The 224,487-nt window shown below is 72.0% G+C and carries 226 protein-coding genes, 4 tRNA genes and 1 pseudogene (1 of these 231 only partly in view); 83 read left to right on the top strand and 148 right to left on the bottom strand.

Translation table 11 applies throughout. The annotated features are described in order from the left end of the window. Positions 1–52 precede the first annotated feature (52 nt). Positions 53–1,903, bottom strand: a complete 1,851-nt coding sequence (glmS, locus tag M1L56_RS06550) for a glutamine--fructose-6-phosphate transaminase (isomerizing) (protein WP_248598628.1) — start codon at positions 1,901–1,903, stop codon at positions 53–55. Between the two features lie 80 nt (positions 1,904–1,983). On the opposite strand from glmS, the gene coaA reads away from it, so the two are divergent. Then, positions 1,984–2,940: a type I pantothenate kinase gene (gene coaA, locus M1L56_RS06555; protein WP_067948523.1), complete on the top strand. Its 957-nt coding sequence runs from the start codon at positions 1,984–1,986 to the stop codon at positions 2,938–2,940. Between the two features lie 87 nt (positions 2,941–3,027). Here the strand turns inward: coaA and glmM are convergent, their stop codons facing one another. The 16 genes from glmM to M1L56_RS06635 all read right to left on the bottom strand — a co-directional run bounded on the left by glmM (position 3,028) and on the right by M1L56_RS06635 (position 15,527). Beyond that, a complete protein-coding gene (gene glmM, locus M1L56_RS06560) occupies positions 3,028–4,389 on the bottom strand; it encodes a phosphoglucosamine mutase (protein WP_067948525.1) in 1,362 nt (453 codons plus the stop codon). Positions 4,390–4,410: 21 nt separating this feature from the next. Beyond that, a complete protein-coding gene (gene rpsI / locus M1L56_RS06565) occupies positions 4,411–4,896 on the bottom strand; it encodes a 30S ribosomal protein S9 (protein ID WP_067948528.1) in 486 nt (161 codons plus the stop codon). A 38-nt stretch (positions 4,897–4,934) separates the two neighbouring features. After that, a complete protein-coding gene (gene rplM, locus M1L56_RS06570) occupies positions 4,935–5,381 on the bottom strand; it encodes a 50S ribosomal protein L13 (protein ID WP_067948530.1) in 447 nt (148 codons plus the stop codon). A 137-nt stretch (positions 5,382–5,518) separates the two neighbouring features. After that, positions 5,519–6,466 carry a tRNA pseudouridine(38-40) synthase TruA gene (gene truA / locus M1L56_RS06575; protein WP_248598629.1) on the bottom strand — a complete coding sequence of 316 codons (948 nt, stop codon included), beginning with the start codon at positions 6,464–6,466 and terminating at the stop codon, positions 5,519–5,521. Positions 6,467–6,539: 73 nt separating this feature from the next. Beyond that, a complete protein-coding gene (gene rplQ, locus M1L56_RS06580) occupies positions 6,540–7,094 on the bottom strand; it encodes a 50S ribosomal protein L17 (protein ID WP_248598630.1) in 555 nt (184 codons plus the stop codon). Positions 7,095–7,139: 45 nt separating this feature from the next. Further along, positions 7,140–8,126 carry a DNA-directed RNA polymerase subunit alpha gene (locus M1L56_RS06585; RefSeq protein ID WP_067948534.1) on the bottom strand — a complete coding sequence of 329 codons (987 nt, stop codon included), beginning with the start codon at positions 8,124–8,126 and terminating at the stop codon, positions 7,140–7,142. A 177-nt stretch (positions 8,127–8,303) separates the two neighbouring features. Then, positions 8,304–8,702, bottom strand: coding sequence for a 30S ribosomal protein S11 (gene rpsK, locus M1L56_RS06590; protein WP_067948536.1), 399 nt, complete (start codon positions 8,700–8,702; stop codon positions 8,304–8,306). Between the two features lie 32 nt (positions 8,703–8,734). Then, on the bottom strand, positions 8,735–9,115 hold the full coding sequence (gene rpsM, locus M1L56_RS06595) for a 30S ribosomal protein S13 (RefSeq protein ID WP_067948538.1): 381 nt from the start codon (positions 9,113–9,115) through the stop codon (positions 8,735–8,737). Between the two features lie 164 nt (positions 9,116–9,279). Continuing rightward, positions 9,280–9,393 (bottom strand): 50S ribosomal protein L36, encoded by a 114-nt coding sequence (gene rpmJ, locus M1L56_RS06600; RefSeq protein ID WP_056734976.1) that lies wholly within the window; start codon positions 9,391–9,393, stop codon positions 9,280–9,282. Positions 9,394–9,464: 71 nt separating this feature from the next. Then, positions 9,465–9,686 carry a translation initiation factor IF-1 gene (infA, locus tag M1L56_RS06605; protein ID WP_011186713.1) on the bottom strand — a complete coding sequence of 74 codons (222 nt, stop codon included), beginning with the start codon at positions 9,684–9,686 and terminating at the stop codon, positions 9,465–9,467. A gap of 150 nt (positions 9,687–9,836) precedes the next feature. Further along, complete coding sequence (locus tag M1L56_RS06610; protein WP_248598631.1) at positions 9,837–10,985, bottom strand: mannitol-1-phosphate 5-dehydrogenase; 1,149 nt, start codon at positions 10,983–10,985, stop codon at positions 9,837–9,839. Then, complete coding sequence (locus M1L56_RS06615) at positions 10,982–11,422, bottom strand: PTS sugar transporter subunit IIA (protein ID WP_248598632.1); 441 nt, start codon at positions 11,420–11,422, stop codon at positions 10,982–10,984. Before M1L56_RS06615 ends, M1L56_RS06610 begins: the two co-directional genes overlap by 4 nt. Before the next feature lie 135 nt (positions 11,423–11,557). Next, a complete protein-coding gene (locus tag M1L56_RS06620; RefSeq protein ID WP_248598633.1) occupies positions 11,558–13,111 on the bottom strand; it encodes a PTS mannitol transporter subunit IICB in 1,554 nt (517 codons plus the stop codon). Between the two features lie 18 nt (positions 13,112–13,129). Further along, positions 13,130–14,815, bottom strand: coding sequence for a phosphoenolpyruvate--protein phosphotransferase (gene ptsP / locus M1L56_RS06625; RefSeq protein ID WP_248598634.1), 1,686 nt, complete (start codon positions 14,813–14,815; stop codon positions 13,130–13,132). Positions 14,816–14,860: 45 nt separating this feature from the next. Continuing rightward, complete coding sequence (locus M1L56_RS06630) at positions 14,861–15,127, bottom strand: HPr family phosphocarrier protein (RefSeq protein ID WP_067948547.1); 267 nt, start codon at positions 15,125–15,127, stop codon at positions 14,861–14,863. A gap of 91 nt (positions 15,128–15,218) precedes the next feature. Continuing rightward, positions 15,219–15,527 (bottom strand): hypothetical protein, encoded by a 309-nt coding sequence (locus M1L56_RS06635; protein ID WP_067948549.1) that lies wholly within the window; start codon positions 15,525–15,527, stop codon positions 15,219–15,221. Between the two features lie 228 nt (positions 15,528–15,755). On the opposite strand from M1L56_RS06635, the gene M1L56_RS06640 reads away from it, so the two are divergent. After that, the gene (locus M1L56_RS06640) at positions 15,756–17,630 is read left to right on the top strand and encodes a PTS sugar transporter subunit IIA (RefSeq protein ID WP_248598635.1); all 1,875 of its coding nucleotides are present in this window, start codon (positions 15,756–15,758) and stop codon (positions 17,628–17,630) included. Between the two features lie 10 nt (positions 17,631–17,640). Here M1L56_RS06640 and map read toward each other — a convergent pair whose 3' ends face one another. From map to rpsJ, 23 genes are all read right to left on the bottom strand, one after another. Beyond that, positions 17,641–18,468 (bottom strand): type I methionyl aminopeptidase, encoded by an 828-nt coding sequence (gene map / locus M1L56_RS06645; RefSeq protein ID WP_308198823.1) that lies wholly within the window; start codon positions 18,466–18,468, stop codon positions 17,641–17,643. 9 nt (positions 18,469–18,477) lie between these two features. Beyond that, entirely contained in the window at positions 18,478–19,113 is a 636-nt protein-coding gene (locus M1L56_RS06650; RefSeq protein ID WP_067948554.1) for an adenylate kinase, read from the bottom strand. After that, complete coding sequence (secY, locus tag M1L56_RS06655; protein WP_067948556.1) at positions 19,110–20,432, bottom strand: preprotein translocase subunit SecY; 1,323 nt, start codon at positions 20,430–20,432, stop codon at positions 19,110–19,112. Before secY ends, M1L56_RS06650 begins: the two co-directional genes overlap by 4 nt. A gap of 115 nt (positions 20,433–20,547) precedes the next feature. Further along, the gene (gene rplO, locus M1L56_RS06660; protein WP_082847155.1) at positions 20,548–21,207 is read right to left on the bottom strand and encodes a 50S ribosomal protein L15; all 660 of its coding nucleotides are present in this window, start codon (positions 21,205–21,207) and stop codon (positions 20,548–20,550) included. After that, positions 21,207–21,392, bottom strand: coding sequence for a 50S ribosomal protein L30 (rpmD, locus tag M1L56_RS06665; protein WP_067948559.1), 186 nt, complete (start codon positions 21,390–21,392; stop codon positions 21,207–21,209). The genes rplO and rpmD overlap by 1 nt, the downstream gene beginning before the upstream one ends. Further along, complete coding sequence (gene rpsE, locus M1L56_RS06670) at positions 21,392–22,087, bottom strand: 30S ribosomal protein S5 (protein WP_067948561.1); 696 nt, start codon at positions 22,085–22,087, stop codon at positions 21,392–21,394. Before rpsE ends, rpmD begins: the two co-directional genes overlap by 1 nt. Then, a complete protein-coding gene (rplR, locus tag M1L56_RS06675) occupies positions 22,084–22,443 on the bottom strand; it encodes a 50S ribosomal protein L18 (RefSeq protein ID WP_067948563.1) in 360 nt (119 codons plus the stop codon). The genes rpsE and rplR overlap by 4 nt, the downstream gene beginning before the upstream one ends. 2 nt (positions 22,444–22,445) lie before the next feature. Continuing rightward, on the bottom strand, positions 22,446–22,982 hold the full coding sequence (rplF, locus tag M1L56_RS06680; RefSeq protein WP_067948564.1) for a 50S ribosomal protein L6: 537 nt from the start codon (positions 22,980–22,982) through the stop codon (positions 22,446–22,448). Between the two features lie 4 nt (positions 22,983–22,986). Beyond that, positions 22,987–23,385, bottom strand: a complete 399-nt coding sequence (gene rpsH / locus M1L56_RS06685; protein ID WP_067948566.1) for a 30S ribosomal protein S8 — start codon at positions 23,383–23,385, stop codon at positions 22,987–22,989. A gap of 153 nt (positions 23,386–23,538) precedes the next feature. Continuing rightward, positions 23,539–24,129, bottom strand: coding sequence for a 50S ribosomal protein L5 (rplE, locus tag M1L56_RS06690; RefSeq protein ID WP_067948568.1), 591 nt, complete (start codon positions 24,127–24,129; stop codon positions 23,539–23,541). After that, entirely contained in the window at positions 24,129–24,488 is a 360-nt protein-coding gene (rplX, locus tag M1L56_RS06695; protein ID WP_067948569.1) for a 50S ribosomal protein L24, read from the bottom strand. The genes rplE and rplX overlap by 1 nt, the downstream gene beginning before the upstream one ends. A 2-nt stretch (positions 24,489–24,490) precedes the next feature. Next, positions 24,491–24,859, bottom strand: coding sequence for a 50S ribosomal protein L14 (gene rplN, locus M1L56_RS06700; protein WP_067948571.1), 369 nt, complete (start codon positions 24,857–24,859; stop codon positions 24,491–24,493). 33 nt (positions 24,860–24,892) lie between these two features. Beyond that, on the bottom strand, positions 24,893–25,207 hold the full coding sequence (rpsQ, locus tag M1L56_RS06705; RefSeq protein ID WP_067948573.1) for a 30S ribosomal protein S17: 315 nt from the start codon (positions 25,205–25,207) through the stop codon (positions 24,893–24,895). Positions 25,208–25,209: 2 nt separating this feature from the next. After that, positions 25,210–25,533, bottom strand: a complete 324-nt coding sequence (rpmC, locus tag M1L56_RS06710; protein WP_248598636.1) for a 50S ribosomal protein L29 — start codon at positions 25,531–25,533, stop codon at positions 25,210–25,212. Then, on the bottom strand, positions 25,533–25,952 hold the full coding sequence (gene rplP / locus M1L56_RS06715; protein WP_067948577.1) for a 50S ribosomal protein L16: 420 nt from the start codon (positions 25,950–25,952) through the stop codon (positions 25,533–25,535). The genes rpmC and rplP overlap by 1 nt, the downstream gene beginning before the upstream one ends. Positions 25,953–25,954: 2 nt before the next feature. Then, positions 25,955–26,704, bottom strand: a complete 750-nt coding sequence (gene rpsC, locus M1L56_RS06720; protein ID WP_067948578.1) for a 30S ribosomal protein S3 — start codon at positions 26,702–26,704, stop codon at positions 25,955–25,957. After that, positions 26,704–27,069, bottom strand: coding sequence for a 50S ribosomal protein L22 (rplV, locus tag M1L56_RS06725; RefSeq protein WP_067948581.1), 366 nt, complete (start codon positions 27,067–27,069; stop codon positions 26,704–26,706). Before rplV ends, rpsC begins: the two co-directional genes overlap by 1 nt. 25 nt (positions 27,070–27,094) lie before the next feature. Next, the gene (rpsS, locus tag M1L56_RS06730) at positions 27,095–27,376 is read right to left on the bottom strand and encodes a 30S ribosomal protein S19 (RefSeq protein ID WP_067948583.1); all 282 of its coding nucleotides are present in this window, start codon (positions 27,374–27,376) and stop codon (positions 27,095–27,097) included. Between the two features lie 15 nt (positions 27,377–27,391). Beyond that, on the bottom strand, positions 27,392–28,228 hold the full coding sequence (gene rplB, locus M1L56_RS06735) for a 50S ribosomal protein L2 (protein ID WP_248598637.1): 837 nt from the start codon (positions 28,226–28,228) through the stop codon (positions 27,392–27,394). A gap of 19 nt (positions 28,229–28,247) precedes the next feature. Beyond that, on the bottom strand, positions 28,248–28,550 hold the full coding sequence (rplW, locus tag M1L56_RS06740; RefSeq protein ID WP_067948587.1) for a 50S ribosomal protein L23: 303 nt from the start codon (positions 28,548–28,550) through the stop codon (positions 28,248–28,250). Continuing rightward, positions 28,547–29,200, bottom strand: coding sequence for a 50S ribosomal protein L4 (rplD, locus tag M1L56_RS06745; protein WP_067948589.1), 654 nt, complete (start codon positions 29,198–29,200; stop codon positions 28,547–28,549). Before rplD ends, rplW begins: the two co-directional genes overlap by 4 nt. A gap of 2 nt (positions 29,201–29,202) precedes the next feature. Beyond that, the gene (gene rplC / locus M1L56_RS06750) at positions 29,203–29,859 is read right to left on the bottom strand and encodes a 50S ribosomal protein L3 (protein WP_248598638.1); all 657 of its coding nucleotides are present in this window, start codon (positions 29,857–29,859) and stop codon (positions 29,203–29,205) included. Between the two features lie 8 nt (positions 29,860–29,867). Beyond that, positions 29,868–30,176 carry a 30S ribosomal protein S10 gene (gene rpsJ / locus M1L56_RS06755; RefSeq protein WP_017201594.1) on the bottom strand — a complete coding sequence of 103 codons (309 nt, stop codon included), beginning with the start codon at positions 30,174–30,176 and terminating at the stop codon, positions 29,868–29,870. A gap of 513 nt (positions 30,177–30,689) precedes the next feature. Between rpsJ and M1L56_RS06760 the strand changes: the two genes are divergently transcribed. Further along, on the top strand, positions 30,690–31,166 hold the full coding sequence (locus tag M1L56_RS06760; protein ID WP_067948593.1) for an OsmC family protein: 477 nt from the start codon (positions 30,690–30,692) through the stop codon (positions 31,164–31,166). Positions 31,167–31,234: 68 nt separating this feature from the next. Here the strand turns inward: M1L56_RS06760 and tuf are convergent, their stop codons facing one another. From tuf to rpoB, 19 genes are all read right to left on the bottom strand, one after another. Then, a complete protein-coding gene (gene tuf, locus M1L56_RS06765; protein ID WP_067948595.1) occupies positions 31,235–32,428 on the bottom strand; it encodes an elongation factor Tu in 1,194 nt (397 codons plus the stop codon). A gap of 114 nt (positions 32,429–32,542) precedes the next feature. After that, the gene (gene fusA, locus M1L56_RS06770; RefSeq protein ID WP_248598639.1) at positions 32,543–34,657 is read right to left on the bottom strand and encodes an elongation factor G; all 2,115 of its coding nucleotides are present in this window, start codon (positions 34,655–34,657) and stop codon (positions 32,543–32,545) included. 127 nt (positions 34,658–34,784) lie between these two features. Next, entirely contained in the window at positions 34,785–35,255 is a 471-nt protein-coding gene (rpsG, locus tag M1L56_RS06775) for a 30S ribosomal protein S7 (protein ID WP_248598640.1), read from the bottom strand. Continuing rightward, positions 35,255–35,629, bottom strand: coding sequence for a 30S ribosomal protein S12 (gene rpsL, locus M1L56_RS06780; RefSeq protein ID WP_022889720.1), 375 nt, complete (start codon positions 35,627–35,629; stop codon positions 35,255–35,257). The genes rpsG and rpsL overlap by 1 nt, the downstream gene beginning before the upstream one ends. A 308-nt stretch (positions 35,630–35,937) precedes the next feature. Next, on the bottom strand, positions 35,938–36,585 hold the full coding sequence (locus tag M1L56_RS06785) for a spermidine/putrescine ABC transporter substrate-binding protein (RefSeq protein ID WP_067948602.1): 648 nt from the start codon (positions 36,583–36,585) through the stop codon (positions 35,938–35,940). 72 nt (positions 36,586–36,657) lie between these two features. Beyond that, positions 36,658–37,134, bottom strand: coding sequence for a DUF6121 family protein (locus M1L56_RS06790; protein ID WP_248598641.1), 477 nt, complete (start codon positions 37,132–37,134; stop codon positions 36,658–36,660). 9 nt (positions 37,135–37,143) lie between these two features. Next, the gene (locus M1L56_RS06795) at positions 37,144–38,004 is read right to left on the bottom strand and encodes a hypothetical protein (protein WP_248598642.1); all 861 of its coding nucleotides are present in this window, start codon (positions 38,002–38,004) and stop codon (positions 37,144–37,146) included. Continuing rightward, entirely contained in the window at positions 37,997–38,632 is a 636-nt protein-coding gene (locus M1L56_RS06800) for a hypothetical protein (RefSeq protein ID WP_248598643.1), read from the bottom strand. Before M1L56_RS06800 ends, M1L56_RS06795 begins: the two co-directional genes overlap by 8 nt. Next, positions 38,629–39,219 (bottom strand): hypothetical protein, encoded by a 591-nt coding sequence (locus tag M1L56_RS06805; protein ID WP_067948627.1) that lies wholly within the window; start codon positions 39,217–39,219, stop codon positions 38,629–38,631. The genes M1L56_RS06800 and M1L56_RS06805 overlap by 4 nt, the downstream gene beginning before the upstream one ends. Continuing rightward, the gene (locus M1L56_RS06810) at positions 39,216–40,547 is read right to left on the bottom strand and encodes a hypothetical protein (RefSeq protein ID WP_248598644.1); all 1,332 of its coding nucleotides are present in this window, start codon (positions 40,545–40,547) and stop codon (positions 39,216–39,218) included. Before M1L56_RS06810 ends, M1L56_RS06805 begins: the two co-directional genes overlap by 4 nt. Further along, on the bottom strand, positions 40,547–40,879 hold the full coding sequence (locus M1L56_RS06815; protein WP_248598645.1) for a hypothetical protein: 333 nt from the start codon (positions 40,877–40,879) through the stop codon (positions 40,547–40,549). The genes M1L56_RS06810 and M1L56_RS06815 overlap by 1 nt, the downstream gene beginning before the upstream one ends. Positions 40,880–40,958: 79 nt before the next feature. After that, positions 40,959–41,249 carry a WXG100 family type VII secretion target gene (locus tag M1L56_RS06820; protein ID WP_067948620.1) on the bottom strand — a complete coding sequence of 97 codons (291 nt, stop codon included), beginning with the start codon at positions 41,247–41,249 and terminating at the stop codon, positions 40,959–40,961. Positions 41,250–41,366: 117 nt separating this feature from the next. Then, entirely contained in the window at positions 41,367–45,848 is a 4,482-nt protein-coding gene (locus tag M1L56_RS06825; protein WP_248598646.1) for an FtsK/SpoIIIE domain-containing protein, read from the bottom strand. Continuing rightward, positions 45,845–47,023 carry an RDD family protein gene (locus M1L56_RS06830; RefSeq protein WP_248598647.1) on the bottom strand — a complete coding sequence of 393 codons (1,179 nt, stop codon included), beginning with the start codon at positions 47,021–47,023 and terminating at the stop codon, positions 45,845–45,847. Before M1L56_RS06830 ends, M1L56_RS06825 begins: the two co-directional genes overlap by 4 nt. 127 nt (positions 47,024–47,150) lie before the next feature. Beyond that, a complete protein-coding gene (locus tag M1L56_RS06835; RefSeq protein WP_248598648.1) occupies positions 47,151–48,269 on the bottom strand; it encodes a hypothetical protein in 1,119 nt (372 codons plus the stop codon). Positions 48,270–48,364: 95 nt separating this feature from the next. Then, positions 48,365–49,042: a hypothetical protein gene (locus tag M1L56_RS06840; protein ID WP_248598649.1), complete on the bottom strand. Its 678-nt coding sequence runs from the start codon at positions 49,040–49,042 to the stop codon at positions 48,365–48,367. Positions 49,043–49,149: 107 nt separating this feature from the next. Further along, on the bottom strand, positions 49,150–49,830 hold the full coding sequence (locus M1L56_RS06845; RefSeq protein ID WP_248598650.1) for a hypothetical protein: 681 nt from the start codon (positions 49,828–49,830) through the stop codon (positions 49,150–49,152). Positions 49,831–49,984: 154 nt separating this feature from the next. Further along, the gene (rpoC, locus tag M1L56_RS06850; protein WP_067950388.1) at positions 49,985–53,887 is read right to left on the bottom strand and encodes a DNA-directed RNA polymerase subunit beta'; all 3,903 of its coding nucleotides are present in this window, start codon (positions 53,885–53,887) and stop codon (positions 49,985–49,987) included. A gap of 41 nt (positions 53,888–53,928) precedes the next feature. After that, entirely contained in the window at positions 53,929–57,420 is a 3,492-nt protein-coding gene (gene rpoB / locus M1L56_RS06855; RefSeq protein WP_067950390.1) for a DNA-directed RNA polymerase subunit beta, read from the bottom strand. Positions 57,421–57,732: 312 nt separating this feature from the next. On the opposite strand from rpoB, the gene M1L56_RS06860 reads away from it, so the two are divergent. From M1L56_RS06860 to M1L56_RS06890, 7 genes are read left to right on the top strand one after another with little or no spacing between them, the layout of a single operon-like run. After that, positions 57,733–58,029 (top strand): hypothetical protein, encoded by a 297-nt coding sequence (locus M1L56_RS06860; RefSeq protein ID WP_067950392.1) that lies wholly within the window; start codon positions 57,733–57,735, stop codon positions 58,027–58,029. Between the two features lie 16 nt (positions 58,030–58,045). Continuing rightward, complete coding sequence (locus M1L56_RS06865) at positions 58,046–59,233, top strand: hypothetical protein (RefSeq protein WP_248598651.1); 1,188 nt, start codon at positions 58,046–58,048, stop codon at positions 59,231–59,233. Positions 59,234–59,242: 9 nt separating this feature from the next. Next, the gene (locus M1L56_RS06870) at positions 59,243–59,890 is read left to right on the top strand and encodes a hypothetical protein (protein WP_248598652.1); all 648 of its coding nucleotides are present in this window, start codon (positions 59,243–59,245) and stop codon (positions 59,888–59,890) included. Beyond that, the gene (locus M1L56_RS06875; protein WP_248598653.1) at positions 59,887–60,585 is read left to right on the top strand and encodes a hypothetical protein; all 699 of its coding nucleotides are present in this window, start codon (positions 59,887–59,889) and stop codon (positions 60,583–60,585) included. The genes M1L56_RS06870 and M1L56_RS06875 overlap by 4 nt, the downstream gene beginning before the upstream one ends. After that, positions 60,582–61,370: a hypothetical protein gene (locus M1L56_RS06880; protein ID WP_248598654.1), complete on the top strand. Its 789-nt coding sequence runs from the start codon at positions 60,582–60,584 to the stop codon at positions 61,368–61,370. The genes M1L56_RS06875 and M1L56_RS06880 overlap by 4 nt, the downstream gene beginning before the upstream one ends. A gap of 26 nt (positions 61,371–61,396) precedes the next feature. After that, the gene (locus M1L56_RS06885) at positions 61,397–62,155 is read left to right on the top strand and encodes a fused MFS/spermidine synthase (RefSeq protein WP_248598655.1); all 759 of its coding nucleotides are present in this window, start codon (positions 61,397–61,399) and stop codon (positions 62,153–62,155) included. A 24-nt stretch (positions 62,156–62,179) separates the two neighbouring features. Next, positions 62,180–63,034, top strand: a complete 855-nt coding sequence (locus tag M1L56_RS06890) for a spermidine synthase (RefSeq protein WP_082847036.1) — start codon at positions 62,180–62,182, stop codon at positions 63,032–63,034. Positions 63,035–63,150: 116 nt separating this feature from the next. On the opposite strand, the gene M1L56_RS06895 is transcribed toward M1L56_RS06890, so the two are convergent. The 4 genes from M1L56_RS06895 to M1L56_RS06910 all read right to left on the bottom strand — a co-directional run bounded on the left by M1L56_RS06895 (position 63,151) and on the right by M1L56_RS06910 (position 67,107). Further along, the gene (locus M1L56_RS06895) at positions 63,151–64,776 is read right to left on the bottom strand and encodes a glycoside hydrolase family 10 protein (protein WP_248598656.1); all 1,626 of its coding nucleotides are present in this window, start codon (positions 64,774–64,776) and stop codon (positions 63,151–63,153) included. 68 nt (positions 64,777–64,844) lie between these two features. Then, a complete protein-coding gene (locus tag M1L56_RS06900; RefSeq protein ID WP_248598657.1) occupies positions 64,845–65,705 on the bottom strand; it encodes a biotin-dependent carboxyltransferase family protein in 861 nt (286 codons plus the stop codon). After that, positions 65,702–66,337 (bottom strand): allophanate hydrolase subunit 1, encoded by a 636-nt coding sequence (locus M1L56_RS06905; protein ID WP_308198824.1) that lies wholly within the window; start codon positions 66,335–66,337, stop codon positions 65,702–65,704. The genes M1L56_RS06900 and M1L56_RS06905 overlap by 4 nt, the downstream gene beginning before the upstream one ends. Before the next feature lie 8 nt (positions 66,338–66,345). Then, positions 66,346–67,107: a LamB/YcsF family protein gene (locus M1L56_RS06910; protein WP_248598659.1), complete on the bottom strand. Its 762-nt coding sequence runs from the start codon at positions 67,105–67,107 to the stop codon at positions 66,346–66,348. Between the two features lie 47 nt (positions 67,108–67,154). Between M1L56_RS06910 and M1L56_RS06915 the strand changes: the two genes are divergently transcribed. The 3 genes from M1L56_RS06915 (at position 67,155) to M1L56_RS06925 (ending at position 69,573) form a co-directional block, all read left to right on the top strand. Next, on the top strand, positions 67,155–68,294 hold the full coding sequence (locus tag M1L56_RS06915) for a sorbosone dehydrogenase family protein (protein ID WP_248598660.1): 1,140 nt from the start codon (positions 67,155–67,157) through the stop codon (positions 68,292–68,294). Between the two features lie 66 nt (positions 68,295–68,360). Then, positions 68,361–68,858 (top strand): SprT-like domain-containing protein, encoded by a 498-nt coding sequence (locus tag M1L56_RS06920; RefSeq protein ID WP_067947011.1) that lies wholly within the window; start codon positions 68,361–68,363, stop codon positions 68,856–68,858. Between the two features lie 100 nt (positions 68,859–68,958). After that, the gene (locus M1L56_RS06925) at positions 68,959–69,573 is read left to right on the top strand and encodes a CGNR zinc finger domain-containing protein (RefSeq protein WP_067947009.1); all 615 of its coding nucleotides are present in this window, start codon (positions 68,959–68,961) and stop codon (positions 69,571–69,573) included. On the opposite strand, the gene M1L56_RS06930 is transcribed toward M1L56_RS06925, so the two are convergent. Continuing rightward, positions 69,570–70,157: a 2-phosphosulfolactate phosphatase gene (locus tag M1L56_RS06930; RefSeq protein WP_248598661.1), complete on the bottom strand. Its 588-nt coding sequence runs from the start codon at positions 70,155–70,157 to the stop codon at positions 69,570–69,572. The genes M1L56_RS06925 and M1L56_RS06930 overlap by 4 nt on opposite strands. Before the next feature lie 41 nt (positions 70,158–70,198). On the opposite strand from M1L56_RS06930, the gene M1L56_RS06935 reads away from it, so the two are divergent. Beyond that, positions 70,199–70,963 (top strand): SDR family NAD(P)-dependent oxidoreductase, encoded by a 765-nt coding sequence (locus M1L56_RS06935; protein ID WP_067947005.1) that lies wholly within the window; start codon positions 70,199–70,201, stop codon positions 70,961–70,963. Between the two features lie 29 nt (positions 70,964–70,992). On the opposite strand, the gene M1L56_RS06940 is transcribed toward M1L56_RS06935, so the two are convergent. Further along, positions 70,993–72,255 carry a hypothetical protein gene (locus tag M1L56_RS06940; protein WP_248598662.1) on the bottom strand — a complete coding sequence of 421 codons (1,263 nt, stop codon included), beginning with the start codon at positions 72,253–72,255 and terminating at the stop codon, positions 70,993–70,995. A 123-nt stretch (positions 72,256–72,378) separates the two neighbouring features. Between M1L56_RS06940 and M1L56_RS06945 the strand changes: the two genes are divergently transcribed. The 3 genes from M1L56_RS06945 (at position 72,379) to M1L56_RS06955 (ending at position 75,311) form a co-directional block, all read left to right on the top strand. Then, positions 72,379–72,915, top strand: coding sequence for a hypothetical protein (locus M1L56_RS06945; RefSeq protein WP_248598663.1), 537 nt, complete (start codon positions 72,379–72,381; stop codon positions 72,913–72,915). Continuing rightward, a complete protein-coding gene (locus M1L56_RS06950; RefSeq protein WP_248598664.1) occupies positions 72,912–73,541 on the top strand; it encodes a DUF1684 domain-containing protein in 630 nt (209 codons plus the stop codon). The genes M1L56_RS06945 and M1L56_RS06950 overlap by 4 nt, the downstream gene beginning before the upstream one ends. Before the next feature lie 219 nt (positions 73,542–73,760). Then, positions 73,761–75,311: a DEAD/DEAH box helicase gene (locus tag M1L56_RS06955; RefSeq protein ID WP_248598665.1), complete on the top strand. Its 1,551-nt coding sequence runs from the start codon at positions 73,761–73,763 to the stop codon at positions 75,309–75,311. Between the two features lie 66 nt (positions 75,312–75,377). Here M1L56_RS06955 and M1L56_RS06960 read toward each other — a convergent pair whose 3' ends face one another. After that, on the bottom strand, positions 75,378–75,719 hold the full coding sequence (locus M1L56_RS06960; RefSeq protein WP_248598666.1) for a hypothetical protein: 342 nt from the start codon (positions 75,717–75,719) through the stop codon (positions 75,378–75,380). Positions 75,720–75,854: 135 nt separating this feature from the next. Between M1L56_RS06960 and M1L56_RS06965 the strand changes: the two genes are divergently transcribed. After that, the gene (locus M1L56_RS06965) at positions 75,855–76,358 is read left to right on the top strand and encodes a GNAT family N-acetyltransferase (protein ID WP_067946541.1); all 504 of its coding nucleotides are present in this window, start codon (positions 75,855–75,857) and stop codon (positions 76,356–76,358) included. 36 nt (positions 76,359–76,394) lie between these two features. Here the strand turns inward: M1L56_RS06965 and M1L56_RS06970 are convergent, their stop codons facing one another. After that, positions 76,395–76,976: an NUDIX hydrolase family protein gene (locus M1L56_RS06970; RefSeq protein ID WP_067946543.1), complete on the bottom strand. Its 582-nt coding sequence runs from the start codon at positions 76,974–76,976 to the stop codon at positions 76,395–76,397. Positions 76,977–77,120: 144 nt separating this feature from the next. On the opposite strand from M1L56_RS06970, the gene M1L56_RS06975 reads away from it, so the two are divergent. Next, complete coding sequence (locus M1L56_RS06975) at positions 77,121–77,756, top strand: alpha/beta hydrolase (RefSeq protein ID WP_248598667.1); 636 nt, start codon at positions 77,121–77,123, stop codon at positions 77,754–77,756. Between the two features lie 16 nt (positions 77,757–77,772). Here the strand turns inward: M1L56_RS06975 and M1L56_RS06980 are convergent, their stop codons facing one another. Next, entirely contained in the window at positions 77,773–78,159 is a 387-nt protein-coding gene (locus tag M1L56_RS06980) for a DUF5997 family protein (protein ID WP_067946607.1), read from the bottom strand. 117 nt (positions 78,160–78,276) lie between these two features. Here M1L56_RS06980 and M1L56_RS06985 point away from each other — a divergent pair, with 117 nt between their 5' ends. Further along, positions 78,277–78,963 (top strand): LysR family substrate-binding domain-containing protein, encoded by a 687-nt coding sequence (locus tag M1L56_RS06985; protein WP_248598668.1) that lies wholly within the window; start codon positions 78,277–78,279, stop codon positions 78,961–78,963. Continuing rightward, positions 78,960–79,694, top strand: a complete 735-nt coding sequence (locus M1L56_RS06990) for a glutamine amidotransferase (RefSeq protein WP_248598669.1) — start codon at positions 78,960–78,962, stop codon at positions 79,692–79,694. Before M1L56_RS06985 ends, M1L56_RS06990 begins: the two co-directional genes overlap by 4 nt. A gap of 81 nt (positions 79,695–79,775) precedes the next feature. Here M1L56_RS06990 and M1L56_RS06995 read toward each other — a convergent pair whose 3' ends face one another. Beyond that, complete coding sequence (locus tag M1L56_RS06995) at positions 79,776–80,045, bottom strand: GlsB/YeaQ/YmgE family stress response membrane protein (RefSeq protein WP_248598670.1); 270 nt, start codon at positions 80,043–80,045, stop codon at positions 79,776–79,778. Between the two features lie 100 nt (positions 80,046–80,145). Here M1L56_RS06995 and M1L56_RS07000 point away from each other — a divergent pair, with 100 nt between their 5' ends. Further along, entirely contained in the window at positions 80,146–81,228 is a 1,083-nt protein-coding gene (locus M1L56_RS07000; RefSeq protein WP_248598671.1) for a DNA polymerase IV, read from the top strand. Between the two features lie 14 nt (positions 81,229–81,242). On the opposite strand, the gene M1L56_RS07005 is transcribed toward M1L56_RS07000, so the two are convergent. Beyond that, positions 81,243–83,834: an HAD-IC family P-type ATPase gene (locus M1L56_RS07005; protein ID WP_248598672.1), complete on the bottom strand. Its 2,592-nt coding sequence runs from the start codon at positions 83,832–83,834 to the stop codon at positions 81,243–81,245. Between the two features lie 145 nt (positions 83,835–83,979). Between M1L56_RS07005 and M1L56_RS07010 the strand changes: the two genes are divergently transcribed. Next, positions 83,980–84,828 (top strand): universal stress protein, encoded by an 849-nt coding sequence (locus tag M1L56_RS07010; protein WP_248598673.1) that lies wholly within the window; start codon positions 83,980–83,982, stop codon positions 84,826–84,828. A gap of 46 nt (positions 84,829–84,874) precedes the next feature. On the opposite strand, the gene M1L56_RS07015 is transcribed toward M1L56_RS07010, so the two are convergent. Both M1L56_RS07015 and M1L56_RS07020 read right to left on the bottom strand, forming a co-directional pair. Then, positions 84,875–84,964: transfer RNA gene (locus tag M1L56_RS07015), tRNA-Ser, on the bottom strand. A 71-nt stretch (positions 84,965–85,035) separates the two neighbouring features. Further along, positions 85,036–86,241: an NAD(P)/FAD-dependent oxidoreductase gene (locus tag M1L56_RS07020; protein WP_248598674.1), complete on the bottom strand. Its 1,206-nt coding sequence runs from the start codon at positions 86,239–86,241 to the stop codon at positions 85,036–85,038. A 97-nt stretch (positions 86,242–86,338) separates the two neighbouring features. Here M1L56_RS07020 and M1L56_RS07025 point away from each other — a divergent pair, with 97 nt between their 5' ends. Beyond that, complete coding sequence (locus tag M1L56_RS07025; protein ID WP_248598675.1) at positions 86,339–87,169, top strand: SGNH/GDSL hydrolase family protein; 831 nt, start codon at positions 86,339–86,341, stop codon at positions 87,167–87,169. A gap of 10 nt (positions 87,170–87,179) precedes the next feature. Then, on the top strand, positions 87,180–88,544 hold the full coding sequence (gene radA, locus M1L56_RS07030; protein ID WP_248598676.1) for a DNA repair protein RadA: 1,365 nt from the start codon (positions 87,180–87,182) through the stop codon (positions 88,542–88,544). Between the two features lie 55 nt (positions 88,545–88,599). Here the strand turns inward: radA and M1L56_RS07035 are convergent, their stop codons facing one another. From M1L56_RS07035 to M1L56_RS07050, 4 genes are all read right to left on the bottom strand, one after another. Beyond that, positions 88,600–89,007 carry a dehydrogenase gene (locus tag M1L56_RS07035; protein WP_067946571.1) on the bottom strand — a complete coding sequence of 136 codons (408 nt, stop codon included), beginning with the start codon at positions 89,005–89,007 and terminating at the stop codon, positions 88,600–88,602. A gap of 272 nt (positions 89,008–89,279) precedes the next feature. Continuing rightward, the gene (locus tag M1L56_RS07040) at positions 89,280–89,939 is read right to left on the bottom strand and encodes a hypothetical protein (protein WP_248598677.1); all 660 of its coding nucleotides are present in this window, start codon (positions 89,937–89,939) and stop codon (positions 89,280–89,282) included. 74 nt (positions 89,940–90,013) lie between these two features. Then, positions 90,014–90,523 carry an amino-acid N-acetyltransferase gene (locus M1L56_RS07045; RefSeq protein ID WP_248598678.1) on the bottom strand — a complete coding sequence of 170 codons (510 nt, stop codon included), beginning with the start codon at positions 90,521–90,523 and terminating at the stop codon, positions 90,014–90,016. 100 nt (positions 90,524–90,623) lie between these two features. Continuing rightward, positions 90,624–93,146 (bottom strand): ATP-dependent Clp protease ATP-binding subunit, encoded by a 2,523-nt coding sequence (locus M1L56_RS07050; protein WP_067946611.1) that lies wholly within the window; start codon positions 93,144–93,146, stop codon positions 90,624–90,626. 186 nt (positions 93,147–93,332) lie between these two features. Between M1L56_RS07050 and M1L56_RS07055 the strand changes: the two genes are divergently transcribed. From M1L56_RS07055 to M1L56_RS07065, 3 genes are read left to right on the top strand one after another with little or no spacing between them, the layout of a single operon-like run. Continuing rightward, on the top strand, positions 93,333–93,950 hold the full coding sequence (locus M1L56_RS07055; RefSeq protein ID WP_067946578.1) for a hypothetical protein: 618 nt from the start codon (positions 93,333–93,335) through the stop codon (positions 93,948–93,950). Beyond that, on the top strand, positions 93,950–94,222 hold the full coding sequence (locus tag M1L56_RS07060; protein WP_248598679.1) for a helix-turn-helix transcriptional regulator: 273 nt from the start codon (positions 93,950–93,952) through the stop codon (positions 94,220–94,222). Before M1L56_RS07055 ends, M1L56_RS07060 begins: the two co-directional genes overlap by 1 nt. Positions 94,223–94,263: 41 nt before the next feature. Next, positions 94,264–94,782: a glycine cleavage system protein R gene (locus M1L56_RS07065; RefSeq protein ID WP_067946581.1), complete on the top strand. Its 519-nt coding sequence runs from the start codon at positions 94,264–94,266 to the stop codon at positions 94,780–94,782. A 30-nt stretch (positions 94,783–94,812) separates the two neighbouring features. Here the strand turns inward: M1L56_RS07065 and M1L56_RS07070 are convergent, their stop codons facing one another. Then, positions 94,813–95,319 carry a hypothetical protein gene (locus M1L56_RS07070; RefSeq protein WP_248598680.1) on the bottom strand — a complete coding sequence of 169 codons (507 nt, stop codon included), beginning with the start codon at positions 95,317–95,319 and terminating at the stop codon, positions 94,813–94,815. 85 nt (positions 95,320–95,404) lie between these two features. Between M1L56_RS07070 and M1L56_RS07075 the strand changes: the two genes are divergently transcribed. Next, complete coding sequence (locus tag M1L56_RS07075) at positions 95,405–96,436, top strand: pirin family protein (protein ID WP_248598681.1); 1,032 nt, start codon at positions 95,405–95,407, stop codon at positions 96,434–96,436. A gap of 55 nt (positions 96,437–96,491) precedes the next feature. Here the strand turns inward: M1L56_RS07075 and M1L56_RS07080 are convergent, their stop codons facing one another. The 20 genes from M1L56_RS07080 to tilS form a co-directional block, all read right to left on the bottom strand. Beyond that, positions 96,492–98,543, bottom strand: a complete 2,052-nt coding sequence (locus M1L56_RS07080; protein ID WP_248598682.1) for a fructose-specific PTS transporter subunit EIIC — start codon at positions 98,541–98,543, stop codon at positions 96,492–96,494. 12 nt (positions 98,544–98,555) lie between these two features. Continuing rightward, a complete protein-coding gene (locus M1L56_RS07085) occupies positions 98,556–99,527 on the bottom strand; it encodes a 1-phosphofructokinase family hexose kinase (protein WP_248598683.1) in 972 nt (323 codons plus the stop codon). Then, entirely contained in the window at positions 99,524–100,312 is a 789-nt protein-coding gene (locus tag M1L56_RS07090) for a DeoR/GlpR family DNA-binding transcription regulator (protein ID WP_067946591.1), read from the bottom strand. Before M1L56_RS07090 ends, M1L56_RS07085 begins: the two co-directional genes overlap by 4 nt. Before the next feature lie 185 nt (positions 100,313–100,497). Then, a complete protein-coding gene (locus tag M1L56_RS07095; RefSeq protein WP_248598684.1) occupies positions 100,498–103,095 on the bottom strand; it encodes a M14 family zinc carboxypeptidase in 2,598 nt (865 codons plus the stop codon). A 312-nt stretch (positions 103,096–103,407) separates the two neighbouring features. Then, on the bottom strand, positions 103,408–104,874 hold the full coding sequence (gene cls / locus M1L56_RS07100; protein ID WP_248598685.1) for a cardiolipin synthase: 1,467 nt from the start codon (positions 104,872–104,874) through the stop codon (positions 103,408–103,410). Positions 104,875–104,880: 6 nt separating this feature from the next. Then, positions 104,881–105,057, bottom strand: a complete 177-nt coding sequence (locus M1L56_RS07105; protein ID WP_197466956.1) for a hypothetical protein — start codon at positions 105,055–105,057, stop codon at positions 104,881–104,883. 85 nt (positions 105,058–105,142) lie between these two features. Further along, positions 105,143–105,292: a hypothetical protein gene (locus M1L56_RS07110; RefSeq protein WP_157356727.1), complete on the bottom strand. Its 150-nt coding sequence runs from the start codon at positions 105,290–105,292 to the stop codon at positions 105,143–105,145. A 27-nt stretch (positions 105,293–105,319) separates the two neighbouring features. Beyond that, positions 105,320–106,828, bottom strand: a complete 1,509-nt coding sequence (gene lysS, locus M1L56_RS07115) for a lysine--tRNA ligase (RefSeq protein ID WP_067946597.1) — start codon at positions 106,826–106,828, stop codon at positions 105,320–105,322. A 119-nt stretch (positions 106,829–106,947) separates the two neighbouring features. Beyond that, positions 106,948–107,766 (bottom strand): pantoate--beta-alanine ligase, encoded by an 819-nt coding sequence (gene panC / locus M1L56_RS07120; protein WP_248598816.1) that lies wholly within the window; start codon positions 107,764–107,766, stop codon positions 106,948–106,950. A gap of 86 nt (positions 107,767–107,852) precedes the next feature. Next, the gene (locus tag M1L56_RS07125) at positions 107,853–108,617 is read right to left on the bottom strand and encodes a Rossmann-like and DUF2520 domain-containing protein (RefSeq protein WP_248598686.1); all 765 of its coding nucleotides are present in this window, start codon (positions 108,615–108,617) and stop codon (positions 107,853–107,855) included. Further along, positions 108,607–110,202, bottom strand: a complete 1,596-nt coding sequence (locus M1L56_RS07130; protein WP_248598687.1) for a PH domain-containing protein — start codon at positions 110,200–110,202, stop codon at positions 108,607–108,609. The genes M1L56_RS07125 and M1L56_RS07130 overlap by 11 nt, the downstream gene beginning before the upstream one ends. Before the next feature lie 23 nt (positions 110,203–110,225). Continuing rightward, positions 110,226–110,879: a PH domain-containing protein gene (locus M1L56_RS07135; RefSeq protein ID WP_248598688.1), complete on the bottom strand. Its 654-nt coding sequence runs from the start codon at positions 110,877–110,879 to the stop codon at positions 110,226–110,228. Further along, positions 110,872–111,339 carry a DUF3180 domain-containing protein gene (locus M1L56_RS07140; RefSeq protein WP_067949114.1) on the bottom strand — a complete coding sequence of 156 codons (468 nt, stop codon included), beginning with the start codon at positions 111,337–111,339 and terminating at the stop codon, positions 110,872–110,874. The genes M1L56_RS07135 and M1L56_RS07140 overlap by 8 nt, the downstream gene beginning before the upstream one ends. Next, on the bottom strand, positions 111,336–111,821 hold the full coding sequence (gene folK / locus M1L56_RS07145) for a 2-amino-4-hydroxy-6-hydroxymethyldihydropteridine diphosphokinase (protein ID WP_067949112.1): 486 nt from the start codon (positions 111,819–111,821) through the stop codon (positions 111,336–111,338). Before folK ends, M1L56_RS07140 begins: the two co-directional genes overlap by 4 nt. Further along, positions 111,818–112,189, bottom strand: a complete 372-nt coding sequence (gene folB, locus M1L56_RS07150; RefSeq protein ID WP_197467011.1) for a dihydroneopterin aldolase — start codon at positions 112,187–112,189, stop codon at positions 111,818–111,820. Before folB ends, folK begins: the two co-directional genes overlap by 4 nt. After that, positions 112,182–112,973: a dihydropteroate synthase gene (gene folP, locus M1L56_RS07155; protein WP_067949116.1), complete on the bottom strand. Its 792-nt coding sequence runs from the start codon at positions 112,971–112,973 to the stop codon at positions 112,182–112,184. Before folP ends, folB begins: the two co-directional genes overlap by 8 nt. Before the next feature lie 10 nt (positions 112,974–112,983). Continuing rightward, positions 112,984–113,580 carry a GTP cyclohydrolase I gene (gene folE, locus M1L56_RS07160; protein WP_067949108.1) on the bottom strand — a complete coding sequence of 199 codons (597 nt, stop codon included), beginning with the start codon at positions 113,578–113,580 and terminating at the stop codon, positions 112,984–112,986. A gap of 27 nt (positions 113,581–113,607) precedes the next feature. Beyond that, entirely contained in the window at positions 113,608–115,623 is a 2,016-nt protein-coding gene (ftsH, locus tag M1L56_RS07165; RefSeq protein ID WP_248598689.1) for an ATP-dependent zinc metalloprotease FtsH, read from the bottom strand. A gap of 196 nt (positions 115,624–115,819) precedes the next feature. Next, positions 115,820–116,371, bottom strand: a complete 552-nt coding sequence (gene hpt / locus M1L56_RS07170) for a hypoxanthine phosphoribosyltransferase (protein ID WP_067949105.1) — start codon at positions 116,369–116,371, stop codon at positions 115,820–115,822. A gap of 52 nt (positions 116,372–116,423) precedes the next feature. Continuing rightward, complete coding sequence (tilS, locus tag M1L56_RS07175; protein WP_248598690.1) at positions 116,424–117,422, bottom strand: tRNA lysidine(34) synthetase TilS; 999 nt, start codon at positions 117,420–117,422, stop codon at positions 116,424–116,426. Positions 117,423–117,485: 63 nt separating this feature from the next. On the opposite strand from tilS, the gene ppa reads away from it, so the two are divergent. Then, positions 117,486–117,971 carry an inorganic diphosphatase gene (gene ppa, locus M1L56_RS07180; protein WP_067944879.1) on the top strand — a complete coding sequence of 162 codons (486 nt, stop codon included), beginning with the start codon at positions 117,486–117,488 and terminating at the stop codon, positions 117,969–117,971. A 103-nt stretch (positions 117,972–118,074) separates the two neighbouring features. On the opposite strand, the gene M1L56_RS07185 is transcribed toward ppa, so the two are convergent. Beyond that, positions 118,075–119,397: a M23 family metallopeptidase gene (locus M1L56_RS07185; protein ID WP_067944881.1), complete on the bottom strand. Its 1,323-nt coding sequence runs from the start codon at positions 119,395–119,397 to the stop codon at positions 118,075–118,077. Positions 119,398–119,597: 200 nt separating this feature from the next. Here M1L56_RS07185 and M1L56_RS07190 point away from each other — a divergent pair. The 5 genes from M1L56_RS07190 (at position 119,598) to M1L56_RS07210 (ending at position 120,837) form a co-directional block, all read left to right on the top strand. Then, positions 119,598–119,670, top strand: a tRNA-Glu gene (locus M1L56_RS07190). A 38-nt stretch (positions 119,671–119,708) separates the two neighbouring features. Beyond that, positions 119,709–119,782: transfer RNA gene (locus M1L56_RS07195), tRNA-Asp, on the top strand. 88 nt (positions 119,783–119,870) lie between these two features. After that, positions 119,871–119,943: transfer RNA gene (locus tag M1L56_RS07200), tRNA-Phe, on the top strand. Positions 119,944–120,109: 166 nt separating this feature from the next. After that, positions 120,110–120,385, top strand: coding sequence for a hypothetical protein (locus M1L56_RS07205; protein WP_248598691.1), 276 nt, complete (start codon positions 120,110–120,112; stop codon positions 120,383–120,385). A gap of 107 nt (positions 120,386–120,492) precedes the next feature. After that, positions 120,493–120,837 carry a hypothetical protein gene (locus M1L56_RS07210; RefSeq protein WP_248598692.1) on the top strand — a complete coding sequence of 115 codons (345 nt, stop codon included), beginning with the start codon at positions 120,493–120,495 and terminating at the stop codon, positions 120,835–120,837. A gap of 12 nt (positions 120,838–120,849) precedes the next feature. Here the strand turns inward: M1L56_RS07210 and M1L56_RS07215 are convergent, their stop codons facing one another. Further along, positions 120,850–121,170, bottom strand: a complete 321-nt coding sequence (locus M1L56_RS07215; RefSeq protein ID WP_067944885.1) for a hypothetical protein — start codon at positions 121,168–121,170, stop codon at positions 120,850–120,852. 169 nt (positions 121,171–121,339) lie between these two features. Between M1L56_RS07215 and M1L56_RS07220 the strand changes: the two genes are divergently transcribed. From M1L56_RS07220 to M1L56_RS07245, 6 genes are all read left to right on the top strand, one after another. Further along, a complete protein-coding gene (locus tag M1L56_RS07220) occupies positions 121,340–121,744 on the top strand; it encodes a hypothetical protein (protein WP_248598693.1) in 405 nt (134 codons plus the stop codon). A gap of 78 nt (positions 121,745–121,822) precedes the next feature. After that, entirely contained in the window at positions 121,823–122,107 is a 285-nt protein-coding gene (locus tag M1L56_RS07225; RefSeq protein ID WP_248598694.1) for a hypothetical protein, read from the top strand. Between the two features lie 67 nt (positions 122,108–122,174). Next, positions 122,175–122,582, top strand: a complete 408-nt coding sequence (locus tag M1L56_RS07230; RefSeq protein WP_248598695.1) for a molybdopterin-binding protein — start codon at positions 122,175–122,177, stop codon at positions 122,580–122,582. A 26-nt stretch (positions 122,583–122,608) separates the two neighbouring features. Next, positions 122,609–123,412 (top strand): molybdate ABC transporter substrate-binding protein, encoded by an 804-nt coding sequence (gene modA / locus M1L56_RS07235; RefSeq protein ID WP_248598696.1) that lies wholly within the window; start codon positions 122,609–122,611, stop codon positions 123,410–123,412. 9 nt (positions 123,413–123,421) lie between these two features. Further along, on the top strand, positions 123,422–124,096 hold the full coding sequence (gene modB / locus M1L56_RS07240; RefSeq protein WP_248598697.1) for a molybdate ABC transporter permease subunit: 675 nt from the start codon (positions 123,422–123,424) through the stop codon (positions 124,094–124,096). Continuing rightward, positions 124,093–125,199, top strand: coding sequence for an ABC transporter ATP-binding protein (locus M1L56_RS07245; RefSeq protein WP_248598698.1), 1,107 nt, complete (start codon positions 124,093–124,095; stop codon positions 125,197–125,199). The genes modB and M1L56_RS07245 overlap by 4 nt, the downstream gene beginning before the upstream one ends. Before the next feature lie 10 nt (positions 125,200–125,209). Here M1L56_RS07245 and M1L56_RS07250 read toward each other — a convergent pair whose 3' ends face one another. Continuing rightward, on the bottom strand, positions 125,210–126,166 hold the full coding sequence (locus tag M1L56_RS07250) for a helix-turn-helix transcriptional regulator (RefSeq protein ID WP_248598699.1): 957 nt from the start codon (positions 126,164–126,166) through the stop codon (positions 125,210–125,212). Between the two features lie 236 nt (positions 126,167–126,402). Between M1L56_RS07250 and M1L56_RS07255 the strand changes: the two genes are divergently transcribed. Continuing rightward, positions 126,403–127,395 carry a LacI family DNA-binding transcriptional regulator gene (locus M1L56_RS07255; RefSeq protein ID WP_248598700.1) on the top strand — a complete coding sequence of 331 codons (993 nt, stop codon included), beginning with the start codon at positions 126,403–126,405 and terminating at the stop codon, positions 127,393–127,395. A gap of 4 nt (positions 127,396–127,399) precedes the next feature. On the opposite strand, the gene M1L56_RS07260 is transcribed toward M1L56_RS07255, so the two are convergent. Further along, positions 127,400–128,443, bottom strand: a complete 1,044-nt coding sequence (locus M1L56_RS07260) for an alcohol dehydrogenase catalytic domain-containing protein (RefSeq protein WP_067944905.1) — start codon at positions 128,441–128,443, stop codon at positions 127,400–127,402. A gap of 164 nt (positions 128,444–128,607) precedes the next feature. Here M1L56_RS07260 and M1L56_RS07265 point away from each other — a divergent pair, with 164 nt between their 5' ends. Further along, positions 128,608–129,591 (top strand): DMT family transporter, encoded by a 984-nt coding sequence (locus M1L56_RS07265; RefSeq protein ID WP_248598701.1) that lies wholly within the window; start codon positions 128,608–128,610, stop codon positions 129,589–129,591. A 9-nt stretch (positions 129,592–129,600) separates the two neighbouring features. Then, positions 129,601–130,299, top strand: coding sequence for an alpha/beta fold hydrolase (locus tag M1L56_RS07270; protein WP_248598702.1), 699 nt, complete (start codon positions 129,601–129,603; stop codon positions 130,297–130,299). An 18-nt stretch (positions 130,300–130,317) separates the two neighbouring features. On the opposite strand, the gene M1L56_RS07275 is transcribed toward M1L56_RS07270, so the two are convergent. The 3 genes and pseudogenes from M1L56_RS07275 to pip all read right to left on the bottom strand — a co-directional run. Beyond that, complete coding sequence (locus M1L56_RS07275) at positions 130,318–131,079, bottom strand: alpha/beta hydrolase (RefSeq protein ID WP_248598703.1); 762 nt, start codon at positions 131,077–131,079, stop codon at positions 130,318–130,320. Beyond that, positions 131,079–131,954 (bottom strand): neutral zinc metallopeptidase, encoded by an 876-nt coding sequence (locus M1L56_RS07280; RefSeq protein ID WP_248598704.1) that lies wholly within the window; start codon positions 131,952–131,954, stop codon positions 131,079–131,081. The genes M1L56_RS07275 and M1L56_RS07280 overlap by 1 nt, the downstream gene beginning before the upstream one ends. A gap of 327 nt (positions 131,955–132,281) precedes the next feature. Then, positions 132,282–133,235, bottom strand: a pseudogene (pip, locus tag M1L56_RS07285) (prolyl aminopeptidase); the annotation flags it as partial. Positions 133,236–133,356: 121 nt separating this feature from the next. Between pip and M1L56_RS07290 the strand changes: the two are divergent. The 3 genes from M1L56_RS07290 to M1L56_RS07300 are packed head-to-tail and all read left to right on the top strand — an operon-like array spanning position 133,357 to position 135,154. Further along, the gene (locus M1L56_RS07290; protein ID WP_248598705.1) at positions 133,357–133,851 is read left to right on the top strand and encodes a DUF427 domain-containing protein; all 495 of its coding nucleotides are present in this window, start codon (positions 133,357–133,359) and stop codon (positions 133,849–133,851) included. A 46-nt stretch (positions 133,852–133,897) separates the two neighbouring features. After that, positions 133,898–134,911 carry a malate dehydrogenase gene (locus M1L56_RS07295; RefSeq protein ID WP_248598706.1) on the top strand — a complete coding sequence of 338 codons (1,014 nt, stop codon included), beginning with the start codon at positions 133,898–133,900 and terminating at the stop codon, positions 134,909–134,911. 45 nt (positions 134,912–134,956) lie between these two features. Beyond that, positions 134,957–135,154, top strand: coding sequence for an HPP family protein (locus M1L56_RS07300; RefSeq protein ID WP_248598707.1), 198 nt, complete (start codon positions 134,957–134,959; stop codon positions 135,152–135,154). Between the two features lie 60 nt (positions 135,155–135,214). Here M1L56_RS07300 and M1L56_RS07305 read toward each other — a convergent pair whose 3' ends face one another. The 3 genes from M1L56_RS07305 to recQ all read right to left on the bottom strand — a co-directional run bounded on the left by M1L56_RS07305 (position 135,215) and on the right by recQ (position 140,026). After that, positions 135,215–137,335 carry an acyl-CoA dehydrogenase gene (locus tag M1L56_RS07305; protein WP_248598708.1) on the bottom strand — a complete coding sequence of 707 codons (2,121 nt, stop codon included), beginning with the start codon at positions 137,333–137,335 and terminating at the stop codon, positions 135,215–135,217. Positions 137,336–137,515: 180 nt separating this feature from the next. Continuing rightward, positions 137,516–137,920 carry a hypothetical protein gene (locus tag M1L56_RS07310; protein WP_248598709.1) on the bottom strand — a complete coding sequence of 135 codons (405 nt, stop codon included), beginning with the start codon at positions 137,918–137,920 and terminating at the stop codon, positions 137,516–137,518. Between the two features lie 81 nt (positions 137,921–138,001). After that, entirely contained in the window at positions 138,002–140,026 is a 2,025-nt protein-coding gene (gene recQ / locus M1L56_RS07315) for a DNA helicase RecQ (protein ID WP_248598710.1), read from the bottom strand. A gap of 156 nt (positions 140,027–140,182) precedes the next feature. Here recQ and M1L56_RS07320 point away from each other — a divergent pair, with 156 nt between their 5' ends. Next, positions 140,183–140,884 (top strand): SDR family oxidoreductase, encoded by a 702-nt coding sequence (locus tag M1L56_RS07320; protein WP_248598711.1) that lies wholly within the window; start codon positions 140,183–140,185, stop codon positions 140,882–140,884. Positions 140,885–140,910: 26 nt separating this feature from the next. Here M1L56_RS07320 and M1L56_RS07325 read toward each other — a convergent pair whose 3' ends face one another. The 4 genes from M1L56_RS07325 to M1L56_RS07340 all read right to left on the bottom strand — a co-directional run bounded on the left by M1L56_RS07325 (position 140,911) and on the right by M1L56_RS07340 (position 145,143). After that, the gene (locus tag M1L56_RS07325) at positions 140,911–141,588 is read right to left on the bottom strand and encodes a copper resistance CopC family protein (RefSeq protein ID WP_248598712.1); all 678 of its coding nucleotides are present in this window, start codon (positions 141,586–141,588) and stop codon (positions 140,911–140,913) included. A gap of 1 nt (position 141,589) precedes the next feature. Then, positions 141,590–142,321: a YcnI family protein gene (locus M1L56_RS07330; RefSeq protein ID WP_248598713.1), complete on the bottom strand. Its 732-nt coding sequence runs from the start codon at positions 142,319–142,321 to the stop codon at positions 141,590–141,592. A 94-nt stretch (positions 142,322–142,415) separates the two neighbouring features. Then, positions 142,416–143,039, bottom strand: coding sequence for a hypothetical protein (locus M1L56_RS07335; RefSeq protein WP_248598714.1), 624 nt, complete (start codon positions 143,037–143,039; stop codon positions 142,416–142,418). A gap of 94 nt (positions 143,040–143,133) precedes the next feature. Continuing rightward, complete coding sequence (locus tag M1L56_RS07340) at positions 143,134–145,143, bottom strand: bifunctional UDP-sugar hydrolase/5'-nucleotidase (RefSeq protein WP_248598715.1); 2,010 nt, start codon at positions 145,141–145,143, stop codon at positions 143,134–143,136. Between the two features lie 238 nt (positions 145,144–145,381). Between M1L56_RS07340 and M1L56_RS16090 the strand changes: the two genes are divergently transcribed. Continuing rightward, positions 145,382–146,380: an EamA family transporter gene (locus M1L56_RS16090; RefSeq protein WP_248598716.1), complete on the top strand. Its 999-nt coding sequence runs from the start codon at positions 145,382–145,384 to the stop codon at positions 146,378–146,380. Positions 146,381–146,403: 23 nt separating this feature from the next. On the opposite strand, the gene M1L56_RS07350 is transcribed toward M1L56_RS16090, so the two are convergent. The 9 genes from M1L56_RS07350 to M1L56_RS07390 form a co-directional block, all read right to left on the bottom strand. Next, positions 146,404–148,968 (bottom strand): RNA helicase, encoded by a 2,565-nt coding sequence (locus M1L56_RS07350; protein ID WP_248598717.1) that lies wholly within the window; start codon positions 148,966–148,968, stop codon positions 146,404–146,406. A 258-nt stretch (positions 148,969–149,226) separates the two neighbouring features. Continuing rightward, a complete protein-coding gene (locus tag M1L56_RS07355; RefSeq protein WP_248598718.1) occupies positions 149,227–149,976 on the bottom strand; it encodes a DUF1353 domain-containing protein in 750 nt (249 codons plus the stop codon). A gap of 43 nt (positions 149,977–150,019) precedes the next feature. Further along, entirely contained in the window at positions 150,020–150,940 is a 921-nt protein-coding gene (locus M1L56_RS07360) for an AEC family transporter (protein WP_248598719.1), read from the bottom strand. Positions 150,941–150,956: 16 nt separating this feature from the next. Next, positions 150,957–151,946 carry an aldo/keto reductase gene (locus M1L56_RS07365; RefSeq protein WP_248598720.1) on the bottom strand — a complete coding sequence of 330 codons (990 nt, stop codon included), beginning with the start codon at positions 151,944–151,946 and terminating at the stop codon, positions 150,957–150,959. A 67-nt stretch (positions 151,947–152,013) separates the two neighbouring features. After that, entirely contained in the window at positions 152,014–152,880 is an 867-nt protein-coding gene (locus M1L56_RS07370; protein WP_248598721.1) for a PhzF family phenazine biosynthesis isomerase, read from the bottom strand. 49 nt (positions 152,881–152,929) lie between these two features. Further along, positions 152,930–153,451 (bottom strand): metallophosphoesterase, encoded by a 522-nt coding sequence (locus M1L56_RS07375; protein WP_248598722.1) that lies wholly within the window; start codon positions 153,449–153,451, stop codon positions 152,930–152,932. Between the two features lie 37 nt (positions 153,452–153,488). After that, the gene (locus tag M1L56_RS07380; RefSeq protein ID WP_248598723.1) at positions 153,489–153,935 is read right to left on the bottom strand and encodes a VOC family protein; all 447 of its coding nucleotides are present in this window, start codon (positions 153,933–153,935) and stop codon (positions 153,489–153,491) included. A gap of 1 nt (position 153,936) precedes the next feature. Beyond that, positions 153,937–154,428: an SRPBCC family protein gene (locus tag M1L56_RS07385; protein ID WP_248598724.1), complete on the bottom strand. Its 492-nt coding sequence runs from the start codon at positions 154,426–154,428 to the stop codon at positions 153,937–153,939. Then, the gene (locus M1L56_RS07390) at positions 154,425–154,775 is read right to left on the bottom strand and encodes a helix-turn-helix transcriptional regulator (protein WP_067944955.1); all 351 of its coding nucleotides are present in this window, start codon (positions 154,773–154,775) and stop codon (positions 154,425–154,427) included. The genes M1L56_RS07385 and M1L56_RS07390 overlap by 4 nt, the downstream gene beginning before the upstream one ends. A gap of 183 nt (positions 154,776–154,958) precedes the next feature. Between M1L56_RS07390 and M1L56_RS07395 the strand changes: the two genes are divergently transcribed. Then, entirely contained in the window at positions 154,959–155,420 is a 462-nt protein-coding gene (locus tag M1L56_RS07395) for a VOC family protein (protein WP_248598725.1), read from the top strand. 148 nt (positions 155,421–155,568) lie between these two features. Then, positions 155,569–155,892, top strand: a complete 324-nt coding sequence (locus M1L56_RS07400) for a hypothetical protein (protein WP_067944959.1) — start codon at positions 155,569–155,571, stop codon at positions 155,890–155,892. An 88-nt stretch (positions 155,893–155,980) separates the two neighbouring features. On the opposite strand, the gene M1L56_RS07405 is transcribed toward M1L56_RS07400, so the two are convergent. From M1L56_RS07405 to M1L56_RS07415, 3 genes are all read right to left on the bottom strand, one after another. After that, on the bottom strand, positions 155,981–156,355 hold the full coding sequence (locus tag M1L56_RS07405) for a zf-TFIIB domain-containing protein (RefSeq protein WP_248598726.1): 375 nt from the start codon (positions 156,353–156,355) through the stop codon (positions 155,981–155,983). Between the two features lie 89 nt (positions 156,356–156,444). After that, positions 156,445–157,137, bottom strand: a complete 693-nt coding sequence (locus M1L56_RS07410) for a UdgX family uracil-DNA binding protein (RefSeq protein WP_248598727.1) — start codon at positions 157,135–157,137, stop codon at positions 156,445–156,447. Between the two features lie 154 nt (positions 157,138–157,291). Continuing rightward, positions 157,292–157,495, bottom strand: coding sequence for a cold-shock protein (locus M1L56_RS07415; protein WP_067944966.1), 204 nt, complete (start codon positions 157,493–157,495; stop codon positions 157,292–157,294). A gap of 322 nt (positions 157,496–157,817) precedes the next feature. Between M1L56_RS07415 and M1L56_RS07420 the strand changes: the two genes are divergently transcribed. Together M1L56_RS07420 and M1L56_RS07425 are read left to right on the top strand one after the other, a co-directional pair. Next, entirely contained in the window at positions 157,818–158,636 is an 819-nt protein-coding gene (locus M1L56_RS07420; protein ID WP_248598728.1) for a sulfite exporter TauE/SafE family protein, read from the top strand. Next, entirely contained in the window at positions 158,633–158,995 is a 363-nt protein-coding gene (locus M1L56_RS07425; protein WP_248598729.1) for a DUF2510 domain-containing protein, read from the top strand. Before M1L56_RS07420 ends, M1L56_RS07425 begins: the two co-directional genes overlap by 4 nt. A 14-nt stretch (positions 158,996–159,009) precedes the next feature. Here the strand turns inward: M1L56_RS07425 and M1L56_RS07430 are convergent, their stop codons facing one another. From M1L56_RS07430 to M1L56_RS07475, 10 genes are read right to left on the bottom strand one after another with little or no spacing between them, the layout of a single operon-like run. After that, entirely contained in the window at positions 159,010–160,410 is a 1,401-nt protein-coding gene (locus M1L56_RS07430) for a hypothetical protein (protein ID WP_248598730.1), read from the bottom strand. After that, complete coding sequence (locus tag M1L56_RS07435; protein WP_248598731.1) at positions 160,400–161,236, bottom strand: TIGR03943 family protein; 837 nt, start codon at positions 161,234–161,236, stop codon at positions 160,400–160,402. The genes M1L56_RS07430 and M1L56_RS07435 overlap by 11 nt, the downstream gene beginning before the upstream one ends. Then, positions 161,229–162,284: a permease gene (locus M1L56_RS07440; RefSeq protein WP_248598732.1), complete on the bottom strand. Its 1,056-nt coding sequence runs from the start codon at positions 162,282–162,284 to the stop codon at positions 161,229–161,231. The genes M1L56_RS07435 and M1L56_RS07440 overlap by 8 nt, the downstream gene beginning before the upstream one ends. Before the next feature lie 54 nt (positions 162,285–162,338). Then, the gene (locus tag M1L56_RS07445; RefSeq protein ID WP_067944977.1) at positions 162,339–163,247 is read right to left on the bottom strand and encodes a MurR/RpiR family transcriptional regulator; all 909 of its coding nucleotides are present in this window, start codon (positions 163,245–163,247) and stop codon (positions 162,339–162,341) included. A gap of 8 nt (positions 163,248–163,255) precedes the next feature. Next, positions 163,256–164,209, bottom strand: a complete 954-nt coding sequence (gene murQ / locus M1L56_RS07450) for an N-acetylmuramic acid 6-phosphate etherase (protein WP_248598733.1) — start codon at positions 164,207–164,209, stop codon at positions 163,256–163,258. Continuing rightward, the gene (locus tag M1L56_RS07455; RefSeq protein WP_248598734.1) at positions 164,206–165,444 is read right to left on the bottom strand and encodes an anhydro-N-acetylmuramic acid kinase; all 1,239 of its coding nucleotides are present in this window, start codon (positions 165,442–165,444) and stop codon (positions 164,206–164,208) included. Before M1L56_RS07455 ends, murQ begins: the two co-directional genes overlap by 4 nt. Next, on the bottom strand, positions 165,441–167,048 hold the full coding sequence (locus tag M1L56_RS07460; protein WP_248598735.1) for a glycoside hydrolase family 3 protein: 1,608 nt from the start codon (positions 167,046–167,048) through the stop codon (positions 165,441–165,443). The genes M1L56_RS07455 and M1L56_RS07460 overlap by 4 nt, the downstream gene beginning before the upstream one ends. Next, positions 167,045–167,872 carry a carbohydrate ABC transporter permease gene (locus M1L56_RS07465; protein WP_248598736.1) on the bottom strand — a complete coding sequence of 276 codons (828 nt, stop codon included), beginning with the start codon at positions 167,870–167,872 and terminating at the stop codon, positions 167,045–167,047. The genes M1L56_RS07460 and M1L56_RS07465 overlap by 4 nt, the downstream gene beginning before the upstream one ends. Then, positions 167,869–168,855, bottom strand: a complete 987-nt coding sequence (locus tag M1L56_RS07470; RefSeq protein WP_248598737.1) for a carbohydrate ABC transporter permease — start codon at positions 168,853–168,855, stop codon at positions 167,869–167,871. Before M1L56_RS07470 ends, M1L56_RS07465 begins: the two co-directional genes overlap by 4 nt. Positions 168,856–168,859: 4 nt before the next feature. Next, positions 168,860–170,146, bottom strand: coding sequence for a sugar ABC transporter substrate-binding protein (locus M1L56_RS07475; RefSeq protein WP_248598738.1), 1,287 nt, complete (start codon positions 170,144–170,146; stop codon positions 168,860–168,862). A 141-nt stretch (positions 170,147–170,287) separates the two neighbouring features. On the opposite strand from M1L56_RS07475, the gene M1L56_RS07480 reads away from it, so the two are divergent. From M1L56_RS07480 to M1L56_RS07525, 10 genes are all read left to right on the top strand, one after another. Further along, the gene (locus M1L56_RS07480; protein WP_248598739.1) at positions 170,288–171,259 is read left to right on the top strand and encodes a BadF/BadG/BcrA/BcrD ATPase family protein; all 972 of its coding nucleotides are present in this window, start codon (positions 170,288–170,290) and stop codon (positions 171,257–171,259) included. 43 nt (positions 171,260–171,302) lie between these two features. Beyond that, the gene (locus M1L56_RS07485; protein WP_248598740.1) at positions 171,303–171,833 is read left to right on the top strand and encodes a GNAT family N-acetyltransferase; all 531 of its coding nucleotides are present in this window, start codon (positions 171,303–171,305) and stop codon (positions 171,831–171,833) included. Between the two features lie 251 nt (positions 171,834–172,084). After that, the gene (locus M1L56_RS07490) at positions 172,085–173,107 is read left to right on the top strand and encodes a TerC family protein (RefSeq protein ID WP_248598741.1); all 1,023 of its coding nucleotides are present in this window, start codon (positions 172,085–172,087) and stop codon (positions 173,105–173,107) included. A gap of 114 nt (positions 173,108–173,221) precedes the next feature. After that, the gene (locus M1L56_RS07495; protein WP_067949148.1) at positions 173,222–174,043 is read left to right on the top strand and encodes a DUF429 domain-containing protein; all 822 of its coding nucleotides are present in this window, start codon (positions 173,222–173,224) and stop codon (positions 174,041–174,043) included. A 134-nt stretch (positions 174,044–174,177) separates the two neighbouring features. Next, positions 174,178–174,351: a CsbD family protein gene (locus M1L56_RS07500; protein WP_067949146.1), complete on the top strand. Its 174-nt coding sequence runs from the start codon at positions 174,178–174,180 to the stop codon at positions 174,349–174,351. Between the two features lie 138 nt (positions 174,352–174,489). Further along, complete coding sequence (locus tag M1L56_RS07505) at positions 174,490–176,223, top strand: ABC transporter ATP-binding protein (RefSeq protein ID WP_248598742.1); 1,734 nt, start codon at positions 174,490–174,492, stop codon at positions 176,221–176,223. After that, the gene (locus tag M1L56_RS07510) at positions 176,220–178,295 is read left to right on the top strand and encodes an ABC transporter ATP-binding protein (RefSeq protein ID WP_248598743.1); all 2,076 of its coding nucleotides are present in this window, start codon (positions 176,220–176,222) and stop codon (positions 178,293–178,295) included. Before M1L56_RS07505 ends, M1L56_RS07510 begins: the two co-directional genes overlap by 4 nt. A gap of 156 nt (positions 178,296–178,451) precedes the next feature. Then, positions 178,452–181,595, top strand: coding sequence for a M14 family metallopeptidase (locus M1L56_RS07515; RefSeq protein ID WP_248598744.1), 3,144 nt, complete (start codon positions 178,452–178,454; stop codon positions 181,593–181,595). Between the two features lie 93 nt (positions 181,596–181,688). Next, the gene (locus M1L56_RS07520) at positions 181,689–183,038 is read left to right on the top strand and encodes an MFS transporter (RefSeq protein WP_248598745.1); all 1,350 of its coding nucleotides are present in this window, start codon (positions 181,689–181,691) and stop codon (positions 183,036–183,038) included. A 46-nt stretch (positions 183,039–183,084) separates the two neighbouring features. Then, entirely contained in the window at positions 183,085–184,530 is a 1,446-nt protein-coding gene (locus M1L56_RS07525; RefSeq protein ID WP_248598746.1) for a phosphotransferase, read from the top strand. A 21-nt stretch (positions 184,531–184,551) separates the two neighbouring features. Here the strand turns inward: M1L56_RS07525 and M1L56_RS07530 are convergent, their stop codons facing one another. Continuing rightward, the gene (locus M1L56_RS07530) at positions 184,552–184,758 is read right to left on the bottom strand and encodes a hypothetical protein (RefSeq protein ID WP_248598747.1); all 207 of its coding nucleotides are present in this window, start codon (positions 184,756–184,758) and stop codon (positions 184,552–184,554) included. A gap of 145 nt (positions 184,759–184,903) precedes the next feature. Beyond that, the gene (locus tag M1L56_RS07535) at positions 184,904–185,371 is read right to left on the bottom strand and encodes an isoprenylcysteine carboxylmethyltransferase family protein (RefSeq protein ID WP_248598748.1); all 468 of its coding nucleotides are present in this window, start codon (positions 185,369–185,371) and stop codon (positions 184,904–184,906) included. 79 nt (positions 185,372–185,450) lie between these two features. Between M1L56_RS07535 and M1L56_RS07540 the strand changes: the two genes are divergently transcribed. The 3 genes from M1L56_RS07540 to crcB are packed head-to-tail and all read left to right on the top strand — an operon-like array spanning position 185,451 to position 186,870. Beyond that, a complete protein-coding gene (locus M1L56_RS07540) occupies positions 185,451–186,038 on the top strand; it encodes a universal stress protein (protein WP_248598749.1) in 588 nt (195 codons plus the stop codon). Beyond that, positions 186,035–186,481, top strand: coding sequence for a CrcB family protein (locus M1L56_RS07545; RefSeq protein WP_248598750.1), 447 nt, complete (start codon positions 186,035–186,037; stop codon positions 186,479–186,481). The genes M1L56_RS07540 and M1L56_RS07545 overlap by 4 nt, the downstream gene beginning before the upstream one ends. After that, positions 186,478–186,870 (top strand): fluoride efflux transporter CrcB, encoded by a 393-nt coding sequence (crcB, locus tag M1L56_RS07550; protein WP_248598751.1) that lies wholly within the window; start codon positions 186,478–186,480, stop codon positions 186,868–186,870. Before M1L56_RS07545 ends, crcB begins: the two co-directional genes overlap by 4 nt. A 45-nt stretch (positions 186,871–186,915) precedes the next feature. Here the strand turns inward: crcB and ykgO are convergent, their stop codons facing one another. Continuing rightward, positions 186,916–187,038, bottom strand: coding sequence for a type B 50S ribosomal protein L36 (ykgO, locus tag M1L56_RS07555; protein ID WP_067949122.1), 123 nt, complete (start codon positions 187,036–187,038; stop codon positions 186,916–186,918). 57 nt (positions 187,039–187,095) lie between these two features. Between ykgO and M1L56_RS16095 the strand changes: the two genes are divergently transcribed. Further along, on the top strand, positions 187,096–188,118 hold the full coding sequence (locus M1L56_RS16095) for a GTP-binding protein (RefSeq protein ID WP_248598752.1): 1,023 nt from the start codon (positions 187,096–187,098) through the stop codon (positions 188,116–188,118). A gap of 57 nt (positions 188,119–188,175) precedes the next feature. On the opposite strand, the gene M1L56_RS07565 is transcribed toward M1L56_RS16095, so the two are convergent. From M1L56_RS07565 to M1L56_RS07575, 3 genes are all read right to left on the bottom strand, one after another. Continuing rightward, complete coding sequence (locus M1L56_RS07565; RefSeq protein ID WP_248598753.1) at positions 188,176–191,226, bottom strand: DEAD/DEAH box helicase; 3,051 nt, start codon at positions 191,224–191,226, stop codon at positions 188,176–188,178. Between the two features lie 37 nt (positions 191,227–191,263). Next, entirely contained in the window at positions 191,264–191,959 is a 696-nt protein-coding gene (locus M1L56_RS07570; protein WP_308198830.1) for a nucleoside/nucleotide kinase family protein, read from the bottom strand. A gap of 163 nt (positions 191,960–192,122) precedes the next feature. Then, positions 192,123–192,341 carry a hypothetical protein gene (locus tag M1L56_RS07575; protein WP_248598754.1) on the bottom strand — a complete coding sequence of 73 codons (219 nt, stop codon included), beginning with the start codon at positions 192,339–192,341 and terminating at the stop codon, positions 192,123–192,125. Between the two features lie 183 nt (positions 192,342–192,524). Between M1L56_RS07575 and M1L56_RS07580 the strand changes: the two genes are divergently transcribed. Both M1L56_RS07580 and M1L56_RS07585 read left to right on the top strand, forming a co-directional pair. Continuing rightward, the gene (locus M1L56_RS07580; RefSeq protein WP_248598755.1) at positions 192,525–193,415 is read left to right on the top strand and encodes a bifunctional helix-turn-helix transcriptional regulator/GNAT family N-acetyltransferase; all 891 of its coding nucleotides are present in this window, start codon (positions 192,525–192,527) and stop codon (positions 193,413–193,415) included. Positions 193,416–193,545: 130 nt separating this feature from the next. Next, positions 193,546–194,004, top strand: a complete 459-nt coding sequence (locus M1L56_RS07585) for a hypothetical protein (protein WP_248598756.1) — start codon at positions 193,546–193,548, stop codon at positions 194,002–194,004. 61 nt (positions 194,005–194,065) lie between these two features. Here M1L56_RS07585 and M1L56_RS07590 read toward each other — a convergent pair whose 3' ends face one another. Together M1L56_RS07590 and M1L56_RS07595 are read right to left on the bottom strand one after the other, a co-directional pair. Next, the gene (locus M1L56_RS07590; RefSeq protein WP_248598757.1) at positions 194,066–195,568 is read right to left on the bottom strand and encodes a DUF3482 domain-containing protein; all 1,503 of its coding nucleotides are present in this window, start codon (positions 195,566–195,568) and stop codon (positions 194,066–194,068) included. Further along, on the bottom strand, positions 195,565–197,136 hold the full coding sequence (locus M1L56_RS07595; RefSeq protein WP_248598758.1) for a DUF2868 domain-containing protein: 1,572 nt from the start codon (positions 197,134–197,136) through the stop codon (positions 195,565–195,567). Before M1L56_RS07595 ends, M1L56_RS07590 begins: the two co-directional genes overlap by 4 nt. 525 nt (positions 197,137–197,661) lie before the next feature. On the opposite strand from M1L56_RS07595, the gene M1L56_RS07600 reads away from it, so the two are divergent. Both M1L56_RS07600 and M1L56_RS07605 read left to right on the top strand, forming a co-directional pair. Further along, positions 197,662–198,603: a DUF1214 domain-containing protein gene (locus tag M1L56_RS07600; protein WP_248598759.1), complete on the top strand. Its 942-nt coding sequence runs from the start codon at positions 197,662–197,664 to the stop codon at positions 198,601–198,603. A 260-nt stretch (positions 198,604–198,863) separates the two neighbouring features. Then, positions 198,864–199,280: a CBS domain-containing protein gene (locus M1L56_RS07605; RefSeq protein WP_067945501.1), complete on the top strand. Its 417-nt coding sequence runs from the start codon at positions 198,864–198,866 to the stop codon at positions 199,278–199,280. A gap of 64 nt (positions 199,281–199,344) precedes the next feature. Here M1L56_RS07605 and M1L56_RS07610 read toward each other — a convergent pair whose 3' ends face one another. After that, complete coding sequence (locus tag M1L56_RS07610) at positions 199,345–199,854, bottom strand: methylated-DNA--[protein]-cysteine S-methyltransferase (RefSeq protein ID WP_248598760.1); 510 nt, start codon at positions 199,852–199,854, stop codon at positions 199,345–199,347. A gap of 154 nt (positions 199,855–200,008) precedes the next feature. On the opposite strand from M1L56_RS07610, the gene M1L56_RS07615 reads away from it, so the two are divergent. After that, complete coding sequence (locus M1L56_RS07615) at positions 200,009–200,164, top strand: hypothetical protein (protein ID WP_157356673.1); 156 nt, start codon at positions 200,009–200,011, stop codon at positions 200,162–200,164. A 251-nt stretch (positions 200,165–200,415) separates the two neighbouring features. Here the strand turns inward: M1L56_RS07615 and M1L56_RS07620 are convergent, their stop codons facing one another. Next, positions 200,416–200,655: a hypothetical protein gene (locus M1L56_RS07620; RefSeq protein WP_248598761.1), complete on the bottom strand. Its 240-nt coding sequence runs from the start codon at positions 200,653–200,655 to the stop codon at positions 200,416–200,418. 272 nt (positions 200,656–200,927) lie between these two features. Between M1L56_RS07620 and M1L56_RS07625 the strand changes: the two genes are divergently transcribed. From M1L56_RS07625 to M1L56_RS07635, 3 genes are all read left to right on the top strand, one after another. Beyond that, complete coding sequence (locus tag M1L56_RS07625; protein ID WP_248598762.1) at positions 200,928–203,003, top strand: endonuclease/exonuclease/phosphatase family protein; 2,076 nt, start codon at positions 200,928–200,930, stop codon at positions 203,001–203,003. A 143-nt stretch (positions 203,004–203,146) separates the two neighbouring features. Then, a complete protein-coding gene (locus M1L56_RS07630; RefSeq protein WP_248598763.1) occupies positions 203,147–203,488 on the top strand; it encodes a hypothetical protein in 342 nt (113 codons plus the stop codon). Then, positions 203,488–204,987, top strand: coding sequence for a M14 family zinc carboxypeptidase (locus M1L56_RS07635; protein WP_248598764.1), 1,500 nt, complete (start codon positions 203,488–203,490; stop codon positions 204,985–204,987). The genes M1L56_RS07630 and M1L56_RS07635 overlap by 1 nt, the downstream gene beginning before the upstream one ends. 58 nt (positions 204,988–205,045) lie before the next feature. On the opposite strand, the gene M1L56_RS07640 is transcribed toward M1L56_RS07635, so the two are convergent. Both M1L56_RS07640 and M1L56_RS07645 read right to left on the bottom strand, forming a co-directional pair. Continuing rightward, on the bottom strand, positions 205,046–205,825 hold the full coding sequence (locus tag M1L56_RS07640; protein WP_248598765.1) for an SDR family oxidoreductase: 780 nt from the start codon (positions 205,823–205,825) through the stop codon (positions 205,046–205,048). Further along, a complete protein-coding gene (locus M1L56_RS07645) occupies positions 205,822–206,313 on the bottom strand; it encodes a hypothetical protein (RefSeq protein WP_248598766.1) in 492 nt (163 codons plus the stop codon). The genes M1L56_RS07640 and M1L56_RS07645 overlap by 4 nt, the downstream gene beginning before the upstream one ends. 90 nt (positions 206,314–206,403) lie before the next feature. Here M1L56_RS07645 and sigJ point away from each other — a divergent pair, with 90 nt between their 5' ends. Then, a complete protein-coding gene (gene sigJ, locus M1L56_RS07650) occupies positions 206,404–207,381 on the top strand; it encodes an RNA polymerase sigma factor SigJ (RefSeq protein ID WP_248598767.1) in 978 nt (325 codons plus the stop codon). A 23-nt stretch (positions 207,382–207,404) separates the two neighbouring features. On the opposite strand, the gene M1L56_RS07655 is transcribed toward sigJ, so the two are convergent. The 3 genes from M1L56_RS07655 to M1L56_RS07665 all read right to left on the bottom strand — a co-directional run bounded on the left by M1L56_RS07655 (position 207,405) and on the right by M1L56_RS07665 (position 211,361). Continuing rightward, the gene (locus tag M1L56_RS07655; RefSeq protein ID WP_248598768.1) at positions 207,405–209,045 is read right to left on the bottom strand and encodes a S8 family peptidase; all 1,641 of its coding nucleotides are present in this window, start codon (positions 209,043–209,045) and stop codon (positions 207,405–207,407) included. Positions 209,046–209,211: 166 nt separating this feature from the next. Next, positions 209,212–210,858 carry a TIGR02391 family protein gene (locus M1L56_RS07660; protein ID WP_248598769.1) on the bottom strand — a complete coding sequence of 549 codons (1,647 nt, stop codon included), beginning with the start codon at positions 210,856–210,858 and terminating at the stop codon, positions 209,212–209,214. A gap of 110 nt (positions 210,859–210,968) precedes the next feature. Next, positions 210,969–211,361, bottom strand: a complete 393-nt coding sequence (locus tag M1L56_RS07665) for a very short patch repair endonuclease (protein WP_248598818.1) — start codon at positions 211,359–211,361, stop codon at positions 210,969–210,971. Between the two features lie 120 nt (positions 211,362–211,481). Between M1L56_RS07665 and M1L56_RS07670 the strand changes: the two genes are divergently transcribed. From M1L56_RS07670 to brxL, 7 genes are all read left to right on the top strand, one after another. After that, a complete protein-coding gene (locus M1L56_RS07670; protein ID WP_248598770.1) occupies positions 211,482–212,555 on the top strand; it encodes a DNA cytosine methyltransferase in 1,074 nt (357 codons plus the stop codon). Positions 212,556–212,716: 161 nt separating this feature from the next. Continuing rightward, entirely contained in the window at positions 212,717–213,481 is a 765-nt protein-coding gene (locus M1L56_RS07675; protein WP_248598771.1) for a hypothetical protein, read from the top strand. Further along, positions 213,478–214,032 carry a BREX protein BrxB domain-containing protein gene (locus M1L56_RS07680; protein ID WP_248598772.1) on the top strand — a complete coding sequence of 185 codons (555 nt, stop codon included), beginning with the start codon at positions 213,478–213,480 and terminating at the stop codon, positions 214,030–214,032. The genes M1L56_RS07675 and M1L56_RS07680 overlap by 4 nt, the downstream gene beginning before the upstream one ends. Beyond that, on the top strand, positions 214,029–217,463 hold the full coding sequence (gene brxC, locus M1L56_RS07685) for a BREX system P-loop protein BrxC (protein ID WP_248598773.1): 3,435 nt from the start codon (positions 214,029–214,031) through the stop codon (positions 217,461–217,463). Before M1L56_RS07680 ends, brxC begins: the two co-directional genes overlap by 4 nt. Positions 217,464–217,476: 13 nt before the next feature. Next, the gene (locus tag M1L56_RS07690; RefSeq protein WP_248598774.1) at positions 217,477–220,677 is read left to right on the top strand and encodes a BREX-1 system adenine-specific DNA-methyltransferase PglX; all 3,201 of its coding nucleotides are present in this window, start codon (positions 217,477–217,479) and stop codon (positions 220,675–220,677) included. Further along, positions 220,674–222,929 (top strand): BREX-1 system phosphatase PglZ type B, encoded by a 2,256-nt coding sequence (gene pglZ, locus M1L56_RS07695; protein WP_248598775.1) that lies wholly within the window; start codon positions 220,674–220,676, stop codon positions 222,927–222,929. Before M1L56_RS07690 ends, pglZ begins: the two co-directional genes overlap by 4 nt. 43 nt (positions 222,930–222,972) lie before the next feature. After that, positions 222,973–224,487, top strand: the 5' portion of a protein-coding gene (brxL, locus tag M1L56_RS07700) for a BREX system Lon protease-like protein BrxL (protein WP_248598776.1). Its footprint extends 534 nt past the window's final position; the window shows 1,515 of its 2,049 coding nt (coding positions 1–1,515); it begins with the start codon at positions 222,973–222,975; the stop codon falls past the right edge of the window.

Here is a 224,487-nt window from a genome sequence, read left to right on the forward strand (position 1 = left end):
CCCCCCGGGGGCGGGGGGGGCCCCCCCCCCCCCCCCCCCCGCGACGGAGCGGTCACTCGACCGTGACGGACTTCGCCAGGTTGCGCGGCTGGTCGACGTCGAGGCCCTTGGCCTGCGAGAGCTCCATCGCGAAGATCTGCAGCGGCACGACGGCCAGCAGCGGCTCGAACAGCGGTCCGGCGAGCGGGATGCGGATGACCTCGTCGGCGAACGGGAGCACCGCGGCGTCGCCCGCCTCGGCGATCGCGATGACGCGAGCGCCGCGGGCGCGGATCTCCTGGATGTTCGAGACGACCTTCGGGTGGAGGGTCGCCGAACCGCGCGGGCTCGGGACGACCACGAACACCGGCTGGCCCGGCTCGATCAGGGCGATCGGGCCGTGCTTGAGCTCGCCCGCGGCGAAGCCCTCGGCGTGGATGTACGCGAGCTCCTTGAGCTTCAGCGCACCCTCGAGCGCGATCGGGTAGCCCACGTGGCGGCCGAGGAAGAGCACCGAGCGGGTGTCGCTCATCCAGTGCGCGAGCTCGCCCACGCGCTCGCCCTGCTCGAGGACGGTCGTGATCTTCTCGGGGATCGCCTGCAGCTCGGCGACCTGCGCCGCGAGCTCCTCCTCCGAGAGGGTGCCGCGCACGCGCGCGAGGTGGAGGCCGAACAGGTAGAGGGCCGTGATCTGCGCCACGAAGGCCTTGGTCGACGCGACCGCGACCTCGGGGCCGGCGTGCGTGTAGACCGCCGCGTCCGACTCGCGCGGGATGGTCGCGCCCTGGGTGTTGCAGACCGAGATGGCCTTCGCACCCTGCTCGCGGGCGTACTTGACGGCCATGAGCGTGTCCATCGTCTCGCCCGACTGGCTGATCGAGACGACGAGCGTGCCGTCGTCGATGACCGGCTCGCGGTAGCGGAACTCGTGGCTCAGCTCGACCTCGACCGGGATCCGTGCCCACTGCTCGATGGCGTACTTCGAGACCATGCCCGCGTAGGCGGCGGTGCCGCACGCCACGACGGTGATGCGCCGGATGGAGCGGAGCGCGTCGTCGCCGAGCTGGTCGAGCTCGGGGATCGAGACCACGCCGTCGACGATGCGACCGCGGATGGTGTTCGCCACTGCGTCGGGCTGCTCGGCGACCTCCTTCGCCATGAACGAGGACCAGCCGCCCTTCTCGGCCGCGGAGGCGTCCCACGCGACGTCGAACGGCTCGACCTCGACCGCGTTGCCGTCGAAGTCGGTCACGGTGACCTCGCCCGCGGTGATCGCGACGATCTGGTCCTGGCCGATCGCGACGGCGCGCTTGGTGAACTCGACGAAGGCCGCGACATCCGAGCCGAGGAAGTTCTCGCCGTCGCCGAGGCCGATGACCAGCGGCGAGTTGCGGCGGGCGCCCACGACGACGCCGGGCTCGTCCTTGTGGACCGCCAGGAGCGTGAAGGCGCCCTCGAGACGGCGAACGGTGCGACGGAAGGCCTCGCGCAGGTCGCCCGTGGCGCGGTACTCGCGGCCGAGGAGCACCGCGGCCACCTCGGTGTCGGTCTCGCTGCGGAACTCCGCGCCGTCGGCGACGAGCTCCTCCTTCAACTCGGAGAAGTTCTCGATGATGCCGTTGTGGATGAGCGCGAGCTTGTCGTCGTCGGCCAGGTGCGGGTGGGCGTTGCGGTCGGTGGGGCCGCCGTGGGTCGCCCAGCGGGTGTGCCCGATGCCGGTGCCGCCGCGGTGGATCGGGTGGCGGCCGAGTTCGTCGGCGAGGACCTGCAGCTTGCCGGCGCGCTTGGCGAACTCGAGGTCGCCCTCGTCATCGACGACGGCGACGCCGGCCGAGTCGTAGCCACGGTATTCGAGGCGGCGCAGGCCACCCATGAGGACGTCGAGGCTGTTGCGCTCTCCGACGTATCCGACGATTCCACACATGCGCACGATCCTACCGGCGTGTTCCTGAGCGCCGGACCGATGGCCCGCGACCGCGCTCGGGCCGCGACTACACTGTCACGGTGCCGGATCCGCAGAGCCCGTCGACGCACGCTCCCCAGATCTCCCCGTTCATCGAACTGAGCCGGGCCGACTGGGCGGCGCTCGCCCCGTCGATGCCGTCGCCACTGCGCGAGACCGAGATCGTCCAGCTCCGCGGGCTCGGCGAGCCGCTCGACCCGGTCGAGGTGGCCGAGGTCTACCTGCCGCTCAGCCGGCTGCTGAACCTCTACGTCGGGGGCACCAAGGCGCTGCACGAGGTCACCAGCACGTTCCTGCGCGAGCGGTTCGCCTCGACCCCGTTCGTGATCGGCGTCGCGGGCTCGGTCGCCGTGGGCAAGTCGACGATCGCGCGACTGCTCCGGGAGCTCCTCGCGCGCTGGGAGCACACGCCCCGCGTCGAGCTGGTCACGACCGACGGCTTCCTGTTCCCCAACGCCGAGCTCGAGCGTCGCGGGCTCATGGAGCGCAAGGGGTTCCCCGAGTCGTACGACCGCCGCGCGCTGCTGCGCTTCGTCAGCGAGGTGAAGGCCGGCGCCCCCGAGGTGCGTGCGCCGTTCTACTCGCACCTCGCGTACGACATCATCCCCGACGCGCAGGTCACCGTGCGGCGGCCGGACGTGCTCATCGTCGAGGGGCTCAACGTCCTCCAGCCGGCCTCGCCGGGCCACAAGCTCGCGGTGAGCGACCTGTTCGACTTCAGCATCTACGTCGATGCGCGCACGAGCGACATCGCCCGCTGGTACGAGGAGCGCTTCCTCAAGCTCCAGCGCGGCGCGTTCACGAACCCGCGCTCGTACTTCCACCGGTTCGCGAGCCTCAGCGAGGACGAGGCGCGCGCCCGCGCACGGTCGATCTGGCAGTCGATCAACGAGCCGAACCTGCTCCAGAACATTCGTCCCACGCGGTCGCGCGCGTCGCTCGTGCTCCGCAAGGGCAGTGACCACGCGGTCTCGAGCGTCCTGCTGCGCAAGCTCTGACGCGCGGTCCGGCGCGGGTGACGGATGCCGCGGCATCCGTCACCTCGAGGGCGAGCGGATGCCGCGGCGACGCCGTGGGACGGCGGATCAGTTGGCGAGGCGCTCGCGCACCACGGCCGCGAGCTTCTCGGCGTGGGCCTCGGCGGCCTGCTGGTCGGCGGCCTCGACCATGACGCGCACCATGGGCTCGGTGCCGGAGGGGCGGAGGAGCACCCGGCCGGTGTCGCCCAGCTCGGCCTCGGCGGCCCGCACCGCGGACGCGATCTCGGCGTCGTCGGCCATCGCGTGGTGGTCGACGCCGCGCACGTTGACGAGCACCTGCGGGTACACGGTCATGATCGAGGCGAGCTCGGCGAGCGACTTGCCGGTGCGGGCCATCTCGGCGACCAGGTGGAGCCCGGTGAGCACGCCGTCGCCCGTGGTCGCGAACTCGCTCATGATGACGTGGCCCGACTGCTCGCCGCCGAGCGCGAACCCGCCCTCGGCGAGGGCCTCGAGCACGTAGCGGTCGCCGACCTTGGTCTCGACGACGCGGATGCCGCGCTCGGCCATCGCGCGCTTCAGGCCGAGATTCGACATGACCGTGACGACGAGGGTGTCGTCGGTGAGCGTGCCGCGCTCCTGCATCGACACCGCGAGGATCGCCATGATGCGGTCGCCGTCGACCACGTTGCCGTCGGCGTCCACGGCCAGGCAGCGGTCGGCGTCGCCGTCGTGCGCGATGCCCACGTCGGCGCCGTGCTCGCGCACGGCCTGCTGCAGCAGCTCGAGGTGGGTGGAGCCCACGCCGTCGTTGATGTTCATGCCGTCCGGGTCGGCGCCGATGACGACGACCTCGGCGCCCGCGTCGCGGAAGGTCTCGGGCGAGACGCCGGCGGCCGCGCCGTGGGCGCAGTCGAGCACGACCTTCAGGCCCTCGAGCCGGTTCGGCAGCGTGGCGAGCAGGTGCACGACGTAGCGGTCCTCGGCGTCGGCGAAGCGACGGATGCGGCCGACGCCGTCGCCGGTCGGGGCGAGCTTCTGCCGGCCGAGGTAGGACTCGATGCGGTCCTCGACCTCGTCGGGGAGCTTGGTGCCGCCGAACGAGAAGAACTTGATGCCGTTGTCGGGCGCGGGATTGTGCGACGCCGAGATCATCACGCCGAAGTCGGCGCGGATGCTGTCGATGAGGAACGCCGTGGCGGGCGTGGGGATGACGCCCGCATCGAGCACGTCGACGCCGGAGCTCGCGAGTCCGGCGGAGACGGCGGCGGTGAGGAACTCACCGGAGACGCGGGGGTCGCGCGCGACGACGGCCACGGGGCGGCGGCCGGCGGCGCGGAGTTCATCGGCGTGCCGGCCCTGGGTGAGGACTGCGGCAGCCGCCTGGGCGAGGCCCAGGGCCAGGTCAGCCGTGAGTTCACGGTTGGCCAGGCCCCGGACCCCGTCGGTTCCGAAGAGCCGAGGCATACGGGGGACCCGTTCTCGCGCTTAGCGCTTCGAGAACTGGGGCGCCTTGCGGGCCTTCTTGAGACCGGCCTTCTTGCGCTCGATGACGCGGGCGTCGCGCGTGAGGAAGCCGGACTTCTTCAGCGTGGGACGGTTGTTCTCGCGGTCGATCTCGTTGAGCGCACGGGCGATCGCGAGGCGCAGGGCGCCGGCCTGGCCCGAGGGGCCGCCGCCGGTGATGCGGGCGATCACGTCGTACGAGCCCGAGAGCTCGAGGACGGTGAAGGGGTCGGTGATGAGCTGCTGGTGCAGCTTGTTCGGGAAGTAGTCCGCGAACTCACGGCCGTTGACCGTGATGGTGCCGGCGCCGGGCACGACGCGCACGCGGGCGATGGCCTGCTTGCGGCGGCCGACGGCCGAGCCCGAGACGTTCAGCACGGGACGGGCGGCAGCGGCCTCGGCGGCCGGAGCGGACTCGGTGGTGTAGCTCTCGGGAGCCTGGTCGATCTGGTCTGCGATCTTCGCCATGGTGGTCTCTCTGAATCCTTTTCGCGTCGGCGCCGGGCTTACTGGGCGACCTGGGTGAGGGTGTACGGCTTCGGCTGCTGAGCCGCGTGCGGGTGCTCCGGGCCGGCGTAGACCTTGAGCTTCTTCAGCTGCTGGCGGCCGAGCGAGTTCTTCGGGAGCATGCCGCGGATCGCCTTCTCGACGGCGCGGACGGGGTTCTTCTCGAGCAGCTCGGCGTAGCCGACCGCCTTGAGGCCGCCCGGGTAGCCCGAGTGGCGGTAGGCCTTCTTCTGCTCGAGCTTCTGGCCGGTGAGGGCCACCTTGTCGGCGTTGACGATGATCACGTGGTCGCCGGTGTCGACGTGGTTCGCGAAGATCGGCTTGTGCTTGCCGCGGAGGATCGCCGCGGCGTGGCTCGCGAGACGGCCGAGCACGATGTCGGTGGCGTCGATGACGACCCAGTCGCGCTGGATCTCGTTCGCCTTCGGGGTGTAGGTGCGCGTCACAGTAGTGCTGCTTTCTGATCGAGTGAGGGGTTCGTGAATCCCGCTCCGGCGGGAGTTCGCTCGCGATGCGAGGAGAACGCCACGGTGGAGGGCTCAACATCGGATGCCGACGCAGTCGACGGCACCAAAGGGAAAGCTTAGCCGACGACGCCGTCCACGTGCAATTCGCGACGTGCGCGCGTCTGCTCCGCGCGGGCCGCCAGGTCCTCCTCGGGCGGGTAGCCCACCTCGGTGAGGGTGAGCCCCTTGGCCGGGAGCACCTTGAACGCGCTCGTCCGGGTGCGCGCGTGCATGAGTTCGCCCGGCTGCTCGACCCTGAGCCGCCCCTCCCCCACGGCGACGCCCGAGCCGACGAGCGCGCGGACCATGGAGTGGCAGAACGCGTCGGCCTGGAGCGAGGCCACGAGGACGCCGTCCGAGGCCCGGCGCCACCGGAACGACTGCAGTGTGCGGATCGTCGTCGCGCCCTCGCGCGGCTTGCAGAAGGCGGCGAAGTCGCCGAGGCCCACGAGCGTCTGCGCGGCCACGTCCATCGCCTCGACGTCCAGCTCCCTCGGGTACCAGACCGTGCGGTGGCGCTGCAGCGGATCGTGCTCGGCGTCCGCGTCGGCGATGCGGTACTCGTACCGTCGCCAGACGGCCGAGAAGCGGGCGTCGAAGCCCTCGGGCGCGGGTCGCACCGACCGCACGACGACGTCGTCGTCGGTCGACCCCAGGACGCCGCGCAGGCGACGCACGAGCACGGCGCCGGGATCGGCGTGCGGATCCGACTCCGCCACGCCCCGACGGGGACGCGCGACCGCCCGGAACGCCGCCCGGTCCACGTCGAGGTGGGCGACCTGCCCGGTCGCGTGCACCCCGGCGTCCGTCCGGCCCGCGACGACGAGGCGGGGCGCGACGCCCTCGCGGCGGAAGAGCGTCTCGAGCGCTCGCTCGATCGTGCCCTGCACGGTGCGGAGGCCGGGCTGGCGGCTCCAGCCGGCGAAGGCCGTGCCGTCGTAGGCGAGGTCGAGCCGCAGTCGAACGACGGATGCCGCGGCATCCGCGTCGCCGTCGACGCCCGCGGTCGTGGTGGCCTCGTTCACGGACCCAGCCTAGATGCGCGAAGGGCCCCGGTGCGGATGCACCGGGGCCCCTCGTCGAGCGGGAGCGCGAAGGCTACTTCGCGGCGGCCTCCTCGGCCTCGGTCTCCTCGGCCGGAGCCTCGGCGGACTCCGCCGACGCCTCGGAACCGGCGGCCTCGTCGACCGCGGCCTCGGACTCGGTCACGACCTCGTCCTGGGGCTCCTCGGCGGCGGGCTCCTCGGCGGGAGCGGTCGCGGCGGCCAGCTTCGCGGCGCGCGCCTTCGGCGTCACGGGCTCGAGGACGAGCTCGATGACGGCCATGGGCGCGTTGTCGCCCTTGCGGTTGCCGATCTTGGTGATGCGGGTGTAGCCGCCCTCGCGGTCGGCCACCTGCGGCGCGATCTCGGTGAACAGCTTGTGCACGACCGACTTGTCGCCGATCACGGCGAGCACGCGACGGCGCGCGTGCAGGTCGCCGCGCTTGGCGAACGTGATCAGGCGCTCGGCCAGCGGACGGAGGCGCTTGGCCTTCGTCTCGGTGGTGGTGATGCGCTCGTGCGTGTACAGCGCGGCGGCGAGGTTCGCGAGCAGCAGGCGCTCGTGCGCGGGTCCGCCTCCGAGGCGGGGTCCCTTCGTGGGCTTCGGCATGGTGGTATCTCCAGTGTTGGGGGGTTGGTGCGGCCCGGGGCCTGCTTAGTTCTCGTCCTCGAAGCCCGTGTAGAAGTGGGCGCCGTCGAAGCCGGGGACCGAGTCCTTCAGCGACAGGCCCATCTCGGTGAGCTTGTCCTTGACCTCGTCGACCGACTTCTGGCCGAAGTTGCGGATGTTCATCAGCTGCGACTCCGACAGGGCCACGAGCTCGGACACCGTGTTGATGCCCTCGCGCTTGAGGCAGTTGTACGAACGCACCGACAGGTCGAGGTCCTCGATCGGGATCGAGAGCTCGCTCGAGAGGACGGCGTCGACCGGCGCGGGGCCGATCTCGATGCCCTCGGCGGCGGTGTTCAGCTCGCGGGCGAGGCCGAACAGCTCGACGAGCGTGCGACCGGCCGACGCGATCGCGTCGCGCGGCGTGATGGCGGGCTTGGACTCGACGTCGACCACGAGGCGGTCGAAGTCGGTGCGCTCGCCCGCACGCGTCGCCTCGACGCGGTACGTGACCTTCAGGACCGGCGAGTAGATCGAGTCGACCGGGATCTGGCCGGCCTCGGAGTACTCGTTGCGGTTCTGGCTGGCCGAGACGTAGCCGCGGCCGCGCTCGATCGTGAGCTCGAGCTCGAACTTCGCCGAGTCGTTGAGCGTCGCGATGACCAGGTCGGGGTTGTGCACCTCGACGCCCGCCGGAGCGGAGATGTCGGCGGCGGTGACCTCACCGGCGCCCTGCTTGCGCAGGTAGGCGGTGATGGGCTCGTCGTGCTCGCTGGAGACGACCAGGTTCTTGATGTTGAGGATGATCTCGGTGACATCCTCCTTCACGCCCGGCACGGTCGAGAACTCGTGGAGCACGCCGTCGATGCGGATGCTCGTCACGGCGGCGCCGGGGATCGAGGAGAGGAGGGTGCGACGGAGGGAGTTCCCCAGGGTGTAACCGAAGCCCGGCTCGAGGGGCTCGATCACGAAACGCGAACGGAACTCCGAGATGTTCTCTTCGGTGAGCGTCGGACGCTGTGCGATCAGCACGGTGTGATTCCTTTCGGCAGGGTGTCCGCTATATGACACCTGCGAGTTCGAGGATCTTGAGTTGTGAGAGAGAACGGATGCCCGGTGGTCGAGTAGCGCCCGGCGCAGCCGGGCGCGTACCGAGACCGTGCGATCTCGGTACGGCCTGCGGCCTACTCGATCACCGGGAACGGAGTGCTAGACGCGGCGGCGCTTCGGCGGGCGGCATCCGTTGTGCGCCTGGGGCGTCACGTCGTTGATGCTGCCGACCTCGAGGCCCGCGGCCTGGAGCGAGCGGATCGCGGTCTCGCGGCCCGAGCCCGGACCCTTGACGAAGACGTCGACCTTCTTCATGCCGTGCTCCTGCGCCTGGCGGGCGGCCGACTCGGCGGCCAGCTGCGCGGCGAACGGGGTCGACTTGCGCGAGCCCTTGAAGCCGACGCCGCCCGAGGAGGCCCAGCTGATCACGGCACCGTTCGTGTCGGTGATCGACACGATGGTGTTGTTGAACGTCGACTTGATGTGGGCCTGGCCCACGGCGACGTTCTTCTTGTCCTTGCGGCGCGGCTTGCGAGTAGCCGCCTTGGGTGCTGCCATGTTCGAAATCTCCTAGATCTTGGCGCGAGCGGTTACTTGCGGCCGGGCTTCTTCTTGCCGGCGACGGTGCGCTTCGGGCCCTTGCGGGTACGAGCGTTGGTCTTGGTGCGCTGACCGCGAACCGGGAGGCCGCGACGGTGGCGGATGCCCTCGTACGAGCCGATCTCGACCTTGCGGCGGATGTCGGCGGCCACCTCGCGGCGGAGGTCGCCCTCGACCTTGTAGGTGCCCTCGATGTGGTCGCGGAGGGCGACGAGCTGGTCGTCGGTGAGGTCCTTGACGCGGATGTTCCCGTCGATGCCGGTCTCCGCGAGCGTCTGCAGCGCGCGAGTGCGGCCGACGCCGTAGATGTAGGTCAGTGCGATCTCCACGCGCTTCTCGCGCGGGATGTCGACTCCTGCCAGACGTGCCATGGTGGCTTCTCCTGTTGGATGTGTCGGAGGTGTGGAGCACTTCCGGTGCCTCGGCCTCCGTCCGAGGGTGTCCCCTCCCGGTGATCGAGTAGCGACGGAGTCGCGTACCGAGATCTCGGGAGGTTCGTGGAAGTGCCGTATTCAGTTCGCGTCGGCGCGGGCGACTAGCCCTGGCGCTGCTTGTGGCGCGGGTTCTCGCAGATCACCATGACGCGCCCGTGGCGGCGGATGACCTTGCACTTGTCGCAGATGCGCTTGACGCTGGGGTTGACCTTCACAGTCGTTGTTTCCTTAGTTCGCTGTCCTCGTGCCCGCGGGGTGCCGCGGGCCGTTACTTTCCGAACAGCCCTTACTTGTAGCGGTAGACGATGCGGCCGCGGGTCAGGTCGTACGGGCTCAGCTCCACGATCACGCGATCCTCGGGGAGGATGCGGATGTAGTGCTGGCGCATCTTTCCGGAGATGTGGGCGAGCACCTTGTGCCCGTTGGTCAGCTCAACCCGGAACATCGCGTTCGGGAGTGCCTCGATGACCGAGCCTTCGATCTCGATGACGCCGTCTTTCTTGGCCATAGCCTCACTATCGCTTGGAGTTTGGGTATTCGGTCGTGCGATGATGATGCACGACCTCGACGAGGCCCATCGGGCATGCCGAAGCGGGCGTGCAAAACACCAAGGGTCAACTATAGGCGAATCCGGCTCGATTCGCCAGTCGGTCGCGTGTCAGCTTGCGGTGCGGCGCGTGACGGCCGCGACCAGGCGATCGTGCAGCGGATGCCGCGGCTCGATGCCGCACACCTCGCGCACGATGGTCTCCGCGTCATCCGTTCGCACGCGCTGCTGCAGTTCGACGCTCTCGGGATCGGCCGGCACGTCGAAGCCGAGCGCCGCCTCGACGGCGTCGAGGAGCCCGTCCACGGGCAGTCCGCGTTCCGCGAGCTCCGCGGCGGGCCCGATGAACCGCTCCCGCCGGCCGAGCTTGCGCAGCGGCTGCCGCCCGACGCGCTCGACCGTGTCGGGCAGCGCCGCGTTGCGGAAGCGGCCGAGGATGGTCGCCCGGTACTGCGCCTGCTCCTCCTCGGTGAAGCCGTGCTTGGCGACGATGAGCGCCGAGGTCTCCTCGAGCACGCGCTCCACGCGCGCGGCGACCGACGGGTCGGCCAGTGCCTCGGCGATGCGCTCGTGCCCGGCGAGGAACCCGAAGTACGCCGTGGACGCGTGCCCGGTGTTCACCGTGAACAGCTTGCGCTCGATGTAGGGACCGAGCCGATCGACGAAGTGCGCGCCCGGGATGGGCGGCGGCGCGTCGCCGAACGGCGGACGCTCGATCGCCCATTCCGAGAACGTTTCGACCGTCACGTCGAGGCCCGACTCCCCCGGCTGGCCAGGGACGATCCGGTCGACGGCGGTGTTCGCGAACACCGCGCGACGCTCGAGCCCGAGCCACTCGTCGGGTCCGGCGAGCTTCGCCGTCTCGTCGCGCAGCAGGCTCGTGGCGTCGATGGCGTTCTCGCACGCCATGACGGCCAGGGGCGCGGCATCCGGCGCCCGGTCGCGCAGCGCCTGCAGCACGTGCGGCGCGATGAACCGGAGGATGTTCGGGCCCACCGCGGTCGTCAGGACGTCCGCGTCGGCGAGCTCGGCGGCCAGCGCCGCGGCATCCGTCTGGGAGTTCACCGCCCGGTACCGGTCGACGCGCCGGTCGCGCGCCCCGTCGCCCACCTCGTGCACCGTGTAGTCGTCGGATGCCGCGAGCGCATCGATGAGCTCGGCGTTCACGTCGGCGAACACGACCTCGTACCCGGCGTCGTGCAGCAGCAGCCCGATGAAGCCGCGACCGATGTTGCCGGCGCCGAAGTGGACGGCCTTCACGAGTCGTTCACCTCGGAGAGGAGCGCGACGAGCTCATCCGACGAGCCGGCCGCGAGGAGCTTGTCGACCTCCTCCTCGTCGGAGAAGACGATCGCGATCTTCGACAGGATCTCGAGGTGCTCGTCGCCGCGCCCGGCGATGCCGACGACGAAGCGCGCCTGCTCGCCGCCCCACTCGATCGGCTCGTCGTAGCGGAGCAGCGACATCGCCGAACGCCGGATGAGGTCCTTGGCCTCGTTCGTGCCGTGCGGGATGGCGAGCCAGTTGCCCATGTAGGTCGACACGGAGCCCTCGCGCTCCAGCATCGAGTCGACGTACGCGGCGTCGACCGCGCCCGTATCGACGAGCACCGCGCCCGCCGCTCGGATCGCGTCCTCGCGGGTCGCGCCGCCCGGCACGATCCGCACGTTCTGGGCGGGCAGGATCTGGTCGCTCATGGGTGCTCCTTCTTCGTCGCGGTTCTCGTGGTTCGGTCTACGTCGGGCGGGCGATGCGGGTGGCGGATGACGCGACCGCCCGGGCCGGACCCCTGCAGGGCTCGACCCGGGCGGCGCGTCATCCGTTCGGAATCGTCAGCTCCGACCCTTCTGGGCCTCGATCATCTCCACGACCTCGTCGTACTTCGGTGAGTTCATGAAGTTGTCGACCGAGATGTGCACGGCGTCGGGCGTCTGGTGACGTGCGCGCTCCGTCAGCTGGTTCTGCGTGATCACGAGGTCGGCCGACGTGTCGAGGTTCGCGATCGCCTTGTTGACGACCGTGACATCCTCGATGCCCGCCTTCTTGATCTTGTTGCGCAGGACGCTCGCGCCCATCGCCGACGAGCCCATTCCGGCGTCGCAGGCGAAGACGACGTTCCTGATCTCGCGGATCGTGCCGGTCGCGGGACCGCCGCCGCCGCCCGCCTGGGTCGCTGCACCGCCGCGCAGGTTCGCGAGCGCGTCCGAGCTCTTGCCCTTGGCGGCCTCGGTCTGCGTGACGGCGGCGCCGAACGCGTCATCCGTGACGGCCATCGCCTGCAGGTCGCGGCGGCGCGTGGCCCGCAGGATGACCGCCGAGATGAGGAACGTGACCGTCGCCGAGAGGATGACCGACAGGATGACGCCGAGGTAGCTGTCGCTCGCCGTCTGCGCGATCACCGCGAAGATGCTGCCCGGCGCCGCCGGGGCGCGCAGGCCCGCGTCGAAGAGCATGTTGGTCGTGACGCCGGTCATGCCGCCCGCGATGAGCGCGAGGATCAGGATCGGCTTCATCAGCGCGAACGGGAAGTACACCTCGTGGATGCCGCCGAAGAACTGGATCACCGCGGCACCCGGTGCCGACGCCTTCGCGGCGCCGATGCCGAAGAACGTGAACGCCAGGAGCAGGCCGACGCCCGGTCCCGGGTTCGCCTCGAGCAGGAACAGGATCGACTTGCCCTCCTCCGCGGCCTGCGTGAGGCCGAGGGGGGTCAGCACGCCGTGGTTGATGGCGTTGTTCAGGAACAGCACCTTCGCCGGCTCGATGATGATGCTGGTCAGCGGCAGCAGGTTCGTCTCGACGAGCCAGTTCACCGCACCGGAGAGGGCGTTCATGATGCCGTTGACCAGCCAGGCCACCGGGTAGAACCCGACGATCGCCATGACGAAGCCCCAGATGCCGGCCGAGAACATGTTCACGAGCATCTCGAAGCCGGCCTTGACCTTGCCCTCCCAGAGCGAGTCGAGCCGCTTCATGGTCCAGGCCGCGAGCGGGCCGAGGATCATCGCGCCGATGAACATGTGGATCTGCCCGAGCTGGTTGTCCTCGGGCAGCGTCGCGTTCACCTGCGCGATGAGCAGGTCGGAGCCGGCGATCGCACCGAAGGTCGCGATGCTGCCCACCACGCCGCCGCGGATGCCGTACACCATCGAGCCGCCCGTATAGCCGATCAGGATCGGCAGCAGGTAGTGGATGAACGGCCCGACGATGGTGGCGAGGTCCGCATTGGGCGTCCAGCCGACCCCGATGAAGAACGCGGTGAAGATGCCCCACGCGATGAGCGCGGGGATGTTCGGCATGATCATGCCGGAGAGGAACGTTCCGAAGCGCTGGACGTGGACTCGGGCTCCCCCGGGTCGCTTCGCCTCAGCTGACGTCGTCGTCATTGCTGCCTCCAGTGCAGGTCACGGCACGGGTGTGCCGGTGGGAGTGGGTGCGGATGCGGCGGCGGCCTCCTGGGCCGCCTGCTTCGCCTCGGCCGCTCCCTCAGCGGCCAGGGCGGCCCGGGCGATGCGCTCGGCATCCTCCCGGGTGTGCCGCGCGAGGGAGGCGCGGACGTCTGCGAGTGCCGACGGGGACATCGACAGGCTGGTGGCGCCGAGGCCGACGAGGACCACGGCGAGGAGCGGGTCGGCGGCGGCCTCGCCGCAGATGCCGACGGGGCGACCGTCGACCCGGCCCGCCTCGCCGACCTGCGCGACCAGTCGCAGCACCGCCGGATGCCACGCATCCTGCAGGTTCGCGACCGTGCCGAGCAGCCGGTCGGCCGCCATCGTGTACTGGGTGAGGTCGTTCGTGCCGATCGACGCGAAGTCGGCGATCTTCAGGATGTGGTCGGCGATGAGCGCCGCGGACGGCGTCTCGACCATGACCCCGGCGACCTTGATGCCGAGCTCCCGGCAGAGGTTCGTGAAGTAACGCGTCTCCTCGACGGTCGCGATCATCGGCGCCATGACCCACAGGTCGGCCTCGGTCGCGGCATCCGCTGCGGCGAGCGCGGTGAGCTGCTCGCGGAGGATGACCTCGGAGTGCCGGAGGGCGCGGATGCCGCGGAGCCCGAGCGCCGGGTTCTCCTCGGGTGCGTCGTTGAGGAACGACAGGGGCTTGTCGGCGCCGGCGTCGAGGACGCGCACGACGACCTTCTTGCCGGGGAACGCGCTCAGCATGCGCGTGTACTGCGCCTGCTGCTCGGTGACCGACGGCGCGGTGTTCGCATCGAGGAAGAGGAACTCCGTGCGGAACAGGCCCACGCCCTCGGCACCGAGCCTGGCCGCCTCCTCGGCGCCGTCGGCCGAGCCGAGGTTCGCGAGCAGCGGCACGGGCGTGCCGTCGGCGAGCGCGCCGGGCGTGACGGGCGCGGCGGCGCGGGCCGCGCGCTCGGCGATGCGCTCGCGCGCCTCGGCGATCTGCTCCGGCGTCGGGTCCTGCACGACCAGGTCGTTCGCAGCGTCGACGATGACGGTGTCGCCGTCGGCGAGCGTCGCGGCATCCGCCGCCCCCACGACCGCGACGATCGACTTCTCGCGGGCGAGGATCGCGGTGTGCGAGGTCGGGCCGCCGTCGATGGTGACGAGCCCCAGCACCTGCCCGAGGTCGAGCAGCGCGGTGTCGGCGGGCGCGAGGTCGCGGGCGACGAGCACGAACGGGTGGCCGGGGTTCGGCACGCCGGGAGCGGGCACCTTGAGCAGGTGCGCGACCACGCGCTGGGAGACGTCGTCGAGGTCGGCCGCGCGCTCGCCCATGTAGCCGCCCATCGCGGCGAGCATGTCGCGGAACGACGCGAACGCCTCGAACACGGCGCGCTCGGCGGTCTTGCCGTCGGCGAGCCGCTTCACGATGTCGTCCACGAGCGTCGGGTCCTCGGCCATCATGGCCTGCGCCTCGAGCACGTCCTGCGCGGCACCGCCGGCCTGCGCGCCCATGCGCTGCAGTTCGCCGGCCACGACCGAGAGCGACGCGCGGGCGCGCTCCTCCTCGCGGGCCGGGTCGAGGTGACTCGGCCGGTCCACCGGCTCCGGCAGCCGCTCGGCCATGCGCACGACCGGTCCGACGGCCACGCCCTGGCCGATCCCCGTGCCTCTGAACTCCATCACTCGCCCCTCCGATTCGATTCGTCGGGCGACGGATGCCGCGAGCTACTCGTCGTGATCGGTGCTGAGCAGCTCGACGAGCTCGTCGAGCACGCGCTGCTCGTCGCCCCCGTCGACCGCCACGGTGACCTCGTCGCCGTGGTCGATGCCCTGCGCGATGACGGCGAGGATGCTCGCCGCGTTGACGGGAGTGCCACCGGCTTTCGCGATGGTGACCGTCGATCCCGACGACGCGGCGGCCTGGGTGAACAGCTTCGCCGGCCTGGCGTGCAGTCCGTGGCTCGATCCGACTCGAACAGTGCGTTCCACCATGTTGCAGGCCTCCGTCGCTGGCGTCCGTTCCCGACTTCACCATAGACCCGGGTGTCCGCGCAGGGAACGGGGTTGCGCGGCGTGGGGGCGTTCACGATCGGGCTCCCGTGATCGCGATCGCGAGGTCGAGCGCGGCGTCGCCGTCGAGCGCTCGGGTCTCGCCGGGCAGCACGGCGACGGGCACGGATGCCGCGGCGGCCTGCTGCTCGAGGGCACCCAGTCGCTCGGCGAGGTGCGTCCCCACGAGCAGGGCGTCGGCGTCGGCGAGCTCGGCGGCGAGGGTCTGCTCCCCCGCGGCGCGCACCTCGACGTCGATGCCGCGCGCCTCGGCGGCCCGGCGGATGCGCAGTGCGGCGAAGGTGCTCGACGCACCCGCTCCGCACACGACGACGATCCGCATCGCCTGCCTCCTCGCCCGGCTTCGCCCGGTCCTCTTCGATCGGTCACGGCGGATGCCGCGAACATCCCGAGTCTGCTCGCCCACCCCGGACCGCTGCCACCAGACCTGCTTCCGCACCCCCGGAAGTTCTGCGGCATCCGCTGCCCCGGGCGTGCCGGTGGTGGTTGACTGGCTGGACCGCCCCGCGAGCGCGCGGCACGGCGGAGTCCCGATCGGAAGCGAGTCGACGTGCCGGAGAAGTGGGAGCGCCTCGTCGAGGTGCTCGCCGACCACGACGACTGGGTCACCGCTGCGCGCCTCGCCGACCGGCTCGGCGTGACGACGCGGACGGTGCGCACGTACGCGGCGCAGGCGAACGCGGGCGGCGAGCCCGTCGTCGACTCGGGCCCGGACGGGTATCGACTCGACCGCACGGCCTGGGCACGGCGCGCGCAGCGAACCGGGGACGCCGCCGACGCGGGACCCGAGGGGCGTCGCGCCCGACTCATCCGCGACCTCGTCGACGCGCCGGACGGCCTCGACGTCTTCGACGCCGCCGAGCGGCTGCACGTGAGCGAGTCGACGCTCGAGTCCGACCTCGGACGGGTCCGGGCGCGGCTCCGCGGCACGGGACTCGCACTCGAGCGCGAGGGCAGCGTCGTCCGGCTGCGCGGGCCGGAGACGGCGATGCGGCGGCTCGTCGGCGCGCTGGTCCGCGAGGAGGGCCGGCGCGGCATCCGCGACCTCGCGACGCTCCGCGCCGGGTTCCCGCCGGTCGAGGGATTCCGTCGCGGGCTGCTCGACGGCCTGCGCGCCGCCGGATGGGCGCCCAACGAGTACGCGCTCGACGACGTGCTGCTGCACGTCGCGATCGCGGTCGACCGCGTGTCGCACGACCGAACCCTCGAACGCGACGAGGGCACGGCGGCCGGCTCCCCCGCCGACGCCCTCGTGACCCTCGTCGACGAACTGGTCCGCGACGAGTTCGACGTCCACCTGCCGCCCGCCGAACTGGCGCACCTCGCGCGGCTCATCGGCACGCGGGCGGCCACCCGACGCGACGGTCCCGCCCGCATCGACGTCATCCGGGGCATCGTGGGCCGGATCTCGCAGGAGTGGCTCGTCGACCTCGGCGACGACGAGTTCCTCGAGCGCCTCGCGCTGCACGTCGACAACCTCGCGGCGCGCGCCGCCGAGCAGAGCTACTCGCGCAATCCGCTCACCGCCTCGATCAAGGCCGCCTACCCGCTGATCTACGACCTCGCCGTCTACCTGGCCGCGGAGCTCGGGCGACTCGAGGGCATCACGGTGAACGACGACGAGATCGCCTACCTCGCGATGCACCTCGGCGCCGCGCTCGAGCGGACGCGGTCGCGCGGCGACGCCGTGCGCGTCGCGGTGGTCGCGCCGGAGTACCACGACGCCCGGGACCTCCTGCTCGAGCGACTGCGCGCCGGGCTGGACGACGACGTCGAGCTCCTCGTCGGCGGCGCCGTGCCGCTCGAGGGGCCGGCGGCATCCGGCGACGACGCCGACCTCGTCGTGTCGGTCCTCCCGCCGCGCGTGCCGCAGCCCGGCGTCGTCACCGTCGCACCCTTCCCGACCGCCGACGACGTCGAGCGCGTGCGGCAGGAGCTCGCGCGGATCCGCCGCGGGCGACGCCGTGCGCGCCTGGCGTCGACGCTCACGAGGACCATCGGCCCCGACCTGTTCGTGCGCGGGGTCGGCGGACGCGGGCGCGAGGAGGTCATCCGCCTGCTCGGCGACCGGCTGCTCGCGGCGGGCGTCATCGACGACGCCTACCTCGAGGGGGTGCTCGAGCGGGAGCGCATGTCGTCGACCGCGTTCACCGACCTGCTCGCCGTGCCGCACGCGATGACGATGACGGCGGAACGCAGCGCCATCGCCATCGCCATCGACGAGCGCCCGATCGCGTGGGGCGAGGCCGAGGTGCACGTGGTGGCACTCATCGCGTTCGCGGAGTCGGGCCGGGCCGAGTTCCAGGCCGTGTTCGACCAGTTCGTCGAGGCCTTCTCCGACCCCGAGAACGTGCGCCGGCTGGTGCGCGGCGCGGTCGACTACCCCGGATTGCTCGCCGAGCTGTCCGTGCTCATGGCCCCCTGAGGCCGCGCGCTCAGGGGATCGGCACGGGCGCCACGCCGAACGGCGCGAGCCCCGCAGCGCCGCCGTCGGGCGCCGTCAGCACCCAGATGCCGTCGCGGTGCACCGCCACGCTGTGCTCGAAGTGGGCGCCATCGGCCCCGTCCGACGTCGCCACGGTCCACCCGTCGTCGCGGACGAACGTGTCGGGCCCACCGGCGACGACCATCGGCTCGATGGCGACGACGAGGCCGGGCTGCACGCGCGGCCCCCGTCCGCGCACGGCGTGGTTGTAGACCGTGGGCTCCTCGTGCATCTCGCGCCCGATGCCGTGGCCGCCGTACCCCTCGATGATCGAGTAGGGGCCGGATGCCTCGACCGAGGCCTCGATCGCCTCGCCGACCTCGTTGAGGTGACGAGCCGTCGCGAGGCGCGCGATGCCCGCCCAGAGCGCCCGCTCGGTCGCGTCGGCGAGTGCCTGACGGGCCCGGACGACCTCGGGTCGCCCGGGATCGGGCAGGACCACTGTGAAGGCGGCGTCGCCGTTCCATCCGTCGATCTCGGCACCGCCGTCGACCGAGACGAGGTCGCCCGGGGCGAGCGCCCGGTCGCCGGGGATGCCGTGGACCACGTCGCTGCCGACCGACACGCACAGCGTGTGGCCGTAGCCGGGGACCAGCGCGAAGTTCGGGCGGCCGCCGCGCTCGCGGATGAGCGCCTCGGCGGCCGCGTCGAGCTCGAGCGGGGTCGCGCCGACGGCGAGCCGTTCGCGCACGAGCGCGAGGGCGGCCGCGGTCGCCTCGCCCGCCGGGATCATCGCGCGCAGCTCGGCGGGCGACTTCAGCGGGTGGCGGCGGAACACGCGCTCGGGCTAGGCCGCGCCGGTGGCGGCGGCGGCGCCGTCGCCGTTCGGCACCAGGCCGCGCTCGGCGAGCGCGTCGAAGATCCGGCCGGTGACGTCGTCGAGCGTGCCGACGCCGTCGATGCGGAGCACGAGGTCGCGCTCGCGGTACACGTCGAGGATCGGAGCGGTCTCGCGCTCGTAGATGGCGAGGCGGTTCGCGATGACCTCCTCCGTGTCATCCGTGCGGCCCTGGTCGAGGGCGCGCTGGCGCAGACGCGCGATGCTCTCGTCGCGGGGCACCACGAGCTCGATCACCGCGTCGAGCGCCTCGCCGCGGCCGGCGAGGAACTCGTCGAGGTGCGCGACCTGGCCGCGGTTGCGCGGGTAGCCGTCGAGCACGAAGCCGCCCGCGGCGTCCGGCTGGGCCAGGCGGTCGCGCACGAGTTCGCTCGTGAGCTCGTCGGGGACGAGGTCGCCCGCCTCGATGATCGCCTGGACCTGCTTGCCGAGCTCGGTGCCGCCCTTGACGTTCTCGCGGAAGATGTCGCCGGTCGCGACCTGCGGCACGTCGAAGGCCTCGGCCACGAGCACGCCCTGCGTGCCCTTGCCGGACCCCTGCGGGCCGACGATCAGGAAGCGGGCGGAGGGTGCGGGGTGCGTCATCGGAGGAGTCCTTCGTAGTGGCGCTGCTGGAGCTGTGCGTCGATCTGCTTCACGGTCTCGAGGCCGACACCCACGATGATGAGGATCGACGCGCCGCCGAAGGGGAAGTTCTGGTCGGCGCCGACGACCGCGAACGCGATCAGCGGGATGAGCGCCACGAGACCGAGGTAGAGCGAACCCGGCAGGGTCACTCGGGTGAGCACGTAGTCGAGGTACTCGGCCGTCGGGCGCCCGGCACGGATGCCGGGGATGAAGCCGCCGTACTTCTTCATGTTCTCGGCGACCTCGTCGGGGTTGAACGTGATCGCGACGTAGAAGTACGTGAAGCCGACGATGAGCAGGAAGTACACGAGCATGTACAGCGGGCTGGAGCCCTGCGTGAGGTTGTTCGTGACCCACACGACCCAGGGCTGCGGCTCCTCGCCGGCGGCGGGCTGGTTGAACTGCGCGATGAGCGCCGGCAGGTACAGCAGCGACGAGGCGAAGATGACGGGCACGACGCCGGCCATGTTCACCTTGATCGGGATGTAGGTGTTGTTGCCGCCGTAGGTGCGGCGACCGACCATGCGCTTGGCGTACTGCACCGGGATGCGGCGCTGCGACTGCTCGACGAAGACGACCGCGAGGACGATGACGAGGCCGATGGCCAGCACGACCGCGAACGTGTCGAAGCCGCGCGAGACGGCGATGCCCCACAGCGAGCCGGGGAACGTGGCGGCGATCGAGACGAAGATGAGCAGCGACATGCCGTTGCCGATGCCGCGCTCCGTGACGAGCTCGCCGAGCCACATGATGAGGCCGGTGCCGGCGGTCATGGTGATGACCATGAGGAGGATCGCGTACCAGGCGTCGTTGGTGATGAGCTGCGTGCACGCGGGGTCGGAGTTCGCCGGGAACAGCGCACCCGAGCGTGCGACCGTGATCAGCGTGGTCGACTGGAGGACGCCGAGCGCGATCGTGAGGTAGCGCGTGTACTGCGTGAGCTTGGCCTGGCCGGCCTGGCCCTCCTTGTAGAGGGTCTCGAAGTGCGGGATGACCACGCGGAGCAGCTGCGTGATGATCGACGCCGTGATGTACGGCATGATGCCGAGCGCGAAGATCGACAGCTGGAGGAGCGCGCCGCCGGAGAAGAGGTTGACGAGCTCGTAGAGGCCCGAGGCCCCCTGGTTCGCCGCCAGGCACTGCTGGACGTTCGCGAAGTCCACGAACGGCGCGGGGATGAACGAGCCGAGTCGGAACAGGGCGATGATGCCCAGCGTGAACCCGATCTTCCGGCGAAGGTCGGGGGTGCGGAAGATCCGCCCGATGGCGTTGAACACTCGTCCTCCTGTTGCTCCGTCGTGGAGTCAGTCGTTATGCGGCTCGAGCCTGTCGAGACCCCCGTGAATCATACGCGAGGTCCCGACAGGCCCGAACTCGTTGTGGTGCAGCGGCTTACTTGACCGAACCGCCGGCGGCGACGATCTTCTGCTCGGCGGAGCCGGAGACCTTGTCGACCGCGACGTTGAGCTTCACCTGGATGTCGCCGTTGCCGAGCACCTTGACGCGCTCGTTCTTGCGGACGGCACCCTTGGCCACCAGGTCGTCGACGGTGACGTCGCCGCCCTTGGGGTAGAGCTCGGCCAGCTTCTCCAGGTTGACCACCTGGTACTCGACCCGGAACGGGTTCTTGAAGCCGCGCAGCTTCGGCGCACGCATGTGGTACGGAAGCTGCCCGCCCTCGAAGCCGGGGCGGATGTTGTTGCGGGCCTTCGAGCCCTTCGTGCCGCGACCGGCGGTCTTGCCCTTCGAACCCTCACCGCGTCCGACGCGGGTCTTGTCCTTCTTGGCACCGGGTGCCGGGCGCAGGTGGTGCACCTTCAGCACGGGCTCGCGCACGGCGTCGTCGGCGGCCTTGGGGGCGGCCTTCTTCGCCGGGGCCTTCTTCGCCGGAGCCTTCTCGGCCGCGGTGTCGTCCGCCTTGGCGGACTTGGCCGGGGCCTTCTTCTCGGCGGCCTTGGCCGGAGCCTTCTTCTCAGCGGCGGCCTTGGCCGGCGCCTTCTTCGCGGGAGCCTTCTTCGGGGTCTCCTCGGTTGCCTTCTTGTCGTCGGCCATTAGTCGATCTCCTCAACCTTCACGAGGTGGGCGACCGTCTTCACGTAACCGCGGTTCTGCGGCGTGTCCTCGCGGACGACGGAGTCGCCGATGCGCTTCAGTCCGAGGCTGCGGAGCGTGTCGCGCTGGTACTGCTTCTCGCTCACCTTGGACTTGATCTGGGTCACCTTGAGCTGCTTGGCCATCAGGCACCTGCCTTCGCTGCTGCGGCGGCCTCGGCCGCCTGGGCCTCGGCACGCAGCAGACGGGCCGGGGCGACCTCGTCGTAGTCGAGACCACGACGGGCGGCGACGGCGCGGGGCTCTTCGAGCTGCTTCAGCGCCTCGACCGTGGCGTGCACGATGTTGATGGTGTTCGACGAACCGAGCGACTTGCTCAGCACGTCGTGGATGCCCGCGCACTCGAGCACGGCGCGGACCGGACCACCGGCGATGACACCGGTACCGGGGCCGGCCGGACGCAGGAGGACGACACCGGCGGCCGCCTCGCCCTGCACCGGGTGCGGGATGGACGAACCGACGCGGGGAACGCGGAAGAAGTTCTTCTTCGCCTCCTCGACGCCCTTCGAGATCGCGGTCGGCACCTCGCGGGCCTTGCCGTAGCCGACGCCCACGAGGCCGTTGCCGTCGCCCACGACGACGAGCGCCGTGAAGCTGAAGCGGCGGCCGCCCTTGACGACCTTCGACACGCGGTTGATGGTGACGACGCGCTCGAGGAACTGGCTCTTCTCGGCGTCGCGGTCGCGACGGTCACGGCCCTGGCCGCGGTCGCGGCCGCCACGACGGCCCTCGCGCTCGTTGCGCTGCGGCTCCGAGGAAGCTGCCGTCTCGACGGGTGCCTCTGCGGTCACCTCGGTCTCCTTCACAGTGTTCTCGCTCACAGGTTCAGCCCTGCCTCTCGCGCTCCGTCGGCGATCGCTGCGACACGACCGGCGTACTTGTTGCCGCCGCGGTCGAACACGACCGACTCGATGCCCGCCTGCTTGGCCCGCTCGGCGACGAGCTCGCCGACCTTCTTGGCCTTGGCGGTCTTGTCACCGTCGAACGCGCGGAGGTCGGCCTCCATGGTCGAGGCGGATGCCACGGTGTGGCCCTTGCTGTCGTCGACGACCTGCACGAAGACGTGGCGGGCCGAGCGCGTCACCACGAGACGCGGGCGCAGCTCGGTACCGACGATCTTCTTGCGAAGCCGGGTGTGGCGGCGCGAACGCGCAGCCGACTTGCTCTTGACGGCCATGATTACTTACCAGCCTTTCCGGCCTTGCGACGCACGACCTCGCCGGCGTAGCGGATGCCCTTGCCCTTGTAGGGCTCGGGCTTCTTGATCTTGCGGATGTTGGCGGCGGTCTCGCCGACGGCCTGCTTGTCGATGCCCGAGACGGTGATCTTGTTGTTGCCCTCGACCGTCAGGGTGATGCCGACCGGCGGCTCGACGGTGACCGGGTGCGAGAAGCCGAGCGCGAACTCGACCGAGGAGCCCTTCTGGGCGACGCGGTATCCGGTGCCGACGATCTCGAGGCCCTTGGAGTAGCCCTGGGTGACGCCGATGATGTTGTTCGCGATGAGGGTGCGCGTGAGGCCGTGCAGCGAACGCGAGTCGCGCTCGTCGTCGGGGCGGGTGACGAGGACCTGGTTCTCCTCGACCTTGACCTCGATGGGCTGCGCCACGGTGAGCGCGAGCTCGCCCTTGGGGCCCTTCACGGTGACGGCGCGGCCGTCGACCTTCACGTCGACACCGGCGGGGATGTCGATGGGGAGTCGTCCGATTCGTGACATGGAACTACCACACGTAGGCGAGGACTTCCCCACCCACGCCCTTCTTCTCGGCCTGGCGGTCGGTGAGCAGACCGCTGGAAGTGGACAGGATCGCGACGCCGAGGCCGCCGAGCACCTTGGGGATCTCGGTCGACTTGGCGTAGACGCGGAGGCCGGGCTTCGACACGCGCTTGATGCCCGCGATCGAACGCTCGCGGTTCGGGCCGAACTTGAGCTGCAGCGTGAGCGTCTTGCCCACGCGCGCGTCGGTGACCTCGAAGCCGGCGATGTAGCCCTCGCTCTTGAGGATCTCCGCGATGTGCGCCTTCAGCTTGGAGTGGGGCATCGACACGGAGTCGTGGTGCGCCGAGTTCGCGTTGCGCAGGCGCGTCAACATGTCAGCGACCGGGTCGGTCATCGTCATGACGGATGTTTCCTAACGTTCACCAGGTTTCAGGACCCGTTACACGGGGACTGACCTGTGGTGGTGGCGGGACGCGGTTGCGAACCGCCGGATGCCGGAGCCGGCCGGACCTCGGGTGAGGCCCGGCCAGCGGGCACAAACTCGTAGAGTCTACTACGCGTTGTCGGTCGACTTGAACGGGAAGCCGAGCGCCCTGAGCAGCGCACGACCCTCGTCGTCGGTCTTGGCAGTGGTCACCACGGTGATGTCCATGCCGCGGACGCGGTCGATCTTGTCCTGGTCGATCTCGTGGAACACGGACTGCTCCGTGAGACCGAAGGTGTAGTTGCCGTTGCCGTCGAACTGCGCGTCCGAGAGCCCGCGGAAGTCGCGGATACGGGGCAGCGCGAGCGAGAGCAGGCGGTCGAGGAACTCCCACATGCGGTCGCCGCGCAGCGTCACGTGGGCGCCGATGGGCTGACCCTCGCGGAGCTTGAACTGGGCGATCGACTTGCGGGCCTTGGTGACCTGCGGCTTCTGACCGGTGATGCGGGTCAGGTCGGCGATGGCGCCGTCGATGACCTTGCCGTCACGGGCCGCCTCGCCGACGCCCATGTTCACGACGATCTTCACGAGGCCGGGGACCTGGTGCGGGTTGGCGTAGCCGTTCGCCTCGGTCAGCGACTTCGTGATCTCGGTCTGGTACTTCTGCTTGAGGCGCGGCTGGATCTTGCCAGCCGGCGCGGCAGTTGCGGTGTCGGTCATTACAGGTCCTTACCTGACTTCTTCGCGTAGCGGACGCGGACGGTCTTCTCGACGCCGTCCTTCGTCACGGTCTCGTTGCGGAAGCCGACGCGGGTCGGCTTCTTCGTCTCGGGGTCGACGAGCGCGACGTTCGACACGTGGATCGGAGCCTCGTGGGTCTCGATGCCGCCGGTCTTCGTGCCGCGCTGCGTCTGGCCGACGCGCACGTGCTTGGTGACGTAGTTCACGCCCTCGACGACGACGCGGTTCTGGTCGACGAGCACCTCGATGACCTTGCCCTGCTTGCCGCGGTCTCCGCCGCGAGCCTGGCTGCGGCCCGAGATGACCTGGACGAGGTCGCCCTTCTTGATCTTCGCCATGGTTACAGCACCTCCGGCGCCAGCGAGATGATCTTCATGAACTTCTTGTCGCGGAGCTCCCGGCCGACCGGCCCGAAGATGCGGGTGCCACGGGGGTCACCGTCGTTCTTGAGGATCACCGCGGCGTTCTCGTCGAACTTGATGTAGGAGCCGTCGGGACGACGGGTCTCCTTCACGGTGCGGACGACGACGGCCTTGACCACGTCGCCCTTCTTCACGTTGCCGCCAGGGATCGCGTCCTTGACGGTGGCGACGATGACGTCGCCGAGGCCCGCGTAGCGGCGGCTGGAGCCACCGAGCACGCGGATGGTGAGCAGCTCCTTGGCACCCGTGTTGTCGGCGACCTTGAGCCGGGATTCCTGCTGAATCACTTCGTACTCCTTCTGAGAGGCAAGCCCTGGGGCTTACTTGGCCTTCTCGACGATCTCGACGAGGCGCCACCGCTTGGTGGCGCTGAGCGGGCGGGTCTCGGAGATCACGACGAGGTCGCCGATGCCGGCGGTGTTCTGCTCGTCGTGCGCCTTGACCTTCGAGGTACGGCGGATGACCTTGCCGTACAGCGGGTGCTTCACGCGGTCCTCGACCTCGACGACGATGGTCTTCTCCATCTTGTCGCTGACGACGTAGCCACGGCGGACCTTGCGGTAGCCGCGGGCGTCGGCGTCCTTGACGTCGTGCTCGGCCGACTCGTGGCCCTTCGTCTCCTTGGCGGTTGCCATGACTAGGCCTCCTTCGTCTCTGCGGCCTCAGCCGTGGCATCCGCCTCGGCCTTGGCCTTCTTGGTCTTCTTGGCCGGGGCGGCGGGCGCCTCGACCGGAGCCGGCGTCGCACGGATGCCGAGCTCGCGCTCACGGATGATCGTGTAGATGCGAGCGATGTCGCGCTTCACGGCACGCAGGCGGCCGTGGCTCTCGAGCTGTCCGGTGGCGGCCTGGAAGCGGAGGTTGAACAGCTCCTCCTTGGCCTTCTTGAGCTCGTCGACGAGACGCTCGTCCTCGAAGGTGTCGAGCTCGACGACAGCGAGCTCCTTGGATCCGACGGCCATTATGCGTCGCCCTCCTCGCGCTTGATGATGCGTGCCTTGAGGGGCAGCTTGTGGATGGCACGGGTCAGGGCCTCGCGAGCGAGTTCCTCGGAGACGCCCGAGACCTCGAAGAGGACGCGACCCGGCTTGACGTTGGCGACCCACCACTCGGGCGAACCCTTACCGGAACCCATGCGGGTCTCGGCCGGCTTCTTCGTGAGCGGACGGTCGGGGTAGATGTTGATCCACACCTTGCCGCCTCGCTTGATGTGACGCGTCATGGCGATACGAGCGGACTCGATCTGACGGTTCGTCACGTAGGCGGGGCTCAGGGCCTGGATGCCGAACTCGCCGAAGGTGACCTTCGTGCCGCCGGTGGCCTGGCCCGAACGGCCGGGGTGGTGCTGCTTGCGGTACTTGACTCGACGGGGAATCAACATGGTTATGCCTCAACTCCTGCGGCCGCCGGCTCCTGCGAACGGGGCGCACGACGGGGACGGTCACTGCGCTCGCGCGACGGCTTCTGGGAGGCCTGCTCGCGGGCGAGTTCCTTGTTGGTGATGTCGCCCTTGTAGATCCAGACCTTCACGCCGATGCGGCCGAAGGTGGTCTTGGCCTCGTAGAAGCCGTAGTCGATGTTCGCGCGGAGCGTGTGCAGCGGCACGCGACCCTCGCGGTAGAACTCCGACCGGCTCATCTCGGCACCGCCGAGGCGGCCCGACACCTGGATCCGGACGCCCTTGGCGCCGGCGCGCTGCGCGCCCTGCAGGCCCTTGCGCATCGCGCGGCGGAAGGCCACGCGGGCGGAGAGCTGCTCGGCGATGCCCTGCGCGACGAGCTGGGCGTCGGCCTCGGGGTTCTTCACCTCGAGGATGTTGAGCTGGATCTGCTTGCCGGTGAGCTTCTCGAGGTCGGCGCGGATGCGCTCGGCCTCGGCGCCGCGGCGGCCGATCACGATGCCGGGACGCGCCGTGTGGATGTCCACGCGGACGCGGTCGCGGGTGCGCTCGATCTCGATGCGCGAGACACCGGCGCGGTCGAGCGACGTCTGGAGCAGGCGACGGATCTTGACATCCTCGGCGAGGTAGTCGGCGTAGCGCTGACCGGGCTTCGTCGAGTCGGAGAACCACCGCGACACGTGGTCGGTGGTGATGCCGAGACGGAAGCCGTACGGGTTGACCTTCTGACCCATTACTTCGTACCCTCCTCGGGCGTGCCGAGCACGACGGTGATGTGGCTCGTGCGCTTGTTGATGCGGAAGGCACGACCCTGCGCGCGCGGCTGGAATCGCTTGAGGGTGGTGCCCTCGTCGACGAATGCGCGCTTGACGTAGAGGTCCTGCTCGTCCAGGTGGGTGTTCGTGGCATCGGCCTTGACGCGAGCGTTCGCGATGGCCGAGGCGACGAGCTTGTACACCGGCTCGCTCGCACCCTGGGGGGCGAACTTCAGGATGGCCAGGGCCTCCTGTGCCTGCTTGCCGCGGATCAGGTTGACGACGCGGCGGGCCTTCATGGGGGTCACGCGGATGTGACGCACGCGTGCGATCGACTCCACCATTTCTCTCCTCCTTCACGCCACCGCGTCAGCGGCGGCGGCCCTTCTTGTCGTCCTTCACGTGTCCACGGAAGGTGCGGGTGGGCGCGAACTCGCCGAGCTTGTGACCCACCATGGTCTCGGTGACGAACACCGGGATGTGCTTGCGGCCGTCGTGCACGGCGATCGTGTGGCCGAGCATGGCCGGGACGATCATCGAGCGACGCGACCACGTCTTGATGACGTTCTTCGAACCCGCTTCGTTCTGCGCGGCGACCTTGCGAAGCAGGTGCTCGTCGACGAAGGGGCCCTTCTTGAGGCTGCGAGGCATCTTCTCTTACTCCTACTAGCGCTTCTTGCCGACGGTGCGACGACGGACGATGAGCTTGTCGCTCTCCTTGTTGGGACGACGCGTGCGGCCCTCGGGCTGGCCCCACGGGCTCACCGGGTGACGACCACCGGAGGTCTTGCCCTCACCACCACCGTGCGGGTGGTCGATCGGGTTCATCGCGACACCGCGGACGGTCGGGCGGACGCCCTTCCAGCGCTTGCGGCCGGCCTTGCCCCAGTTGATGTTCGACTGCTCGGCGTTGCCGACCTCGCCGACGGTCGCGCGGCAGCGCGCGTCGACGTTGCGGATCTCGCCCGACGGCAGGCGGAGCTGCGCGTAGGGGCCGTCCTTCGCCACGAGGCGCACCGACGCACCGGCCGAACGCGCCAGCTTCGCGCCGCCGCCGGGGCGGAGCTCGATGGCGTGCACGACGGTACCCGTCGGGATGTTGCGCAGCGGCAGGTTGTTGCCGGGCTTGATGTCGGCGCCGGGGCCCGACTCGACCGGGTCGCCCTGCTGCAGCTTGTTCGGCGCGAGGATGTAGCGCTTGGTGCCGTCCACGAAGTGGAGCAGCGCGATGCGCGCGGTGCGGTTGGGGTCGTACTCGATGTGAGCGACCTTGGCCGGCACGCCGTCCTTGTCGTTGCGCTTGAAGTCGATGACGCGGTACTGGCGCTTGTGGCCACCGCCGATGTGGCGGGTGGTGATGCGGCCCTGGTTGTTGCGGCCACCGGTCTTCGACAGCGGGCGGAGCAGCGACTTCTCGGGCGTCGAGCGCGTGATCTCGGCGAAGTCGGCGACCGACGAACCGCGACGACCCGGGGTCGTGGGCTTGTACTTGCGAATAGCCATAGTGAGTTTCCTCTGCTCCTTAGCCGACAGCCGTGAAGATGTCGATCGAGCCGGACTTGAGGGTGACGATCGCGCGCTTGGTGTCCTTGCGCTTGCCGATGCCGAAGCGCGTGCGACGCGTCTTGCCCTGGCGGTTCAGGGTGTTGATCGAGGCGACCTGGACGTTGAAGATCTTCTCGATCGCGAGCTTGATCTCGGTCTTGTTCGCACGGGGGTCCACGATGAACGTGTACTTGCCCTCGTCGATCAGGTTGTAGCTCTTCTCAGAGACGACCGGCGCGATGATGATGTCGCGCGGGTCCTTGTTGTGCGCGGCGCTCATGCGGAGACCTCTTCCTTCTTCGCCGTCTTCGCGGCGATGAACGCCTCGAGCGCGGCCTGGCTGAAGACGATGTCGTCGGCGACGAGCACGTCGTAGGCGTTCAGCTGGTCGACCGGCAGGACGTGCACGGTCGGGATGTTGCGCACGACGCGCTCCGACAGCTCCTCGTCGCGGGTGAGGACGACGAGCTGGTGCTTCGACGGCGAGATGCCGGCGAGGAGCGCCACGGCGTCCTTCGTCTTGGGGGTGTCGCTCGCGAACGAGGTGACCGCGTGGACGCGGCCGCCGCGGGCCCGGTCGGAGAGGGCGCCGAGCAGGGCTGCGGCGATCATCTTCTTGGGGGTGCGCTGCGAGTAGTCGCGCGGCTGCGGGCCGTGGACGACGCCACCGCCGGTCATGTGCGGCGCGCGGATCGAGCCCTGACGGGCGCGGCCCGTGCCCTTCTGCTTGAAGGGCTTGCGGCCGGCGCCGGAGACCTCGCCGCGGCGCTTGGTCTTGTGCGTGCCCTGGCGCGCGGCGGCGAGCTGGGCGACGACGACCTGGTGGATGAGCGGCACGTTCGTCTGCGCGTCGAAGAGCTCGGCGGGCAGCTCGGCCGTACCGGCCTTCTTACCGGTGACGTCGAGGACGTCGATGGTGGGGGCGGCCATGGTCAGGCTCCCTTCACAGCGTTGCGGACGAACACGAGACGGCCGCGCGCACCGGGGACGGCGCCCTTGACGAGCAGCAGGCCCTTCTCGGCGTCGACCGCGTGCACGCGGAGGTTGAGGACGGTCACGCGCTCGCCGCCCATGCGGCCGGCCATGCGCATGCCCTTGAAGACGCGGCTCGGGGTCGACGAGGCGCCGATCGAACCGGGCTTGCGGTGGTTGCGGTGAGCACCGTGCGACGCGGAGACGCCCGCGAAGTTGTGGCGCTTCATGACACCGGCGAAGCCCTTGCCCTTGGAGGTGCCGACGACGTCGACCAGCTGGCCGGCCTCGAAGGTGCCGTCGACCGTGAGCTCCTGGCCGAGCGAGTACTCGGCGGCGTCAGCGGTGCGGATCTCGGTGACGTGGCGGCGCGGGGTCACGCCGGCGGCGTCGAAGTGGCCGGTGAGCGGCTTGGTGACCTTGCGCGGGTCGATGGCGCCCGCGGCGATCTGGATGGCGGTGTAGCCGTCCTTCTCGGGGGTGCGGAGCTGCGTGACCACGTTGGGGGCGATCTCGATGACGGTGACCGGGATGAGCTTGTTGTTCTCGTCCCACACCTGGGTCATGCCGAGCTTCGTGCCGAGCAGACCCTTCACGTTCTTGGTAGTGGTGGACATGTCGTACCTCAGAGCTTGATCTCGATGTTGACGTCGGCCGGAAGGTCGAGACGCATGAGCGAGTCGACGGCCTTGGGCGTCGGGTCCACGATGTCGATCAGGCGCTTGTGGGTGCGCATCTCGAAGTGCTCGCGGCTGTCCTTGTACTTGTGGGGCGAACGGATGACGCACACCACGTTCTTCTCGGTCGGAAGCGGCACGGGGCCGACGACCGTGGCGCCCGCGCGGGTCACCGTGTCGACGATCTTGCGCGCCGAGGTGTCGATGACCTCGTGGTCATACGACTTCAGTCGAATGCGGATCTTCTGTCCCGCCATTGCTGACTCTCTCTCTGTCAAGGCGTCTTACCCCTTCCGAGGGCATCGGACGCCGCGTAGCTACTCCGTGTGAAGCACCACTGTTCTTCTGTCAAAGGCCGGTGATCGAGCCTGTCGAAGCCACCCCGCTGACGCGGTGGCCTCGGCACGCTCGACCTTCGAACCCCACCGACCCCCGCGCTCGGGCGTGTCGCACTCGCGCGTTCGGGCATGGCGGACCCATGCTCGAAGTGGTTGTCGGTTGTGTGTCCTGCTGCCCGCGGCCTAGCCTGACCCGTACTCGCCCATCTGGGCCTTCCGGTGGCTATGCACTGCCTGGCAGTGATTCGAACGGCACGCAGCAAGGCACGCCGTTCGAAATGTTGAACTAGAAGAGTTTGCCACAGCGGCCGCGTGCGTGCAACCCGGGCGTGTCGCGCCCCGCCGGCTCACTGCGACCTCCCAGCCGAGCGGATGCCGCGCACCCCGCGCCGTGGTGGAATCGGATGGGGAACCGCCCGACAGGAGGACGCGATGAGCGAGCAGACGACCGAGCACGTGCACCAGGTGAGCGAGCGGATCGGACCGGGCAGCGTCTCGGTCGCCCGCGTCGCCCCGCGACGATACGTGGGCCTCAACGAGAAGGGCGCGACCGTGCAGATCGGCGGTGCCGAGCTCGAGGGCGAGCACTTCACCCCGGGCGAGCTGCTGAAGCTCGCGCTGGCCGGCTGCGTGGGCCTCAGCGTCGACCGGGTGGCCTCCCGGCGCCTCGGCGACGACTTCGAGATGACGGTGTGGGCCCACGGCAGTTCCGACGCGGAGTCCAACCGCTACCAGCGCATCGCGGAGGAGGTCCTCGTGGACCTGTCCATGCTCGAGCCGGACGACCGCGCCAAGCTCGTGGGCATCATGGCCCGGGCGATCGAGAAGGGCTGCACGGTGGGCCGGAGCGTCGAGGGCGCCATCGACGTCGACACCGAGATCGACGGGACCCACCTCCCGGCGCACTGACCGCCGGACACGACGAAGGGGGCCGGGCCGAAGCCCGACCCCCTTCTAGGGTCGCTGTCGCGGAGACCTTACTTGATGATCTTCGTGACGGTACCGGCGCCGACGGTCCGGCCACCCTCGCGGATGGCGAAGCCGAGGCCCTCCTCCATGGCGATCGGCTGGATGAGCTCGACCGTCATGTCGGTGGTGTCGCCGGGCATGACCATCTCGGTGCCCTCGGGCAGCGTGATGACGCCGGTGACGTCGGTGGTGCGGAAGTAGAACTGCGGACGGTAGTTCGCGTAGAACGGGTTGTGACGGCCGCCCTCGTCCTTCGAGAGGATGTACGCGGTGCCCTCGAAGTTGGTGTGCGGGGTCACCGAGCCGGGGGCCACGACGACCTGGCCGCGCTCCACGTCCTCACGCTTGGTACCACGGAGCAGGAGACCGCAGTTCTCGCCGGCCCAGGCCTCGTCGAGCTGCTTGTGGAACATCTCGATACCCGTGACCGTGGTCTTCTGCGTCGGGCGGATGCCGACGATCTCGACCTCGGAGTTGATCTTCAGCGTGCCGCGCTCGGCGCGACCCGTGACGACCGTGCCACGACCGGTGATGGTGAAGACGTCCTCGATGGGCATGAGGAACGGCTTGTCCTTGTCGCGCACCGGGTCCGGGATGGACTCGTCGACGGCCTCCATGAGGTCGAGGACCGACTGCACCCACTTCTCGTCGCCTTCGAGCGCCTTGAGGCCCGAGACGCGGACGACCGGAGCGTCGTCGCCGGGGAAGCCCTGGCTCGAGAGGAGCTCGCGGACCTCGAGCTCGACGAGCTCCAGGATCTCCTCGTCGTCGACCATGTCGGCCTTGTTCAGCGCGACGAGCAGGTACGGCACGCCGACCTGCTTGGCGAGCAGCACGTGCTCACGCGTCTGGGCCATGGGGCCGTCGGTCGCGGCGACCACCAGGATCGCGCCGTCCATCTGGGCGGCACCGGTGATCATGTTCTTGATGTAGTCGGCGTGACCCGGGGCGTCGACGTGCGCGTAGTGGCGCTTCGGCGTCTCGTACTCGACGTGCGAGATGTTGATCGTGATGCCGCGCTGGCGCTCCTCGGGAGCCGAGTCGATCGACGCGAAGTCGCGCTGCACGTTGGTGGCCGACGGGTACTTGTCGGCGAGCACCTTCGAGATCGCCGCGGTGAGCGTCGTCTTGCCGTGGTCGACGTGACCGATCGTACCGATGTTGACGTGCGGCTTGGTCCGCTCGAACTTGGCCTTAGCCACTGTGGGTCCTCCTCAGGATCCGTGTAGCAGCACCGGGCGCCGGATTGCGACCGGAGTGCTACGGGGGGTTGTGTTGTTATGTTACGCGAACCTGTCGGCTCGTGCGTTCGGGCGCTACTCGCCCTTGTTCTTCTGGACGATCTCGTCGGCGACAGCCTTCGGGACCTCCGCGTAGCTCTCGAACTCCATCGAGTACACGGCGCGTCCCGAGGTCTTCGACCGCAGGTCGCCGATGTAGCCGAACATCTCCGAAAGCGGGACGTGCGCACGCACGACCTTCACGCCGGCGGCGTCCTCCATGGACTGGATCTGGCCGCGACGCGAGTTCAGGTCGCCGATGACGTCGCCCATGTACTCCTCCGGAGTACGGACCTCGACGGCCATCAGCGGCTCGAGCAGGACGGGGTTCGCCTTCCGAGCGGCCTCCTTGAAGCCCATCGAACCGGCGATCTTGAACGCCATCTCCGAGGAGTCGACGTCGTGTGCCGCACCGTCGACGAGCGTCGCCTTGACGCCCACCATCGGGTAGCCGGCGAGGATGCCGTACTGCATGGCGTCCTGGAAGCCGGCGTCGACCGACGGGATGTACTCGCGCGGGACGCGACCACCGGTGACGGCGTTCTCGAACTCGTAGGTCTTGTCGCCCTCGACCTCGAGCGGCTCCAGCTTGAACTGGATCTTCGCGAACTGGCCCGAGCCACCCGTCTGCTTCTTGTGGGTGTAGTCGTGACGCTCGACGGCGCGCTTGATGGTCTCGCGGTACGCGACCTGCGGCTTGCCGACGTTCGCCTCGACCTTGAACTCGCGCTTCATGCGGTCGACGAGGATGTCGAGGTGCAGCTCGCCCATGCCCTTGATGACGGTCTGGCCCGTCTCGGGGTTGAGCTCGGTGCGGAAGGTCGGGTCCTCCTCGGCGAGCTTCTGGATGGCCGTGCCGAGCTTCTCCTGGTCGGCCTTGGTCTTCGGCTCGATGGCGACCTCGATGACGGGCTCCGGGAAGGTCATCGACTCGAGGACGACCTGGTTGTCCGGGTCGCACAGGGTGTCGCCGGTCGTGGTGTCCTTGAGGCCGATCACCGCGTAGATGTTGCCCGCGGTGAGCGAGTCGACCGGGTTCTCCTTGTTGGCGTGCATCTGGAAGATCTTGCCGATGCGCTCCTTCTTGCCCTTGGTCGAGTTGATGACCTGGGCACCGGAGTCGAGGCGACCCGAGTACACGCGCACGTAGGTGAGGCGACCGAAGAAGGGGTGCACCGCGACCTTGAACGCGAGGGCCGAGAACGGCTCCGTCGCGTCGGCGTGGCGCTCGATGACCCTCTCCTCGTCGCGCACGTCGTGGCCCTGGACGGGCGGCACGTCGAGCGGCGACGGGAGGTAGTCGATGACTGCGTCGAGCATGGGCTGCACGCCGCGGTTCTTGAACGCCGAGCCGCAGAGGACCGGGTAGACCTCGGAGTTGATCGTGAGCTTGCGGATCGCGCCCTTGATCTCGTCCTCGGTGAGCTCCTCGCCGCCGAAGTACTTCTCGAGCAGCGCGTCGTCGGTCTCCGCGACGGTCTCGAGGAGCTGCTGGCGGTACTGCTCCGCCTTCTCCTTGAGCTCGGCCGGGATCTCCTGGATCTCGTACTTCGCGCCCATGGTCACGTCGCCCTTGGCGTCGCCGGGCCACACCAGGGCCCGCATGTAGACCAGGTCGATGACGCCGACGAAGTCGTTCTCGGCGCCGATCGGCAGCTGGAGCACGAGCGGCTTCGCGCCGAGGCGCGAGATGATCGTGTCGACGGTGAAGTAGAAGTCCGCGCCGAGCTTGTCCATCTTGTTGACGAAGCAGATGCGGGGCACGTTGTACTTGTCGGCCTGGCGCCAGACGGTCTCGGACTGGGGCTCCACGCCCTCCTTGCCGTCGAAGACGGCGACCGCGCCGTCGAGCACGCGCAGCGAGCGCTCCACCTCGACGGTGAAGTCGACGTGGCCGGGCGTGTCGATGATGTTGATCTGGTTCTTGTTCCAGAAGCACGTGACCGCGGCCGACGTGATGGTGATGCCGCGCTCCTTCTCCTGCTCCATCCAGTCGGTCGTCGACGCGCCGTCGTGCGTCTCGCCGATCTTGTGGTTGACGCCCGTGTAGAACAGGATGCGCTCGGTGGTGGTGGTCTTGCCGGCATCGATGTGAGCCATGATGCCGATGTTGCGGACCTTGTTCAGGTCGGTGAGCACGTCAAGTGCCACGGGGTTCCTCCGGATGAAGTTGGAAGGGGCTTGGGGTGTCGGTGGTCGAGTAGGCCGCTCCGCGGCCGTACCGAGACCTCGCGAGGTCTCGACACGCGGCTTCGCCGCTACCCGACCACCGGAGTGACTACCAGCGGTAGTGGGCGAAGGCGCGGTTCGACTCGGCCATCTTGTGGGTGTCTTCGCGGCGCTTGACCGCGGCACCCAGGCCGTTCGAGGCGTCGAGGATCTCGTTGGTGAGACGCTCGGTCATGGTCTTCTCGCGGCGGGCCTTGGCGTAGCTGGTGAGCCAGCGGAGCGCCAGGGTGTTCGCGCGGTGGGGCTTGACCTCGACGGGGACCTGGTAGGTCGAGCCGCCGACGCGGCGCGACCGGACCTCGAGGGTCGGGCGCACGTTGTCGAGGGCCTTCTTCAGGACCGCGACGGCGTCCTGGCCGGACTTGTTCCCGACGTTCTCGAGCGCCTCGTAGACGATGCGCTGGGCGAGGTCCTTCTTGCCGTCGACGAGGATCTTGTTGACGAGCTGGCTGACGACCGGCGAGCCGTAGACCGGGTCGGCGACGACGGGGCGCTTCGGAGCGGGTCCCTTGCGAGGCATTACTTCTTCTCCATCTTCGCGCCGTAGCGGCTGCGGGCCTGCTTGCGGTTCTTCACGGCCTGCGTGTCGAGCGCGCCGCGGATGATCTTGTAGCGCACACCGGGGAGGTCCTTCACACGACCGCCGCGCACGAGCACCATCGAGTGCTCCTGCAGGTTGTGGCCCTCACCGGGGATGTAGGCGGTGACCTCGGTGCCGTTCGAGAGCTTGACACGGGCGACCTTGCGGAGCGCCGAGTTCGGCTTCTTGGGGGTGGTGGTGTACACACGGGTGCACACGCCGCGCTGCTGGGGGTTGGCCTTCAGGGCGGGCGCCTTGGTCTTCGTGACCTTGGGCGAGCGACCCTTGCGGACCAACTGCTGAATGGTTGGCACTGCTTCTCCTTGATGGTGCTGCACGGTGACAGCGTTGATGGGTTTCACATCACGACCCACCGGCACCGCCGAGCGGCGCTGCCGTACGTGGTGGGTATGCCGTGGGGGCGTTCCGGCCTCGGCGGCCGGAGCCCTGGTGTGCGCCATGATGAGAACCCGCATCGTGTCCGATCTCCGACTGGCGGATCGCGGGCATGAACGAGCGCGCGGCAGAGCGCACACCCGATCAATGGTAATCGGGCGTCACGGTGCGGTCAAATGGCGACGGATGCCGCGGGCACGCCCTGAGCGAACGGACGCCGCCCGGCTCAGCCCGGCCAGCCGGGGGCGTCGAGCTCGCGGTCGAGGTCCGCGAGCAGCTCGGCGACCTGCGGCTCCACGAGCCGCTCGACGGCGTTGGCGATCCGCTGCCGGTGCTGGGCGAGTTCGATGCAGATGCGGCGTCCGAGCTGCTTGGCGAACTCGTCGGCGAGGCGGACCTCCTCGCGCAGGGCCTCCTTCTCCTCGGGGGTGAAGGGACGCGGGGCCGGTTCGAAGGCCTCGGCCGCGGCATCCGCTTCGAGCCCCTGGAGGGTGAACAGGAACGGCGAGCCGGGCGTCGGTTCGGGATCGAGGTCGAGGCCGAGGAACTCCGGGTCGAGCCCCTCGCCCGCGCGGTAGGGCCGACGCGCCTTGCGCTCCTCGGCGAGGCGGATCTCGCGATGGAGCATCGGCAGGTTGCGGGCCGTGTAGTCGTCGACCGCGCCGTCGATGATGCCCTTCATGCGCATGCTGAACGCGTGCTGCACCGGGTGGGGCACGTCGGTGTCGAGGCCGGCGGCGGCGAGGATCGGCGATCCGAAGCAGCGCGTGCAGAGCCGCACGCGACCGCGGTGCGTGCCCGGCCTCCATCGCGGCAGCCACGCCAGCCAGCGGTCGACCTCGTGGCTCACGCGAGCCTCGACCGAACCCTCCACGCGGTTCACCCTACTGCGGCGGCCCGGCCGCGGCGCCGAACCCGCGAACGGATGTCACGCGGGACGCGCGCCTCACTCCTCGCCGTCGCGCTCCCACGGCCACTTCGGTCGCTCGACCCCGCCCTGCTGGGCACGCACGGTGACCGCGGCGAGGAGCGCGACCAGGGCCCCCGTGACGGGGATGATCGCCCCGAAGCCCACGGTCATGAACGACAGCGCGAACAGCAGCGAGGCGAGGATCGTGCCCGTGGCGGCCGCGTACGACACTGTCGCCCCGACGACGCCGGCCGCCCAGGTCGCCAGCAGCGCGAGGCCCGCGAGCGACCACGGGCGGAGGCCGCGGCCGAGCCCCCGACCCAGCAGCACGAGCAGGGCGATGACGGATGCCGCGACGGTGAGGGGTGCGACGAGCCGCCCCGCCTCGGGGTCGGGCACGGGCTCGACGTCGGCGAGCAGGCTCACGAACCCGAACGCGGCGACGATGAGCGCGACGTGCAGGGCGGCCGCGAATCCCGCGACGGCCCAGGATGAGGTCGAGTTCGTCGCCATGTCCCGAGCCTACGCCCGGGTGCCCGGAGCGCCTCGGCCCGGCGCGACCCGCGCGGCGCGTCGGGCGAGGGAGGCGAGCGCGGCGATCGAGATCGCCGACATCCCCTGGAGCGCCACGATCGCCCCGACCGCCCTCCCGGTCTCGGGGTCGGTCAGCGCGACGGCGCCGGAGGCGATCGCGCCCAGCCCGGAGGCGACCGCGAGGGCGGTGAGGCCCCGCGACCGGAGCCGGTCGGCCCGCGGCGCGCGCGCTCGTCCGCGGCCGCCGGTCCCGGCGAGGATCGCCGCGGCGGCGACCGCCGAGAGCGTGGCCGCCCAGGCGGCCGGCACGGTGCCGACGAGCCCGAGGACGACGAGCGCCGCGAGGAGCAGCGGCGCCGCGGCGAGGATCGCGCCCACGACGGCGCCGGGATCGGCGGCATCCGTGCGCGTCGGTGCCGTGGTGCTCGTCGCGCGGTCGGCGGGCACCGGCCGGCCTGCGGGAACGATCGACCCGGCGACGACGGCGGCCGCGGCCGATGCGCCGAGCGGGGCGACGGCAGCGGCCGCGACCACCGCGGGCGCCAGCACGCCGCGTCGCTCGAGGATCGCGAGCGCCGCGTCCCGCTCGGCACGCAGCCCCGCGGCCTCCTCGGCGGGCAGCCGCTCGGCAGCGCTCGCGGCGCGGGCGAGCTCGTCCGCCGCGGAGCGACGCGGCCGTCCGCCGGCCGCGGCCCGACGGGCGGCCTCGACCGCGGCATCCGCTCGCTCGGCCACCCGCGACCGGACCTGCGGGTGATCGCGCAGCACGAGCGCGTCGAGTTCGCCGAGCACCCGGGCCGCGTCGCGTCCGCCGGGCGTCGCCGTCGCCCAGTCCGCCGGCTCAATCACCTGCGGCTCCGCGCGACGGCGCCCACGCGAAGGTGCTCGCGATCGCGTCGGCGAGGGCGACGAGCGCGTCGAGGTCGATGCCCTCGACCGGATCGCCCGGATCGCGGACGATCGCCGTGGACAGCAGGACGCCGACGCGCCGGCCCGTGCCGGGAACGGGGACCAGGTGGTTGACCTGCTCGGTGCCGACGCGCTCGAGCCCGGGCAGGGTCGCGAACGTGCGACGCCAGCGGACGATCGTGCGGTCGTCGCCGAGGAACTCCGCGCCGTGGCGTCGGAACAGCTCGGCGACCTGGCCGTCCAGCGGCCGCCCGTCCGGGCCCGTGATGCGGCAGGCGCTCATCGACATCGGCACCGCCGTCGACTCGCCGACCTGGGTGGGCAGGTACATCGCGATGCCGTCCTTCGCGCGCAGCTCGCGGAAGGCCGCCTTGGTCCCGGCCGTCAGCTGGAACTCCAGGTCCGGACGCCCGAGCGGACGGATGCGCTCGCGCATGCGCGCCAGCAGCTCGCGCTCCTCGTCGTCCGTCGGGAGGTGGCGCGTCCAGCCCGGCGGGAGGAGCAGTCGGAAGGGCGGCAGTTCGGGGTGGCGCTCGACGGCCTCGGCGACGCCCGCGGGCAGCGTCACGAGAGCACCACCGAGTCGACGAGCCGCCACAGCTGCTCGGAGAGGGCGCCGACCACCGACGGATCGGCGCTCCGCGCGCGCACGGCCACGGCGCAGGCATCGGGGGTGAAGACGTAGCCGAGTTCGGCGATGCGGGGCGCTGCGGCATCCGTCGTCGGCTCGCCCGCCTCGAACACGCGCGCGTACCCGACCCCCGGTCCGAGCCCCCGCGCACGCACGTCGACGGGTCGCACCGGCAGGTCGCCCCGGAGGCCGGCGAGCTCGGCGCGCGGATCGGCCGGCCGGCCCTCCCGATCCTCGACCGCGATCTCGACGACGCCCGACGCGGGCAGGCCGAACGGGCAGTACCAGAGGGCGATCCCCCCGTGACCGGCGAGGTCGGCGTGCTGGGCCAGGAGCAGCTCGCGCAGGTCGGCGCGGCGCGACGGGTCGCGCCACGGTTCCATGACCTCGTGCTCGGCGAGCAGGCCATCGACCCAGGCGGTCGCGTCGTCCGCGCCGTCGGAGGGGAACGCCGTCGGCACGGGCAGGAACCACTTCGCCTCGTAGTCCAGCCGGATCGCCCTGCGGTCAGCCCCGCCCGTCATCGCGCCGCCAGCTCGCTGCTCCAGCGATCCACCGGGTCGGTCAGCGCGTCGAACGCCTGCCCGCCCAGCTCGTAGGCGCCGTAGAGCGGCTTGCCGATCGAATCGACCACGTTGAGGGCGGCATCGACGCCGGAGCCGCCGTGCTGCACGCCGTCGAGGACGGTGCCGCGCAGCGCGCCGTCGACGCGGTTGGTCACGGCGGCGCCGGAGCGCGCGTAGGCCTCGGACAGGCCCTCGGCGATCGAGCCGCTCGTGCCGCCCGTGATCCGCGCCGCCCAGCCCGAGGGTCCCGTGTAGCGCAGCGCGGACATGTCGTCGGCGAAGGCACCCATGCGCTGCAGGATGCCGCGGCTCTGCGTGAGGTTGCCGGCGGAGTTGACGACCGGACCGCGCATCACGTCGACGAACCCCTGCCACGCCCGGACCTCCCGGAGCGCCGTCAACCCGACCATGTCGGAGCCGAAGCCCGACAGGAACCGCCCGGCGCCCGACCAGCCGTCGGCCAGCTGGCCGAGCTTGGCGAGCCGGCCGAACGGGATGATGCCGACCACCGCCATGGCGATGTCGAACGCCCCGCCCCGGCCACGGGCGACCTTCCAGATCGTCGTGGCGAGCGCGGCGATGCCGACGATCGCACCGAGCAGGAGGAAGAGCGGCGCGCCCACGACGATGGCGAGGACGGCGAGCACCACCCCGGCGACCGCGAGCACCGTCGAGATCGCCTCGATGACCGGCAGGGCGTCGTCCCAGAACGAATCGCTGACACCGCGCTCGTTCGCGTCCTCCAGGCCGCTGAGGGCGGTCTCGTAGGCCGCGTCCCACGTGTCGTAGGGCGCGTCGTAGCGTGTCGCCTCGACGAGCCACGCGTCGTACGCGCGCTCGCGATCGGAGCGCAGGCCCGCGACCGCCTCCTCCCCCGCGCTGAGCTGCTCGGGAGTGGCATCCGGCGCCGGCGGCCGGGCGGCGGCATCCGCGTGGGCATCGCGGGCGGCCGTGTACCGGGCCCAGAGCTCATCGCAGGCCTCGACCACGTCGTCGATCGTCGGCTGCACCTCGCCGAGCGTGCGCCCGTAGTGGCGGAGCACCCGACCGCTCGGCTCGTACCGCTCGCCGGCGCGGCCCAGGTCGACGTGCAGGTCGCCGACGTCGTCCTTGAGGTCCTCGATCGAGTAGCCCTTGCCCCGGGCCCCGTCGACGATGGAGCGCAGCAGCGCCGCCGACTCGCGCATCTCGGCGCCGAGCGTCTCCATCTCGGCGCCGCGCGCCTCGATCCCGGCGGCATCGCCCTGGATCCGCCGGATCTCCCGGCCCGCAGGCGACCGGTCCATCAGCGACCCCCCGACCCGGACGCCGACGCCTCGGCGTCGACGTCGAGCGACGCGCCCGCCTCGCGGTCCCAGTCGCGCCACGCGCGCCCGATCGCGTCGACGCGCTCCTGGAAGGCCAGGACGTCCTGCTTGAGCGTCTCGCGCTTGTCGTCCCACTCCGATTCGAATCGGTCGGCCGCGGTGCGCAGCCCCGACCGCCCGCACGGGGTGCCGATCGCGGACTCGAGCGCGCCCGAGCGCGCGCCGGCGCGGTCGAACTCGACCGCGATGCGCTTGAGCGACCCGTTGAGCTCGTTGAGCAGCTCGTAGGGGATCTCGACGCCGTCGGACACGTGACGTTCCTCTCAGTTCGGGTTGGGACGAACGGCAGCGGCCGCGACGACGGTCTCCCGTCGTCGCGGCCGCGCGGGATCAGCGACCCGCGAGCTGCTGGTCGAGGTCCTGGATCGCCTGCATCATGCCGCGCAGGGCCTCGCCCATCTCGCCGATGCCGTCGACGGCGTTCTTCAGGCCCGTGGTGAGCTCCTCGTAGCCCTGGCCGAACTTGCCGGACGCGTGCTGGGTCTTGAAGTCGTTGCCGAGCAGGGTGTCGACCGAGCTCTTCAGCTGGTCGAGCTGCCCCTGGATGTCATCGCGAGCGTCGGCGAGCTTGTTCGCCATCGCCTCCATCTCGCCGTACGAAGCGCCGAAATCTGCGGCCATCGTGAAACCTCTTCCATCGTTCGGGATGCGTGCCCGCGACTGCGGACGGTGATCACCACCATACGGATGCCGCCCCGCAGGGGCCATGGGGAGCACTCCCCACCCGACGGCCCGGGCTCAGCCGGACAGCGGCAGCTGCACGAGCGTCGCCCGGCCGTTCTGGACGAAGAACCCGCGACCCTCCGGGAAGTCGCTGCGCTTGACCTTGGGGAACGGGGTCTTGAACACCGCATCCCCGTCGTAGGCGTCCGGACGGAGCGCCACGCCGCGGCGTCCCGCCTTGAAGTCGCCGACGAAGCCGAACCCGCTCGACAGCGAGGCCACGTCGGCGTCGCCGACGAGGAAGTGCTCGCTGCGGTTCACGGCCTGGAACAGCTCCTTCAGCGGCCGCTCGGCCTCCGAGTCGGCGAACTGCGTCACGTTCTCGACGGCGATCACGTACCGGCCGGGCACCGTCGGGTCGCCGATCACGTCGACGAGTTCGCGCGCGAGCGCCTTCACCTCGTCGGGGGTCACCGCGCTGCGCGTCCACTCGGCGTGGTCGGCCAGTTGCGGGCGTCGACCCGCGAGGTGGAACAGGCGCACGTCCGGATCGTGCCGCCGGACGGCATCGATCACGGCGCGCATCGCGGTCGTCTTCCCGCTCTGGGGCGGACCCGTGATCGCGAACGTGCCGACCGGTTCGAAGCCGATCGGGGCGAGCGTGTCGTCGGCGAGGCCGAGGGCCGGCTCCCCCGCCACCTCGGCGGGCAGCTCGCCCGGTGCGAAGGCCGTGGGCAGCGCCCGCACCGGTTCGGCCTCGTGCGCACCCTGGGCGCGCAGCCGGGTCGCGAGCGCCTCGAGCGCCTTCGTCTGCTCGGCGACGTTCGCCGTGCCGCCGAGCACCGCGAGCTGCGTCTCGAAGCCGTCGACGATGGCGCGTCCGGGCGCCGACCGGTCGTCGAGCACGTCCTTCGGCACGCCGAGCACCTGGTAGCCCGACTCGTCGGACAGCCGCAGCACGATGCGCTTGGTGACGTTGGCGCTCACCGCCGTCGGCACGGCGCCCGCGCGGTCCGCCGTCGCGACGACGTGCACGCCGAGCGGGCGGCCCTCGCCGAGCAGGCGCATCACGACGTTGTAGAAGGGCATGCGCACGGTCGTGGAGTCCCAGTCGGCCTTGAACTGCGCGAAGCCGTCGATGAGCAGCAGCACGCGGGGTTCGCGGATGCCGGTGAGCTCCCGGTACTCGGTGAGGCTGGCGGCGTTCACCTCGCTGAACGCCCGGCCGCGCCGGTCGAGGAGCGCATCAAGGGTGCGCAGCATCCGCTGGACGCGTTCGGCGTCGTCGCCCGGCACGACCGAGCCGACGTGCGGGAGCATCTCGAGGGAGCGCAGCGCGCCGGAGCCGAAGTCGAGCGCGTACACCTCGGCCGGTCCGAGATCGGGGCGCAGTCCGATCGAGACGGCGAGCGAACGCAGCAGCGTGGACTTGCCGGACCCGCTCGTGCCGTACGCGAGCATGGCGCCGTCGCGGTCCGGCGTGAACGACATCGGGGCCTGCAGCTGGCGCTCCGGGACGTCGGCCAGGCCGAACACCACGTCGGCGTCGCCGCGCTGCGGCAGGGATTCCAGCGCGACCGTCGTCGCCAGGTCGTCGAGCCAGGGACGACGCGGCGCGGGGATCGCCGCGGTGTTCGCCGCTCGGATGAAGGTCTGCACCATCCGCTTCTGGTCGTTCGGACCGGGGTCGACCGGGTCGAGGTCGTCGTCCCGCTCCCCCGCGACCTCCCACACGGTGGTCGACCCGAAGCGCAGCTCGGCGACGCGGACGTCGGCCTCGGCGGGGGCGTCGCTCGTCCACCCGCCGGCGTAGGCCGACTGGAAGGGCACGAGCCGACCGGGCCCGGTCTTCGCGATGCCCCGACCGGGGATCGCCGGGTCGAAGCCGGCGGCGACCGGGTCGCCCACGACGTCGCGCGAATCGGACTCGTCGGCCATGCGCAGCGCGACCCGGAGGTTGGTGTTCGCCCGCAGGTTGTCCTTGATGACGCCCGCCGGCCGCTGCGTGGCCATGATCAGGTGGATGCCCAGCGAGCGGCCGCGCTGCGCGATGTCGACGACGCCGTCGACGAACTCGGGCACGTCGCCCGCGAGCGCCGCGAACTCGTCGATGACGATGACGAGCGCGGGCGGGGTCTCCGGATCCCGGCGCTTCTCGAGCTCGAGCAGGTCCTTCGCCTTCTTGCGGTTGAACAGGTGCTCGCGGTGGTGCAGCTCGGCCCGGAGGCTCGTGAGCGCGCGACGCACGAGGTGCGGGCTGAGGTCGGTGACGAGGCCGACGCAGTGCGGCAGGTCGACGCAGTCCGCGAACGCCGAACCGCCCTTGTAGTCGACGAACAGGAACGTGACCCGGTCGGGACTGTACTCGGCCGCCATGCCGAGCACCCACGCCTGGAGGAACTCGGACTTGCCCGCGCCGGTCGTGCCGCCGACGAGGGCGTGCGGACCCTGCGTCCGCAGGTCGAGCGTCATCGCATCGGGGCTGCCCTGGCCGACGAAGGCCTTCAACGTGCCGGCCCGCTTGAGCCGCGGCAGCTTCGCGCCCGATCGGTCGACGATGGACGCGTTCTGCCGCCAGCGCTCCACGACGCTGTCGGCGTCGCGGGCCATCTCGTCGCCGATGAGCGAGAGCATCGAGACGCTCCTCGGCAGGTCGCTCGCGTCCTCCACGACCGTGCTCGCGTCGACCACGGGCGCGAGGCGCCGGGCGAACACCTCGGCGTACCGCATCGAGACGCCCTCGACCGCGACCTCCGCGTACTCGACGCCCGAGCGCACGACCCCCACGCGGGCCCGATCGAGGCCATCGGCGACGTCGATGAAGGTGCGGCAGGCTGCGGGGAGCGACGCGACCGTCGGCGCGACGAACAGCGTGTGGATGCCGACCTCCGCCCCGCGCTCGATGAGCTGGACGAGGCGAGGACGGTCGACGGGCGCGTCGGCCGAGACGATGAGCACGAGCGCCGAGTCGGGCCGCGGTTCGTCGCGGATGCCGCCGGGCGTGCCCACGCGCGCCCCGCGCGCCATCGACCCCTCGTCGTCGGCGAGCGGTCCGCGGCGCTGCGGCGCGGCGTCGAGGCGTTCGAGGATGAGCTCCTCGAGCGAGTTGAGCAGCGCGGCCCCCGCCGACGCGCTGTCGGCCAGTGCGGCGCCCGCGACGGGGTTGCGGTCGCTCGAGGCGTGCGGCAGCCACTTGAGCCAGTCGAGCTCCCGGCTCCAGCCGGGGTCGACGATGGCCGCGGCGACCACGTCGTTCGGCGCATGCAGGCCGAACAGCTGCACGGCGAGCCCGCGCAGCGCATCGGCGGCGAGGTTCGCCGGCCCGGCGACGCCGACGGCGCCCGCGCTCGGCAGCAGCTCGACGACCGGCACGTCGTCGATCTCGCGGTACCGCTCGCGCAGCACGTCCACCTGGCGCGCGTACCGGGCGATGCCGGGCTGCGACGTCTCCGACTCGCGCACGGAGTTGCGGCTCGTTGCCCGACCGACCCCGAGCCGGACCGCGAGGAAGTTCCAGTGCTCCGGACGCCGGGTCCACAACATGGGACCGAGGCGCATGGCCTGCTCGTACACCGTCGCGACCGGCGGCGCCTCGTCGTGGCGACGCTCGCGCTCGACGTGCCGCTCGCGCTCGAGGGTCTCCTCCAGCCGCTCCAGCTGCACCTCGAACGTCTCGATCTCCTGCTTGAGCTTCTTGCCGCTGCCCATCCGCTGGCCGAGGTAGTTGCCGACCAGCATCAGCGGCGACAGGAACACGATGAGCAGCGCCATCGGCCGCTCCGTCAGCGCGAAGATGGCCACGCCCATGAGCACGGGCGAGATGATCATCGGCCACGGGAACAGCCGCGGGTTCTCCTCGCTCGGCACGCGCGGTTCCGGGTGCGCGGTGCCCGGGTAGCGGGCCTCGACGCGGGGCGAGCGGTTGAACATGAGCGCGCCGCCGCGTTCGAGCACGGGGTCGGCCGCGGCATCCGTGCCCGCGAGCATCGCGAACGACACCACCGTGTCGCCGATGGTGACGCGCACGCCCGGGAGCGCGCGCACGCGGGAGACCGGCCCGCCGTCGACGATGAGCCCGTTCGCCGAGTTCAGGTCGACCACCTCGACGCCCTGGTCGATCTCGATGCGCGCGTGGCGCTTGGAGACGAGCGGGTCGGCGAGCACCACGTCGGCGTCGGCGGCGCGCCCGACCACGCTGTGGCCGGGTCGGAGCGGGAACTCCCGCCCGGCGTCCGGTCCGGAGTGCACGTGCATGATCGCGACCGGCGTCGCCGCAGCGGCCGAGCGCGACGACGGCGAGACCACGGCCGCGTTGAAGCCCGACCCGATCGGCGCGTCGGCGGCGAGCGTGTCGGGATCGAGGACGACGGGCTCGCTCGAGGTCGGCGGCGCCACGGCCAGGGTCAGCGGTCCGCCGTGGCGCGGCAGGTGGGCCGACGCCGGGTCGGCATCGGCGATGGAGCGCGCCATGTCGCCGACCGTCGCGGTCGCGTCGGCGGTCACCACCACGTCGACCGCCGGCCCGCTCTGCCGGCGGAACCCGAGCTTGAGCCTCACGCGCGCACCTCCTCGACCCGGAACTCGACCCCGCCGAGTCGCACCGACGCGCCCGCGTGCAGCGGATGCGGCACGCCGGCCTCGAGCTCCCGGCTGCGTCCGTCGGCCTCGACGATCGCCGTGCCGTTGCTCGACCACCGGTCGACGACGTGCACGCCGTGCTCGTCGAAAACCACCGCGGCGTGGGTCTTCGACAGGCCCATGGTCGGGTCGGCCACCGGCAGCAGCAGCGCCCGCTCGGGGTCGCCGTCGGCGCGCGCGGGGTCGCGGCCGATCAGGGTGGTACCGGATGCCGCCACCCGGGCGCCGTCGCCGAAGACGAGGATCGCCGAGGCGCGCGTCGCCGTCGGCGACGGGCCTGCCGCGGAGGGCGACGTCGTGGCGGGCGGGGGCGCGACCTCGGCCACGGGCGGCGGCGTCCACGCGCCGACGGTCGCTTCCGGCCGGGACGCCGGCGGCGCGGCGACCACGCCCGAACTCGAGCGGGCCGCGGGGATGAACGTGCGCTCGTCGATCCCGCGGTCGGACGCGAGCGACGGCAGGTCGGGACGCTCGGCGAACGGCGCCGACTCGACCTGCCGACGGGCGAACCGGAGCGCCTTGCCGTCGAACGGGTCGAGTCCGCGACGCACGTCGAGCACGAGGCAGCGCCCGACGCGGTCGAGCCAACTGCGTCCCCGTCCCTCCGGATCCCACAGTCCGGAGGCGAAGCAGATCGCCGGGCCGACGATCGGCAGCACCACCTGCGACGCCCAGAGGACGAGGACCCGCAGCACGACGCGCCAGAACCCGGGCCGGGCGAAGGTCGCCACGTTCACGGATCGCAGCCCCAGCGAGGCCTTGCCGATGGTGATGCCGCGCCGGCCGTGCAGGCCGAGCTGGGTGAGGCCGTACGCCGTGAGCAGCACCTGCCCGACCGCGGAGAGCACGAGCGGGCCGGCGAGGGTGCCGAGATCCGTGGCGGAACCCGCCATCACCACGGGGACGAGCTGCACGGCGGCGATGACGGCCGGGATCGACAGCAGCGCCCAGCCGGTCGCGTCGATGGCGAACGCGGCCGCCCGACGGCCGGTGGGCGCCGGTCGCAGGCCGAGTGCGGCGGCGTACGCGGGATCAGGGCGACCATCGGCGCCGACGCCGGGGATCGGCTCGTCGGCGTGCATGGTGATGCTCAACAGCGCTCCTCGGGTGTGCAGGGTCAGGGAGCCACCCAAGCAGGCTGGGCGTGCCACGTCGATGGGGAGCACTCACCGTGTGCACCCGACATCCGAGCGTAGCGCGCCGGCCGTGACCGGCCGAAGGTCAGCGCGACGACGAGATGGGCTGCGGACCCGCTGCGAGCTGCCGCTCGTACTCCTCGCGCGCGAGACGGTTGCGCTCGCCCACCGTGCGGCCGCGCGACGCGATCCACCCGCCGAACCAGATCGGCAGCTCGCGCGCGACGATTGCGGCGATGATCGCGTACGGGTCGAGCCAGCGGTCGGCGATGAAGTCGCCCGCCTCCTGCGGCGTGAACTGCCACGCTCCCACGGTCAGCAGCGACGCCCCGATGTAGGAGAAGTACACGACGACCGCGACGAGCAGGCCGAACACCGCCCAGGTCCACCACGCGGCCCGGTTCAGCGCCAGCGCGAGGAGCGCGAAGGCGATGAAGAAGAAGAGCACCGGGATCCAGAAGACGGGCTGCACCAGGAACTGGCCGAGCACCCGGGCGGCGTCGTCCGGCGCGTACTGGGTCAGGATGACGAGATAGGAGATGCCCGCGTAGAGGATCGCGAAGAGCACCGTGGCGATGAGCCCCACCAGGACACCGAACCCGCGGTTGCCCCGCGGCTTCGGCTCGGCCGGCGCCTGCACGTAGATCGCCTGCGGCGAGGGCGGCGAGGGCGGCGCGGGCGCGGCCGGCGCCGTGCTCGACGCGGCGGTCGCGCCGGCGCCCGCTGCGCCGATCGTCTCGGGCACGCCGGTCTCGCGACGGACTTCCTCGGCGCGCACCGGCTCGGGGCTCGCGGCCTGGAGGTCGTCGCGCTGCATCGCGGTGGTGTCGGTCCGGTCGGCCGGATCCGGGCTCACCGCGACCGGCGGGTGCTCGGTGCGCGCCCGCTCCACCGCGGCGTCGAGCGCCGACCGGTCGTCGGCGCCCTGGTCGGCCCCGGTGAAGTCGGGCTCGAGCGGCGGGGTGCCGGCCGCGTCGCTCGGCGCGGCCTCGGCCGGCTCGAGTCGGTCGACGTGCTCGGCATCCGGCGCGGTGGGGTCGACCTCGGCCTGGGCCGAAGCCGCCTGCGCGTCCGCCTCGGCCGACGTCGACGTCGACGCGTCGTCGCCGACCGCGTCGCGGGTCGGCTCGGCCGGCGCGTCGGGCCGGCCGTCGCCGTCGAGGTCGCGGCGCTCGGGGTCGGATCCGGGAGTCGTGCTGCTCATCGTCCGCTCCTTCCGGGCAGCATCGCCTGCCCGTGGTGCGGCCACTCTAGCAACGGGCGCGCGTCCGGCTGCGGAGCGCCGCGGCGCTTCGCGAGTCAGGAGAAGACGGCCTCGATGATGTCGTGCGTGTAGCCCGTGACCGCCGGTCCGGACCAGCGCGTGGCGATCCACACGCCGCCGCGGAAGAAGTGCGACTCCCCCGCCGGACCCGCGGCCTCCTCCCACTCGGCGACGCAGCGCGTGCCCTCGAGCTCGGGGAAGCAGTCGAGCCCGCCGGCCTCGAACGCGCCGAGCGCGGCACTCCGCTGGGCGTCGTCGACGGAGGCGATCGTCGTGACGAGGCCGGTACGGCCGTCCGCGGGCTCCGCCGGCAACCAGGCGCAGGTGAGCTGCGCGGCCTGCTCGAGCGTCGGCACGGCGCCCGGGTCGTCGGTGCCGAGGAGCACCGGCGCGTCGTCGCCGGTCGCCCACGCGGGGTTCAGCACGTAGTCGGGCGCGAACGCGTCGGTCCAGTCGCTCGAGTAGGCCGCGCCGCAGTCCGCGGGCACACCGCCGGCGGGAGCGGCCGCGGGGGCGCTGCCGCCGGGCGCGACGGGCACCGGCTCGCCCGCCGCGGCGGGCATCGGTCGCGGGGTGGGCTCGGGCGCGGCATCCGCTTCGGGCGCCGGCGCTCGCAGAACGCCGACGAGCGCGACGGCGGCAAGGACGAGGGCGGCGACCGCGGCGACGAGCCAGGTCGTCGGACGGCGCAGGAGAGTGGCGGGGTCGGGCATGGGGGAACACTCCGTGGTCGCGGATCGGGGGAATCGGCAGGGTCGACCGCCGGCGATCCTAGCGAGACGGTCTGGGAGTGCCGTTCAGGACGTGCCGGACGGCGCCGTCAACCGAAGATCGCCGCGACGATGTCGTGCGTGTAACCCTCCGGGCTCACGTTCGCCCACCGCGTCGCGATCCACACGCCCTCGCGGAGGAAGTGGGACTCCCCCCACTCGCCCGCGTCGGTGGTCTCCTCGATGACGCACCGCGTGCCCCCGAGCTCCTCGTAGCAGGTGAACCCGGCGCCGGGGAAGTACGCGGCCATGGAGTCCTGCTGCTCGGGCGTCAGGCCCGCGACGTTGGTGATGATGCCCACGTCGCCGCCGCCCGCGTCCTGCACCCAGGCGCACCGGAGCTCCGCCGTGCCCTCGAGCATCGTGATCGCACCGCGATCGTTCGACCCCCACAGCGGCTCGTCCTCCGACCAGGCGGGGTTCAGGACCAGGCCGCCGAGCTCGGGCGCCCAGTCGCGCGTGTAGATCCCGGCGCAGTCGGTCGGGATGACCACGGCCGACGGCGTGCCCGGGTCGGAGGTGGCGGGCGGCTCGGACGGCGGCGTGCTGGGCGCCTCGGACGTCGGAGTCGGCGCGATGGTCGTGGGCGACGGCTCGGGCGAGCGACCGCCCGACATCCCGAGGACGACGACGACCACGACGGCGATCCCGAGGAGGACGGCGCCGACGATGAGCCAGAACACGGGTCGTCGCGTGAGCGGGGTGGTCGGTTCGTTCGGGGTCTCGGTCACGATCAACCTCTCGACGGGGATGCCCGGAGTCTACGACCGGGGCCGCCGACGGCGGGGCAGCCCGCGCACGCGTCGCCGAAACGCCGAAGGGCCCCGGATCGCTCCGGGGCCCTTCGGGTGCGCGTGCGGCGGCGCGGACGCCGCCGCACTCGCGTCAGCTGTAGTTGCCGGGGGTGAAGTCGTCGCTCGAGAACGAGTCGAAGTCGACGAAGCTGAGGTCGCCCTCGGTGAACGCGGCGTCGTCGGAGAAGATGCGGTTCGGGTAGCGCTCCGCCTTCGCCTCCTCGGTCGCCTCGACGGTCACGTTCCGGTACTTGTTCAGACCGGTGCCCGCCGGGATCAGCTTTCCGATGATCACGTTCTCCTTGAGGCCCACCAGCGGGTCGGACTTGCCCTCCATGGCGGCCTGCGTGAGCACGCGGGTCGTCTCCTGGAAGGACGCGGCCGACAGCCACGACTCGGTCGCGAGCGAGGCCTTGGTGATACCCATGACCTCCTGGCGCGCCGACGCCGTCTTCCGGCCCTCGGTGAGCGCCGCGCGGTTGATCTCGTTGTACTTCGAGCGGTCCACGAGCTCACCGGGCAGCAGGTCGGTGTCGCCGTGGTCGACGACGGTGACCTTGCGCAGCATCTGGCGCACGATGACCTCGATGTGCTTGTCGTGGATCGGCACGCCCTGCGAGCGGTAGACGTCCTGCACGCCGTTCACCAGGTGCTTCTGCACCTCGCGAACGCCCTTGACCCGGAGGACCTCCTTCGGGTCGACGGTGCCGACGATCAGCTGCTGGCCGAGCTCGACGTGCTGGCCGTCCTCGACGAGCAGCGTCGAGCGCTTGAGCACGTTGTACGCGATCGGCTCGTCGCCGTTGTCGGGCGTGAGGATGACCTTGCGCTGCTTCTCGGTCTCGTCGATCGTGATGCGGCCGGCGGCCTCCGCGATCGGCGACGCACCCTTGGGGGTGCGGGCCTCGAACAGCTCCTGCACGCGGGGCAGACCCTGCGTGATGTCGTCGGCCGAGGCCGAACCACCGGTGTGGAAGGTACGCATCGTCAGCTGCGTGCCCGGCTCGCCGATCGACTGGGCGGCGATGATGCCGACCGCCTCGCCGATGTCCACGAGCTTGCCCGTCGCGAGCGACCGGCCGTAGCACTTCGCGCAGACGCCGACCGCCGACTCGCAGGTCAGCACCGAGCGGACCTTGATCGACTCGACGCCCGCCGCGACCAGCTTGTCGATGAGCACGTCGCCCACGTCGTCGCCGGCCTCGGCCACGACCTCGCCCTTGGCGTTCACCGCATCGGCGGCGAGGCTCCGCGCGAACACCGAGTTCTCGACGTTCGGGTCGCGGACCAGGGTGCCCGTGGAATCCGTCGCCGCGATCGGCATCTCGAGGCCCTTGCCGGTGCCGCAGTCGTCCTCGCGGATGATGACATCCTGCGAGACGTCGACCAGACGACGGGTCAGGTAGCCCGAGTCCGCCGTACGGAGCGCGGTGTCGGCGAGGCCCTTGCGGGCACCGTGCGTGGCGATGAAGTACTCCGCCACCGACAGCCCCTCGCGGTACGAGGAGATGATCGGGCGCGGGATGATCTCGCCCTTCGGGTTGTTCACCAGGCCTCGCATACCGGCGATGTTGCGCACCTGCAGCCAGTTACCACGCGCACCGGACGTCACCATGCGGTTGATGGTGTTGTCCTGGTTCGACGCGAACTCCTCCTGCATGGCCTTGGCGACCTCGTCGGTGGCCTTCGTCCAGATCTGGATGAGCTCCTGGCGACGCTCGAGGTCGGTCGTGAGGCCCTTCTCGAACTGCGACTGGACCTTCGCGGCCTGCTTCTCGTACTTCGAGACGATCTCGCGCTTCTGCGGCAGCTCGACGACGTCGGACAGCGCGACGGTCACGCCCGAACGGGTCGCCCAGCGGAAGCCGGCGTCCTTGATCCGGTCGAGCGTCGCGGCCACCTCGGTCTTCGGGTAGCGCTCGGCGAGGTCGTTGACGATCGCCGAGATCTGGCCCTTGCCGGCCTGCGCGTTGAAGTACGGGTAGTCCTCCGGCAGCGCCTCGTTGAAGAGGGCGCGACCGAGGGTCGTCTCGAGCAGGAACGGCTCGCCCGGCACGAAGCCCTCGGGGGCCTCGCCCTCGCGGAAGTGCAGCCCCGCGAGGCGGATCTTGACCTTCGCGCCGAGGTCGAGCGCGAGCTCGCCCGGACGGTTCTGGTCGAACGCGAGGATCGCCTCGGCGATCGACGAGAACGCGCGGCCCTCGCCGGCGGCGCCCGGCTTCTCGGTCGTCAGGTGGTGCAGGCCGATGATCATGTCCTGCGAGGGCAGGGTCACCGGACGGCCGTCCGACGGCTTGAGGATGTTGTTCGACGCCAGCATCAGGATGCGGGCCTCGGCCTGGGCCTCGACCGACAGCGGCAGGTGCACGGCCATCTGGTCGCCGTCGAAGTCCGCGTTGAACGCGGCGCAGACGAGCGGGTGCAGCTGGATGGCCTTGCCCTCGACCAGCTGCGGCTCGAACGCCTGGATGCCGAGGCGGTGCAGCGTGGGCGCGCGGTTCAGCAGGACGGGGCGCTCGCGGATGATCTCCTCGAGCACGTCCCAGACCTGCGGACGCGAACGCTCCACCATGCGCTTGGCGGCCTTGATGTTCTGCGCGTGGCTCAGGTCGATGAGGCGCTTGATGACGAACGGCTTGAACAGCTCGAGCGCCATCTGCTTGGGCAGGCCGCACTGGTGCAGCTTGAGCTGCGGACCGACGACGATGACCGAACGACCCGAGTAGTCGACGCGCTTGCCGAGCAGGTTCTGGCGGAAGCGACCCTGCTTTCCCTTGAGCATGTCGCTCAGGGACTTCAGGGCGCGGTTGCCGGTACCGGTGACGGGGCGACCGCGGCGGCCGTTGTCGAACAGCGCGTCGACGGCCTCCTGCAGCATCCGCTTCTCGTTGTTGACGATGATCTCGGGCGCACCGAGGTCGAGCAGGCGACGGAGGCGGTTGTTGCGGTTGATCACGCGGCGGTACAGGTCGTTGAGGTCGGAGGTCGCGAAGCGGCCACCGTCGAGCTGGACCATCGGACGGAGCTCCGGCGGGATCACGGGGACCACGTCGAGCACCATCGCGGCCGGCGAGTTGCCGGTCTGCAGGAACGAGTTCACGACCTTGAGCCGCTTGATCGCGCGGATCTTCTTCTGGCCCTTGCCCTCGGCGATCTGCAGGTGCAGGTCGTCGGCCTCGGCCTGGAGGTCGAAGGACTCGAGGCGCTTCTTGATCGCCTCGGCGCCCATGTACGCCTCGAAGTACATGCCGAAGCGGTCCTGCAGCTCCTGGAAGACGGAGTCCTCGGGCTTGAGGTCGCCGACCTTCAGCGTGCGGAAGTCCTCCCACACGCGCTCGAGGTGAGCGATCTGCTCGTCGGCGGACTTGCGGACGCCGGCCATCTCCTTGTCGGCGGCGGCCTCGGCCCGCTTGCGCTGGTCGGCCTTGGCACCCTCGGCCTCCAGGGCCGCGAGCTCCTCCTCCTTGCGCTTCATGAGGTCGGCGATGCGCGCGTCGCGGGCGTCGCCGATGGTCTTGATCTCGAGCCGGAGCTCGTTCTCGAGGCCCGGCATGTCGGCGTGACGACCCTCGTCGTCGACGTCGATGACCATGTACGCGGCAAAGTAGATGACCTTCTCGAGGTCCTTCGGCGCCATGTCGAGCAGGTAGCCGAGACGGCTGGGCACGCCCTTGAAGTACCAGATGTGCGTGACCGGCGCGGCGAGCTCGATGTGGCCCATGCGCTCGCGGCGGACCGAGGACTTGGTGACCTCGACACCGCATCGCTCGCACACGATGCCCTTGAAGCGCACGCGCTTGTACTTGCCGCACGCGCACTCCCAGTCGCGGCTGGGTCCGAAGATCTGCTCGCCGAAGAGGCCGTCCTTCTCGGGCTTCAGCGTGCGGTAGTTGATCGTCTCGGGCTTCTTGACCTCACCGAAGGACCACTTGCGGATGTCCTCGGCGGTGGCCAGGCCGATACGGAGCTCGTCAAACGTGGTTGCGTCGAGCAATTTCTCTCCTAGATTCCTGAAGTCTTCTCGTACCTGGCGGATCAGATCTCGTCGATGTTCGACGACTCGAAGCGCGCGGAGATGTTGATGCCGAGCTCCTCCGCGGCGCGGAACGCCTCGTCGTCGGTGTCTCGGAGGCTCACCGCGGTGCCGTCGGCCGAGAGGACCTCGACGTTCAGGCAGAGCGACTGCATCTCCTTCATGAGCACCTTGAAGGACTCGGGGATGCCGGGCTCCTGGATGTTCTCGCCCTTGACGATGGCCTCGTACACCTTGACGCGGCCGAGGATGTCGTCGGACTTGATCGTGAGGAGCTCCTGCAGGGCGTAGGCGGCGCCGTAGGCCTCGAGGGCCCACACCTCCATCTCGCCGAATCGCTGACCGCCGAACTGCGCCTTACCACCGAGCGGCTGCTGGGTGATCATCGAGTACGGGCCCGTCGAACGCGCGTGGATCTTGTCGTCGACGAGGTGGTGCAGCTTCAGGATGTACATGTAGCCGACCGAGACCGGGTACGGGAAGGGCTCGCCCGAGCGGCCGTCGAACAGCTGCGTCTTGCCGCTGGAGTCGATCAGGCGCTCGCCGTCGCGGTTGGGGAGCGTCGAGTCGAGCAGACCGGCGATCTCCTCCTCCAGCGCACCGTCGAACACGGGCGTGGCGACCTTCGTGCCGGGCTCGGCCTCGCGGGCGACCTCGGGCAGGCGCTTGGCCCACTCGGGGTTGCCGTCGACCTTCCAGCCCTGCTTGGCGACCCAGCCGAGGTGGGTCTCGAGCACCTGGCCGAAGTTCATTCGACCGGGGATGCCGAGCGGGTTCAGGATGACGTCGACCGGCGTGCCGTCGGCGAGGAACGGCATGTCCTCGACCGGCAGGATCTTCGAGATGACGCCCTTGTTGCCGTGGCGGCCGGCGAGCTTGTCGCCCTCGGTGATCTTGCGCTTCTGGGCGATGTAGACGACCACGCGCTGGTTGACGCCCGAGCCGAGCTCGTCGTCGCCGTCCTGCGCGTCGAACACCTTGACGCCGATGATCGTGCCCTGCTCGCCGTGGGGGACCTTGAGCGACGTGTCGCGGACCTCGCGGCTCTTCTCGTTGAAGATCGCGCGGAGCAGGCGCTCCTCGGCCGAGAGCTCGGTCTCGCCCTTCGGCGTGACCTTGCCGACGAGGATGTCGCCGGGCCGGACCTCGGCGCCGATGCGGATGATGCCGCGCTCGTCGAGGTCGGCGAGCAGGTCGGGGCTCACGTTGGGGAGGTCGCGGGTGATCTCCTCCTTGCCGAGCTTGGTGTCGCGGGCGTCGACCTCGTACTCCTCGATGTGGATCGAGGAGAGGACGTCGTCCTTCACCAGGTTCTGGCTGAGGATGATCGCGTCCTCGAAGTTGTGGCCCTCCCAGGGCATGAACGCCACGAGGAGGTTCTTGCCGAGCGCGAGCTCGCCGTTGTCGGTCGCGGGACCGTCGGCGATGACCTCGCCGGCCTCCACGCGGTCGCCGGCCGAGACCACGACGCGGTTGTTGTACGACGTGCCCTGGTTGGAGCGGTCGAACTTGCGCAGGTAGTAGGTCTGCGTGCCGCCCTCGTCGAGCTGCAGCGTGACGGCGTCGGCCGAGACCTCGGCGACCACACCGGCCTTGTCGGCGGTGATGACGTCACCGGCGTCGATCGCGGCGTAGCCCTCCATGCCCGTGCCGACGAACGGCGAGTCGCTGCGCAGCAGCGGCACGGCCTGGCGCTGCATGTTCGCACCCATGAGGGCGCGGTTCGCGTCGTCGTGCTCGAGGAACGGGATGAGCGAGGTCGCGACCGAGACCATCTGGCGCGGCGAGACGTCCATGTAGCCGATCTCGTCGGCGGGGAACAGGTCGACCTCGCCGCCCTTCTTGCGGGCGAGGACGCGCTCCTCCTGGAAGTGGCCGTCGGCCTTCAGCGGCGCGTTGGCCTGGGCGACGATGTAGTCGTCCTCCTCCATCGCCGTGAGGTAGTCGATCCGGTCGGTGACCTTGCCGTTCTCGACGCGACGGTACGGCGTCTCGATGAAGCCGAAGGAGTTGATGCGCGCGAACGACGCGAGCGAGCCGATGAGGCCGATGTTCGGGCCTTCCGGCGTCTCGATCGGGCACATGCGGCCGTAGTGCGAGGGGTGCACGTCGCGGACCTCGACGCCCGCGCGGTCGCGCGAGAGGCCGCCGGGGCCGAGCGCCGACAGGCGGCGCTTGTGGGTGAGGCCGGCCAGCGGGTTGTTCTGGTCCATGAACTGCGACAGCTGCGAGGTGCCGAAGAACTCCTTGATCGCGGCGACGACCGGTCGCACGTTGATCAGGGTCTGCGGGGTGATCGCCTCGATGTCCTGCGTGGTCATGCGCTCGCGGACGACGCGCTCCATGCGCGAGAGGCCGGTGCGGACCTGGTTCTGGATCAGCTCGCCCACCGCGCGGATGCGACGGTTGCCGAAGTTGTCGATGTCGTCGACGTCGAGGCGGATCTCGACGTCCTTGCCACCGCGGCGGCCGGGCAGGGTCGGACGGTCCTCGTGCAGGGCGACGAGGTACTTGATCGTGGCGACGATGTCCTGGACGGTGAGGACGGAGTCGGTCAGCGGGGCCTCGAGGCCGAGCTTGTTGTTGATCTTGTACCGGCCGACCTTGGCGAGGTCGTAGCGCTTCGGGTTGAAGTAGAAGTTGTCGAGGAGCGCACGCGCGGCCTCGGCGGCGACCTGCTCGCCCGGACGCAGCTTGCGGTAGATGTCCTTGAGCGCCTCTTCCTTCGTGAGGATGTTGTCCTTCTCGAGGGTGAGGGCGATGGACTCGTAGCCGGCGAACTCCTCGAGGATCTCCTCGGAGGTCAGGCCGAGGGCCTTCAGGAACACCGTGACCGACTGCTTGCGCTTGCGGTCGATGCGCACGCCGACCTGGTCGCGCTTGTCGACCTCGAACTCGAGCCAGGCGCCGCGGCTCGGGATGACGCGCGCCGAGTAGATGTCCTTGTCGGACGTCTTGTCGGGGGTGCGCTCGAAGTAGACGCCGGGCGAGCGGACGAGCTGCGACACGACGACGCGCTCGGTGCCGTTGATGACGAAGGTGCCCTTCGGGGTCATGAGCGGGAAGTCGCCCATGAAGACCGTCTGGGTCTTGATCTCACCGGTGAGGTGGTTCATGAACTCCGCGTTGACGTACAGCGGAGCGGAGTAGGTCTTGCCCTTCTCCTTGCACTCGTCGATCGTGTACTTCGGCGGCTCGAGCTCGGGGTTCGTGAACGAGAGCTGCATGGTCTCGCCGAGGTCCTCGATGGGCGAGATCTCCTCGAAGATCTCCTCGAGACCGGTGGTCTCGGGCAGGTCCTGACGACCCTGCTCGACCGCCGCCTCGACGCGCGCCTTCCACGCGTCGTTGCCGACGAGCCAGTCGAAGCTCTCGGTCTGCAGGGCGAGCAGGTCGGGTACGGTGAGGGTGTCGGTGACCTTCGCGAACGAGAGGCGGCTTGCACCGCGTCCGTTCTTGGGGGTGGGCGTGGATGCGTTGCGCGCAGCAGCCAAGGAAATGACCTCCATGGCCCCCTCGGGGGCCGGTTCACTGTCGGTGGTGGTTGGAGTTGACCCCTCAGACGAAGTGCGGATGCCGGGACACCCGACACGCAGAAGCCGACCGCAATATGAAGGCATAGTGGGTCTGGGAGCGCAAAGGTCAAGCATAGAACGCGAGACGCGCCATGTCCAGTCGATTCTTGACCTCTCCGCGAATCTCGGGTATAACCCAGCTTTCCCGGCCCCGTCGGCATGGGGATCGCTCCCCATCGACCCCGCGCCCGGCGCCGTCGTAGCGTGGCAATGACCCTACGGAGGCAGCCCATGACCGACGTCCTCATCACGTACGACCGGCTCGCGGAGCTCGACGCGAAGCTGCAGGCCATCACGACCGAGCTCCGCGAGGCATCCGCTCGCGCCGACGTGCTCGAGGCCGCCATCGGCGACCCGTTCGGCCGCGACGAGCTGCGCGAGGCCGTCGAGGACTTCGAGGACCGCTGGAACAACCGGCGGCAGAACCTCGCCGAGGACGTCGCGGGCGTGCAGGAGCACGTGCACGGGGTCCTCGAGGGCTTCCGCGCGTGGGACGCCGAGACCGCCACCGGCCTCACGGCCGACTGAGACGCGGGGACCCGGAATGCACCCGTACACCCCCAGGGGTCGCGCCATCCGTCACCTGGAGGGCGACCCTGCGACCATCCGGCGCCGCGGGACCGAGATCGAGCAGCTCGGGACCGACATGATCGAGAGCGCCGCGACCCTCCAGGCGATCGCCGACGGGGCGTCCGGCCAGCAGGGACTCGCCGTCGACCGGCTCGCGGAGGTCGTCGGCGACGTGCACCGCGAGCTGCGCCTCGCCGGCGAGCTGTACCGCCCCACGGGGCCGGTCGTCCGCGCGTACGGCGAGGCCCTCGCCGAGCTCCAGCCGCGACTCGACGCGCACGCCGAGGAGTGCGACGAGCTGTGGGAGGCGTACCTGCGCGCCCCCGGCTTCCGCGAGGGCGAGCGTCCTCCCTTCGCGGCCGCCGATGCCGACACCCCGGAGGCCGCCGACCAGGCCGGGCTCGACCGGGCCAAGCAGGCGGCGTACGACGCGTGGTCCGACGAGGCGACCGCCTTCGACGACGACTACGACACCTGGGAGGCGGCCTTCGAACGGGCCGCCGCGAACGTCGGGGACGTGCTCGACGGCCGCATCGAGGACGGCTTCTGGGATCGCGTCGACGGCTTCGTCGCCGGCACGCTCGAGGTGCTGAAGTGGGTCGGCCTCGCGCTCGCCATCGCCTCGATCGTCATCGCCGGGCCGCTGATCGGCGCCCTGTCGGCGATCGTCGCGATCACCGTGCTCGCGCTCACCATCTACCGGAAGGCCCGAGGCGACACCGGCTGGAAGGAGGTGATCCTCGCGGCCATCGGGGTCATCCCGTTCGGCAGCCTCGGCAAGATCGGGACGCCGAAGTTCGTCGACGACGTGTTCGGCGGCCTGCTGACCGGTGCCGGCCGCAGCGCCATCCGGACCGAGGTGTCGACGATCCTCGGTTCGGGCAGCGCCGCGTTCCGGTTCTCCGGGTCGGGCGTCGAGGCGATCCGCAACGGCTTCTCGCACTTCGCGCGCAACCACGGCACCGACGGGCGCCTCGTCGACTCGCTCGCCCGGTTCTTCACGGGCAAGGCCGCGGGCTCCCTCGGCTCGGCCCGCCCCGCCGACATCCTCATCGGCACCTGGTGGACGCACCTCGGCCGCGTGAACACCGGCCTCTCGTGGGGCACCGGCGAGGGCCTGTACAGCCGCCTCTACGACGGCGTCGTGGGCGCGGATCGGTAGGCTCGCGTGGTGTCTGAGAGCCTGCGCGCCGCACTCGGCGCCGATCGCGATCCCGAGTTCGCGATGCTGCTCCCCGAGGGGTGGGCCCGGCTCGACGCGAGCGACGAGTCGCGCGACCTGCTGCTCGCCCGGCTACGCGAACGCCTCATGGCCGCGCATCGCCCCGACCTGTGGGCGGCGGCGCGCGCGTCCGTCGAGCGGGCGTTCGCGGGGCTGCGACGCAGCGGCGGCGTCGCCGTGATGATGCAGCTCGAGCGCGAGGGCGACGCCCCGTTCGTGCCGGCGTCGGTCACGGCCGCGATCGAGACCGGTCCGGACGGGGCCACGCTCGACGACCTGGTGGCCGGGCTCATCGCGCGGGGCGCGACGCCGCTCGGCGAGGACCGCCGGTTCATCCGCCTCGAGACGCGCGAGGTGCGCACCGAGGAGGCCGTCCGCATCGGCCTGACGACGGTGCGGTACCTCACGCCCGTGCCCGGGTCGGGGCGCCGGAGGGCACTTCTGCTCACCGCGGTGCTGCCGCATGAGCCCGACACCCCCGAGGACGACCCGCTCCTCGCGGCGACGCGGTTCGCGATCGACGCCCACGTCGCCACGCTGCGCTGGCTGCCGCCCGGCTCGTCCACGTCCGACACGGCGGGCGCGGGGCGCGCATGACCACGACGGATGCCGCCGGCCGCCGCGACGACCTGCTCCTCGACGCCCCTGTCCCCTGGGCCCTCCCGCTCCCCCGCGATCTCGTCCGCGACGAGCGTGCGGCGTGGCTGGCGCGCGCCGCGGACGACGTCGCCGCCTCCGCCGCGCACTGGCCCGCCGAGGCGGTCGAGCTGCTGCCCGCGATCCTCGAGCACGCCCTCGACTCGCGCGGCGACGAGGGACTCGTCCTCTTCCTCCTCTCGCCGACCGCTCCCGCGTGCGCGACGCTGCGCATCGCGGTGCTGCCGTCGCCCGGTCGTGCGGCCGTCGCGCGCGACCTCCGGGCCGCGCCGCGAACCGCGCTCGTGACGCGCATCGAGGGCGCCGGGCTCGGCGACGGGGCGGAGTGGGTGCACGGCGCGCCGATGCCGGGCGGCTCGGGCGAGCAGCTCGCGGGGCTGCAGTGGTGCTTCGCCGGCGACGACGAGCTCGTGCTGGCCACGCTCGACCCGGTGCCGCCGCCCATGCTGGCGCACGTGGTCGACCTCGCGCGCGAGCTCGTGTCCGGGCTCCGCCGCGTGCGCGACGACGGCGACTGGCTGGCACCAGCGCTGCCCGAGGGGGTCGGCTTCCGCACCGGGGAGGCGTGGCCCGACCCGGCCGCCCAGGCGGCATCCGTCGTCGACGCCGCGGGGCCCGGCGGGGCCGGCCGGTGAGACGCGCCCCGCGGCAGGTCCCGACCGCGGCCGAGTGGGCGCGCACGCTCCCGCGCGGGGCGCGCGTGCCGTGGTCGGAGCTCGAGGCGCACGTGCTGCGCGAGCACCCGGCCGTGCTCCGCCTGATGGGGCCTGCGGCATCCGGCGTGCGCACTTCGCGACCCGGGTTCCGCGCGGTGCTCGGCGTCGGCATCGTCCTCGGCGGGCTCGTCCTGCTCGCGATCGTCTGGGCGCCGATCTGGGGGCTCGCGACGCTGTCGGGCGACGCGTTCGGCGTACGCGACGTCGACGGCGCCGTTGCCGTCCCCGTCGCTGGCGTCTCGCTCCTCGTCGCGGCGGTGGTCCAGCTCGGGCTCCTGGTCCGCGCCCTGCGCGGGCGACCGGATGCCGCGGGCATCGGGGGCGGCACCGCCGTGCTCGCCGTCCTCATCGGGATCGGCACGGCGCTCGTGGGCGCTCGCCAGGACGTGCCCGCCTGGACCGCGTGGGTCGGCCTCGCCGCGGCCGTCGCCGCGCTGGGCCTGGCGAACGTCGTCCTCGCCCGTGTGCTCCCCCACCGGACCGCCCCGCCGCGGCCGCGTGATGCCGCATCCCCCGGCGACCGTCTCGACCGCGACCGCGCCCTCGACGAGGCGATCGCGGCGCTCCCCGAGGCGGAGCGCACGCGACTCCTCGACGACCGTCGGCGTGCGATCGAGTGGTTGCGCCTCCAGGGCACCGTGAGCCCCGACGAGGCCGCGCGCGCGATGCGCGCCCCGCTCGGCCGACTCGGGGCCTCGACCTGACCGGCGGGCCGTGCCACGATGCAGGCGTGGCATCCCGCATCGAGTTCGAACGCGACGTGTTCTCGCCGACCGGGCTGACCCTGCTCGTCGACGGGGCCGCGCAGTCGCACGTCGACGCGGCCGACCCGACGCGCCTCTTCTTCGAGTACGTGCGACGCATCGGCCACGTCGTCGACGCGATCGCCGACCCGGGGGCGCCCATCGCGGTGCTCCACCTCGGTGGCGGCGCGATGAGCCTCGCCCGGTACGTCGAGGCGACGCGACCCGATTCGACGCAGGTCGTCGTCGAGGCCGACCCGCGCGTCGTCGAGCTCGTCGCCGAGCGGATGCCGCTGCCGGGACAGGCGCGCATCGACGTGGTCGTCGCCGACGCGCGCGACGCCGTCGCACGGCTCGCCGCCGACGGCGCCCGCTTCGACCTCGTCATCGTCGACCTCTACACGAGGCTGGACGCGCCCGCCTTCGTCGACGGTCCGGAGTTCCTCGGGGCGTGCCTCGAGCGGCTCGCACCCGGTGGCGTGCTCGTCGTGAACGTCGCCGACGCCGCGGGCGGGACGCGCCTGGCCGCGCAGGCGCGGGCCGTCGCCCGGGCCGACCCCGCCGCCGCGCTGCTCGTCGCGGGCGATCCGGCGGTGCTGTCCGGCGCCGAGGAGGGGAACGCGGTGCTCGTCGCGGGCCCGTCCATGCCCGAGCGGGTCCGGGAGCGGCTCCGCGACGCCGGTCCGTTCCCGGCCGAGCTGCTCGAGGGGGCGCGCCTCGACGTCGTGCTGTGGGGCGCGTGCTGAGCGAGCGGCGGTAGCGTGGCATCCGTGCCGGAACTGGAACGACGCCTCGCCGTGAGCGGCCACGTCGCGCGCCTCGAGGAGTCGCGCACGCGCCCGGGCGCGTGGACGCTCTACGTCGACGGCACCCCGCAGTCGCACGTCGACCTCGAGGATCCCGAGTGGCTGGGGTTCGAGTACGTGCGGCGGATCGGCCACGCGATCGACCTCGTGCGCCCGGCGGGCGAGCCCATCACGGCCGTGCACCTGGGCGGCGGGGCGTTCACCCTGCCGCGGTACGTCATCGCGACGCGCCCCGGTTCGCGCCAGCAGGTCATCGAGCTCGAGTCCGACCTCGTCGACCTCGTGCGCGAGCGGCTGCCGCTGCCGCGCGGGGCGCAGCTGCGCGTGCGGCACGGCGATGCGCGCGAGGTGCTCGCGAAGCTGCCCGCGGGACTCACCGGCACGGTCGACGTCGTCGTGGTCGACATCTTCTCGGGCGCGCGCACGCCCGCGCACGTGACGAGCGCCGAGTTCCACTCGCTCATCGCCCCGCGGCTCGCCCCGGGCGGCATCGTGGTCGTGAACGTCGCCGACGGCGCCGGGCTCGCGTTCGCCCGGTCGCAGGCGGCGACCCTGGCCCACGTCCACGAGCACGTCGCGATCGCCGCCGACACCGGCATGCTGAAGGGCCGGCGCTTCGGCAACGTCGTCATGTACGCCTCGGCCGACCCGCTGCCGTTCGACGCGTTGCCCCGTCGCCTCGCGAGCGACCCGGCCCCCGCGAAGCTCGTCGAGGGCGAGGAGCTCACGCGCTTCATCGCGGGCGCGCCGGTGGTGACGGATGCCACGGCGATCCCGTCCCCGCCGCCGTCGCGCTCAGTCTTCGTCTCGAAGCGGTAGAGCGGGGCGGCCCCCAGCGGCCGCCCCGCTCGGGCGGACGAGGGGGCTCGAGTCCCCTCGTCCGCCGCAGCGGCCCGGTCGACCGACGTCCCCCGATCCGACCCCGGGCCGCGGTCTCAGCGCACGGTGCGCACGGCGCTCGGTGCCGACTCGTTCCACACCCGGTCGAGCGCGGTGACCGCGTACGAGTAGGTGCGCCCCGGCTCGGCCGCGGCGTCCGTCCACGTCTGGCGCACCCCGTCGACCGCGCGCAGGGTGGCGACGAGCGCGGTCGCGTCCTCGACGTCGACCGGACCGTCGCCCGCCACGCGGTACACCGCGAAGGAGGTCGCGCGCACGGAGCCCGGGGCGGCGTCGTTCCACGCGAGGCGCACGCCCCCGTCGGTGCGCGAGACGTTCGCGAGCACGGGCGGTCGCACGGCCGTCGCGGGCAGCCACTCCATGGCGGGCACGATCGCGGGGTGCGCGTAGTGCCGTTCGCGGACGAGGCTCATCGAGCCCTTGGGGTCGGCCGGGATGTGGTTGGCCGAGAAGTACACGTTGCCGTGCACGGGCGTGCCGGCCGCGTCGATCTCGCGATCGAAGTCGAGGTGGTTCGCGAGCTCGGCGGGGTCGGTGGAGACGCCCGAGGTGACCTTGTAGAGCGCCTCGCCGATGTACAGGTGCGTGCCGGACTCCGCCGCGAGGTCGGCCCACCAGGGCACGAGCTTCAGGTAGTCGGCGACGGCGAGCCCGAACTGCCAGTAGATCTGCGGGTTGATGTAGTCGAGCCAGCCCTCGAGCACCCATCGGCGGGTGTCGGCGTACTGGTTGTCGTACGACTGCGAGCCCGCGGTCTCCGAGCCCGCCGGGTCGGTGGCGCGGTTGCGCCAGATGCCGAAGGGGCTGATCCCGAACTTCACCCAGGGCTTGGCCTGCTTGATGCGCTCGGAGATCGTCCGCACGAACGTGTCGACGTTGTGGCGGCGCCAGTCGGCGATGTCGGTGAAGCCGCCGCCGTGGGTGGCGAAGGTCGCGGCATCCGGGATCGTCTGCCCGGCCACGGGGTACGGGTAGAAGTAGTCGTCGAAGTGCACGCCGTCGAGGTCGTAGTGCTCGACCGAGTGCAGGATGGCGCGCTGGATGTGCTCCTGCGTCTCCGGCAGGCCCGGGTCGAAGTAGAGCTTGCCGCCGTAGGCCCAGACCCATTCGGGGTGCTGCCTGGCCGGGTGCTCGGGGACGAGCTTGGCGGGGTCGGCCTGCATCGAGACGCGGTACGGGTTGTACCAGGCGTGGAACTCGAGGTTGCGCGCGTGCGCCTCGTCGATCATGAAGGCGAGCGGGTCGTAGCCGGGGTCCTGTCCCTGGACGCCCGTGAGGTACTGCGACCACGGCTCGAGCGGGCTCGGCCAGAAGGCGTCGGCGGTCGGTCGCACCTGCACGAAGACCGCGTTGAGCCGGAACTGCTCGGCGACGTCGAGCCAGCGCAGGAACTCGGCGCGCTGCTGGTCGGCGGAGAGGCCGGTTCGCGAGGGCCAGTCGATGTTCACGACCGACGAGATCCACATCGCGCGGAGCTCGCGCTTGCGCGGGGCGAAGGCGGCGCCCTCGGCGGCGTGCGCGGTCGAGGTCGGCGCGGCCATGGTGCCGATGGTGACGGTGAAGGCCGAGGCGGCCGCGCCCGCGACGGCGAGGGTGAGGAAGCCGCGCCGGTCGACGCCGACGGCGGGCTTGGCGGGTTCGGGAGTGCGGAAGGGCGTCATCGATCCTCCGGGTAGGGACGGAAATTACTTCCAGTCACTATGCCCGAGTTGACGAACAATTTCCAGACTCATCTCGCGTGGCGGAACCGCACCTCCTGGCCGGGCCGCGCCTGGGCGAGCCGATCGAGCGAGGCGGGCTCCACGATCGCGACCACCGGGTACCCGCCCGTGACCGGGCGGTCGGCGAGCAGCACCGTCGGCACGCCCGCCCCCGTCACCTGGATGCCGCCGGCGACCGTCGGCTCGCTCGGCAGCTCGTCGACGACGGCGCGCGCGAGCGGGGGCCCCTCCAGTCGGGCTCCGATCCGGTCGGCCGACGCCGACAGCCGCCACGGGGATTCGTAGAGCGCGGCGAGCGCGGCGTCCGTCACCCAGTCGGCCCGCGGCCCGGGCAGCAGGCCCAGGGTCACCGGGCCCGCCGGCGGCGGGTAGGCGGCGTCCTCGTCGAGCAGGGGCACGGATGCCGCGGGCTCGGCGCCCACGCGCAGCACGCGCCCGGCGCGCACGGGCTCGGGCCCCAGCCCGGCCAGCGTGTCGTGGCTCCGTGAGCCGAGCACGGGCGGCTCGTCGATGCCGCCCCGCACCGCGAGCAGGTACCGGAGGCCCCGCTCGGCGGTTCCCAGCTCGAGCACCTCCCCCGCGCGGACGCGATGCGCGCGGTACGGCCACGCCGGCCGGCCGCCCACGTGCATCGGCCCCCAGGCGCCCGCCACCGCGACCCACGCATCGGCGTCGAGCACCGCACGGAACCCGCCGAGCACCACCTCGAGCCCCGCCGCGTCGTCCGGGTTGCCGACGAGCCGGTTCGCGAGCGCGAGCGCGCCACGGTCGAGCGCCCCCGACCCGGCCACGCCGAGGTGCGCCAGCCCGGGCCGGCCCAGGTCCTGGACGAGCACCGACCCCGCCGCCTCGACGCGGAGCGCCGTCACGGTCCGACCGCCCGGAATCGCACGGTGCGGCCGGGTGCGAGGAGCGCCGGCGGGTCGGCGCGCGGGTCCCACAGCGTGGCATCCGTTCGCCCCACCAGGCGCCAGCCGCCCGGGCTCTCGCGGGGGTAGGCGCCCGAGAAGCCCGCGGCGAGCCCCACCGCACCCGCCGGCACGCGCGTGCGGGCCACGTCGAGGCGCGGCACGTCGAAGGGCCAGTCGTCGGCCATGAGGTACGCGAAGCCCGGAGCGAAGCCGATGAACGCGACCCGCCACTCGGTCGCCACGTGCCGATCCACGAGCGCCTCGGGCGAGAGTCCGAGGAGGTCGGCGGTGTCGGCGAGGTCGTCGCCGCGGTAGTCCACCTCGACCACCACGGCCGGTCCGTCCGAGCCGGAGGCGGCCGCGGCCCGCGCGTCGTCGGGCGACTCGGCGACGCGGCGCACCCAGTTCGCCGCGGTCTCGACGGGCAGGCTCGCGGGATCGACGACGACGAGCAGGGTGCGCGCCGCCGGCACGAGTTCCACGACTCCCTCGGGAGCCGATGCTGTGAGCGCCTCGCGCAGCGCGATCACGTCGGCCGCCGACGGCACCTCGACGAGCAGCGCCCCCGGTCCAGAGGGCAGGAGGCGCACCCGGCCGGTCATGCGAACGGACGCAGCTCGTGACCCGCGGCGTCGAGCGCGGCCCGGACGGCGCGCGCCAGGCCGACCGCCCCGGGGGTGTCGCCGTGCAGGCACAGCGAGTCGGGCTCGAGTTCGACCCGGCTCCCGTCGTGGGCCGCGACGCCGCCGGTCTCGACGAGCTCGAGCGCGCGGTCGACGGCGGCGGACGGATCGTGCACGAGCGCACCCGGATGCGTGCGCGGCACGAGCCGGCCGTCGGCGAGGTAGCCGCGATCGATGAACGCCTCGCGGGCGTAGCGGATGCCGGTCTCCCCCGCCGCGCGCTCGAGTTCGCCCGCGGGCGGCCCCAGCACCACGATCGCCGGATCGAACGCGGCGAGCGCCTCGAGGACCGCGACGGCGGCGGCCCGGTCGGCGTTGAGCCGGTGGTAGAGCGCGCCGTGCGCCTTGACATACCGCACCGCGGTGCCGGCGGTGCGCGCGACCGCCGCGAGCGCCCCGAGCTGGTAGACGACCTCGGCGGCCGCCTCCTCGGGGGTCACCGCGAGCTCGCGCCGCCCGAACCCGGCGCGGTCGCGGTAGCCGGGGTGGGCTCCGAGGGCGACGCCGTGCTCGACGGCGAGGCGGGCGCTCCGCGCCATCGTCAGCGGGTCGCCCGCGTGGAATCCGCAGGCGACGTTGGCGCTCGTGACGAGGGCGAACATCGCGTCGTCGTCGCCCATGCGCCACGCGCCGTACCCCTCGCCGAGGTCGGCGTTCAGGTCGATGGCCCGCTCCATGCTCCCATTCTGCCGTCGCGTCGCGCAGACTGGACCGGGGAGGTGGCATGCGCGCACGGGTTCTCGCGGCGGCGACGTCGGTCGTGCTGCTCGCGGGGTGCGCGCCGGGCCCCGGGTCGGGGCCGGTGGTCAATTCGCCCTCGGCGACCTCGGTCCCCTCGCCCACCGAACCGGCGCCCACCCGGCCGGCAGCGGTGGCCCCGACGGGCGCGCCCGAGGTGATCGCGGAGGGGCTCGAGGCGCCGTGGTCGGTGGTGCGCCTGCCAGACGGCGGCGTGCTCGTCAGCGAGCGCGACTCGGGCCGCATCGTCGAGGTGCTCGAGGACGGCACGCTCCGCGAGGCGGGCGTGGTCGAGGGCGTCGCGGCCGGCGGCGAGGGCGGCCTGCTCGGCCTCGCGCACCGGCCGGGCGACGCCGACGACGCCGCATCGCTGTACGCCTACTTCACGTCCGATTCCGACAACCGGGTGGTGCGGATGCCGCTCACCGGCGTCACCGGCGAACTCGGCCTCGGCCGGGCCGAACCGGTGCTCACGGGCATCCCCCGGGCAGGCAACCACAACGGCGGCCGGCTCGCGTTCGGCCCGGACGGCCTGCTGTACGTCACGACGGGCGACGCGGGCGACCGGGACTCCTCGCAGGACCTCGAGTCGCTCGGCGGCAAGATCCTCCGCATGACGCCCGAGGGCGAGCCGGCGCCCGACAACCCGTTCGACTCGCTCGTCTGGTCGTTCGGCCACCGCAACGTCCAGGGCATCGCCTGGGATGCCGCCGGCGGCATGTGGGCGGCGGAGTTCGGCCAGAACACGTGGGACGAGCTGAACCGGATCGTGCCGGGCGGGAACTACGGCTGGCCGGAGGTCGAGGGCCGCGCCGACGACGCCCGGTTCACCGACCCGGCCGTCCAATGGCCGACGGGCGAGGCCAGCCCGAGCGGCATCGCGGTCGTGGGCGACACGGTCGTGGTCGCCGCGCTCCGGGGCGCACGGCTCTGGTGGGCCTCCCCTGCGATCACGTCGCCGACCGACGTCGTCGACACGTACGCCGGCGAGTACGGACGGTTCCGCGACGTCATCGCCGGCCCCGACGGCGAGCTCTGGGCCCTCACCAACAACACCGACGGACGCGGCTCGCCGCGCGAGGGCGACGACCGGCTGCTGCGCATCCGGGTGTCCGATACGGACTGACCGCCCCCGCACGCGGCGCCGCCGAAATCGGTGGCGATCGCGGAGGTCGGCGCTATTGTCGTTCGCATGGCGGATCTCCGACGCGTTCGGGTCTGGGCAGAGGCGCTCATCGCCCTGCACCTCGACCCGTCCGTGTGGTCGTTCGAGTTCGACAACGCGAAGAAGCGCGCCGGGCTGTGCAACTACTCCGAGAAGCGCATCTCGGTCTCCCGCTACCTGGCCGCCCGATACGACGACGACGAGATCCACCAGATCCTGCTCCACGAGGTCGCCCACGCGATCGCCGGGCCGCGCGCCGGGCACGGTCCGAAGTGGGCGCGCACCGCCGCCTCCCTCGGGTACGTCGGGCGCCGCACCCACGACGGCGCGGTCGCCGATGAGCTCGCCCCGTGGGTCGGCCACTGCCCGTCCGGCCACGAGCACTACCGGTACCGGGCTCCGTCCCGGCCGCTCAGCTGCGGGCTGTGCCGACGCGGCTTCGATCGCGCCAACCTCATCGTGTGGCGCCGCCGCGAGATCACGGGTGCGATGCGGCGTGCGGCGGCGAGCGCCGCCGCCGAGTAGCCCAGGGCGTGGAGCGGATCGTCCGCCGACGCATGCGCGGCGCGGCATCCGTCACCGCCTCGGGGAGCAACGGGCCCGGCCGAACGGGTAGGTTGGTGCGGTGCCAGTCTCGACCGTCTCGATCCCCGTCGGCCAGTGGTTCACCGACGACAGCGGCCGGTGGTGGTTCGACTCCGGCTCGTTCGCCCTCGACTTCGCGTACACGGGCAGCCTGCCCGTCGCCGTCGCACCCGAGCGCCTCCACGCGCCCGACGACCTCAGCGCGTGGATGCGAGAGCGGTTCCCGATGGCCGTCGGCACCGCGCGGTCGCGCGACCTGTTCGACGCGGTCGCGCTGCGCGACGCGATCGCCCGCCTCGCCCTCGCGGCCGGGCGCGGCGAGCAGCTCCGCCCGGCCGACGTCGACGTCGTGAACCTCTACGCGGCCACGCCCGACATCCCGCCGACGCTCGACGGCGGATCGCGCCAGGCCGGTCGCTCCGTCCAGACGGTCGCCCAGGCGCTCTCGACGATCGCGCGCGACGCGGTCGACTGCTTCGGCGCGGCGAACGACGGCCGGGTCCGCGTGTGCGCGGGCGACTGCGGCATCGTCTACCTCGACACCTCGCGCGCGGCGAGCCGCCGCTGGTGCTCCATGCAGCGGTGCGGCAACCGGGCGAAGGTGCGCGCGCACCGCGCCCGGAAGTCGGGCAAGGTGCAGCTGACCGCGGCCTAGGCCGGCGCGCCCGCGCGCGCGACGCGCACGCTCGCCGACGCATCGCGAGCGGCCTCGCGTCGCAGCGACGCCGGGTCGACGCCCTCCTCGATCGCGCGGCGCCCCTCGGCCGACGCGGTCGCGAGGTGCGCCACGGCCCGGCGCAGCCCGGCGTACGCGGCGGAGGCCACGGCGGCCTCGGGCGACGTGTCGTCGATGCCGAGCTCGATGAGCGCGTCGATGACGGCGCCGGCGGCGAGCACGTCGTCGGCGGCGAACCCGCCGTCGGCCCGGCCCGCCGCGACGATCGCGAGGTACGCCCGGCGTCCCAGGCGCTCCTGCTCGGCGAGGATCCACGCGGCGGCGGCCGCCGCGTCGCGGAGGTTCGCGGCGAGCACCGCGGCGTGGTGGGGGGCCGCGTCGAGCACGGCCCGCGGCACGATCGGCGCGTCGGCCGGCGAGTCGGCTGCGGCATCCGTCGTCTGGTCGACCCAGACGACCACGTGCACGCCGTCGGCGATGCGGTGCACGGCGTCGGGGCCCTGGTCGAACCGCACCTGGTACTTCGCCTGCGCTGCGGGCGCGGCCGGGGTCGTCTCGCTCACCGCGACAGGCTACGCGACGGCGGCGCTCGTAGGGTGGGTGCATGACCTCGCATGTCGACGCCCGACCCGTCACGATCATCACCGGCGGCGGCCGCGGCATCGGCGCCGCGATCGCCGAGCGCCTGGCCGCCGAGGGCCACGACCTCGTCCTCACGTACCGCGAGCGCCGCGACGACGCCGAACGCGTGGCCGACGGATGCCGCGCCGCGGGCGCGCGCGTCGAGGTGCTGCCGCTCGACCAGGCCGACCTCGACGCGTGCGCCGAGCTCGTGCCCGAGGCCGTCCGCCGCTTCGGCCGGGTCACCGGGCTGGTCAACAACGCCGGGATCACCGGTCGCATCGGGCCGTTCCTCGACGGGTCGATCGAGGAGGCCGAGCTGGTGCTCCGCATCAACGTGCTCGCGCCGATGGCGCTGTGCCGGTCGGCGATCGCGCACATGTCGACCGAGCGCGGGGGCGCGGGCGGGTCGATCGTGAACATCTCGTCGGGCGCGGCCACGCACGGCGCACCCGACACCTACATCCCCTACGCGGCGAGCAAGGCCGCCCTGAACACGATGACGCTCGGCCTCGGCAAGGAGTTCGCCCGCTCGGGCGTGCGCGTGAACACCGTCTCGCCGGGCACGACGCGCACCGAGATCCACGCGGCGGCCGGCCGGCCGAACGCACCCGACGAGCGCGCGGGCGGCATCCCGATGGGCCGCCCGGGCGAGCCGCACGAGATCGCAGGCGCGGTCGCCTACCTGCTGTCGGATGACGCGTCGTACGTCACCGCGACCGACATCCGCATCTCGGGCGGGAAGTAGCCGCTCGCGATGGATGCCGCGGCGGCACCTCAGCGGTGCAGGGCGGCGTAGTGCGCGAGCGCCTCGGCGTCGCTCGCCCGGGCGGCCGCCCGCCGGGCGGCGTCGAGCGCCTCGACCGGATCGGACTCGCGCCGGGCGATCCCGAGCTGGCGCTCGGCCTCCGCGAGGCGCGTGCGGGCATCGGCGCCGGCGAAGGCGCGGGCGCGCTCCATGGCGGCGCGGGCGACCGCGATCTGGCTCTCGGCGATGGCGATCGCGCCCGGCAGCGCTCCGCGCGCGCCCTCGAGCCGGTCCTCGGCGCGTCGGACCGCGGCGCGGGCGACCTCGAGCCGGTCCCGTGCGGCGCGCAGCCGGTCGCGCTCGGCGAACGGGTCGCCGGCGCGGGCGTCCCGCCCGACGAGGAGCGGCGAGGCGTCGCCGATCGCGACGCCGAGGGCGGAGGCCGCATCCGCATCGGTGGCCGCGTCGCGCTCGTGGCGCGCCGCCGCGAGCTCGGCGTCCAGCGCGGACGCCTCGGCGTCCCCCGCCTCGGCGGCCGCTGCGAGGTCGGGCTCGACGCGCTCGACGGCGGCCAGCTCGGCTCCGGCGCGTTCGAGCGCGTGCCCGGCACGCGCGAGCGCCGGTGCGACGGGACGCCCCGGTTCGGTGAGGTGGGCCTCGACCTCGGCGAGCGCGGCGCCGGCCCCCGCGAGCCAGCGCTCGGCCCGCCCGGCGGCCCCCTCCGCCGCGGCGAGCGCGGCGGCGTCGAATCGGGAGCGGAGCCGCTCGAGCAGTTGGCCTGCGGCGTCGTGGCGTTCCCGGACCCGTGCCTCACGCTCGCGCAGGGCGGGGAGGTCCTGGGCGGCACCGCGCTCGGCGGCCCGGCGCTCGGCGAGCCCCTGCTGGGCTTCGGCGAGGGCGCGATGGATCGAGTCGCACAGCGAGGCGATGCGGCTGCTCCAGGACCGTCGCTCGGCCGCCGTGTGCTCCTCGGCGTCGTCGAGGCGCTGCTGCAGCAGGAACGCCTCCCGCAGCCACCCGCGTGCCCGGGCGACCGCCTCGGCGAGGTCCCGCGCGACGTCCGGGCCGAACTCCGCGTCGGCGAAGCGCACCTCCTGGTCGGCCTCGCGCACCGCCTCGTCGGCGCGCACGAGACGCGCCTTGGCGCTCGTCTCCAGCTCATGCGCGGCCCGCCGGTCGACCGACTCCCGCCGCACGCCGACCCGTCTGAGGCCCACGACCGTGCCCACCAGCACGAGTGCGGCCGCGCCGATCCCGACCAGCGAGGGGACCACCCACTCGAGTCCGCCCATGCCGCGAGTCTAGGCACTTCGGCGCCCAACGGCTCGGGCGCGAACCGGGAGCCCGCCGAGCGCCCGCCGGGAATCCGGCGCGGAGCCTTGGCTGCGGCATCCGCCCGCCCCTAGCCTCGTCGCATGCGCGTGCTGTTGAAGCTCACCCTCGATTGCGATGCGAATGCCGCGTGGCGCGCGATCCGCAGCCCCGCCGTGCTCCGCGAGGTCGTCGCCCCCTGGCTCGACTTCGAGTCGCTGGAGGGCACCGGCTTCCCCGCGACCTGGCCGGAGGGACCGCACCGGTTGCGTGCCCTCGCGTTCGGCATCGCGCCCACGGGCGAGGAGATCATCGACGTCTCGTACCCGGGCGGGCTGCCGCCGGGCGTGAAGATGCTGCGCGACGGCGGCGGCGCCGTCTCGGGCCCGCTCGCGGCGTTCCGGCACTGGGACCACCGGATGGCGATCTCGCCGCTGCCCGACGGGCGGACGCTGTACCGCGACCAGCTCCGCGCGAGCGCCGGGGCGCTGGAGCCCCTGCTCTGGTACCCGACCTGGGCGTTCTGGCAGTACCGCGGCATGCGCCTGAAGCAGTTGGCGCCGACGTGGGCGTACGACCCGCCGGGCACGGCCGACGCCGACCGCGCGGCATCCGCCGCCGAAGCCGGGAGCGCGGCATGACCGCGACGCTCGGCGCCCTCCAGCTCGCGGACTGGCGTCGGCGCGTCTTCGGCCTCTACGCGGGGGTGCGGCACCTCAACTCCCACGACCCCGCGCAGGGACACGAGCTCTGGCGCTCGGGCCGCGACGACCTGTTCGCGGGTCACCCGCAGTCGCCCCTGCTGCCCGACGACCGGGCTCGGTTCACCGGCCTCACCGTGCCGCGCTACGACCCCGACTGGCGTTTCGAGCTCGAGGTGCGCCGGCCCGACGAGCCCGTCCGGATGGTCGTCGACAGCTCGACCGACGGGTCCATCCCCTTCTCGCTCGTCGGCACGGTCCGCATCCCGTACCTCGGCACGCTCGACGTGTGGCGGATCACGGCGTACGGCGGCGGGCTGTTCCTCCCGGTGAAGGACGGTCTCGCCGGCCAGCCGGGCGGCACCTACGGCGGCGGACGCTACCTGCTCGACTCCGTGAAGGGCGCCGACCTCGGCTCGGGCGCCGACGACGACAGCCTCGTCGTCGACTTCAACTTCGCCTACAACCCCTCGTGCGCGTACGACCCGTCGTGGTCGTGCCCGCTCGCTCCGCCCGGCAACACGGTCCGCGACGAGATCCCGGTGGGCGAGCGGATGCCGCGCTGAGGGCGCGCACAGGGTCGGCCCCGCGGCATCCGCTATGGTTGACGTCGGCGTGCGCGACGAACGCGCCGCCTGCGTCGTAGACACGCTCCCGGGCCGAGAGCCCGATGACTTCATACGGCGAACGGATTCGCCGACCGGCGTCTTCGCCATTCCCCACCGCCGGGCCCATCCGCCGCGTTCCGCGGCGCGCCCGGCCGTGCCATCCCGAACGGACCACCTTTGACGGACCTCACCTTCGGCGCGCTCGGCGTGCCCGCACCCCTCGTCGCGGCCCTCGCCGCCGACGGCAAGACCACCCCCTTCCCGATCCAGGCCGACACCCTGCCCGACACCCTCGCCGGGCGCGACGTGCTCGGCCGCGGCAAGACCGGCTCGGGCAAGACCATCGCCTTCGCGCTCCCCATGGTGGCGCGCCTCGGCACGTCGCTCGCCGGCGGCAAGCGCCGCCCCGGCCGCCCCCTCGGCCTCGTGCTCGCCCCCACCCGCGAGCTGGCCACGCAGATCACCCAGACGTTCGAGCCGCTCGCGGCCGCGTACGGCCTGAAGGTCACCACGATCTTCGGCGGCATCAACCAGACCCGCCAGGTCAGCGCGCTCAAGGCGGGCGTCGACATCGTCGTGGCCACGCCCGGCCGCCTCGAGGACCTCATGAAGCAGGGCTTCCTGAGCCTCGACGCGATCGAGATCACCGTGCTCGACGAGGCCGACCACATGGCCGACCTCGGCTTCCTGCCGGTCGTCACGCGCATCCTCGACAAGACCCCCCGCGGCGGGCAGCGCCTGCTGTTCTCGGCGACGCTCGACAACGGCGTCGACAAGCTCGTGAAGCGCTACCTGCAGAACGAGGTGCTCCACTCGGTCGACGAGGCGAACTCCCCCGTCGCCGCGATGACGCACCACGTCTTCGAGATCGACGACGTCGACGCGAAGAACGAGCTCGTGAAGACGCTCGCCTCGGGCACCGGCCGCCGCATCCTGTTCATGCGCACGAAGCACCACGCGAAGAAGCTCGCGAAGAAGCTGACCGAGCAGGGCATCCCCGCCGTCGACCTGCACGGCAACCTGTCGCAGCCGCAGCGCGACCGCAACCTCGCCGCGTTCGGCGACGGCTCGGTCAAGGTGCTCGTGGCGACGGATGTCGCGGCGCGCGGCGTGCACGTCGACCACGTCGAGCTCGTCATCCACGTCGACCCGCCCATGGAGCACAAGGCGTACCTGCACCGCTCGGGCCGCACCGCGCGCGCCGGCAGCGAGGGCGACGTGGTGACCGTCTGCCTGCCCGGCCAGAAGCAGGACCTCAAGACCCTGCTGCGCAAGGCCGACATCCGCGTCACGCCGCAGCAGGTGACCGCGGACTCGCCCGCCGTCGCGAAGCTCGTGGGCGACGTCGCGCCGTACGTGAAGCCCGCACCGCGCGAGGCACGTCAGCCGCAGGGCGGCGGGCGCTCGCAGGGCGCCAACGCCCAGCGCAAGCGCGCCGCACGTGCCGGCGAGCCCCAGCCCGCGGGCCAGGGTCGCCGCAGCCGCGGCCGCGGTCGCGGCGGCCAGTCCGACGTGGCGCCCGCCGCGCCGCGTCGCGACCGGTCGGGCCGGCCCGCCGAGGCGAAGGCGCACGCGCCGGGGCAGTCGGGCGGCCAGGGCCGCGCCGCGCAGTCGTCGAGCGCCCCGCGCGCGGCATCCGCTCGCCACGGCCAGAAGGCGCCGCTGCGCGTCGGCAGCCTCGTCTCGCCGTCGCGCTCCACGCGCACGAACCGTCGCGCCCAGGGCTGAGCCCCGAGCGATCCCGAACGGCTCCGCACCTCTCGGTGCGGGGCCGTTCGGCGTCTCGGCGGCGGCTCAGATGACGAAGTCCGGCCGCAGGTTCCAGGCGGTCGACGCCTCGAGTCGGGCGAGCAGCGCGAGCGCCGTGAGTCGCGCGTGGTCGTCGCTCACCGTGCTGTAAACGTCGATCGCGAGCGGCGGCGGCTCCCCGACGCGCGGCAGCTCGACCTCGGCCCACGCGCCCTCGGCGAGCGGCACCCGCGCGTGCAGGGTTCCGGCGCCCTGGACGCGCGAGTCGGCGGCGAGCGCGATCACCGCGAGCGCGTCGATGCGCGTCGCCGGGCTGCGCAGCACGATGGTCGCGCAGTACTCCACGGGCGGGTCGGTGCGGCGACCGGGCAGCGACGGCGGGCTCATGATGGCCGCAGGCTACGCCCGTGGGCTGAGCGGATGCCGCGTCGCGGCTGCTGCTCCGGGCGCCCGCCGGTCGCCTCCGCCCGAGCGCCGCCGCCGATTTCGCCGGTGACGGGAGGCCGGGTTAGCCTGAGGCGCATGAGCACCGAGGTCGCTGCCGAAGTCGTCATCCGCCCCGTCCGAGACACCGACGTCGAGGCGTTGGGCCGCGTGCACGCGCAGTGCTGGCACGAGGACTACGACACCCTGGTCGACGCCGCCACCCTCGCGAACCTCTCCCCGCGCCGCATGGCCGAGCTGTGGAACCACTGGATGAACCAGGGCGAGGAGTTCATCCACGTCGCCGCGCTCGTCGACAGCGAGATCGTCGGATTCGCCGGTGCCGGCCCCGCGCGCGACGCCGACGCGCCGCGCGAACGCGAGCTGTTTTTCATCCACCTGCTCGACGCGCACCACGGCAAGGGCATCGGGCAGAAGCTGTTCGACGCGGCCGTGGGCGACGACGCCGTCTACCTGTGGGTGCCGTCGGCGAACGAGCACGCGGTCGCGTTCTACGAGCGCAACGGCTTCACGGCCGACGGCGCCTCGCACGACGAGCCGTTCCTCGGCGAGACGATCCACGAGATCCGGATGGTGCGCTAGGCCGACGGCCCGGCCCGGCGCTTCCCGAGGGGCCGACTACGGCAGCGCGCCCACCGACGCGAGCGCCCGCCGGAGGAGCACGCCGCGGCCACCCTCCATCTCGGCGCCGAGCGCCTCGCTCGCCGCCTCCTCGGGCGTCACCCAGGTCACCTCGAGCGCGTCCTGTCGCGGCTCGCACGTGCCGGTGACCGGCACGACGTACGCGAGCGAGACCGCGTGCTGGCGCTCGTCGGTGAACGGCGACAGTCCGGGCAGCGGGAAGTACTCGGCGACCGCCGCGGGAACCGGGCTCGCGGGCAGGAGCGGGAACGCCATGGGCCCGAGGTCCTTCTCGAGGTGGCGGAAGAGCGCGTCGCGGATGGTCTCGCCGTACATCACCCGTCCCGACACGAGCGTGCGGGTCATTTCGCCGACGGCGTTGGCGCGCAGCAGCACGCCGACCTCGATCACCTGGCCCACGCCGTCGACGCGCACGGGCACGGCCTCGACGTAGAGCAGCGGGAGGCGACCGCGCACCTCGGCGAGCTCGATGTCGCTCAGCCAGCCCGGGTTGGCGGGCGGCTGCACGACCGGCTCATCGCCGGGGTTCCAGTCCGGGTCGGGTGTGCGCACGGCCATGCCTCGATTCTGCCCCACGAGCGCCCGGCTCGCGTGGAGGGCCGCGGAGGCGCCGCGGGGGGACGCGACACGCCGCCGCCCTGGCGGGGCCGGCGGCGTGTCGCGTCCCCTCGCCGGCACGGGCGGCCGGGGTACGATGCCCCGATGCGGATCGACGACGACGCGGTGCTGTGGTCGGCATCGCCGGCCGACCGGGCCGGCCGGCCCCTCCTGGTGCTGCTGCACGGCTACAACTCGCACGAGGGCGACCTGTTCGGCCTGAGCCCCTACCTGCCGCTGCAGCCGGCCATCGCGAGCCTGCGCGCGCCGATCCCCACCGGGTACGGCCACGCGTGGTTCCCGCTGCCCGAGCAGCTCGACAACGAACTGTCGACCGAGGACGCCGAGGCGGCCACGATCGCCGTGATCGAGTGGCTCGACCGCGTGGCGCCGGACGCGGCATCCGTCGGCCTGCTCGGCTTCTCGCAGGGCGGGGCCATGGCGATCGAACTGCTCCGGCGCGCGCCCGAGCGGTTCGCGTTCGCGGTGTCCCTCGCGGGGTTCTCGCTGCCCGGCGAACGTGCGGGCGACGAGCGGATGTCGCAGCTCGCGCCGCCCGTCTTCTGGGGTCGCGGCACGGCGGACGAGGTCATCCCCGCCGAGGCGGTCCGGCACACGCAGGCGTGGCTGCCGCGGCATGCGGAGGTCGACCAGCGCGTGTACGAGGGCCTCGGCCACTCGGTCTCCGAGCGGGAACTCGCCGACGTGACGGCGTTCCTCGCGGCGCGCTACGCGGCCTGAGCCGCGGCGGGGCGTCTCAGACGCCGGCGCCGCCGCCTCCGCCGCCGGCCTCCCGGCGGGCGGCGTCGCGCTCGGCGATGCGGCGCTTCTCGGCGCGGACGCCGGCCTGGCGCGCGCGCTCCTCGACGAGCCAGGCGGGCGGCGCGGCGAGCAGATCCTTGATCTCGGCCGTGGTGAGCGGCTGGTCGATGCCGGCGCGCGCGAGACCGGAGTTCGAGACGCCGAGCTTCGCGGCCACGACGCTGCGCGGGTGCGGGCCCTCGCGGCGGAGGGTCGCGAGCCACTCGGGCGGGTCGGCCTGCAGTGCGGCGAGCTCGGCGCGGCTGACCTCGCCGGAGCGGAACTCCTCGGGCGCGGCGTCGAGCAGGATGCCGAGCTTCTTCGCCGCCGTCTCGGGCTTCATCGTCTGGGAGGGGCGCGGCTTCGACTCGTTCACGCCTCCACGGTAGTCGGCTTCGTCACCGGCCGCAGGCGCCGACTACCCTGAGAGGGCCGCGGAGCGCGGCGGAAGGGGGCTGGCGTGGCGCTGCGGCTCGACTACGTCGCGGGCGTGAGCCCGGCGAAGTGGCTGCGCGCGTGGGCCGACCGGCGACCCGACCTGCCGCTCGAGGCCGAGCGCGTCGACGAATCCGCGCAGTGCGACCGGCTCCGCGCGGGTGAGGCCGACCTCGCCTTCGTTCGGCTCCCGGTCGATGAGACCGGCCTGCATCGCATCCGGCTGTGGGAGGAGCTCCCCGTCGCGGCCCTGCCGAAGGACCATCCGCTCGCCGAGGCCGACGACCTCGAACTGGCCGACCTCGCCGACGAGCCGCGAGCACCCGAGCAGGACGACCCGGCCATGACCCTCGAGCTCGTCGCCGCGGGCACCGGCTACGCGATCCTGCCCCACAGCCTGGCGCGCCTGCACCATCGCCGCGACGTCGTCGCGATCCCGGTGACGGATGCCGCGCCGACGCGCATCGCGCTGGTGTGGCGCGTCGAACGCGACGACGCCGACATCCAGGAGTTCGTCGGGGTGGTGCGCGGCCGCACCGCCCGGAGCTCGCGCGGTGCCGACGAGCCCGACGAGACCGCCGCTCCGCCCGCGAAGCCGGCCGCGGCGTCGCGCGACCGTCGGCAGCCCGCGGGGGGCCGCCGCTCCGGCGGCCGGTCGGGCGGCACCGGCCGTGGAGGCCGTCAGCAGCGGCGAGGCGGTCGACGCCGGTGAGCCGTCCCTTCCTCTTCATCTCGGCCCGCCCCGAGGTCGAGGCCGTCGGACCCGAGTACGAGTCCGTGCGCCGCGCGACGGGCCTCGACGCGGGTCGGCTCGAGCACCACCGGATCGACGTCGAGACGCTGGGCGACGCCGTGCCGGGGCGGTTCGCGGGGGTGATCGTCGGCGGCAGCCCGTACAACGTCACCACCCCGCACGAGCACAAGCATCCGGTGCAGCGCCGCGTCGAGGCCGACCTCGCGCGCCTGGCGGAACAGGCGCTCGAGACCGACCACCCGGTGCTGTTCACGTGCTACGGCATCGGCGTGCTCACCCTCGTGCTGGGCGGCGAAGTCGGCACCACGTATGGCGAGCAGGCGGCCGCGGTCGAGATCACGTTGACCGACGAGGGTCGGGCCGATCCCCTCCTCAGCGGATTGCCCGAGCGCTTCGACGCCCTCGTCGGCCACAAGGAGGCCACGGATCGGCTGCCCTCGGACGCCGTCCACCTCGCCGGGTCGGCGAGCTGCCCCGTGCAGGTCTACCGCGTGGGGCGCAATGTCTACGCGACGCAGTTCCACCCCGAGGTGTCCACGGCCGACTTCATCGCCCGCGCCGAGGTGTACCGTCACCACGGCTACTTCCCCGCGCGTGAGCTCCGCGCCGTGAGCGAGCGGCTCGCCGCGGCATCCGTCACCGAACCGCAGCGGATGCTGCGCCGGTTCGTCGAGCTCGCCGGCGGCTGAGCCGCCCCGCTGCGGTCGACCCGGACATGCCGAAGGCCCGGCCGACCAAGGTCGACCGGGCCCCCGGAGCTGCGCCGCAGATCAGGCGGTGCGCTTGTTGCGGTTCACGATGAGGCCGTAGATCAGCAGCACGATGATCGCGCCGCCGATGGCGAGCAGCCACGTCTGGATGCTCCAGAACTCCTCGAGGCCGACGCCGAACAGCACGCTGCCGAGCCAGCCACCGAGCAGGGCGCCCACGACGCCGAGCAGCAAGGTGATGAGCCATCCGCCGCCCTGCTTTCCGGGCAGGATGAGCTTGGCGATCGCCCCGGCGATGAGGCCGAGGAGGAGGAAAGCGAGGAAACTCATTGAGCACACTCCTTCTCTTGTGTGAGCCCAACTGTCCTCCTGAGAACCTCCTGAGTGCAAGTGGTTGCGCTCGCGTGTCGCGAGGCGCTATTCAGGCGAGGTGAGCGGCAGTCCGGGCCCGTGGGTCCTGCACGTCGACCTCGACCAGTTCATCGCGGCGGTCGAGGTGCTCCGGCGCCCGGAGCTCGCCGGCCGCCCGGTCATCGTCGGCGGTCGCGGCGACCCGACCGAGCGGGCGGTCGTGTCGACCGCCTCGTACGAGGCGCGCCAGTTCGGCGTCGGGTCCGGGATGCCGCTGCGCATCGCCGCGCGCAAGGTGCCCGATGCGGTCATCCTCCCGGTCGACACCGAGGCCTACGCCGCGGCATCCGCCGAGGTCATGGCGACGCTGCGAGCGCACCCCGGCGCCACCGTGCAGGTGCTCGGCTGGGACGAGGCGTTCGTCGGCCTCGACTCCGACGACCCCGAGCGCGACGCGCGCGACCTGCAGGCCGCCGTGCTCGCGCGAACCGGCCTGCACTGCAGCGTGGGCATCGGCGACACGCTCGTGCGGGCGAAGGTCGCCACCGGGTTCGGCAAGCCCGCCGGCGTGTTCCGGCTCACGGCCGACAACTGGGCGGCCGTGATGGGCGACCGGCCGGTGATCGAGCTGTGGGGCGTCGGGAGCAAGGTGTCGCGCCGCCTCGCCGCGCACGGCATCCGGACCGTCGGCGAGCTCGCTGCGGCCGACGAGACCGTGCTCGCGGGCGAGTTCGGGCCGCGGATGGGGCCGTGGTACGGGCAGCTGGGGCGCGGCGAGGGCGCCCGGGTCGTCGACGACACGCCGTGGGTCGCGCGCGGCCACAGCCGGGAGACCACCTTCCAACGCGACCTGGAGGATCCCGCCGACGTCCAGTCGGCGCTGCGGGAACTCGCCGCGCGGGTGCTCGACGATGTGGCGGCCGAGGGCCGGCCCGTCATCGGCCTCACCCTCAAGGTGCGCTACGCCCCGTTCGTCACGAAGACGTACCAGCGCCGCATCCCCGCGAGCTCCGATCGCGATGACGTGACGGCACGGATGCTGCAACTCGCCGGGGACCGGATCGAGCCCGGTCGCGCCATCCGCTTGCTCGGCCTTCGTGCCGAGATGCCGATGCCCGATGGTGCGCGCGAGGGACACACCCCGACCCGCAGCGGGTGGTGAGCCGGGCCGCCGGCTCACGCCGCGCGCCGACGACGGATCCACTTGTCGATCTCGGCCACGACGAGCACCGTCGCACCGACGAGGAAGGCCGTCAACCAGTCCCGGAGCGACAGCGGCACGAAGCCGAGGATCTGCTGGCCGGGCACCGTCCAGACGGCGAGCGCCTGCAGCACGACGGCGCCCAGCAGCAGCGGGTTCGCCCACGGGCGCAGGGCGAACACCGACCGTCGCTCGGAGCGCGCGGTGCCGGCCTGGAAGAAGTTGAGGAACGCGAAGACCGTCATCGCGAGCGTGCGCGCGTGCTCGATCTCGTAGCCGGCGTCGAGCGCGACGTGGAAGGTCACGAGCACGCACATGCCCATCCACACCCCCGTGACGACGATCCGCGTCCACACGTCGCGCGAGAGCAGCCCCGCGTCGCGGCGGCGGGGCGCCGCTTCGAGTTCGCCGCCCTCGCCCGGCTCGAACGCGATCGCGACGTCCTGGAGTCCGTTCAGCACGAGGTTGAACCAGAGCACCTGCACGGGGAGGAACAGCAGCGGGGTGTCGGTGAACAGGTTGAGCGCGACGGCGAGGGGCGCCGCGACGGCGTTCGCCAGCAGGAAGAACGCGACCTTGCGGATCGCGCCGAAGGTCACGCGACCCTGCTCGACGGCGTCGACGATGGTGACGAAGTCGTCGTCGGTGAGGACCATGTCCGCCGATTCGCGCGCGACATCCGTGCCGGATCGGCCCATCGCGACGCCCAGCGAGGCGAGCCGCAGGGCGGGCGCGTCGTTGACGCCGTCGCCGGTCACGGCGACGATCTCGCCGTGCTGCTGCAGTGCCGACACGATGCGGAGCTTGTCCTGCGGGGTGACGCGGGCGACGATCGAGGTCTCCTGGAGCCGTGCGACGAGTTCGTGGTCGCTGATCTCCGCCATCTCCGCGCCGGTGATGGGCGGACCGGACGACTCGATCCCGACCCGCTCCCCGATCGACGCGGCGGTCTTCGGGTGGTCGCCGGTGAGCATCTTCACCGCGATGCCCGCCGACCGGCACCGGCGGATGGCGTCGGCGACACCGGGTCGCGGCGGGTCCACCATGCCGACGAGGCCGAGGAAGGTGAGGCCGCCGGGCACGCCGAGCTCGGCGGGCAGGGGCTCGTCGGGGGCGAGTTCGCGCGCGGCGCACGCGATGACGCGCAGGCCGGCCTCGGCGAGCGCGTGCTCGGCCGCCTCGACGGCACGGGGGTCGACGGATGCCGCTCCCCCGCCATCCGCGACCGCCATGGCCGTCGACCAGTCCAGGATGGTGCGAGGTGCGCCCTTCACGTAGAGCACCCGGGTCCCGTCGGGGCGCACGCGCACGGACTGCGAGCTGCGCAGCTCGGGCTCGTACGGCAGGTGCGCGGCGGGTGGCGCGGCGAACTCGGCCGCCGTGACCGCGCCGGCGTGGATGGCCGCGCGGGCGATGGCCACGTCCACGGCGTCGCCCGTGAGGGTCCCGTCGCTGGGGTCGAGGTGGGCCTCGTTGGTCAGCGCACCCGCGCGGAGCACGTCAAGCGCGTCCGACGGCAGGTCCGGCGCTTCGGCCCCGACCGTCCTGATGCCGCCCGGAGTCCACACCCGCTCGACGGTCAGCCGGTTCTCGGTGATCGTGCCAGTCTTGTCGGAGGCGATGACCGTCGTGGATCCGAGCGTCTCGACCGCGGGCAGCGACCGGACGACGGCGTGCTTGCGCGCCATCCGGGTCACGCCGATGCTCATCGCGACCGTGAGCGCGACGGGCAGCCCCTCGGGGATCGTCGCGACGGCGAGCGCGATCGAGGTGAGCAGCGCGTCGCCCGGCGTGAGGCCGACGACGAGGCCGGCGACGAGCACGAACAGGCCGACGAACCCGACGACCCAGCCGATGCGCTTCTCGAGCCGGTCGATGATGAGCTGCAGGGGCGTCTGGGTGCGGACGCTCCGCACGAGCCGGTCGATCTCGCCGAGCTGCGTGGCGGCCCCGGTCGCGATGACGAACCCGCGGGCGCGTCCCGTCGCCACGAGCGTGCCGCCGAAGGCGAGCTCGCGGTCGCCGGCCTCCGCGCCCGCCGCCTTCGACACCGCGACGGACTCGCCGGTCAGCATCGACTCGTCGACGCGCAGCCCGGTGGACTGCACGAGGCGCAGGTCGGCGGGCACCTTGTCGCCGCTCTCGAGCAGCACGACGTCGCCGGGCACGAGCGCCGAGGCATCCACCATCGACGTCACGCCCGCCCGGACCACCCGGGCGCGCGGCGCGGTGAGCGACTGCAGCGCCGCGACCTCGCGTTCGGCCTTGCTCTCCTGCCAGTACCCGATGGCGGCGTTGCCGACGAGCACCAGCAGGATCGAGACGGTGTCGATCCAGCGCTGCAGCAGCGCCGTCACCGTCGCCGACACGAGCAGCAGGAAGATCAGCGGGCTGAGGAACTGCCGCAACAGGATCCGCCACGGACTCGCGGCGCGGTGCACGCCCAGCACGTTGGGGCCGTACTGCGCCAGGCGGCGCGCCGCCTCGTCCGGCTGGAGCCCCACGCCGGGATCGGGCAGGTCGTGGAGGACATCGGGTCCGGGTCGGCGTGTCGGGGCGTCGGCCATGCCCCCAGCCGACCACGTCGTCGAGACCGGCGCGAGTGGCGAAGGTCCCCCGCCGGGTCGAGACCGGATGCCGCGGGACGTTCGCCTCGACTCGCCGCACCCCCATGCGAGAGGGTGGAAGGACGACGGTCAACCGGAGGATGAGATGCACGAGACGACAGTGGTGGGTTGGGACGCGAGCGAGACCGCCGAGCGAGCGCTGGAGTGGGCGATCGCGCGGGCCGAGATGCAGGCGGAGGGCCGACGACGGCTGCGCCTGGTCCGGGCCGTGGACGACACCGGGCTCGCGGGCGACGACGACGAGACGCGCGCCGAGTTGCAGCGGGCCGAGGTCGACGTGGCCGAACGCGCCGAGCGGATCCGGGCCGAGCATCCCGGTCTCGAGGTCGAGGCCGCAGCCGTCCGCGGCGAGCCCGGCGACGTGCTCGCCGATCGAACGGGCGACGACTCCCTCGTCGTGGTCGGCGCGGAGAACGGGCGCACCGACGAGTACTGGCACAGCTCGCGCCTCGGTCCGCGCCTGGCCGGAGCCGCCGACGGCCCGGTCGCGGTGATCCCGGTCGGCGACGTGCTCGAGCGCTCGGGCGTCATGGTCGCCGTCGACCACGGCGAGACGGCCGAGCGGCTCTGCCGGCTCGCGGCCGACTACGCCGCCAAGCGCGGCGAGACGTTGCACGCCGTCCACGTCGGCGCCCGCACGCACGACGTCGCCCAGGACACCGAGGTCCTCGACCACGCGCTCGCGCCGGCGCTCGCCGACCACCCGGATCTCGCGGTCGAGCGCCACGTCGACTCCGGCCCGACGGCGCCCGCGCTGCTCCGTCGCGCCCGCGAGCACGCGACGGTGTTCGTCGGATCCCGGCAGCTCGGCACGGTCCGGCGGATGTTCCTCGGCTCGGTGAGCCACGCCCTCGTGACCAACGCGCGCTGCACGACCATCGTCGTGCCGCCCCTGAGCGGGCTGCACTCCGAGGACGACGCGACCCGCGCCTGACCCCGAGACGACGGAAGCCCCTCCGCGAGGAGGGGCTTCCGTCATGTGGCGGTACCGGTGGGATTTGAACCCACGGTGGGCTTTCACCCACACAACTTTTCGAGAGTTGCACCTTAGGCCGCTCGGACACGGTACCGGGATCGATGATAGCCGGATCGTCCGCGCGGTCCAAAACGAGCCGGCGGGCGAGGGGGCGAGCGGATGCCGCTACGCCGCCAGTTGCGCGGCGACCACCGCCGCGTCCTCGCCGACGCCGAGCAGCAGCGGCGACTTGCGGGTCCGCATCCACGGCACCCCGGTGAAGTACAGTCCGGGCGCGACGGTGCTCGCACCCTCGCGCTGGATGGGCAGGCCGAGCTCGTCGACGACGCCCGGGATGCCGATCCAGCGGTAGTCGGGCCGGAACCCGCAGGCGACGACCACGGCCGAGAACTCCGCCAGGCGGGGGGCCGGTGCCGCGGGCACGCTGCCCGGCGGCATCCGGGGAAGGTCGGGGACGGGCACCGACATCCGCTCGGCCGCCTGCGCGATCAGGCGGCAGATCACCGCCCAGCCCTCGTCGCCGGCGCGGACCGACTCGGCGAGGTCGTCGGCGACGACGAGGCGGCCGTCGTCGACGCCCACGATGTGCCCGAGCAGCTCGGCCCCCGCCGCGGCGAGCGTGCGGAGGTTGAGGTCGTGGCCGCCGGCGCGACCGGTGACGAGCGGGTTCGGCGAGAGCCGGGCGGCCGAGGTCGGCAGCCGGGCGGCGGTCTGCTCGAAGAAGCCGGCGTCGATCAGCCAGTCGATGCCGTCGCGGTCGCCGACGCGCCGCGGCATCGCCGGTGCACGCCCGGCCGACAGCACGACCTCGCGACCGGCGAGGAGGAGTTCCTCGGTGAGCTGCCCCGCGGTCTGCCCGCCGCCGATCACGAGCACGCGCCCGTCGGGCACCGACTCGGGCGAGCGGTACGACGTCGAGCCGATCACCGGCACGTGGCGCGCGAGGTCGTCGACCACCGCGGGGCGGCGCTCCCGGTGGTAGGCGCCCGTGCAGGCGACCACGCGTCGCGCGCGCACGGGTCCGCCCTCGGTCTCGGCGACGAAGCCGCGATCGGCCGCCCGGAGCTCTTCGACGCCGGCGTGCTCGATGACGGGCGCGCCGAACGAGCCGCGGTACCGGCGCAAGTGCGCGATGATGCCCTCCCGGGTCAGGTAGCCCGCGGGATCGTCGCCGTCGTAGGCGCCGCCGGGCAGTCGGATCGTGTGGTTGGGCGTGACGAGCGTGAAGCTGTCCCACCGCAGGTACCACGCCGCGCCGGCGCGCTCGCGGTCGACGACGACGTGGTCGACGCCCGCCGCCATCAGCTCGTGGCTCACCGCCAGGCCCGCCTGCCCGGCGCCGACGACGAGGACGTCCGTGTCCGCCAGCATGGCGCCAGCGTAGGCCGGGCGCCGCGGCGCCGGTAGCCCCTCGGAGCGTCCAGCCGGTGCTCAGCGGTCGTTCAGCCCACGGCAATAGCGTCGCCGCGTGCCACACCAACCCGATCGTCCGCCCGGCGCCGCCGCGGCATCCGCCGTCGTCACCGTCGCCGTGCTCGGGGGTGCCGTGCTCGCCGCGCGCGCCGCGTGGCGGCGGTTCCGTGCGAGCATCACGCGCAACAGCCTGATCCTCAACGAGACGCTGCCCGTGCATTCGAAGTGGTGGCGCGACCACGCCAAGGTCCGCGGCGAGATCCTCTACGTCGCGATGGGCGACAGCGCGGCGCAGGGCATCGGGGCGAGCCGACCGGACCACAGCTACGTCGGCGTGCTCGCTCGGCTCATCCGCGACACCACCGGGCGGACGGTGCGCGTGGTGAACCTCAGCGTCTCGGGCGCGACGACGGCGCTCGCCGTGCAGGACCAGCTGCCGAAGCTCGCGAAGTACCGCCCCGACGTGATGACCGTGTCGATCGGCGCCAACGACATCGCGAAATGGGACCCCGAGGCGTTCGAGGCGAACCTGCGGGCGATCCTCGATGCGGTGCCCCCGCACGCGCTCGTCGCCGACCTGCCGTTCTTCTACTTCCCGCACAACGAGCGCAAGGTCGCCGTGGCGAACGAGATCCTGCGCCGGCTCGTCGACGAGCGCGGCCTCGCGCTCGTGCGCCTCCACCGCGAGACGCGCCTGCGGGGTTTCCGCCGCATCTTCACCCACTTCGCGAACGACTGGTTCCACCCCAACGACCACGGGTACCGGGTGTGGGCCGACGCGTTCCGGCCGGCCGTGCTCGCCACCCTCGCCGAGCGGTTCCCCGCGGGCGACGACGAGACGGATGCCGCGGCCGGGGTCCCCGCGGATGTCGGGGGCCGCGCCTAGGCTTTCGAGCATGCCGAAGCCCACGACCGCGTTCCGTTGCACCGAGTGCGGCTGGAGCACCGTCAAGTGGGTCGGCCGATGCGCCGAGTGCCAGCAGTGGGGCACCGTCGTCGAGTCGGGCACCGAGACCGGCATCACCCGCAGCCTGCAGCCGGTCGCGCCGTCCTCCGCGAGGGCCGCGCGGCCGATCGGGCAGATCGAGGCGGAGCACACCGCCCATCGGCCGAGCGGCATCGGCGAGTTCGACCGGGTCCTCGGCGGCGGCATCGTCGCCGGTGCCGCGATCCTCCTCTCGGGCGAACCCGGCGTCGGCAAGTCGACCCTCCTGCTCGAGGTGGCCGCGCGGGTCGCGGCGACCGGGCGCCGCGTGCTCTACGTGAGCGCCGAGGAGTCGACGGCGCAGGTGCGCCTGCGGGCCGGCCGCACCGGCGCGCTGCACGACGAGCTCTACCTGGCCGCCGAGACCGATCTGGCGACCATCCTCGGCCAGGTCGACGAGGTGCAGCCCGACCTGCTCATCGTCGACTCCGTGCAGACGGTGTCGAGCTCGCTCTCCGACGGTCTGCCGGGCCAGCCGAGCCAGGTCCGCGAGGTCGCGTCGACCCTCATCCGCGTCGCCAAGGAACGGCAGCTGCCCGTGCTCCTCGTCGGCCACGTCACGAAGGACGGCACGATCGCGGGCCCGCGGCTGCTCGAGCACCTCGTCGACGTCGTCTGCCAGTTCGAGGGCGACCGCCAGACCGCGCTGCGCTTCGTGCGGGCGCTCAAGAACCGCTTCGGACCGACCGACGAGGTCGGCTGCTTCGAGATGACCGGCGACGGCATCGCCGAGGTGCCCGACCCGTCCGCGCTGTTCCTCAGCCGGTCCCGCACCGCCGTGAGCGGCACCTGCGTGACCGTCGCCCTCGAGGGGCGACGGGCGCTCCCCGTCGAGGTGCAGGCGCTCGTGGTCGCCACGAAGGCGCCGCAGCCCCGCCGGGTGGTGAACGGCGTCGACCCGTCGCGGGTCGCCATGATCATCGCGGTGCTCGAACGCCGCGCGGGCCTCCGCCAGCTCGGCGAGCACGACGTGTACGTCTCCACGGTCGGCGGCGTGCGGCTCGTCGAACCCGCGGCCGACCTCGCCATCGCCATCGCCATCGCGAGCGCCATGCGCGACCGGGCGGTGCCGCACGACCTGGCCGCCGTCGGCGAGATCAGCCTCGCGGGCGAGGTGCGACCCGTCACGTCCGCGAAGCAGCGTGGCTCCGAGGCGCGTCGCCTCGGCTACCGCGACCTGCTCGACGACGACCTGGGCAGCGTCCGGGCCGCGGTCGAGCGGGCCATGATGGTCGCGACCGGCGCCCGCGAGCGCGAGTTCGACGCCGCGTTCTGATCGAGAGCGCGCCGCGGCGGCGCGAGTCGCCGCGCGAAGCCGGCGCCTCGCGAACCTACGCTTCGAGCGCCTTCAGCAGCTCGGCGGGTGACGCCTGCATCGGGTGCGGGCCGGCGATGTCGAGGAACACCGTCGTGATCGTCGACTCGTAGCGCTTGAGGAAGGTGCGGAGCCACGCCGGGCTCTGCAGGCCCACCGCGGGCGGCAGGTTCGCCGGCTTGTTCGCCGCGTCGCTGAACAGCAGCAGCGCCACCTCGCCCGTCCGCGGATCGCGGTAGGTCCACACCTCGCCGCCGTCGAGCGGCTTGTCGCGCGGACCCGGCTTCATCAGCGGCACCACGGTGTTGCCGTGCCGCAGCGCGAGCGCCACCGCCGCCATGTCCTGCCGCTCGAGCGCCTCCGCGAGCGCCTGGGAACGGAACTCCACGGGCTCGCCGCCCTTCGCACGCTTTCCACCGGCCATCCGACGAGCCTAACCGGCCGCGGCGCGCGAGGCGCAGAGGGAGCGCACCGCCTCCCGTCACCCGAAGACGGGAGACGGTGCACTGATGGTGTCTTCCTGCTCGCAAGGGCGATGCGAGCCGGCGCCCCCACCCGGAAACGGAACCGGGCCGTTCCCGGAGCCGCGCGTGCGCGACCCACGTCGAATCTATCGAAGGCCCCGCCCCCGGTCCTGTCGGCACTTCAGGGGACACCGCGCACCGCGCGAGCCGCCGTCACCGCGGCGATCGCGGATCAGTAGAGCAGGAACTGCTTGGTCGTCTCGGACGCGAACCCGTCCACCGTGACGCCGAGGTGGTACGACGCTCCCCCGCCCGGGGCGGCGGCGCGCTCGGCGTCGCACGTGTCGGGGCTCGAGCGCGTGCGGTCCCACACGAGCGGCGTGCTCGATGACACGGGCGTGCCCGGCTCGAGCGACACGACCGCGTCGACCGGGTCGACCTGGCAGTCGGTCGACGACCAGTACACCTCGTCGCCGCTCTGCACGGTGAACGCCTGCGCCTTGGTGCCGACGTTCATCACGCAGACGTTCGGCCCCGTGTTCGTGATCGTCACCGACAGCTGCGGCTGCTCGCCGGTGGCGTACACCGCGGCATCCGTCACCGCCTCGACGGTGATCTGCGCGTCGGTGCAAGGCGCGCCGTCGACGGGCTCGACGGCCGGTTCGGGCGTGGCGGCGGGGTCGTCGGACGGCGGTGCCGTGGCGACCGGGGCGGACGGCTCGGCGGACGCGGGCGTCGTCTGCGCGACCTCATCGCCCTGGCTCGCGCCCGGGCGCACGATGACGAGCACGATCGCGATGATCACCGCGACGAGACCGAGGAGCACCATCGCCCGGCGGCGACGGTAGACGCTCGCGGGCAGGCGCCCCTGCGTGGTGCGATTCTCGGACATGGCCACAGGCTACGGCCGCCCGCCGACCTCGGACCGACGGTCGCCCGGCGCGCCGGACGGGCGGTGAGGAACGCTCAGAGGACTTTCAGCATCCGGGTGTTGCCGAGGGTGTTCTGCTTCACGCGGGCGAGGTCGAGGAACTCGGCGACGCCCTCGTCGTGGGAGCGGACGAGCTCCGCGTACAGGGCCGGATCGACCGACTCGCCGCCCATGTCCTCGAAGCCGTGGCGGCCGAAGAACGCGACCTCGAACGTGAGGCAGAACAGGCGGGTGAGGCCGAGCTCTCGCGCGTCGCCCTCGAGCGCGTCCAGCAGTGCGTGCCCGACGCCCCGCCCGAGCCAGTCGTCGCGCACTGCGAGCGTGCGCACCTCGCCGAGGTCCTCCCACATCACGTGGAGCGCCCCGCACCCGATCACCGACCCGTCGGCGGCCTCGGCGACGCGGAACTCCTGCACGTCGCCGTACAGGTCGACGCGCTCCTTGCCGAGCAGGATGCGGCGCGCCACCAGCGGCTCCACCAGCTCGACGATCGTGGGGATGTCGCGCGTGCGCGCCTTGCGCACGGTGAAGGGCGGCTGCGTCATCCGCTCATCGTATTGCGCGGCGCCCGACGTCTCGCATTCGGCACCCGCGGGGACGGCGAAGGGGCGGATGCCGCGGCATCCGCCCCTTCGAACCGCGTGGCTACTGGCCGGCCGCCAGGTCGGGCGTGGCCGGGCCGGTGCCGATCGCGGCGCCGGTGTTCACGCCGACGCCGACGGGCAGGGCCCGCTGCGTGGTCGTGAAGACGAACTCGCCGTCGCGGAAGTCGACGTGCACGTGGTCGCCCGAGTTGAGCTCGCCGTGCAGGATCTTCTCGGACAGGCGGTCCTCGACCTCGTGCTGCACCGCGCGACGCAGCGGGCGGGCGCCGAGGGCCGGGTCGAACCCGACCTCGATGAGCCGCTCCTTGGCCGCGGTGGTGAGCTCGACCGTCATGTCGCGGTCGAGCATGCGCTCGCCCAGTCGCTTGATGAACAGGTCGACGATCTGGAGGAGCTCCTCCTTCGACAGCTGCGGGAAGACGATGATCTCGTCGACGCGGTTCAGGAACTCGGGCTTGAAGTGCTTCTTCAGCTCCTCGTTCACCTTCGCGCGCATGAGGTCGTAGCCCGTGCGGGTGTCGCCCTCGACCTGGAAGCCGACGGGGCCGCCCGAGATGTCCTTCGTGCCGAGGTTCGTCGTCATGATGATGACGGTGTTCTTGAAGTCCACGACGCGACCCTGGCCGTCGGTGAGGCGGCCCTCCTCCAGGATCTGGAGGAGCGAGTTGAAGATGTCGGGGTGGGCCTTCTCGATCTCGTCGAAGAGCACGACGCTGAACGGCTTGCGGCGGACCTTCTCGGTGAGCTGGCCGCCCTCCTCGAAGCCGACGAACCCGGGAGGGGCGCCGAAGAGTCGCGAGACGGTGTGCTTCTCGCCGTACTCCGACATGTCGAGCGAGATCATGGCCGCTTCGTCGTCGAAGAGGAACTCGGCGAGCGCCTTGGCCAGCTCGGTCTTGCCGACGCCCGTGGGGCCGGCGAAGATGAACGAGCCGGAGGGACGCTTCGGGTCCTTGAGCCCCGCACGCGTGCGGCGGATCGTCTTCGACAGGGCGGAGATCGCCTCCTCCTGGCCGATGACGCGCTCGTGCAGCGCCTTCTCCATGAAGACCAGCCGCGAGCTCTCCTCCTCGGTGAGCTTGAAGACCGGGATGCCGGTGGCCTGGGCGAGCACCTCGGCGATCAGGCCCTCGTCGACCACGGCGGTGGTCTTGACGTCGCCCGACTTCCACTGCTTCTCGAGGCGGAGCCGCTCGCCGAGCAGGTTCTTCTCCTCGTCGCGCAGCGACGCGGCCTTCTCGAAGTCCTGCTCCTCGATCGCGGTCTCCTTCGCGGCGCGGACCACGGCGATCTTCTCGTCGAACTCGCGCAGCTCCGGCGGCGACGACAGGATCGACAGGCGCAGGCGGGCGCCGGCCTCGTCGATCAGGTCGATGGCCTTGTCGGGCAGGAACCGGTCGCTGATGTAGCGGTCGGCGAGGTTCGCCGCGGCGACGATCGCGCCGTCGGTGATCGACACCTTGTGGTGCGCCTCGTAGCGGTCGCGCAGCCCCTTCAGGATGTTGATCGCGTGGGGCAGGCTCGGCTCGGCGACCTGGATCGGCTGGAAGCGGCGCTCGAGCGCGGCATCCTTCTCGAAGTGCTTGCGGTACTCGTCGAGCGTGGTCGCGCCGACGGTCTGCAGCTCACCGCGGGCGAGCAGCGGCTTGAGGATCGACGCGGCGTCGATCGCGCCCTCGGCGGCACCCGCACCCACGAGGGTGTGGATCTCGTCGATGAAGACGATGATGTCGCCGCGGGTGCGGATCTCCTTGGTGACCTTCTTCAGGCGCTCCTCGAAGTCGCCGCGGTAGCGGGAGCCGGCGATCAGCGAGCCGAGGTCGAGCGAGTAGAGCTGCTTGTCCTTCAGCGTCTCGGGGACCTCGCCCTTGACGATCGCCTGCGCGAGGCCCTCGACGACGGCGGTCTTGCCGACGCCGGGCTCGCCGATGAGGACGGGGTTGTTCTTGGAGCGGCGCGAGAGGATCTGCATGACCCGCTCGATCTCCTTCTCGCGGCCGATCACCGGGTCGAGCTTCGACTCGCGGGCGGCCTGCGTGAGGTTGCGACCGAACTGGTCGAGGATCTGCGAGCCGCCCTGCGGCGCCTGCTGCTCGTTGGCCCCGACCTGGACCTGCTCCTTGCCCTGGTAGCCGGAGAGGAGCTGGATGACCTGCTGGCGCACCCGGTTGAGGTCGGCGCCGAGCTTCACGAGCACCTGGGCGGCGACGCCCTCGCCCTCGCGGATGAGGCCGAGGAGGATGTGCTCGGTGCCGATGTAGTTGTGGCCGAGCTGCAGCGCCTCGCGCAGCGACAGCTCGAGCACCTTCTTCGCGCGCGGCGTGAAGGGGATGTGCCCGGTCGGCTGCTGCTGGCCCTGGCCGATGATGTCCTGGACCTGCTCGCGGACGGCATCGAGCGAGATGCCCAGGGACTCGAGCGCCTTCGCGGCCACGCCCTCACCCTCGTGGATGAGGCCGAGCAGGATGTGCTCGGTGCCGATGTAGTTGTGGTTGAGCATCTTGGCCTCTTCTTGGGCCAGGACGACGACACGACGGGCTCGGTCCGTGAATCTCTCGAACATCATCATCTCCTCGTCGACGCGGTCGGGGCGTCGATACATCAACGGTAACCACCGGGACTCGGCCACGGGCCCGTGTTCGCCGTGGGCGCACCGTGGCTTGACCGGGGTGGGCGCCATCCGTAACATATCGATCGTCGATAACAACGAATATCGATACGCACCACTCGACCCGACCCCGGAGGAACCATGACCGCCCCCGACGCCACGACCCGCCTCGACCGCAGCGACACGATCGGCATGTACGCGACCGTCGGCATCGCCCTCATCGCCGTCATCGCCACGATCTGGCGGGTGGCGATCCGGCTCGCGGAGGTCCTGCCGCTCCGAGACGTCCCCGTGCTCGTGCCGTTCTTCGACGAGCGCGCCGAACTCCCGATCGGCCCCGACGGCGCGCCCGTCGCGGTGGGCGTCGACCAGGCCGTCGTCACCGTGCCCGAACCGGCCGCCGCGACCGGCTTCGCGTTGGTGGCCGAGCCGCTCGTCCACGGCGCGACCGTCGTCGCGGGCATCGCCCTCTTCGCGCTCTTCTGCTGGAACCTGGCGCGCGGCCGGGCGTTCTCGCGCGGCAACGTCCGGATCGTGCTGTGGGGCGCCGGCGTGCTCGCCGCGGGGTGGCTGCTCGGCAGCATCCTCACGAACATGACCGTCAACGGCGCACTCTCTGCGGTCAGCGACTACACCTACGAGGGCATCACCTTCAGCACCGACTGGGCCGTCCCCTTCGCCATCCTCGCGCTCGGCGCCGTCGGCGCCGCGTTCCAGGTCGGCGCGCGCCTCCAGCGCGACACCGAGGGGCTCGTCTGATGGCGCCCGCCGAGGTCGACGAGGTCCACGACGTCCACTGCCGGCTCGACGAGCTCCTCGCCGAACGCGGCCTGACCCTGACCCGGCTCGCCGAACTCGTCGGCGTGAGCGTCGTGAACCTCAGCGTGCTGAAGAACGACCGGGCCCGCGCCATCCGCTTCTCGACGCTGCAGGCGATCTGCCGGGCGCTCGACTGCGAGATCGGCGACCTGCTCGTACTGCGCCGAGCGGATGCCGCGGGGCCGGCGGTCGACGCGGTGCGCGCCGGCTGACCGGCTCGACGCACCCCGAGCCCGCGTGGTTGGATGCACGCATGCCCAGACTCGTGCTCACCGTCATCGGAGACGACCGCGCCGGCCTCGTGGAGGCGCTCGCCGAGACGATCGGCGCCCACGGCGGCAACTGGGAGCGGAGCCAGATGGCCGAGCTCGCGGGCCAGTTCGCGGGCATCGTCGTCGTGTCGGTGCCCGACGGCCGCGAGGAGGCGCTCCGCTCGGCGCTCGCGGGACTGGACGGGCTCCTCGACGTCACGGCGCACCCGGGCGTCGAGGAGGCCGGCGAGTCCGCGCCCGACGGATGGGCCGAGCTGCGCATCGACCTCGTGGGCAGCGACCAGCCCGGGATCGTGCGCGACGTGTCGTCGGCGCTCGCCCGGCACGGTGTCAGCATCGAGACGATGCACACCGAGCGGCGCGACGCACCGATGGCCGGCGGCCGGCTGTTCGAGGCGCACATCGTCGCGCGCGTGCCGACGGGCACCGAGCCCGTGGCCGTGCGCGACGAACTCGAGCAGCTCGCGGCGCGCCTGCTCGTCGACCTCACGATCGACTGACTCCGGGCCCGCGCCGGTCCGATCGGCGAGCTACTTGATGGGCACGATGACGACGGCGTCGCCGATCGTCACCTCGAGCGGCTCGGTGGTCGTCACGTCCATGGGCGTGGAGAACACGGTCGTGTGGGGCACGAAGTCCATCGTGCACGGCCGGTTCGGCTGCTCGGGCAGCACGGCCTCGACGGCGTTCCCCTCCCCGGCCTCCGCGGTCACGCGGAGCTCCGTCGGCACCACGGGGCACGTGGACGAGCCCCAGATCGTGATCGCCAGGCGACCGCCGTCGCGCAGCCAGGTCACGTAGGGCTCGTCGCCGGTCGGCTCGGCGACCTCCTCCTCGGGCTCCTCCTCGCCCTCGGCGCCGGATTCGTCCTCCGACTCGACGTCGGCGCCCTCGTCCGTCTCCTCCTCGATGACGGGCAGGCCCGGGTAGTCCTCGATGGGCCCCGACCCGGGCGCGCACCCGGCCAGGAGGAGCACCGACGCCAGCGCGGCGACGGCGAGCGGAAGACGGCGGACGGCGAGCTGCGGGTCGGCCATGCGCACATGCTAGCCCCGCGGCATCCGTCGTCGGCAGTGCCGCACGCCGGGAATCGCCTCGGAACCCGAGCGTAGGATTCGCAGCATGAGCAACCTCGAGCGTGATCCCGTCGAACTGCTCTGCCCGCCCGAGGCGCCCGAGGGGCCGGCGGTGCAGGTACTCGAGTACCGCGAGGTGCCGCTCGGCGGCCCGCGCGCGATGCCCGTGCGGCGCACGCTGCCGCAGCGGGGCCGCACCACGATCGGCGCGTGGTGCTTCGCCGACCACTACGGCCCCGATGACGTCGCCGAGACCGGCGGCATGGTCGTGCCGCCGCATCCGCACACCGGGCTGCAGACCGTCAGCTGGCTGTTCGAGGGCGAGATCGAGCACCGCGACTCGACGGGCAGCCACGAGCTCGTGCGTCCCGGCGGGGTCAACCTGATGACGGCCGGGCGCGGCATCTCGCACTCCGAGGTGTCGACGCCGGGCACGACGCGGCTGCACGGCGTGCAGCTCTGGACGGTGCTGCCGGAGGACTCGCGGCACGTGGCGCCGTTCTTCGAGCACGCCGACACCTCGCCGTTCCAGGTGGGAGATGCGACCGTCCGGGTGTTCACGGGCGAGCTCGCGAACGGCCGGCCCGAGGCCGCCGACGCGACCACGGATGCCGCGGCCTCGCCGGTCACGGTGTTCAGCCCGCTGCTCGGCGCTCAGGTCGACCTGCCGGCGGGCGGCGTCGTCGACCTGCCGCTCGATCCGACGTTCGAGCACGGCGTGCTCGTCGACGCGGGGCCGGTCTCGATCGGGCTCCCGGGCACGGATGCCGCCACCGAGGTCCCCTGGGCGCAGCTGGCCTACCTCGAGCCCGGCCACGACCGGGTGCGCCTGCGGGCCGACACGGACCCGGTGCGCGTGGTGCTGCTCGGCGGCGTGCCGTTCGGCGAGGAGATCGTCATGTGGTGGAACTTCATCGGCCGCTCGCACGAGGAGGTCGTGGAGTTCCGGCGGCGCTGGGAGTCGGACGTGATCGACCGGAACGACCCGGACGGCCCGTTCGGCACCGTGCCCGGGTACGACGGGGCCCCGCTGCCCGCGCCCGAACTCCCGACGGTGCGCCTGCGACCGCGGCGCTGACGCGCCGATGGCCGGCACCGCGCGGGGCGGTACCGGCCGTCGACTCGAGCAGCCCTCAGGCCACGGCGACCTGCGGGGCCGCGACCGTCTGCTCGACCTCGACCGGGCGGCGGCGCACCCACCGCTTGAGGGCGATGACCGTGAGGGCGGCCACCACCGTGCCGGCGAGGATCGCGACGACGAACATGAGCAGGTTGCCGATCGCGAAGAACACGAAGATGCCGCCGTGCGGGGCCTGCGAGGTCACGCCCGCGCCCATGCAGATCGCGCCGGCGACGGCGCCGCCGAGGATCGAGGCCGGGATGACGCGGAACAGGTCGGCCGCGGCGAACGGGATGGCGCCCTCGGAGATGAACGCGGCGCCGAGCAGCCACGCCGCCTTGCCGTTCTCGCGCTCGACCGGCGTGAACAGGCGGCGGTCGAGCACGGTGGCGAGGGCCATCGCGAGCGGCGGCACCATGCCGGCCGCCATGACCGCGGCCATGATGGTCCACGGCACCTGGTTGTCGATCGAGCCCGCGCCGAGACCGGCGACCGCGAACGAGTAGGCGACCTTGTTGACGGGACCGCCGAGGTCGAAGCCCATCATCGCGCCGAGGATCAGTCCGAGCACGATCGCCCCGGCGCCGGTGAGGCCCGACAGCCAGTCGTTCAGCGCGGTCGACAGGCTCGCGATCGGGCCGCCGAGCACGACGATCATGAGACCGGATGCGGCGATCGAGGCGACGAGCGGGATGATCACGACGGGCATGAGGCCCGCGAGCCAGCGCGGCACGTTGAGGCGGGCGAACCAGAGCGCCACGACACCCGCGAGGATGCCGCCGACGAGGCCGCCGATGAAGCCGGCGCCCATGAGGCCCGCGACGGCGCCCGCGACGAAGCCGGGCGCGATGCCGGGCCGGTCGGCGATCGCGTAGGCGATGTAGCCGGCGAGCGCCGGGACGAGGAAGCCCATCGAGATGGCGCCGATGGTGAAGAACACCGCGCCGAGGTACTCGAGGAAGCCGCCGTCGGGCAGGTTGAACAGCGAGTTGCCGAGCACGACCTCCTGCGCGTTGTCGGTGATGTCGTACCCGCCGAACAGGAAGCCGAGGGCGATGAGCAGGCCGCCGCCGGCGACGAACGGGATCATGTAGCTGACGCCCGTGAGCAGCACGCGCTTGATCTTCTGCCCGAGGTGCTCGTTCGCCTGGGACTCGGCGGCGCTCGCGGCGCCGGGCTCGGCGGCCACGCGGCGCGCGTTCGGGTCGGAGGACGCGGCGACGGCCTCGCGGATCATGCCCGCCGGGTCGTCGATACCGCGCTTGACGGGCCCCTGCACGACCGGCTTGCCGGCGAAGCGGGAGCGGTCCCGCACGTCGACGTCGACCGCGAACACCACGGCGTCGGCACGCTCGATCATGTCGCGCGCGAGCGGCGTCGCGCCCGACGAGCCCTGCGTCTCGACGTGCAGCTCGATGCCCTCGCGGTCGGCCGCGGCGCGCAGCGCGTCGGCGGCCATGTAGGTGTGCGCGATGCCGGTGGGGCAGGCGGTCACGGCGACGAGCACCGGGCGTCCGCCGTGAGCGGATGCCGCGGCATCCGTCGACCCGGCCGGCGCGGCGCCGGCGGCACCCGCGGCGGCGGCGGGCACGGGGGCGGGCGTCGCCTCGGGCTCGGGCGCCAGCGCCTCGTCGACGAGCCGGACGAACGTCGCGGTGTCGGGCGCGGAGCGCAGCGACGCGACGAAGTCCTCGCGGATGAGCGAACGGGCGAGCGTCGAGAGCACCGCGAGGTGGTCCTGCGTCGACGCCGACGGCACCGCGATGAGGAACACCAGGTCGGCCGGCCCGTCGAAGGAGCCGAAGTCGACGCCCTCGGGCAGGCGGGCCGCGGCGAGCGTCGGCACGGTCACGGCGTCGGACTTCGCGTGCGGGATGGCGATGCCGCCGGGCACGCCGGTCGAGTCCTTCTCCTCCCGGGCCCAGGCGTCCGCGAAGAGCGCGTCGGTGTCGGTGGCGCGGCCGGCGGCCACGACCGCGCCGGCGAGGGCGCGGATGACGGCGGCCTTGTCGGCGCCGAGCGGCTCGTCGAGGCTGACGAGCCGCGGTTCGATGACGTCGGACATCGGGGGTTCCTCCTAGGAGACGACCGGGGCGACGGCGCCCCGGATTCTGGTGACGGTGATGGCGGAGGCGTCGGCGAGGTCCCGTGGGGGCACCGCCGAGCCGGGGAGCGACGCGGCGGCCGCGCCGTGGGCGACCGCCTGGGCGAGCGCCCGTTCGGGCCCCTCCCCCTCGGTCAGGGCGAGCAGGAAGCCCGCGAGCGAGCTGTCGCCGGCGCCGACCGTGCTGCGCGGCACGATGCGGGGCGCGGGGGCGAACCACGCGTGCTCGCCCTGCACGTGGACGGCGCCGACGGCGCCGAGCGTGACGAGCGACGAACGGATGCCGCGGGGCGCGAGCCGCGCGGCGACCTCGGCGACCCGCGCGGGGTCGGCCTCGAGGGCGTCGGGGTCGGGCTCGCCCGCGAGCTCGGCGAGTTCCTCGCCGTTCGGCTTGATGAGGTCGATCGGCTCGCCGGCGTCGAGCAGCGCCGCGAGCGGCGCCCCCGAGGTGTCGACGGCGACGCGGGCGGTGACGCCGGCGGCTCGGGCCTCGCGCACGAGGCGGACGTAGAAGTCGGGGGCGAGCGAGGGCGGCAGCGAGCCGGCGAGCACCAGCCACGAGGCATCCGTCGACTGCTCGATCACCGCGGCGACGAGGTCGGACTGCTCGGCCGCGGTGAGCTCGGGCCCGGCCTCGTTGAGCTTGGTGGTGACGCCCCCGGGCTCGGTGATCGTGATGTTCGAACGGAGCCGGGCGGCGATGGGCACGGTCGACACGGGCACGCCCGCAGCGCGGATGGCGGCCACGAGCGGGTCGTCCGCACGCCCGGGCAGCACGGCGACGGAGTCGACGCCGGAGGCCGTGAGGGCGCGGGTCACGTTGACGCCCTTGCCGCCGGGCTCCTCGACGTCGCGCACGACCCGCTGCACCTCGCCTCGGCGGAGCTCGTGGTCGAGCTCGACGGTGCGGTCGAGCGACGGGTTGACGGTGAGCGTCACGATCATGCGACCCGCACCTCCACTTCGGCGTCGGCGAGCGCGGCGGCGAGCCGGCCGCCGGGCGGGGCATCGCTGATGAGCACGTCGACCTCGTCGAGGGCGGCGAAGCGCTGGAGCGCCTCGTCGTCGTGCTTCGACGCGTCGGCGAGCACGACGGCCAGCCGGGCGCGGTCGACCATGACGCGCTTGATCTGGGCCTCGAGCTCGTCGGGCGTCGAGAGCCCGAAGTCGGCGCTCACGCCGTTGGCGCCGAGGAACGCGATGTCGGGGCGGATCTCGGCGAGCTGGGCCACGGCCGCGGGGCCGACGGCGGCGCTCGTGATGCCGCGGACCGTGCCGCCGATGATGCGCACGACGAGGTTCGCGTTGCCGTGCAGCGCGGCAGCGATGGGGATGGAGTTCGTGTAGACGGTGAGCGGCGGGACGCCCGGGTCGGGCCGCCAGGCCGCGAGGGCGTCGGCGAGCGCACCGGTCGTCGTGCCCGCGTCGATGAGGATCGAGCCGGTGAAGGTGGGCGGCACCAGGGCGAGCGCCTCGCGGGCGATCGCGCGCTTCGCGTCGGTGGCCCGGCTCGAGCGCTCGAGCACGGTCGTCTCGGCGATGCTGGCGCGGGAGGCGCTGACCGCTCCGCCGTGGACGCGGCGCGCGTGGCCGGCGCGCTCGAGGGCGTCGAGGTCGCGGCGGATGGTCTCGGGGGTGACGCGCAGTTCGTCGGCGAGGTCGGCGACGGAGACCCGGCCGGTGCGGCCGAGGGCGGCGAGGATGTGCTCGTGTCGCTCCATCGCGTACATGGCGTGGCCTCCTTGCCTGTGATCCTGCCTGCTTCTCTGCGGTTGTGTGAGTTTAGCTCGCCATTCTCCTGAAATGCAACTGTTTCGCAGAGATTCCCACACAAACAGACATTCAGGGCTGCGGACACGCGACGGCGCCGGCCGGAACTCGCGTTCCGACCGGCGCCGTGACCTCGCTCAATTCGTTAGGGAGCCGGCACCTCCGTGCCCTCGCTGCCCGCCCAGAACAGACCGCGCGCGATCTGGCTGTAGAGCCCGACCGGGTGCGTGCGGAAGTTCATCGACGAGCCGAACATGAGCACCCGGCTGCCCGCCGCGGTCTCGGCCGAGACCGCGGACGCCTGCCCGGCGGCGTTCGCCTGCGAGCGACCGCTCGAGTCGCGCCAGTGGCCCGACACGAACGGGTCCGCCGCGTCGTAGCGCTGCTCGACGACCGCGTTGGCCCCGAGGTTGGTGAACCACACGGCCGGGTACCCGAACGACGTCTCCATCGGGTAGGTGCCGAGCAGGCCGCCCTCGACCGGGTCGACGTTGAGGATGCCGTTCGAGCCGCTCGTGCCCGAGACCGCCGTCGACGTGACGAGGCCGAAGGTGTTCGCGAACGCGGCGATCGCCGTGCCCTCGCCCACCACGCCGCCGCCGGCATCGAGGTACGCCTGGACCTTCGCCCGGCCGGCGGCCTGGGCGCCGCTGAAGCTCAGCGTGCCGCCGATCCACAGCACGTCGACGCCGTCGAGCGAGACCGCGCCGCTCTGCAGCCCGGCCGCCGTGACGTTCAGGACGTCGTGGAAGCCGAGGCGCCGGAGCGTCACGACCTCCTCGGCGCCGCCCGTGTACGCGACGCGGAGCTGGTCGAGGCCCGTGCTCTCCTCGCTCGTGAGACGCGACCCGTCGGACGCGGTGAAGGCCACGCCGTACTGCGTCGCCACCTCGGCGGCGGCCGCCCGACCCGCGGCATCCGCTCGCAGGATCACCGAGCCGTCCTCGAAGGACGACACGGCGACGCCCGAGGCGAGCAGCGCGTTGATCGCCTGGTACTCGGCGACGCCGCTCGTGGCGAGCTCGAGATACGCGCCCGTCGCGGGCACGGAGCCCGTCGGTGCCGCCTTCGAGACCTGCTCGAGCTTCACGCGCAGTGCCGGGTCGGTGGTGTCGCCGATCGCGTCGACGTCGGCACCCCACAGGAGCGCGAGGCTCCACGCGGAGATGTCGTACATGTCGGGCACCCGCGTCGAGATGTCGCTGCCGTCGGCGAGGAGCACGTTCGCCATGCCGCGCAGCGGCTGGTGCATGTCGACCACGTACGACCCGGCCGGGTAGTCCGTGCCGCCGGCCGAGAACGCCGTCTTGGCCCGGTGCACCTTGACGCCGTTCGCGATGAGCTGGTCGACGAGCCTCGCGGCATCCGTCGTCGAGCGCTGCGTGTCACCCACGGGGATCACGTACGCGCGCGGCACCTCGGTCGGGTAGACGTCGGTCTCGTCCCAGATCTCGGCCCACTCGTTCGGCGCCGGCACCGAGGCCGGGTCGATGTCGGCCGGGATCGGCTCGATCGGCTCGCCCGCCACGCCGCGGCGGAAGATCTCGATCTGGTTCGACAGCAACGCCTCGCGGTTGTCGACCACGTAGTCGACCGACGTCTCGACGACGACGTTCGACACCTGGATGTTCACCGCGGCGCGAGCGCTGTTCGCCGCGGCGTTCGCCGGGTTCGAGACCGCCTCCACGCGGCCGAGCGGCAGCTCGACGGTGTTCGTGATCGCACCCTGGTACGCGATGTACTGCGGGGTGAAGATCGGGGGCCAGTCATCCCAACCCGAGCGGATGTCGCGGTAGGGGATCTTGATCTTGCCGGTGTTCGTGGTCGTCGCGCTGCCGTTCGGGGCGAGGTACGTGTTGCCCGGGATGTTCGCGTCGACGACGGCCCGCTCGATGGCGAGCGCGGCGGAGTACGCGTGCGGCAGGAACAGGTCGTACTCGTAGTTCTCACCGTGCGGCGGGCCGCAGGGCTCGACCTGGAGGACGCTCGTGTACCCGTGCAGGTCGACGTAGAACGTCGGCTGGATGACGCCCGTGAGGTCGCGGATGATGCGGGCCTCCGCGGTCGCGCCCGTGATCATGTCGCGGTTGGCGTCGAACCCGTCGGCCGTGGCCCGCTGGCCGAGCGCGCGGCCGTCGGGGTTGTTGGTCACCGTGAAGTAGAGCCGGTAGCCCTGGAGCAGGTCCTTGACCTCGCTGTACGGCGCGGTCGCGAGGTGCTCGATGTACTGCAGGACGGAGTCGGTGCCCTCCCACTCGTTGCCGTGGATGTTCGCGTTGAACCAGATCGGCACCTTGTACTGGCTGAGCAGGGCCTTGTTCTTGGCGGCGGCGGCCGGGTTCTCCTTGACCATCTGGCGGAACTGCGCCTGCTTGGTCGTCTGGCCGCGGTTCTCCTTCTCGGTGATCGTCACGAGATGGATGTCGCGGCCCTGCGCCGACTTGCCGACCACCTGGACCGAGATGCGGTCGCTGGCGGCCATGAGCGAGTTCAGCTTCGGCGCGATCTCGTCGTAGGGGATGACGCCGCGGTTGATCGAGACGTCGTTGGGATTGTCGGCGACCGTCTCGAGCACCGGCTGGTACGGATAGCTCGTCGGCGGCGCGACGAGCGGGGAGACCGGCGTGACGATCGGGGCGGCGGGCGCGCCCTCGAGCGCGACCGCCGGGACGGAACCGGCGACGAGCGTCGCGGCCAGGACGGCCGTGATGCTCGCGCCCGCGATGGTGCGGTGGAACGACATACTGCTCCGTTTCTGCGGGACCTCGGTGACCCGCGGGCCCTCGGGGATCACCGGGGGCACGCGAGCCGCGCACGACCGGATGGTGAGATCGTGCGCGGGAAAGCGGTGCCACTCACCTTGTCATGCGGCGGCGGCGTCCTCCAGACCGGAACGTTGCGTTCTGATCAAGATTCTTGCGCGATCGTGGCGCGGAGGCGCGAAGCGGGCACGCTGAGGATCGCCGGGGCGGCGCGCAGTTGCAGCGAGCCTATGCGCTGGCATGTTTCCGGCGCATGTCCCCCGTCCCGGACGCGGGCGCACGCGCACCGCGCGCTACTGCAGCGCCGAGGTGAGCCGGGCGAGGTTGTCGAGGATGGTCGACCGCAGCGGCTGCTGCATCCACTCGTCGAGGGTGAGCTCGCGGCTGTCCCGTCGGTAGCCGTCCTCGACCGCGCGCATCTCGCGCACGAAGGACGCCCCGCGCACCAGCAGCGACACCTCCATGTTGAGCTCGAACGACCGGATGTCCATGTTGCTCGAACCGATCACCGCCACGTCGTCGTCGATCGTGAAGTGCTTGGCGTGCAGGATGAACGGCGCCTTGTACATGTAGATGCGCACGCCCGCCCGCAGCAGCGCCTCGTAGTACGACCGCTGCGCGTGGTACACGAGGGCCTGGTCGCCGATCTCCGAGACGAACAGCTCGACGTGCACGCCGCGCTGCGTCGCGCCGCTGATCGCCCGCAGCATCGCCTCGTCGGGCACGAAGTAGGGGCTCGTGATGATGATGCGCTCCCTGGCCGCGTACAGCAGCGCGAGGAACAGCTTGAGGTTGTTCTCGTTCTGGTAGCCGGGCCCGCTCGGCACGACCTGGCAGTCGAGGTTCTGCAGCTCCGACTCCTGCTCGAACGGGATCAGCTCGTCACGCGACGGCGCCTCGCCCGTCTCGAGGTACCAGTCGGTGGCGAAGATCGCGTCGAGGCCCGACACGATGGGCCCCTCGACCTCGGCGACGAGCTCCTGCCACTTGAGTCCGCGCCGGAGGTTGCTGCGCTTGTGGTAGCTCCGGTCGATGACGTTCTGCGAGCCCATGTAGGCGATCTCGCCGTCGACGACGAGGATCTTTCGGTGGTTGCGCAGGTCGGGTCGCTGGTACCGGCCCTTGAGCGGCTGCACGGGCAGCATGAGCTGCCACTCGATGCCGAAGTCGGTGAGGCGGCGCAGCGTGCGATTGTAGCCCTTCACGCGGCGGGACGCGATGTGGTCGAGCAGCACGCGGACCTCGACGCCGCGCGCGGCCGCGTTGCCGAGCGCGTCGATGAAGCGGGCCGTGGTCGAGTCGTACGCGAAGATGTAGAACTCCGCGTGCACGTACCGGGTGGCCCGGTCGACCGCGTCGGCCATCGCGTCGAGCGACGCCTCGTAGTCGCCGATGAGCCTCGCGCCGTTCTGCCCGATGAGCGGCATCGCGCCGAGGTTGCGATTCAGCCGCACGACGCCCTCGAACCAGTCCGGCCAGACCGAGCTGTCGCTCACGCGCTCGACGCCGTGGGTGCTCTCGCGGATGAACCGGTCCACCTGCTCCTGCTTGTCGCGCCGCGACTTCGGGAGCTTCGGGTTGCCGATCAGCAGGAAGAACAGGATGCCGATATAGGGGATGAAGAAGATGGCGAGCAACCACGCCATGCCCGCGGTGGGGCGCCGGTTGCGCGGCACGACGATGATCGCGATGATCCGGACGACGAGGTCGATGAGCAGCAGGATGCCGCCGATGAGGGCCGTCGTCTGCGCCGGCGTCATCCCCGGTTACGCGGCCCGGTGCTCGCCGGTGCGCTTCGCGCGCTCCTCGGCCTCGATCCGGGCGTAGGCGTCGCGCTCGTGGCGGTCGGCGCGCACGACCGCGCGCATCACGAACCAGAACATGAGTCCGATGAGCACGGTCGGAGCCACCGACCAGATGGCGTTCGCCCAGAATTCGTCCATAGCCGTTCCAGAATACGGGGGTTTCCTCGGGTTCGCTGGGTGCGGGTCGCCCCAGCTCGGGGTACGGCGAGCGGATGCCGCGGCGTCAGCCTCCGGTGACGATGCCCCAGATGCCCGAACCGAGCAGGTACAGGCCGATCGCGCCGACGATGACCCAGATCGCGACGCGCGCGAAGGACGGCTGCCGCGGGTCGCGCTCGGGCTCCAGCTCCTTCTTGGGGAGGTAGTCGTTCATCGCGTCATCCGTTCGATTCGGGGCCGGTCACTTCACGAGGGGGAACAGGATCGTCTCCCGGATGCCGAGCCCGGTGATGGCCATGAGGAGGCGGTCGATGCCCATGCCCATGCCGCCCGTCGGGGGCATGCCGAACTCGAGCGCACGCAGGAACTCCTCGTCGAGGCGCATCGCCTCGGGGTCGCCGCCCGCGGCGAGACGCGCCTGTTCGACGAACCGCTCGCGCTGCACGACCGGGTCGACGAGCTCCGAGTAGCCGGTCGCGAGCTCGAAGCCGCGCACGTAGAGGTCCCACTTCTCGACGACGCCGGGGATGCTGCGGTGCTGGCGCACGAGCGGCGACGTGTCGAGCGGGAAGTCCATCACGAACGTCGGGCGCTCGAGGCCCGGCTTCACGTGGTGCTCCCAGAGCTCCTCGACGTACTTGCCCGGCAGCGGGTGGTCGATCTCGATGTCGACCGCCGCGGCGAGCTCCTGCAGGCGAGACATCGGCGTCTCGGGCGTGATGCGCTCGCCGACCGCGTCCGACAGCGAGTCGTACATCGACAGCCGCTCCCAGTCGCCGCCGAGGTCGTACTCGGTGCCGTCGGCCCACGTGACGACGTGGGATCCCGACACGGCGTGCGCGGCGTCCTGGATGAGCCGCTGGGTGAGGTCGGCGATCGAGTGGTAGTCGCCGTACGCCTCGTAGGCCTCGAGCATCGCGAACTCGGGGCTGTGCGTCGAGTCGGCGCCCTCGTTGCGGAAGTTGCGGTTGATCTCGAACACGCGCTCGATGCCGCCGACGACCGCGCGCTTCAGGTACAGCTCGGGCGCGATGCGCAGGTACAGCTCGGTGTCGAACGCGTTCGAGTGCGTGACGAACGGCCGCGCCGACGCGCCGCCGTGCATGACCTGCAGCATGGGCGTCTCGACCTCGACGAAGCCGAGCTCGGTGAACGTGCGGCGCAGGCTCGCGTTGACCGCGGCCCGGTCGAGCACGTTGCGGCGCGCCTGATCGCGCGCGATCAGGTCGAGGTACCGGCTGCGGACCCGCGTCTCCTCCGAGAGCTCGTGGTGCAGGTTCGGCAGCGGGTTGATGGCCTTCGCCGCCATCCGCCACTCGCTCACCATGATCGACAGCTCGCCCCGGCGGCTCGTGATCACCTCGCCCGCGACGAACACGTGGTCGCCGAGGTCGACGAGCTCCTTCCACGCCGCGAGCGACTCCTCGCCCACCTCGCCGAGCGAGACCATCGCCTGGATGCGGCTGCCGTCGCCCGACTGCAGCGCGGCGAAGCACAGCTTGCCGGTGTTGCGCAGGTGCACCACGCGCCCCGCGACGCCGACGGTCTCGCCGCTGCGCTCGTCGACGCCGAGACCCACGAACCGGTCACGCACCTCGGGGATCGACGACGTGATCGGCAGGCTCACCGGGTAGGCGCCCGCGCCGAGGTCGTCGGATGCCGCGTTGAGCCGCTCGCGCTTGGCCAGACGCACGGCCTTCTGCTCCGAGATCTCCTCGGCGGTCGGCTCGTGCGTGGTCTCGTCGGCCATGTGGACTCCGGAATCGGTCGGCGGGGGCGTGGGGAGGCGGCATCCGTTCGCGGACGCCAGAGAACAGCGTAGCCCGCCGCCCCCGGCCGAGCCTGACCGGTGCCCGGATGCCGCGGCGTTCAGCCCAGCGAGATGACCGCGTTGTCGATGAGCCGCGTCGAGCCCACGCGCGCCGCGACGAGCACGAGCGCCTCGCCGCGCGCCTCATCCCCGACGGGGAGGAACGTGTCGGGGTCGACGACCACCAGGTAGTCGAGCTCGACGCCGTCGTGGTCGCCGAACGCGGCCGCCGCCTCGGCGAGCACCTCGTCGAGCCCCTCGGCGCCCACGGCCTCGGCGGCGGCAAGCGACTCCGAGAGCAGCAGCGCCGCGCGGCGCTGGTCGCCCTCGAGGTACCGGTTGCGACTCGACATCGCCAGCCCGTCGGGCTCGCGCACGGTCGGCACCACCTCGATCGCGAGCGGCACGTCGAGCTCGCGCACCATCCGGCGCACCAGGAACACCTGCTGGGCGTCCTTCTGCCCGAACACCGCGTGGTCGGGACGGACGATGTTGAACAGCTTCGCGACGACGGTGAGCATGCCGTCGAAGTGGCCGGGGCGGGAAGCGCCCTCGTACAGCTCGCCGATGCGGCCGGCCGTCACGCGCGTCTCGACGGCCCCCTCGGGGTACATCTCGTCGGGCGACGGCGCGAAGACGAGCTCGACGCCGTGCGCGCCGAGCGCGGCGAGGTCGGCCTCGAGCGTGCGCGGGTACCGGTCGAGGTCCTCCCCCGCGCCGAACTGGAGCGGGTTCACGAAGATCGACACCACGACGACGTCGGCGACCTCGCGGGCGCGGCGCACGAGCGCGAGATGCCCGTCGTGGAGCGCGCCCATCGTCGGCACGAGCGCCACGCGGCGCCCGGCGGCGCGGTGCGCGTCGACCTCGTCGCGGATCCCGGCGACCGTGTCGACCACCCGAGGTGCGACGACGACGGATGCCGCCGTGCCACCCGCCCGGCCCCCGCCGACCCTGCGCTCGCTCACCTGTCACCTCCGGACGGCCGTGCGTCGTCGGCCCCGTCGATCGTAGTCGCCCCGCCGTCGACCGTCGGACCGGGGTCGTGCCGCGCGAGCGCGTTCTCGACCGAGCTGCGCACGAGCGACGCGAGCACGGAGCCCGCCCGCGCCACGCCGATCCCCTCGAGGATGCCGGCCGCCTGGTCGACGATCGCGCTCGAGAACGAGACCGCGGTGTCGACCGCGTCCGCGTACGCGCCGCGATCCTCCTCGGCGACGACGAACGGCTCGCCGCCCATCTCGACCGCGAGCGCCTGGGCGATCGGCAGCACCGGCGCCGGCGCCGTCACCGCGAACCACGTGCCGGCCAACCGCGTGAGGTCGATGCTCGTGCCCGTGAACGTCATGGCCGGGTGGATCGCCAGCGGGATGGCCCCGGAGCGCAGCGCGGGGGCGAGCACGTCGACGCCGAAGCGCGCGGCCGTGTGGAGGACGAGCTGACCCGGGCGCCAGGCTCCCGCCGCGGCGAGGCCCTCGACGAGGGGCGCCAGTTCGTCGGCGGGCACCGCGAGCAGCACGAGTTCGCTGCGCTCGATGATCTCGGGGATGGGCAGGACGGGTACGTCGGGCAGCATCGCCGCAGCGCGCTCGCGGCTCGCGTCGGACACGGCGGAGATGCCGGTGAGCGCGTGGCCGGCGCCCGCGAGCGCCGAGGCGAGCACCGCGCCGACCCGGCCGGCCCCGATCGTGCCGACGCCGAGGCGGCCCGCCCGTCGGTCAGCGACCATCGGCGGTCACCCCCCAGCGGTCGGTGCGGTCCCGAAGGGCGCGTGCGACGGATTCGGCGGCGAGCGCCTCGAACGCGGCATCCGCATCGGCCCGGTCGAGTGCGGGCACCTCGGCCGTCACGGGGCCCATCACGGTGTGGATGCGCAACGAGGCGACGCGGAGGGCGCGCCGGACGGGTCCCGCCGCGATCGCCACCGACTGCATGCGCGCGAGCGGCACGAGCACGGCGCTGCGGACGAGCAGTCCGCGTCGGAGCAGCGCGAGCCCGCCGTGCACGGCGAGCCCGATCCGCCGCCACGAGAACGGACGGATCCAGGCGGCCCGTCCCGGCGCGACGAGGAAGCCCGCGGTCGGCCCGGAGCCGGTCATGCCGGCGAGCAGCAGGTGGTCGAGCGTCGGATCGGCATCGGGCACGAACAGGCCCACCACCCGGCGGACGTCGTCGATCGTGCCGACGGGGAGCACGAGGGTGCGCTGGATCCCGTCGTTGCCGGCGGCGAGCGACTGCCCGGCGACGTTGATGCGGATGCTCCACCAGCCGAACGGACGCCAGAGCAGCCACTGGGTCGCCTCGATCGCGTGCACCCGCCCCGGCGGGATCGTCTGGTTCGCGGTCGACAGCAGGCCCGAGCCGATGCGCACGCCGTCGGCCGTGCCGGCGATCGAGTAGCGCAGCGACTTCGTGATGCGCGACCACAGGTAGCTGATCAGGCCGATGGCCGCGGGCACGAACGTGAACAGCACCCATGGCGCGCCGCTGATCACGCCCGTGGTGATGACCACGACGAGCACGGCGAACCAGATCATCGAGCCGCCGAGGAGCGCCGATGCGATCACGCGCGGCAGCGGCAGCCGGACGATGGACTCCGGCGGTGCGAGCGACGGGTCGAGCTCGGGCGCGCGGAACTCGTCGACGCGGCGGCCGACGAGCTGGCCGGCGCGGGCTGCGAGCGTGCCCGGCTCCCCCGCCTCCGCCTCGACCTCCGTCGCGGGCTCGGCCCCGGTCGCCGCTGCGCCTCGCGCCCCGGAGGCGAGGCGCAGCAGGTCGGCTCGGAGCCGTTCCGCCTGCGCCGAGCCGAGGTACGCGAGGTCGACGTTGCCCGACTGCCCGGCCACCGACACGTCGAGCTTCGCGGTGCCGAACAGCCGCGCGAAGAGCGGTCGGTTGAGGTTGATGCCCTGCACGCGGTCGAGCCGGGCGCTTCGGTGGGAGCGGAACAGGATGCCGCTGCGCACCTCGAGCGCCTCGGAGGTCACGCGGAAGGTGTGCATGCGCCACGCGAGGTGGAATCCGGCGATCACGAGGACGATGACGACCGCGAGGGCCACGAGCGCCCAGCCGATGAGCCCGTTGACCACGATCCCGCCGATCGGGTCCTCGGCCCAGTCGCCGCTCCATCCGGCGGAGGGCTCGAACCGGTCATCGGGCGCGACGGGTGCGAACAGCAGCAGGAAGACCTCGACGACGCGTTCGCGCAGGTTCGCGATCACGAATCCGAGCACGGCAAGGAAGACGAGTCCGCCGCGCAGGAGCGGACTCGCCGGGTGCAGGCGGTGCCACTCGCCGTCGGCGAGGTCGCGCACCGGCGTTCTGGGGCCGGTCCCGGTCACAGCCCCGCCCGGCGCGTCTCGGCGAGGGCGACGAGCTCGTCGCGCAGCCGCTCCGCCTCCTCGAGCGGCAGGCCGGGCAGCGTGACCGCGGTCGCGGCGGCGGCCGTGACGAACTTTAGGTCGGCGAGGCCCAGCGCGCGCGAGACCGGACCGCGCGTGATGTCGACGAGCTGCATGCGGCCGTAGGGCACCGCCACCTGCCGCTGGAACATGATGCCGCGCCGGAAGACGAGGTCGTCGGCGCGGAGCCGGTACCCGATCGAGCGCACCCGGCGCGGTTCGAGCGCGATGGCGACGAGCGCGATCGCACCGATCGCGGCGGCGGCCCACCACAGGACGGGCAGGTCGAGCCAGGTTCCCGCGACGAGGAGCGCGGCGACGGTGATGCCCGAGCCGATCACCGATCCCACGACCTCGACGACGACGTGCTTGGGCGAGACGCGTCGCCAGTCGGCGTCGATCTCGCGGGGCGCGGCCGGCGGCGCGGGCCGCATGGGCGGCGGCACCGGCGGCATCGCCGGGGATGCGGGCGGCATCGCCGGGGGCGCGAGTTCGGGCGCCGCCGGGGCGGGCGCCGGCGACCCTGGCACCGCCGGAGGACGCTCGTCCGCCGCGGCCGGTCCGGTCATCGGCTGGTCGTGGTCAGGCACGCGCGGCGCCCTCCTCATCGGGCTCGTCGGGCGGGATGGTGCAGAAGTGCTCGGCGACCAGGCCGGCGGCGAGCAGCAGCGCGGCGCCGGCGGCCGTCGCCACGGCCGTCCACACGGTGGATGCCGCGGGCAGGACGCTGCGCGTCAGGAGGAACGCCGTGATGCCGACGCCGGCGCCCAGCACGAGCGCCCCGGTGATGCTGCTGGCCTTGGCGAGCACCGCGGTGCGCGCGGCCCGGAAGGGATCGATCCGGCGCGTGGCGGTGCCGCGCACCGCCTGTCGGATCGGCCAGGCGAAGGCCAGCACGAGCGCCCCGACGCCGACCAGGGTGATCGCGAGCGACAGCGGCGGGACGACGGCCTGTGCGCCGGCGCTGACCAGCGCCAGCTCGACGAGGTATCCCACGGCGAGGCCGACGAAGCCGAACGCGACGAGGGTCGAGGCGTGCGTGCGCTTCACCGCCGCACCACCTCGTCGGTGGCCGCCGCGCGGAGGTCGGCGACGGGCCCGCGCCCGGCGATCTCGGCGTCGGGCTCGACGTCGAGCCACGGCTGCAGGACGAACGCGCGCTCCCAGGCGCGGGGATGCGGGAGCTCGAGCCGCTCGTCGGCGATCCGGAGGCCGTCGACGTCGATGAGGTCGAGGTCGAGCGTGCGGTCGCCCCAGCGCTCGTCGCGGGTGCGGCCGTGCTCGTGCTCGATGCGCTGCAGCAGGTCGAGGAGCGCGTGCGGCTCGAGCTCGGTCTCGAGGACGACCACGCCGTTGAGGTAGCGGGGCGCGTCGCGGTCGACGCCGTCGAGCTTCACCGCCGGGGTCTCGTAGACCGGTGAGACGGCGACCAGGCGCATGCCCGGCGCGTCGGCGAGCTCGCGCACCGCGGCGCCGATGGTCGCCTCGCGGTCGCCGAGGTTCGCCCCGAACGCGACGACGGCCCGGCTCATGCGCGACTCCGCACGACCGTGACGGCGACGTCGTCGAACGGCACCTCGATCGGCGCCTGCGGCTTGTGGACGGTGACCGTCGCCTCTTCGACGCCGGCGAAGCCGAGCGCCACGCCGGCGACGCGCTCGGCGACCGTCTCGATGAGGTCGACGGGGTCGCGCTCGACGGCCCGCGCGACCGCCACCGCGAGTTCGCCGTAGTGCACGGTGCGCGCGAGGTCGTCGCCGGATGCCGCGGCCGCGAGGTCGACGGCGACCGAGACGTCGATGACGAACTCCTGCCCCTGCTCGCGCTCGAAGTCGAACACCCCGTGGTGCGCGCGCACGCGGATGCCGGTCACTGCGATCCGATCGCGCGAGTCAGCCACGTCGTCCACTCTGCCATGCACGGGCGACGTCGAGCGCGACGCGCGTGGAGCGCACGTCGTGCACGCGCACGCCCCAGGCGCCGGCCTGCGCGGACAGGGCGCTCACCACGGCCGTCGGCAGGTCGCGGTCCTCGACCGGCGCGCCCTCCGGGAGCAGTGCGCCGAGGAACCGCTTCCGCGAGGCGCCGACGAGCAGCGGCAACCCGAGCCCGGCCAGGACGTCGAGGCGGGCGAGCAGCTCCCAGTTGTGCTCGGCCCGCTTGGCGAATCCGAGGCCCGGGTCGAGGATCAGCCGGTCGGGCGCGACGCCCGCGGCGACGAGCGCGTCGACGCGCGCCGCGAGCTCGTCCCGGACCTCGGCCGCGACGTCGGCGTACCGGGCGAGTTCGTCCATCCGGTCCGAGTGGCCGCGCCAGTGCATGGCCACGTACCGGGCGCCGCTCTCGGCGGCGATGCGGGCCATGGCCTCGTCGGCGAGTCCCGCCGACACGTCGTTGATGATCTCGGCCCCCGCCTCGACCGCCGCGGCGGCGGTGGTCGCACGCATGGTGTCGACGCTCACGCGGAGCCCCCGGCCCGCGAGCTCGCGGATCACCGGGACCACGCGGCGCAGCTCCTCCTCGGGCTCGACGCGCGCGGCGCCGGGGCGCGTGGACTCCCCGCCGACGTCGAGGAGGTCGGCGCCCGCCTCGGCCAGCTCGAGCGCGTGCGCGATCGCCGCGTCGGCGTCGAACCAGCGCCCGCCGTCGCTGAAGGAGTCGGGGGTGACGTTGACGACCCCCATGATGAGCGTCTCAGTCACCGCGGCCCGATCCGATGAGCGCGATGACCTCGGCGCGCGCGGCCGGTTCGGCGAGGGCCCCGCGGCTCGCGACCGTGACCGTCGAGCTGTGCTCCTGCCGGGCGCCGCGGGCGGTGACGCAGCCGTGCTCGGCGTCGAGGACGACGAGGACGCCGCGGGGCCGGAGCCCGGCGTCGAGCGCGTCGGCGATCTGCTCCGTCAGGCGCTCCTGCACCTGCGGGCGGCTCGCGATCGTGTCGACGACGGCCGGGATCCGACTGAGGCCCACGATCTTCTCGCCGGGCAGGTACGCCACGTGCGCGACGCCGGTGAACGGCAGCAGGTGGTGCTCGCACATGGACCGGAAGCCGAGGTCGCGGAGCACGACGACGTCGGAATCGGCCGGCTCACCGGCATCCGTCGACCCGGTCGGGACCGAGTCGGCGAGGTGCCGCTGCGCATCGCCGCCGACCCCGCTGAAGAACTCGGCGTACGCCTCGGCGACGCGACGCGGCGTGCGCTCGAGCCCGGGCCGGTCGGGGTCCTCGCCGATCGCGAGGAGCAGCTCGCGGACCGCGCGTTCGACGCGGGCCGTGTCGACGCCCGTCATGGCACCCTCCTCACGCGCCGGCGGCGGCTAGGCCGTCGCGGGACGCGGCTTCGTGCTCGGCGTGCGCGACGCCTTGGCCTCCTCGACCGGGGCGCCCGAGTCGACGCCGCCGTCCACGGCACCCTGGTCGATCGGCGCCTTCTGGTGCGGGAACCGGATCGGCGGGCGGTCGGAGACCGGGCGGTTCTCGCTCGAGAGCCACAGCGGCCGCGGCGGCAGCTTCTTCACGTTCGCGAAGATCTCGGCGATCTGGTTGTGGTCGAGCGTCTCGTGCTCGAGCAGCGCCTCGGCGAGGCGGTCGAGGATGTCGCGGTTGTCGTTGAGCACCTGCCACGCCTCGTCGTGCGCCTGTTCGATGAGCGCGCGCACCTCGGCGTCGACGCGCTCGGCGATCTCCTCCGAGTAGTCGCGCTGGTGGCCCATGTCGCGGCCGAGGAACACCTCGCCCTGCGACTGCCCGAGCTTCACGGCGCCGACGGTCGCGCTCATGCCGTACTCGGTGACCATCTTGCGGGCCGTGGCGGTGGCCTTCTCGATGTCGTTCGAGGCGCCCGTCGACGGGTCGTGGAACACGATCTCCTCGGCGACGCGCCCGCCCATGGCGTACGTGAGCTGGTCGAGCAGCTCGTTGCGCGTCACGGAGTACTTGTCCTCCAGCGGCAGCACCATCGTGTAGCCGAGCGCGCGCCCGCGGGGCAGGATCGTGATCTTCGTGACGGGGTCGGTGTAGTTCATCGCCGCCGCCGCGAGCGCGTGGCCGCCCTCGTGGTACGCCGTGATGAGCTTCTCCTTGTCCTTCATCACGCGCGAGCGGCGCTGCGGACCGGCGATGACGCGGTCGACGGCCTCGTCGAGGGCGCGGTCGTCGATGAGCTGCGCGTTGGAGCGCGCGGTGAGCAGTGCGGCCTCGTTGAGCACGTTCGCGAGGTCGGCGCCCGTGAAGCCGGGGGTCTTGCGCGCGAGCACCTCGAGGTCGACGCCCTTGGCGAGCGGCTTGCCCTTGGCGTGCACCTCGAGGATCTTGTGGCGGCCCTTGAGGTCGGGCGCGTCGACGCCGATCTGGCGGTCGAAGCGGCCGGGGCGCAGCAGCGCCGGGTCGAGGATGTCGGGGCGGTTCGTCGCCGCGATGAGGATGACGTTGGTCTTCGGGTCGAAGCCGTCCATCTCGACGAGCAGCTGGTTCAGCGTCTGCTCGCGCTCGTCGTGTCCGCCGCCGAGGCCGGCGCCGCGGTGGCGGCCGACCGCGTCGATCTCGTCGACGAAGATGATGGCCGGCGCGTTCTGCTTGGCCTGGTCGAAGAGGTCGCGCACGCGGCTGGCGCCGACGCCCACGAACATCTCGACGAAGTCCGAACCGGAGATCGAGTAGAAGGGCACGCCCGCCTCACCGGCCACGGCGCGCGCGAGGAGCGTCTTGCCCGTTCCGGGCGGGCCGTAGAGCAGCACGCCCTTGGGGATGCGGGCGCCGACGGCCTGGAACTTGGCCGGGTCCTTCAGGAAGTCCTTGATCTCGTGGAGTTCCTCGATGGCCTCCTCGGCGCCGGCGACGTCGTCGAAGGTGACCTTGGGGCTCTCCTTGGAGACGAGCTTCGCCTTGGACTTGCCGAACTGCATGACGCGGTTCCCGCCGCCCTGCATGCCCGAGAGGATGATCCAGAAGAAGAGGCCGATGAGCACGAGCGGCAGGAGGATGCCGAGCATCGAGAGGAACCAGCTCGGCTGCGGGACCTCGTCGTCGAACCCGTTCTCGGGGTCGGCGCGGTCGACCGCGGCCAGCACGTCCTCGCCGCGGGGCGTGACGTAGTAGAACTGCACCTGGGTGCCGAGGTCCTCCTCGGCCTCGGCGAGGGTGAGGTCGACGCGGTTCTCGCCGTCGACGATCTTCACCTCCTGGACCTTGCCCTCGTCGAGCAGCTCCAGGCCCTGCTGGGTGGAGACCTCACGGAAGCCCGACTGGGTGATGAGGCTCGACCCGATCCAGACCGCCGCGATGGCCAGCAGGATGTAGATGACCGGCCCGCGCAGGATCTTCTTCATGTTCATGGTGGTGCAAGGCTACCGGTTGGTCACTGGGCGCGATCCGTGTGTTCGCTGAGGGCGCGCAGCGCCCGAAGCGGACCGTTCGCGCTGCCGCTGAGGGCGCGCAGCGCCCGAAGCGGACCGTTCGCGCTGCCGCTGGGGGCGCGCAGCGCCCGAAGCGGACCGTTCGTGCTGCCGCTGAGGGCGCGCAGCGCCCGGATCAGCTGTAGACGTGCGGCGCGAGGATGGCGACGTCGCGCAGGTTGCGGTACTGCTCGGCGTAGTCGAGGCCGTAGCCGACGACGAACTGGTTGGGGATGTCGAAGCCGAGGTACTTGACGTCGACCTCGACCTTGGCGGCATCCGGCTTGCGCAGCAGCGCGCAGATCTCGATGGAGGCGGCGCCGCGCGAGCGGAGGTTGCCGAGCAGCCAGCTGAGGGTGAGGCCGGAGTCGATGATGTCCTCGACGATGAGCACGTCGCGGCCGGAGAGGTCGCTGTCGAGGTCCTTCAGGATCTTCACGACGCCGGACGACTGGGTGCCGGCGCCGTACGAGGAGACGGCCATCCAGTCCATGGTGACGTGCGAGCGCAGCTCGCGGGCGAGGTCGGCCATAACCATGACCGCGCCCTTCAGCACGCCGACGAGGAGGAGGTCGCGGCCGGCGTAGTCGGCTTCGATGCGCCGGGCGAGCTCGGCCAGCTTGTCGCGGATCTGCTGCTCGGTGACCAGCACCTCGGTCAGGTCGGCTTCGATCTCGCGCGAATCCATTCCCGGCTCCTCCTGTTGCTCCTGGGCGAAACGGATGCCACGAGCCTAGTCGTCAGCGAGCGGTGAACTCGATGCGCCCGCTCACCCGGGAGGCCCGGCAGCCGGGCAGGTCGATGGGGCCCTGTCCGTGCCAGTCGGTGACGAGCCGGGCGACCTCGAGGGTCTGCCGCCGCGTGAGGGCGACGCCGAACTCGCTTGCGACGACGTGGCGGATGATGCGCTGGCGGAGTGCGGCGGGGTTGGCGGCGAGGACGGCCGCGCTCACGGCGATGCCGGCCTCGGCGGGTTCGCAGATCTCCTCGATGAACTCGTCGATCTGCTCGGCGAACGCCTGCTCGTCCTCGCGGAGCTGTTCGGCGGTGCGGGCGAGTGCCTCGGCGACGCCGGGGCCGAGTTCGGCCTCGAGCACGGGCAGCACGCGCTCCCGGACGCGCACTCGGGCGTAGGCGGCGTCGGCGTTGTGCGGGTCGTCCCACGGCACGAGGCCCGCGTCGCGGCACGCCTGCCGGGTGGCGGCACGGCGGATGCCGAGCAGTGGCCGCGCGTACCGGCCGGTGCACGGCGCCATCCCGGCGAGGCTGGCCGCGCCCGAGCCGCGGGCGAGCCCGAGCAGGACCGTCTCGGCCTGGTCGTCGAGGGTGTGGCCGAGCAGCACGAGTTCCGCGCCCGCCTCGCGGGCGGCGGCGTCGAGGGCGGCGTACCGGGCGGCGCGCGCGGCGCCCTCCGGGCCGTCGCCGCCGGGGGCGGCGGTCGCGTCGACGCGTCGCACGAGCACCGGGTCGAGTCCGAGGTCGCGGGCGACGGATGCCGCGGCATCCGCCTGCTCGGACGAACCCGCCTGCAGGCCGTGGTCGACGACGACGGCCCCGGCGCGCCATCCGGCCCGCGGCGCCTCGAACGCGGCGGCCGCGGCGAGCGCGAGGGAGTCGGCCCCGCCCGAGAGGGCGACGAGCAGGAGCGGCGGGTCCTCCCGCGGCTCCAGCACCCCGCGCACCGCGCGTCGCACGTCGGCGATCGGCGGCGTCAGCCGTGGTCGGCGCTCGGAGGCCATCACGTAACCTTATTCCGGCCATCCGGGCGCGGGCCGCGCCATCCGCCACACGAGGAGAACAGCATGGGCGAGTACGCCGCCGTCATCGAGATCCCCAAGGGGAGCCGCAACAAGTACGAGGTCGACCACGAGACCGGCCGGGTCTTCCTCGACCGCGTGCTCTACACGAACTTCGTCTACCCGACCGACTACGGCTTCTTCGAGAACACCCTGGGCGACGACGGCGACCCGCTGGACGTGCTCGTGCTCACCCAGTACCCGCTGTTCCCGGGCGTGGGCGTGAAGGTCCGTCCCGTGGGCGTGTTCCACATGACCGACGACGGCGGCGGCGACGCGAAGGTCATCGCGGTGCCCGCGGGCGACCCGCGCTGGAACCACATCCAGGACGTCGACTCGATCCCCGAGTACACGAAGAAGGAGATCGAGCACTTCTTCGAGCACTACAAGGACCTCGAGCCCGGCAAGTGGGTCAAGACCGAGGGCTGGGCCGACGCGGCCGAGGCCGAGTCGCTCATCGCCAAGGCGATCGAGGCGTACCCGGGCCACTGAGCACGAGCGGATGCCGCGGCATCCGCTGCACGCACGAGGGGGCGAGCCGATTCGGCTCGCCCCCTCGTCTCGTCCCCGGGTCGCTGCGGAGTGCTGCCGCACCTCAGCCGAGGTAGACGCCGCGCGCGGCCATGAAGGGCTGCGGGTCGATGCGACTCCAGCCGCTGTAGACCTCGAAGTGCAGGTGGCATCCGGTCGATGCGCCGGTGGTGCCGCTCGACGCGATCACCTGGCCCGAGGACACCCACTGGCCGTAGCCGACGAAGAGGCCGCCCGGCCGGATGTGCGCGTACCCGGTGGAGATCCCGCCGCCGTGGTCGATCTTGATGAAGTTGCCGTAGCTGCCCGAGTAGCCCGAGAAGACCACGCGGCCGCTCGTCGCGGCGTAGATGGGCGCCGAGCAGCCCGTGGCGATGTCGGTCGCGTAGTGGAACGGGTTCGTGCAGTACCCGCCGCTGCAGATCACCTGACGCGGGCCGTACACACCGGAGATGTAGCCGTAGGCGGGCTTCGACCAGCCGGAGCCGCCGCCTCCGCCGCCGCCACCGCCGCCACCACCACCGGCAGCGGCGGCCGCCGCCGCCTCGCGCTTGCGGCGCTCCTCCTCGGCCTTGCGGCGGCGCTCCTCCTCTTCCTTGCGTTTGCGCTCGCCCTCCTCGTACGCGGCGGTCGTCTTCGCCTCGGTGTCGCGGAGGAACTTCAGCTGCTGGTCGAGCTCGATCTTCTTCGACTCGGACTCGGCGAGCGCCGTCTCGGCCGCGGCCTGGGCGGCCTGGGCCGCGACAAGGGCCTTCTCGGCCGCGATGCGGAGCTTCTCGCGTTCGGCGCGGGCCACCTCCGCCTGGTCGGCGAGGGACTGCGCCGTGTTGCCGGCCTCCTTGGCCTGCGCGTAGATGTCGCCGGTGCGCTCGACCAGCTTCTCCATCGAGCCGAGTCGGGCGAGCAGCTCGTCGGTGCGCCGGGCGTCGCCGGCGTCGATGAGCATGTTGACGCCGAGGTCGGTGCTGCCCGTGCGGTAGAGCTGCGCGGCGACCTGCCCCGCGCTGCGCTCCGCTGCCTCCGCTTCGGCGGCGGCGGCGTCGGCCTGCGACTGGATCTCCTCGGCGCGGCGGGCGGCGTCGTCGTATTCCTGCTGGGCGACGAGGAGTTCCTCGGTCCGCCGCTCGGCCTCGGCGCGGGCGACGGCCACGTTCTCCTCGAGCTGCGCGATGAGGGCGATGATCTGGTCCACGGCCTTGGCGGCGGCGCGCGTGTCGGCCTTCGCCTTCTGCAGCTCCTGCCACGTCGGGTAGTCCGCGGCGGAGGCGGGCGCGGGGTCGGCCACGACACCCCCGGTCGCGGCGAACATGAGCACGATGGCCGCCGCGACGGCGCGCAGCCTCGACCCGGCGCGGCCGGGTGCTCGGCGCTCTGCGTCTCGCGACATGATCCCCTCATCCGCGCGGCCCGTTCAGGACCCGCGCTCGTGTCGTCCGGTGCGGGCAGTGGCCATGTCACCGTAGGCGCGGCGCGGGTCGCTTCCGGGGATTTCGGCCCCGCGTGGCGCGGTTCGGCGGCTCGTTTTGGAATCTGGCCGCCGAATGCGTATGCTGTCTTCTCGGCGGTCATCCCCCGGGATGACACTCCGGCCCCATCGTTTAGCGGCCTAGGACACCGCCCTTTCACGGCGGCAGCACGGGTTCGAATCCCGTTGGGGTCACCCTGCGATGGGTTTACAATTGAACAGCTTCTTTACGAGGCCCTGTGGCGCAGTTGGTTAGCGTGCCGCCCTGTCACGGCGGAGGTCGCGGGTTCAAGTCCCGTCAGGGTCGCTCAGGCGACAAGCCCTTTCCCTTTCGAGAGAAGGGGCTTTCTCCTTATCGAGGCACCGGTTCCCGATCCGTCGGGCGGATGCCGCGAGGCTCTGTAGCTCAGTTGGTAGAGCGTTCGACTGAAAATCGAAAGGTCACCGGATCGATGCCGGTCGGAGCCACATCGTCAGGAAACCCCCGGGCCGCCGGGGGTTTTCGCGTATCCGGCGCCGGGTGCACCGCGCGGGTGGTGCGCAGGCTTGCAGTCGGACGGGTGCAACGTCAAGGGTGTTCTCGGATGCCGCTGCGGCGTCGGAGACTGGCGTCCGACGGAGTCGAAGGGACGCCATGCGTGTGATCAGGATCATCGTCGACGGGCGGGAGTACGTCCTGCCGGCCGACCAGGACGTCGCGGGGATCATGACGCGGATCACCGATCAGGTCCGCGCCGGCGGCGGCTTCGTCGAACTCGTCGACGCGCCGGGCCGCACGCTGAGCGTCCTCGTGTCGCCGGGGATGAGCCTGGCCATCGAGGTGCGCGCGTCGGAGGACGCCCTCCGCGGTTCGGATCTCGCGGCGGACCCGGTCGAGCCCTCCTGGTTCGACCCGTTCGACCTCACCTGACGCCGAATCGAATAGCAGACCGGAACCGCGTCGATCAAGCCCGCCGCGGGTCTTACCGGAGGCGGACGGGTGGCGTTACCGTGAGGTCAGGCACGCGGGAGGACCACATGGGCAGACTGCACTACGGCGACTCGTCGTTCGAGATGGAGGACCGCCTGCTGGCGCATCTCCAGCTCATCATCGGGGTGAAGCTCCGCCGCGGTGAGAACTTCTTCATGAGCTGGCGCGCGGACGAGTCCAGCGGATTCGGCCGGCACGCGGTCTGGGTCGACAACGGCGTGCCCATCCACTGCCAGTACGACGCCGCAGTGCCGGTGGAGCTCAACATGGCCTGGGCCGAGCGCCTCGCCGACCTCGCCTCCAAGGGTGGCGGCCTCATCATCCAGGCCGAAGACGTTCCCCTCGGCATCGAGGAGGCCGACGAATCGGCACAACCCCAGAACGCGAGCTGAGCGCGGGCGAGCTCAGTAGTCGTCGTACTCCTCCTCGTCGACGTCGCCGACGACCGCGATGTTGCGGAGTTTCCGGGTCTCCGCGGCCATGTACGCGACCAGTTCCTCGTCGACCAGTTCGTCGTGCTCGCCCGGCTCCTCATCCGAGATGAGTTCGCTCGCCGGTCCGATGAGGACCGTGGAGTGCCCGAGCGACCCGTCCGGCCGGCGCGTGGGGATCCGCACGGTGGCCGACGCCCGGACGTCGGCGAGTGCACCGGCGTAGTCGAGCAGCGCCCTGGCGATCGCCGACCCCGTCAGCACGGAGTCCCCTGAGTAGTAGAGCCGGTCCATGGTTCCTGCTTACTCCTGCGGCGGCGATTGCACACGGGCTTGACGTCGTCGCGCCGTCGGCGCAAGGCGGTTGCCGACTCGCACCTGAGCCCGTTCGTCAAGCCCTTGTCGGGTGGAAACCGCGAACGCACAATGGCCCTAGGCCAGCTGGGGGGCGGTGAGTACTGACATGGGTTGCCTGACGATCGCGGGGCTCGCCACCATCGAGCTCGACGACGACCTGACCGCGCACCTGCACGCGGTGCTCGTGGCGAAGTTGCGTCGAAACGAGCCGGTCCTGCTCGAGTGGACCGGGACCGGGGAGCACGCCCAGCAGGTGTGGGTCCATCCGTCCGCCGGCGTGCTCGCGTCGTACGACCTGCCCCGCCCGCCCGACCTCGACCGGCTCTGGCTCGACCGCCTCATGGTCGCGGCGAACTCGGTGTCGGGCATCTCGATCGAGGCCGCCGACCTCCACCGGCACACGCGGGTGGTCCCGGCGGCGACCCGAGCCGTCGTGGACGGCCTCGGCGCCGTGCCGCCGCCGCCGCCGCCGACGACGCGGGAGTCGGACGAGCACGACGCGCGTTCCTGACGCGCCGGTCACCCGAACCGTCGTCGCCAGAAGCGCAAGGGGGTCGCCGCATCTCCGCCGCCCCGGTACGAACGAGGTATGGAGTCCGACGTGAACCACCCCCTGCCCGGCAAGCGGATCCACCTGATCCGCTGGGTTGCCTCCGATACGGGGTGGGTGAGCGAGGTCCGAGCGGGCCGGTACCTGGGTCCGGATGACGTCGACTGGCTGCTCGACGTCGACGGGCAGCGCGAGCGACTGCCGCGCACGGTGTGGCAGCGGTTCGTGCCGAAGCACGACCAGCCCGCGCCCACCGCCCCGGCGGCCGGCGTGCTGACGATCCCGACCACGGCCCGCCCCGTCATGGAACCGTCGGCCGACTGAGCGTCGGGTCGCACCTGCGGCCCGATACCGGCATATCCGCCGTGGATGCGGCGTAGACTCCGCTGTCATGCAGCGACTTCGGATCCCCGACGTCGCCCGCCTGATCGGGGTGAGCGACGACACCGTGCGGCGCTGGGTCGACCAGGGCCGCCTACCCGCCGACCGCGGCCCCGGCGGTCGCCTCGTCGTCGACGGCGCCGACGTGGCCCGGTTCGTGGTCGCTCGTCGTCGGACCCCGGACGACGGTCCCGCGGTGAGCTCGGCGCGGAATCGCCTCGACGGCATCGTCACCGAGGTGCAGCGCGAGGGCCTCGTGGCCGTGGTGGAGATCCAGGCGGGCCCCTTCCGGGTGGTGTCCATGATGACGCGCGAGGCCGCCGACGAGCTGGGCCTCGAGCCGGGAGTCCCGGCGTCGGCGGTCGTGAAGGCGACGAACGTGGTCGTCGAACGCTCGCCGGTCGGCGAGGCGGAGTGACCGTGCGTGGTGCCCGGGCTCGCGCGATGGCGGCCGCCTTCGCCGTCGGTCTCGCGCTGGCGGGGTGCGCCGGCGGCCCCGCGCCGGACCGCACCGGCGCCGGTGCGACGACGGCCGAGGTCCGCATCGCCGCAGCCGCCGACCTCAAGTTCGCGCTTGAGGAGGTGGTGGCGCTGCTCCAGGAGCGGCATCCCGCGCTGCGGATCACGACGACCTACGGTTCCTCAGGCACGTTCCTGTCGCAGATCTCCAACGGGGCGCCGTTCGACGTCTTCCTCTCGGCCGACCTCACCTACCCACGGCAGCTCGTCGAGGAGGGACTCGCCGACGAGGAGGACCTCTTCCCGTACGCGGTCGGGCGCCTCGTGCTCTGGGCCGGCGACGAGGGCGGCCTCGATCCGGCAGACGGCCTGCCCGCCCTCGCCTCCGACGAGGTGCGACGCGTGGCGATCGCGAACCCGGCCCACGCGCCGTACGGCGTCGCCGCCGTCGAGGCGCTCCGGAGCGCCGGCGTCCTCGACGAGGTCGAGGGCAAGCTCGTCTACGGCGAGAACGTCGCGCAGGCGGCGGAGTTCGTGCAGTCCGGGAACACCGATGCCGGCATCGTCGCGCTCTCGCTCGTCCGATCCGATCCGCTCCGCGGGGTCGGCGCCTGGGCGGAGGTCCCCCTCGATGCGTATCCGAGACTGGACCAGGGCGGGGTCGTCCTCGGATCGGCCCGCGACCCCGAGGCCGCCGCGCTCGTCCGCGACGCGATCCTGAGCCCCGACGGTGCGGACATCCTCGCCCGGTACGGGTTCTCGCTGCCCGACGCGACGGACAAGGGCTGAGGGGTCCGCATGGACTGGGAGGCCATCGGCGTCAGCATCCGGCTCGCCCTCGCGACCACCGCGATCCTGCTCGTCATCGCCGTGCCGCTCGCCGCGTGGCTGGCCTTCACGCGGCGCCGCTGGGCGGTCGTCGTCGAGGCGATCGTGGCGCTCCCGCTCGTCCTGCCGCCGACCGTGCTCGGTTACTACGTGCTCGTCGCGCTCGGCACGGGCTCGCCGTTCGGGCGGTGGTGGCAGGAGACGACCGGGACCACGCTGGCGTTCTCGTTCACCGGGCTCCTCGTGGCATCCGTGCTCTACAGCATGCCCTTCGCCGTGCAGCCGTTGCTCGCCGCGTTCGCGGGCGTCGACCGCCGTCTGCTCGAGGCGTCGGCGGTGCTCGGCAGGCGACGGCTGCACGCCCTGTTCCGGGTCGTCCTGCCGCTGTCGCGCGCGGGCCTCGCGAGCGCAGCGGTGCTCACGTTCGCGCACACCGTGGGCGAGTTCGGCGTCGTGCTCATGGTGGGCGGCAACATCCCGGGCGAGACCCGCACCGTCTCGGTCGCGGTGTACGACGCGGTGCAGGCGTTCGACTACGAGACCGCGGGGCGCACGAGCCTCGTGCTCCTGGCGTTCTCGCTCGTCGTGCTCACGGCCACGTACGCGATCCAGCGCCACGGCGCCGGGCTGCTGGTGCGGCGATGACGGCCGGCGAGCGGATGCCACGGGGCGGCGGCGCCCTGCACGTCGACGTGCGCCTGCGCGACGTGCGCGCCGCGTTCGAGGTCGGGCTCGGCGAGCCGGGCGTGACGGTGCTCTTCGGCCCGTCGGGCGCCGGCAAGACGACGGTCATCCGGGCGATTGCGGGGCTGGACCGGATCGACGACGGCGAGATCCGCGCCGACGACGTCGTGTGGGACGACGGTGGCCGCCGGGTCGTGCCCGCCCGGCTGCGGCGCGTGGGCGTGCTCTTCCAGGACCGCGCGCTCTTCCCGCACCTCGATGTGGCGGCCAACGTCGCCTACGGGCTGCAGCGGATGCCGCGGGCCGAGCGCGACCGTCGCGTCGCCGAGGTGCTCGCCGCCTGCGCGGTGCCGGGCTACGGGCGACGGTCGGTGCGCGAGCTCTCCGGCGGCGAGGCGCAGCGCGTCGCGCTCGCGCGCGCGCTCGCCCCGAGTCCCCGTCTGCTGCTGCTCGACGAGCCGTTCACCGGCCTCGACCAGCCGACCCGCGTGCGACTCCGAACGGAACTGCGCGCGCTCGTCCGGACGACCGGTGTTCCGGCCGTCGTGGTCACCCACGACCGCGACGAGGCCATCGCGCTCGGCGACCGGCTGGTGGTGCTCATCGACGGCCGGGTCCGCCAGGTCGACTCCCCCGCCGTCGTGTTCGACCGACCGGCCGACACGCGCGTCGCCGCCGCGGTCGGCATGGACACGATCGCGCCGGCCCGCCTCGGCGGCGGGCCCGCCGGCACCGTGGACGTGGGCGGGGTCCGGCTCGTCGCGGAGGTCGACGCCACGGACCTGCCCCGCGAGGTCGCGGTCTGCCTGCGCGCGGCCGACCTCGGCATCGCCGCACCGGGGTCGCGGCGTCCGGACGATGCGACGAACGTCGTGCCGGCGCGAGTGCGGGCGGTGGAGGAGTCCGCCGAGCTCCTGCGCGTCCGGCTCGACGCGGGGTTCGACCTCGAGTGCCTGATCACCCGGCACGATGCGCGGCGGCTCCCGCTCCTGCCGGGGGCCGCGGTGGACGCGGTGATCCCGTCCGCCGCCGTGCACCTCGCGAGGATCGCGGAACCGGTGTGACGGCCCGCCCTCAGGCGACGCGACGGCGACGGCCGCGGGTCTCCGAGGGCAGCTCGCCGAACGCCCGTTCGTACGCCTCGGCGAACCGGGGCAGGTGCACGAAGCCCCAGCGACGGGCGATGACGGCGATGGTGTCCACCGGCGGCGCGAACCGGAGTTCGTCGCGGACGCCCTCGAGTCGCAGCGCGCGCAGGTGCTCGGACGGCGAACGGCCCGTCTCGTGCACGAAGGCCGCGTGCAGTCCTCGCGGCGAGATGTGCACGGCCTCGGCCACGTGCTGCACCGTGATCGGCTCGCCCGCGTGCGCGTGCAGGTACTCGAGCGCGGCACGCACGATCGCGGACCGCGGGCCGACGGACCGGCGACGGCCGATGGGGTCGACCCACGCCAGCGGGAACGCGTTGAGGTAGGTGACCGCGAGTCGATGGAAGACGGCCTCGATCACGAGTGGCTCGTCGAACGCCTCCGGGGCGAGCGACATGGCGCGCGTGATGCGTGCCACCTCGCGGTCCCAATACCGGCCGAGCGCCGGCGAGCGCGCGGCGAGTTCGTGCGGCTCCAGCCGGACGCCGTGGTCGTCGGCCGCCGCCCGGGCGACCGCCTCGACCCGCGCGCGGTCCAGGACGACGGCCCGCGCGGCGAAGCTCTCCCAGTGCGCGGTGACCCCCTCGCTGGCATTGATGTACGGGCGGGACACGTCGACCGCCTTCGCCCCGTGGCGGAGTTCGATGCCCTGCCCCGTGGGCGACACGACGAGGATCTGGTCGGCACCGGCTTCGACCGCGGCCGCCGCCTCGAAGGCGTAGTCGACGACCTGGATCCCGGGCGTCGAGTGGGACCGCAGGCGAACGCGGAAGGCGTCCGGGTCGACGCGCCCGAACTGCAAGCGGGGCACGAGGGGGGCGAAGGCCTCGCGCGCCGCCTCGGGGTCGGCGGTCGCGAACGAGGACCGGTCGAGTCCGGGCAAGGCGGTTCCTATCACCGGCGCATCGTCCGGCGCCGGGTCTGGACAGCATACGACCCGGAGCCTGAGTATCCGCCATCGGTACGGATCCCCCAGTTCACGTGCCAACGGGCCGGACCGGGCGTACAGTGATGCTTGCGGCCGGGTCCGCGCCGGGCTCGGGGGAACACCGGCGCCGGCCCGCCGCACACTCCGCCTTCCGCCTGCGATTAGGGTGCAGACGAGGGAATGGAGGCCCGGTGGCGAAGGTGACCAGCGCCGACGTCGCGCGCGCGAGCGGAGTCTCGCGCACGACGGTGAGCTACGTGCTGAACGCCACCCAGGGCGTCTCGGTGTCGGATGCCACGCGGCGACGGGTCCTCGACGCGGCCTCGCGTCTCGGGTACGCGCCGTCGGCAGCGGCGCGCACGCTCCGACGCGGCCGCAGCGACTTGGTGCTGTGCGTGCTGCCGGACTGGCCGGTCGGTCCCGCGGTCGAGGCGATGATCGACCGGCTGGCCGACGAGCTCGCCGGCCGCGGCATGTCGGTGCTCGTGCACCACGTGCGCGGCGAGCGTCCGCTCACCGACCTGCTGCGCGCGGTGACGCCCCACACGGTCGTCGGGCTCGCCCCATTCGATCCTGACGACGTCCGCGCCATGCGCCAGGCGGGCATCGGCGTCGTGGGCACCTTCGACGACGCGGCATCCGGCCCCGGGGCGACGACGGATGCCGCAGCCGACGACCCGCAACGGCGCATCGGCCTCGCGCAGGCCGAGCGGCTCGCGGGGCGCGGTTGCCGCCGCATCGGCTACGCCACGACGCCCGACCCCCGGGTCGCCGCGTTCGCCGGCGGGCGGCTCGCGGGCGTCCGGGAGGCGTGCGCCGCACTCGGGCTGGAGCCGCCGCTCATCGTCGAGGTCGACCTGTCGGAGCGTTCGGGCGCGGAGGCGGTGCGGGCATGGCGGTCCTCCGGCGTCGACGGCGTCGCCGCCTACAACGACGAGGTCGCGCTCGCGGTGCTCGCGGGCACGCGCGCCGAGGGGGTCGCGGTGCCCGACGGCCTCGCCGTGGTCGGCGTGGACGACATCCCCGTCGCCGCCCTCGCGTCGCCGCCGCTCACCACGGTGTGGCAGTCGCTCGACCTGCAGGCGGCGTACCTCGCGGAGTGCGTGACCGCGGCCCTCGACGGTCGGCCGCAGCCCGTGCGACCCCGCCAGGAGGTCGAGCTGGTGCCGCGCGCGTCGGCGTAGCCCGCTAGAGCTCGACGACGGTCATGCCGGAACCCGAGCCGCCCGCGCGTCCCATCGCCGCGAGCGCGTCGGGCACCTCGTCGAGCGCGATCGTGCGCCCGACGAGCTCGATCGGGCGGAACGCCTCCGATGCGACGGCGCCGAGCATGTCGGGGTACTCGTGCGCGGCCATCCCGTGGCTGCCGAGGATCTCGAGTTCGCCGGCGATGACGGCGTCCATCGGCATCGCCGCGGCGGCGTCGTCGGCGAGCAGGAGGCCGATCTGCACGTGTCGCCCGCGCTTGCGCAGGCTGCGCACCGAGGCGAAGGACGTCTGCGGGCTGCCGAACGCGTCGACCGAGAGGTCCACGCCGCCGCCGCTGGCCTCGCGGACGCGCTCGGCGGCGCCCTCGCCGCCCCGGACCGGGATGGCGCCGAGCGCCGCGGCGGCGTCGAGCGCCGCGTCGGAGACGTCGACGCCGTAGACGCGCACGCCGGCGGCGACCGCGATCATGATGGCGGAGAGGCCGACGCCGCCGCATCCGTGCACCGCGACCTGTTCGCCGGGGTGCAGCCGGCCGCGCGCGATGATCGCGCGGTAGGCGGTGGCGAACCGGCAGCCGAGCGACGCGGCCTCGACGAAGCCGAGGGAGTCGGGCAGGCGGATGAGGTTGAGTTCGGCCTCGTCGACCACGACGTACTCGGCGAACGAACCCCAGTGCGTGAACCCGGGCTGGCGCTGGTCGTCGCAGACCTGCTCGTTGCCCGAACGGCACTCGTCGCAGCGGCCGCACGCGCAGATGAACGGCGCCGTGACGCGGTCGCCGACGTGCCATCCGCTCGCCTCGTCGATCTCGGCGCCCAGTTCGGCGATCTCGCCGGCGAACTCGTGGCCGGGCACGTGGGGCAGCGCGATGGTGTCGTCGTGGCCCATCCAGCCGTGCCAGTCGCTGCGGCACAGGCCGGTCGCGCGGACGCGGACGACGGCGCCGCGGGGCGGGCACGCGGGCGGATCGACGTCGACGAGCTCGGGCTCCTCGCCGAAGCCGCGGTACATGACGGCGCGCACAGGTCCTCCTCGGGGTGCTGGGCCGGCCGCCGCCCTCGGGCACCGTGCGCCGGGTCGCGCGCCCCCTCGGCGATGACGTGACGGATGCCGCGGCGAGGCGACCTCCGGAATCCTATCGCCGTCACGCGCGGCAACACGTCGACGCATTGTGGAACAATGCCCCCATGCGCTCCGTCCTCCTGGTGCTCGCCGCCGCCGTCTGCTTCGGCACGACGGGCACCGCGCAGGCGCTCGGCCCCGACGCCGACCCGCTCTCGCTCGGGGCGGCGCGCATCTTCATCGGCGGAGGCGCGCTCGCCGCGATCGCCCTCGCCGTGCACGTCGCCGGACGCCGGGACGACGCGACCGGGACATCCGTCGCCCCGACGTCCGGCGGCAGCGGAGCCGTCGGCCTCCGACCCGGCCCCTCCGTCGCCCGGTTCGGCGCCTGGGTCGCCGTCGTGCTCGGCGCGCTCGGGGTGCTCGCCTACCAGCCGGCGTTCTTCGCCGGCACGGCCGCGAACGGCGTCGCCGTGGGCACGGTCGTCGCGCTCGGCTCGGCTCCCGTCCTCACGGGCGTGCTCGACTGGGTGCTGCGCCGGCGCTTCCCGGGGCGCGCGTGGATCGTCGCGACCGCGCTCGCCACCGCCGGCGTCGCGATCCTCGCCGCGGCGACCGGCACCGGCCCCTCGGCCGTGGACCCGCTCGGCGTCGCGGCATCCGTCGGCGCCGGCGCCTCGTACGCCGTGTACACGCTCGCGGGCAAGCACCTGCTCGACCGGGGCTGGACCGCCTCGGCGAGCATGGGCGCGATGTTCGGCGTCGCCGCCGCGGTCAGCCTGCCCGTCCTGCTCGCCACGGATGCCGCGTGGATCACCACGCCCGAAGGCCTCGCGATGGCCCTCTGGCTCGGGCTCGTGACGACGACCGCGGCGTACCTGCTGTTCGGCGCGGGGCTGCGCCGCCTCACGCCCGCGACGGTGTCGACGCTCACCCTCGCCGAACCGCTGACCGCGACGCTGCTCGGCGTGCTGGTGCTCCAGGAGCAGCTGCCCGGCACGGCGATCACGGGCCTCCTCGTGCTCGCGTCGGGCATCGTGCTGCTCGCGGTCGCGAGCGGTCGACGGATGCCGCAGCGGCAGCCCGTCGATGTCGGAGGTCGCGCCTAGCCTCGGAGGATGGACGTCATCCTCATCCCCGGATTCTGGCTCGACGCGAGTTCGTGGAACGAGGTGACACCCGAGCTCGAGGCCGCCGGCCACCGCGTGCACGCCGTGACCCTCCCCGGCCTCGAGTCCGCCGACGCACCGCGAGCGGGGATCGGGCTGGAGGACCACATCGCGGCGGTGGTCGGGCTGCTGGACGACATCGACGGTCCCGTCGCGATCGTCGGCCACTCCGGTGGCGGCGCGGTCGCCCAGGGCGTCGTCGACCGTCGACCCGATCGGGTCGCCCGCCTCGTGTTCGTCGATGCCGCGCCCATCGCCGACGGCGACTGCGTCAACGACGAGCTGCCCGTCGTGGGCGACGAGATCCCGCTGCCCGACTGGTCGGTGTTCGAGGCGGCCGACCTCGTCGATCTCGACGACGCGCTGCGCGACCGGTTCCGCTCGCGCGCCCTGCCGCATCCGGCCGCCGCCGCGAGCGATCCGCTCCGGCTGCACGACGAGCGTCGTCACGACGTCCCGACGACGGTGGTGTGCTGCGAGTTCCCGAGCTCCCAGGTGCACGAGTGGATCGCCGCCGGCGTGCCGTTCGTCGGCGAGCTGGCCGCCCACCGCGACGTCGCCTACGTCGACCTGCCCACGGGCCACTGGCCGCAGTTCACGCGCCCCGCCGAGCTGGGGCGGGTGCTCGCCGACGCGCTCGCGTCCTGACCGCTCGAGGGCGGGCGATCAGCGCGCCGGCTCGAGCTCTTCGATGAATGCGGCCACGGCGTCGGAGATCTCGGCCCGCGCCGTCTGGCGGTCGATCGTGGCCGTGCCGTCACCGGGCTGGGCGCCGTAATCGCCGAACGCGGCGTGGTTCGCCCCTTCGATCGTGACGCTCACCGTGTCATCCGGCAGGTTGCCCCCTCGGGACGCCACCTCTTCCGGGGTGCTCAGTCCGTCGTTCTCGGCCACGATCGAGAGCACCTCGAGGTCCGAGCCGGACAGGTCGTCGACGCAGTAGCTGCCGAAGAGGATGAGGCCCTCGACCGCCGGGTCGGCGTCGTCGCGCGTGCCGTCGGCCGCGAGCTGGCAGGCTCGCACCCCACCCAGCGAGTGGCCGCCGACGAACCACCGCTCGACCTCCGGTGCGTCGGCCGTGAACTCCGAGAGCGGCCGCGTGTCGAAGAACGCGAGGTTCAGCGTGGGTTCCGTGATGACCACCGTCATGCCCGTCGCCTCGACGATCCCGGCCATCTTGTAGAGGTAGGCGGAGGGCTGCACCTTCGCGCCGGGGATGAAGACCAGTCCCGCGTCGATCGCGCCGGTCGTGGGCTCGATCACGATCGACCGGTCGGTGCCCGTGATCTCCACGCCGTTCGAGCGCCACGCGTCGAGGGAGGCCTCACGGTCGCCCTCGAAGACCAGGCTGGCGTACACGAGGAAGCCGACCACGACGAGGACCACGACACCGGCGACCGCGAGGAGCACGGCACCGACGCGGCGCATCAGAGCCGGTCTCCGCTCACCTCGAACGTGTTGCAGGCGCCCACGCCCTGCTCGAACCCGGTCGCGAACCAGCGCACGCGCTGCTCGCTCGTGCCGTGCGAGAACGTGTGCGGGTCGACCTGCCCCTGCGTGGCCTCCTGGATGCGGTCGTCGCCGACCGCGGCCGCGGCGCCGATGGCCTGCTCGTACTCCTCCGGCGAGATCGGCTGCAGGAACGGCTCGCCCTCCGGGTCCTCCGTGCTCGACGCCGCCGCAGCCCACGCGCCCGCGAAGCAGTCCGCCTGCAGCTCGACGCGCACCGCGTTGGAGGCCGGCCCCGTCTGCCCGTCGCGCGTGGAGTCGAGCACGCCGGCGATGTTCTGGATGTGGTGCCCCCACTCGTGGGCCACGACGTACATCTCGGCGAGCGGACCGCCCTCGGCGCCGAACCGCGACTCGAGCTGGTCGTAGAAGCTCGTGTCGATGTAGATGGTCTGGTCGGGCGGGCAGTAGAAGGGCCCCGTGGCTGAGGACGCGTTCCCGCACCCGGTCGCCACCGCCTGCTCGAACAGGATGAAGTCCTGCGGGGGCGTGTACTCCAGCCCGATCGTCGGAGCGGCGTCCTGCCAGTACTCCTCGAGCGAGGCCGAGGCGCCCTTCATGCGGCAGTCGATCCGCTCATTCGCGTCGGCGCCGGTCTCGCACTGCTCGAGCGCGGCGTCGGACGGCGCGGGCCCCTGCCCGCCGCCGACGAGCCCCGACAGGTCGACCCCGAGGAACTGCGCGACGAGGAACAGCGCGATGGCTCCGAGTCCGCCGCCGACGGCGATGCCGGTGTTCCGTCCGCGCCGGGAGGCCCTGCCCCCGCTGATGTCGGAGTTCGGATTGAACGTCATGCGATGACGTTACTCCGCGCCGCTGCGGGCGGCATCCGCCTTCCCTCGGTCCTCGGCATCCGCTATGACGGCGTCGTCGTCCTGCTCGTCCTCGCGCTGGTCGCCCTCGTCACCGTCGATCTCGTCGTCGACGTCGTCCTCGTCATCGTCGTCGTCGTCCTCGTCATCGTCGTCGTCGTCGACGACGTCCTCATCGTCGACGTCGTCCCGGTCCGCCTCATCGAAGTCGATCCGCTCCTCGACCTCGAGGTCGTCGTCCTCGTCATCGTCGCCGGTGGTCCCGAGGTCGGCGTCGTCGTCGTCGACCGCTCCGAACGCCCCGCCCGTCTCGGCGAAGCGGTCGGTCGCACCGATGAGCGCGGCGAGGATGCCCGGCTCGTCGAACGCGTGGCCGGCGTCGTCGATGATGTGCAGTTCCGCCTCGGGCCAGGCCCGGTGGAGGTCCCACGCCGTCATCATGGGCGTGCACATGTCGTAGCGGCCCTGCACGATCACGGCGGGGATGTGCCGGATGCGCCCGACGTCGCGGATGAGCTGGCCGTCCTCCCACCACCCGCCGTGGCGGAAGTAGTGGTTCTCGATGCGGGCGAACGCGGTCGCGTACTCGGGCGACGTGAAGCGCGCGATGGTCTCGGCCTGGGGCAGCAGCGTGATGGTCGACGACTCCCAGCGAGACCACGCGATCGCCGCGGGCTGGTGCACCGCCGGGTCCGGATGCGCCAGCAGCCGCCCGTACGCCTCGATGAGGTGCGCGCGCTCGCCGAGCGGCACGGGAGCGAGGAAGTCCTCCCAGAGGTCCGGGAACACCGCCGAGGCGCCGCCCTCGTAGAACCAGTCGAGCTCCTGGCGTCGCAGCGTGAAGATGCCGCGCAGCACGAGTTCGGTCACGCGCTCGGGGTGGGTCTCGGCGTAGGCGAGGGCGAGGGCGCTGCCCCAGGACCCGCCGAACACCTGCCAGCGGTCGATGCCGAGGTGGGCCCGGAGCCGCTCCATGTCGGCGATGAGGTGCCAGGTCGTGTTCGCCGACAGGTCGGCGCCGGGCTCGGAGGCGTGCGGGATCGAGAATCCGCAGCCGCGCTGATCGAACAGCACGATGCGGTACTTCGCCGGGTCGAACAGGCGCCGGTGGGTCGGCGTCGTGCCGCCGCCCGGTCCGCCGTGGAGGAAGACGACCGGCTTGCCCTCGCGATTGCCCGACACCTCCCAGTAGATGTGCTGGCCGTCGCCAACGTCGAGCATGCCCGTCTCGAGCGGCTCGATCTCCGGATACAGGTCCCTCATGCTTCCCCCTTGCCGCTCACGCTATCGATCGGCGGATGCCGCACCCGGGCGGCGCGCCGCGCCCCGCGTCGCGCCGGCCCGACTTGGCACCCTTTCAGTATCGCCGCCTACCGTGTGGCGCATGAGACCGGTTCCCGAGCCCGCAGGCCCCGGACAGGAGTCCGTCTGGGACTATCCGCGTCCGCCCCGCGTCGAGCCCGTCGACGTGCGCGTCGCGATCCACCTCGGCGGCGAGCGCATCGTCGACACGCGCGATGTCGTCCGCGTCCTCGAGACCAGCCACCCGCCGGTGTACTACCTGCCCATCGCGGCGTTCGCCGAGGGCGCGCTGCGGCCCGCGTCGGGCTCCTCGTTCTGCGAGTTCAAGGGCGCAGCCCGGTACTTCAGCGTCCACGGCGGCGGCCGGACGGCCGAGCGGGCCGCCTGGACGTACCCCTCGCCCTCGCCGGGGTTCGAGGTGCTCCGCGACCGGGTCGCGGTGTACGCCGGGCCGATGGACGCGTGCACCGTCGACGGCGAGCGCGTCACGCCGCAGCCCGGTTCGTTCTACGGGGGATGGGTGACGTCGAACCTCGCCGGTCCGTTCAAGGGCGTGCCCGGCAGCATGGGCTGGTGAGGGGCGAGCGGATGCCGCGCCCCGGCGCCCGGCGTAGGCTCGGCGCATGAGTCGCACTCCGGTCACGGTCACGATCACGGGCGCCGGCGGGCAGATCGGCTACGCGCTGCTGTTCCGCATCGCGTCGGGCGGGATGCTCGGCGACGACACCCCGGTGCGCCTCCGCCTGCTCGAGATCCCGCAGGGGCTCCGAGCGGCCGAGGGCGCGGCGCTCGAACTGCAGGACTCGGCGTTCCCGCTCCTCGCCCACGTCGACGTGACCGACGATGCCGCCGTCGCGTTCGACGGTGCGAACGTCGCGCTGCTCGTGGGCGCCCGGCCCCGCACGGCCGGCATGGAACGCGGCGATCTCCTGCAGGCCAACGGCGGCATCTTCGGGCCGCATGGTCGCGCGATCAACGACCACGCCGCCGACGACGTGCGCGTCGCCGTGGTCGGCAACCCGGCGAACACGAACGCGCTCATCGCGGCGTCGAACGCCCCCGACGTGCCGCGGGAGCGCTTCACCGCCCTGACGCGCCTCGACCACAACCGCGCGCTCGGCCAGTTGTCGGCGGCGCTCGGCACCCCGGTCGGCGGCATCCGCGGGGTGACCATCTGGGGCAACCACTCGGCGACGCAGTTCCCGGATGTCGCGCACGCGACCGCCGGCGGCGACCCCGTGCCCGCGCTCCTGGCGGCTCGCATGGGCGGCACGGAGGCCGCGCACGCCTGGCTCGTGGACCAGTTCATCCCGCGCGTGGCGCGGCGCGGTGCCGAGATCATCGAGGTCCGCGGCTCGTCGTCGGTGGCGTCGGCCGCGTCGGCGACGATCGATCACGTACGCGACTGGGTGCTCGGCACGGGCGACCGCGGCTGGACGAGCGCCGCGCTGTGGTCGCACGGCGAGTACGGCGTGGCCGAGGGCGTGATCTCCTCGTTCCCGGTGACGTCGCAGGACGGGACGTGGAGCGTGGTCGAGGGGCTCGCCGTCGACGCGTTCGCGCGCGAGCGCATCGACGCGTCGGTCGCCGAACTCGTCGACGAGCGCGAGGCGGTCCGCTCGCTCGGGCTGATCTGATCCGACGGCGAACGGATGGCGCCGCCCGCCGCCTACGCTGGTCGCATGGCCGCGCGCGAACCGATGTCCCCAGCCCGTCGACGGCAGCTCATCCTCGGCCTCGTCGTCGGCCTGCTCGTCGGGCTCGGCATCAGCCTGTGGACGGGGTTCTGGCTCTGGCTCGCCACCGGGATCGCCGTCGGCCTCGCGGCGGGCGCGATCATGAAGCCGCCCGGCGAGGACGACACGCCGCCGCGCCGATGACCCCGGGAGCGACGACGGGCCGGACGCGTCCGCGTCCGGCCCGCCTGCGGCATCCGCTCGCTACTTCTTGACCGCCTTCTCGGGCATGGGCAGCGTGCCCGCCTCGCGCTGGGCCGCGTAGTACGCTCGCGCCTCGTCCTGGCGCTCCTGCTCGGCGCCCGACGCGATCGCGGCGCGGAGGTGCGCCTGCTCGTAGCCGAACGCGTCGACGAGGTCGAGCGCGTACGGGCGCAGGCGCTCGATGAGCCGGTCGATGTACGCGGTGACGGCCTGCGCGCGCTGCGACGAGAGCCGGCCGTGGATCAGGTACCACGCGAGGTGCTTCTCGACGAGTCCCAGACCGAACAGGTCGCGCAGCCACGTGAGGACCTGGCGGGTGCCCTCGTCCTCGGTGCGGTGCAGGCCGCGCGTGAACGCCTCCCACTGCAGCAGCTCGGCGTGGGCGCGGGCGGCCTCGATGAGCTCGTTCTGGTTGCGGTTGAACACCGCGGCCGCCTCGGCCTTCGACAGCTTGCGGGCGTCGCGGAGGCGACCGGCGATCTCGGCGATCATCGCCTCGACGCGGTCGGTGAGGAGTTCGCGCTGCGTCTCCTCGTCGCGCAGGTCGACGACGGACCGTGCGGTCGAGCCGAAGTCGGCGACGGTCTGGGCCAGGCGCCGCAGGCCCACGCCGTGCATGGCGCGGTCGGCCGCCTGGGCGGCGACGTACCGAGCCATGACGCCGGCGCCCGCCTTGCGGAACTGCGCCGAGTAGTCGGTCAGCAGGCGCTTGGCGACGAGCTGCAGCAGCACGTTGTTGTCGCCCTCGAACGTGACGTAGATGTCGAGGTCCTGCCGCAGCCCGACGAGGCGGTTCTCGGCGAGGAAGCCGGCGCCGCCGCACGCCTCGCGCGCCTCCTGCAGCGTCTCGAGCGCGTGCCACGTCGACAGCGGCTTGAGCGCCGCGGCCATGGTCTCGAGGTCCTGTCGGTCGTCGTCGGTGTCGGCCGCGCCCGAGAACACCGCGTCGAACTTCACGAGGAACTCGTCGTGCGCGAAGAACTGCGCGTAGGTCGTGGCGAGCTTGGGCAGGAGCCGGCGCTGGTGGCGCTGGTAGTCGAGCAGCACCTCCTCGTCGGTGTCGCTGCCGGCGTTGAACTGGCGACGCTGGGTGCCGTAGGTGATCGCGATGTCGAGGGCCATGGCGGATGCCGCGGTGGCGGCGCCGTCGAGCGAGACCCGACCCTGCACGAGTGTGCCGAGCATCGTGAAGAACCGGCGGCCCGGGCTCGCGATCGGGCTCGAGTAGGTGCCGTCGGGGGCGACGTCGCCGTAGCGGTTCAGCAGATTCTCGCGCGGGACGCGGACGTTCGTGAAGTGGAGGCGGCCGTTGTCGATGCCGTTGAGGCCGCCCTTCAGCCCGTCGTCCTCGCCGCCGATGCCGGCCAGGAACTGGCCCTGCTCGTCGCGCAGCGGCACGTAGAACGCGTGGACCCCGTGGTTCACGCCCTTGGTGATGAGCTGCGCGAAGACCACGGCGGCGATGCCGTGCAGCGCCGCGTTGCCGAGGTAGTCCTTCCACGCACCGCGGAACGGCGTGTGGAGGACGAACTCCTGGGTCTCGGGGTCGTAGGTGGCGGTGGTGCCGATCGAGGCCACGTCGGAGCCGTGACCGGTCTCGGTCATGGCGAAGGCGCCCGGCACCTCGAGCGACATGATGCCGGGGAGGTACTTCTCGTGGTGCGGCCTCGTGCCGAGGTGCAGCACGGCGGCCCCGAACAGGCCCCACTGCACGCCCGACTTGATCTGCAGGCTCGGGTCGGCGAGCACGAGCTCCTCGAACGCGGCGATGTTGCCGCCGTGGTCGTCCTCGCCGCCGAGCTCCTTCGGGAACGCCTTCGCGATGGCGCCGGAGTCGACGAGGAGCTTCAGCTGGCCGAGGACGCGCTCACGGTGCTCGGCCATCGGCTGGCCCTCGATGCGCTGGTACTCGGGCCGGGCGGCGCGCGCCCGGGCCTCGAGGCGGATGTCGGCCCAGGTGCCGAGCAGCTGCCGGCCGAGCGCGGCGACGTCGACGACCGGTGCCGCCTGGCCGTCGATCGGGGTGTGCGCGGGAGCGGCCTCGGCCGCGCGCTCCGTGGTGGTCGGGCGCTCGACCTCGGGCGCGGGGGTGGTGTCGGATCGTGATGCCGTGTCGACCATCGTCGGTACGTCCTTCGTCGCGGAAACGGGGCTTCCCTTCCACGGTATGGCGCGCGTTCCGGGCGCCGAAAAAGTGCGTCAGGGCCCTACAAACCGGGCGGGCCGCCCTCGGATCGCCCCTGTGGAACCATACAAGCAGAGCGGGCCCGCGCCTTGGAAGATCGACAACGCTGCTGGGCGTCAGTCACGGAAGAACGCGCTGGCCTTCGGCGTCCAGAGCAGGATCAGGACCACCGCGGAGACCGCCAGTCCGAGCCACTCCCCGACCGGGATGCCGAGGTAGGCGACGGCCATGAACAGCGACCCGATGAGCGAGAGCACCTGCAGCACGGTGACGATCATCCGCGCGACGCTGCTGCCGCGCAGGAGCCCGCCCGCGAGCCCCGCCGTGATCAGGCCGACGATGATGGACCCGATCGCCGCCGCGATGAGGCCGCCGGACCCGCCGAAGCCCGCGACGACCTCCTCGTTCGGCAGGAGGAAGAACAGGATGGCCCCTGAGACGAGGTCGATGAGTCCGGCGATGAAGGCGAGGACGCCGATGATGGTGATCGTGACCGGTCGATTGCCCTGGATCGTCGACATGGCGTCCCCCTTCGCCCGACGGTGCGTCCGTCTGGGGGGACGCTAGCAACTCCCCCGTGCGGCGACGGGCCGAAGGTCCCGTCAGCGCACGTGCTCGGCGACGACCCGCACGAGTGCCTCGCCGTAGGCCTCGCGCTTCTTCGCCCCGATCCCCGGGATGCCGTCGAGGTCGGCGAGGGCTCCCGGGCGCGAGACCGCGACGGCGCGCAGGGTCGCGTCGCCGAACACGATGTACGCGGGAACGCCCTGCTCGCGCGCCTCGCCGGCGCGCCACGCGCGGAGCGCCTCGAACAGCTCGGCCGCCGCCGGCTCGAGGTCGGCCGCCGCCGGGGTCGCCGCGCGCGCGGACCGCGAGGCGCGGACCGGGCGCTCGGGTTCGGTGCGGAACGCGACCGAGCGGTCGCCCGCGAGCACCGCCGCCGAGGCATCCGTCAGCGTCAGCACGCCGTACTCGCCCACCGACTGCAGCAGCCCCTGGGCGAGCAGTTGACGGATGACGCCCCGCCACCGCTGCTCGGAGAGGTCGTCGCCGATCCCCCACGTCGCGAGCCGGTCGTGCCCGTACTGCTCGACGCGCGGCGTGCGCTTGCCGCGGAGGATGTCGACCAGGTGCCCGGCACCGAAGCGCTGGCCGCGCTCGCGCTGGAGCCGCACGATCGTCGACATGAGCTTCTGGGACGCCACGGTGCCGTCCCACGACTCCGGCGGTTCGAGGCACGTGTCGCAGTTGCCGCACCGGCCGCTGGACTCGCCGAAGTAGGCGAGCAGGTTCTGTCGCCGGCACTGCACGGTCTCGCAGAGCGCGAGCATCGCGTCGAGGTGCGCGGCGAGCCGGCGCCGGTAGGCGAGGTCGCCGGGGCTCTCGTCGATCATGCGACGCTGCTGCACCACGTCCTGCAGGCCGTACGCCAGCCACGCGGTGGCGGGGAGGCCGTCGCGTCCCGCGCGACCCGTCTCCTGGTAGTAGCCCTCGACCGACTTCGGCAGGTCGACGTGCGCGACGAACCGCACGTCGGGCTTGTCGATGCCCATCCCGAAGGCGATCGTGGCCACGACGACCACGCCGTCCTCGCGGAGGAAGCGCTCCTGCGTGCGCCGGCGCAGCCCCGCGTCGAGGCCCGCGTGGTACGGCATCGCGTCGATGCCGTTCGCCGCGAGGAAGGACGCGAACTTCTCGGTGCTCGCGCGCGAGAGCGCGTAGACGATGCCCGGGACGGGCCGGCCGTCGGCGTCGCGCCCCTCGGTACGCACGAAGTCGAGCAGCTGGCGCCGCACGTCGATCTTCGGCGCGATGCGGTACTGGATGTTCGGCCGGTCGAAGCTCGAGACGAAATGACGCGCCCGGCCCAGCGAGAGCCGGTCGGTGATCTCGCGATGCGTGGCCTCGGTCGCCGTGGCGGTCAGCGCGATGCGCGGCACGTCGGGCCAGCGGTCGGCGAGCTCGGCGAGCGCGAGGTAGTCGGGGCGGAAGTCGTGGCCCCACTGCGCGACGCAGTGCGCCTCGTCGATCGCGAAGAGCGCGATGGTGCCCCGTTCGAGGAACCGCTTGGTCTGCTCGGACCCGAGCCGCTCGGGTGCGACGTAGAGCAGGTCGAGCTCGCCGGCGAGGTACGCCCGTTCGACCTGCGCGCGCTCGGCGGCTGACTGCGACGAGTTGAGGTAGCCGGCACGGACGCCGTTGCGGACGAGCGCGTCGACCTGGTCGTGCATGAGCGCGATGAGCGGCGAGACGACCACGCCCGTGCCCTCGCGCAGGAGTGCGGGGATCTGGTAGCAGAGGCTCTTGCCGCCGCCCGTCGGCATGAGCACCACCGCGTCGCCGCCGGCCGCGACGTGCTCGATGATCGCGGCCTGCTCGCCGCGGAACCCGTCGTAGCCGTAGACCGTGCGCAGCGCCTCGAGCGCCGAGTCGAACCGAGCGGGCGCCGGGGCCGATGCAGCGGCGGCCGATGCAGCCGTGGCCGACGCGCCCGCGCCCGGCGGACCGGGCTCGGCCGGGGGCGGAGGAGCCCACTCGTCGTCGGGCGGGACCAGCTCGTCGGGATCCCAGGGCGGCTCCTCCCACGAGGGGGCGAACGCCGCAGCGGGCTCGTCGTTCCAGGTCACCCGTCGACCCTACCCGCCGCCTCGGACGCCCGTGCGAGCATCCGCGGGGCCGGGGCGGGCCGCGTGACGGGCCGGATGTGGAGGAACGGTGGGGAGCCGGTGCGAGAGTGCTGGGAACGCCCGCGGTGCGGCATCCGCTCGACCTACGCTCGCTGCATGACCCGGATCGACGGCAGCCGCGCACTCGTCATCGGCGCGACCGGCGTGCTCGGCACGCTGATCGCGGAACGGCTCTCGGAGGGCGGTGCCTCGCTCGCGCTCAGCGGACGGGACGCCGCCCGGCTCGACGAACGAGCCGGACAGGGCGCCGCCATCGCGGTCGACCTCACCGACGAGACCGCGCCGGAGACCATCGTGGGTCGGGCCACCGAGGCGCTCGGCGGGCTCGACGTGATCGTGCTCGCGGCCGGGGTCGTCGGGTTCGACTCCGTCGCCGAGACGGCGGAGCAGGACCTCGAGACGCTCTTCACGGTCAACGCGCTCGCGCCCATGCGCATCGTCTCGGCGGCGCTCCCCGCCCTCCGCGAGTCCGCCGAGGCCGGACGCGAACCGGTCGTGCTCGCCCTCACCGGCATCGTCGCCGAACTGCCGACCGCCGGCCTCGGGAGCTACTCGGCGTCGAAGGCGGCGCTCGCGGCGTACCTCACCGCCGCGGGCCGCGAACTCCGCCGCAGCGGCATCCGCCTGCTCGATGCGCGGCCAGGGCACACCGAGACCGGCCTGGCCGGCCGGCCGCTGTTCGGCACCGCGCCGAAGTTCCCCGCGGGCCACGACCCCGCGGCCGTCGCCGACCGGCTCGTGCGCGCGATCGCCGAGGGCGAGACCGCGCTGCCGCCGGGCGCGTTCACCGGGACCTGATCCCGCCGAACGCGCCCGGCGACCGATCAGCGGTCGTCCGACGCGTGGTCCGGGCGCGGTCCCTCGTCGGCGTCCGCGGCGGGCGCGTCGGCGGGATCCGCCGGCGCGGGGCGTCGACGGGTGAGCAGGAACGCCGCGACGCCCGCCCCGAGGACGGCGACGACCGCCGCCGCGATCCACACGACGTCGCCGCCGACGGATGCCGCGGCATCCGTCGACTCGTCGCCCGCATCGGCGCCGGCGCCGGGCTCCGCGGTGGCCGCCGCGCCGCAGACCGGCTCGGCCGTGCCCTCGGCGACGGCGGCGCCGTCGGCGGGCTGCCACGTGAAGGTGTGGTCGCCCGTGATCGGGTGACCGTCGGCGGAGACCACCCGGTACGCGACCGTGTACTCGCCCGCCGGGCCGAGCTCGGCGGCGACGCTCGCGATCGGCCCGTCGACGACCGGGCAGTCGGTGGCGTAGTGGCGCCCGTCGGGGCCCACGACATCCATGGCCGTCGCGCCGTCGAGGTCGAGCAGCACGTCGTTCGTCTCGATCCAGACCTCGCCGGGCTGGTCGGCGACGGTGGACTCCGCCGCCGGCCCCTCGTCGATCACGGTGTTGTGCGCGAACGCGGGCGCGGCGGGGCCCGCCACCGCCAGGAGGGCCAGCGCGAGGGCGGACACCGCTCCGGCGGCCGCGCGTCGGACGGTGGCGGGGGCCACGTCAGGCCTTCCGGCCGCGTCGGGCGGCGAGCGCGATCACGACGCCGACGACGCCGACCGCGAGGCCCGCGATGCCGACCACCCGGGCGAGCACGTCGACCGAGGCGTCCGAGGCGGCGGTGGACGTCGCCGACGCGGTCTCGGCCGAGTCGTCGTGACCGTCGTCGTCACCGTGGCCGTGGCCGTCCGCCGCGGCCTCGCCGACCATGATCGCCGGAGCGGGGTGCTCCGGCTCCGCGCCGTCGGCACCGGGCGACTCGTTCCAGTTCGTCTCGCCCTCGACGCACGACTGGAGGACCGGGAACTCGAGCCGCTCGCCGGCGACCTCCTCGGGCAGGAACACCTGCACCTTGAACGAGTCGCGGTAGCCGTCGGGGATCGGCGTCGCGGCGGTGTAGACGACCTGGGCGACGCGCTCGGTCACCTGCGTGCCGTGCGCACCCTCGGCGGGCTCGTCGAGTTGCTCCATGACCTTCTCGATGGTCCAGCCCTCCTTGAGGTTGGGCGTGACCGAGAGGATCTGCTCGGGGATGTCGACGGTGAAGGACGTGGTGGGCGATTCGTCGCAGCCGTGGCCCGAGGCGAACTCGAGCACGGTGTACGAGGCGGCGGCCGCCTCGCCGGGCGTCACGACGACGTGCGCGTGCGCCGCGACGGGCGCGGCGAGCGCGAGCAGGGCGCCGGCGCCGAGGGCGCTCGCAGCGAGGGTGGCGGAACGGGTGATGGGTCGCATGGGTCTTCTCTCGTGTGGGTGCGAGCGCACGGCCGGTGGACGGCTGGATGTCGCGTGCGCCCGCGTACTGCGGGGTGTCGGGGTCGTGCGCCGCTCAGGCGGCGAGCCACGACGCCGGCGGACCGCGATGCCGCAACGACGAGAGGAGGACGAGCGCGAGCGCGGGCGGCCCCTGCCTGCGCGCCGCGGGGACCACGTGGCGCACGCTGGTCGCGACGGGCGCGCCGGCGAGCACCGAGACGAGCAGGCGGATGCCGCGCACGGCGGTGCCGAACGCGACGGAGACGGCGCGGGCCGCGCGGCCGAGCAGGGCGAGTGCGACGACGGTCGCCGCAGCGGCGGCGACGTGCGCGAGCGGCATGCCGAGCGCGTGCCCGTGGTCGACGACGACCGCGAGACCGCCCGCGTCGATCCGGAGCGGGACGCCCGACCCGTGCGCGTGGGCGACGACGGATGCCGCACCGCGGGCCGGCGTGCCGATCGAGTACAGCAGGTGCAGGGCGGCCTGGGCCACGAGGGCCGCGACCGCGGCACGCGGCAGCGACATCCGCTCGCCCGCGATCACCATGGCCAGCGGTGCCGAGAAGGCCATCGCGAGCGCCAGCGCGAGGACGCCCGGTGGCGTGCCGCCGCCGATCGTGTGCGCGAGGGACGCGACGAGCGTCGCGAACGCGGCGATCGCCGCTCCGCGGATCGCGCGCGCACCCCGAGGACTCACCCCATCAGCCTAACCGCCGCGCCGGGCCGACCGGACCGCCGCGGGCAGCGCGAAGGGCCGGGCACCACGTGCCCGGCCCTCCGTCGTCAGGGGGTCAGCTGATCGGCAGGACGAAGGAGAAGGTCGTGCCGGTCGGCGTCGTGATCGTGAACCGCGTCTGCGACGTCGCGCCCGCCGGGACCGGGAAGGTCACCGTGGCGCGGCCGATCTCGTCGAACGTCGACGGAACGGGGAACGCCGGATCGACGACCTCAGTGGCGAGCGTTTCGCCGTCGAGCGAGACCGTCACGGTGCCCGCCTTGGGCTCGGTCGTGCTGAAGTCCAGTGACGAGAGCGCCACCGTCGCCACGCCGTCCGACACGCTCACCACATCGACGCCCACGGCCCGCTGGGTGTAGTCGGGCGTTGCGGCCCCGAACTGCTCGAAGTAGTCGACCATCGCCTCGAGGTCGATCTTGCCGCTGTCGGCCTTCGTCGCCGCCACCTCGGGGAGCGCGAACGTCGTGAAGTTGTCGCCGCCGCCGCCGAGGAAGGAGTTCGCGCCGACCGTGTACGTCGCCGCGAGGTCGAGCGGCTCGGTCCCGAGGAAGATCTCGGTGATGTGCGAGCCGCGCGCCGCCGTCGGGTCGTACGTGTACGACAACGCCTCGTTGACGCCGAGCTTCAGGAACGGCCGGCTCGCGCCGTCCGGCTGCCACTGCTCCTCGAGCACGGCCTTGACCTGGGCGCCGGTCATCTGGACCGTGACGAGCGTGTTCGCGAACGACTGGACGTCGGCGGCTTCGCGGTAGGTCGTGTCGCCCGCGTTGATGTCGGCGCGCAGACCGCCGGGGTTCATGAACGTGATGTCCACGCTCCGGGTGCCATCGGCGTTCAGCGCCCAGAGCTGCACATCGGCCACGAAGTTGCCGAGCGTGGATTCGCCGCCGCGGTTCTCGACGAGTGCGGGCTGGCCGTTCACGGTGCCGGGCTGCCTGGCGCGGTTGAACGCCGACTCCGCCTGGCCGATGACCACGTTGCCGAGCTCGTTCGCGACCTCGGTCGCCGCCGTCACGATCGGGACGATCTGCGGGTCGGGCTCGGTGAACCAGGCGGTCACGTTGCCGCGCGCGTCGAAGGCCGTCGCCATCGTGTAGATGGTGTTCTCCATCTTCGTGATCGACTTCGTCCCGCGGTCGTACGTGATCTCCATGTTGCTGAAGCGCTCACCGTACTGGCCGCTCGAGATGACCGGACGACCGTCGATGACGTGGTTGTACGGCAGGTGCGTGTGGCCCGAGACGATCGCGTCGATGTTGTCGTTCGCGTTCAGGACGATCTCACCGAACCGGGTGTTCGGGTCCGTGGCGGACTCGATCGACGTGGTGGCCGCGCCCTCATGCACGAGGAAGACCACGATGTCGGCTTCGCCGTTGTTCTTCTTGCCGTCCGAGAGTTGATCGGCCACGCGGTTGGCGGCTTCGACGGGGTCGCCGACGGTGATGTCCTCGATTCCCGTCGGGCTCACGAGTGACGGAAGCTCGTCGGTGACGGCGCCGACGAAGCCGACGCTCACGCCCTGGAACTTCTCGATCCAGTACTCCGGCAACGCCGGCTCGCCGGTCTCCGCATCGTAGACATTCGCCCCGAGGTACTCCCAGAGCGCGAGCGGCATGACCCGGTCGGTGAGGTCGGCGAAGCCCTTGTCGAACTCGTGATTGCCGACCGCGCTGACATCGAGACCGGCCGCATTGAGCGCCTCGATGGTCGGCTCGTCGTTCTGGATGAACGACGTGAAGGTCGAGGCGCCGATCATGTCGCCGGCAGCGGCGAAGATCGTGTTCGGATTCTCGTCGCGGATCTGCTGGACCGCGGTGGACAGCCGTGCAATGCCGGCCGCCGTGCCGGCCTGCTCGATGCGACCGTGGAAGTCGTTCACGGTGACCAGGTTGATGTCGACCGACCGCGCCTCCTTCCCCTTCGGGGCCGGGGCGGCCTGAGCCGATGCGACGCCGCCGAGCGCGAGCGCTGCGGCGGTCGCACTCGCGACGACGCCTGCCGCGAGGCGGCCGCGGGACCTGGTCGTGGCGCGGTTCGTGCCCGCGCCGGGGGAACGTTGCTGCATTGCGTGGTCTCCTCTGCAAGGGGATGCCGGGAGCATGGTCGACCCCCGGCGTCGCACGCGCCTCCCGACGGATTCAGGCGACGCTGATCCGCAGCCTAGGTCGCGCTCCGCGACGTGGGAAGAGTCTTGGCCAAGTCGTCACCTCAGGTTCGGGATTTCGGCCGATTTTGCTCATCTGAGCAGCGACTTCTGCTCACATGCGCAGGCCATGGGCGCTCCATCGGCCTAGGCTGAGCCGGTGCTCACGGCCGTCCTCTCGCTCACCGGCGCCCTCGTCTACGGCGCCGCCGACTTCCTCGGCGGACTCGCCGCGCGCCGACTCGGCGCGGTCCTCGCGACGGCCGTCTCGGCGGCGTCGGGCCTCGTCCTGCTCGCGATCGCCCTCCCCGTGACGGGCGGGGCGTGGTCGGCCGAGGCGGCGACCTCGGGCGCGCTCTCGGGCCTCGTGGGGGCCGTCGCCATCTCACTGCTCTACGCGAGCCTCGCGATCGGGCCGATGAGCATCCTGTCGCCGCTCACCGCCCTGGTCTCGGCGATCACGCCCATGATCTGGGGCACCGTCGTCGGCGGCGAGCGCTTCGGCCCGATGGCGGCGTGGGCGCTCGGGCTCGCCCTCCTCGCCGTGGTGCTCGTCGGGTTCGTTCCCGAGCGCGGCGCCGTCCGCCCGAGCGCGCGCGGCCTCGCGTTCGCGACCGGATCCGGCCTCGCCATCGGCGCCTTCTACATCCTGATCTCCCAGACGCCCGACGACTCCGGGGTCGTGCCGCTCATCTTCAGCCGCATCGTCAACACCGTGCTGATGTTCGGCGTGTTCGGCCTGCTCGTGCTCGTCGCCCGGCGCGCGTCACCCGCGCCCGCGCTCGAAGCGGTCCGCGAGACCACCCCGAGAACGGATGCCGCGGCCCTGGCCGCCGCATCCCCCGCCGACCCGGTCGCGAACGCCGCCCCAGGATCCGCTTCGGACGCACGGTCCGACGCGCGCACCCCGGCTCGGGAGGGCCTCGCGGCCGGGTTCGCCATCGCGATCGGCTGCGGCCTCCTGGACGCCCTCGCCAACGTGCTCATCCTGCTCGGCATCCGCGCGGGCGACCTCGCCGTGGCCGCCGTCCTCGCGGCGATGTACCCGGCGGGCACGATCCTGCTCGCCGCCGCGGTGCTGCGCGAGCGCATCGCGCCCGTGCAGTGGGTGGGTCTCGTGCTCGCGCTCGCCGCGGCCGGCATGCTCGCGCTCGCCTGAGGCTCGGGCGACGCGCGGCCGGGCTACAGCCGCACGACCTCGGTGATCCGGACGACCGCGGTGCCCTCCTCGGCCGACGCGACCAGGTCGACCTCGCCGCGGATGCGCCAGTCGTGGTGCCCGGCCGGGTCGTCGATGGTCTGCTCGACGCGCCACAGGCCGTCCGCGGCATCCGTCTCGTCGATCGCGACGAGCCTCGGCGAGCGCGCCGGCCCGCCGGTGCCGATCGAGTCGTGCTCGGCGTAGTACGCGTCGAGCGCCTCGGGCCACATGGGACCGGGGTCGAGCGCGACGAGCTCGTCGTCGTGGTCGAGCGCGGCGAGCTGCACGCGCCGGAACAGCTCGTTGCGCACGAGCACCGTGAACGCGCGCCGGTTGGTGACGACCGACGGCGGTGCGGGCGGCACGACGGGCGCCTCGTCCTCGGGCAGGTGCGAGCGCGGGTCGACGAGCTCGGACCACTCGTCGACGAGGCTCGAGTCGACCTGGCGCACCAGTTCGCCGAGCCACTCGATGAGGTCGAGCAGGTCCTCGTCCTTCGCCTCATCGGGCACCGTCTGGCGAATAGCGCGGAACGCGTCGGACAGGTACCGCAGCACCAGCCCCTCGCTGCGCTGCAGCTGGTAGTACGACACGTACTCGCCGAACGACATCGACCGCTCGAACATGTCGCGCACAACCGACTTCGGGCTGAGCTCGAAATCGCGCACCCACGGCTGGCTCGCCGCGAACGTCTCGAACGCGTGGGCGAGCAGCTCGTCGAGCGGCTTCGGCCAGGTGACCTCCTCGAGCAGCGCCATCCGCTCGTCGTACTCGATGCCGTCGCGCTTCATCGCGGCGACCGCCTCGCCGCGGGCCTTGTACTGCTGCTGCGACAGGATCGGGCGCGGGTCGTCGAGCGTCGACTCGATGATCGACACGACGTCGAGCGAGTAGTGCCCGGTGCCCTGCTCGCTCGTCTCGGGGTCGAGCAGCTCGATCGCGGCGAGCGCGAACGGCGACAGCGGCTGGTTGAGCGCGAAGTTCGGCTGCAGGTCGACCGTGAGGCGCAGGTCGACGCCGAGGGGCCGGTCGGCGGCATCCGTCGGCACGAGCTCGACCACGTCCGCGTCGCGCAGCGTGCGGAGGATCTCGAGCGCGCGCCGAGCGAGCTCGTACCGCCGCGCCCGGGTCTCGTGGTTGTCGAAGACGAGCGAGCGGATGCCGCGGGCGACGTCGCCGCCGCGCCCGATGACGTTGATCAGCATGGCCGCGCTGAGCTTCAGCTGCGGCTGCAGCGGCTCGGGTTCGGCGGCGACGAGTCGCTCGAAGGATCCCTCGCCCCACGTCACGAACCCGGCCGGCGGCTTCTTGCGCACGACCTTCTTCAGCTTCTTCGGGTCGTCGCCGGCCTTGCGGATCGCGGTCTCGTTCTCGATCTCGTGATCCGGCGCGAGGACGACGACGGTGCCCGCCGTGTCGTACCCGGCGCGCCCGGCGCGGCCGGCGACCTGGTGGAACTCGCGCGCGCTCAGCTGCCGCATCCGCTGCCCGTCGTACTTGGAGAGCGCGGTGATGAGCACCGAGCGGATGGGCACGTTGATGCCGACGCCGAGCGTGTCGGTGCCGCAGATGACGCGGAGGAGGCCGCGCTGCGCGAGGGTCTCGACGAGCCGGCGGTAGCGCGGCAGCATGCCGGCGTGGTGCACGCCGATGCCGGCGCGGACGAGCCGCGACAGGGTCTTGCCGAATCCGGTCGTGAACCGGAACCCGCCGATCGCCTCGGCGATCTCGTCGCGCTGCTCGCGCGTCACGACCCGGATGGACGACAGCGCCTGGGCGCGCTCCATCGCGGCGGCCTGCGAGAAGTGCACGATGTAGACCGGCGCCTGGCGCGTGCCGATGAGGTCCTCCACGGTCTCCTGCACGGGCGTGCGGGCGTACGAGAAGTGCAGCGGCACCGGCCGCTCCACGCCCGTGACGCGCGCGGTGTCGCGGCCGGTGCGACGGCTGAGGTCGTCCGCGATCGCGGTGACGTCGCCGAGCGTCGCCGACATGAGCACGAACTGCGCGTGCGGCAGGGTGATGAGCGGCACCTGCCACGCCCAGCCGCGATCGCCGTCGCCGTAGTAGTGGAACTCGTCCATGACCACCTGGTCGACGGGCGCATCGGCCCCCTGGCGGAGGGCGAGGTTCGCGAGGATCTCGGCCGTGCAGCAGATGATCGGCGCGTCGTGGTTCACCGAGCTGTCACCCGTGACCATGCCCACGTTCTGCGCGCCGAAGATCTCGACGAGCTGGAAGAACTTCTCGCTCACGAGCGCCTTGATGGGCGCCGTGTAGTAGGAGCGACCCCACGGCCGGCCGGCGGCGCGGTAGGCGGCGGTGCGGGCGACGGATGCCGCGTGCGCCGCCACCGCGACGAGCGACTTGCCCGTGCCGGTCGGGGTGGACAGGATCACGTTCGCCCCGGAGACGAGTTCGATGACCGCTTCGTCCTGCGCGGGGTACAGCGCGAAGCCGCGACCCTCGGCCCACGTCACGAACGCGTCGTACATGGCGTCCGCGTCGTACGGGCTCGGGACGGCGTCGAGCAGGCTGGAGGTCATCCGTCCGAGTCTGCCCCATGCGGCCGGGAGCGGCGAACGGGGGAACCGGAAGCCGGGCGGCGAGCGCCTCCCCCAAGGCGCCCGCCGCTCGCGGCCGGTTGATTGGGGAGCCGGCCGGCGCCGCCGGTTCGGGACGGACCTCCGCGGGCCGGCTCTCCGGTCGGACCCACGGTGACAGTTCCCCCTGCGGTCCGTGGTGTGCGACCGAGGTCAACGGTACGGATGCTGCGCCGCGGTTGCCTCAGGGTCAACCCTGAATCAGGGCCGTTCCGCGTCGGGCCGCGCCACCGTCGGCCGGACCACCCCCGCCGGGTCGCCCCCGGTGAACACCTCGACGATCGCCTCGATCAGGCGGAAGGGCACGAGGGCAAGGAAGTGGACGAGCAGCAGCGGGCCGAACAGCGCCAGCGGATAGGTGAGGGTGATGAGGAGCGACGCGCGGGACCGCCACGGCAGTGCGGCGAGCGCCGGAGCCGCGGCGAGCGTGAGCCACCACGGACCCCACAGCACCGCGAGCACGACGGATGCCACGACCACGAGCACCCCGAGCGCGACCTGCCCGAGCAGCAGCCACCCGGCCGCACCGGCGTACGCGCGCTCCCGGTCGGCCGACACCCACGCCCACATCAGCCGGGCGCGCATCCGGGGGACGCCCTGCTCGAGCAGCGCCCGCCGGAACACGAGGTCGTCCTCGCGCCGCTGCAGGAGCGCTCGCCTCGGATCGCCGAGGGCCTCGGCCGCGAGCGACTGCGCGTCGTGCAGCACGGCGGGCGCCGACTGCCGCCCGTAGCTCGCGATGAATCCCCACAGCGGGCTCGGGACCGAGGCGAGGTCGGTGACGCCCGACGGCGGCGGCCCCTCCCCCGCCGCCGGCGCGCGGTACCGGCGGCCGGACACGGGGTCGACGTAGACGACGGCATCGCGGAGCTCGAAGCGGTGGCCGTCGGCCGGTCGCTGCGCCAGGCGCAGTTCGTCGAGCGGGGCGCCGTCGTCGCGCAGGAAGGGCATGCGGCCTCCTTCGGGTCTCGGCCCATCCTGCCGTGCCCCGGCGTCAGCCGAGCAGCAGCGACACCGCGAACAGCACCGGCACCGACCCCACGGTGGTGAGGAACACCGTGTCGCGTGCCGTGACCTCGGCGGTCTCGTAGCGCTGCGCGAACACGAACACGTTCTGGGCCGTCGGCAGGGCCGCGAGGACCGTGACGGCGTAGAGCTCGCGCGCATCGAGGCCGAACACGAACGCGCCGACCGCCCAGGCGACGAGTGGCATCGCGAACAGCTTGAGCGCCGAGGCGAGCAGCACGTCGCGTCGCCCCGTGCCGGGCTCGAACATCCGCTGGCCGTGCAGCGAGAGCCCGTAGGCGATGAGCATGAGCGGCACCGCGGCCTGCCCGATGAGCTGCACCGGGTCCATGATGATCGGCGGCAGCTCGAGCCCGGTGACGGAGACGAGCACGCCGAGCAGCGAGCCGACGATGATCGGGTTCAGCAGCGTCGAGCGGAGGATGCCGCGGGCCGACGGACGACCCTCCGCGGCGATGCCGAGCAGCACCAGCACGATCGGCGCGAACACGAGCAACTGCAGCAGCACGACGGGCGCCGAGTACGCCGCGTCGCCCAGCAGGTACAGGGCGATGGGAATGCCGATGTTGTTGCTGTTGACGTACCCGGCGCTCAGCGCGCCGATCGTGGTCCGCGCGAGGCCGCGGCGGAACAGCGTCGCGGAGATCAGCGCGAAGACGAGCATCATGGTCACCGCCGCGATCGCCGAGACCGGGAGCAGCGACGAGAACAGTCGTCGCACGTCGGCCGTGGCGAGCACCGAGAACAGCAGGAACGGCGCGAGGACGCTGAAGTTCAGGCGCGCGAGGACGGGGCGGGCGCTCGGCCCGAGCACCCCCGTCCGCGCGGCCAGCCATCCGACGAAGACCGCGAGGCCGATGACGGCGAAGCCCGTGAGGATCTCGATCACGGATGGCGAGCCGGGGTCACCAGCGGTGGTGCACCGATGCGCGGATCTCCCGGTCGTACAGGTCGCGCAAGGCCGAGTCGAACGAGTCCGGCAGCTCGAGCGAGCCCGCCGCGGCGTTCGCGCGAGCCTGCTCGGGGTTGCGGGCGCCGGGGATCACGGTCGAGACGCCGGACTGCCGGGCGACCCACGCGAGGGCGACCTGCGCGGGCGTGGCATCCGGTGCCGCCTCGCGGGCGAGCCGGGCGAACTCGGACGCGGCGCGCACGCCCGTGGCGTAGTCGACGCCCGAGAACGTCTCGCCGACGTCGAACGCCTCGCCGTGGCGGTTGTAGCTGCGGTGGTCGTTCTCGGCGAACTGGGTGTCGAGCGTGTACCGGCCCGACAGCAGGCCGCTCGCGAGCGGGACGCGCGCGATGACGCCGACGCCGTACTGCTCCGCGACGGGCAGCACCTCGTCGACCGGCTTCAGGCGGAAGGCGTTGAGGATGATCTGCACCGTCGCGACGTTCGGCCGCGCGATCGCCGCGAGCGCCTCGTCGACCTTCTCGACGCTCACGCCGTACGCGGCGATCGCACCCTCGGCCACGAGGGTGTCGAGCGCGTCGTACACCGCGTCGTCCACGAAGACCGACGTGGGCGGGCAGTGCAGCTGCACGAGGTCGAGTGTGTCGACGCCGAGGTTGCGCCGCGACCGGTCGGTCCAGGCGCGGAAGTTCTCGAGCACGTAGTTGTCGTGCTCCTGCGGCATCCGTCGGCCCATCTTCGTCGCGACCGTGACGCCCGCGTCGGGGTTCGCCGCGAGCCATCGGCCGATGAGCGACTCGGAACGCCCGTCGCCGTAGACGTCGGCGGTGTCGAAGACCGTGACGCCCGCCTCGTGCGACGCGTCGAGCACGGCGAGCGCGTCGGCCTCGTCGACCTCGCCCCAGTCGGCGCCGAGCTGCCAGGTGCCGAGTCCGATGGCCGAGACGGTGCGGCCGGTGCGGCCGAGGGTGCGGGTCTGCATGCGTGCTCCTGTGATCGGCGGGCGTGCGCGGGACGATCGACGGATGCCGGGCGTCCCGCGTTCGAGCCTAGCCCCGGGCGATCTCGACGGCCCCGCCGCTCACGACGATGCCGCCCGCTTCGGGGATGTCGACGACGAGCTCGCTCGGGCGGCCGACGTGCCGGCCCTGGGCGATGCGCACGCGCGCCGGCGGCGCGACCGCGGCGAGCGCGCGCAGGTAGCCGCCGACGGCCGCCGCAGCGGCGCCGGTCGCGGGATCCTCGGTGATCGTGCCGACCGGGAAGACGTTGCGCGCCTCGAACCGGAACCCGCCGTCGGCGGCGTCCGGGAGCCGGTGCAGCACCGTGATCGTCGCGGGCCAGTCGCGGGCGACCATGAGTGCCCGTGCGGCGTCGGGATCGAAGGTGAAGGCGTCGAACGCGGCGGCGTCGGCGACCACGAGCACCGGGTGGCGGTTGCCGGCGAACGAGATGCGGGGCGGATGCCGCTCGTCGAGCTGCGACGCCCGGAGCCCGAGCAGGTCGAGCGGCTCGGCGAGCACCGGCTCCGGCATGCGCTCGACCCGCGGCTCGACGCTCGTGAACGCCGCGCGGAGCGCCCCGTCGACCTCCGCCGTCTCGATGCGGACCTCGCCGACGGGCGTCGCGAAGCGCACCCGCCCGGGCCCCTCGCGCTCGGCGATCGCGACGGCGGTCGCGACCGTCGCGTGACCGCAGAACGGCACCTCGGCGACCGGTGAGAAGTAGCGGATGACGCGGGCGCCGTCGGCGCTGCCCGTGACGAACGCGGTCTCGGCGTACCCGACCTCGGCGGCGATGCGCAGTAGGTCGGCGTCGTCGAGCCCGGCCGCATCGAGCACGATGCCGGCGGGGTTGCCGCCCTCGGGGTCGGACGTGAAGGCGGCGTAGCGGAGGATCTGCGGTGCGGGGGTCACCGGTCCATCGTCGCGCGCGGCGCGGCGCCCGTCGCGGTCCAGTCGGCGATCAGTGGCCTGCGCCGCGCCAGGCCGGGTCGATCGCGACGAGCCGGACGTCGTCGAGCCGCCCGTCGCGAGCGGTCGCCGTCATGAACGTCGCCATGGGTTGGCGGCGCCGGTCGGTCGGTGAACCCGGGTTGAGCAGGCGCAGGCCGTTCGGCGCGGTCGTGTCCCACGGGATGTGGCTGTGCCCGAAGACGAGGACGTCGACGTCGGGGAAGGCGGCCTGCATGCGCCGCTCGCGTCCGGCGGCGGCTCCGGTCTCGTGGACGACCGCGATCCGCACGCCGTCGACCTCGATCCGGGCCACCTCGGGCAGGCGGGCGCGCAGCGCGGCGCCGTCATTGTTGCCGTGGACGCCGACGAGTCGCGCCGCCCGGGCCTCGAGCGCGTCGAGGGTGGCGACGTCGACCCAGTCCCCGGCGTGGACGACCAGGTCCGCGGCATCCACCGCGGCCCAGGCCTCGGGCGGCAGGTCGCGTGCGCGCTTGGGCAGGTGCGTGTCGGCGAGCAGGACGAGGGAGGTCACCTCCTCATCCTGCCCGCCCGCGCCGGGAGCACCCCTGTCAGGCCGTCGCGTCCTGCTCGGCGCCGAAGCGCTGCCGCGCCTCGTGCGGGATGAGCGGCCGCTCGCCGCGCGCCCGGATCTGCTGCACCGCCCACGAGTTGCCGTCGGGGTCGGCGAACCCGAAGAACGTGCCGCCGTCGCGCGGGTCGATCACCTGGATCGGGCCGGCGTCGACGCCGCGCGCGACGAGTTGCGCGCGCGCCGCCTCGGCGTCGGCGACGACGAGCTGCACCCCCTTGAGCGAGCCGGGCGCCATCTCGGAATGCGCCGGGAGCGTGCCCATGACGACCGAACACCCGGACCCCGGCGGGGTGAGCTGCACGAACCGGTGCGGTCCGGCGTGCGTGTCGTGGTCGAGCTCGAAGCCGACGCGGTCGCGGTAGAACTCGATCGCGCGGTCGAGATCGCTCACGGGGACGATGACGACCTCGAGCGTCCAGTCCATGTCACACCTCCGCCGCGAGCAGGGCGTCGAGCCGGGCGAAGCCCTCGCTCACGCCGCGTTCCATGCCGGACTGCACCATGCCGTCGCGAGCCTCGAGGCTCGGGTACACCGAGTGCCCGCGCAGGCGCGTGCGCCCGTCGCCGAGGTCCTCGAACGTCATGGATTCGACGGCGACCACGTCGGCCACGCCCTCGAACTCGAAGGTCTGCACCGCGAACTCGTTCTCGCGGACCGTGTGGAACGTGCCGTTGAAGGCCCAGTCGTTGCCCTCGGGGTCGGTGTGCACGTAGCGGTACCCGCCCTGCGTCCGGTAGTCCCAGCGTTCGATGCGCATCTCGTACCCGTCGGGTCCGAGCCACTGCCGCACGAGTTCGGGGTCCCGGTGGGCGGCGAAGACCGCCGAGACGGGCGCGTCGAACACGCGCTCGATGTCGATGTACGGCAGGCCCTCGGGGGCGGTGATGGTGACGGGGTTGCGGGTCTCGGTGGTCATGACGACGACTCCTTCGTGTCGCTGCGGGCGAGCAGCGCGTCGAGCTTGCGGTACTGCTGCTCGTGGATGAGGCGATACCGGTCGATCCACTCGGTGAGCTTCTCGAGCGCGGCCGCATCGAGGTGCACGGGGCGACGCTGGGCGTCGCGGCTGCGGGTGACGAGTCCGGCGGACTCGAGGACCCGGATGTGCTTCGACACCGCCTGCACGGTGATGTCGAACGGTTCGGCGAGTTCGTTGACCGTGGCCGGTCCGCGGCTGAGCCGCGCGACCATCCGTCGGCGAACCGGGTCGGCCAGCGCCAGGAAGGCACGGTCGAGCCGGTCATCGGCGTCGGCGGCATTCATATTCAACCAATCGATTGATCAACTCATTGGTTGATAAGCTACGCCGGTCGGCGGGCGACGTCAAGCAGACGACCACGGATGCCGCGGCATCCGCCACCCCTCGCGCCGGCGCCCGCCGGCACGGCAGAATCGCACCACGCCGCGCACGCCGCGCGGCCCGCCGCAGCCACCCAGGAGGCCCCATTGTCCGTCCTGCTCACCCCGTACCTGAGCTTCCGCGACGAGGCGCGCGAGGCGATGGAGTTCTACCATTCGATCTTCGGCGGCGATCTCACGCTCAGCACCTTCGGCGACTTCGACGCCGCCGAGAATCCCGTCGAGGCCGACAAGATCATGCACGCCCACCTCGTCTCCGGCGACCTCAACCTGATGGGCGCGGACACCCCGAACGAGATGCCCTTCGAGGCGGGGACCAACTTCGCGGTGTCGCTGAGCGGCGGGCACGAGGACGAGGGACGGCTGCGGGAGTACTGGGAACGCCTGACCGATGACGGCCAGGTCACCGTCGACCTCGAGCCGACCCCGTGGGGCGACGCCTTCGGCCTCGTCGTCGACCGGTACGGCGTGCAGTGGATGGTCGCGATCGGCCGGGCGTCGGTGCCCGCGACCACCGCAACGGTGGACCGGGAGACCGCGGACGAATAGGCCCGGATCCGCGTCGCTCGGCCCGGTTATCCGTTATCGGAACGGTTCTCCTCATCTTTCGCTAGACCGTCTAGTAAAACGCTACGCTCGGATCACCGAACAGCACGACGGGCCGAACAACCGGCCCGATGACGACCGAGGGGACACGATGGGACAGCTCGCGTACGGGTTCGACGGCCACCACTACGTCATCGACGACCGCACCCTGCGCCACCTGCGCGCCGCCGTCTTCGCCAAGCTCCGCCGCCGTGAGCCGTTCGCGCTCACCCTGCGCGGCGACGCCACCGCGGGCGCCGCCGCCGAGACGCTCTGGATCGAGCCGGCCATCCCGCTCCGGTTCGTCTTCGACGCCGAGGAGTCGGGACCGCTCGACCGCGCCTGGCTGGAGCGCCTCGTCGCCGCAGCCAACTCCGCCGCCGGCATGAGCATCGAGACCGAGGCGAGCGAACCGCCGCTCGCCCTCGTCGGCTGAGACCGACCGCGCTCCGCGCGCGGAACGGGCCCCCGCACCGCCTCGGCGGTCGGGGTCCCGTTCACGTGCGCGGCCTCGGATCGGACGCTCAGTCGAACAGCTCCGACAGCCAGTTGTCCTTGCGCTTCTTGCGCGGCGCGCCCTGGTCGTAGCGGCGATCGTCGTAGCGGCGGTCGTCGTACCGGCGGTCGCCGTACCCACCGGTCGCCTGCCGCAGCAGGTCCATCGGGTTCGCCGGATAGCCCTGCTGCGGCGGAGCGGGCTGCTGCGGGGCCATCTGCGGCGCGGGCGTCGGGGGCACCGGAGCGCTCGCGCCACGGGCGAACTCCTGCCCGGCGCGCTCGATGATCTTGTCGAGCTCGCCGCGGTCGAGCCACACGCCACGGCACGTCGGGCAGTAGTCGATCTCGATCCCGCTGCGCTCGCTCATCACGAGGACGGCGCCGTCGGTGGGGCACTGCATGCTGACTCCTTCATCACGGGTGGGGCCGCGAGCCTATCGGGGCAAGCTGCGAGATCGGCGGGACCGGTCGGCTCCGACACCGGCCGCGATCACCGCGCGGAGCTCCCCTCCGCGACCTCCGCCGCGGCGGCGAGATCGTCGACGAGCCGGGCGAACGCCGCCTCGCGCACCGGGCGCTCCCGCAGCCGGAGCACGGCCGACGGATGTTCCGTGACCACCGTCGGCGCCGGGAGCGGCCGCCCCGAACGATCCTCCTCCAGCACCCGACCCCGCACCTCGCCGATGCGCACCGCCGAGCCGACGACCGCACGCGCCGCCGTCGCCCCGAGGCAGACGACGACGCGGGGCCGCACCACGTCGAACTCCGCCTCGAGCCAGGGCCGGCATGCCACGACGTGCGCGACCGCCGGCTTGGCGTGGATGCGCCGCTTGCCGCGCAGTTCGAATCGGAAGTGCTTGACGGCGTTGGTGAGGTACGCGTCGCCGCGCGGGATGCCCGCCGCGTCGAGCGCCCGGTCGAGCAGGCGACCCGCGGGCCCGACGAAGGGCTCGCCCTCGAGGTCCTCCCGGTCGCCGGGCTGCTCCCCCACGAGCATCAGGCGGGCAGCCGCCCCACCGGACGAGAACACCACCTGCGTGGCGTCGCGGTAGAGCTCGCAGCCGCGGCATCCGGGAGCGGCCGACCGGAGCGCGTCGAGATCGGCCGCGGCGGGCACCCACGCCTCGGCGCCGGGACGAACGTCCTCGGCTCCGGCGTCCGGGCGCTCCGCGGCGGGGGTCATGCGGGCGAGGCTACGACCCGCTCCCCCGGCGCCCCATCCCGTTGCCCGGGCGCGCGCCGCGTGCTACGGCCAGGGGCCCCGGAAACGGCGAACGCCGGGCGGACGATGAGTCCGGCCCGGCGTTCGGGTGCGACGCGCGATGCGCGTCGTGCGCTCAGATCGCGCGGATGTTCTCGGCCTGCGGGCCCTTCTGACCCTGGACGACCTCGAACTCCACGTTCTGGCCCTCGTCGAGCGAGCGGTAGCCGCTGCCCGTGATGGCGCTGAAGTGCGCGAAGACGTCGGCGCTGCCGTCGGAGGGGGCGATGAAGCCGAAGCCCTTCTCGGCGTTGAACCACTTGACGGTTCCGGTTGCCATGCTGTGTATTCCCTTGCTTCGAACCGGGCCGAACGGTTCGGCCCGTCACGTTCGGCCAGACGGCCGTCCGCAGTCCCCCGACGGATGTCGGTGGACGATGTCCGAGGGTGCTGCGCCGTTACGGCGGCGATCCCTCGGTCTCGGGTCATGCCTGCGGATCGTGCCGCCTCCGGGCAATCAGTCGTGACACGGGCGGGCGCCCGCAAGTTGGAGGAACCTTCAGGCTATCCCATCCTTCCTGTGCGTCCGCAATACGTTTGCGTAACGTCTCGCGGGGACCGCTCCCCATGGCCGCGCGCGGGCGCGTGGATACAGTGGACGGATGCCCGACCAGCCAGCCGATCCCGTCGTATCCGCGCCGCGACCGGCGTCGCCGCTGCGGCTCATCGCGGTCGGGGTGGTGGGCGGCCTGCTCTCCGGCGCGTTCGGCGTGGGCGGCGGGATCATCATGGTCCCCCTGCTCATCGTCCTCGCGGGATTCGACCAGCGCCGGGCCGCCGCGACCTCGCTCGCGGCCATCGTGCCGACCGCGATCGTCGGCTCGATCGCCTACTTCGCCAACGGCGAGGTCGATCTCGCCGCGGCGGGCCTCGTGGCCGTGGGCGGCATCGGCGGATCCTGGATCGGCGCCCACCTGCTCCGGCGTCTGCCGATCGGGTGGCTGCGATGGGGCTTCATCGTGCTGCTGCTCGTCGTGGCGGTGCGCCTCGTGATCGTGCCGCCGGACCGGACCGCGGACCCGGCCGAATTCGACCTCGGCATCGGCATCGCCTACGTGGGCCTCGGGTTCGTGATGGGCATCGCGGCCGGCCTGTTCGGCATCGGCGGCGGGCTCATCATGGTGCCCGCGTTCATCACGCTGTTCGGCATGGGCGACCTCCTGGCCAAGGGCACCTCGCTCGCGGCCATGATCCCCACGTCGATCTCGGGCAGCATCGCCAACATCCGCGGCCGGATGCTCGTCGCGCGCGACGGCCTCATCGTCGGCGCCGCCGCGACGCTCGCCGCGATCCCCGGGGTCGCCCTCGCGTTCCTCCTGCCGCCGACGGTCGCGGCGTGGCTGTTCGCCGCGCTGCTCGTCGCGGCATCCGTGCAGCTCTCCGTCCGCGCCATCCGTGCGGGGCGTTCGGAACGCTCGTGACCCCGGGCGACCGGGCCGCCGGCTGGCACCCCGACGAGACGGATGCCGCGCTCCTGCGCTACTGGGACGGCTCCGGGTGGACGCCGCACACCGCGCGCGCGGGCGCCGTGCGGGTCGCCCTCCCCGGCGACGTCCCCGTGGCATCCGCTGCCCCGAGCCGGCCGGAGCCGGCGCTGCACCGCACGATCCGCCTCGCGGAGGCCGTGGCCGAGCACACCACGATCCCGACGCCGCCCGCCGCGCGCCCGGTCGACGACGGTCGCGGCACAGTGCGCGTCGCGGGTCCGGCGGGCACCATCACCGCGGCGGCGGCGCTCGTCATCGCCTGCGCCGCCCTCGCGATCGCCCTGATCGGCTGACCGGCTCGGCGGCGTCAGCCGCACCAGTCGCTGCGACCGCCCGCGAGGCTCAGCACGATGCGGCCGGTGTCGACCTCCACGAGGGTCGTGATCGTGTCGGCCACCCACGGCTCGTCCTCGTAGCCGTCGTTCGGCGCGCCCACCGCGCCCGTCTCGACGGCGACGAGGGTGCCACCGGGGGCGAGGCAGTGGTCGAGCACGGCCGAGCCCTCCGCCGGCGCGAACACGACCGAGGTGCCGTCGGCGTCCGCCCGGGCGACGAGGGAGGCCTGGCCCCCGTCGGAGCCGTCGAAGATGAGCACGTTGAGCAGGTGCGCACCCGCGAGGTCGAGCGACGTCACCCGGCCCGGGTACGCCCCGTCGGGCAGGTCGGCCGGGGGCAGCTCGAGGGTCGAGGTCTCCCCGGTCGCGAGGTCGATCGTGGCGCCGCGATCGGGATCCGCGACGACCACCGTGCTGGTGCCCGGGAGGATGCCGCGCAACTCGGTGTGCGAGCCGAGCGGCGTCGACGGGCGCACGCCGGCCGCGTCGACCAGGAACATCGCGCCGTCGCGGTCGCGCACGACGAGCGACGAGGTTCCGGGAACGAACGCGTAGTCGTCCACCGACATGGGCGACCCGTCGAGTCCGAGCACGGGTTGCGGCGTCGCCGCCACCCCGTCGGCGACGTCGAGCACGTGCAGCGTCGCGAATCCGCCGGCCCCGTCCTGGACGAAGCCGAGCAGCGGGCGGGTGGTCGAGGCCTGCAGGTTGCGCACGTCGCCGGACTGCGGGAGCGCCAGGCTCGCCGGCGGGCCCTCCTGGCCGGCGGCGGCGATCCGGAGCGCGTTCGCGCCGTCGTCGAGGAGCTCGATCGCCGCGATGACGTCGCCGGCGTGGGCGAAGGACTCGATCCGCGGTGCGGCGAGCACGACCTCGGGCTCACCGCCGCCGGTCGCGACGCGGACCACCGTGTCGTCGCCGTCGGCGCGGCGCTGCAGCACGTGGAGCACCTCGTCCGCGGTGCGGAACTCGTGCCGCAGCGCCGATTCCGGTCCGCCGCCGACGGCGCGCACGCCGGCCACCTCGACGACGTAGTCCTGCGAGGGGCGCAGCGGCGCGGCGAACGCGACGCGCACCGTCCGGTCGTCGACCGAGACCGTGGCATCCGTCGCCGGGTCGACCCGCACCGCGCTCGCGTCGAGGTCGGCGACCGGCTGGTTCAGGCGGAACTCGATCGTCGTCCCCGCGAGGCGCGTCGCGTCGCCGAGGCCGGCGACCGTGTCGAACACGCGCGGCCCGCGGAGGGCGTTCGCCGCGCCCAGGCCGACGACGAGCACCGCGAGCACCGCGACGATGGCGAGCACGAGCCGCGTGAAGCGCGCCGACGCGGGCGGCGACTCGGCAGCGCCGGCGACGGGCGACTCAGAAGACATACGGCTGCTCCGGCTGCTCGGTCGGTTCGACCGTCTCGGGGACCAGCACGGGCGACGGCCCGGCGGCGGGGTCGACGTCGAGCCGGCCCTCCGCGGTGACCCAGTCGTCGGCCGCGAAGCGGTCCTGCCAGCCGGGCAGGTGCACGGGCACGCCGACGGGCTGCGCATCGACCGCGCAGCAGGTGACCGTGAACCGGGCGACGTAGAAGACGTCCTCGTCGTCGGGCGACGGCAGCACGAACCCGGTGACGGAGATCGGGTCGGCGAAGTCGGCCGGGTCGGGGTTCTGCCGCAGGATGAGGGCCCAGTCCTTGACCGTGAACGACGAGGTGTCGCCGCCGACGAGGTCGGGCGCGGCCGAATCGGGCCCGACGGCCGTGGCGTTCAGCTCGCGGTTCTCGGCGGTCGCCGTGGTCAGCGTCGCGGGCGGCAGCACGAGCAGGGCCACGGCCGTGCCGGCCACGATCGCGATGCCGGCGACCGTGCCGAGGCGACGGCGAGCGGATGCCGCGGGGCCGGCCGCGGCGGCGTCGTGGACGTGGTCGTGGCCGTGGCCGTGGCCGTGATGGTCGTCGTCGTCGTCGTCGTGGTCGTGGCCGTCGGAGCCGTCGCCCGCGGCATCCGTCGCCCGCCGTCGCAGCACCGGGATCACGGCGAACGCGGCCACCACGAAGACCACCGCGATCACGGCCATGATCACCGTGAAGAGGAAGTAGCGCGGGTGGATGTAGAAGCCCAGGCGGTTCGTCGCGGCGAGCCACAGCGTCGCGATGACGCCGATCGCGGCGAGCAGCACGCCCTGCCAGCGGCGCAGGAACTCACGCAAACGCGTTCACCCCCAACCCGATCGCGGCCGACGCGAGCGCCACCACCGCCGTGACCTGCACGAGCGTGCGGGCCGTGAACGTCGTGCGCATGAGCGCGAGCATCTTGATGTCGATCATCGGACCGAACACGAGGAACGCGATGATCGCGCCCGGCAGGAACGTCGAGCCGAACGCGAGCGCGAAGAACGCGTCGACGTTCGAGCAGATCGAGATGACGAACGCCAGCAGCATGAGGGCGACGACCGACCACACCGCGTCCTGCCCGACCGCGACGAGCACGTCGCGCGACACCGCGATCTGGATGGCGCCCGCGATCGCCGAGCCGACCATGAGCGCCGGCAGCATCGCCGAGGTCTCGTCGGCGAACATGCGGACCGCCTGCCGCGCCTTCGCCGGCGCCGCAGCGCGCCCGTGCGCACCGCCGTGCGCCGCCTGCTCGTCGGCGGCGTGCGCGCACGTGGCCTGGAAGCCGGGCGTGAGCAGGCGCATCGGATCGGGGTGCCGGCTGAAGATCCAGCCGATCAGGTTCGCGACGAGGAACCCGCCGATGATGCGCCACGCGAGGATGCCGTCCTCCCAGCCGAACGCCTGGTACGTCACCACGATCGTCACCGGGTTCAGGATGGGCGCGGCGAGCAGGAAGGTCATCGACTCGCCGACCGACAGGCCGCGGAGCATCAGGCCGCGCGCGAGCGGCACGTTGCCGCACTCGCAAACGGGAAGCAGCACGCCGAACAGCGAGACGACCGCGCGCCGCAGCCACGGCGTGCGCGGCAGGCGCCGCATCAGGAAGTCGGCCGGCAGGAACAGCTGCACCGCGATCGAGAGCACGATGCCGAGGAAGACGAACGGCAGCGACTCGATGACGACGCTGATCGCGAGCGTGATGCCGTCGCGCACGCCGTCGGAGAGCGCCTCCCCGGTCTCGGCGGGGACGAACAGGCGCACCGAGAGCAGCAGCAGCACGGCGGCGACGCCCACGCCGAACCCGACGGTGCGTCGGGTCGTGCTGGCGGGTCGCGCGGGGGCGCTCACGGGGGACGTCATCCCCTCAAGGGTAGGCAAAGCGCGAAGCGGATGCGCGCAGGGCGCGGGCGGGGCTCAGTGCTCGGGGGCGGTTCCGACGTCGTGCGCGGCGCTCCCCCGGGCGGACCGGCGGTGGGTCGCGGTCACCTCCCAGGTGCGACGCAGCGGCGCGGCGACCTCGTCGTGCAGTCGCTGCGCGAGGCGGACGAACACGAAGTCGACCATCGCGAGCTGCGCGATGCGGCTCGACATCGCGCCCATGCGGTACGCGCTCTCGCGGGCCTGCGTGGCGAGCACGTACTGCGCGGCGCGGCCCACGGGCGAGTGCGGCGAGTTCGTGATCGCGACCGTCGTCGCCCCCGCCGCGCCCGCGACCTCGAGGGCCTGGAGGGTCTCGGCGGTGAGGCCCGTGTGCGACACGGCGATCGCGACATCGCCGGGCCGCCGCAGCGCCGCGGAGACGAGCGCCACGTGCACGTCGACCGAGCACGCCGCGGAGATGCCGATGCGGGCGAGCTTCTGCTGCAGGTCCTGCGCGGTGAGGCCGGAGGCGCCGAAGCCGTACACGTCCACGTGCCGCGCGCCGGCGAGCGCGTCGACGACCGCGTCGAGCACCGTCGTGTCGAGCGCGTGCGCGGTCTGCTCGATCGCGAGCACCTCCTGGAACGCGATCTTCGAGATGACGTCGCCGACCGGGTCGTCGGGGCTGATGTCGGAGTCGGCGAGCCCGAAGCGATCCCGCTCGGCCTGCTCGCGGCTGAGGGCGCTCGCGACCTCCATGCGGAACTCGCGGTAGCCCGAGAACCCCAGGGTCTGGCAGAAGCGCGCCACGGTCGACAGCGACGTGCCGCACACGTCGGCGAGTTCGGTGATGGTGAGGTCGACCACGAGCGTCGGGTCGTCGACGACCGCCTCGGCCACCTTCGCCTCGGCGGAGCTCAGCCGCGGCAGCGCCTGCCGCACCTCGGTCAGCACGTTGGTCATCGGACTCCTCACCGGGTCTCGTCGATGATGCCGCGCAACGCAGCGCGCAGCACTCCATCCTCGCGGGCGAGTCGCTCGGTCGCGACCTCCGGCGACACCCCCGTCAGGGTCACCAGGATGGCGGGCTTCACGCGACCGTCGCACGCGGCGAGCGCGGCGGCCGCGGCATCCGCGTCGACCCCGGTCGCCAACCGGACGATGCGCTCGGCGCGCGCGCGGAGCTTCGCGTTGGTCGCGCGGACGTCGACCATGAGGTTGCCGTGCACCTTGCCGAGGCGCACCATCGCGAGGGTCGAGACGGCGTTCAGCACGAGCTTCTGGGCGGTGCCGCCCTTGAGCCGGGTCGACCCCGTGACGACCTCGGGGCCGACCACCGTCTCGATCGCGAGCTCCGCGACGCGGGCGATCTCCGAGTCGGCGTTGCACGCGAAGCCGATCGTGAGCGCGCCGGCCTCGCGGGCGTGCCGGAGCGCGCCGACGACGTAGGGCGTGCGGCCGGAGGCGGAGATGCCGACCACCGCGTCGCGCGAGGAGAGGCCGATCGCGGCGAGGTCGGCGGCACCGGCGCCGGGGTCGTCCTCGGCGTCCTCCACGGAGTGCCGGAGCGCGCGGTCGCCGCCCGCGATGAGCCCGACGACGAGCGCGGGGTCGGTGCCGAACGTCGGCGGGATCTCGCTCGCGTCGAGCACGCCCATGCGGCCGGCGGTCCCGGCGCCGACGTAGACGAGGCGGCCGCCGTCGCGGAGCCGCGGCACGATGGCGTCGACGGCGGCGGCGATCTGCGGCGCGGCCGCGCGGACCACGGCGACCGCCTCGGCGTTCGCCGCGTCGAGCACGGCGAGCTGCGCGGCCGTGTCGAGCAGGTCGAGCTCGCCGGAGTCGCCGCGGACCGCCTCGGTGGCGAGGTGCTCGAGCAGGTCGCGCAGGTCGGCGGGCGGCGTGGAGCTGGTGAGGGAGGTCATGCCTGGTCTTCCATGTTCGGGGCGGGACTCGGCTGCACGGTGAGGGCGGCGAGCCGGTGCGGTGGTGCGTCGGTGCGGTGGCGGCCGGGCGGTGCGCCGGGGCCGCGGGCGGCGGTGAGGGTGCCGAGCACGCGCGGCGTGCCGCGTCCGTGCCGGGTCAGTTCGGCGGCGATGCCGTGGCAGCGCATCCAGCCGAGCAGGCCGAACAGCAGCACCTCCTTGGCGTCGGGGTCGACGCCGCGTTCGGCGCTCGAGGTGGGGCGGATGCCGCGGGCCCCTGCGTGCGCGCCGATCCGGCGCACGAGGTCGGCGTTGTGCACGCCGCCGCCCGAGAGGACGAGGTCGGCGGTGCCGTCCGGCACGGCCGCGACGACGGTGCGCGCGGTGAGCTCGGCGAGCGTGGCGAGCAGGTCGGCGAGCGGTAGGTCCGCGGCATCCGCTCGCCTCGCCGCGGCGTCGACGACGTCGAGCGTGAACGTCTCGCGCCCGGTGGTCTTGGGCGCCGGCGCTGCGAAGTACGGGTGCGCGAGGAGCTCGCGCAGGAGCGCGTCGTGCACCGTGCCGCCCGCGGCGAGCGCACCGTCGCGGTCGTAGCCGCTCGCGCCGTCGGTGGCGCGGGCGACGGCCGCGTCGAGCAGTCCGTTGGCCGGGCCGGTGTCGAACGCCTCGACCTCGCCGTCGGGGTGCACGACCTGCACGTTGGCGATGCCGCCGAGGTTCGCGGTGGCGATGGGCCGGCCCGACTCGCGCGCCTCGGCGCCGAGCCAGGCCCGGTCGAACACGGCCATGAGGGGGGCGCCCTCGCCGCCCGCGGCGATGTCGGCCGTCCGCAGGTCGGCGACCACGGGCGCGTCCATGCGCTCGGCGATCCACGCGGGCGAGCCGAGCTGCAGCGTGCCCTGCGCGCGACCGCCGTCGACCCAGTGGTGCACGGTCTGCCCGTGCGAGACGACGAGGTCGGCCTCGCCGGCCGGGGCGACGGATGCCGCGGCGTCGGCGAACGCGCGACCGAGCTCGGTGTCGAGGCGGCACCACTCCGCGCCCGTGAGGGCGGCACCGTGCACCACGTCGAGCACCCGGTCGCGCAGCCCGTCGGGCCAGGCTACGGTCCGGGTGCGGACGGGCGCCAGGCCGAGGTGCACGCCGGCATCCGCGTCGGCGCGGTGCTCGACGTCGACCAGGGCGACGTCGATGCCGTCGGCCGACGTGCCGGACTGGAGCGCGAGGATCCTCATCGGCCGGCTCCGGACGCGAGCGGGACGCCGGCCGTAGGCTGCGCCGGCGTCGTGCCGGCTTCGAGCCGCTCGCGGACGGCGATGGCGGCGAGCCGGCTCGCGGCGCGCGCGTGGACGACGGGCAGGGCGGGCGCGTCGGTGCCGGCCGCGATGTCGGGCGCACCGTCGGCGGCGCCGACGTTGACGACGACCGCGTCGGGCCGCACGCGTGCGACGGCGACGACGAGGGCCGCCTGCGGGGGGTCGGCGAGCCGGTCGACGAGCACGACGACGCCGCAGCCGTCGGCCGTGGGATGGTCGGCGGCCTCGACCGCGGCGACGAGGGCGCGGCCGCGGTCCTCGGCCGGGTCGACGCGGTGCACGGGCCCGCCGGCGGCGAGCACCGACGCGACCGCATCGAGCGCGGCGTCGACCGCGAGCGTCGCCCGGCGCCGCACGTCGAGCACGACCGCGGGCCCGTCGACGGGCGGCACCGGCCGGGTGACGTCGATCGCGGCGCGGGCCAGTTCCAGGGCCGCACCGGGGCCGAGTCGCGGGGCCTGGCCGGCGGTCGCCGCGACGGCCGCGGCATCGGCGGCGGCGCGGGCGTGGTCGGCGAGCGCGCGCACGCGCCGGCCCGCCTCCTCGAGGCGTGCCACGGGCAGGGTTCTGTCGTCGACGGCGTCGAGCAGCGCCCGGCGCACCTCGGCGAGCACGGCGACGTCGGCGTCCGGGGCGGGCGCGCCGCCCCACGGGTTCGCCGGGTTGCCGAGGCAGAGCAGGTCGGCGCCGGCGAGGAGCGCGCGCACGGCGCCGACGCCCGTGCCCACGGTCTCGCGGATCGCGGCCATGTCGAGCGCGTCCGTGATCACGGCGCCGTCGAACCCGAGTCCGCGGAGGCGACCGAGCGCGACGGGGTTCATGGTGGCGGGTTCGGCGCCCCAGGACGGCACGACGAGGTGCGCGGTCATGACGGCCGGCACGCCCGCGGCGATCGCGGCCCGGAACGCCTCGAGGTGGATCCGCTCGAGCTCGCGCTCCGGCATCCCGAGCACGGGCAGGCCGTGGTGCGAGTCGACGTGCGTGTCGCCGTGGCCGGGCCAGTGCTTGGCGCACGCGGCGGCGCCGCCCGAGCGGATGCCGCGCACGAGTGCGGCGGCGTGGCGCGACACGAGCCCGGCGTCGTCGCCGAACGAGCGCACGCCGATCACCGGGTTGCGCGGGTCGACGTTGACGTCGGCGTCGGGGGCGAGCACCACGTTGGCGCCGACCGCGGCGACCCGCCGCGCGAGCTCGGCTCCGACCGTCTCGGTCGCGGCCAGGTCGTCCACGCGCCCGAGCTGGGCGGCACCGGGCAGCGTCGAGCCGGAGGCGGACTCGAGTCGGGTGACGTTGCCGCCCTCCTCGTCGACGCCGACGAGCACGTCGTCGCGCCGGTCGTGGAGGTCGTGCGCGAGCGCCGCGCGCTCGTCGTCGCCGCCCAGGTTGTGCGCGAAGAGCACCGCGCCGGCGAGTCCGCCGTCGAGGTCGCGGCGCAGCCAGTCGGGGACGGCCGTGCCGAGGAACCCCGGCCACAGCACGCCGTCGACGAGGGTGCGGACGGCGGGATCGGCGGAGCGCGTCATCCCTTCACCGCCCCCGCGACGAGGCCCGAGGCGAGCTTGCGCTGCACGAGGACGAAGAACACCATCACGGGCACGGTGATGATCGTCGACGCCGCCATGATGGCGCCCCAGTCGTTGGAGTGCTCGCCGAAGAACTGCTTGAGGCCGATCGCGACCGTGTAGTTCTCGGTCGCGCCGCCGAGCAGCGTCATGGCGAAGATGAACTCGTTCCACGCGGTGATGAACGAGAACACCGAGGTGGCGACGAGGCCGGGCATCACGAGCGGGAGCAGCACCGAGCGGAACATGCGGCCCCAGCTCGCGCCGTCGAGGTAGGCGGCCTCCTCGAGCTCCTTCGGCACGGCGGCGACGAATCCGCGCAGCATCCAGATGCCGAACGGCAGCGACAGGGCGACGTAGACGATGATCAGGCCGAGCAGCGTGTTCAGCATCTGCAGGTCGCGCACCTGCACGAACAGCGGGATGACGAGCGCCTCGAGCGGCACCATCTGCACGATGAGGATCATCAGCAGCATCGCCGTGCGGAACCGGAACCGGAATCGCGCGACGGCGACCGAGGCGAGCAGCGCCAGCACGGCCGAGGCGAGCACGGTCACGAGCGCGACCGTGGCCGAGTTGCGCAGGAACACGTCGAACCCGCCCTCGGTGAGCACGTACTCGAAGTTCTCGAGCGAGAACTCCTGCGGCAGCAGGCCCTTGCCGGCCGAGCCCGCGCGCGCGTCGAACGCGCTCGAGAGCATCCAGAACGCCGGGAACAGCGTGAAGGCGAGCAGCAGGGCGACGAGGACCGCCTTGAACGCGGCGAGTCGGGTGCGTCGGGTCACAGTTCCTCGTCCTCCTTCAGCAGGGTGCGCACGTAGACGACCGTGATCGCGAGCAGCACGAGCGTGAGCAGCACGGCGATCGCCGAGCCGAATCCGTAGCGGTTCTGCCCGAACGACTCGACGTACGACCACACGCCGAGGTTCAGCGCCTCGCGGTTGGTGCCGGCGCCGCCGGGCATGAGGTAGACCTGCGCGAACACCTTGAAGTCCCAGATGGTGGACAGGATGATGACCACGGCGAAGACCTGGCGCAGGCTCGGCACGATGATCGAGAAGAACCGGCGCCAGGGTCCGGCCCCGTCGACCTCGGCGGCCTCGAGCATCTCCTTCGGCACGCCGAGCAGGCCCGCGAGGATGGTGATGGCCACGAACGGGAAGCCGTGGTGGATGACGTTGAGGAGCACGATCCCGTAGAAGGTCCACCGGTTGGTGAACCAGTTCACCGGGTCGTCCTGCAGGCCGAGCGCCTGCAGCGTGCTGTTGACGATGCCGCGGTCGGCGTCGAAGATCCAGATCCAGACGTAGGTGCCGGTCACGGCGGGCATGGCCCAGGCGACCATGATGGCGCTGCCGACGATGGTGCGCCAGAGCGGGCCGAGCGAGGCCATGAGCACGGCGACGCCGGTGCCGAGGGCGACGGTGCCGGCCACGGCGAGCACCGCGAAGCCGACCGTGTTCGGGAGCACGACGGTGTAGAGCGTCGGATCGGTGAACACCTCGCCGTAGTTGGCGAGTCCGATCCAGTTGGGCTCGCCCGAGACGATCTCGCGGAGCCCGTAGTCCTGCAGGGAGAAGAGCACGACGCGCACGAGCGGCCAGAGCAGCAGCACGGCGAGCACCGCGAGTGCGGGTCCGAGCAGCAGCCACGGGCGGGCGGCGACGAGCGGATGCCGCCGGCGCCGGACGGGGCGCGTCGGCCCGCCGGCCGCGGCGGGGGCCGGAGCCCCCGACGCGACCGGCGGACGGTTGACCAGATCGACCACGTCGTCAGTCGCCGTTCATGATCGAGTTCATCTCCGCGGCGGCGTCGGCCGTCGCCTGCTCGACCGTCTTCTGCCCGGAGAGGATCGCCTGGATGGCGGTGTTCGTGGTCTTCTTCGCCTGCACGGCCCCGTACTTCGGGGTGACCGGCACCGAGGCGCCGCCCTCGACGAGCTGCGTGGCGAACGGGGCGACGAGCGGGTCGTCGCTGGCCATGGTGTCCTCGAGCAGCGAGGCCTGGCCCGGGAAGTAGCCCGACTGCGAGCCCCACTTCTCGGCGAACTCGCCCGTGGTCATGAGCTTGACGAACTCCCACGCGAGGTCGGTGTCCTCGGCGGTGTTGAAGACCGACAGGTGCGAGCCGCCGAGCACGGACGGGGCGATGCCGCCGTCCTTGCCGGGGATCGGCGCCGCCGCGAACTTGCCCTCGAGGTCGGGGTTCTTCTCGACGATCGCGGACGGGGTCCACGAGCCCATGAGCGCCATGGCGACGTCGCCCGCGGCGAACGAGTCGAGGACCTCGGTCTCCTTCCACGTGGTCGCACCGGCCGACGAGAAGCCGTGCTCGGTCGCGAGGCCGGTGTAGAAGCCGATGCCCTCCTGCGCCTCGGGGCTGTCGAGGCCGGAGACCCACTCGTCGCCGTCCTGCTCGGCGACCTCGCCGCCGGCGCCCCAGACCCACGGGTAGACGGGGAACTCGGCGTCGCCGGGCACGGCGAACGCGATCATCTCGGGCTTGGCGGCCTTGATCGCCTCGCCGGCGGCGACGATGTCGTCCCAGCTCTCGGGCGCATCGAGTCCGAGCTCCTCGAACACGTCGGCGCGGTACACGAGCGAGCGCACGCCGGCGTACCAGGGCATGCCGTAGAGCTCCTCCTCGTAGGTGCCCGACTCGACGAGGCCCTCGACGAGGTCGCCGCGGAGGTCCTCGCCGTCGACGTACTCGCCGATCGGCGCGAGGGCGCCGGCGTCGGCGAACTCGGCGGTCCAGGTGGTGCCCGTCTCGGCGACGTCGGGCGTGGTGCCGCCGGCGATCGACGTGACGAAGCGGTCGTGGGCGTCGGCCCACTGCACGAACTCGACGTTGAGCTCCGCGCCGGTCTCCTCGGTGAACGCGGCGGAGACCTCCTCGAAGAACTCCTCGGAGTTGGGGTTGGTCCCCTGCATGATCCAGACGTCGAGGGTCTTGCCCTCGCCGTTCGCGCCGCCGTCCTCGGATCCGCCGGCGCACGCGGAGAGGGCCAGCGCCGCGGTCAGGCCGAGCGCGGCGATGGGTAGGGCTCGCTGCTTCATATGATGTCGACTCCTCGTTGAATGCATCGTCGGTGGGCTCCCCACCGTCCTGGGCTGGAAGTAGTATTCGGGAATGCGCACAGGTTTGCAAGTTTTTTCCAAAGCGGATGCCGCGGGTCCGCTTCTCGGTCGGCGGCCGCGATGAGCACGGTCCTCGCCATCGACGTCGGGGGCACCGGCGCCCGCCTCCGCCTCGCGCCCGCGCGGTCCGAGGAGCCCGCCGGCGCTGACGACGTCCGGACCCTCACCGCCGACGGCGCTCGCGTGGGCCGGACGGGCTCGGATGTCGCGGCGGTCGTCGTCGAGCTGGTGCGCCGCGCCCGCGACCGCTGGCCCGCCGACCCGCCCGCGGCCGTCGGCGTCGGTGCGACGGGACTCGCCTCGCTGGTCGACGACCACGACGGACTCCTGCGCGACCTCGTCGCCGCCTCGGGCTGTGCGCGCGTCGCCGTCGCCGCCGACGCGGTGACCGCCCACCTCGGGGCGCTCGGCGGCGAGCCGGGCGCGGTGATCGCCGTCGGCACGGGCGCCATCGCCCTCGGCACGGACCTCGACCGGCGGTGGATCCGCGTCGGCGGCTGGGGCCACCTCTACGACGACCGCGGCTCCGGCGCCTGGATCGGCATCGCCGCACTGCAGGCCGCGATCCGCGCCCACGACGGCGTGGGTGGGGCGGGTCGCGCGCTGCTGGCCGCCGCGACCGACCGGCTCGGCGCGCCGCCCACGTGGACGCGCCTGCTCACCCTCGACGACCGCGCCGGCGTGCTGGCCTCGCTCGCCCCGGACGTCGTCGCCCTCGCCGACGCCGGCGATCCCGCGGCATCCGGCATCGTGCATCGCGCCGGGCAACTCGCCGCGGAGAGCCTGGCCGCCGCCCTCGTCGACGGCATCCCCCGCGTCGCCGCCGCGACGGGCGGCCTCACCGCCGCGCCGCGATACGCCGAGGCGCTCGCGGCGGAGTTCGCCCGCCTCGCGCCCGACGCCGACCTCCGGCCGTCCCGCGGGGCCCCGCTCGACGGCGCGGTCGAGCTCGCGCGTCGCGCCGCCGCGGGCCGCGCACCCGCGACCCTGCCCGGCCTGCTCTGGAGCACCGCACCCGCCGCAGGCGGATGAGGCGCACTCCCCCGTCCGCGGCATCCTGCGCCAGCATGGTGGCATGACCGCCCTCGGCAGCCCGAGCCTCGAGCCCGACCCCGCCCACCCGGGGCTGCGCTTCCGCCGCCCGGAGGAGCGCGACCATGCGCGCGTGGTCGGCGTCATCCCCGCGTGGTGGGCCCTGCCCGGCACCGCGAACCTCGGCCTGCTCCTGCCGCGCCTCTTCCTGCAGCACTTCGCGGACACCTCGACGGTCGTCGAGGACGGCGACGGCGACCTCGCGGCCTTCCTCATCGGCTTCCGCTCGGCGTCCCAGCCGGGGGTCGCCTACATCCACTTCATCGGGGTGCGGCCCGACCTGCGCGCGACGGGGCTCGCACGCACGCTCTACGAGCGCTTCTTCGCGGCGATGCGGGCGAGCGGATGCCACCGCGTCGGCGCGATCACCGGCCCCGGCAATGCGGCGTCGCAGCGGTTCCACCGCGCCATGGGCTTCGACTCCTCCGGCGACACCGAGATCGAGGGCGTGCTCGCCTGGCGCGACTACGACGGCCCGGGCGAGCACCGGGTGGTGTTCACGCGGCCGCTCTGACGCGGCATCCGCCCTGCACGCCTTCGAGAACGCTGTGAGGATGTCGCAACCGAACCCGATCAGGATGCATGAAGTCGCCTTCATGTGTTTCCATGTTCTCGGAGGGGAGTAGTCCCCGCAGGGTGCGTCGTCACTCCGAGTCCGCCACCGGGCTCCGGCGCACCCGGGCCGCACGGCCCCGGCTCCGGCCGGGCGGCGCGCGACGCTCGGACGAGACCTCCGGTTGCCACACCTGACAACTGGAGGAGACCGTGGACGTCCCCCTGTACGCCTGGCTCGCCGTGCTGGCGGCCATCATCGCGATGCTCGCGATCGACCTGTTCGCCCATCGCCGCGCCCACGTGATCGGCGTCCGCGAGGCGCTCGGCTGGTCGATCGTCTGGGTGCTCTCGGGCATCACCTTCGGCATCATCGTCTGGAACTCGTGGGGCGCCGAGGCCGGCCAGCAGTACTTCGCCGGGTACCTGATCGAGAAGTCGCTCGCCGTCGACAACGTGTTCGTGTGGGCGATCATCTTCGCCTCGTTCGCCGTGCCGCGCGAGTACCAGCACCGCGTGCTGTTCCTCGGCGTGCTCGGCGCGCTCGTCTTCCGCGGCATCTTCATCGCCGCCGGCGCCGCGCTCATCGAGAACTTCTCGTGGATCCTCTACGTCTTCGCCGCCTTCCTGATGTTCACCGGCATCCGGATGCTCGTCACGCGCAACGAGCACGTGCACCCCGACCGGTCGCGCACGCTGAGGCTGTTCCGGCGCTTCGTGCCGACCACCGATGCGTACTACGGGCAGCGGTTCCTGATCCGTCGCGCGGGCGTGCTCGTCGCGACGCCGCTGCTCGCCGTGCTCGTGCTCGTCGAGGTCACCGACATCATCTTCGCCGTCGACTCGATCCCCGCAATCTTCGCCGTGACGACCGAGCCGTTCCTCGTGTTCACGGCGAACGCGTTCGCGATCCTCGGACTGCGCGCGATGTACTTCCTGCTCGCCGACCTCATCCACCGCTTCAGGTTCCTGAAGCTCGGCCTCGCGCTGGTGCTGGTCTGGGTGGGCACCAAGATGGCGCTGCTCGACGTGTTCTACATCCCGACGACGGTGTCGCTCGCGGTGGTGGCGGTCATCATCACCGTCTCGATCGTCGCCTCGCTGGTCGCCACGCGCGGCCAGGGGCGCCACGAGGTCGAGGCCGCGCCCGCGGGGGCATTCCGGATCGCGACCGACGAGGAACTCGCCGAAGCCGAGCCGGTGTTCCGGCGCTCGCGCGAGCTCACTCGCACCTGACCTCCCGCCGAGTGCGCGGAATTGCGACGAGTGTGCGGGTGCACGCGCGCGCACTCGTCGCGTTCGGGCGCACTCGCGGAACCGGCCGGGCGGGCGGCGTCGTACGCTCCCAGGATGCGGACCTGCTTCGGCGTCGACCTCGCGTGGGGCGAGGGCACGCCCGCCCGTCCGCCGAACGAGACCGGTCTGGTGCGACTCGGCGCCGACGGCACCGTGCTCGACGCGGGCTGGGCGCGCGGCGTCGAGGCGGTCGCGGCCTGGCTCGCCGAGCGGATGTCGCCGGGCGACGTCGTCGCGATCGACGCGCCGCTCGTGGTCGCGAACGACCGCGGCATCCGCGAATCCGAGCGCGAGGTCGGGCAGCGGTACGGCCGGTGGAAGGTCGCCGCCAACCCGACCAACCTCGGCACGCGCTGGCTCGCCGGCGTGGCGCTGCGACGCCGGCTCGAGGCATCCGTCGCGGGATTCGCGGTGGTGAGCGGGCTCGAGCCGCCGGGCGCCGCCGCGGTGTCGGCGTTCGAGTGCTACCCCTACACGACCCTGGTCGGCGCGGCCGAACTCGGGTACGACCGCGAACGGCCGCGCTACAAGCGCCCGAACGCCGCCCTGCCCGCCGCCGAGCGCCGGGCGTTCCGGGCCCGCGAATGCGACGACCTCATCGAGCGGATGACGCGCCTCGCCACCGCCGACCCGCCCCTCGACCTGCGGTCGCACCCGGTCACGGCCGCCCTCGTCGATGAGCGCTCGCCCCTCGCCGACCGCCCGTACAAGCACCGCGAGGACCTGCTCGACGCCGCGCTGTGCGCCTGGACCGCCGCGCTCTGGGCCCGCCACGGGCTCGAACGCTGCCAGGTGCTCGGACTCGGCGCCGCGCCGGACGCCGACGGGCGGCCCTCCACCATCGTTGCGCCGGCGCGACCCGAGCAGCGGCGCTGAACGTCGTCGTCCGGCGGACGGTTAGCAGAGCGGTTCTCGGCTGGCAAGGGCCTGTCGCGGGTCGATCCGGCCGCCTAGCGTTGGGGTCACGTCGCATCCACGGCGCGACGCAAGGGATCGAGAGGGGGACCTCGATGGGTGAAGGCGACAAGGTCGGAAACAAGGCCGAGGAGCTCGGAGGCAAGGCCAAGGAGGCCGCCGGCAAGGCGACCGACAACGAGCGCCTCGAAGCCGAAGGCCGCGGTGACCAGACCAAGGCCAACCTCAAGCAGGCCGGCGAGAACGTGAAGGATGCCTTCCGTTCCTGACCGGACATGAAGCGGATGGGGCGCGTACCGCGGGGGTGCGCGCCCCATCGTCATGTCCGCGGATGCCGCGGGGTGACGTTCGCTGAGGGCTGAGGCCCCTCGCTTGCCGATGTCGGCGGGCGGTGGTTGGCTCAGCACGTGCTCGGCCGTCTCCTCCTCCGCTACCTCAAGCCCTACACGTGGCTCATCGTCGGCGTCCTGCTGTTCCAGATCCTGTCCGTCGCGGCGACGCTGACGCTTCCGCGGCTCAACGCCGCGATCATCGACGACGGCATCGCCAAGGGCGACACCGCCTTCATCTGGTCGACCGGCGGGCTGATGCTCGCGATCTCGCTCGGTCAGATCGTCGCGGCGATCATCGCCACCTACTTCGCCGCCAAGGCGGCGATGCGCGTCGGTCGCGACATCCGCAACGACGTCTTCGATAAGGTCAGCGCGTTCTCGGAGCGGGAGGTCTCGCACTTCGGGCCCGGCTCGCTCATCACGCGCAACACCAACGACGTGCAGCAGGTGCAGATGCTCGCGATGACGGGCGGCACCATGCTCGTGAGCGCGCCGCTCATGGCGGGCTTCGGCATCTTCATGGCACTGCAGCAGGATGCGGGCCTGAGTTGGCTCATCTGGGCGGCGGTGATCACGATCCTCGTGGTGGCGACGCTCGTCATCAGTCGCATGGTGCCGCTGTTCCGCACCTTCCAGGTGCGCCTCGATGCGGTCAACCGCGTCCTGCGCGAGCAGCTCACCGGCATCCGGGTGGTGCGCGCGTTCGTCCGCGAGCCCATCGAGGAGCAGCGGTTCAGCGTCGCCAACCACGACATCATGGACGTGGGCCGTCGCGTCGGCACGCTCTTCATCACGCTGTTCCCGCTGTTCATGCTCGTGCTCAACGTCACCGTGGTCGGGGTCATCTGGTTCGGTGCCATCGAGGTCGACGCGGGCCAGGTCCAGGTCGGCACCCTCTTCGCGTTCATGCAGTACGTCGGCATCATCCTGAGCGGCGTGCTCATGGCCGCGTTCACGACGATCATGATCCCCCGGGCGGCGGTCTCGGCCGAGCGCATCGGCGAGGTGCTCGCGAGCGAGTCGACGCTCACTCGCCCCGAGCAGCCCGTCGGCGACTTCCCCGCACCGGGCACCGTCGAGTTCCGCGACGCCGCCTTCCAGTACCCGGGCGCCGAGCACGGCGTGCTCGAGGGCGTGACCTTCCGTGCCGACCCGGGCGAGACCGTCGCGATCGTCGGCTCGACCGGCGCCGGCAAGACCACGCTCGTCTCGCTCATCCCCCGGCTCTTCGACGTCACCGGCGGCGCGGTGCTCGTGAATGGGGTCGACGTGCGCGAGGCCGACCTCGACGAACTGTGGAAGACCATCGGGCTCGTGCCCCAGCGGCCGTTCCTGTTCGCCGGCACCGTGGCCTCGAACCTGCGGTTCGGCCGCGAGGAGGCGACCGACGCCGATCTCTGGCACGCCCTCGAGATCGCGCAGGGCCGTGATTTCGTGGCCGAGATGGAGGGCGGCCTCGACGCCCGCATCTCGCAGGGCGGCACGAACGTCTCCGGCGGGCAGAGGCAGCGGCTCGCGATCGCCCGTGCCATCGTGCACCGGCCCCGGATCCTCGTCTTCGACGACTCGTTCTCCGCCCTCGACCTCACGACCGACGCGAGACTCAGGCAGGCGTTGTGGCGTGAACTGCCCGAGGTGACCAAGGTGGTCGTCGCCCAGCGCGTCTCCACCATCACCGACGCCGACCGCATCGTGGTGCTCGAGGACGGCCGGGTCGTCGGCGTCGGCCGGCACGACGAGCTCGTCGAGACGTGCCAGACGTACCGCGAGATCGTCGAATCCCAGCTCGGAGTGGAGGCCCAGGCATGAGCGCCGACGTGAACGGCCGGGAGCTCACCGCCGAGGAGCTCGAGGAGCAGCAGCTCGCCGAGGAGGCCCGCGTCAACTCCGGGGACTGGAACGCCATCGCGCCCGGCAAGGCGCAGGACTTCGGTCGGAGCTTCCGACGCATGATCGGACTGCTCGCCCCGTGGAAGTGGTCGTTCGCGTTCGTGTCGGTGCTCGGCGCGATCGCCGTCGTGCTCACCGTCATCGCCCCGCGCGTGCTCGGCGAGGCGACGAACGTCATCTTCGAGGGCTTCATCTCGCTGCAGCTCCCGGCGGGCGTCACGCAGGAACAGGTCGTCCAGCAGTTGCGCGCCGACGGCCAGGACGACCTCGCGAACATCGTCTCCGCAGCGACGCTGACCCCGGGCGAGGGCATCGACTTCGTCCGCCTCAGCCAGCTCGTGATCATCGTGCTCCTCCTGTATGTCGTGGCCTCGGTCCTCTCCTGGATCCAGGGCTACGTCATCAACGTGATCATGGTCCGTGCGATGTACGGCCTGCGCGAGCAGGTCGAGTCGAAGATCCACCGACTGCCCCTCAGCTACTTCGACCGCACGCAGCGCGGCGAGCTCATCTCGCGGGTCACCAACGACATCGACAACATCACCCAGACCATGCAGCAGTCGCTCTCGAGCGCGCTGACGAGCATCCTCACGGTCATCGGCGTGCTCGTGATGATGTTTTCGATCTCGTGGCAGCTCACCCTGGTCGCGCTGGTCGCACTGCCGCTCATGGCGGTGATCTTCGGCATCATCGGGCCGAAGTCGCAGGCCGCGTTCGGCATCCAGTGGAAGAAGGTCGGCCGGCTCAACGCTCGTGTCGAGGAGTCGTTCTCGGGCCACGCGCTCGTGAAGGTCTTCGGTCGCGAGCGGGACGCGAGCGAGAAGTTCCGCGCCGAGAACGAGGAGCTCTACGAGGCGGCGTTCAAGGCGCAGTTCCTGGCCGGCGTCATCATGCCCGGCATGATGTTCATCGGCAATCTCACCTACGTCGGCATCGCCGTGCTGGGCAGCATCATGGTGGCCGGCGGCCAGCTCCGGCTCGGCGACGTGCAGGCGTTCATCCAGTACTCGCAGCAGTTCACGCAACCGCTCGCGCAGCTCGGCGGCATGGCCGCGGTCGTGCAGTCCGGCACGGCGTCGGCCGAGCGCGTGTTCGAGCTGCTCGACGCCGACGAGCAGTCGCCGGATGCCGCGGATGCGCCCGCGTCCGTCGAGGGTCGCGGCGTGATCGAGTTCGAGCACGTCTCGTTCTCCTACACGCCCGAGCGTCCGCTCATCCGCGACCTGTCGTTCCGCGTCGAACCCGGGCAGACGGTGGCGATCGTCGGCCCCACGGGTGCCGGCAAGACGACGCTCGTGAACCTGGTCATGCGGTTCTACGAGCTCGACGGCGGCCGGATCCTCATCGACGGGCAGGACATCTCCGAGCTCACCCGCCGCGACGTGCGAGCCCGAACCGGCATGGTGCTGCAGGATCCGTGGCTGTTCGGCGGCACGATCCGCGACAACATCCGCTACGGACGCGAGACCGCGACCGACGACGAGATCATCGCCGCCGCGCGAGCGACGTACGTCGATCGGTTCGTGCACTCGCTGCCCGACGGCTACGACACCGTGCTCGACGAGGACGCGTCGAACGTCTCGTCCGGTGAGAAGCAGCTCATCACGATCGCCCGGGCGTTCGTGGCGCAGCCGAGCGTGCTCATCCTCGACGAGGCGACCAGCTCCGTCGACACGCGCACCGAGCTGCTCGTGCAGCACGCCATGGCCGCGCTGCGGCAGGGCCGGACCTCGTTCGTGATCGCGCACCGCCTCTCGACGATCCGCGACGCCGACCTGATCCTGGTCATGGAGCACGGCGACATCGTCGAGCAGGGCACGCACGACGAGCTCATCGCGGCGAAGGGCGCCTACTACCGCCTCTACAACTCGCAGTTCGAGCAGGCGGCGTACGACGTCGACGCCGAGCCCGACGCCGAGGGGGCTCGACCGGCTTCGACGGAGGCCGCCGACGGGAGCCTGCCCGCCTCGGCCGACCTGTCGAGCTCCTGACCGTTCGTCCCACCACGAGGGGTGTCGCCGGACGATCGGCGGCACCCCTCCGACTTTTCCCGGCTCGCGGAGCCCGATCTCCGCATTGCTCTTGACGCCCCCCGGACGCGGGTGCAACATGAGCGACGTTCATGTCTGAACCAAGGGGGGGGTTCCATGTTCCGTCGACTCGCGATCGCCACGGCCGCTGCACTCGTCGTCACGGGGGTGAGCGCCGCACCCGCGACCGCCAGTCCACCACCCGACGGCGGGGACCTGTTGTCGGTCTACACCGGCACCCTCGACGGCGACGGCATGGCCGCACTCGTCGAGCTCGGCGTCGACCGTCACGACGTCGTCGCCACTCCGGTCGAGGGCGAGCCGGGTGAGGTCGCCGTCGAGGTCATCCTGAGCGGCGAGCAGGCCGACCAGCTCGCTGCGGCAGGCGCCGAACTCGAGGCGAAGGCGGCACCGGAGTCGCGGATGCGCACCTTCGGCGTGCAGCAGACGGTGTACGACCGGTACCTCGGCGACGGCGGCATCCTGGAGGAACTGCAGCAGCAGGCGGCCGATCACCCCACGATCGCCGAGCTCGTCGTCTTCGGCGAATCCGTGCAGGGCACCGACATCGCGGCCGTGCGGGTCACGAAGAACCCCGCCAAGGTGAAGGACGGGAAGCGGCCCGCCACCGTCTTCGTCGGTGCACAACACGCGAGGGAGTGGATCACGCCCGAGATGGTGCGCCGACTGCTCGACGACGTGCTGAACGGCTACGGCACCGACAAGCGGATCACGAACCTCGTGAACACCACCGAGATGTGGTTCATCCCGGTCGCCAACCCCGACGGCTACGACTTCACGTTCGAGCCCGGCAACCGACTCTGGCGCAAGAACCTGGCCGACAACAACGGCGACGGCCAGATCACCGTCGGCGACGGCGTCGACCTGAACCGCAACTTCCCCACCCGCTGGGGATACGACAACGAGGGCTCCTCGCCCAACCCGGCGAGTGATACCTATCGCGGTCCGAGCCCCGCATCGGAGCCGGAGACCCAGGCCCTCGACGACCTGTTCGCAGCGATCACGCCGGAGTTCCTCGTGAACTACCACTCGGCTGCCGAGCTGATCCTGCACGGCATCGGATGGCAGGTGGCGACGCCGTCGCCCGACGACGTGATCTACGAGGCGATGGTGGGCGACGACGCGAACCCGGCCATCCCGGGCTACGACCCCGACATCTCGGCCGAGCTGTACACGACCAACGGCGACACCGACTCCCACATGCAGGAGGCGCACGGCACGCTCGGCTTCACGCCGGAGATGTCGACCTGCCAGTCGGCGTCCGCGGTCGACCCCGACGACCAGTGGGAGCCGTCGGCCTGCCAGAGCGTCTTCAACTTCCCGGACGACGAGGAGCTCATTCAGGCGGAGTACGAGAAGAACATCCCGTTCGCGCTCGCGGTGGCCGAGTCGGCCGTCGACCCCGACGACCCCGTCTCGGTCGTCGATCGCACCGCCGAGAACTTCGTGGTCGACAGCTTCGAGGTGTCCTACGGCGACCCGCAACCCGTCGCCGTGACGGCGAAGCGCGCCCTCAAGGCCATGAAGCTCGTGTACTCGATCAACGGCGGCAAGCCCGTCACGGGCGCGCTCAGCGAGTGGACCGGCGGCGAGCGCTACGGCGACGAGAACGACGACTACTACGCCGAGTACCGCGGGCTCGTGAAGGGTGCGAAGCCCGGTGACCGGGTCGAGGTCTGGTTCACGGGCACCGCGACCGGCAAGGGCGCCGGACCCGGCAAGGCGGGGCCGGTCCAGAGCGAGCGCTTCACGTACGAGCTCGTCGAGGACAGCGGCAGTCCCGTGCTGGTGGTCGCCAACGAGGACTACACCGGGGTGAACCCGACCTACCCGGCGGGCACCGACGGGCCGAAGTACCTCGATGAGCACGTGGCCGCGTTGCAGGCCAATGGCGTGACCCCCGCCACGTGGGACGTCGACGCGCAGGGCGTGCCGCACCACCTCGGCGTGCTGTCGCACTTCGACGCGGCGCTCTGGTACCTGGGCGACAACCGGCTCACGCAGGACCCGGAGGACGAGCTGATCCGGTACGGGTCGTCGCAGCTGCCGGACCTCGCCGTCGCCGAACGCCAGCAGTACCTCACGATCGCCATGCGCGACTACCTGAACGAGGGCGGCAAGCTCGCATACGCCGGCGAGACCACCGGGTACTACGGTCTGGGCGGGAGCCTGTTCGGCGGGATCTACTACGGTCTGGACGGCGCTCCCGATCAGGAGTGCGCGGTGACCGCGGATCCGTTCGCGGACTGCCTGCTGCTCGCCGACGACTTCACGCAGTACTGGATGGGCGCGTTCTCGCGCTCGGACGTCGGCGAGGAGGAGGGCACCGTCGGCATCGCGCCGCCGCTGGAGGACGTCTCGCTCACGTTCGGCGGTCCGGCGACCGTCGACAACCCGGTCGACGAGGCCGGCTCGTTCGTCGTGACGAGCGACGTCCTCCCGGTCGACGAGTTCCCGCAGTTCGCGAGCGACGGCGTGGCGGAGTATCCCGACCCGTTCGGCGCGGTCGAGGGCGAGTGGGCGGCGGCCGCCGGGCATGTCGACGACGGCTACCAGCGGCTGGGTCGCACGTTCGACCTGGCGGGCGTTTCGGCGGCCGACTCGCCGAGGTTCGAGGCGCAGATCGCCTACGACCTCGAGCCGGGCTACGACAACGTCATCGTCGAGGTCCGTCCCGTCGGCACCGACGACTGGACGACGCTCCCGGAGGCGGGCGGTGCGACGAGCACCGACGTGCCGACGGAGTGCGAGGCGGGCTTCCTGCTCGACCTGCACCCGTGGCTGCTGAACTACCTCACGCCCGGCAATCCGTGCACGCCGACCGGCGACACGGGCGACTGGAACGCGATGACCGGTTCGTCGGGGGGTTGGATCCCCGTCTCGTTCGACCTGAGCGCGTACGCCGGCCAGGAGGTCGAACTCGTGGTCAGCTACGTGACCGACCCGGCCTCGGGCGGGCTCGGTGCGATCCTCGACGACACGAAGCTCGTGACCGGCACGGACACCGTCACCGACGCCGAGGGCTTCGAGTCCGGGCTGGGAGCGTGGGAGGTGCTCGGACCGCCCGAGGGCAGCCCGGCGAACTTCTCCGACTGGGAGCGCTCCGACGGCCTGGCCGAGCTCGCCTCGGTCGTCGCGACGGAGGACACCCTGCTGTTCGGTTTCGGCCTCGAGCAGCTGGCCACCGACGAGCAGCGGGCGGAGGTGGCCGGGCGCATCCTCGCCCACTTCGGCAGCTGACCCGAGCTGTCGGCGACCGGATGCCGCGCGGGGGCGACCCTCGCGCGGCATCCGTTCGTCAGTGCTCGTGCCGACGGGTAGCCTCGAAGCAACGTGACGACCCCGACCCCCCTCCCCACAGCCCCCACGTGGCGGCTCTGGCTGGTGTGGGGCGTCGGGGTCGCGGCGTACGTGCTGTCGGTGACGAACCGCACGTCGCTCGCGGCCGTCGGCGTCGACACCGCGGTCCGCTTCGACGCCGACGCGTCGACGCTGTCGATGTTCGCCGTGATCCAGCTCGCCGTGTACGGCGGCATGCAGATCCCGGTCGGCCTGCTGCTCGACCGGTTCGGCGCGCGCCCGGTCATCACCGCGGGCATGCTGCTCATGGCGATCGGCCAGCTGCTGCTCGCGTTCGCCCCGGACGTCGGGTGGGCGATCTTCGCGCGCATGCTCCTCGGGGCCGGCGACGCCGCCGTCTTCCCGAGCGTGCTGCGCGTCATCGCGGTCTGGTTCCCGGAACGGCAGGCGCCGTTCATGGTGCAGCTCACCGGGCTCGTCGGCCAGTCCGGCCAGATCATCGCGGTGCTGCCGCTGGCCGCGCTCCTCCATGCGACGAGCTGGAGCGTCGCGTTCGGGTCGCTCGCCGGGCTCGGCGTGCTCTTCACCGTCCTGACGTTCGCCGTGATCCGCAACCGTCCCCCGGGCCGCGTCGCCGACGTCTCGGTCGACACCGTCACGGGCGCGATCCACGTGGTCCGCTCGTCCGCCGACCTGCGGCAGGGGTTCCGCGAGTCGTGGGCGCACCCCGGCACGCGGCTGGCGTTCTGGTCCCACTTCACGACGCCGTTCTCGGGCACCGCGTTCGTGCTGCTCTGGGGCTTCCCGTTCCTCACGATCGGGCATGGGCTCACGACGGGCATGGCGTCGCTGCTCTTCACGGTCTACGTCGTCTTCGGCGTCCTCGTCGGCCCGGTGATCGGCGCGCTCTCGAGCCGCCACCCGATGCGACGTTCGCGGCTGCTCGTGCTGCCGCTCATCGGCATCCAGGTCGTCGCGTGGCTCGTCGTCATCGCCTGGCCGGGCACCGCGCCGCTGTGGCTGCTGTTCGCGCTCGCGTTCGCGATGAGCGCCGGTGGCCCCGCGTCGATGATCGGCTTCGACCACGCGCGCACGTTCAACCCGCGCCACCGGCTCAGCACCGCGACGGGCATCACGAACGTCGGCGGGTTCCTGGCGGCGCTCCTCGCGATCCTGCTGATCGGCATCGCGATGGACGCGCAGGGCGCCGGCACCCCCGACCGCTACACGCTCGACGCGTTCCGCCTCGCGTTCCTCACGCAGGTGCCGCTCTGGCTGCTCGGCAGCCTGTTCATCGTGATCGAGCGGCGACGCACGCGCGTGCACGTCGGGCTCGACGCGCCCCGCGTGCGCCGACGCGACCGCGGGCGCCCCGGGGCCTGACGCGTGGCTCCTCGACTCGGGATGGCCGCGGCCATAGGGTTCAGGCATGGACAGCGCCGTGGCCGCGATCGCCGAGTGGATGCCGCAGCAGCGGTGGTTCGGCGGCAAGGGGCACACGCCGCAGCTGCGTGAGATCGGGTCGTGGGAGCTGCCCGTCGACGAGGCGGGCGTCCGCGTGCGGTCGCTGCTGGTCATGGACGAGGCGTCGCAACCGCCCGTGCTGTACCAGGTCCCCGTCGTGGAGCGGAGCGCGGCCGTGCCGGCGGCATCCGCTCACTGCATCGCACGGCTCGACGACGGCACCGCGCTCTACGACGGGCCGCACGACCCCGCGTTCACCGACGCGCTCCTCGAGCTCATCGTGGGCGAGGGCCGCGCGGTCGCGCACGGCGCGTGGGCGGCGGGCCACTTCTCCGGGGCGACGGATGCCGCGCCCCGCGGCGCTCGCGTGTCCGCGACGGTGCTCGGGGGCGAGCAGTCGAACACCTCGATCGTCTACCGGCCCGACGGCGCCGCGCCCGTGATCTGCAAGGTGTACCGGCAGCTCCACCACGGCGACAATCCGGACGTGACCCTGCAGACCGCGCTCGCGGCGTCGGGCTCGCGCCACGTGCCCGGGAGCGTGGGCGACGTGATCGGCGAGTGGGACGACACCGGGCGGCCCGACGGGCGCGCCCGCGGTCACCTCGCGTTCGCGCAGGAGTTCCTGCCGGGCGTCGAGGACGCCTGGCGCGTCGCCCTCCTCGCCGCGGCCGCCGGGCAGGACTTCGCCGACGACGCCCGCGCGCTCGGGGTCGCGGTCGCCGAGGTGCACCTGTCGCTCGGCGAGCTGTTCGAGCGCGAGCCGGCGACGGGTGACCTCGTCGAAGCGGTCACGGCGGCGTGGCAGCGGCGACTCGGCATCGCGGTCGACGAGGTGCCCGCGATCGCTCCCCACCGGGACGCGATCGACGCCTTCTACGCTCGCGCGCAGGCGGGGGCCTGGCCCGAGCTGCAGCGCGTCCACGGCGACCTGCACCTCGGGCAGGTGATCCTCGCGCCCGGGCGCGGCTGGCTCATCCTCGACTTCGAGGGCGAGCCGATGCGCCCCATGCACGAGCGCCGACGCCCCGACCTCCCGGTGCGCGACGTGGCCGGGATGCTCCGCTCGTTCGACTACGTCGCCGGGGCAACCGAGCTCGTCCACCCGGAGCGGGCCGAGGAGGCCCGCGCCTGGGCGGCATCCGCTCGGCAGGCCTTCATCGACGGGTACGTCGCCGCGTCGGGCATGGACCTGGCCCGGTACCGCGACCTGCTCGCGGCGTTCGAGCTCGACAAGGCCGTGTACGAGGCCATCTACGAGACGCGCAACCGGCCGGACTGGGCGCCGATCCCGCTGCGGGCCATCGCGAAGCTGCTCGAGAGCGGGCCGCTGCGCGCGTCGACGGATGCCGCGGGCGCACCGGATCGCGATGCCGCGGACGCACCGGATCGCGTGGGCGACCCGGCCTGACGCGGCATCCGTCGCCCGCTGCTACACCCGACCGCCGTCGGCCGCACCCGGGTTCGGCAGGTCGTGGGCCTCGCCCACCGTGCCGTCCTCCGCGGCGCGCCGGTCGGCCTCAGCCGAATCGAGCGCCGTCTCGTCGAGGTCCTCGTCGAGCGGGGTCTCCTCGCCGTCGGAACCCGGGTCGAGCGGGATGCCCTCCTCGCGGCCGCGCGGCTGCTGCTGGGGGTCCATCTGCGGATCCGTGGAACTCACCATCGAACACCACCTCCTGGGCCGAGCGTACGACCGGGGCGATGCGGGCCGACAGGGGTTGCGATTCGGGCGTCGGGCGCTTCCGCTGGCGGCGCCTGTGGGGGCTGCGGCGCTGCCGCCGAGGTCAGCGGATGCCGCGGGCCCAGAGCATGAGCGGCGTGCGATCGGCGTAGTCGACGTACTCGTCGCCGAACGCGTCGACCAGCCGGTGCTGCTCGATGCGCGCCTTCACCGCGAGCACCACGACGAGCGCCACCCAGGCGACGATGAGGTCGATGCGCGCGAACCAGATCACCCAGCCCGCGGCGGCGACCAGCAGGCCCACGTAGATCGGGTTGCGCGTGAGCCGGTACACGCCGGTCGTGCGGAGCCGCGCGCCCGGGCGCGGGGCCACCCACGGCACGAGGTCGCGGCCGAGCGCAGCGACCCCGGCACCCGCGAGCACGATGCCCACCATGATGAGCAGCACCGCGAGCACCGCCGACTGCTGCCCGCTCCACAGGGGGGCGCCGGGCACCGTGAACGGCACGATCAGCAGCACCCCGATCAGCAGGAACTGCAGGGCGACGAGCCAGTTCGCACGATCCTTCACGGCTCCATTCTCGCGCGTCGCGCGCGCTGCGAGCCTGCCCACCGCGGCCCGTCTGTGGGAGGCTGGCCCCGGAGGTCACATGCGCGCATCACCGCACCGGACCCTGGTCGTCGGGGTCGTGCCCGGACAGCCCGACGCGGTCGTGATCCAGGCGGCGGCCCTCGCCGCGCAGCTCGACGCGCGGCTGGTGTGCGCGACGGTGGACCGCGGGCGGTACGTCGTCGAGGAGCGGCCGGACGGCAGCATCCGCTCGGCGCCCGTCGACCCCGACGTGCCGGAGGCGGACCTGCCGGACGTGCACCTCCCGGAGCTCTCCCTGCCGGAGGCGGATGCCGCGGGAACCACGGGCCGCGCCGCCGGTGCCGACCGCATCGACCCCGACCTCGAGTCGCGCCTCGGCCGCCTGCTCGACCCCACGGGCGTCGCCTGGGAGACGCGCGCGCTCGCGGGCGACCCGGCGCACGCGCTCGCCCGGCTCGCCGACACGCTCGACGCCGCGATGATCGTCGTCGGCACGCACTCCGGCGGGCTCCGCGGCAGCCTCCGCGAGCTGTTCACGGGGTCGGTCGCGGCGCACCTCGCGCACCGCCAGCACCGACCGGTCGTGGTCATCCCGCTCGCCCCGGTCGGGTTCGACGCGGCGCTGCCCTGGGATTCCGAGTCGTGACCGCGGCCCCGCCGCATCGCCGGTGGCGCTCGCTCGGGCTCGTCGCCGCCGGCGGCACGGTCGGCACCGCGCTCCGGGAGGCCCTGCTGCTCCTCGCGCCCGACCTCGCCCGATTCCCGGCCACGACGTTCGCGATCAACCTCGCGGGCGCCTTCGCGCTCGGCGTGCTGCTCGAGGTGCTCGTGCGGTCGGGCCCCGACGAAGGCCGGCGCCGCGACCTCCGCCTGCTCATCGGCACGGGGGTGCTCGGCGGGTTCACGACCTACAGCGCCCTCGCCACCGCCACGGCACTGCTCGCCGTGTCCGGACTCGCGGGGTGGGCGATCGCGTACGCGCTCGGCACGGTCGTGCTCGGTGCGGCGCTGAGCGTGGCGGGCATCGGGGTCGGCGCGGCGCTCGCCGCCCGGCCGGGCGGCGGCGGTGCACCGGGGGCGTCGTCGTGACGCCGCTGCTGTTCGTGGCGACGGCCCTGCTCGGCGGGGTCGGCGCGGCGCTGCGGTTCCTCCTCGACGGGCTGGTGCGGGCCCGCACCCGCGGCACCTTCCCGATCGGCACCGCACTCGTGAACCTGTCTGGCTCGTTCGCACTGGGCATCGTCACGGGCGTCGCGGCGAGCGGCTGGCTCGCGCCCGCTCTGGCGGCGGCGCTCGGAGTTGGCCTCCTCGGCGGCTACACGACGTTCAGCACCGCGAGCGTCGAGACCGTCCGGCTCGCGCAGGAGCGCCGCTACCGAGCGGCCGTCGTGAACGGGCTCGGCGTGGTCGTGGCGTGCACGCTCGCGGCGCTCGCGGGGCTCTGGTTCGGCGGGCTGCTCGGCGGCACCGTGGCGTGAGAGCGGAGTCTCGCGCCGGGGCGCGCCGTCTGCGCTGCGCGGCCGTCAGCCCTGGCGGCCCTTGAATCGCGGGTTCAGCTTGTTGATGACGTAGACGCGACCGCGGCGCCGGACGACCTGGGCTCCCGGCTGGTTCTTGAGCGACTTGAGCGAGGCGCGGACCTTCATGCGGATCTCCGATACTGTTGAGAACGATTCTCAACAACCGTACTGGATGGAACCGCCGTGCCCCACTTCGACCCCTCCTCGTTCGTCAGCAGGTCGGCCGGGCTCACCCTGGTCCTCGGCGCCGAGACCGCGGCCCGGGAGACGTACGCCGAGCAGCTCGCCGCCGCGACCGGCGCGCGGCTCGCGCGGGTGATCGCCGGGCATGCGTCCGCGGCATCCGAGGTCGCCGACCTGATCGCCGCACTCGAGGGCACGCAGCCCGCCGCGCGGGCGGTCGTCCCCGTCCCGGGCGACGTCGACGTGACCCACGTGATCGGGGCGGCATCCGACGGCGCGGGCGATGCGACCGTGGTCACCGTCGTGGACGCCGCGAGCATCATCAGCCGCCTCGGCCGACAGACCTACCTCGACCGAGCGGCCCCGGAGGGACCCGAGCTCGTCGCGGAGGCCGCGATCACGGTCCAGCACCTCGAGTTCGCCGAGCTCGTCCTCGTCGTCGACCACGAGCGCGTGCCGACCGGCCGGCTGACCAGGCTGACCGCCCTGCTGTCGCACCTGAACCCCACCGCCCGCATCGTCCTGCGCGGCAGCACGGTGGTCGTCCCGGCGACCCGGCGCGGCCGCACGCCGTACGGCGACCGCCCGGGGTGGGTGCGCGCGCTGAACGACGAGCACGATCCGGTGTTCACGGACCCCGACGTCCGCACCTTCCGCTACGAGCAGCCCCGGCCGTTCCACACGGGGCGACTGATGCACCTGCTCGAGGGCGACCTCTCCGGGCACCGGTACGGCACCCTGGTCCGCTCGGCGGGCTTCTGCCGCTTCGCGACGCGTCCGGGCCGGGCGGCACTGTGGGAACAGGTCGGCTCGATGATCACCTTCGACCCGCTGGCGGCGGACGAGGCGTCGCCGGAGCTCGCGAGCACCGGTCAGGACCTCGTATTCACGGGCATCAGGCTCCACACCGCCGGGCTCACCGCGGCGCTCGACGCGTGCGTGCTGAGCGACCGCGAGCTCCTCGAGGGGCCGGGCGCGTGGTCGCGGATCCCCGACCCGCTCCCCCGGTGGGTCGAGGCCTGAGCCGGCGCCGCCGCGGTCGCCGGCGCCGCCGCCCCGCCCCGCCGTCGCTGACCCGGGTCACCCGTCGAGCAGTTCGCGCACGTCGGCCGCCGAGAGCGCGGCATCCGTCGCCCCCGGATCACCGTCGAGCACCGACGCGACGAGCTCGCCCTTGCGCGCCTTCAACGCCATGACCTTCTCCTCGATCGTGCCCTCCGCGACGAGCCGGTAGACCATGACCCGGCGGTCCTGCCCGATGCGGTGCGCGCGGTCGACGGCCTGCTGCTCGCTCGCCGGGTTCCACCACGGGTCGAGCAGGAACACGTAGTCGGCCTCGGTGAGGTTGAGCCCGAACCCGCCGGCCTTGAGGCTGATGCAGAAGACGGATGCCGCACCCGAGCGGAACCGCCGGACCTCCTCATCGCGGGCGCGGGCCGGCGTCGCGCCGTCGAGGTACGCGTACGGCACGCCCTCGGCCTCGAGCCGGCCCGCGACCCGGCCGAGGAACGACGTGAACTGGCTGAACACGAGCGCCCGGTGCCCCTCCGCGAGCACGTCGTCGAGCTGCTCGAACAGCGCGTCGAGCTTCGCCGACGGCGTGCCGGCGTGCCGTTCGTCGATGAGCGATGCGTCGAGCGCGAGCATGCGCAGCAGCGTGAGCGACCGGTAGACGATGAACCGCTGCCGGTCGAGGTCGTCGTCGAGCAGGTCGAGCAGCTTCTGCCGCTCGCGCTGCAGGGTCGCGTCGTACAGGCGCCGGTGGCGCGGGGCGAGCGCGACGGTGAGCACCTGCTCCTGCTTGGGGGGCAGCTCGGGCGCGACGGCCTCCTTGGTGCGGCGCAGCATGAGCGGGCGGATGCGGCGGCGGAGCAGGTCGCGACGTTCGGCGTTGCCGTCCTCCTCGATCGGGCGGCGGAACCGCTCGTCGAACGCGCGCCGGGACGGGAACAGCCCCGGCGCGACGAGGTTCAGGATCGCCCACAGCTCGCCGAGGTGGTTCTCGACCGGCGTGCCGGTGACCGCGAGGCGGAACGGCGCACGGATGCCGCGGGCGGCCTCGTGCGCCTTCGTCGCCGGGTTCTTCACGAACTGGGCCTCGTCGAGCACGAGCCCGCCCCACTCGAGCGCCGCGAACGCGTCGGCGTCGAGGCGCAGCACGGCGTACGTCGTGATCACGAGGTCGGCGTCGGCGGCGACCTCGGCGATCGTGGGGCGCCCGGCGCCTTCGGTCGCGGTGACGGAGGCCGCGCGCAGCCCGGGCGTGAAGCGCGCGGCCTCGCGGACCCAGTTCGATGCGACCGATGTCGGCGCGACGACGAGGAACGGGGCGCCGCGCCCCCGGGCATCGACCGCGTGCTGCACGAGCGCGAGGGTCTGCGCGGTCTTGCCGAGCCCCATGTCGTCGGCGAGGATCCCGCCGAGCCGGTGCCGCCAGAGGAAGGCCAGCCAGCGGAACCCGTCGAGCTGGTACGGGCGCAGCGGCAGCGCGAGCCCGTCGGGTTCGGGCAGCGGCTCGACCGCGGCATCGTCGGCGAGGCCGGCGACGGTGGCGCGCCAGCTCACGGCCGGCTCCGCGGCATCCGCGAGGTCTTCGAAGTCGGCCCAGAGGCTCGCGCGACTGCGGTGGATGCGCATCCCCGTCTCCCACTCGGCGAGCGTGCCGGCCTCGTCGAGGAGTTCCCTGAGCTCGTCGAACTCGGGACGGCGCAGCGACAGGTAGGAGTTGTCGACGAGCTTCAGCCGCCGCGCGCCCGTCGACAGCGCGCGGAAGAGCGGCATGAACGGCACCGTCCGGCCGGCGACGGTGACGAGCACGCCGAGGTCGAACCAGTCGGCCTGGCGGGACTCGACCGTCGTGACGGCGAACGTCGGCCGGTCGGTGAGCTCGCGGTAATCGGGCGGGTCACCGACCACCTCGACGCGGACGCGGCCCAGCGCCTCGAGCCGCGGCACGACGCGGTCGGCGAACGCGGCCGCGTCGGCGTCGTGCAGCTCGACCTCGTCGTCGCGCGCGTGCTCGAGCACCGCGCGCACCCGCTCGGCGGTCTCGTCGCGGTCGGCCTCGAAGCCGGCGAGCACCCCCACGGCAGCGGCGATCACGGCGGCGCGCGCCTCGGCCGGCTCTCCGTCGAAGCGCACCGGGTCGACGGATGCCGCGAGCGGGCTCGTCCGGCCGTCGCCGTGGTCCCACGCCCACGCGAGCCGGAGCGACCCCGCAGGCGCGTGCGTCGCCGTCAGGACGAGCTCGGCCGACGGGGCGGGCGGCGGCGCGAAGCTGCCGTCGCTGCTGCGGATCGGGAGGGTGCGCGCGAGGACGCGATGGTGGGCGCGGAGGAACTCGTCGAGGTCGGCGGCGGGCACGTGCAGCACGCCGCCGCCGCCGAGCAGCGCGAGCTGCGCCGACGTCGCCCCACCCGCGACGGGTGCCAGCTCGATCACCCCGGTGTCGAAGTCGAAGCGGTACACGCCGTGCTCGCCGACCGCCCGGGCGTGCGCGACCGGGGACGCCGCCCCATCCACGTCGACCGTCGGCACGAGGGCGAGCGCTCCCTCGGCGTCGACGGTCGCCTCGAGCCCGACCCACGCCGCCGCGGCGAGCCGGACGTCGGGCGTGGCATCCGCCCCCACCAGGTGCACGCCGAGCCGCCGCGCTTCGGCCAGGAGCGCCCAGAACAGCGGCGACGCGTACTCGTCGACCGTGATGAGCTCCGACCCCCACGTCGGGATGCCGCCCGCGGGCGACCCCTTGAGCGCCGCGAACTGGGCGAACCAGCGCGCCTGTGCGGGGTCGTACCCGCCCGACTCGCCCTGGTAGGCGATGTTCTGCCATGTGAGGCCCGCCTTGATCCAGGCGCCGCGGGACCCGCGCGTGACGGGGCGCACGCCGAGTCGGTCGACGGATGCCGCCCGGCGGGCCGGCTCGTCGCGCGCGCCCTGGAACTGGCCCGGCCGGCGCAGCACGCGCCGCCGGAGCTCGAACTGCAGCCCGAGCGGACGCTCGCCCGCGACCGCCGCGTCGGCGCGGGCGCCGGTCAGGCCCTCGAGCCGGGCGCGCCAGTCCGTGCCGTCGGTCGCACCGGCGACCGTCGCGCCGCGCGCACCGGATGCGGGCGACTCGGGTTCGGGCATGCACCCATGCTCGCACCCGCCGCCGACGCCGGGCGCGTCAACCGCTGACCGCGACGTCCCAGGTCGCGCCGGAGACCACCACGTCGGCGCGCGCGACCGTCGGCTCGATGATGCGGGCGTTCGCTCCGTCGACCTCGACCGCCCAGGCGCGGGCCGCCTCCGGGGTCCGGCCGAACTCGGTGTGCCGGGCGACGAGCCGGCGGAGCCGATCCTCCTCGGTCGCCTCGACGAACCACGCCTCGTCGACGAGCTCGTCGACCTGCCGCCACGGATCCTCGTCGACGAGCAGGTAGTTGCCCTCGACGACCACGATGCGCGCGTCGGGTTCGATCGCGATCTCGGCCGCGACGGGCTCGTCGATGCGGCGGTCGAAGCCCGGCGCGTAGACGACGTGGTCGGTCTCCGACCGCACGCGCGCGAGCAGCGCCGCGAAGCCCCATCCGTCGAAGGTGTCGATGGCGCCCTTGCGGTCGCGCCGGCCGAGCCGGTCGAGGGTCGCGTTGGCGAGGTGGAACCCGTCCATCGGCAGGTGCACCGCCAGCCCCGCGCCATCCGTCTCGTTCAACCGGGCGACGAGCGCATCGGCCAGCGTCGACTTGCCCGCCCCGGGACTGCCCGTGATGCCGATCACGACGCGGTGGGCGGATGCCGCGGCGAGCGCGTCGCGCGCCAGTTCGGCGAGCGCCCCGAGGGCGACCGAGACGTGCGACGGGGCGGCGTCCGGCGAGTCCATGCTCCCCAGCATGGGGCACGGTCGCCCGCCGCGCGAGGGGGTGGCGCTCCCCCGACCCACCGATCCACCGGGGAGACGCAACACGCCGCGCCGGGCCGGCGGCCCGCGGCGTGTTGCGTCCCCCCGCGGCGCGCCGGCGGCGTGACGCGCCTCCGAGGACGGCTCAGTGCGACAGGCGGTGGGCCCGGGAGTGCTGCAGGGTGGCGGCCTCGATGACCGCGTGCCAGATCCGCTGCGGGAGCGACGCCGTGGCGCCCGTCGCCGTGGTGCGCTCCTCGGCGCGGCGCTCGGCGGCGATGCGCCGGTACTCGTTGACGCGCTCGGCGCGCCGGGCGTCGGCGGCCTGCGTCGACTGGGCCAGGTGGTGGTTCGCGAGGTCCATGGTCTCGATCCCTCCGGTGGTCGGATGCTGCGGGATAGGGCCCGTCGGTGGTGGATACGTCGAGGGTCGCGCGATCGTCCGGTGGCGGCATCCGTGGTGACCCGAGACCCGGGCGGGTGGGGGCCCTGAGTCCCGCTGAGCCCGTGCTTGATCGTGGCCATACCTCTGACTAAAGTCAGAGATATGGACGGCATCACCAGGGTCCGCGAGTTCAACCGCACGGTCACCGAGCGCATCGGCGCGCTCGACGACCACTACCTCGCCCGCGGCCGACCCCTGGGGCAGTCTCGCCTGCTCTGGGAGATCGGCGCGGCCGGGCCGGAGGGCGCCGAGCTCCGCGACCTCCGCGAGCGGCTCGGGCTCGACTCCGGATACCTCAGCCGGCAGCTCCGGGCGCTCGAGGCCGACGGGTTGGTGCGGGTCGAGCCCGCCGCCGACGACTCCCGTGTCCGCGTCGTGCGGCTCACCGAGCTCGGCCGCGCCGAGCGGGCCGAACTCGACCGCGGATCCGACGACCTCGCCCGCGGCATCCTCGACCCCCTCACCGACCGGCAGCGCACCCGGCTGCTCGACGCGATGGACGAGGTGCGACGCCTCATGACCGCGTCGGCCGTCGAGGTGCGCGTCGTCGACCCCGCCGAGCCGGCCGCGCGAGCGAGCATCGACGCGTACTTCGCCGAGCTCGCGACGCGGTTCGACGTCGGGTTCGACCCCGGGCAGTCGCGGCTCACGAGCGACGACGAGTTCCGCGAGCCGCAGGGCGCGTTCCTCGTCGCGTTCCTGCACGGCACCGTGGTCGGATGCGTCGGCGTGAAGCGCCGCGACGGCGACGAGTACGCCGAGATCAAGCGGCTCTGGGTCTCGCCCGACGCGCGCGGCATCGGGCTCGGGGCACGGCTGCTGCGCGAGGCCGAGGCGGCCGCGCGGCGGCTCGGCGCGGCGTCCGCTCGCCTCGACACGAACCGCACGCTCACCGAGGCGATCGCGCTGTACCGCGCGAACGGGTACGTCGAGATCGACGACTTCAACGGCGAGCGCTACGCCGACTTCTGGTTCGAGAAGCCGCTCGACTGACCCGCGCGGGTCCGCGCGCGCGGCATGAGAAATCCCGGCGACGGATGCCGCTGGGGCGCTGTGATGCGGATTCTGCTGCATTCGCGAATGCTGCGGCTGCGGTGCAGCGGCCGCCTGCGAGACTGGGGCGATGCCCCGCCGAAGCCGCCCTGCCGGCCGTCCCGCCTCTCCCGCCCGCCCCTCGGTCGTCCGCACCGTCGCGCGCTGGCTGCTCGCGGGCCTGCTCGTCTTCGCCGGGGTCTCGCACCTGAGCTGGGGGCGCCGCGGGTTCCGCATCGCGGTGCCCGACTGGGTGGCATCCGACCGCGCAGGGAAGGACGTCGTGGTGGTCACGTCGGGCATCGCGGAGGTCCTGCTCGGCACCGCGACCGCCGTCGCCCCGGAGCGCGAGCGGCGCAGGGTGGGCGCCGCGGTCGCCGCGTTCTTCGTCGCCGTGTTCCCGGGCAACGTGCACCACTGGCGCAGCGGGCGGCCGGTGCCGTTCATGCGGACCGACCGGGCGCGGTTCCTGCGACTGTTCCTGCAGCCGGTGCTCGTCGCCTGGGCGCTGTGGAGCACCGGCCCGGCGGCATCCCGCCGCGCATCCTGAGCAACCCCGCGCGTCGACGGATGCCGCGGCTCGCGGCCGGCAGACGCTGCCCCGACGCCGCTCAGCTCCTGAACTCGACCTCGCGGAGCGCTCCCGGGTAGAGGCGGTCGAGCAGGCCGAGCGCAAGCGATCGGAGCACCGCCTCGAGCTCCTGCCGCATCCGTTCGTCGTCGCCGCGCGACCCGGGCGACTCGCGCGTCTGCGCCCACACGACCGCGAGCCGCTCCTGCTCGGCGACGACGGCCTCGACGACGAGTTCGCGCCAGAACGGCGGGTACTCCCCCTCCGTCCAGGCGCCGCGCCCGCGGCCGTAGTGCGCGACCGCGAGGTACCGCAGCAGCGACGACGTCACGAGTCCGTCGAGGAACGCGTCCTCCCACCGCAGGCTCGCGTCGCTGCGACCCCGGTACACGTTCACGCCGCGTGCGAGACCCGCGCCGCCCAGCGCGCCGACGATCGCGCCCGCGACCATGCCCGCCCCGAACGTGAGTCCGCCCGCGGCGAGGTCGGCGCCGAGCCCGGTGAGCGCCCCGGACACCACGCCGCCGAGCGCGGCCGTCCGGCCCTCGTCGAGCGGCGCATCGACGTGCACGTCGTCGGCGACGCGCTCGAGCACCGCGTCGGTCGCGCGCCCCTCGAGCCGGTGGATGGCGATGAGCTCGTCGGTGCTCGCCCGCAGGTCGTCGCGCAGTCGGGCCGACATCCGCTCCGCGGCATCCGCTCGCGCCTGCGACCGAGCCGGGTTCGGCAACCCGAACGACCCGCCGACGCGCGACGAGAGCGGCTCGGCCGGCAGCACGACCCGGTCGGCCGCGGCTCGCTCGATGGGCCCCGCGAGCGCCGCCATCGACCGCTCGAACTCGTCCATGCGCTGGTCGCGCCACGCGGCGGCGAGGCGCCCGAACGCCGCCTGCGAGCCATCTGGGACGAGGTCGTCGATCGCGTCGAACAGCGTGAACTCCTGCACCCAGCACCGGGCGAACGCGTCGAGGGCGAGCACGCCGCGCACGTGCGGCCGGTCGGCGAGCGCGGCCTGCCAGCGCGCGGCATCCGCGGCTTCGACCGCCGGTTCGCGGGGCGGGCCGGTCTGGTTGAGCAGCACGAGCACGGGCTTGCCGATCCACTCGAGCACCTCGAGCTCGGGGCCGAGGTAGCCGGCGTCGTCGGGCTCCTCGGCGGCGTTCACCAGGTAGAGCACGACGTCGGCCTGCTCGGCGACGTTGCGCACCGCGAGCTGGCTGAGCCACAGCGCGCGGTCGCGGTAGCGATCCCACACCTGCGACAGGAACCAGCCGATCGGGTTGCGGTCCTGCCGCAGACGGCGCACGAGGCGCACGCTGTCGCCGAAGCCGGGCGTGTCCCACAGGGTGAGCAGGTCGCCGTAGGTGGTCTGCACGAGCGGATACGGGGTCGCTTCGGCGGTGACGTGCGGGGCGTCGCGCACCTCGCCGACGTCGCGGCCGAGGAGCGTGCGCGCGAGCGTGGTCTTGCCGGCGTTCGTGTGCGAGATCAGCGAGAGCGACACGGCGCCCGCGTCGCGGCCCGGCACGTCGGCGGCGGTCATCGCCGGCTCCGCCCGTCGGGGCGGGGTGCGTCCACGGATGCCGCCTCCGCGAGCTGCGCGGCCGCCCGCTCGGGGTCGGGGTCAGCGAGGTCGACGAACAGGGCGGTGGCGCCGTGCGCCTCGACGAGCTCGCGCCAGGCGGCGCGGCGCGCCTCGCGGCGGGCGTGGTCGTCGGGCCAGCGGGTGAGGAACGGGGACTCGTCGATGAGGGCGACGGTGGTGGCCCCGGGGTCGGTGGGGCGGGCGGCGGCCGAGCGGGCGGCGGCGGCCGGGCGGCCGGGGGCGGCAGGACGGCCGGGCGCCGCGGGGCGAGCGGATGCCGCGACCCCCGTCAGCTCGTCGAGGAACCGCCCGTGCGCGTCCTCCTCGGGGGTCGCGGTCAGCGAGAACAGGGGCAGGCGCAGGCCGGCCGGGCCCGCGGCATCCGTCGCCGTCGCGCCGCCGCCGCTCGCATCGCCGAGATCGTCGCCCCACGCGACCGACCGCTCGATGGCGGCCGGCGCGTTGCCGAACGCGCGCGAGAGCACCGCCTCGAGGCCGGCGCGCGCGTCGGCGGCGAGCGTGTAGCTGTACGGGATGACGCGCACCGGCGTCGGCTCGCCCACCCACGCCGACACGAGCCGCCGGAAGTACGGGTCGCCGAGCGGCAGCGCCACACTGCGCGCCCGACGACGCTCGACGAGCCACGCGGCGAGCGCGAGCACGAGCCGCGGCACGACTACGACGGCGACGACGGTGGCGGCCATGAGGTGCATCCACGGTGCGGCGTTCTCGCTCGCGGGTGCGCGGATCGCCTCGATCGCGGCGACGTCCGGCACCGGGATACCGGTGAGCAGCGAACCGGGCGCGAGCGTGACGGCGAGCAGCGCGTGCACCTGCTCGGCGCCGAGGAACGTGCTCTCCCACGAGGCGCGGTACTCGAACGCGAGCCCGCGCGTGTAGAGGCCCGCGATCACGCCGAGCGCCGTCGCCGCAGCCGCGAGGTGCAGCACGCGCGCGGCGCGGGCCGAGTACAGCGGCGCGGCGATGCGCGCCCACTCGCCGGGCAGGCCGGTGAGCACCGACCGCCGGGCGACGGCGCCGTCGCCGCGCCATCCCTCGACCGCACCGCGCACGGCCGCCGCGCGGATCAGCACCGCCCGCACCGGACCGACCGCACCACCGCGGAGCACCACCCGCCGGAGCAACAGCCACACGTACAGGACGAGGTTCCACGCGACGAGCGCGAACACCGGCGGCGCGAGCAGATTGATGCTCGACCCGCCGCCGATGCGGTCGACGACGACGCCCAGCACGAACGCGCCGAGCACCGTGGCGACGCCCACCCACGGGCGCCAACGGATGCCGCGCACCGTGCGCGTCACGCCGGGCTGCCGCGTGCCGATGCGCTCGAGCACGAGCTGCGCGCGGCGGGCGAGGAACGCGTCGGCGCTCGCGCGCTCCCCCACGATCGCGGCGGCCGCGCGGCTCGCCCACTCGCGGTCGGCGTCGGACCACAGCACCCGGTCGCGCTCGCCGGTCTCGACGGCGCGCGCGGCGGTCACCTCGAGGGCGGCCTGCTCGTCCATACGCGTCACTCTATGCGGGCGCGTGGCGCGCACCATGGGGCTTGCGGATGCCGCGGGCCGGCGCCGCCCCCGCCCCGGCCCTGCCGCCGCCCCTGCCTCGCCGAGGGGACGCAACACGCCGTGGCGCGCGCGAGCCGCGCGGCGTGTCCCGTCCCCTCGGCAGGCGGGGCTCGCCTAGCGCGACCCACCTCGCCTCACGTCGGACGCGAATGGTCGCTTCGCGCGCCCCATACCGACCATTCGCGCCCGCCGAGGGGACGCAACACGCCGCCGCCCGCGCGGGACCGCGCGGCGTGTCGCGTCCCCTCGTGAATCGGGGCCCGCCACCTCGCGCGTCCCACCTCATCCCCGCGTCGGACGCGAATCGTCACTTCGCGCGCCCCATACCGACCATTCGCGCCCGCCGAGGGGACGCAACACGCCGCCGCCCGCGCGGCCCGCGCGGCGTGTCGCGTCCCCTCGCGAAGCGGGCCCGCCCGTGGTTATGGTGATCGCAGGAACGCCGACGGATCGAGGGGAACCCGGATGGCCGAGCACGTCAATGTCGACAACTTCGCGCGCGCCGAGACGAGCCGCATGTTCGCGGCCATCGTCGGCCAGGCGGGCGGCACGGGGCAGTGGTTGCACAACCGCACGCCCACGCCGCTCGACAACCAGCCGGTGATCCGGCAGAACCGCGACACGCTGTACAGCACGGTCCTCGTCGACGCGTCGCAGGGTGCGACGCTCACGATCCCCGACCCCGGCGACCGGTACCTGTCGGTGATGGTCGTGACCGAGGACCACTTCATCCCGCTCGTGCTGCACGACCCGGGCGAGCATCGGCTCTCCGCCGACGAGCTCGGGTCGCGGTACGTGCTGCTCGCGGCGCGCATCCTGGTCGACCCCGATGACGAAGCGGATGTCACGGCCGTGAACGCCCTGCAGGACGGGTTCGCCCTCGACGCGGCATCCGCTGAGCCCTATGCGATGCCCGCGTGGGACGAGGCGACGCTCACCGAGACGCGGCAGGCGCTGCTGACCCTCGCCCGCGGTCTCGGCGGGTTCGCGGGCGCGTTCGGGCGGCGCGACGAGGTCGACCCGGTGCACCACCTGATCGGCACGGCGGCGGGCTGGGGCGGGCTGCCGACGTCGGAGGCGTTCTACGTCAACGTCGAGCCGCGGCTTCCGGTGGGCGAGTACGCGCTCACGGTCGGCGACGTGCCCGTCGACGCGTTCTGGTCGATCACGGTCTACAACGCCGACGGCTACCTCGAGGACGCCGGCGGGCTCGTCAGCGTCAACAGCGTCACGGCCGATCGCAACGCGGATGGCACGGTCACGGTGCACTTCGGCGGGCCGGACGACGGGCGACCGAACCGGCTCGGGATCATGGACGGCTGGAACTACGTCGTGCGGCTGTACCGCCCGCGGGCCGAGGTCGTCAACGGGTCGTGGACGTTCCCGGAGGCGCGGCCGGTCGCGTAGCGCTCGCGGCTGGCGTGGTTCGGGGCGCTCGGCGCGCTCGGGGCGCTCCGCGGACGTGAATCGCCGGAATCGGCCGCGCCCAGCGACGAATCGCGCCCGAGGCGAGTGGCGGGCAGCGGATGCCGCAGCCGGGGCGAGCAGCGGATGCCGCGGCCGGGGTGAGCAGCGGATGCCGCAGGCGGGGCGGGCGCGTCAACCCCCGTGCGGCATCCGCTGCCCGTGCCTACCGTGGCGACACGAGCACGAGAGAGGACGTACCCATGACCGTCGCACGTGACCTGATGACGCCCGACCCGACCTGCGTGAAGGAGGACGAGACCCTGGTCGACGCCGCACGCAAGATGCGCGACCTCGACGTCGGTGCGCTGCCGATCTGCGGCAACGACGACCGCCTCAAGGGCATGCTCACCGACCGCGACATCGTCGTGAAGTGCATCGCCGACGGCGGCGACCCGTCGAGCGTCACCGCGGGCAGCCTCGCCGAGGGCAAGCCCGTGACGGTGGGCGCCGACGACGACATCCGCGAGGCGCTCGAGATGATGCAGCAGCACCAGGTGCGGCGTCTGCCGGTGATCGACGGGCACGACCTCGTCGGCATCATCAGCCAAGCCGACATCGCCCGGTCGCTCTCGGCCGGCGCGACCGGCGAGACCGTCGCCGAGATCTCCGAGGACTGAGCAGTTCCCCGAACCGCGGCGGGCCGGACGCAATCGCGACCGGTCCGCCGCTTCCTGCGCCGGGTCAGAACAGCCGACGCTGCACGACCGCGGCACCCTCGAGCTCGAGCAGGCGGTGCTTGCGCTCGAATCCGCCGGCGTAGCCGGTGAGCGACCCGTCGGCGCCGACGACGCGGTGGCAGGGCACGACGATGCTGATCGGGTTCCGCCCCACCGCGTTGCCCACGCGGCGGGCGAGGTTGCGGTCGCCGAGCCGCGTCGCAAGAGCGCCGTAGGTCACGGTCTGCCCGTACGGGATCTCGCGCAGCATCCGCCACACCGCCTGCTGGAAGTCGTCGCCGACCGGCGCGAGCGGCAGGTCGAAAGCCGTGCGGCGTCCGTCGAGGTACTCGTCGAGCTCGGCCGCGAACCGTGCGATGAGCGGGTCGTGCGCGGGGTCGACCTCGGCGCCGAGGGTGCCCGGGGCCGGCGGATGCCAGTGGTCGGGGAAGTAGACGCCCGCGAGTCCGCCGTCGTCGGCGACCACGAGCAGGTCGCCGAGCGCGGTCGGCAGCGTCGCGTGGCGGCGGGTCATGCGTCGATTCTCACCCGCGGCGGGCGCACGGCGGGCGAGCGGATGTCGCGGGAATCGGACGTGAACGGCACCGCGCGCCTGTCAACCCGGTGACGGCGCGCCCCCGCACGCGGAAGGGTGGATGCACCGACGCCCGGACACGAAGGAGCGAGCGATGAGCGACACGAACGTCCCCGACGAGGAGTACCGCGACGAGCAGCCCGGCGACCCCGAGTCGCCCGAGACGCCCGGCGCGCCCGACAACGCCGACCCGATGAGCGAGTCCACCGACGGCGGGCTCGACGGCGGGGAGCCCGGCGTCGAGGAGTGAGGCCGGCGCGGCGGCGCCCGGCGCCGCGCGCACTGCTGCATGAGTATCCGTCGGATGGGCGCCCTGGGGCGCGCATCCGGCGGATTCTCATGTGTGCTCGGGCGCCGGCGCGCCTGCGTGGCGCGGTGCCCCGGCCGCGTCGGGCGCGAATGGTCGCAACGCTGTGCGCATTCCGACCATTCGCGTCCGGCCTGACAGGGGGCGCGCAATGCGCGCTGGCGAGGGGATGCCGCGTACGCCCGAGTGGCGCGTCAGTCGCGCGGTGTGCGGTGCCCGCCGCCGGTGTCGAGGTCGGGGCCGGCCTCGAGGTCGGGGCCGTCGCTCTCGGTGATGTTCGCGCCCTCGAAGCACGGGTCGACGCCGAGTTCCCGGTCGTGCTCGGCCTTGAGCCGCGCCTGCTCGCGCGCGCTGTCGGCGAAGTTCCGGTCGTCGGGCAGGTCGTCGTCGCCGCGGCGTTGCTGGTCGCGGTCGCGGTCGGTGTCGTCGCTCATGCGGTCCTCCGGTTCGTCGATGCGCTCAGGGTAGGTCGCCGCGGCGCGGGCCGCACGGGGTTGCGCCCGTTCAGGGCGCTGCGTCCGGGTCCGCCCTGAGGGCGCCGCCCGGGTCGAGGCGTACGCTGACCGCGTTCAGCCGGGCGAGACCGCCGGCCGCCTCGTGTCACGCGCACGCGCCCGCGACCGCGACCCCGCGCCGGACCACTGCGCCGCGCGGTCGCCGCCGGCCGGACCGTGGAGGACGGTGCACGATGCGCCCGCTTCGACTCATGACGTTCAACGTCCAGCTGCTGCCGGTGATCGCGGGGGTGACGGCCGGCACGGTGAGCATCCCCGCGGCCGTCATCGGGTTGCTGCCCGGCACCGTGGCCGACTCGGAGGCGCAGGCGAAGCGCGTCGCCGACGACCTGCTCGACCTCCCGCCCGACGAGCGGCCCGACGTGATCGCGCTGAACGAGGTGTTCAGCGAGGACGGGCGGCAGGTGCTCCTCGACGAGTTGAGCGGGGTATGGCCGCACGTGATCGAGTCGATCCACCAGGGCGACCTCGAGGAGGACTCGGGGCTCATGGTGTTCTCGCGGTTGCCGTTCCTGCCGTTGCCGGGCGGCGGGATCCACCGTGAGCGCTTCTACGCCGACGACGCCGGCGCCGACAGCTGGGCGTCGAAGGCCGCCGTGCTCGTGCAGGTCGGTGTGCCGGCGGAGGAGACGACGCTGGTGTTCACCCACCTGCAGGCGGCGTACGACACCGAGGAGCAGTACCGCGACATCCGCAAGAGCCAGCTCGCCGAGATCCGCGACCTGGTCGCCGAGGTGCTCGGCCCGCATCCGGGCAGCTGGCAGAACGTGATCGTGGCGGGCGACCTCAACATCCGGGGCGACGCGGATGCCACGAGCGACGAGTGGTTCGACGTCTTCGACAACCCCGGCGACCCGTTCGGCGAGCTCTTCGCCGACGGGTGGATCGAGATGCGGCCGCCCGCGGCATCCGCTGATCTCGACCCGGGCTTCACGAACCGCAACCGCGAGACGCACGCCGAGCAGCGGCTCGACTACATCTGCCGGTTCAAGACGATCGACGGGGTCGACCTCGTCGCCCACCACATGCGCGTGGGCCACCGGCGCACGTCGGACCACTACGCGCTCGAGGCGATCATCCAGCGGCGTGACGACCACTGCCAGCCGACGTCGGCGGTCGACCTCGACGCGGTCGGATCCATCGCGGGCACGTCGGGGCCGGGGCAGCCGAGCACGTCGCTCGCGTCGGTGGTGATGCCGAAGATCACCGTCGAGGGCGGGCGCTCGTGGGTGTGGGTGCCGCGGCCGGGCACGTACACGTTCCATCACAGCCCGTCGTTGCTGGTCGACGTCTTCGCGGCGACCGATGTCTCGCGGCCGCTGACTCGCCTCGACCAGCTGTCGTCGTCGGACGTGCCGGCGGCCGTGCGGGTCGCGTACGACGAGTTCGAGCGGGTCATCGATCCGGACGGGTCCACGTTCGTGAATCGCGAACCGATGCTCGTGTCGATGCGCACGAAGAGCGGTCAGCCGGGCGACGGCGTGCTCATCGTGCTCGAGCACCTGGGCGACTCGAGGGCGACGGCGATCGCGTTGCCGCCGCACCTCGACGTGGTGGCGCCGTTCCCGAAGGGGCAACGGCTGGGCGACGACGACACCGCCTGGTTCCGCGTCGACCCGGTGCGCACGCTCATGGCGACGCAGCGCGAGGAGCGCGTGACGGTGACGCTGCCGTCCGGTTCGGCCGAGATCGAGGTGCAGGATGCCGCGGGCTCGTCGCTCGGCGCCGACTCCGGTACCGGGCCGCTCGAGTACGTGTTCACCGCGTCGGCGGACGACGAGATCTACGTGACGCTGCGCCGGCACGACGACTCGGACACGGGGCAGGTGGTTCGCTGGTCGACGCCGGTGACGTACCTGCAGCTGGACCGCGGGGTGCACGTGCACGTCGCCGACGAGACGGGTCCGGACTGGCCGGGCGCCGACGAGCCGGAGCTCGACCTGTACGTCGACGGCGAGCACCTGCTGAAGGCGGTGTGGGACGACGCCGACACCGGCGAGGACCTGCCGGGGCTGGCCGAGCGCATCCGCGCGGAGGCGGTGCAGCGGGGCTGGACGGGCCGGTCGATCCCGTTCTGCACGAGCCTCGACCTGGAGATCATCGAACCCGACGACGTGTCGGCGGCGCACGGCGTGCAGTCGTGGCCGATCTCGGCGCTGCGGCCGAACGAGCCGTCAGAGCGGCGCCGCACGCTGGCGATCTCGGTCTTCGACACCATCTCGAACGGCACCTACACGGTGAGCTGCGTGGTGTCGCGTGACCCGTGACGGATGCCGCGCCGGCGGCCGTGCACGCGCCTCTTGCGGCGCCGATGGCACCGGAGTAGCTTCCGCCGCGAGGGGTTCTGGGGGGAGCCCGTTCGGCGTGCCCGCGAGGCGGGCCGGGCGAGCCATGTCTTGAGGGGGAACTCATGGCCAGGCAATCGAATGACGCCGACGCGGTCGGCCGACCGTCGGGCGTGCCGCCCGAGGGCGAGCGGTTCGAGGCGACCGTGCATCCGGGCGAACGGGAGGCCGCGCTGGCGCGCGTGGCCGACCTCGACCTCGACCGCGTTCCCGACCCGCAGGGCGGGGTGCGGGTCGTGGTGAACGCCGACGACCTCGCCGAGCTCGTGCGGCGCGGGTACGAGGTGCGGGTCGTGCGCACGGTGCCGATCGCACCGGTCGATCCGGCGCTGGTCGCGTCGGACGAGGAGGCGGAGCGGTGGCTCGAGGACCGCATCGCCGGCATCCCGCGAGAGGAGGAGGGCTGATGTACCGGACGGTGGCGCAGCTCGACTCGCAGATGCAGTCGCTCGCGATGTGGTTCCCCGGGTACTTCACGCGCATCAGGCTGCCCGAGGCATCCGTTCAGGGTCGGCCGGTGCACGCGCTGCGGTTGCGTGCGGGCGGCGGGCCGGAGCGTCGCGGGGTGCTGCTCGTCGGCGGCACGCATGCGCGGGAGTTGATGAATCCCGACGCGGTCATCGAGCTGGCGGTGGATCTCTTCGTCAGCTACGCGACGAACCGCGACCTCGTGTACGGCGGCAAGACGTGGCCGGCGTCGGACGTGAAGCTCATCCTCGAGGCGCTCGACATCTGGCTGGTGCCCTGCGCGAACCCCGACGGGCGCGTGCACGTGATGACGGTCGACGGGATGTGGCGCAAGAACCGGGCGACGAACCCGGGGACGTCATGCATCGGCGTCGACCTCAACCGCAACGCCGACTTCCTGTGGGGGGTGACGCAGGGGCAGACGTCGTGCTCGCCGTGCTCCGACGTCTACGCCGGGCCGAGCGCGTTCAGCGAGCCAGAGACCCGGAACGTCAAGCACCTGCTCGACACGCACCGGATCGTGACGTTCGCCGACGTGCACTCGTACTCCGAGCTGATCCTCTGGCCGTGGGGGCATGCGCCGACGCAGACGACCGACCCGAAGAAGAACTTCACGAAGCTGCCGACGCCGAAGTGCCAGCCCATCCAGGTCGCCGGGTACCAGGAGTACCTCTCGCCGCGCGACCTGCAGCGGTTCCAGACGGTCGGCGGCCGCATCCGCGACGCGATCACCGCGGTGCGCGGTCGCACGTACACGAGCGAGGCGAGCATCGGCCTGTACCCGACGACGGGCACGTGGAGCGATTACGTCTACAGCCGCCACATCGCGAGTTCGTCGCTCGGCAAGACCTACGGGTTCACGTTCGAGACCGGGCCGTGGATGGGCACCGCGGAGGAGTCGTTCCATCCGGCCGACCCGCGCCCGGTGATCCGCGACGCGAAGTCGGGCATGGTCGCGCTGCTGCAGCAGAGCATCTGCGCGATCGAGCTGATCGGTGCGCGGTTCTTCCGTGCGCAGGCCGAGGTGAAGGCGTTGCAGCAGGTGCGCGACAAGCTGCTGTCGACGACGGATGCCGGGCGGGACTGGATCGAGCTGTTCGAGCGCGTCGAGGGGCCCGCGGTGCTGGCGATGCTCGGCGATCGCGAGTTGCTGTCGGACACGGCGGAGCTCGTGAAGCGCGCCTCCGCGCTGTCGAAGGATGACGCGACGGAGCTCACCGACGACGAGGTCGACGCCGGCCTCGCCGTGGTGCGGCGGCTGCGCTCGCGACTCGAGGACCCGGGGCTCCGCAAGGACCTCCGCGCGATCGAGACGCAGCTCGAGGCGCTCCGCGGCACGCCCATGTCGAAGGCGGTCGAGCGGCTCATGGCGACGCCGCCGGGCGCGAAGGCACCCGCACGTTCGGGTGCGAAGGGGAAGGCGGGCGCGCGGGGCTGAAGCGTGGCGCACGGCCCCGCGCGTCGCGATGCGGGTGAGCGGATGCCGCGGCATCCGTTCACCCGCGCGCGCCCGCCTTCGCCACCGCCGCGCGGTCGCCCGACCGCAGCCACTCGTCGAACGTGATGCGTCCGCGCGCGGCATCGGCCCCGCCCCGCACCGCGCCGGAGGCGAGCGCGCGCCCGAACGGCCCCGGGAAGCGCACCTCGAGCACCCCGCGTCGCACGCCCTCGACGGCGTGGAGGCGCCGCACCAGGTCGGCGAGCCGCTCGTCGCGCGGCCCGACGAGGTCGGGGGCCCGGCCGTCCACCGGCGCACCCTCGGCGAGTTCGACGAGCCGGGCGCCGACCTCGCGCGCCGCGACCGGCCGGATCAGCGCCTTCGGCACGATCGTCACCGGCCCGTACGTCGCGGTCGCCGCGACCTGCGCCGCGAACTCGTGGAACTGCGTCGCCCGCTGGATGGTGACCGGCACCGGGCTGTCGGCGAGGAGGGTCTCCTGCGCGAGCTTGCCGGCGTAGTGCGCGTCGTCGACGCCGTCGATGCCGACGATCGACAGGGCGATGTGGTGTGCGACGCCCGCGGCGCGTTCGGCGCGCAGCAGGTTGCCGGTGACGTTCGTGAAGAACTCGCGCGCCCGGCGCCCGGACAGCGTGACGACGCTCGCGACGTCGATCACGGCGTCGGCTCCGGCGAGCGCGGCGGCGAGTCCGGTGCCGGTCTCGAGGTCGTGCCCGTCGTGGCGGGTGAGGGTGAGCACGTCGTGTCCGCGCGCCTCGGCGGCGGCGACGACGTGGCGGCCGACGGTGCCGGTTCCCCCGGCGACGGCGATCCTCATCGGGCCACCTCCTCGCGCGCGCGGCGGGCATCGGGGAGAACGGATGCCGCGGGCTCGGCGACGCCAGCGGTCGCGGCGGACCCGGCCCCGCTCCCGCGCGCGGGGATCAGCAGCAGGATGCCGAGCCCGAGGCTGAGCGTCAGCGAGACGGCGGTGCCGATCGCGGCATCCGTGTCGAGGTGGTCGAGGTGGGTGGCGTGGTACCAGAGGTGGAGCGCGCCGAAGACCGTCCAGGCGAGGCCGAGCAGGCGGACGACGGCGGGGCTGCGCCAGGCGAACCCGGCGACGGATGCCGCACCGAGGGCGAGGTAGAACGCGCCGACGTCGCGCACGAGGTGCTCGTTGTACGGTCCGTCGGTGGCGACCCACTGCCCGAGCACGCCCGGGAACGAGTCGTAGAACGCGGCGGGCGCGAACGACGCCCACCCGCCGACGAAGCACGCGATGGCGGCGGTCAGCGCGAGCGCAGCCGTGTGGATTCTGTTCATACCCGTACTGACGACACGTGGAGGCGAAGTGTGAGGTGGCTCACGATTCGGGCGGCTGCGCCGTCATGCTTGGTGAAGGGAGCACTGACGATGACGGATGACACGATGGGTGCCGTGCGCACCGATGACGAGCTCGCCGACGTGGCCGCCGAGCGCCGCCGCCTGCTGGCGCTCGCGTACCGCATGCTCGGCACCACCGGCGAGGCCGAGGACGCCGTGCAGGAGACCTACGTGCGCTGGTACCGGATGTCGGACGCCGAGCGCGCCGCGATCGCGAACCCGCAGGGCTGGCTGACCCGCGTCGCGGGCCGCGTCTGCCTCGACATGCTCGGCACGGCGCGCGCGCGACGCGAACGGTACGTGGGGCCGTGGCTGCCCGAGCCGCTGCCGGCGGGGTTCTTCGCGTCGCGTGCGGGTTCGGCCGGCCCCGCGGCATCCGCTCGGCCCCGAACCGACACGACGACGGATGCCACGGCCGACCCGCTTGACCGCGTGACCCTCGACGAGGCGGTGTCGAGCGCCCTGCTCGTCGTGCTCGAGTCGATGACGCCCGCCGAGCGCGTCGCGTTCGTGCTGCACGACGTGTTCGCGGTGCCGTTCCCCGAGATCGCGGAGCTCGTCGGCCGCTCCCCCGCCGCGGTGCGCCAGCTCGCGACCTCCGCCCGCCGTCGTGTCGCCGACTCGCGCTCACGCACCGTGGCCCGCGCCGAGCACGACCGGGTGGTCGCCGCGTTCGGTGCCGCCGCGGCATCCGGCGACCTCGCGGCCCTCGTGTCGGTGCTCGACCCCGACGTCGTGCTGCGCTCCGACGGCGGCGGACTCGTCACCGCCGCCCGCAAGCCCGTGCTCGGCGCGGACCATGTCGCCCGCTTCCTGCTCGGCCTGCTCGCCAAGAACCCCGACGACCAGGTCGAACCCCTCGAGACGACGGATGGCGCCGGCTTCGCCGTCCGCCGCGGCGGTGCGGTGATCGGGGTGGTGAACCTGCGGGTCGTCGACGGGCGGGTCGCGGACGTGTGGATCGTCATGAACCCGGAGAAGTTGCGGGCGTGGAGCGCGGAGCGCTGACGGGACGCGCTCCGCCGCACCCCTTACTGCGCGATCTGCTTGAACGCCTTCTCCGCGATCCGGTCCAGCTGCTTCGCCGTCAACCTCCCGTCGAACGCTCGGGCCTCCTTCGCGATCGCGGCCACCAGCTCGCGGCGCTCGCGCACCGCGACGTCCCGCCACTGCGGGTCGACCGGCACCGGCCCCTTGCCCGGCACCCAGATGAGCCCGGGCGCATCGTTGATGACGCCGAACAGGATGTACACCCAGTAGACGAACCGGTCGTCGATCCTGAACCGCTCGTTCTTCTCGATGCGGTCGAAGATCGCGCGGAGGTTCGGCATGACCCCGATGCGGTCGGTCGCCGGGTCGGCACTCGCGGTGTTGAGCGCAGCCGACAGCCAGACGCGCACGGTCGCCGGATCGAACGGCTGCCCCTTCCGCGCCTTCCGCCAGCTCTGCAGCAGCACCGCTGCGCCCGTGACGATCGGGCTCGCGCCGGACGTTCCACCGAACGACCCGGTGTACGCCGTGGTCGAGGTGCCGGTCCATCCGTCGCCCGTGGTGTCGACGTTCTGGCCCCACGCGTAGCAGTCGATGCGGCTGCCGTGGTTCGAGAAGTCGAGCCGCGAGTGCGGCGCGGCGGATGACGCGGCGCCGACCATGATGGCCCCGGAATCGCGGAAGTCGTCGTCGCCGGGCTTCAGCAGGTGGCGGCCGGAGGCATCCGTCCAGTCGTCGAGGTCGTTGCCGCCGTTCCCGGCCGCCTCGACCACGACGATGCCCGCGTCGACCGCATCGCGGATGGCGTCGAACACCGCCTGCTCGACCTCGACCGGAAGGTACGTCGTCGACGACCCGGCCGCGGTGGTCTGCGCCTCGAGCAGCAGCACGTCGCCCGGCGACATCGCATCTGCCGCCGAGATGATGGCCGCCGCGGTGCTGTAGCTCGTCGACGTGCGGTATTGCGAGACGACCCGAGCGGATGCCGCGGGCGCGATGCCCACGCCGCCCCTGGTGTTGTCGACCGCGACGACCTCGCCGAGCACCGCCGTGCCGTGCCCGTGGTACGCGTGGCTCACGCCCGAGATGACCGTGATGCCGGCCGCCGCGAGGTCCTCGTGGTTCAGCGTCCACCCCTGCTCGAGGTCGACGAACCCGATGCCCGCGCCATCCGTCGCACCCCACGCCCACCGCGCGTCGATGCCGTCGGGCGCGGCATCCAGGTACCCCTGGTTCCCGCTGCGCGGGTCGTCGCTCGCGTTCACGGGCGGCGGCGTCGGCCCGCCCTCGACGTAGGCGGTCTCGACGTCGTCGCGCGCGTCGAGTTCCTTGGCGAGCTCGGCAGCGGATGCCTCGTCCCGCACCGTGATCGCCGCATACCCGTCGAACCGGGCCCGCCGCCCCCGTCCGAGCCGCTCGCGCTCATCGCGCCCGACCATCGGCTCGAGGTACGCCTCGCCGGCCACCCGATCCTGGTACTCCGCGATCACGTCCCCGAGGTACGCGACCGCATCGACCAGCTCACGGCCGACGTCGTCCTCCTGCTCCCCCGCCCGCCGCTCACCCGGACGCTCCCTCAGCGCCCGCTCGCGCCGCGCCGCGTCGGTGACCTTGACGACCACCCGCCGCTGAACCTTCGGCGCCTCGACCGGGTCGAGCTCCTTGCCGTCGATCATGCCCATGATCCGCTCCCCTCCGTTGCGGATGGCGGTCGTGCGCGCGCGTGCGCTGGGCGCCGCGCGCGGGCGGCCGGCCTTCGTAGACGGTTACGAGGGGATCATGCACCCGGGTGAGAGGCGGATGCATCGGGGTGGTCCCTGGGAACAGGATCCGACGACGCATGCCGCGCTAACTGCCCGCCGCAAGTCCGCCAGCATCCAGGCGCCTCATCAGGTGAGAAACGATGCTGAGCGCATCGAGACAGTCGTCATTGGTGAACGCACCAGACGATCGAAGCAACTCGATCTCCTCATGGGCCAGAGGGTTACGAAAACCCGCGACCATTCCCATCGACATATGCTTCTGCCCATTCTCCACGTTCTTCTCGGTCTGCTCGGAGAATCCGTGGGTTGCCGCGAGCGATCGAAAGACCCTATACAACCCGGCATCACCGAATGCTGCTCCCAGCATGCTGAAATCGGATTCCTGTTGGGCCCCGGACCGCTCTCGAACACGCTTCACGAATCGCTTCATCGCCTCTTGAACTGCGATGTAGTAATTCCCATCCTCATAGTAGGCACGCGTAACGTCCTGGATGTCAGGGTGGAGGTGGCGCCAGACATACTCGGCGTAGGGCGGCGCGACTTTCTTGACCAGGGCGATGATCTCGCTCTGCTGCACAACACTCATGTCGACTGCATCCGACTCGATAGCGGATACGAGTTCACGAACCGATTCCTGCTCGCGCGATTTGATCGTCCCAACCCATGCTTCTGTAGGTTCACCGATCTTCTTCTCAACCCTCTTGCGTTTCAGCTCGGCGCGACGAACGCGCCACTCTTGGCCCAGCCGGACCATCAACGCTTGGAGCTGACGCCGCAGAGCCTCGGTCTCCGGAGTCTCCCAGTCGATTGCACGGCGGTCTGTGGCGATGACGTCGGGCTCGATGGAATCCAGGTAGTCGATGTCCAAGTAGCCCGAGAGATACGAAAACGCATAGCTGGATTCGGATGCTCCGAAGAACTCTGGCTCATTGGCTAGTCGACCATTCACATATATCGTGATCCCGCGCATGCCGTGGCGAAGAGGCGAGGCAGACGAAACAACCGTGCCGGAAATCGAGCGACTTTTCCCGAACTCATCGCCTTCTGTCCACGCCGAAGGAAACTCCCATACAAACTCGACCTCGACAGCGCTCAGCCGAAGATCCGCCGACAGCGGATGCCGAGCGCCGTCCGGTGCGATCACAGCCACCGCGAAGTCGCTATCCACGTAATTGAACAGCCGGGAGAGGCTGGCGGCGAGTTCCTTGGCATCGATTGCACTCGTGCGCTTGAGCGCACTGAGGAGCACGGAGGTGCCGTGCTCATCCGGGTCTGCATTCGAGCTTGATTCGAACGGCCTGTATTCCCCTTTCGCGTCCATCATCTGGGCGTAGTCGAGCTCGATCGTGGTGCGCTCCGTGGATCCCGCTCGTGTTGACGACACCGTGACGTGGCGTCCTATTCCGAAGAGCGCGAGCTTACCGAGGCCTTTCTTGCCGGACACCTGCCTCCGGCCGCTTTCGGTCAAGGTCGACTCCGTCGTCTGGCGTCGATTACGGCCGATTCTCAGATACTTGTCCGAGATGTCCGTTCTTGACATTCCATGGCCGTCGTCCCTGATCTCGACGGTTCCGTCGGCGCTGATAACGATGTTCACCTGGGAGGCATCGGCGTCGTACGCATTCGCCACGAGTTCGGCTACGGCGTTCGGCAAGTGGGAGTACATCTTCGCGCCGAGATGATCGACCGTCTGTGGGTCGAACCGCAACACGAGCGGGTCAGGCACCGACATATGCCGGACTCCTTCCTTGGGACACATGTCGGAGGCTATTGGGTCGGCGCGACGTGCGAAAGGTGCCGCGCTGAGTTGCCTGCGGGTGCAGAAGGCGACTGGCGCCGCCACTATCGTCGCGATCCCTCCGGACGAGCAGCGTCAACAAGGGCCCGAATCGAGGAAGTGACCTCCGCTACCGGCTCATGCTCCCAGTATCGTGCGACTTTCCACCCGGCTTGCTCGAGCACCTCGTTCGTCTCGCGGTCACGCTCCCGGTTTCGTTGAATCTTCGCGGTCCAGTACGCCGCATTGGCTTTCGGTTGGGTGAAATGGAGAGGGCAGCCGTGCCAGAAGCACCCATCGATGAAGACGGCGAGCTTGGCCCGCGTGAAGGCTATGTCTGCGGTCCTGCGGAGGCTTGGCAGAGGGCGATAGTTGACTCGATAGCGATAGCCACTGGCGAAGAGCGCCTTGCGGACCCGCATCTCAGTGGACGTGTCCCGCCCCCTGTTCCCCTGCATCGATCGGCGCACGCCCGGTGACGAAGCCCAAGACGATTCGCTCACGCCCCTGACGCTACCGCTATTGCTGTGCCGCGAGCCGGCGGATCGTCCTGGGCGGTGGCGTCTACGATCGAGGACGTGACGTCATCTCCGATCCGAGTCCTGGACCTGTTCTCCGGCGCAGGCGGCTTCAGCCAAGGGATGCACGAGGCTTCCTCGAGATTCGTCACGGTCCAAGCAGTCGAGATGGATGTCGCCGCCGCAGCCACGTTCGCTCAGAATTTCCCGAATGCGTCCGTCTTCGTCGGCCCGATCCAGGATTGGCTCGAGACCGACCAGTGGCGGCAGGACTTCGACGTCATCATCGGAGGCCCTCCGTGCCAGGGGTTCTCCACCCTCGGCAAACAGGACGTGGAGGACGAGCGCAACTCCCTTTGGGAGCAGTACGCGGAAACGATTCGCCGCACTCTGCCGTCCATCTTCGTAGTCGAGAACGTGGCCGCATTCTCGAAGTCACCGCAGTTCAAACAGTTCCAGGAAACGCTCCGGGACGACCCGACACTCGGGCAGTACTCGATCGACTGGCGCATACTCAACGCAGCCGACTACGGGTCGCCACAGGCCAGAAAGCGCGCCGTGATGATCGGATATCGCAAGGGTCTCGCGGCGCCTGCCTGGCCCGAGCTCACCCATCAGCGCAACCCGAGGACAGTGGAGCATGCGTTCGCCGGCATACCGCATACCCCGGCGAAATCTAGTGGGCTCCCGCAAAGAAGGATTGAGTTCGCGGGTGTCGAACTCTTGGGACCGTATTCCGGTTCAGAACTGCACTTCGGGCGCGACTACACGAACTTGTCACTCGAGCGTTTCGCGTCGATTCCGCCCGGCGGCAATCGGTTCGATCTTCCCGAGCACCTCAAGGCGCCATGTTGGCGAACACACACCAGCGGGTCAGGCGACGTCATGGGCCGCCTTCATTGGGACCGACCGTCGGTGACGGTGCGAACTGAGTTCTTCAAGCCGGAGAAGGGACGGTATCTCCACCCTGCCGCCGATCGCGCCATCACGCACCACGAAGCTGCCGTACTTCAGGGGTTCCCAAACACCTTCAAGTTCGTCGGGTCGAAGACCGCGATCGCTCGACAAATCGGAAATGCAGTCCCGATACCTCTCGGGCGGGCGATCGCGACGTCGATCGCGGCTGTTCTATGAGCTCGGACCCACTAGATCCGACACGGGCAGGTGGCCCCGTCGTCATCGATTTGTTTTCGGTCGCGGCGCGACCGATCACGCTGTCCGAGGTGCACGGCATTATGGTGACGTCCGGTTCGGGTCGATCCGCGGCCGGACCCGCCTGACGATAGGACCCGATGATGAGTTTCGACGACCACGACATCGTCGAGGGTTCCACCCCCGGCGGGGCGAATACGAGCGGCTCGATGCTACTTCCGCTGCTCAGATCGCTGCTGTCTTCCACCCCCGACACGGCGACGCTGGCCGACTACGAGCGCCAAGCAGTCGAGCACAACGTACTCGGCCGCGACACGTTCGAGGGTCGAAGGCGCTCATTCAGAGCGCTTCGTGAGATGTACCTACTCGACCCAGAGCGCGTTCTGTTCCGCGCGCTTCGAGACCTTTGGACCGAAGACCCGGCGGCGCAGCCGCTGCTCGCCGGTCTCAGCGTGCTGGCGCGAGACAGCGTGTTCCGCGCCACCGCGCCGGTTGTGATCGGCGCCCGCGAGGGTGACGTCATTTCGAACGCCAGGATGGCTGACGCACTCATCGCAGCGTTTCCCGGCTATAGCCGCGCGAGCGCCGAGAAGATCGGGCGGAATACCGCGGCGTCGTGGAGTCAGACGGGGCATCTGGTCGGTCGAACGAACAAGACGCGCGCACTGGTGATGGCGACTCCGGTCTCGCTCACCTACGCGATGCTCCTCGGGTACCTTCAAGGTCGTCGCGGCCGCCCCGTGCTCGACTCGCCCTGGGTGGATTTCCTGGACATTTCTCCCTCGGAACGAGAAGCACTGGCGCTAGACGCGGCCCGCAAGGGTTACGTCGAGTACCGATCAGGCGGCGAAGTCGTCGAGGTCGGTTTCCGACACCTCCTTCGACCGATGACAGGCACGCACGCATGACCGATCTCGAGAATCTCGTCGCGAATTATGGCCGCCAATCCGGAACTCCTTGGGCCACAAACCTCGCGCCGGCTCAGCGCTGTTGGATGATCGTCTATCCGCCGATGGATGAGCGCCGCTTGCGGGCACGTATGCAGGCGTTCCAGAACGCGACGCATGACGCCGGCAAGTCATGGCAACTGATCGACATCACCGACGAGCCCGGGCGATGGATAGGCAACCATCCCTTCGCGAAGCGGTACTTCGCGAAGCCTGAACTGTTGTCGCCGGCCGCGCTGGACGAGTTCCGCGCTCAGCTCGTCGTCCGGATCCTCGACCAGGCGACGACGGCATCAAACCCTGACGCAGTGGTCGCATTGCTGGGGGTGGGGTCGCTGTTCGGTTTCGCTGAAACAAGCTGGTTGTTGAACGAGCTCGCTCCGCACATCGCCGGGCGTCTCGCGGTCTTCTTTCCAGGGGAATATCGCAACAGCAACTATCGACTGCTCGAAGCGCGTGAAGGATGGAATTACCTCGCGCTTCCCATCACGACAAGCGAGGAGCACGCATGACCAAGAACTGGGAGCTCTTTGCGGAGGACCCCCGCGTCAGCACCATCCCCAACCTGGGTGTGGCGAAAGTGGGCGACGAAGCGGACGACGCCGCGATCAACACGCTGCGATACGAACTCCGGAGTTTCGTCTGCGACGGAGCCTACGAGAGGGGTTTGGATCTCATTCTCGACTCCTATCTGAAGAACGTGGGTTCCCAGCAGCCGGCGGCATGGGTCAGCGGGTTCTATGGCAGCGGGAAGTCGCATCTCGTCAAGGTGCTCGAGCATCTGTGGAGCAACGCACAGCTGCCCGACGGTTCGACGCCGCGCGGCCTTGTTCAGGGCATAGAGATGATCGAGCCGTACCTCATCGAGCTGGACACTCTTGGGCGTCGCAACGGGGGGCGACTCGCAGCCGCCGGCAGCCTGCTGAATGGGCCGAAGGACATCAACACCGCTTTCGCCACGATCCTCCTCAAGGCGGCCGGGCTTCCGACGGACATCGCAGCAGCGCGATGTGTTCTCTGGATGGCCGAGGAGGGGATCCTCCACGACGTCATGGAGTTTGTCAGCGACGAAGGTCGCGAGTGGAACCACGTCCTGGCGAACATGTACGTCTCCGAACTCGCTGAGGCGATCCTGGCTATCAAGCCTGACTGGGCCTCGGGTCCGGACATGGCTCGCGATCAGCTTTGGCGGCAGTTCCACTCATCCGAGTCGCTCGCTCTTCCGGCCCTGCTCGACCTCGTCGACGCCGTCCTGACCTCTGTCAGCGATGCTCCCGGCCGCCTCCCCGCCACTCTGGTGGTGCTCGACGAAATGCAGGCTTTCATCGGGGACGACGCTGGGCGCGCGGGCGAGGTTCAGGGGCTCATTGAGGCGTGTTCGAGCAGGTTCGGAGGTCTCCTCCTCATCGTCGCCACCGGGCAATCAGATCTTGGTGCGACCGCCACGCTGCAGAAGCTCATCGACCGCTTCGCAGTCCGGCAACAGCTCTCGGACGCGGACGTCGACCACGTCATCCGACAGGTGGTGCTGCGGAAGCGTGCAGATCGCGTCGCGGATCTCACTGCAATCCTCGATGCGAATGCCGGCGAGATCGATCGGCAACTGGGAGGCGCGGTCATCGCACCTGCGTCGACCGACGCAGACGATCTCGTCGCCGACTACCCGGTGCTTCCGAGTCGAAGGCGCTTCTGGGAGCGGGCGCTCCAGGCCATCGACCGCGGGGGGCGGGCGGGCCAGCTCCGCACTCAGCTTAAGGTCGTGCACGAGGCGCTGAGAAAGGTCGCCGAGGACGACATCGGCACCGTTGTACCTGCCGACTTCCTCTATGGCGAGCAAGAGTCCGGTATGATCACTTCCAATGTCCTGCTGCGCGAAGTGAGTGACCTCATCACTTCGGAGCAGAGCAACGGCCCGGACGGCCCACTGCGGAGCCGCATCCTGGCGCTGGTGTTCCTGATCTCCCGGCTTTCACGGGAGGGCTTCGCCGACACCGGCGTTCGATCGACCCCAGACCACATCGCTGACCTACTCGTCGACGACCTGAGTTCCTCCGGCCAGACTCTTCGGAAGCGCGTTCCGGTCCTGCTCGAACAGCTCAGGTCGGAGTCCAAGCTCAGTCTCGTCGACGACGAGTATGTCCTCCAGTCCAAGACCGGGCAGGAGTGGAACCAGGACTATCGGAACCGTGTGGCCGGGTACAAGGCCGATCTTGCGCGCGTGTCGATGGATCGTGAGACGCTCGTCCGCGAGGAGCTTCAGCGATTGATCCCCCGAAACCTCTCGCACGGCGAGTCGAAGACGTCGCGCTCGATCAGCGTGCAGTTCGGCACGAATCCGCCCACGCCCGCTGATGACATCCCCGTGTGGGTGCGTACCGGATGGGAGACCAGCGAGACGGAGTACCAGGACACTGCCGCCGCCGCACCCACCGACTCACCGGTGGTGTACGTGTTCGTGCCGAAGATCGCCGGGGACGAACTGACGAATGCACTCGCCAGTCACGCAGCGGGATCAGACACGATCAACCAGCGCCCGAACCCGACGACAAGCGAAGGCCAAGAAGCGAAGAAGGCGATCCATTCGATCGTTGCTGCCGCGGATGCTGAGATCAAGCGATTGATGGCGGGACTGGTGCGACGGGCCATCGTGCGCCAAGCAGGGGGCACACTCGTTACTGCGCAGAGCCTAAGCATGGCCATTGAGACCGCCGCGCACAAGTCCCTCGACCGCCTCTACCCGAAGTACTCGATCGCTGACGCGAAGAATTGGCACCTCGTTCTCGCGCACGCGGTTGCCGGCAAGCCGGACGCGCTCAGCGCCGTCGGATACTCGGCCGAACCAGCCGAGAACGCGGTATGCAAAGAAGTGCTTGCGGGCATCCCCGCGGCGGGGACCACGGGTGGGGAGATCCGCAAGAGACTTTCCGCATCGCCGTTCGGATGGCCTCGCGACGCGGTGGATGGGGCACTCGCCATCCTCGTCCTCGCCGGGAATATCGCCGCTCAGTTCAACGGGGCCGACATCGCGGCATCCGAGCTCAAGGCGACGTCCATCGGGAAGACCGTGTTCCGGAGAGAAGCAGTCACCCTCGACATGAGCACACGACTGAAGGCTCGGGGAGTGCTCACGGCGCTCGGCCTCCAGGTGACGCCGAATGAAGAGGCTCCGGCATGCAGCGGTCTGATCACCACCCTCGATGTCCTGATGCGCTCGGCGGGGGGCGACAAGCCGCTTCCTCCGCCGATGACCTCAGAAATCCTCGGCGAACTGAAATCGCGATCTGGCGCCGAACTCGTGCTGTACGTCGCCACGCATGATGGCGAGATCAAGCAACTCGCGCATGACGCGACGGACCGCGGGACGCGCAAGGACAAGGCTCTGAAGGCGTTCGGCATGGCCGAATCGCTCGTTGCACACTTGCCCGCGTCGCATGATTTCCGCCATCAGCTGGCCGCGGTCGCCGAGAATCGTAGCCTCCTCGAGATTCCGGATCCCGTCGGCCCGATCGTCGCCGCCGCGGCCGCCGAGTTGCGGGACGTGATCGGAGCAAAATTCACGATGTACGCCACGGCCGTCGCCGATGCGACTGCAGAACTGCAGGCGGACATCGCGTGGAAGGAGCTCACCGACGCCCAGGCCGCGAGCATCCTGCGCGAGACGAGCCTCGTGGCCCATGAAATGCCTTCGCTCGGTACGACGGATGAGGTCCTCGCAGCCCTGTCCGCGAGGCCGCTCCCGTCGTGGGACGACCTCTTCGCCGCGTTGCCTGCACGTGTTGGAAAGGCCCGTGATCTCGCCGTCAGAGTCTTGGAACCCGACGCCGTGACGATCTCGCTTCCAAAGGCGACACTCAAAAACAGCGACGATATCGAGGCCTACATGGATCGGCTCCGTGCGCTTCTCACAGCGGCCGTCGCCGAGCACAAGTCGATCGTGATCTAAGGAGCATCAAACAGTGTCGGTGTTGTCGTCTGGGTTGCGTTCGGTGCTTGAGCGGGCGGTCGGTGAGGGTCGGGTCGCGGCTGAGGTTGGTGCGCGTTCGGCGTTGGCCCGGTTGGGTGTCGCGGATGCCGTGGCACCGTCGTTCCTGTCGGCCGAGGAGGTCGGGCTGCGCGAGGGCCTGCTGGCGCGGGCGATGCAGCTGGGTGATCCTCGCTCCGGGGCGTCGGTCGAGGACGCGGTCCCACTGCTGGTCGGGGAGGTCGCGTACGAGCAATGGCACCGGTTGTTGTTCGCCCGGTTCCTGGCGGTCAACAATCTGCTGATGCATCCCGAGTACGGCGCCCCGGTGTCCCTGCGGGACTGCGAGGATCTGGCCGGGTCGATAGGAGAGCCGGACGGGTGGGCGGTCGCGGCACGGTTCGCGTCGCAGATCCTGCCGGGGATCTTCCGTTTGGATGACCCGGCGGTGCTGGTGCCGCTCGCACCGGAAGACCGATTGGCATTGGAGAAGATCGTCACCGGCCTGCCTGAGGAAGTCTTCACCGCAGACGACGCGCTGGGGTGGGTGTACCAGTACTGGCAGTCCAAGCAGAAGAAGCAGGTCAACGACTCGGGTCGGAAGATCGGCGGCGCCGACATCAGCCCGGTGACGCAGCTGTTCACCGAGGACTACATGGTGCGGTTCTTGCTGGAGAACTCCCTCGGCGCCTGGTGGGCCGCCCGGCACCCCCACTCGCCGCTGATCGCCGAATGGGAGTATCTCCGATTCGACGACGAGGGCACTCCCGCCGCGGGGTCCTTCGACGGCTGGCCGAACACCGTCGACCAGGTCACGGTCATGGACCCGTGCTGCGGGTCGGGGCACTTCCTGGTCGCCGCGTTCGGGATGATGTGGCGGATGCGCGCCGAAGCCGAAGGGAGGGCCCCGGCCGACGCGCAGGACGCGGTGCTCCGGGACAACCTGTTCGGTCTGGAACTGGATCCGCGCTGCACCCAGATCGCGATGTTCAACCTCGCCCTGGAGGCATGGAAGCAAGGCGGATACCGTGAACTGCCCGTGCCGAACGTGGCGTGCTCGGGCATCCCCGCCAAAGCACCCCTGCACGAATGGACCGTCCTCGCCGACGGCGACGTGAAACTCGAGACCGCCCTCACCCGACTCCACGAACTGTTCAAAGACGCCGACACCCTCGGCTCCCTCATCGACCCCCGCCGCGCCGCCGAACAAGACGACCTATTCACCGTCGACTGGGACACCGTCGCACCGCTCCTCGAACGCGCCCTCGCGAACGAAACCCACACCGACCCCGCCGCCGCCGTATTCGGCCACGCAGCCGCCGGCATCGCCCACGCCGCCGACCTCCTCTCCCGCACCTACACCCTCATCGCAACCAACGTTCCCTATCTGGGAATTACTCGCTACTCCTCCCTGCTACGCGAGTACTTGTTCGAACAACACTTCATTGGCCGCCATGACCTTGGGTACGCAATGGTCAACCGTTGGGGGCCACTGGCAGATGAATCGAGAGCATCCTGTGCGGTCGTAAGCCCGGCTGAGTGGATGACCGGGCCAAGCATCTCCGCGCTTCGGCGCAAGTGGCTCGAGAGCCTTGGCATTACGTTACTGGCCCGCCTCGGGTACTCGGCATTCCAGACCGGACTACGCGCGAATCCATCGCTGCTTGTCGCGGGGTCAAGACGGAATAGCACCCTTCACTACATTGATGTGATCGGCGCAACAAGCTTCGCCGAAGTCAGCAACTCCGTCCGCCACACGACGGCTGCCGTCATGTCCGTCGACGAGCAGCTCCGGCATCCGGGGCACATCATCTCCGCGGCGGAATATGCAGGACTCCAGACCATCGGCGAAGTCGCATCGTGCACCTTTGGGCTGGGCGTCGGTGACTTCAATCGCTTCGAGCGAGCATTCTGGGAACTTCCCGAATTCGGCGACGACTGGGAGTTCCTACAGACAAGCCCCACCGCGTCCGAACCTTACGGAGGCCGCGAGCTTGTGATTCTCTGGGAACGCGAGTCTGGTTCCCTTGCCCGGCTGGCTGAGAGTGTTCGGCACCTCAACCATAAAGCACAACAATGGAGAAGCGGGAAGCCGGTTTGGGGTAAAGTCGGCGTCGTTCTGAGCCGCATGGGTGGGATCAAGTTCTCTCTCTACACCGGTGAACGCTTCAGCGAGCGAGTCATGGCGCTAGTGCCGCACGATCCGACCTTGGTACCGGCACTGTGGGCATTTGCGTCGTCTGGAGAACTTGAAGTTGGCATCCGACAGGCGACAAAAAATCTGTCAGTCTCGCCTCGTTCTGTGAAGTACGTCCCGTTTGATGTGGAGCATTGGCGGAAGGTCGCTGCGGAGCAGTATCCGGATGGCCTTCCGGAGCCGCATTCGGATGATCCGACGCAGTGGCTGTTCAAGGGGGTCGTGGCAGGCTCGACGGAGCCGTTGCAGGTCGCGGTGGCCCGGTTGCTCGGGTTCTCCTGGCCCGATCAGGAACCCGATGCGTTGGACGGACTGGCGGACAAGGACGGGATCGTGTGCCTGCCGCCGATCGCGGGTGAGGCATCCGCGGCGGAACGACTGCGTGCTCTTCTGTCGACCGCGTACGGCGAGGACTGGTCCACCGCGAAGCTGGACGAACTGCTCACCGCCGCCGGCGGAAAGCCGGGCGATCTCGACGGATGGCTGCGCGACGGATTCTTCAAGCACCACACCAAGGTCTTTCAGAACCGCCCGTTCATCTGGCACGTCTGGGACGGCCGCGCCGACGGGTTCTCCGCCCTGGTCAACTATCACCGCCTGGACCGCAAGACGCTCGAGAAGCTGACCTACACCACCCTCGGCTGGTGGATCCAGAAGCAGAAGGACGACGCTACCAACGAACTCCCCGGCGCCGCCGCACGGCTGGCCGCCGCGGAGCAGCTCAAGGCCAAACTCGAACTCATCCTCGAAGGCGAACCACCCTACGACATCTACGTCCGCTGGAAGAGCCTCGCCGAACAACCCATCGGGTGGGATCCCGACCTCGACGACGGCGTCCGGATGAACATCCGACCCCTCGTCGAAGCGGGCATCCTCCGCAACAAGTTCACCATCAACTGGAACAAAGACCGTGGCGCCAACCCCGACGGCACCCAACGCCACAACGACCTCCACCACACCAACACCCAAAAACGGCAAGCACGCGGAGAGGACGCATGATGCTCACGTTCGCGGAGTCAGTGCATCAGTCCATCCTTCGAGCTCGCAACTACAACCCGGCCGACGAGATCCCACCCGCTGCGATCCTCTGGCCCGACCCGATTCAGGCGTGGAAGCCGGTCGTATCGCACCTCCGCCGAGCAGGGGCGGCCATCCTCACCCTCGATGAGTACTCCGAGGAGCTATCGCGAGGACCAGCGATCTGGATCCGATCTCAGCTGGCTGCAGCGTCCGAAGACGACATGCCGAGGATCGTTTACCTGCCTGGGAAGGATCGAGCAACATTCCGCGCGCTGGAGGACTGCCCTCCGATGCTCCGCCCCATCGCCGAAGTGCAGTTCCGCAGCAACTGGTGGGCGGAAAGCGACAACGCGGCGTGGACTCCGGCCTCATACATCCGAAGTCTCGGAGTCCGCGTCTTGTCCGATGCCGCTACCGCCGGGGCCTTGTCAATCGCTCTGGGTGAACTCGCGATCGTCCCGATCGAATCACTCATTGACCGACGCCTTGTCGACGCCGACTACTTGAACGGCCTCCTTCTCCCAGATCCGACGAAGGCGCTCCTGAAGTGGATGGATTCAGAGGGTGGCGTGGAGAACACTCCCGAGTGGAAGGCTTTCGCCAGCACCTGCAAGAAGGACTTCGGCATCGACCCGACGAAAGACGGCCCGCTCACCGCCGTTGCCCGCCTGGGAGACCGGGAGGACAAATGGGCGCAGGTGTGGGCACGGTTCTCCGAGGCACCCTCCGGGTACCCGCGGATCATCGAGCGACTGCGACAAGCTCGCGACAGTGTTCTCGTGGCCATCCACCCTGATTCGTGGCCACAAGACAACGAGGCTGCCGAAGCCGCACTCGCCTCCAAACTGAAGGACACGAGCGGCCTGGGGACGAGTAACGAAGTGCGAGCTGAGGTTCTCGCACTCGAACGAGAGCATGCGATCCGACGAGAATCGATCTGGGCGCAACTCGGACGCGCGCCGCTCGCCGTGGCAATCGGGCACCTTGCGAAGCTCGCAGAAGATACCGACACCACGGTCACCGCTGGATCTGTCGCTGAATTGCGGGACTGGTACATCTCTCGGGGCTTCCGCGCCGACGATCTCGTACTCTCCGCAATCGCCGCGGCCCCCGAGGGTCCCCGCCGAACGGCGGTTGCCGGCGTGATCAACGCGATGTACCGCGGCTGGAGCGACAGCACGGCGCGCAGGTGGCAAGGGTTGCTCATTGATGAGGGCACCGCCAGCGACACCGGACTGCAGCTCGGCGTCGGAGAGTGCGCTCTCTTCGTCGACGGTCTTCGTTTCGACGTCGGACGTCGGCTCGAGTCGGTTCTCGAGTCTCGCGGCGCAGCTGTCGAACTCCGCACCAGGCTCGCACCATTTCCCTCCATGACCGCATCCGGGAAGCCGGCCGTCGCTCCATTGGCGTCCAGTCCACACGGGGGCACGAACTTCGTGCCCGAGTTGAACGGCAAGCCCATGGACGCCGCCGGTCTTCGCTCCTCAATGGATTGGAACGGCGTGATCGCATTCCGGGACACAGAGTTCGGTGATCCCTCAGGAAGAGGTTGGACCGAAGCCGCTGACTTGGATGCACTGGGCCACAAGGTCGATCTGAAACTGGCCGACCACGTGGACGGCGAAGTGGCCGAGATCGCCGGCCGGGTTGAATCCCTCCTGGCCGCGGGCTGGACCGCCGTGCACGTGGTCACAGACCACGGCTGGCTGCTGATCCCCGGGGGTCTCCCAGTCGTATCCATCCCCGTGGCACAGACGATCATCAGGAAGTCCCGGTGTGCGCAGCTCGCAGAGCACGCTGGAAGCGTCGACCAGCCCGTATATCCCTGGACCTGGGACCCCGCGATTCGAGTTGCAGTCCCCCAAGGTGTCGCGGCGTTCGAGGCGGGCAAGGTCTACGACCACGGCGGAGTGAGTCCGCAAGAATCAATCACTCCGCATCTGATCGTCAGGCAGGGATCGGTCGGAGCGACCGTGAGGATCGAGGACGCAATCTGGAAGGGCCTTCGATGTCGAATCAGCGGGGAGGGTGCGGACCCAGGTCTGATGATCGATATGAGACTGAGGCCAGCTGATGCGAGCACGTCCATCGTCTCTTCGAAGCCATGGTCGGCGGACGGCACTGCTCTCCTCGTAGAGGACGATAGCCTCATCGGCTCGACCGTCCAGCTCGTGATCCTCGATGAATCCGGTCAGGTCATCGCCCAGGCTTCAACTGTCGTCGGCGGTTGAATCCGCTCCGGTTGCCGGATCCGCAGACCATAGATTGGACTTCATGCAAGCACTCGATGATCTCGACCGTGTGGCTGCGAGTGCGTTCGATGGCTTCATCGTCCGCAAGGATCTCGCGCAGAAGTTCAAAGGTGCTTACCCGGTTCCGACATACGTCGGCGAATTCCTGCTCGGGCGATACTGCGCAACGACCGACGAAGATGAGATCTCTGAGGGCCTGACCGTCGTCGAGCGTCTACTCCGTGACCGCACCGTCCGAGCCGGCGAGGAGGAGCTGTTCAAGTCGCGCGCTCGCGAGCTCGGCGCCATCAAGGTCATCGATCTCATCCAGGCCAAGCTGGACGCGAAAGCGAACGCGTACGTTGCAACGCTCCCGAGCCTCATGCTCACCGGTGTCCGAATCGACGACACGCTGGTTGCGAACAATGAGCGAATGCTCACCGGCGGGTTCTATGCGGAGATCGACCTCGAATATGACTCGGGCATCGCGGGCGAGACGTCCGGTAGACCGTTCGGAGTTGCAGGCCTCCGTCCGATCCAGCTCTCCACGAAGTCAGCGATTCAGACTCTTGCCGAGGGCCGCGCCGCCTTCACTACGACCGACTGGAAGCGGCTGCTCCTCCGGAGCGTCGGCTTCGAACCCTCTCGACTGACCGAGCGCCAACAAGACATCCTCTTGATGCGCATGATCCCGTTCGTCGTGAAGAACTTCAACATGGTCGAACTGGGACCGCGTGGCACAGGCAAATCCCACCTCTTTCAGCAGATATCGCCGCACTCGCACCTGATCTCAGGCGGCAAAGCGACAGTGGCACGCATGTTCGTGAACAATGCCACTGGACAACGAGGTCTCGTCGCCCAGCACGATGTCGTCTGTTTCGACGAGATCTCCGGGGTGTCCTTCGATCAGAAGGACGGGGTCAACATCATGAAGGGTTACATGGAGTCGGGCGAGTTCAGCCGCGGGCGCGAGAGCATCCGTGCGGACGGCTCGATCGTTCTCGTCGGCAACTTCGATGTCGACGTCGTGCACCAGCAACGCGTCGGGCATCTCCTCTCCCCCCTCCCCCCGGAGATGAGGGATGACACCGCATTCATGGACCGCCTCCATGCGTACCTGCCGGGCTGGGACGTCCCGAAACTCAATCCGACATACTTCACGGACCATTTCGGGCTGGTCAGCGATTTCCTGTCCGAGTGCTGGTCCCAACTCCGCTCTCAGAGCCGGTTGGCGAAGATCCAAGGTCGGATCCACCTGGGGGACGCACTCAGCGGTCGCGACACCACCGCGGTGTTCAAGACCATCGACGGGTTGCTGAAACTTCTCTACCCGAATCCCGAAACCGAGATCTCGGACGAGGACATCGTGTGGGCCGCCGAGCTGGCACTCGAATGCCGGCGGCGGGTGAAGGAGCAGCAACGGCGCATCGGTTCAGCGGAGTTCCGCAACACCCAGTTCGGATACCGCGTGGGCGAGGATGGCATTGAGAAGTTCATCGTCACTCCGGAACTCCAGAGCCCCGACACCATCGGCCTCGACCCACTCCCCCCGGGTCAG

Source organism: Agromyces sp. C10 (genome assembly GCF_023217995.1).
Lineage (GTDB): Bacteria > Actinomycetota > Actinomycetes > Actinomycetales > Microbacteriaceae > Agromyces > Agromyces indicus.

Excerpts from the sequence above, each read along its gene's own strand:
- glmS (WP_248598628.1), bottom strand. The coding sequence starts at position 1,903 with ATGTGTGGAATCGTCGGATACGTCGGAGAGCGCAACAGCCTCGACGTC.
- glmM (WP_067948525.1), bottom strand. The coding sequence starts at position 4,389 with ATGCCTCGGCTCTTCGGAACCGACGGGGTCCGGGGCCTGGCCAACCGT.
- rpsI (WP_067948528.1), bottom strand. The coding sequence starts at position 4,896 with ATGGCGAAGATCGCAGACCAGATCGACCAGGCTCCCGAGAGCTACACC.
- rplQ (WP_248598630.1), bottom strand. The coding sequence starts at position 7,094 with ATGCCGAAGCCCACGAAGGGACCCCGCCTCGGAGGCGGACCCGCGCAC.
- rpsK (WP_067948536.1), bottom strand. The coding sequence starts at position 8,702 with ATGGCAGCACCCAAGGCGGCTACTCGCAAGCCGCGCCGCAAGGACAAG.
- rpsM (WP_067948538.1), bottom strand. The coding sequence starts at position 9,115 with ATGGCACGTCTGGCAGGAGTCGACATCCCGCGCGAGAAGCGCGTGGAG.
- infA (WP_011186713.1), bottom strand. The coding sequence starts at position 9,686 with ATGGCCAAGAAAGACGGCGTCATCGAGATCGAAGGCTCGGTCATCGAG.
- M1L56_RS06615 (WP_248598632.1), bottom strand. The coding sequence starts at position 11,422 with ATGAGCGACCAGATCCTGCCCGCCCAGAACGTGCGGATCGTGCCGGGC.
- M1L56_RS06620 (WP_248598633.1), bottom strand. The coding sequence starts at position 13,111 with ATGACGACGACGTCAGCTGAGGCGAAGCGACCCGGGGGAGCCCGAGTC.
- ptsP (WP_248598634.1), bottom strand. The coding sequence starts at position 14,815 with ATGGAGTTCAGAGGCACGGGGATCGGCCAGGGCGTGGCCGTCGGACCG.
- M1L56_RS06630 (WP_067948547.1), bottom strand. The coding sequence starts at position 15,127 with ATGGTGGAACGCACTGTTCGAGTCGGATCGAGCCACGGACTGCACGCC.
- M1L56_RS06635 (WP_067948549.1), bottom strand. The coding sequence starts at position 15,527 with ATGCGGATCGTCGTCGTGTGCGGAGCGGGTGCGTCGAGCACCTTCGCC.
- M1L56_RS06650 (WP_067948554.1), bottom strand. The coding sequence starts at position 19,113 with ATGACGCACCCCGCACCCTCCGCCCGCTTCCTGATCGTCGGCCCGCAG.
- rplO (WP_082847155.1), bottom strand. The coding sequence starts at position 21,207 with ATGGCCGACGACAAGAAGGCAACCGAGGAGACCCCGAAGAAGGCTCCC.
- rpmD (WP_067948559.1), bottom strand. The coding sequence starts at position 21,392 with ATGGCCAAGCAGCTCAAGGTGACCCAGATCAAGTCCAAGGTGAGCGAG.
- rplR (WP_067948563.1), bottom strand. The coding sequence starts at position 22,443 with ATGGCCGTCAAGAGCAAGTCGGCTGCGCGTTCGCGCCGCCACACCCGG.
- rplF (WP_067948564.1), bottom strand. The coding sequence starts at position 22,982 with ATGTCACGAATCGGACGACTCCCCATCGACATCCCCGCCGGTGTCGAC.
- rpsH (WP_067948566.1), bottom strand. The coding sequence starts at position 23,385 with ATGACGATGACCGACCCGGTCGCTGACATGTTGACGCGCCTGCGCAAC.
- rplE (WP_067948568.1), bottom strand. The coding sequence starts at position 24,129 with ATGACCGACACCGCAACTGCCGCGCCGGCTGGCAAGATCCAGCCGCGC.
- rplX (WP_067948569.1), bottom strand. The coding sequence starts at position 24,488 with ATGGCGAAGATCAAGAAGGGCGACCTCGTCCAGGTCATCTCGGGCCGC.
- rpsQ (WP_067948573.1), bottom strand. The coding sequence starts at position 25,207 with ATGGCAACCGCCAAGGAGACGAAGGGCCACGAGTCGGCCGAGCACGAC.
- rpmC (WP_248598636.1), bottom strand. The coding sequence starts at position 25,533 with ATGGCCGTCGGATCCAAGGAGCTCGCTGTCGTCGAGCTCGACACCTTC.
- rplP (WP_067948577.1), bottom strand. The coding sequence starts at position 25,952 with ATGTTGATTCCCCGTCGAGTCAAGTACCGCAAGCAGCACCACCCCGGC.
- rpsC (WP_067948578.1), bottom strand. The coding sequence starts at position 26,704 with ATGGGTCAGAAGGTCAACCCGTACGGCTTCCGTCTCGGCATCACCACC.
- rplV (WP_067948581.1), bottom strand. The coding sequence starts at position 27,069 with ATGGTGGAGTCGATCGCACGCGTGCGTCACATCCGCGTGACCCCCATG.
- rpsS (WP_067948583.1), bottom strand. The coding sequence starts at position 27,376 with ATGCCTCGCAGCCTCAAGAAGGGCCCCTTCGTCGACGAGCACCTGCTT.
- rplB (WP_248598637.1), bottom strand. The coding sequence starts at position 28,228 with ATGGCTATTCGCAAGTACAAGCCCACGACCCCGGGTCGTCGCGGTTCG.
- rplW (WP_067948587.1), bottom strand. The coding sequence starts at position 28,550 with ATGAGCGCCGCGCACAACAAGGACCCGCGCGACATCATCATCGCGCCG.
- rplD (WP_067948589.1), bottom strand. The coding sequence starts at position 29,200 with ATGGCCGCCCCCACCATCGACGTCCTCGACGTCACCGGTAAGAAGGCC.
- rplC (WP_248598638.1), bottom strand. The coding sequence starts at position 29,859 with ATGTCCACCACTACCAAGAACGTGAAGGGTCTGCTCGGCACGAAGCTC.
- rpsJ (WP_017201594.1), bottom strand. The coding sequence starts at position 30,176 with ATGGCGGGACAGAAGATCCGCATTCGACTGAAGTCGTATGACCACGAG.
- M1L56_RS06760 (WP_067948593.1), top strand. The coding sequence starts at position 30,690 with ATGAGCGAGCAGACGACCGAGCACGTGCACCAGGTGAGCGAGCGGATC.
- rpsG (WP_248598640.1), bottom strand. The coding sequence starts at position 35,255 with ATGCCTCGCAAGGGACCCGCTCCGAAGCGCCCCGTCGTCGCCGACCCG.
- M1L56_RS06790 (WP_248598641.1), bottom strand. The coding sequence starts at position 37,134 with ATGGCGACGAACTCGACCTCATCCTGGGCCGTCGCGGGATTCGCGGCC.
- M1L56_RS06805 (WP_067948627.1), bottom strand. The coding sequence starts at position 39,219 with ATGACGGGCGGGGCTGACCGCAGGGCGATCCGGCTGGACTACGAGGCG.
- M1L56_RS06810 (WP_248598644.1), bottom strand. The coding sequence starts at position 40,547 with ATGGACCGGTCGCCTGCGGGCCGGGAGATCCGGCGGATCCAGGGCGAT.
- M1L56_RS06820 (WP_067948620.1), bottom strand. The coding sequence starts at position 41,249 with ATGGCCGCAGATTTCGGCGCTTCGTACGGCGAGATGGAGGCGATGGCG.
- M1L56_RS06835 (WP_248598648.1), bottom strand. The coding sequence starts at position 48,269 with ATGAGCAGCACGACTCCCGGATCCGACCCCGAGCGCCGCGACCTCGAC.
- M1L56_RS06840 (WP_248598649.1), bottom strand. The coding sequence starts at position 49,042 with ATGCCCGACCCCGCCACTCTCCTGCGCCGTCCGACGACCTGGCTCGTC.
- M1L56_RS06860 (WP_067950392.1), top strand. The coding sequence starts at position 57,733 with ATGACCGACGTCCTCATCACGTACGACCGGCTCGCGGAGCTCGACGCG.
- M1L56_RS06865 (WP_248598651.1), top strand. The coding sequence starts at position 58,046 with ATGCACCCGTACACCCCCAGGGGTCGCGCCATCCGTCACCTGGAGGGC.
- M1L56_RS06875 (WP_248598653.1), top strand. The coding sequence starts at position 59,887 with ATGACCACGACGGATGCCGCCGGCCGCCGCGACGACCTGCTCCTCGAC.
- M1L56_RS06895 (WP_248598656.1), bottom strand. The coding sequence starts at position 64,776 with ATGACGCCCTTCCGCACTCCCGAACCCGCCAAGCCCGCCGTCGGCGTC.
- M1L56_RS06910 (WP_248598659.1), bottom strand. The coding sequence starts at position 67,107 with ATGGAGCGGGCCATCGACCTGAACGCCGACCTCGGCGAGGGGTACGGC.
- M1L56_RS06915 (WP_248598660.1), top strand. The coding sequence starts at position 67,155 with ATGCGCGCACGGGTTCTCGCGGCGGCGACGTCGGTCGTGCTGCTCGCG.
- M1L56_RS06920 (WP_067947011.1), top strand. The coding sequence starts at position 68,361 with ATGGCGGATCTCCGACGCGTTCGGGTCTGGGCAGAGGCGCTCATCGCC.
- M1L56_RS06935 (WP_067947005.1), top strand. The coding sequence starts at position 70,199 with ATGACCTCGCATGTCGACGCCCGACCCGTCACGATCATCACCGGCGGC.
- M1L56_RS06940 (WP_248598662.1), bottom strand. The coding sequence starts at position 72,255 with ATGGGCGGACTCGAGTGGGTGGTCCCCTCGCTGGTCGGGATCGGCGCG.
- M1L56_RS06945 (WP_248598663.1), top strand. The coding sequence starts at position 72,379 with ATGCGCGTGCTGTTGAAGCTCACCCTCGATTGCGATGCGAATGCCGCG.
- M1L56_RS06950 (WP_248598664.1), top strand. The coding sequence starts at position 72,912 with ATGACCGCGACGCTCGGCGCCCTCCAGCTCGCGGACTGGCGTCGGCGC.
- M1L56_RS06960 (WP_248598666.1), bottom strand. The coding sequence starts at position 75,719 with ATGAGCCCGCCGTCGCTGCCCGGTCGCCGCACCGACCCGCCCGTGGAG.
- M1L56_RS06965 (WP_067946541.1), top strand. The coding sequence starts at position 75,855 with ATGAGCACCGAGGTCGCTGCCGAAGTCGTCATCCGCCCCGTCCGAGAC.
- M1L56_RS06970 (WP_067946543.1), bottom strand. The coding sequence starts at position 76,976 with ATGGCCGTGCGCACACCCGACCCGGACTGGAACCCCGGCGATGAGCCG.
- M1L56_RS06975 (WP_248598667.1), top strand. The coding sequence starts at position 77,121 with ATGCGGATCGACGACGACGCGGTGCTGTGGTCGGCATCGCCGGCCGAC.
- M1L56_RS06980 (WP_067946607.1), bottom strand. The coding sequence starts at position 78,159 with ATGAAGCCCGAGACGGCGGCGAAGAAGCTCGGCATCCTGCTCGACGCC.
- M1L56_RS06995 (WP_248598670.1), bottom strand. The coding sequence starts at position 80,045 with ATGAGTTTCCTCGCTTTCCTCCTCCTCGGCCTCATCGCCGGGGCGATC.
- M1L56_RS07005 (WP_248598672.1), bottom strand. The coding sequence starts at position 83,834 with ATGGCCGACGCCCCGACACGCCGACCCGGACCCGATGTCCTCCACGAC.
- M1L56_RS07010 (WP_248598673.1), top strand. The coding sequence starts at position 83,980 with ATGCACGAGACGACAGTGGTGGGTTGGGACGCGAGCGAGACCGCCGAG.
- M1L56_RS07020 (WP_248598674.1), bottom strand. The coding sequence starts at position 86,241 with ATGCTGGCGGACACGGACGTCCTCGTCGTCGGCGCCGGGCAGGCGGGC.
- radA (WP_248598676.1), top strand. The coding sequence starts at position 87,180 with ATGCCGAAGCCCACGACCGCGTTCCGTTGCACCGAGTGCGGCTGGAGC.
- M1L56_RS07035 (WP_067946571.1), bottom strand. The coding sequence starts at position 89,007 with ATGGCCGGTGGAAAGCGTGCGAAGGGCGGCGAGCCCGTGGAGTTCCGT.
- M1L56_RS07040 (WP_248598677.1), bottom strand. The coding sequence starts at position 89,939 with ATGTCCGAGAATCGCACCACGCAGGGGCGCCTGCCCGCGAGCGTCTAC.
- M1L56_RS07045 (WP_248598678.1), bottom strand. The coding sequence starts at position 90,523 with ATGACGCAGCCGCCCTTCACCGTGCGCAAGGCGCGCACGCGCGACATC.
- M1L56_RS07050 (WP_067946611.1), bottom strand. The coding sequence starts at position 93,146 with ATGTTCGAGAGATTCACGGACCGAGCCCGTCGTGTCGTCGTCCTGGCC.
- M1L56_RS07055 (WP_067946578.1), top strand. The coding sequence starts at position 93,333 with ATGACCGCCCCCGACGCCACGACCCGCCTCGACCGCAGCGACACGATC.
- M1L56_RS07060 (WP_248598679.1), top strand. The coding sequence starts at position 93,950 with ATGGCGCCCGCCGAGGTCGACGAGGTCCACGACGTCCACTGCCGGCTC.
- M1L56_RS07065 (WP_067946581.1), top strand. The coding sequence starts at position 94,264 with ATGCCCAGACTCGTGCTCACCGTCATCGGAGACGACCGCGCCGGCCTC.
- M1L56_RS07070 (WP_248598680.1), bottom strand. The coding sequence starts at position 95,319 with ATGGCCGACCCGCAGCTCGCCGTCCGCCGTCTTCCGCTCGCCGTCGCC.
- M1L56_RS07075 (WP_248598681.1), top strand. The coding sequence starts at position 95,405 with ATGAGCAACCTCGAGCGTGATCCCGTCGAACTGCTCTGCCCGCCCGAG.
- M1L56_RS07080 (WP_248598682.1), bottom strand. The coding sequence starts at position 98,543 with ATGTCCGACGTCATCGAACCGCGGCTCGTCAGCCTCGACGAGCCGCTC.
- M1L56_RS07085 (WP_248598683.1), bottom strand. The coding sequence starts at position 99,527 with ATGATCGTGACGCTCACCGTCAACCCGTCGCTCGACCGCACCGTCGAG.
- M1L56_RS07090 (WP_067946591.1), bottom strand. The coding sequence starts at position 100,312 with ATGTACGCGATGGAGCGACACGAGCACATCCTCGCCGCCCTCGGCCGC.
- M1L56_RS07095 (WP_248598684.1), bottom strand. The coding sequence starts at position 103,095 with ATGTCGTTCCACCGCACCATCGCGGGCGCGAGCATCACGGCCGTCCTG.
- cls (WP_248598685.1), bottom strand. The coding sequence starts at position 104,874 with ATGACGCCGGCGCAGACGACGGCCCTCATCGGCGGCATCCTGCTGCTC.
- M1L56_RS07105 (WP_197466956.1), bottom strand. The coding sequence starts at position 105,057 with ATGGACGAATTCTGGGCGAACGCCATCTGGTCGGTGGCTCCGACCGTG.
- M1L56_RS07110 (WP_157356727.1), bottom strand. The coding sequence starts at position 105,292 with ATGAACGACTACCTCCCCAAGAAGGAGCTGGAGCCCGAGCGCGACCCG.
- lysS (WP_067946597.1), bottom strand. The coding sequence starts at position 106,828 with ATGGCCGACGAGACCACGCACGAGCCGACCGCCGAGGAGATCTCGGAG.
- M1L56_RS07125 (WP_248598686.1), bottom strand. The coding sequence starts at position 108,617 with ATGGTCGCTGACCGACGGGCGGGCCGCCTCGGCGTCGGCACGATCGGG.
- folK (WP_067949112.1), bottom strand. The coding sequence starts at position 111,821 with ATGAGCCGGGCCGTCGTCGCGTTCGGGGCGAACCTCGGCGACCGCGAG.
- folP (WP_067949116.1), bottom strand. The coding sequence starts at position 112,973 with ATGGGGGTCGTCAACGTCACCCCCGACTCCTTCAGCGACGGCGGGCGC.
- folE (WP_067949108.1), bottom strand. The coding sequence starts at position 113,580 with ATGACGGGCGTCGACACGGCCCGCGTCGAACGCGCGGTCCGCGAGCTG.
- ftsH (WP_248598689.1), bottom strand. The coding sequence starts at position 115,623 with ATGAACATGAAGAAGATCCTGCGCGGGCCGGTCATCTACATCCTGCTG.
- hpt (WP_067949105.1), bottom strand. The coding sequence starts at position 116,371 with ATGGATTCGCGCGAGATCGAAGCCGACCTGACCGAGGTGCTGGTCACC.
- tilS (WP_248598690.1), bottom strand. The coding sequence starts at position 117,422 with ATGGCCTCCGAGCGCCGACCACGGCTGACGCCGCCGATCGCCGACGTG.
- ppa (WP_067944879.1), top strand. The coding sequence starts at position 117,486 with ATGGGCGAGTACGCCGCCGTCATCGAGATCCCCAAGGGGAGCCGCAAC.
- M1L56_RS07185 (WP_067944881.1), bottom strand. The coding sequence starts at position 119,397 with ATGTCGCGAGACGCAGAGCGCCGAGCACCCGGCCGCGCCGGGTCGAGG.
- M1L56_RS07205 (WP_248598691.1), top strand. The coding sequence starts at position 120,110 with ATGCGTGTGATCAGGATCATCGTCGACGGGCGGGAGTACGTCCTGCCG.
- M1L56_RS07210 (WP_248598692.1), top strand. The coding sequence starts at position 120,493 with ATGGGCAGACTGCACTACGGCGACTCGTCGTTCGAGATGGAGGACCGC.
- M1L56_RS07215 (WP_067944885.1), bottom strand. The coding sequence starts at position 121,170 with ATGGACCGGCTCTACTACTCAGGGGACTCCGTGCTGACGGGGTCGGCG.
- M1L56_RS07220 (WP_248598693.1), top strand. The coding sequence starts at position 121,340 with ATGGGTTGCCTGACGATCGCGGGGCTCGCCACCATCGAGCTCGACGAC.
- M1L56_RS07225 (WP_248598694.1), top strand. The coding sequence starts at position 121,823 with ATGGAGTCCGACGTGAACCACCCCCTGCCCGGCAAGCGGATCCACCTG.
- M1L56_RS07230 (WP_248598695.1), top strand. The coding sequence starts at position 122,175 with ATGCAGCGACTTCGGATCCCCGACGTCGCCCGCCTGATCGGGGTGAGC.
- modA (WP_248598696.1), top strand. The coding sequence starts at position 122,609 with ATGGCGGCCGCCTTCGCCGTCGGTCTCGCGCTGGCGGGGTGCGCCGGC.
- modB (WP_248598697.1), top strand. The coding sequence starts at position 123,422 with ATGGACTGGGAGGCCATCGGCGTCAGCATCCGGCTCGCCCTCGCGACC.
- M1L56_RS07245 (WP_248598698.1), top strand. The coding sequence starts at position 124,093 with ATGACGGCCGGCGAGCGGATGCCACGGGGCGGCGGCGCCCTGCACGTC.
- M1L56_RS07265 (WP_248598701.1), top strand. The coding sequence starts at position 128,608 with ATGCGCTCCGTCCTCCTGGTGCTCGCCGCCGCCGTCTGCTTCGGCACG.
- M1L56_RS07270 (WP_248598702.1), top strand. The coding sequence starts at position 129,601 with ATGGACGTCATCCTCATCCCCGGATTCTGGCTCGACGCGAGTTCGTGG.
- M1L56_RS07275 (WP_248598703.1), bottom strand. The coding sequence starts at position 131,079 with ATGCGCCGCGTCGGTGCCGTGCTCCTCGCGGTCGCCGGTGTCGTGGTC.
- M1L56_RS07280 (WP_248598704.1), bottom strand. The coding sequence starts at position 131,954 with ATGACGTTCAATCCGAACTCCGACATCAGCGGGGGCAGGGCCTCCCGG.
- M1L56_RS07290 (WP_248598705.1), top strand. The coding sequence starts at position 133,357 with ATGAGACCGGTTCCCGAGCCCGCAGGCCCCGGACAGGAGTCCGTCTGG.
- M1L56_RS07295 (WP_248598706.1), top strand. The coding sequence starts at position 133,898 with ATGAGTCGCACTCCGGTCACGGTCACGATCACGGGCGCCGGCGGGCAG.
- M1L56_RS07300 (WP_248598707.1), top strand. The coding sequence starts at position 134,957 with ATGGCCGCGCGCGAACCGATGTCCCCAGCCCGTCGACGGCAGCTCATC.
- M1L56_RS07305 (WP_248598708.1), bottom strand. The coding sequence starts at position 137,335 with ATGGTCGACACGGCATCACGATCCGACACCACCCCCGCGCCCGAGGTC.
- M1L56_RS07310 (WP_248598709.1), bottom strand. The coding sequence starts at position 137,920 with ATGTCGACGATCCAGGGCAATCGACCGGTCACGATCACCATCATCGGC.
- M1L56_RS07320 (WP_248598711.1), top strand. The coding sequence starts at position 140,183 with ATGACCCGGATCGACGGCAGCCGCGCACTCGTCATCGGCGCGACCGGC.
- M1L56_RS07330 (WP_248598713.1), bottom strand. The coding sequence starts at position 142,321 with ATGCGACCCATCACCCGTTCCGCCACCCTCGCTGCGAGCGCCCTCGGC.
- M1L56_RS07340 (WP_248598715.1), bottom strand. The coding sequence starts at position 145,143 with ATGCAGCAACGTTCCCCCGGCGCGGGCACGAACCGCGCCACGACCAGG.
- M1L56_RS07350 (WP_248598717.1), bottom strand. The coding sequence starts at position 148,968 with ATGACCTCCAGCCTGCTCGACGCCGTCCCGAGCCCGTACGACGCGGAC.
- M1L56_RS07355 (WP_248598718.1), bottom strand. The coding sequence starts at position 149,976 with ATGCCCTTCCTGCGCGACGACGGCGCCCCGCTCGACGAACTGCGCCTG.
- M1L56_RS07365 (WP_248598720.1), bottom strand. The coding sequence starts at position 151,946 with ATGCAGACCCGCACCCTCGGCCGCACCGGCCGCACCGTCTCGGCCATC.
- M1L56_RS07380 (WP_248598723.1), bottom strand. The coding sequence starts at position 153,935 with ATGGACTGGACGCTCGAGGTCGTCATCGTCCCCGTGAGCGATCTCGAC.
- M1L56_RS07385 (WP_248598724.1), bottom strand. The coding sequence starts at position 154,428 with ATGACCACCGAGACCCGCAACCCCGTCACCATCACCGCCCCCGAGGGC.
- M1L56_RS07390 (WP_067944955.1), bottom strand. The coding sequence starts at position 154,775 with ATGAATGCCGCCGACGCCGATGACCGGCTCGACCGTGCCTTCCTGGCG.
- M1L56_RS07400 (WP_067944959.1), top strand. The coding sequence starts at position 155,569 with ATGGGACAGCTCGCGTACGGGTTCGACGGCCACCACTACGTCATCGAC.
- M1L56_RS07405 (WP_248598726.1), bottom strand. The coding sequence starts at position 156,355 with ATGCAGTGCCCCACCGACGGCGCCGTCCTCGTGATGAGCGAGCGCAGC.
- M1L56_RS07410 (WP_248598727.1), bottom strand. The coding sequence starts at position 157,137 with ATGACCCCCGCCGCGGAGCGCCCGGACGCCGGAGCCGAGGACGTTCGT.
- M1L56_RS07415 (WP_067944966.1), bottom strand. The coding sequence starts at position 157,495 with ATGGCAACCGGAACCGTCAAGTGGTTCAACGCCGAGAAGGGCTTCGGC.
- M1L56_RS07420 (WP_248598728.1), top strand. The coding sequence starts at position 157,818 with ATGCCCGACCAGCCAGCCGATCCCGTCGTATCCGCGCCGCGACCGGCG.
- M1L56_RS07430 (WP_248598730.1), bottom strand. The coding sequence starts at position 160,410 with ATGTCTTCTGAGTCGCCCGTCGCCGGCGCTGCCGAGTCGCCGCCCGCG.
- M1L56_RS07440 (WP_248598732.1), bottom strand. The coding sequence starts at position 162,284 with ATGACGTCCCCCGTGAGCGCCCCCGCGCGACCCGCCAGCACGACCCGA.
- M1L56_RS07445 (WP_067944977.1), bottom strand. The coding sequence starts at position 163,247 with ATGACCAACGTGCTGACCGAGGTGCGGCAGGCGCTGCCGCGGCTGAGC.
- murQ (WP_248598733.1), bottom strand. The coding sequence starts at position 164,209 with ATGACCTCCCTCACCAGCTCCACGCCGCCCGCCGACCTGCGCGACCTG.
- M1L56_RS07455 (WP_248598734.1), bottom strand. The coding sequence starts at position 165,444 with ATGAGGATCCTCGCGCTCCAGTCCGGCACGTCGGCCGACGGCATCGAC.
- M1L56_RS07460 (WP_248598735.1), bottom strand. The coding sequence starts at position 167,048 with ATGACGCGCTCCGCCGATCCCGCCGTCCGCACCCTCGTCGACGGCGTG.
- M1L56_RS07475 (WP_248598738.1), bottom strand. The coding sequence starts at position 170,146 with ATGAAGCAGCGAGCCCTACCCATCGCCGCGCTCGGCCTGACCGCGGCG.
- M1L56_RS07480 (WP_248598739.1), top strand. The coding sequence starts at position 170,288 with ATGAGCACGGTCCTCGCCATCGACGTCGGGGGCACCGGCGCCCGCCTC.
- M1L56_RS07485 (WP_248598740.1), top strand. The coding sequence starts at position 171,303 with ATGACCGCCCTCGGCAGCCCGAGCCTCGAGCCCGACCCCGCCCACCCG.
- M1L56_RS07495 (WP_067949148.1), top strand. The coding sequence starts at position 173,222 with ATGCGGACCTGCTTCGGCGTCGACCTCGCGTGGGGCGAGGGCACGCCC.
- M1L56_RS07500 (WP_067949146.1), top strand. The coding sequence starts at position 174,178 with ATGGGTGAAGGCGACAAGGTCGGAAACAAGGCCGAGGAGCTCGGAGGC.
- M1L56_RS07510 (WP_248598743.1), top strand. The coding sequence starts at position 176,220 with ATGAGCGCCGACGTGAACGGCCGGGAGCTCACCGCCGAGGAGCTCGAG.
- M1L56_RS07515 (WP_248598744.1), top strand. The coding sequence starts at position 178,452 with ATGTTCCGTCGACTCGCGATCGCCACGGCCGCTGCACTCGTCGTCACG.
- M1L56_RS07525 (WP_248598746.1), top strand. The coding sequence starts at position 183,085 with ATGGACAGCGCCGTGGCCGCGATCGCCGAGTGGATGCCGCAGCAGCGG.
- M1L56_RS07530 (WP_248598747.1), bottom strand. The coding sequence starts at position 184,758 with ATGGACCCCCAGCAGCAGCCGCGCGGCCGCGAGGAGGGCATCCCGCTC.
- M1L56_RS07540 (WP_248598749.1), top strand. The coding sequence starts at position 185,451 with ATGCGCGCATCACCGCACCGGACCCTGGTCGTCGGGGTCGTGCCCGGA.
- ykgO (WP_067949122.1), bottom strand. The coding sequence starts at position 187,038 with ATGAAGGTCCGCGCCTCGCTCAAGTCGCTCAAGAACCAGCCGGGAGCC.
- M1L56_RS07565 (WP_248598753.1), bottom strand. The coding sequence starts at position 191,226 with ATGCCCGAACCCGAGTCGCCCGCATCCGGTGCGCGCGGCGCGACGGTC.
- M1L56_RS07570 (WP_308198830.1), bottom strand. The coding sequence starts at position 191,959 with ATGGACTCGCCGGACGCCGCCCCGTCGCACGTCTCGGTCGCCCTCGGG.
- M1L56_RS07575 (WP_248598754.1), bottom strand. The coding sequence starts at position 192,341 with ATGGACCTCGCGAACCACCACCTGGCCCAGTCGACGCAGGCCGCCGAC.
- M1L56_RS07580 (WP_248598755.1), top strand. The coding sequence starts at position 192,525 with ATGGACGGCATCACCAGGGTCCGCGAGTTCAACCGCACGGTCACCGAG.
- M1L56_RS07585 (WP_248598756.1), top strand. The coding sequence starts at position 193,546 with ATGCCCCGCCGAAGCCGCCCTGCCGGCCGTCCCGCCTCTCCCGCCCGC.
- M1L56_RS07590 (WP_248598757.1), bottom strand. The coding sequence starts at position 195,568 with ATGACCGCCGCCGACGTGCCGGGCCGCGACGCGGGCGCCGTGTCGCTC.
- M1L56_RS07595 (WP_248598758.1), bottom strand. The coding sequence starts at position 197,136 with ATGGACGAGCAGGCCGCCCTCGAGGTGACCGCCGCGCGCGCCGTCGAG.
- M1L56_RS07600 (WP_248598759.1), top strand. The coding sequence starts at position 197,662 with ATGGCCGAGCACGTCAATGTCGACAACTTCGCGCGCGCCGAGACGAGC.
- M1L56_RS07605 (WP_067945501.1), top strand. The coding sequence starts at position 198,864 with ATGACCGTCGCACGTGACCTGATGACGCCCGACCCGACCTGCGTGAAG.
- M1L56_RS07610 (WP_248598760.1), bottom strand. The coding sequence starts at position 199,854 with ATGACCCGCCGCCACGCGACGCTGCCGACCGCGCTCGGCGACCTGCTC.
- M1L56_RS07615 (WP_157356673.1), top strand. The coding sequence starts at position 200,009 with ATGAGCGACACGAACGTCCCCGACGAGGAGTACCGCGACGAGCAGCCC.
- M1L56_RS07620 (WP_248598761.1), bottom strand. The coding sequence starts at position 200,655 with ATGAGCGACGACACCGACCGCGACCGCGACCAGCAACGCCGCGGCGAC.
- M1L56_RS07625 (WP_248598762.1), top strand. The coding sequence starts at position 200,928 with ATGACGTTCAACGTCCAGCTGCTGCCGGTGATCGCGGGGGTGACGGCC.
- M1L56_RS07630 (WP_248598763.1), top strand. The coding sequence starts at position 203,147 with ATGGCCAGGCAATCGAATGACGCCGACGCGGTCGGCCGACCGTCGGGC.
- M1L56_RS07635 (WP_248598764.1), top strand. The coding sequence starts at position 203,488 with ATGTACCGGACGGTGGCGCAGCTCGACTCGCAGATGCAGTCGCTCGCG.
- M1L56_RS07640 (WP_248598765.1), bottom strand. The coding sequence starts at position 205,825 with ATGAGGATCGCCGTCGCCGGGGGAACCGGCACCGTCGGCCGCCACGTC.
- M1L56_RS07645 (WP_248598766.1), bottom strand. The coding sequence starts at position 206,313 with ATGAACAGAATCCACACGGCTGCGCTCGCGCTGACCGCCGCCATCGCG.
- sigJ (WP_248598767.1), top strand. The coding sequence starts at position 206,404 with ATGACGGATGACACGATGGGTGCCGTGCGCACCGATGACGAGCTCGCC.
- M1L56_RS07655 (WP_248598768.1), bottom strand. The coding sequence starts at position 209,045 with ATGGGCATGATCGACGGCAAGGAGCTCGACCCGGTCGAGGCGCCGAAG.
- M1L56_RS07660 (WP_248598769.1), bottom strand. The coding sequence starts at position 210,858 with ATGTCGGTGCCTGACCCGCTCGTGTTGCGGTTCGACCCACAGACGGTC.
- M1L56_RS07665 (WP_248598818.1), bottom strand. The coding sequence starts at position 211,361 with ATGCAGGGGAACAGGGGGCGGGACACGTCCACTGAGATGCGGGTCCGC.
- M1L56_RS07675 (WP_248598771.1), top strand. The coding sequence starts at position 212,717 with ATGAGTTTCGACGACCACGACATCGTCGAGGGTTCCACCCCCGGCGGG.
- M1L56_RS07680 (WP_248598772.1), top strand. The coding sequence starts at position 213,478 with ATGACCGATCTCGAGAATCTCGTCGCGAATTATGGCCGCCAATCCGGA.
- brxC (WP_248598773.1), top strand. The coding sequence starts at position 214,029 with ATGACCAAGAACTGGGAGCTCTTTGCGGAGGACCCCCGCGTCAGCACC.
- pglZ (WP_248598775.1), top strand. The coding sequence starts at position 220,674 with ATGATGCTCACGTTCGCGGAGTCAGTGCATCAGTCCATCCTTCGAGCT.